178 protein-coding genes, 1 tRNA gene and 2 pseudogenes are annotated in these 184,412 nt (G+C 69.2%); 96 read left to right on the top strand and 85 right to left on the bottom strand.

From position 1 onward, the window contains the following. Positions 1-84: 84 nt before the first annotated feature. The 3 genes and pseudogenes from AB0F17_RS44440 to AB0F17_RS44430 form a co-directional block, all read right to left on the bottom strand. Positions 85-960: pseudogene (locus tag AB0F17_RS44440) on the bottom strand (TadA family conjugal transfer-associated ATPase); the annotation flags it as partial. 296 nt (positions 961-1,256) lie between these two features. Then, positions 1,257-2,297, bottom strand: coding sequence for a septum site-determining protein Ssd (gene ssd, locus AB0F17_RS44435; RefSeq protein WP_358036120.1), 1,041 nt, complete (start codon positions 2,295-2,297; stop codon positions 1,257-1,259). Positions 2,298-3,035: 738 nt separating this feature from the next. After that, complete coding sequence (locus tag AB0F17_RS44430) at positions 3,036-3,767, bottom strand: oxidoreductase (protein ID WP_358036118.1); 732 nt, start codon at positions 3,765-3,767, stop codon at positions 3,036-3,038. A gap of 227 nt (positions 3,768-3,994) precedes the next feature. On the opposite strand from AB0F17_RS44430, the gene acs reads away from it, so the two are divergent. From acs to AB0F17_RS44405, 5 genes are all read left to right on the top strand, one after another. Further along, a complete protein-coding gene (gene acs / locus AB0F17_RS44425; RefSeq protein WP_358036116.1) occupies positions 3,995-5,968 on the top strand; it encodes an acetate--CoA ligase in 1,974 nt (657 codons plus the stop codon). Positions 5,969-6,185: 217 nt separating this feature from the next. Beyond that, complete coding sequence (gene nhaA, locus AB0F17_RS44420) at positions 6,186-7,394, top strand: Na+/H+ antiporter NhaA (protein WP_358036114.1); 1,209 nt, start codon at positions 6,186-6,188, stop codon at positions 7,392-7,394. A gap of 31 nt (positions 7,395-7,425) precedes the next feature. After that, positions 7,426-7,842, top strand: coding sequence for a phage holin family protein (locus tag AB0F17_RS44415; RefSeq protein ID WP_358036112.1), 417 nt, complete (start codon positions 7,426-7,428; stop codon positions 7,840-7,842). Continuing rightward, entirely contained in the window at positions 7,829-8,752 is a 924-nt protein-coding gene (locus AB0F17_RS44410) for an alpha/beta hydrolase (RefSeq protein ID WP_358036110.1), read from the top strand. The genes AB0F17_RS44415 and AB0F17_RS44410 overlap by 14 nt, the downstream gene beginning before the upstream one ends. Further along, on the top strand, positions 8,749-9,192 hold the full coding sequence (locus AB0F17_RS44405) for a DUF309 domain-containing protein (RefSeq protein ID WP_358036108.1): 444 nt from the start codon (positions 8,749-8,751) through the stop codon (positions 9,190-9,192). The genes AB0F17_RS44410 and AB0F17_RS44405 overlap by 4 nt, the downstream gene beginning before the upstream one ends. Here AB0F17_RS44405 and AB0F17_RS44400 read toward each other — a convergent pair. Then, positions 9,189-10,379: a MarP family serine protease gene (locus AB0F17_RS44400; protein ID WP_358036106.1), complete on the bottom strand. Its 1,191-nt coding sequence runs from the start codon at positions 10,377-10,379 to the stop codon at positions 9,189-9,191. The genes AB0F17_RS44405 and AB0F17_RS44400 overlap by 4 nt on opposite strands. Before the next feature lie 80 nt (positions 10,380-10,459). Between AB0F17_RS44400 and AB0F17_RS44395 the strand changes: the two genes are divergently transcribed. After that, on the top strand, positions 10,460-10,996 hold the full coding sequence (locus tag AB0F17_RS44395) for a HEAT repeat domain-containing protein (protein ID WP_358036105.1): 537 nt from the start codon (positions 10,460-10,462) through the stop codon (positions 10,994-10,996). 49 nt (positions 10,997-11,045) lie between these two features. Here AB0F17_RS44395 and AB0F17_RS44390 read toward each other — a convergent pair whose 3' ends face one another. Next, positions 11,046-11,693 (bottom strand): CoA pyrophosphatase, encoded by a 648-nt coding sequence (locus AB0F17_RS44390; protein ID WP_358036103.1) that lies wholly within the window; start codon positions 11,691-11,693, stop codon positions 11,046-11,048. Between the two features lie 53 nt (positions 11,694-11,746). After that, positions 11,747-12,448, bottom strand: a complete 702-nt coding sequence (nth, locus tag AB0F17_RS44385; protein WP_358036101.1) for an endonuclease III — start codon at positions 12,446-12,448, stop codon at positions 11,747-11,749. A gap of 62 nt (positions 12,449-12,510) precedes the next feature. Between nth and AB0F17_RS44380 the strand changes: the two genes are divergently transcribed. Next, positions 12,511-13,191 carry a Crp/Fnr family transcriptional regulator gene (locus AB0F17_RS44380; protein WP_185069893.1) on the top strand — a complete coding sequence of 227 codons (681 nt, stop codon included), beginning with the start codon at positions 12,511-12,513 and terminating at the stop codon, positions 13,189-13,191. Here AB0F17_RS44380 and AB0F17_RS44375 read toward each other — a convergent pair. From AB0F17_RS44375 to AB0F17_RS44360, 4 genes are read right to left on the bottom strand one after another with little or no spacing between them, the layout of a single operon-like run. After that, the gene (locus tag AB0F17_RS44375; protein WP_358036099.1) at positions 13,173-13,961 is read right to left on the bottom strand and encodes an MBL fold metallo-hydrolase; all 789 of its coding nucleotides are present in this window, start codon (positions 13,959-13,961) and stop codon (positions 13,173-13,175) included. The genes AB0F17_RS44380 and AB0F17_RS44375 overlap by 19 nt on opposite strands. After that, entirely contained in the window at positions 13,958-14,761 is an 804-nt protein-coding gene (locus AB0F17_RS44370; RefSeq protein WP_358036097.1) for an NUDIX hydrolase, read from the bottom strand. Before AB0F17_RS44370 ends, AB0F17_RS44375 begins: the two co-directional genes overlap by 4 nt. A gap of 49 nt (positions 14,762-14,810) precedes the next feature. Next, positions 14,811-15,269, bottom strand: a complete 459-nt coding sequence (locus AB0F17_RS44365) for a RidA family protein (RefSeq protein WP_358036095.1) — start codon at positions 15,267-15,269, stop codon at positions 14,811-14,813. Beyond that, positions 15,266-15,421, bottom strand: a complete 156-nt coding sequence (locus AB0F17_RS44360) for a hypothetical protein (RefSeq protein ID WP_165959776.1) — start codon at positions 15,419-15,421, stop codon at positions 15,266-15,268. Before AB0F17_RS44360 ends, AB0F17_RS44365 begins: the two co-directional genes overlap by 4 nt. A 128-nt stretch (positions 15,422-15,549) precedes the next feature. On the opposite strand from AB0F17_RS44360, the gene AB0F17_RS44355 reads away from it, so the two are divergent. Further along, positions 15,550-16,545: an ArsA-related P-loop ATPase gene (locus AB0F17_RS44355; protein ID WP_358036093.1), complete on the top strand. Its 996-nt coding sequence runs from the start codon at positions 15,550-15,552 to the stop codon at positions 16,543-16,545. Further along, entirely contained in the window at positions 16,542-17,669 is a 1,128-nt protein-coding gene (locus AB0F17_RS44350; RefSeq protein WP_358036091.1) for an ArsA family ATPase, read from the top strand. The genes AB0F17_RS44355 and AB0F17_RS44350 overlap by 4 nt, the downstream gene beginning before the upstream one ends. 44 nt (positions 17,670-17,713) lie before the next feature. Here AB0F17_RS44350 and AB0F17_RS44345 read toward each other — a convergent pair whose 3' ends face one another. Beyond that, the gene (locus tag AB0F17_RS44345; RefSeq protein ID WP_358036089.1) at positions 17,714-18,010 is read right to left on the bottom strand and encodes a WhiB family transcriptional regulator; all 297 of its coding nucleotides are present in this window, start codon (positions 18,008-18,010) and stop codon (positions 17,714-17,716) included. 241 nt (positions 18,011-18,251) lie between these two features. Here AB0F17_RS44345 and AB0F17_RS44340 point away from each other — a divergent pair, with 241 nt between their 5' ends. Further along, a complete protein-coding gene (locus AB0F17_RS44340; protein ID WP_358036087.1) occupies positions 18,252-20,507 on the top strand; it encodes a transglycosylase domain-containing protein in 2,256 nt (751 codons plus the stop codon). Between the two features lie 73 nt (positions 20,508-20,580). Here the strand turns inward: AB0F17_RS44340 and AB0F17_RS44335 are convergent, their stop codons facing one another. Then, positions 20,581-21,036, bottom strand: a complete 456-nt coding sequence (locus tag AB0F17_RS44335; RefSeq protein WP_358036085.1) for a GatB/YqeY domain-containing protein — start codon at positions 21,034-21,036, stop codon at positions 20,581-20,583. Between the two features lie 187 nt (positions 21,037-21,223). Between AB0F17_RS44335 and AB0F17_RS44330 the strand changes: the two genes are divergently transcribed. The 3 genes from AB0F17_RS44330 (at position 21,224) to AB0F17_RS44320 (ending at position 22,806) form a co-directional block, all read left to right on the top strand. Beyond that, positions 21,224-22,117 carry a metallophosphoesterase gene (locus AB0F17_RS44330; protein WP_358036084.1) on the top strand — a complete coding sequence of 298 codons (894 nt, stop codon included), beginning with the start codon at positions 21,224-21,226 and terminating at the stop codon, positions 22,115-22,117. Positions 22,118-22,181: 64 nt separating this feature from the next. Next, positions 22,182-22,255 (top strand) — tRNA-Pro (locus tag AB0F17_RS44325). A gap of 164 nt (positions 22,256-22,419) precedes the next feature. Next, on the top strand, positions 22,420-22,806 hold the full coding sequence (locus tag AB0F17_RS44320) for a hypothetical protein (RefSeq protein ID WP_358036082.1): 387 nt from the start codon (positions 22,420-22,422) through the stop codon (positions 22,804-22,806). A gap of 588 nt (positions 22,807-23,394) precedes the next feature. Here the strand turns inward: AB0F17_RS44320 and AB0F17_RS44315 are convergent. Then, complete coding sequence (locus tag AB0F17_RS44315) at positions 23,395-24,348, bottom strand: NADP-dependent oxidoreductase (RefSeq protein ID WP_358036080.1); 954 nt, start codon at positions 24,346-24,348, stop codon at positions 23,395-23,397. 132 nt (positions 24,349-24,480) lie between these two features. Between AB0F17_RS44315 and AB0F17_RS44310 the strand changes: the two genes are divergently transcribed. Together AB0F17_RS44310 and AB0F17_RS44305 are read left to right on the top strand one after the other, a co-directional pair. Then, the gene (locus AB0F17_RS44310) at positions 24,481-25,017 is read left to right on the top strand and encodes a MarR family transcriptional regulator (RefSeq protein ID WP_358036078.1); all 537 of its coding nucleotides are present in this window, start codon (positions 24,481-24,483) and stop codon (positions 25,015-25,017) included. A gap of 250 nt (positions 25,018-25,267) precedes the next feature. Continuing rightward, positions 25,268-25,819: pseudogene (locus AB0F17_RS44305) on the top strand (DUF5829 family protein). A 263-nt stretch (positions 25,820-26,082) separates the two neighbouring features. Here the strand turns inward: AB0F17_RS44305 and AB0F17_RS44300 are convergent. The 4 genes from AB0F17_RS44300 to AB0F17_RS44285 all read right to left on the bottom strand — a co-directional run bounded on the left by AB0F17_RS44300 (position 26,083) and on the right by AB0F17_RS44285 (position 29,181). Next, a complete protein-coding gene (locus tag AB0F17_RS44300) occupies positions 26,083-26,523 on the bottom strand; it encodes a hypothetical protein (RefSeq protein WP_358036076.1) in 441 nt (146 codons plus the stop codon). 335 nt (positions 26,524-26,858) lie between these two features. After that, positions 26,859-27,008: a hypothetical protein gene (locus AB0F17_RS44295; RefSeq protein WP_358036074.1), complete on the bottom strand. Its 150-nt coding sequence runs from the start codon at positions 27,006-27,008 to the stop codon at positions 26,859-26,861. Further along, complete coding sequence (locus AB0F17_RS44290) at positions 27,005-27,598, bottom strand: tetratricopeptide repeat protein (protein WP_358036130.1); 594 nt, start codon at positions 27,596-27,598, stop codon at positions 27,005-27,007. The genes AB0F17_RS44295 and AB0F17_RS44290 overlap by 4 nt, the downstream gene beginning before the upstream one ends. 77 nt (positions 27,599-27,675) lie before the next feature. Further along, positions 27,676-29,181: a helicase HerA-like domain-containing protein gene (locus AB0F17_RS44285; RefSeq protein ID WP_358036128.1), complete on the bottom strand. Its 1,506-nt coding sequence runs from the start codon at positions 29,179-29,181 to the stop codon at positions 27,676-27,678. Between the two features lie 145 nt (positions 29,182-29,326). On the opposite strand from AB0F17_RS44285, the gene AB0F17_RS44280 reads away from it, so the two are divergent. After that, positions 29,327-30,058, top strand: coding sequence for a class I SAM-dependent methyltransferase (locus AB0F17_RS44280; protein WP_358036072.1), 732 nt, complete (start codon positions 29,327-29,329; stop codon positions 30,056-30,058). Positions 30,059-30,627: 569 nt separating this feature from the next. On the opposite strand, the gene AB0F17_RS44275 is transcribed toward AB0F17_RS44280, so the two are convergent. The 4 genes from AB0F17_RS44275 to AB0F17_RS44260 form a co-directional block, all read right to left on the bottom strand. After that, positions 30,628-32,562 carry a glycosyl hydrolase family 18 protein gene (locus AB0F17_RS44275; RefSeq protein WP_358036070.1) on the bottom strand — a complete coding sequence of 645 codons (1,935 nt, stop codon included), beginning with the start codon at positions 32,560-32,562 and terminating at the stop codon, positions 30,628-30,630. Positions 32,563-32,737: 175 nt separating this feature from the next. After that, the gene (locus tag AB0F17_RS44270) at positions 32,738-33,634 is read right to left on the bottom strand and encodes a hypothetical protein (RefSeq protein WP_358036068.1); all 897 of its coding nucleotides are present in this window, start codon (positions 33,632-33,634) and stop codon (positions 32,738-32,740) included. Further along, a complete protein-coding gene (locus AB0F17_RS44265) occupies positions 33,631-34,725 on the bottom strand; it encodes a CU044_5270 family protein (RefSeq protein WP_358036066.1) in 1,095 nt (364 codons plus the stop codon). Before AB0F17_RS44265 ends, AB0F17_RS44270 begins: the two co-directional genes overlap by 4 nt. Beyond that, complete coding sequence (locus tag AB0F17_RS44260; RefSeq protein ID WP_358036064.1) at positions 34,718-35,338, bottom strand: RNA polymerase sigma factor; 621 nt, start codon at positions 35,336-35,338, stop codon at positions 34,718-34,720. Before AB0F17_RS44260 ends, AB0F17_RS44265 begins: the two co-directional genes overlap by 8 nt. 131 nt (positions 35,339-35,469) lie before the next feature. Between AB0F17_RS44260 and AB0F17_RS44255 the strand changes: the two genes are divergently transcribed. Next, positions 35,470-35,910 (top strand): hypothetical protein, encoded by a 441-nt coding sequence (locus tag AB0F17_RS44255; RefSeq protein ID WP_358036062.1) that lies wholly within the window; start codon positions 35,470-35,472, stop codon positions 35,908-35,910. 62 nt (positions 35,911-35,972) lie between these two features. On the opposite strand, the gene AB0F17_RS44250 is transcribed toward AB0F17_RS44255, so the two are convergent. After that, positions 35,973-38,129, bottom strand: a complete 2,157-nt coding sequence (locus tag AB0F17_RS44250) for a glycoside hydrolase N-terminal domain-containing protein (RefSeq protein WP_358036060.1) — start codon at positions 38,127-38,129, stop codon at positions 35,973-35,975. Positions 38,130-38,224: 95 nt separating this feature from the next. Between AB0F17_RS44250 and boxC the strand changes: the two genes are divergently transcribed. Continuing rightward, positions 38,225-39,823 carry a 2,3-epoxybenzoyl-CoA dihydrolase gene (gene boxC, locus AB0F17_RS44245; RefSeq protein ID WP_358036058.1) on the top strand — a complete coding sequence of 533 codons (1,599 nt, stop codon included), beginning with the start codon at positions 38,225-38,227 and terminating at the stop codon, positions 39,821-39,823. Between the two features lies 1 nt (position 39,824). Continuing rightward, positions 39,825-41,225 carry a benzoyl-CoA 2,3-epoxidase subunit BoxB gene (gene boxB, locus AB0F17_RS44240; protein ID WP_358036056.1) on the top strand — a complete coding sequence of 467 codons (1,401 nt, stop codon included), beginning with the start codon at positions 39,825-39,827 and terminating at the stop codon, positions 41,223-41,225. A gap of 3 nt (positions 41,226-41,228) precedes the next feature. On the opposite strand, the gene AB0F17_RS44235 is transcribed toward boxB, so the two are convergent. Beyond that, positions 41,229-42,578: a polysaccharide deacetylase family protein gene (locus AB0F17_RS44235; RefSeq protein ID WP_358036054.1), complete on the bottom strand. Its 1,350-nt coding sequence runs from the start codon at positions 42,576-42,578 to the stop codon at positions 41,229-41,231. A 173-nt stretch (positions 42,579-42,751) separates the two neighbouring features. On the opposite strand from AB0F17_RS44235, the gene AB0F17_RS44230 reads away from it, so the two are divergent. Beyond that, positions 42,752-43,258, top strand: a complete 507-nt coding sequence (locus AB0F17_RS44230) for a DinB family protein (RefSeq protein ID WP_358036052.1) — start codon at positions 42,752-42,754, stop codon at positions 43,256-43,258. Between the two features lie 3 nt (positions 43,259-43,261). On the opposite strand, the gene AB0F17_RS44225 is transcribed toward AB0F17_RS44230, so the two are convergent. Then, positions 43,262-44,827, bottom strand: coding sequence for a glycoside hydrolase family 43 protein (locus AB0F17_RS44225; RefSeq protein ID WP_358036050.1), 1,566 nt, complete (start codon positions 44,825-44,827; stop codon positions 43,262-43,264). A gap of 226 nt (positions 44,828-45,053) precedes the next feature. Here AB0F17_RS44225 and AB0F17_RS44220 point away from each other — a divergent pair, with 226 nt between their 5' ends. The 12 genes from AB0F17_RS44220 (at position 45,054) to AB0F17_RS44165 (ending at position 57,511) form a co-directional block, all read left to right on the top strand. Further along, complete coding sequence (locus tag AB0F17_RS44220; RefSeq protein WP_358036048.1) at positions 45,054-46,118, top strand: LacI family DNA-binding transcriptional regulator; 1,065 nt, start codon at positions 45,054-45,056, stop codon at positions 46,116-46,118. Between the two features lie 67 nt (positions 46,119-46,185). Then, positions 46,186-47,793, top strand: a complete 1,608-nt coding sequence (locus tag AB0F17_RS44215) for a TIGR04028 family ABC transporter substrate-binding protein (protein ID WP_358036046.1) — start codon at positions 46,186-46,188, stop codon at positions 47,791-47,793. Further along, positions 47,790-48,722 carry an ABC transporter permease gene (locus AB0F17_RS44210; RefSeq protein WP_358036044.1) on the top strand — a complete coding sequence of 311 codons (933 nt, stop codon included), beginning with the start codon at positions 47,790-47,792 and terminating at the stop codon, positions 48,720-48,722. Before AB0F17_RS44215 ends, AB0F17_RS44210 begins: the two co-directional genes overlap by 4 nt. Continuing rightward, entirely contained in the window at positions 48,719-49,498 is a 780-nt protein-coding gene (locus tag AB0F17_RS44205) for an ABC transporter permease (protein ID WP_358036042.1), read from the top strand. The genes AB0F17_RS44210 and AB0F17_RS44205 overlap by 4 nt, the downstream gene beginning before the upstream one ends. After that, positions 49,495-51,051, top strand: a complete 1,557-nt coding sequence (locus AB0F17_RS44200) for an ABC transporter ATP-binding protein (protein WP_358036040.1) — start codon at positions 49,495-49,497, stop codon at positions 51,049-51,051. The genes AB0F17_RS44205 and AB0F17_RS44200 overlap by 4 nt, the downstream gene beginning before the upstream one ends. Beyond that, positions 51,048-52,034 (top strand): putative FMN-dependent luciferase-like monooxygenase, encoded by a 987-nt coding sequence (locus AB0F17_RS44195; protein ID WP_358036038.1) that lies wholly within the window; start codon positions 51,048-51,050, stop codon positions 52,032-52,034. Before AB0F17_RS44200 ends, AB0F17_RS44195 begins: the two co-directional genes overlap by 4 nt. Next, positions 52,031-52,627, top strand: a complete 597-nt coding sequence (locus tag AB0F17_RS44190; protein WP_358036036.1) for a CMD domain protein — start codon at positions 52,031-52,033, stop codon at positions 52,625-52,627. The genes AB0F17_RS44195 and AB0F17_RS44190 overlap by 4 nt, the downstream gene beginning before the upstream one ends. Continuing rightward, positions 52,624-53,193: an alkylhydroperoxidase domain protein gene (locus AB0F17_RS44185; RefSeq protein ID WP_358036034.1), complete on the top strand. Its 570-nt coding sequence runs from the start codon at positions 52,624-52,626 to the stop codon at positions 53,191-53,193. The genes AB0F17_RS44190 and AB0F17_RS44185 overlap by 4 nt, the downstream gene beginning before the upstream one ends. Positions 53,194-53,236: 43 nt before the next feature. Then, positions 53,237-53,857, top strand: coding sequence for a VOC family protein (locus tag AB0F17_RS44180; RefSeq protein WP_358036032.1), 621 nt, complete (start codon positions 53,237-53,239; stop codon positions 53,855-53,857). A 48-nt stretch (positions 53,858-53,905) separates the two neighbouring features. After that, positions 53,906-55,543 carry a lysine--tRNA ligase gene (lysS, locus tag AB0F17_RS44175; protein WP_358036030.1) on the top strand — a complete coding sequence of 546 codons (1,638 nt, stop codon included), beginning with the start codon at positions 53,906-53,908 and terminating at the stop codon, positions 55,541-55,543. A 254-nt stretch (positions 55,544-55,797) separates the two neighbouring features. After that, entirely contained in the window at positions 55,798-56,520 is a 723-nt protein-coding gene (locus AB0F17_RS44170; protein ID WP_358036028.1) for a glycosyltransferase family 2 protein, read from the top strand. Positions 56,521-56,539: 19 nt separating this feature from the next. After that, entirely contained in the window at positions 56,540-57,511 is a 972-nt protein-coding gene (locus AB0F17_RS44165; protein ID WP_358036026.1) for a 2-dehydropantoate 2-reductase N-terminal domain-containing protein, read from the top strand. Here AB0F17_RS44165 and AB0F17_RS44160 read toward each other — a convergent pair. Continuing rightward, the gene (locus tag AB0F17_RS44160) at positions 57,477-58,004 is read right to left on the bottom strand and encodes a DUF6886 family protein (protein ID WP_358036024.1); all 528 of its coding nucleotides are present in this window, start codon (positions 58,002-58,004) and stop codon (positions 57,477-57,479) included. The genes AB0F17_RS44165 and AB0F17_RS44160 overlap by 35 nt on opposite strands. Before the next feature lie 106 nt (positions 58,005-58,110). Here AB0F17_RS44160 and AB0F17_RS44155 point away from each other — a divergent pair, with 106 nt between their 5' ends. Both AB0F17_RS44155 and AB0F17_RS44150 read left to right on the top strand, forming a co-directional pair. Next, the gene (locus AB0F17_RS44155; RefSeq protein WP_358036022.1) at positions 58,111-58,500 is read left to right on the top strand and encodes a hypothetical protein; all 390 of its coding nucleotides are present in this window, start codon (positions 58,111-58,113) and stop codon (positions 58,498-58,500) included. A 118-nt stretch (positions 58,501-58,618) separates the two neighbouring features. After that, positions 58,619-60,511, top strand: a complete 1,893-nt coding sequence (locus AB0F17_RS44150) for a nitrate- and nitrite sensing domain-containing protein (RefSeq protein ID WP_358036020.1) — start codon at positions 58,619-58,621, stop codon at positions 60,509-60,511. Between the two features lie 30 nt (positions 60,512-60,541). On the opposite strand, the gene AB0F17_RS44145 is transcribed toward AB0F17_RS44150, so the two are convergent. Both AB0F17_RS44145 and AB0F17_RS44140 read right to left on the bottom strand, forming a co-directional pair. After that, on the bottom strand, positions 60,542-61,282 hold the full coding sequence (locus tag AB0F17_RS44145; RefSeq protein ID WP_358036018.1) for an MBL fold metallo-hydrolase: 741 nt from the start codon (positions 61,280-61,282) through the stop codon (positions 60,542-60,544). Between the two features lie 9 nt (positions 61,283-61,291). After that, on the bottom strand, positions 61,292-61,435 hold the full coding sequence (locus tag AB0F17_RS44140) for a hypothetical protein (protein WP_358036016.1): 144 nt from the start codon (positions 61,433-61,435) through the stop codon (positions 61,292-61,294). A gap of 380 nt (positions 61,436-61,815) precedes the next feature. Between AB0F17_RS44140 and rho the strand changes: the two genes are divergently transcribed. From rho to AB0F17_RS44125, 3 genes are all read left to right on the top strand, one after another. After that, positions 61,816-62,919: a transcription termination factor Rho gene (gene rho / locus AB0F17_RS44135; protein ID WP_358036014.1), complete on the top strand. Its 1,104-nt coding sequence runs from the start codon at positions 61,816-61,818 to the stop codon at positions 62,917-62,919. Between the two features lie 139 nt (positions 62,920-63,058). Beyond that, entirely contained in the window at positions 63,059-64,075 is a 1,017-nt protein-coding gene (locus tag AB0F17_RS44130) for a putative RNA methyltransferase (RefSeq protein ID WP_358036013.1), read from the top strand. A gap of 143 nt (positions 64,076-64,218) precedes the next feature. Continuing rightward, positions 64,219-65,985, top strand: a complete 1,767-nt coding sequence (locus tag AB0F17_RS44125) for a prolyl oligopeptidase family serine peptidase (protein WP_358036011.1) — start codon at positions 64,219-64,221, stop codon at positions 65,983-65,985. A gap of 57 nt (positions 65,986-66,042) precedes the next feature. Here the strand turns inward: AB0F17_RS44125 and AB0F17_RS44120 are convergent, their stop codons facing one another. After that, a complete protein-coding gene (locus AB0F17_RS44120; RefSeq protein WP_358036009.1) occupies positions 66,043-67,587 on the bottom strand; it encodes a GAF domain-containing SpoIIE family protein phosphatase in 1,545 nt (514 codons plus the stop codon). Between the two features lie 122 nt (positions 67,588-67,709). Here AB0F17_RS44120 and AB0F17_RS44115 point away from each other — a divergent pair, with 122 nt between their 5' ends. Together AB0F17_RS44115 and AB0F17_RS44110 are read left to right on the top strand one after the other, a co-directional pair. Continuing rightward, a complete protein-coding gene (locus AB0F17_RS44115) occupies positions 67,710-71,879 on the top strand; it encodes a HAMP domain-containing protein (RefSeq protein ID WP_358036007.1) in 4,170 nt (1,389 codons plus the stop codon). 3 nt (positions 71,880-71,882) lie between these two features. Continuing rightward, positions 71,883-72,512, top strand: a complete 630-nt coding sequence (locus AB0F17_RS44110) for a response regulator (protein WP_358036005.1) — start codon at positions 71,883-71,885, stop codon at positions 72,510-72,512. Between the two features lie 191 nt (positions 72,513-72,703). Here the strand turns inward: AB0F17_RS44110 and AB0F17_RS44105 are convergent, their stop codons facing one another. Beyond that, the gene (locus AB0F17_RS44105) at positions 72,704-73,873 is read right to left on the bottom strand and encodes an NYN domain-containing protein (protein ID WP_358036126.1); all 1,170 of its coding nucleotides are present in this window, start codon (positions 73,871-73,873) and stop codon (positions 72,704-72,706) included. Positions 73,874-74,058: 185 nt separating this feature from the next. Next, positions 74,059-76,923 carry a sigma-70 family RNA polymerase sigma factor gene (locus AB0F17_RS44100; protein WP_358036003.1) on the bottom strand — a complete coding sequence of 955 codons (2,865 nt, stop codon included), beginning with the start codon at positions 76,921-76,923 and terminating at the stop codon, positions 74,059-74,061. A 131-nt stretch (positions 76,924-77,054) separates the two neighbouring features. Here AB0F17_RS44100 and pyrE point away from each other — a divergent pair, with 131 nt between their 5' ends. Beyond that, entirely contained in the window at positions 77,055-77,588 is a 534-nt protein-coding gene (gene pyrE, locus AB0F17_RS44095; RefSeq protein WP_214634845.1) for an orotate phosphoribosyltransferase, read from the top strand. On the opposite strand, the gene AB0F17_RS44090 is transcribed toward pyrE, so the two are convergent. Beyond that, positions 77,563-77,964, bottom strand: a complete 402-nt coding sequence (locus AB0F17_RS44090; RefSeq protein ID WP_358036001.1) for a hypothetical protein — start codon at positions 77,962-77,964, stop codon at positions 77,563-77,565. The genes pyrE and AB0F17_RS44090 overlap by 26 nt on opposite strands. 83 nt (positions 77,965-78,047) lie before the next feature. Beyond that, positions 78,048-78,740: a VTT domain-containing protein gene (locus tag AB0F17_RS44085; protein ID WP_358035999.1), complete on the bottom strand. Its 693-nt coding sequence runs from the start codon at positions 78,738-78,740 to the stop codon at positions 78,048-78,050. 115 nt (positions 78,741-78,855) lie between these two features. On the opposite strand from AB0F17_RS44085, the gene fbaA reads away from it, so the two are divergent. The 3 genes from fbaA to AB0F17_RS44070 all read left to right on the top strand — a co-directional run bounded on the left by fbaA (position 78,856) and on the right by AB0F17_RS44070 (position 81,705). After that, positions 78,856-79,878, top strand: a complete 1,023-nt coding sequence (gene fbaA / locus AB0F17_RS44080; RefSeq protein WP_358035997.1) for a class II fructose-bisphosphate aldolase — start codon at positions 78,856-78,858, stop codon at positions 79,876-79,878. 34 nt (positions 79,879-79,912) lie between these two features. After that, on the top strand, positions 79,913-80,323 hold the full coding sequence (locus tag AB0F17_RS44075) for a DUF3151 domain-containing protein (protein WP_358035995.1): 411 nt from the start codon (positions 79,913-79,915) through the stop codon (positions 80,321-80,323). Positions 80,324-80,421: 98 nt separating this feature from the next. Continuing rightward, on the top strand, positions 80,422-81,705 hold the full coding sequence (locus AB0F17_RS44070) for an adenylosuccinate synthase (RefSeq protein WP_358035993.1): 1,284 nt from the start codon (positions 80,422-80,424) through the stop codon (positions 81,703-81,705). 100 nt (positions 81,706-81,805) lie between these two features. Here the strand turns inward: AB0F17_RS44070 and AB0F17_RS44065 are convergent, their stop codons facing one another. Then, positions 81,806-82,456, bottom strand: coding sequence for a GNAT family N-acetyltransferase (locus tag AB0F17_RS44065; protein ID WP_358035991.1), 651 nt, complete (start codon positions 82,454-82,456; stop codon positions 81,806-81,808). Between the two features lie 86 nt (positions 82,457-82,542). Between AB0F17_RS44065 and AB0F17_RS44060 the strand changes: the two genes are divergently transcribed. Then, positions 82,543-82,959, top strand: a complete 417-nt coding sequence (locus AB0F17_RS44060) for a GNAT family N-acetyltransferase (RefSeq protein WP_358035989.1) — start codon at positions 82,543-82,545, stop codon at positions 82,957-82,959. Positions 82,960-83,031: 72 nt separating this feature from the next. Then, on the top strand, positions 83,032-83,940 hold the full coding sequence (locus AB0F17_RS44055; protein ID WP_358035987.1) for a glycerophosphodiester phosphodiesterase family protein: 909 nt from the start codon (positions 83,032-83,034) through the stop codon (positions 83,938-83,940). Between the two features lie 43 nt (positions 83,941-83,983). Here the strand turns inward: AB0F17_RS44055 and corA are convergent, their stop codons facing one another. Further along, positions 83,984-85,096 (bottom strand): magnesium/cobalt transporter CorA, encoded by a 1,113-nt coding sequence (gene corA / locus AB0F17_RS44050; RefSeq protein WP_358035985.1) that lies wholly within the window; start codon positions 85,094-85,096, stop codon positions 83,984-83,986. Positions 85,097-85,468: 372 nt separating this feature from the next. On the opposite strand from corA, the gene purD reads away from it, so the two are divergent. The 4 genes from purD to AB0F17_RS44030 all read left to right on the top strand — a co-directional run bounded on the left by purD (position 85,469) and on the right by AB0F17_RS44030 (position 90,355). Beyond that, positions 85,469-86,689 (top strand): phosphoribosylamine--glycine ligase, encoded by a 1,221-nt coding sequence (gene purD, locus AB0F17_RS44045; RefSeq protein WP_358035983.1) that lies wholly within the window; start codon positions 85,469-85,471, stop codon positions 86,687-86,689. Beyond that, positions 86,686-87,522 (top strand): phosphoribosylaminoimidazolesuccinocarboxamide synthase, encoded by an 837-nt coding sequence (locus AB0F17_RS44040; protein ID WP_358035981.1) that lies wholly within the window; start codon positions 86,686-86,688, stop codon positions 87,520-87,522. The genes purD and AB0F17_RS44040 overlap by 4 nt, the downstream gene beginning before the upstream one ends. A gap of 76 nt (positions 87,523-87,598) precedes the next feature. Beyond that, positions 87,599-88,864 carry a UDP-N-acetylglucosamine 1-carboxyvinyltransferase gene (gene murA, locus AB0F17_RS44035; RefSeq protein ID WP_358035979.1) on the top strand — a complete coding sequence of 422 codons (1,266 nt, stop codon included), beginning with the start codon at positions 87,599-87,601 and terminating at the stop codon, positions 88,862-88,864. Positions 88,865-89,065: 201 nt separating this feature from the next. Next, entirely contained in the window at positions 89,066-90,355 is a 1,290-nt protein-coding gene (locus AB0F17_RS44030) for a GTP cyclohydrolase IIa (protein WP_214634856.1), read from the top strand. 180 nt (positions 90,356-90,535) lie between these two features. Here the strand turns inward: AB0F17_RS44030 and AB0F17_RS44025 are convergent, their stop codons facing one another. Next, positions 90,536-90,964, bottom strand: a complete 429-nt coding sequence (locus AB0F17_RS44025) for a rhodanese-like domain-containing protein (RefSeq protein ID WP_358035977.1) — start codon at positions 90,962-90,964, stop codon at positions 90,536-90,538. A gap of 167 nt (positions 90,965-91,131) precedes the next feature. Here AB0F17_RS44025 and AB0F17_RS44020 point away from each other — a divergent pair, with 167 nt between their 5' ends. Next, positions 91,132-92,070 carry an EamA family transporter gene (locus AB0F17_RS44020; protein ID WP_358035975.1) on the top strand — a complete coding sequence of 313 codons (939 nt, stop codon included), beginning with the start codon at positions 91,132-91,134 and terminating at the stop codon, positions 92,068-92,070. Here the strand turns inward: AB0F17_RS44020 and AB0F17_RS44015 are convergent. Continuing rightward, positions 92,067-92,897 (bottom strand): nitroreductase/quinone reductase family protein, encoded by an 831-nt coding sequence (locus AB0F17_RS44015; protein WP_358035974.1) that lies wholly within the window; start codon positions 92,895-92,897, stop codon positions 92,067-92,069. The two genes, AB0F17_RS44020 and AB0F17_RS44015, sit on opposite strands and share 4 nt — an antisense overlap. A gap of 339 nt (positions 92,898-93,236) precedes the next feature. Then, positions 93,237-94,298: a histidinol-phosphate transaminase gene (hisC, locus tag AB0F17_RS44010; protein WP_358035973.1), complete on the bottom strand. Its 1,062-nt coding sequence runs from the start codon at positions 94,296-94,298 to the stop codon at positions 93,237-93,239. Between the two features lie 108 nt (positions 94,299-94,406). Between hisC and AB0F17_RS44005 the strand changes: the two genes are divergently transcribed. Beyond that, the gene (locus AB0F17_RS44005) at positions 94,407-95,777 is read left to right on the top strand and encodes an ATP-binding protein (protein WP_358035971.1); all 1,371 of its coding nucleotides are present in this window, start codon (positions 94,407-94,409) and stop codon (positions 95,775-95,777) included. A gap of 11 nt (positions 95,778-95,788) precedes the next feature. Here AB0F17_RS44005 and AB0F17_RS44000 read toward each other — a convergent pair whose 3' ends face one another. The 5 genes from AB0F17_RS44000 to AB0F17_RS43980 all read right to left on the bottom strand — a co-directional run bounded on the left by AB0F17_RS44000 (position 95,789) and on the right by AB0F17_RS43980 (position 102,527). Continuing rightward, the gene (locus AB0F17_RS44000; protein WP_358035969.1) at positions 95,789-96,454 is read right to left on the bottom strand and encodes an NUDIX domain-containing protein; all 666 of its coding nucleotides are present in this window, start codon (positions 96,452-96,454) and stop codon (positions 95,789-95,791) included. 53 nt (positions 96,455-96,507) lie between these two features. Further along, positions 96,508-98,298, bottom strand: a complete 1,791-nt coding sequence (locus AB0F17_RS43995) for a DUF4434 domain-containing protein (protein ID WP_358035967.1) — start codon at positions 98,296-98,298, stop codon at positions 96,508-96,510. Positions 98,299-98,355: 57 nt separating this feature from the next. After that, a complete protein-coding gene (locus AB0F17_RS43990; RefSeq protein WP_358036124.1) occupies positions 98,356-99,444 on the bottom strand; it encodes a glycosyltransferase in 1,089 nt (362 codons plus the stop codon). A 19-nt stretch (positions 99,445-99,463) separates the two neighbouring features. Then, positions 99,464-100,726, bottom strand: a complete 1,263-nt coding sequence (locus AB0F17_RS43985) for a nucleotide sugar dehydrogenase (RefSeq protein ID WP_358035965.1) — start codon at positions 100,724-100,726, stop codon at positions 99,464-99,466. A 115-nt stretch (positions 100,727-100,841) separates the two neighbouring features. After that, complete coding sequence (locus AB0F17_RS43980; RefSeq protein WP_358035963.1) at positions 100,842-102,527, bottom strand: glycosyltransferase; 1,686 nt, start codon at positions 102,525-102,527, stop codon at positions 100,842-100,844. 56 nt (positions 102,528-102,583) lie between these two features. On the opposite strand from AB0F17_RS43980, the gene wecB reads away from it, so the two are divergent. Both wecB and AB0F17_RS43970 read left to right on the top strand, forming a co-directional pair. Further along, entirely contained in the window at positions 102,584-103,714 is a 1,131-nt protein-coding gene (gene wecB / locus AB0F17_RS43975; protein ID WP_358035961.1) for a UDP-N-acetylglucosamine 2-epimerase (non-hydrolyzing), read from the top strand. A 69-nt stretch (positions 103,715-103,783) separates the two neighbouring features. Next, positions 103,784-105,820 (top strand): glycosyltransferase, encoded by a 2,037-nt coding sequence (locus AB0F17_RS43970; RefSeq protein WP_358035959.1) that lies wholly within the window; start codon positions 103,784-103,786, stop codon positions 105,818-105,820. A 146-nt stretch (positions 105,821-105,966) separates the two neighbouring features. On the opposite strand, the gene AB0F17_RS43965 is transcribed toward AB0F17_RS43970, so the two are convergent. From AB0F17_RS43965 to AB0F17_RS43945, 5 genes are all read right to left on the bottom strand, one after another. Then, positions 105,967-107,142 carry an FAD-dependent monooxygenase gene (locus AB0F17_RS43965; protein ID WP_358035957.1) on the bottom strand — a complete coding sequence of 392 codons (1,176 nt, stop codon included), beginning with the start codon at positions 107,140-107,142 and terminating at the stop codon, positions 105,967-105,969. Between the two features lie 99 nt (positions 107,143-107,241). Next, positions 107,242-107,895 carry a hypothetical protein gene (locus tag AB0F17_RS43960; protein ID WP_358035955.1) on the bottom strand — a complete coding sequence of 218 codons (654 nt, stop codon included), beginning with the start codon at positions 107,893-107,895 and terminating at the stop codon, positions 107,242-107,244. A gap of 117 nt (positions 107,896-108,012) precedes the next feature. Beyond that, a complete protein-coding gene (locus AB0F17_RS43955) occupies positions 108,013-109,374 on the bottom strand; it encodes an SPFH domain-containing protein (RefSeq protein WP_358035953.1) in 1,362 nt (453 codons plus the stop codon). A 69-nt stretch (positions 109,375-109,443) separates the two neighbouring features. Further along, positions 109,444-110,910 carry an SPFH domain-containing protein gene (locus AB0F17_RS43950; RefSeq protein ID WP_358035951.1) on the bottom strand — a complete coding sequence of 489 codons (1,467 nt, stop codon included), beginning with the start codon at positions 110,908-110,910 and terminating at the stop codon, positions 109,444-109,446. Positions 110,911-110,920: 10 nt separating this feature from the next. Continuing rightward, the gene (locus AB0F17_RS43945; RefSeq protein WP_214634871.1) at positions 110,921-111,121 is read right to left on the bottom strand and encodes a hypothetical protein; all 201 of its coding nucleotides are present in this window, start codon (positions 111,119-111,121) and stop codon (positions 110,921-110,923) included. A gap of 131 nt (positions 111,122-111,252) precedes the next feature. Here AB0F17_RS43945 and AB0F17_RS43940 point away from each other — a divergent pair, with 131 nt between their 5' ends. Further along, entirely contained in the window at positions 111,253-113,208 is a 1,956-nt protein-coding gene (locus AB0F17_RS43940) for an NAD(P)-binding protein (RefSeq protein WP_358035949.1), read from the top strand. 16 nt (positions 113,209-113,224) lie between these two features. Here the strand turns inward: AB0F17_RS43940 and AB0F17_RS43935 are convergent, their stop codons facing one another. Further along, positions 113,225-114,016, bottom strand: coding sequence for an SDR family NAD(P)-dependent oxidoreductase (locus AB0F17_RS43935; RefSeq protein WP_358035947.1), 792 nt, complete (start codon positions 114,014-114,016; stop codon positions 113,225-113,227). Positions 114,017-114,238: 222 nt separating this feature from the next. Here AB0F17_RS43935 and AB0F17_RS43930 point away from each other — a divergent pair, with 222 nt between their 5' ends. Genes AB0F17_RS43930 through AB0F17_RS43915 form a run of 4 tightly spaced genes read left to right on the top strand, consistent with a single transcriptional unit; the run spans position 114,239 to position 117,597 of the window. Continuing rightward, positions 114,239-116,278, top strand: a complete 2,040-nt coding sequence (locus AB0F17_RS43930; protein WP_358035945.1) for an ATP-binding protein — start codon at positions 114,239-114,241, stop codon at positions 116,276-116,278. After that, a complete protein-coding gene (locus AB0F17_RS43925) occupies positions 116,275-116,682 on the top strand; it encodes a roadblock/LC7 domain-containing protein (RefSeq protein WP_358035943.1) in 408 nt (135 codons plus the stop codon). Before AB0F17_RS43930 ends, AB0F17_RS43925 begins: the two co-directional genes overlap by 4 nt. Continuing rightward, positions 116,679-117,044 (top strand): DUF742 domain-containing protein, encoded by a 366-nt coding sequence (locus tag AB0F17_RS43920; protein WP_358035941.1) that lies wholly within the window; start codon positions 116,679-116,681, stop codon positions 117,042-117,044. The genes AB0F17_RS43925 and AB0F17_RS43920 overlap by 4 nt, the downstream gene beginning before the upstream one ends. Then, on the top strand, positions 117,025-117,597 hold the full coding sequence (locus AB0F17_RS43915) for an ATP/GTP-binding protein (RefSeq protein WP_358035939.1): 573 nt from the start codon (positions 117,025-117,027) through the stop codon (positions 117,595-117,597). Before AB0F17_RS43920 ends, AB0F17_RS43915 begins: the two co-directional genes overlap by 20 nt. Before the next feature lie 7 nt (positions 117,598-117,604). On the opposite strand, the gene AB0F17_RS43910 is transcribed toward AB0F17_RS43915, so the two are convergent. From AB0F17_RS43910 to AB0F17_RS43890, 5 genes are all read right to left on the bottom strand, one after another. Continuing rightward, positions 117,605-117,985 (bottom strand): DUF742 domain-containing protein, encoded by a 381-nt coding sequence (locus AB0F17_RS43910; RefSeq protein WP_358035937.1) that lies wholly within the window; start codon positions 117,983-117,985, stop codon positions 117,605-117,607. A 2-nt stretch (positions 117,986-117,987) separates the two neighbouring features. Continuing rightward, positions 117,988-120,177, bottom strand: a complete 2,190-nt coding sequence (locus tag AB0F17_RS43905; RefSeq protein ID WP_358035935.1) for a nitrate- and nitrite sensing domain-containing protein — start codon at positions 120,175-120,177, stop codon at positions 117,988-117,990. A 57-nt stretch (positions 120,178-120,234) separates the two neighbouring features. After that, complete coding sequence (locus AB0F17_RS43900) at positions 120,235-120,909, bottom strand: DUF998 domain-containing protein (protein ID WP_358035933.1); 675 nt, start codon at positions 120,907-120,909, stop codon at positions 120,235-120,237. A 214-nt stretch (positions 120,910-121,123) separates the two neighbouring features. Beyond that, the gene (locus AB0F17_RS43895) at positions 121,124-121,312 is read right to left on the bottom strand and encodes a hypothetical protein (RefSeq protein ID WP_358035931.1); all 189 of its coding nucleotides are present in this window, start codon (positions 121,310-121,312) and stop codon (positions 121,124-121,126) included. Between the two features lie 68 nt (positions 121,313-121,380). Next, positions 121,381-121,830, bottom strand: coding sequence for a MarR family transcriptional regulator (locus AB0F17_RS43890; protein WP_358035929.1), 450 nt, complete (start codon positions 121,828-121,830; stop codon positions 121,381-121,383). 61 nt (positions 121,831-121,891) lie between these two features. Here AB0F17_RS43890 and AB0F17_RS43885 point away from each other — a divergent pair, with 61 nt between their 5' ends. Together AB0F17_RS43885 and AB0F17_RS43880 are read left to right on the top strand one after the other, a co-directional pair. Continuing rightward, positions 121,892-122,401 (top strand): VOC family protein, encoded by a 510-nt coding sequence (locus AB0F17_RS43885; protein WP_358035927.1) that lies wholly within the window; start codon positions 121,892-121,894, stop codon positions 122,399-122,401. A 70-nt stretch (positions 122,402-122,471) separates the two neighbouring features. Beyond that, complete coding sequence (locus AB0F17_RS43880; protein WP_358035925.1) at positions 122,472-122,714, top strand: hypothetical protein; 243 nt, start codon at positions 122,472-122,474, stop codon at positions 122,712-122,714. A 118-nt stretch (positions 122,715-122,832) separates the two neighbouring features. Here the strand turns inward: AB0F17_RS43880 and AB0F17_RS43875 are convergent, their stop codons facing one another. Then, positions 122,833-123,408 carry an NAD(P)H-dependent oxidoreductase gene (locus tag AB0F17_RS43875; RefSeq protein WP_358035923.1) on the bottom strand — a complete coding sequence of 192 codons (576 nt, stop codon included), beginning with the start codon at positions 123,406-123,408 and terminating at the stop codon, positions 122,833-122,835. 89 nt (positions 123,409-123,497) lie between these two features. Here AB0F17_RS43875 and AB0F17_RS43870 point away from each other — a divergent pair, with 89 nt between their 5' ends. Next, the gene (locus AB0F17_RS43870) at positions 123,498-123,836 is read left to right on the top strand and encodes a helix-turn-helix domain-containing protein (RefSeq protein WP_358035921.1); all 339 of its coding nucleotides are present in this window, start codon (positions 123,498-123,500) and stop codon (positions 123,834-123,836) included. Between the two features lies 1 nt (position 123,837). On the opposite strand, the gene AB0F17_RS43865 is transcribed toward AB0F17_RS43870, so the two are convergent. Continuing rightward, complete coding sequence (locus AB0F17_RS43865; RefSeq protein WP_358035919.1) at positions 123,838-124,941, bottom strand: hypothetical protein; 1,104 nt, start codon at positions 124,939-124,941, stop codon at positions 123,838-123,840. 99 nt (positions 124,942-125,040) lie between these two features. Here AB0F17_RS43865 and AB0F17_RS43860 point away from each other — a divergent pair, with 99 nt between their 5' ends. Then, a complete protein-coding gene (locus AB0F17_RS43860) occupies positions 125,041-126,231 on the top strand; it encodes a CoA transferase (protein ID WP_358035917.1) in 1,191 nt (396 codons plus the stop codon). Continuing rightward, positions 126,228-127,067 carry a hypothetical protein gene (locus AB0F17_RS43855; RefSeq protein WP_358035915.1) on the top strand — a complete coding sequence of 280 codons (840 nt, stop codon included), beginning with the start codon at positions 126,228-126,230 and terminating at the stop codon, positions 127,065-127,067. The genes AB0F17_RS43860 and AB0F17_RS43855 overlap by 4 nt, the downstream gene beginning before the upstream one ends. A 9-nt stretch (positions 127,068-127,076) precedes the next feature. On the opposite strand, the gene AB0F17_RS43850 is transcribed toward AB0F17_RS43855, so the two are convergent. Continuing rightward, positions 127,077-127,868, bottom strand: coding sequence for an SDR family oxidoreductase (locus AB0F17_RS43850; RefSeq protein ID WP_358035913.1), 792 nt, complete (start codon positions 127,866-127,868; stop codon positions 127,077-127,079). A gap of 47 nt (positions 127,869-127,915) precedes the next feature. Between AB0F17_RS43850 and AB0F17_RS43845 the strand changes: the two genes are divergently transcribed. Beyond that, on the top strand, positions 127,916-128,422 hold the full coding sequence (locus tag AB0F17_RS43845; protein ID WP_358035911.1) for an NUDIX hydrolase: 507 nt from the start codon (positions 127,916-127,918) through the stop codon (positions 128,420-128,422). Positions 128,423-128,429: 7 nt separating this feature from the next. On the opposite strand, the gene AB0F17_RS43840 is transcribed toward AB0F17_RS43845, so the two are convergent. The 5 genes from AB0F17_RS43840 to AB0F17_RS43820 all read right to left on the bottom strand — a co-directional run bounded on the left by AB0F17_RS43840 (position 128,430) and on the right by AB0F17_RS43820 (position 133,385). Then, positions 128,430-128,867, bottom strand: coding sequence for a hypothetical protein (locus AB0F17_RS43840; RefSeq protein WP_358035909.1), 438 nt, complete (start codon positions 128,865-128,867; stop codon positions 128,430-128,432). Positions 128,868-128,877: 10 nt separating this feature from the next. Then, positions 128,878-129,960, bottom strand: a complete 1,083-nt coding sequence (locus AB0F17_RS43835; RefSeq protein WP_358035907.1) for a DUF6745 domain-containing protein — start codon at positions 129,958-129,960, stop codon at positions 128,878-128,880. 108 nt (positions 129,961-130,068) lie between these two features. Beyond that, positions 130,069-131,265: a cytochrome P450 gene (locus tag AB0F17_RS43830; protein WP_358035905.1), complete on the bottom strand. Its 1,197-nt coding sequence runs from the start codon at positions 131,263-131,265 to the stop codon at positions 130,069-130,071. A 39-nt stretch (positions 131,266-131,304) separates the two neighbouring features. Next, positions 131,305-132,750, bottom strand: a complete 1,446-nt coding sequence (locus AB0F17_RS43825) for an MFS transporter (RefSeq protein WP_358035903.1) — start codon at positions 132,748-132,750, stop codon at positions 131,305-131,307. Further along, positions 132,747-133,385 carry a PadR family transcriptional regulator gene (locus tag AB0F17_RS43820; protein ID WP_358036122.1) on the bottom strand — a complete coding sequence of 213 codons (639 nt, stop codon included), beginning with the start codon at positions 133,383-133,385 and terminating at the stop codon, positions 132,747-132,749. Before AB0F17_RS43820 ends, AB0F17_RS43825 begins: the two co-directional genes overlap by 4 nt. A 13-nt stretch (positions 133,386-133,398) precedes the next feature. Here AB0F17_RS43820 and AB0F17_RS43815 point away from each other — a divergent pair, with 13 nt between their 5' ends. The 7 genes from AB0F17_RS43815 (at position 133,399) to AB0F17_RS43785 (ending at position 140,904) form a co-directional block, all read left to right on the top strand. Continuing rightward, a complete protein-coding gene (locus tag AB0F17_RS43815; RefSeq protein WP_358035901.1) occupies positions 133,399-133,584 on the top strand; it encodes a hypothetical protein in 186 nt (61 codons plus the stop codon). A gap of 215 nt (positions 133,585-133,799) precedes the next feature. Then, entirely contained in the window at positions 133,800-134,177 is a 378-nt protein-coding gene (locus AB0F17_RS43810; protein WP_358035899.1) for a DUF4180 domain-containing protein, read from the top strand. Positions 134,178-134,369: 192 nt separating this feature from the next. Next, a complete protein-coding gene (locus tag AB0F17_RS43805; RefSeq protein ID WP_358035897.1) occupies positions 134,370-135,098 on the top strand; it encodes a Crp/Fnr family transcriptional regulator in 729 nt (242 codons plus the stop codon). A gap of 115 nt (positions 135,099-135,213) precedes the next feature. Beyond that, entirely contained in the window at positions 135,214-135,933 is a 720-nt protein-coding gene (locus tag AB0F17_RS43800) for a hypothetical protein (RefSeq protein WP_358035895.1), read from the top strand. Positions 135,934-135,945: 12 nt separating this feature from the next. Continuing rightward, positions 135,946-138,108, top strand: coding sequence for a hypothetical protein (locus AB0F17_RS43795; RefSeq protein ID WP_358035893.1), 2,163 nt, complete (start codon positions 135,946-135,948; stop codon positions 138,106-138,108). Between the two features lie 13 nt (positions 138,109-138,121). After that, positions 138,122-139,537: a hypothetical protein gene (locus AB0F17_RS43790; RefSeq protein ID WP_358035891.1), complete on the top strand. Its 1,416-nt coding sequence runs from the start codon at positions 138,122-138,124 to the stop codon at positions 139,535-139,537. Next, positions 139,537-140,904 carry a DUF4407 domain-containing protein gene (locus tag AB0F17_RS43785; protein ID WP_358035889.1) on the top strand — a complete coding sequence of 456 codons (1,368 nt, stop codon included), beginning with the start codon at positions 139,537-139,539 and terminating at the stop codon, positions 140,902-140,904. The genes AB0F17_RS43790 and AB0F17_RS43785 overlap by 1 nt, the downstream gene beginning before the upstream one ends. A gap of 5 nt (positions 140,905-140,909) precedes the next feature. Here the strand turns inward: AB0F17_RS43785 and AB0F17_RS43780 are convergent, their stop codons facing one another. The 7 genes from AB0F17_RS43780 to AB0F17_RS43750 all read right to left on the bottom strand — a co-directional run bounded on the left by AB0F17_RS43780 (position 140,910) and on the right by AB0F17_RS43750 (position 146,572). Beyond that, the gene (locus tag AB0F17_RS43780; protein WP_358035887.1) at positions 140,910-141,311 is read right to left on the bottom strand and encodes a DUF2871 domain-containing protein; all 402 of its coding nucleotides are present in this window, start codon (positions 141,309-141,311) and stop codon (positions 140,910-140,912) included. Positions 141,312-141,323: 12 nt separating this feature from the next. After that, positions 141,324-141,818, bottom strand: a complete 495-nt coding sequence (locus AB0F17_RS43775; RefSeq protein WP_358035885.1) for a cupin domain-containing protein — start codon at positions 141,816-141,818, stop codon at positions 141,324-141,326. An 18-nt stretch (positions 141,819-141,836) separates the two neighbouring features. Further along, positions 141,837-142,208, bottom strand: coding sequence for a DUF4267 domain-containing protein (locus AB0F17_RS43770; protein WP_358035883.1), 372 nt, complete (start codon positions 142,206-142,208; stop codon positions 141,837-141,839). A 255-nt stretch (positions 142,209-142,463) separates the two neighbouring features. After that, the gene (locus AB0F17_RS43765) at positions 142,464-143,381 is read right to left on the bottom strand and encodes an HAD family hydrolase (protein WP_358035881.1); all 918 of its coding nucleotides are present in this window, start codon (positions 143,379-143,381) and stop codon (positions 142,464-142,466) included. Beyond that, positions 143,378-144,415, bottom strand: coding sequence for a formylglycine-generating enzyme family protein (locus AB0F17_RS43760; protein WP_358035879.1), 1,038 nt, complete (start codon positions 144,413-144,415; stop codon positions 143,378-143,380). Before AB0F17_RS43760 ends, AB0F17_RS43765 begins: the two co-directional genes overlap by 4 nt. Continuing rightward, positions 144,412-145,911 carry an arylsulfatase gene (locus tag AB0F17_RS43755; protein WP_358035877.1) on the bottom strand — a complete coding sequence of 500 codons (1,500 nt, stop codon included), beginning with the start codon at positions 145,909-145,911 and terminating at the stop codon, positions 144,412-144,414. Before AB0F17_RS43755 ends, AB0F17_RS43760 begins: the two co-directional genes overlap by 4 nt. 121 nt (positions 145,912-146,032) lie before the next feature. Further along, positions 146,033-146,572 carry a Pycsar system effector family protein gene (locus AB0F17_RS43750; RefSeq protein WP_358035875.1) on the bottom strand — a complete coding sequence of 180 codons (540 nt, stop codon included), beginning with the start codon at positions 146,570-146,572 and terminating at the stop codon, positions 146,033-146,035. A 151-nt stretch (positions 146,573-146,723) separates the two neighbouring features. On the opposite strand from AB0F17_RS43750, the gene AB0F17_RS43745 reads away from it, so the two are divergent. Then, entirely contained in the window at positions 146,724-147,320 is a 597-nt protein-coding gene (locus AB0F17_RS43745; RefSeq protein WP_358035873.1) for a DUF6230 family protein, read from the top strand. 70 nt (positions 147,321-147,390) lie between these two features. Then, positions 147,391-147,783, top strand: coding sequence for a DUF6114 domain-containing protein (locus AB0F17_RS43740; RefSeq protein WP_358035871.1), 393 nt, complete (start codon positions 147,391-147,393; stop codon positions 147,781-147,783). 22 nt (positions 147,784-147,805) lie between these two features. Here the strand turns inward: AB0F17_RS43740 and AB0F17_RS43735 are convergent, their stop codons facing one another. From AB0F17_RS43735 to AB0F17_RS43725, 3 genes are all read right to left on the bottom strand, one after another. Continuing rightward, on the bottom strand, positions 147,806-149,488 hold the full coding sequence (locus tag AB0F17_RS43735; RefSeq protein ID WP_358035869.1) for a SulP family inorganic anion transporter: 1,683 nt from the start codon (positions 149,486-149,488) through the stop codon (positions 147,806-147,808). 100 nt (positions 149,489-149,588) lie between these two features. Beyond that, a complete protein-coding gene (locus tag AB0F17_RS43730; RefSeq protein WP_358035867.1) occupies positions 149,589-150,689 on the bottom strand; it encodes a winged helix DNA-binding domain-containing protein in 1,101 nt (366 codons plus the stop codon). Between the two features lie 4 nt (positions 150,690-150,693). Continuing rightward, complete coding sequence (locus AB0F17_RS43725; protein ID WP_358035865.1) at positions 150,694-151,293, bottom strand: DinB family protein; 600 nt, start codon at positions 151,291-151,293, stop codon at positions 150,694-150,696. Positions 151,294-151,355: 62 nt separating this feature from the next. Here AB0F17_RS43725 and AB0F17_RS43720 point away from each other — a divergent pair, with 62 nt between their 5' ends. Beyond that, on the top strand, positions 151,356-152,351 hold the full coding sequence (locus AB0F17_RS43720) for a WYL domain-containing protein (RefSeq protein WP_358035863.1): 996 nt from the start codon (positions 151,356-151,358) through the stop codon (positions 152,349-152,351). 19 nt (positions 152,352-152,370) lie between these two features. Here AB0F17_RS43720 and AB0F17_RS43715 read toward each other — a convergent pair whose 3' ends face one another. Then, on the bottom strand, positions 152,371-152,913 hold the full coding sequence (locus tag AB0F17_RS43715; RefSeq protein ID WP_358035861.1) for a TIGR03086 family metal-binding protein: 543 nt from the start codon (positions 152,911-152,913) through the stop codon (positions 152,371-152,373). Here AB0F17_RS43715 and AB0F17_RS43710 point away from each other — a divergent pair. Then, entirely contained in the window at positions 152,912-153,739 is an 828-nt protein-coding gene (locus AB0F17_RS43710) for a helix-turn-helix domain-containing protein (RefSeq protein ID WP_358035859.1), read from the top strand. The genes AB0F17_RS43715 and AB0F17_RS43710 overlap by 2 nt on opposite strands. A 21-nt stretch (positions 153,740-153,760) precedes the next feature. Here the strand turns inward: AB0F17_RS43710 and AB0F17_RS43705 are convergent, their stop codons facing one another. Then, positions 153,761-155,203 (bottom strand): MDR family MFS transporter, encoded by a 1,443-nt coding sequence (locus AB0F17_RS43705; RefSeq protein WP_358035857.1) that lies wholly within the window; start codon positions 155,201-155,203, stop codon positions 153,761-153,763. 519 nt (positions 155,204-155,722) lie between these two features. On the opposite strand from AB0F17_RS43705, the gene AB0F17_RS43700 reads away from it, so the two are divergent. The 4 genes from AB0F17_RS43700 (at position 155,723) to AB0F17_RS43685 (ending at position 158,737) form a co-directional block, all read left to right on the top strand. Further along, the gene (locus tag AB0F17_RS43700; protein ID WP_358035855.1) at positions 155,723-156,553 is read left to right on the top strand and encodes a class I SAM-dependent methyltransferase; all 831 of its coding nucleotides are present in this window, start codon (positions 155,723-155,725) and stop codon (positions 156,551-156,553) included. An 85-nt stretch (positions 156,554-156,638) separates the two neighbouring features. Beyond that, positions 156,639-157,541, top strand: coding sequence for an RNA polymerase sigma-70 factor (locus AB0F17_RS43695; RefSeq protein WP_358035853.1), 903 nt, complete (start codon positions 156,639-156,641; stop codon positions 157,539-157,541). 57 nt (positions 157,542-157,598) lie between these two features. After that, positions 157,599-158,342 (top strand): NAD(P)H-binding protein, encoded by a 744-nt coding sequence (locus tag AB0F17_RS43690; RefSeq protein ID WP_358035851.1) that lies wholly within the window; start codon positions 157,599-157,601, stop codon positions 158,340-158,342. Next, complete coding sequence (locus tag AB0F17_RS43685; RefSeq protein ID WP_358035849.1) at positions 158,339-158,737, top strand: hypothetical protein; 399 nt, start codon at positions 158,339-158,341, stop codon at positions 158,735-158,737. The genes AB0F17_RS43690 and AB0F17_RS43685 overlap by 4 nt, the downstream gene beginning before the upstream one ends. A gap of 36 nt (positions 158,738-158,773) precedes the next feature. Here AB0F17_RS43685 and AB0F17_RS43680 read toward each other — a convergent pair whose 3' ends face one another. Together AB0F17_RS43680 and AB0F17_RS43675 are read right to left on the bottom strand one after the other, a co-directional pair. Next, positions 158,774-159,259 carry a hypothetical protein gene (locus tag AB0F17_RS43680; protein WP_358035847.1) on the bottom strand — a complete coding sequence of 162 codons (486 nt, stop codon included), beginning with the start codon at positions 159,257-159,259 and terminating at the stop codon, positions 158,774-158,776. A 187-nt stretch (positions 159,260-159,446) separates the two neighbouring features. Next, positions 159,447-160,088 carry a helix-turn-helix domain-containing protein gene (locus AB0F17_RS43675; protein ID WP_358035845.1) on the bottom strand — a complete coding sequence of 214 codons (642 nt, stop codon included), beginning with the start codon at positions 160,086-160,088 and terminating at the stop codon, positions 159,447-159,449. A 121-nt stretch (positions 160,089-160,209) separates the two neighbouring features. On the opposite strand from AB0F17_RS43675, the gene AB0F17_RS43670 reads away from it, so the two are divergent. From AB0F17_RS43670 to AB0F17_RS43660, 3 genes are all read left to right on the top strand, one after another. Beyond that, positions 160,210-161,055 (top strand): enoyl-CoA hydratase/isomerase family protein, encoded by an 846-nt coding sequence (locus AB0F17_RS43670; RefSeq protein WP_358035843.1) that lies wholly within the window; start codon positions 160,210-160,212, stop codon positions 161,053-161,055. A 258-nt stretch (positions 161,056-161,313) separates the two neighbouring features. Further along, on the top strand, positions 161,314-162,507 hold the full coding sequence (locus AB0F17_RS43665; protein ID WP_358035841.1) for a beta-propeller fold lactonase family protein: 1,194 nt from the start codon (positions 161,314-161,316) through the stop codon (positions 162,505-162,507). 330 nt (positions 162,508-162,837) lie between these two features. Continuing rightward, a complete protein-coding gene (locus AB0F17_RS43660; protein ID WP_358035839.1) occupies positions 162,838-162,987 on the top strand; it encodes a hypothetical protein in 150 nt (49 codons plus the stop codon). Positions 162,988-163,030: 43 nt separating this feature from the next. Here AB0F17_RS43660 and AB0F17_RS43655 read toward each other — a convergent pair whose 3' ends face one another. Next, positions 163,031-163,693, bottom strand: coding sequence for a response regulator transcription factor (locus tag AB0F17_RS43655; protein ID WP_358035837.1), 663 nt, complete (start codon positions 163,691-163,693; stop codon positions 163,031-163,033). Continuing rightward, entirely contained in the window at positions 163,690-164,817 is a 1,128-nt protein-coding gene (locus AB0F17_RS43650; RefSeq protein WP_358035835.1) for a sensor histidine kinase, read from the bottom strand. Before AB0F17_RS43650 ends, AB0F17_RS43655 begins: the two co-directional genes overlap by 4 nt. A gap of 216 nt (positions 164,818-165,033) precedes the next feature. Here AB0F17_RS43650 and AB0F17_RS43645 point away from each other — a divergent pair, with 216 nt between their 5' ends. The 10 genes from AB0F17_RS43645 to AB0F17_RS43600 all read left to right on the top strand — a co-directional run bounded on the left by AB0F17_RS43645 (position 165,034) and on the right by AB0F17_RS43600 (position 174,124). Continuing rightward, the gene (locus AB0F17_RS43645; protein WP_358035833.1) at positions 165,034-165,480 is read left to right on the top strand and encodes a DUF6223 family protein; all 447 of its coding nucleotides are present in this window, start codon (positions 165,034-165,036) and stop codon (positions 165,478-165,480) included. Positions 165,481-165,957: 477 nt separating this feature from the next. After that, a complete protein-coding gene (locus tag AB0F17_RS43640) occupies positions 165,958-166,281 on the top strand; it encodes a metalloregulator ArsR/SmtB family transcription factor (protein WP_358035831.1) in 324 nt (107 codons plus the stop codon). Between the two features lie 11 nt (positions 166,282-166,292). Continuing rightward, the gene (locus AB0F17_RS43635) at positions 166,293-167,522 is read left to right on the top strand and encodes a GNAT family N-acetyltransferase (protein ID WP_358035829.1); all 1,230 of its coding nucleotides are present in this window, start codon (positions 166,293-166,295) and stop codon (positions 167,520-167,522) included. A 448-nt stretch (positions 167,523-167,970) separates the two neighbouring features. Then, positions 167,971-168,399, top strand: a complete 429-nt coding sequence (locus AB0F17_RS43630) for a MarR family transcriptional regulator (RefSeq protein ID WP_358035827.1) — start codon at positions 167,971-167,973, stop codon at positions 168,397-168,399. Further along, positions 168,389-168,904 carry a hypothetical protein gene (locus tag AB0F17_RS43625; RefSeq protein ID WP_358035825.1) on the top strand — a complete coding sequence of 172 codons (516 nt, stop codon included), beginning with the start codon at positions 168,389-168,391 and terminating at the stop codon, positions 168,902-168,904. Before AB0F17_RS43630 ends, AB0F17_RS43625 begins: the two co-directional genes overlap by 11 nt. A gap of 370 nt (positions 168,905-169,274) precedes the next feature. Then, entirely contained in the window at positions 169,275-170,654 is a 1,380-nt protein-coding gene (locus AB0F17_RS43620; protein WP_358035823.1) for an MFS transporter, read from the top strand. Between the two features lie 81 nt (positions 170,655-170,735). After that, entirely contained in the window at positions 170,736-171,170 is a 435-nt protein-coding gene (locus tag AB0F17_RS43615; protein WP_358035821.1) for a GNAT family N-acetyltransferase, read from the top strand. Between the two features lie 47 nt (positions 171,171-171,217). Next, a complete protein-coding gene (locus AB0F17_RS43610; protein WP_358035819.1) occupies positions 171,218-172,402 on the top strand; it encodes a beta-eliminating lyase-related protein in 1,185 nt (394 codons plus the stop codon). A 348-nt stretch (positions 172,403-172,750) separates the two neighbouring features. Continuing rightward, positions 172,751-173,137 carry a helix-turn-helix transcriptional regulator gene (locus AB0F17_RS43605; protein ID WP_358035817.1) on the top strand — a complete coding sequence of 129 codons (387 nt, stop codon included), beginning with the start codon at positions 172,751-172,753 and terminating at the stop codon, positions 173,135-173,137. 24 nt (positions 173,138-173,161) lie between these two features. Continuing rightward, positions 173,162-174,124 (top strand): hypothetical protein, encoded by a 963-nt coding sequence (locus AB0F17_RS43600; protein ID WP_358035815.1) that lies wholly within the window; start codon positions 173,162-173,164, stop codon positions 174,122-174,124. A gap of 396 nt (positions 174,125-174,520) precedes the next feature. On the opposite strand, the gene AB0F17_RS43595 is transcribed toward AB0F17_RS43600, so the two are convergent. The 3 genes from AB0F17_RS43595 to AB0F17_RS43585 form a co-directional block, all read right to left on the bottom strand. Continuing rightward, positions 174,521-174,868: a metalloregulator ArsR/SmtB family transcription factor gene (locus AB0F17_RS43595; protein ID WP_358035813.1), complete on the bottom strand. Its 348-nt coding sequence runs from the start codon at positions 174,866-174,868 to the stop codon at positions 174,521-174,523. A 183-nt stretch (positions 174,869-175,051) separates the two neighbouring features. Next, on the bottom strand, positions 175,052-176,443 hold the full coding sequence (locus tag AB0F17_RS43590; RefSeq protein WP_358035811.1) for an FAD-dependent oxidoreductase: 1,392 nt from the start codon (positions 176,441-176,443) through the stop codon (positions 175,052-175,054). A gap of 149 nt (positions 176,444-176,592) precedes the next feature. Further along, positions 176,593-177,678, bottom strand: a complete 1,086-nt coding sequence (locus AB0F17_RS43585) for an NAD(P)/FAD-dependent oxidoreductase (RefSeq protein ID WP_358035809.1) — start codon at positions 177,676-177,678, stop codon at positions 176,593-176,595. A gap of 79 nt (positions 177,679-177,757) precedes the next feature. Between AB0F17_RS43585 and AB0F17_RS43580 the strand changes: the two genes are divergently transcribed. Beyond that, a complete protein-coding gene (locus AB0F17_RS43580) occupies positions 177,758-178,150 on the top strand; it encodes a metalloregulator ArsR/SmtB family transcription factor (protein WP_358035807.1) in 393 nt (130 codons plus the stop codon). Here AB0F17_RS43580 and AB0F17_RS43575 read toward each other — a convergent pair. Further along, entirely contained in the window at positions 178,147-178,452 is a 306-nt protein-coding gene (locus AB0F17_RS43575; RefSeq protein WP_358035805.1) for a hypothetical protein, read from the bottom strand. The two genes, AB0F17_RS43580 and AB0F17_RS43575, sit on opposite strands and share 4 nt — an antisense overlap. Further along, on the bottom strand, positions 178,449-178,634 hold the full coding sequence (locus tag AB0F17_RS43570) for a hypothetical protein (protein ID WP_358035803.1): 186 nt from the start codon (positions 178,632-178,634) through the stop codon (positions 178,449-178,451). Before AB0F17_RS43570 ends, AB0F17_RS43575 begins: the two co-directional genes overlap by 4 nt. 737 nt (positions 178,635-179,371) lie before the next feature. Here AB0F17_RS43570 and AB0F17_RS43565 point away from each other — a divergent pair. After that, the gene (locus AB0F17_RS43565; protein ID WP_358035801.1) at positions 179,372-180,703 is read left to right on the top strand and encodes a hypothetical protein; all 1,332 of its coding nucleotides are present in this window, start codon (positions 179,372-179,374) and stop codon (positions 180,701-180,703) included. Positions 180,704-181,020: 317 nt separating this feature from the next. Here AB0F17_RS43565 and AB0F17_RS43560 read toward each other — a convergent pair whose 3' ends face one another. From AB0F17_RS43560 to AB0F17_RS43550, 3 genes are read right to left on the bottom strand one after another with little or no spacing between them, the layout of a single operon-like run. Continuing rightward, complete coding sequence (locus tag AB0F17_RS43560) at positions 181,021-181,347, bottom strand: SMR family transporter (RefSeq protein WP_358035799.1); 327 nt, start codon at positions 181,345-181,347, stop codon at positions 181,021-181,023. Further along, positions 181,347-181,715 (bottom strand): SMR family transporter, encoded by a 369-nt coding sequence (locus AB0F17_RS43555; RefSeq protein WP_358035798.1) that lies wholly within the window; start codon positions 181,713-181,715, stop codon positions 181,347-181,349. The genes AB0F17_RS43560 and AB0F17_RS43555 overlap by 1 nt, the downstream gene beginning before the upstream one ends. Next, positions 181,715-182,260 (bottom strand): TetR/AcrR family transcriptional regulator, encoded by a 546-nt coding sequence (locus AB0F17_RS43550; protein WP_358035796.1) that lies wholly within the window; start codon positions 182,258-182,260, stop codon positions 181,715-181,717. Before AB0F17_RS43550 ends, AB0F17_RS43555 begins: the two co-directional genes overlap by 1 nt. Positions 182,261-182,728: 468 nt before the next feature. On the opposite strand from AB0F17_RS43550, the gene AB0F17_RS43545 reads away from it, so the two are divergent. Next, on the top strand, positions 182,729-183,025 hold the full coding sequence (locus AB0F17_RS43545; RefSeq protein WP_358035794.1) for a hypothetical protein: 297 nt from the start codon (positions 182,729-182,731) through the stop codon (positions 183,023-183,025). A 1,052-nt stretch (positions 183,026-184,077) separates the two neighbouring features. Continuing rightward, the coding region (locus AB0F17_RS43540; RefSeq protein ID WP_358035792.1) for a hypothetical protein at positions 184,078-184,412 on the top strand (335 nt) is incomplete at its 3' end.

Here is a 184,412-nt window from a genome sequence, read left to right as displayed (position 1 = left end):
ATTTGGGTCAGCCATGGCGCGGGACGCTAGCAGAGATCAGAGAAATGTGCCTCTGAACTGGGATAACTCTCCTACTAGTTCAGTTAACGTGCCGCAGCCGCCCTCGTGGCCGGTGTTCAGAGCGGCCAGCAAATCCACTACTTCGGCGCCTCTGACCTCTCCGACCACTACTCGGTCGGGGCGCATGCGGAGGGCCTGGCGGACCAGGTCTCGTAGGCCGACGCCGCCGGCGCCTTCGAGGTTTGGCGGACGGGACTCCAGGCGTACGACGTGGGGGTGGAGCGGGCGGAGTTCGGCTGAGTCTTCTACGAGAAGCAGGCGTTCACCTGGGTCGGCCAGCGACAGCAGGGCTGACAGGAGTGTTGTCTTGCCTGTGCCGGTGCCGCCTGTCACCAGGAATGCCAGCCTGGCCGTCACGATGGCCGTCAGTAGTGGTACTGCCGACGCTGGGATCGTGCCTGCCGCCACCAGGTCGGGCAAGGTGAACGTCCGTCTCGGTGGCAGGCGGAGCGACACGCAGGTGCCGCCTGAGGCGATCGGCGGAAGCACGGCGTGGAGGCGTACTCCTCCGGCCAGTCTGGCGTCCACGTACGGCGAGGCGTCGTCCAGGCGCCGCCCGGCGGCGGCTGCCAGGCGCTGGGCCAGCCTGCGGACGGCGCCGTCGTCGGTGAACGTCACCGGGGTCCTGCGCAGGCCGTGGCCGTCGTCGACCCATACCTCGCGAGAGCCGTTGACCAGGACGTCGGTGACGTCGGGCTCTGTCAGGAGGGGCTCCAGCGGGCCTGCTCCTATGAGGTCGGCGCAGAGAGAGCGGGCTACGGCGAGGATCTCCGCATCGCCGTATACGGATTTTTCGGCTCGTAGGGCTACTGCTACCTGGGCGGCGCTTGGTTCGACGCCGGTCCGTGCCAGCCGTACGCGCACGGCCTCGATCAGCTCGGGTGAAACGCCCGGGTTCATGTGCTCATTTCTCTGTGCTCTGTGTCTGTGCTGACATGTGCTCACTTCTGGCCTGGCATGCGCTAATTCCGGTCCGGCCTGGGTGACAGCGCGCCCGCCGTGGATGGTGCTCTCCGTCATGGGGCGGCCCGACCCGCCCGGTCCACCCGACAGGTACGGCAGCCACGGTCTACGACTGCTTCGGCTGATACGGGCGCGGGCGCGGACAGCTCCTTGCCGAGGACAGGTCAGGGCGTGGCGCACAGGGAAAACGTTCGTCCAGCGAGTCCGGCGGCAACAGAACTACGGCTGTCTCGTCACGACGGAAGTAGGTCTCGTAGGAGGGATGTGCACAGGGCGCCGAGGACGGTGCGGGGGCCGAGTTTGGGGAGTTCGCCGCGGTTCAGGGTGGTGGGGAGGCGGGGCTGGTCGGGTAGGTGGCCGGCGGAAGGGATGCCGAGGGAGCTCGCCACCACGTCGTCGTCGAGGACGCCGGGGCGGATGACCGCGCGGATGTCCGCGGTGTGCCGGTTGACCTCCGTGAGGACCTGGGCGGCGGCCAGGACGCCGCGTACGTCGGCCGTTGCTACGAGCAGTGTGCCGCTCGCCCTTGTCAGTGCCTCGATGGCGGCGGGGTCGAGGTGGCGCGGGAGGTCGACGACCACCACGTCGAAGCCGCGGCGCCCGGCTTCCAGCACCGAGCGCATGGCCTGGGCGGGGATCGCCCGTACCTCGCCGCGGTGGAAGGACAGGACCGTCAGGTCGCCGAACGCGGGTAGCGCGGCCTGCAGGGCTGCCGAGCCGACCCGGCCCTCGCGGGCCACCAGATCTCCCCAGCGCGCGCCGGTCGCCTCCTCCTGTCCCAGCAACGCGTCGATGCCGCCGCCCAGCGGGTCGGCGTCGATCAGCAGCGTGCGCAGGCGGTCGCCGGAGGCGCGCAGGGCCAGGCAGGCCGACAGTACGCTCGCGCCCACCCCGCCCCGGCCGCCGATGACGCAGAGCACGACGCCGGAGCGGGGATCGGGCTCCATGGCGTCGGCGAACTCCTCCACCAGGCGCCGCTCGCCACCGGGCAGGTCGATGACGGCCTGGGCGCCCACGGCCACACATCGGCGCCAGCTGTCGGGGTCTTCCGGGTCGCGGGTGACCAGGAGCACGCCGTCGCGGGCGGGTGGTGAGGTGGCGGCCATCGCGTCGGCCAGGTCGCCGCCTATCACCACCAGGGGCGCGAGGTTCCAGAAAGGGCGCGCGTGGGCGGGGGCGTGGGCCACGTCGAGCTGGGCTCCGGCTGCGGCGGCCACGCGGACGAGGTCGTCGAGTAGGTCGCGGTCTTCGGTGATGACCAGTGGGCGGTGCATGAGGGGCCTCCCTGATCTGGCGGTTGGGAGGTACACCATGCGCCGGGAGGGTGGGGTGGCGGGCCGCCGAACGTGGTTCTGTGGATGACGGGGCTGGAGGAGGGATGCCCTGTGGACAACGGGATGGGAGGCGACCTCAGCCGCGCAGAACCCAAGCCGTCCAGAAAAGGGGCGACCCCCGCCGGGGGGGAGAGCGGGGGTCGCCTGATCGGTCCGGCTCCGGGGGGGTAGAGCCGGTCCCGTTTCAGAAGAAAGCTTTCATCACTTGACCAGAGCATGGCAAGAGACTGGCAAAGCAAACCCATGCGCAGTCGCTCTAGTTTCAAGAGATACCCCCGTATGCTGCCCGATCAACTCGAGTTTCGTCGAGGAGCAATCTCGCATTTTCGCCAAGTTTTTTCGCCCCCTCATAACGATCACATAAAGCAGCTCACTCAGAGTGATCGTCACAGGTTGATAACCACAGCAAAACCCCCGGTCGCGCGAAATCTCCGCCCCCGGAGGCCCTCGCCCGGGTAAAGGTCTTGCTCCCAGGGGTTCCCATCAGGGCGAATCCGTCGTACAAAGGTGACACGGACCACTTGTCCGGGTGCGTCAACCAGGCACCCACGCGCGACCAGCCGCGGGAGGCGCGTCGTGACGGGCTTGTCCCGCTCCGACGAATAGAGGTGCACGCTTGGTAACCCGGTGTGACGTATCGGCCGACGGCGTCTCATGACTGAGACGCCGTCAGCTATGTCAGCCCCTTTGCAGCGCCTCGCAGATCGCGGTCGTCTCGCGTACGCCAAGTGTGACCGCGGCGGCACAGTGTCGTACCCAGGCCGCCACCCCGTCGGGTGATCCGCTCAGGTAGGCCCGCAGGCCATCGGCATAGGGCAGCTCCAGATGCCCCACTTCGACGGCCACCAGCGACTTCGGGTCCAGCCCGTACTCGACCAGTGTGAGCCGTTCGGCCGAGCGCGCGACGACGCCGTCGGCCGTACCGAACGGACGCAACACGGCCAGTTCCGCGTGGACGACGGCGGCCAGCACGAGCGCGGGCGCCTTCGTGGGCGCTTCGAGCAGCCCGAACAGGCTCTCCAGACGCGCGGCCAGCTCCTCGTCCGGGGTGCGCGGCCGGCCGAGTGAGTCCGTGAGACCGGCCGCGGCGACCGTGTGCAGGCGGGCGAGCACCTGACGGGGGGCCTTGCGCCAGGTCGAGCCCAAGCGGCCCAGCTCGGCTGACGCCCGCAGGGCGCCCTGGACGACGGGATCCTCTACCGAGCCCTGTCGCAGCTCGTCCAGGGGCACGTCGGCACCCTCGATGGCCGCCGACGCCCGCGCTCCGCGCAGGGACGACTCGGCCGACACCGCCGGGCTCGCGCGGCGCAGGACACGATGGCGATACAGCCCGTCGACGGCCTGCCTGGCCTCCTCCACCGCCTCGGGAACGCCGGGAAGTGCCGCGATGACAGCCAGTGGATCACTCACGGGATTCAACACTAGCGGGGGACCCAATAAACCCACCCATTGGCCCGTTCCATATTCGTTCGGTGCCAAGATGACAACAGTTCAATAGCACGTGTAAGACCACTTGATAACCAGATCGGCCGCGCGTCGCCACATGTACAGACCTGTCTAGACCTCTTGTGTGCGGAGCAGGTGACCTGGTGGAGTGGGACCCGACCTGTCAGATCTGGCCATAGAAGGAGTACGAGGTGGCCCCGGAAACCCCTGGCAACGAGCCCCAGGCGCTGTCGAACCTGCTGCAGGAGAACCGCCGGTTCGCACCACCGGCCAACCTGGCGGCGGCGGCGAATGTGACCTCCGCCGCGTACACCGAGGCGGCGGCCGACCGGCTCGCGTTCTGGGAGAGTGCGGCTGACCGGCTGACCTGGGCCAAGCGGTGGGAGACCACGCTTGAGTGGAACGCGCCGTTCGCCAAGTGGTTCGTCGGCGGCGAGCTGAACGTCGCCTACAACTGCGTCGACCGCCACGTCGAAGAGGGCCGCGGCGACAAGGTCGCCTACCACTGGGAGGGCGAGCCCGAGGGCGACACCCGTACCCTCACCTACAACGACCTGAAGTCCGAGGTCAGCAAGGCCGCCAACGCCCTGCTGGAGCTGGGCGTGCGCAAGGGCGACCGCGTCGCCATTTACATGCCGATGATCCCCGAGCTGCCGATCGCGATGCTGGCCTGCGCCAGGATCGGCGCGGTCCACTCGGTGGTGTTCGGCGGGTTCTCGGCGACCGCGCTGAAGAGCCGCATCGACGACGCCGACGCCAAGCTGGTCATCACGGCCGACGGCGGCTACCGCCGCGGCGCCCCCTCGGCGCTCAAGCCGACCGTGGACGAGGCCGTCGCCGAGTGCCCGCAGGTCGAGCACGTCCTGGTCGTACGTCGCACCGGCCAGGAGGTGGCGACGAACGGCAAGGACGTGTGGTGGCACGACGTGGTCGAGCGGCAGAGCGACCAGCACACCGCCGAGCCGCACGACGCCGAGGACCCGCTGTACATCCTGTACACCAGCGGCACCACCGGCCGGCCGAAGGGCATCCTGCACACCACCGGCGGATACCTGACCCAGACGGCCTGGACGCACCACGCGGTCTTCGACCTCAAGCCGGAGACCGACATCTACTGGTGCACCGCCGACATCGGCTGGGTGACCGGACACTCCTACATCGTGTACGGCCCGCTCGCCAACGGCGCGACCAGCGTCATCTATGAGGGGACTCCCGACACCCCGCACCGGGGCCGGTTCTGGGAGATCGTGCAGAAGTACAAGATCACGATCCTCTACACCGCCCCCACGGCGATCCGGACGTTCATGAAGTGGGGCGACGACATCCCCGCCAAGTACGACATGTCCAGCCTGCGCATCCTCGGCTCGGTCGGCGAGCCCATCAACCCCGAGGCGTACGTCTGGTACCGCGAGCACATCGGCCACGAGCGCTGCCCGGTCGTCGACACCTGGTGGCAGACCGAGACCGGCGCCATCATGATCAGCCCGCTGCCGGGCGTCACCAGCGGCAAGCCGGGCGCCGCGATGCGCCCGCTGCCGGGCATCAGCGCGGACGTGGTCGACGAACAGGGCAACAGCGTGCCCGACGGCGGTGGCGGCTTCCTGGTGATCCGTGAGCCGTGGCCGTCCATGCTCCGGACGATCTGGGGCGACGACCAGCGCTACATCGACACGTACTGGAGCCGGTTCGAGGGCATGTACTTCCCCGGCGACGGCGCCAAGAAGGACTCGGACGGCGACCTGTGGTTGCTCGGGCGCGTCGACGACGTCATGCTCGTCTCGGGCCACAACATCTCCACGACGGAGGTGGAGAGCGCGCTGGTGAGCCACCCGAAGGTCGCCGAGGCCGCCGTCGTGGGCGCGACCGACCCGGTGACCGGGCAGGCCATCGTGTCGTTCGTGATCCTGCGCGGCTCCGCGGAGGAGGGCGCCGACATCGCCTCTGAGCTGCGCAACCACGTGGCCAAGGCGCTCGGGCCCATCGCCAAGCCGCGGCAGATCCTGGTGGTGCCCGAGCTGCCCAAGACCCGCTCGGGGAAGATCATGCGCCGCCTGCTCCGCGACGTCGCGGAGAACCGCAGCGTCGGCGACGTCACCACACTGGCCGACAGCACCGTGATGGACCTCATCTCGGAGAAGCTCCCGTCCGCGAAGAGCGAGGACTGAAAAAGGACTGCTCCTTTACGGCACGGCCAACCTGGAGGCCACCCGCCGCACGTGGCGGGTGGCCTCCAGGGGAACGGCCGCTGAACCCGCACGGGGCCGGCCGCCGTGACGTGCGCGTTCTGGGCCGGTTACCGGGTTAGGGTGATAGCGGTGTGCCGGGAAGTCGGGTCGGCGTCACGGGGAGGCGATCCTCGCGACACCCGCCAGAGGAGACCCCGTGCGCAAATCCACCGAGAAGTGGCCCTTCCCACCCACAGTCCGCTACGCACGCACCGTGGCCGAGGCGCTGCGCGCCGAGACGATCGGCGGCATCGTCATGCTGGCCGCCACCGTCGCCGCGCTGATCTGGGCGAACGTCGCGCACGGCGGCTACGCCGCGCTCCAGCACGTCGCGCTCGGCCCCATGGAGCTCTATGAGTGGGCGCAGCACGGCCTGCTGACGGTCTTCTTCTTCGTGGCCGGGCTGGAGGTCAAGGAGGAGTTCGTCCATGGGGAGCTGGCCAATCTGCGTAAGGCCGCGTTGCCCATCGTCGCCTCCCTGTCCGGCATGGCCGTGCCCGCGCTCGTGTACCTCGCGGTGAGCTGGGGGGCGCCGGACGCGGCACGCGGCTGGGCGATTCCCACCGCCACCGACATCGCCTTCGCGCTCGCCGTGCTGGCCGTGACCGCCAGCGCGATGCCCCCGGCCCTGAGGGCGTTCCTGCTGACCAGCGCGGTCGTCGACGACCTCGGCGCCATCACCATCATCGCCGCCTTCTACACCGACCACCTGAACCTGCTCATGCTGCTGGCCGGCGCCGCCCTGATCGCCGTCTACGGGATCCTGCAGCGCTCGGGCGCCGGGAGGCTGTGGATGTACCTGCCGCTGGCCGCAGGCGCCTGGTACGCCGTGGAGGTCAGCGGTGTGCACGCGACCGTGGCGGGAGTGGCGCTCGGCCTGCTCACCCGCGTCACGACGCGAAAGCACGAGACCCGCTCCCCCGCGGAGGCGGCCGACCACTACCTCCGCCCCATCTCCGCGGGCTTCGCCGTACCGGTCTTCGCGTTCCTGTCGGCGGGGGTGAAACTCGACGGGTCCAGCCTCGGCGGTATCTTCTCCGATCGGGTAGTTCTGGGAGTGGTAGCGGGGCTCGTGATCGGGAAGTTCCTGGGTGTGTTCGGCGGTGCCTGGCTGTCCGTACGGCTGGGCCTGGCGAAACTATCCGAAGAGCTCCAATGGCGGGACATGGCGGCGGTGTCGCTGCTGGCCGGGATCGGGTTCACGGTGTCGCTCCTGATCGGCGACCTGGCTTTCGGCGCCGACCGGGAGCGGGCCGACGCCGTGACGACCGGGATCCTCGCGGCCAGCTTCACCGCGTCCGTCCTGGCGGCGGTACTGCTCCACATACGGGTGCGTAAGCGCCGCATCGCGCTGGATGATGTTTGACAGGGCCACCAGGCCTCGATAGGAGACGTTCATGCCGCAGACTCCCGAGGAAGAATCCCTGGGCTCACTGGTCGCCCAGGCGAGCGATCACATCTCGACCCTGGTCCGCTCGGAGATCGAGCTGGCCAAGGCCGAGCTCAGGTTCGACGCCAAGCGGGTCGGCACGGCCGGCGGCCTGTTCGCCGCCGCCGCCTTCATGGCGCACCTGTGCCTGATTCTCGCCTCGTTCACGATCGCCTTCGTGCTCGCCCAGTGGCTGCCGAACTGGGCGGCCTTCCTGATCGTCACCGTCTTCTACCTGGTGGTAGCCGCGCTGCTGGTGTTCATCGGGACGCGTAGGCTGAAAGGGCTCGCCGGGATGAAGCGTACGACCAGGTCGATCAAGGGCCTCAAGGAGATCGCCAGTCCGGAGAAGGAGATAGAGCCGGTGACCAGTGAGCGCGCCTGACGAGTCAGTCGTCCAGATCGAGGGCCCGTGGAAGCACCGCGCGGTCCACGCCGGCGGCACCCGCTTCCACGTCGTGGAGGCCGGTGAGGGGCCGCTGGTCCTGCTGCTGCACGGGTTCCCGCAGTTCTGGTGGACCTGGCGCAACCAGTTGCGGTCGCTGCCCGCCGCGGGGTACCGCGCGGCCGCGGTGGATCTGCGCGGTTACGGCGGCAGCGACAAGCCGCCGCGCGGTTATGACCTGCCCACCCTGGCCGGTGACGCGAGCGGCCTGATCCGCGCGCTCGGCGAGAGCGGGGCCATCGTGGTCGGCCACGACTGGGGCGGCCTGCTCGCCTGGACGATGGCGGTGCTCGACCCGAAGTGCGTGCGCCGGCTGGTCACCGTGTCCGCGCCGCACCCGCTGCGCATGCGCAGGTCGCTGCTGACCGACCCGTTCGGCCAGTTGCGAGCGACCCTCCCGACGATCGGCTACCAGTTGCCGCTGCTGCCCGAGCGGCGGCTCACCCGTGACGACGGCTCGCTGGTCGGCAAGATGCTCGACGCGTGGTCGGGCTCGGGCTGGCCGGACGCGCAGACCGCGCGCGTCTACCGCGAGGCCTTCCGCATCCCGACCGTCGCCCACTGCGCGCTGGAGTATCACCGCTGGTTCGGCCGCTCCCAGTTCCGTCCCGACGGCCTGCGTTTCGCCAGGACCATGAAGACCGAGATCGAAGCCCCCACCCTGCAGCTGCACGGCGCGCTCGACCACCGGGTGCTGCCGCGCACCGCCCAGGGTTCGGGCGGCTACGTGAGCGCCCCCTACCGGTGGCGGCTGATCGAGGGCGCAGGCCACTTCCCCCATGAGGAGACCCCCGACGTGTTCGATGCCGAGCTGATCGGCTGGCTGTCCGACCCGGAGCCCGACCAATGAGAGACCGCGATCCCGACGGCAAGCCGCGCAACGCCCGGCCACGTGACGCCTACGGCCGGCCGCTGCCCTACGGCTCGACCGGCGTGGATCGGGTGCCCGACGACTACGCGCCCTCCACACCGCAGGCCCTGGCCGACGGGCGCCGCTTCCTGCGCGAGGGCCTGCCGTTCAACGCGCACGAGGTGTTCGAGGGCCGCTGGAAGTGCGCCCCCGACGACGAGCGTGAGCTGTGGCAGGGGCTGGCGCAGATCTGCGTCGGGCTGACGCACCTCCAACGCGGCAACGGGCGCGGGGCGCTGACCCTCTTCGGCCGGGGCGCCGCCCGCGTGCAGTCGTACGGCGGTCCGTACGACTCGGTGGGCCGGGCGGCGTCGGGCCTGAGCCAGGACACCGACCCGGAGCAGGCCATCGAGCTGATCCTGAGCGAGCTGCCCGGCTAGTCGCACTCCTGCGTGCCGGCCGGCGTGGTGTCGTTCCTGCCCTGGTCGGCGTCGGGCCTGACCTCGTTGGCCGTCAGCACGTAGCCGGTGTCCTCCTGGCTGACCGCAGCGGCGAAGACGACGCCGAACACCTGCCCGCTCACGGTCAGGAGCGGCCCGCCGGAGTTGCCGGGCAGCACCTTGCCGCGGATCGCATAGACCTTCCGGGTGACGTTCGAGCTGTGGTAGATGTCGGGGCCCTCGGCGTCCAGCTGGCTGCGGATGCGGGCCGGCTCCGCCGTGAAGCCCTGGCCCTTGGGGAACCCGGCGACGATGGCGTTGTCGCCCTTCTCCGCGGTGCCGTCGAAGGAGAGCTGCGGCAGGTCCAGCCCGGGCACGTACAGGATCGCGATGTCGCGCTGCGGGTTGTAGCGGACGACCGTGGCCGGGTGGCGCTTGTTGTCGTAGGCGAGGACCTGCAGGTCACGTGTCACGCCGGCGACCACGTGCGCGTTGGTCATGATCCGGTCCTTGGCGTAGACGAACCCGGTGCCCTCGATGAGCTTGTTGCAGCTCTCGGCATTGCCCTGCACCTTGACGATGGCCCGCTGCGCCCGGCCGAGCTTGGCGCCCTGCAGGATGCTGCGCGCCGGCGGCGGCACGTCGACGAGCTGGCCCGCGCCGATGGCGTCGAACACCGGCGGGAACTCCGACCGGTCGACGAACTTCTTGAACGGCTGCTGCCAGTTGCGCGCGGTCTGCGGGATCGAGTCGTCGACCGTGGTGAGCAGCATGGAGTTCTTGACCTGGTCGACGAGCGGGGTGAAGGCCGTCGACACGATCAGCGACCCGATCAGCCAGGCGATCACCAGCACCGACAGCGCGCTGGCGAACGTGCCGCCGACCGCGTCGGCGACCTTGGCCGGCTCCCAGGTGACATGGCTGCGCACCACGGCGCCGATCGTCGAGGAGGCGAACTGGCCGATCGTCGCGGCGAGGAAGACGATCACGATCGCGAGCAACGCCTGCGGCGTGTCACCGCCGACGACGGCCTTGGCGATGGGAGGCGCGATGAAGACCCCGAGCACCGCCCCGCCGACGAAACCGACGAAGCTCATGACGCCGATGATGAAGCCCTGCCGGTAACCCGAGATGCCGAAGGCGATCACGAGGCCGATCAATATGAGGTCAAGCAGATCACCGCGCACGATTCAAAGGTAACCAGCGATCCGGTCAAGTGTGCACGTCTTCCCAAGGACGTCGTCACCGGCCGGATACCGTCGGCGGCATGCCGCCGACCGACGAAACAGTGCGCGGCCTCATCGAAGCAGCTCTTGGCGACGACGATCCCGACGGGGCGGTGCGCTGGCACGTGATCTCCGTACTACGGCAGCGCGACGATCTGGAGTCCTTCATCGAGGCGCGGCGGCTCTGCGCGGCGGACGACGTCACCCAGCGCCTGCTCGGAGTGGACATCATGGGCATGCTGAAGATGTTCGCGGACCGGACGCTGCCCGTCCTGCGCTACCTGGCGGCCAGCGAGGACGACGTCATGGTGCTCTACTCCGTGCTCATCGCCTTCGGCCACCTGGCCGACCCCCGGTCGCTGCCGTCCGTGCTGGACCTGGCCGTGCACGACGACCCACGCGTCAGGTACGGCGCCGCGTACGCGCTCCAGCACGTGCTGGGCGACCCGCCGGACCGGGCCGGGCTGAACGCGCTGCGGGCGCTGGCCGCCGACAGCGACGCCGACGTGGCCGGCTGGGCCGCGCTCGGCGTCGCGCTGACCACGGGCGACTCGGATCGCCTGGGCCCGGTCGTCTGAAGCTCTGTCCGGCCCTGTGAGGCCCCGTTCAAGCGCCGTGAGGCCCTGTTCAGCCCCGTGAGGCCAGCTCCAGGACGTCGGGCGGCATCTCCTCCACCTGCCCGGGGTCCCATGGCCGCTCCAGGCCGCCTTCGCGCAGCACCGCGTCGAGCACCATCGCGGTGAACCCCCACACCAGCATGCCGCGCACCCGGAAGGCCGGCCCGGCGAAGCCGCGCGGATGCCGCAGCGTGAACCGGTTGCCCGGATCGACCAGTTCGGAGATCGGCACCCGCTCCACGGACTCGACCTCGGCGGGCGAGGCCGCGTGCACCGCCGACGGCGTATGCCACCAGCCGACGACCGGCGTGACCCGGTTGTCGCTGCGCCAGATGAAGAGCTCGGGCATCGTGCCGAGCACGGTCACGCCGCTCGGGTCGAGGCCGGTCTCCTCCTCCGCCTCGCGCAGCGCCGCCCCGACGGGCCCGCCGTCCTCCGGATCCACGCCGCCGCCCGGGAAGGCCGGCTGGCCCGCGTGCCTGCGCCCGTGCGAGCTGCGCTGAATGAGCAGCACGTCGGGGCCGAGCGGCCCCTCGCCGAACAGCAGCAGAACCGCTGCGGGCCGGCCGCCCTCCGCGGGCGGCAGCAGCCCGGAGGGCACCGAAGTCCGTACGGCCCGCGCCGCGAGCCGGTCGAGCCAGTCAGGCACCTGAGTCACGCAATCTCCAACACGCCGGGGGTTCGGGGACTTCCCCGCTCACGGATAGGAGATCACGAGAAGGGGCCCGATCTCACGAGCTTCTGAGCTTTGGCGGTGTCCGTGGGGCCGGTACCGTACGAGGGGCAGAGGGCGGCCAGCGGGCAGACGCCGCAGGCCGGCGTGCGAGAGTGGCAGATGCGGCGGCCGTGCCAGATCACCCGGTGCGAGAAGATCGTCCACTCGCGCTTGGGGAGCAGCTCCGCCACCACGTGCTCGATCTTGACCGGGTCGGTCTCGTCGGTCCAGCCGAAGCGGCGGACCAGCCGCTGGAAGTGCGTGTCGACGGTGAGCCCCGGCACGCCGAAGGCGTTGCCGAGCACCACGTTGGCCGTCTTGCGGCCCACGCCGGGCAGCTTGACCAGGTCCTTCAGCTTGCCGGGCACCGCCCCTCCGTGGTGTTCGCACACGGCCTGGGCCATGCCGATGATGCTGTTGGTCTTGGCGCGGAAGAACCCCGTCGAACGGATGATCTCTTCCATTTCCGCTCGGTCGGCGCCCGCATAGTCATCCACCGTCGGGTACTTGGCGAAGAGGGTAGGAGTAACCATGTTGACCCTCTTGTCCGTACACTGCGCCGAGAGGATCGTCGCGACCAGCAGTTCGAGCGGGGTACCGAAGTCGAGCTCGCAATGGGCGTCGGGGTAGGTTTCCGCCAGGATGCGATTCATCCGGCGTGCGCGACGCACGAGGGCGAGCCTGGACTCAGTGGGCATTCCCATAGCCTACGTGTGCCGCCTGGAGTGGGGTGCGTCACAATGGCAGCAGAGGAGGCAGAGTGAACACCGAAGATGTGCTGGGCAAGGCCCCCCTGTTCGCCGCGCTTGACCGTGAGAGCGCCGCGGCGCTGCGGACGAGCATCACCGAAGTCCAGTTGTCCAAGGGGCAGACGCTCTTCCACGAGAACGAGACGGGCGACCGGCTCTACGTCGTGCTCGAAGGCAAGATCAAGCTGTCGCGCACCTCGCCCGACGGCCGCGAGAACCTGCTCAGCGTGCTGGGTCCCAGCGAGATGTTCGGCGAGTTGTCGCTGTTCGACCCGCGCCCCCGTACGGCCTCCGCGACCGCGCTGACCGACGTGCGCCTGGCCGGGCTGGGCCACGACGACCTGCGTCCCTGGCTCACCGGCCGTCCCGAGGTGGCGCTCCACCTGCTGCGGGCCCTGGCCCAGCGGCTGCGCCGCACCAACGACGTGCTGGCCGACCTGGTCTTCACCGATGTGCCCGGCCGGGTGGCCAAGCAGTTGCTCGACCTGGCCGAGCGGTTCGGCACCAAGACCGACGACGGGCTGCGCGTCCACCACGACCTCACCCAGGAGGAGCTGGCCCAGCTCGTCGGCGCCTCACGCGAGACGGTCAACAAGGCTCTCGCCGACTTCGCACAGCGCGGTTGGCTGCGCATCGAGGCCAAGGCCGTGGTCATCCTCGACATGGACCGCCTCTACAACCGCTCCAGATAGTCGAGCTGAGCCCGCACCGACATCTCGGCCGCGGGCCAGAGCGACGTGTCGACATCGCTGTAGACGATCTCCACGATCTGGCGGGGCGTCTTGGCGCCCTGGCGCAGCGCCGCCCTGATCTGGTCGAGGCGCTGCCGCCGGTGCGCGAGATAGCCGTCGAGCACGCCGACCGGGTCGGCCAGCACCGGGCCGTGGCCCGGCAGCAGCGCCACCACGCCGAGCTCCTCGGCCATGGCCCTGAGCCGGTCGAGGCTGCGCAGGTAGTCGGCCAGGTCACCGTCATGGGCGATCACCGTGGTGCCGCGGCCGAGCACGGTGTCGCCGGTCAGCATGGCCTTGTCCTGGGGCAGCCAGAAGCAGAGCGAGTCGAACGAGTGCCCCGGCGTGCCGTATACGTGCACCTCGACGTCGCCGGCGCGCACCACGTCGCCGTCGCCGAGCCCCTCGTCGCCGAGCCGGTGCTTGGGGTCGAGCGCCCGCACGGGCGCGCCGACCAGCTCGGCGAAGCGCCTGGCGCCGCCGCTGTGGTCGTGGTGGCCGTGGGTGAGCAGGATCCGGCTCACCCGGCGCCCGGCCAGGTGATCGGCGACCCGGCGCAGGTGCCGCTCGTCGTCGGGGCCGGGGTCTATGACGACGGTGTCCTGGCCGCCGATGATCCAGGTGTTCGTGCCGTCGAGGGTCATCGGTGACGGGTTGGGGGCGAGCAGGTTCTCGGCGTGGGTCGTACGGGATCCGTCGGGTGAACCGGCCGGGATGTGCAGGCCGCTCATGCCGTCACCAACTGGAACTCACCGTCGACCTCCACCACTCTGGGCAGGATCGTGACGATCTCGCGCCGGGCGGCCAGGACGGCCGCCACCGAGTCGCAGGCGGCCAGCTCGTTCAGCGTGCGGTAGGTGGGCGGCATCAGGAAGATCTTTCCCTCGTGCGCCAGCTCGACGGCGTCGGCCGGGCGTTTCCAGGCGACCTGGTCGGCCTCGCCGCCGACGTCGCGGGTGCGCTGCCCCTCGGGGAGCACGGCGGCGAAGAAGCGGGTGTCGAAGCGCCGGGTCTCGATCTCCGGTGTGATCCAGTGCGCCCAGGGCTTGAGCAGATCCGAGCGGAGCACCAGGCCGCGCTTGGCGAGGAAGTCGGCGAAGGCCAGGCTCCGGTCGATCAGCGCGAGCCGGTCGGCCTCCCAGTCGTCTCCCGTGGTGTCGTCGACGACCGAATCGGGCCCCGGCCCCGCGAGCAGCACCCCCGACTCCTCGAACGTCTCTCGTACGGCCGCGCAGACCAGGCCGCGCGCGACCGCCTCGTCCGCGCCGAAGACCTCGCCCCAGTCCGCCGCAGAGGGCCCGGCCCAGGCGACGGCGTGGTCGGTGTCACGGGGATCGACCGAGCCGCCTGGGAAGACGTAGGCGCCCGCCGCGAAGGCCATCGTGGCCTTGCGCCGGAGCAGATATACCTCTGGCCCCTCGCGCAGGATCACCACCGTGGCGGCGTCCCGCGCGGGGACCGGCTGAACACGTCCGGCGAGGATGTCCCTGGCTCGCTCGGCGAGCTCGTCCGGGAGTCGAAGACCAGTCACATGACCTCCTTCTAGAACATCACTCGGGTCATGGTGACATATCCGGACTCTAGGCGACCTCGGCGATCAGCTCCACCTCGACCGGAGCGTCGAGCGGCAGCGCGGCGACGCCCACGGCGCTGCGGGCGTGCTTGCCCGCCTCACCCAGCACCTCCGCGAGCAGCTCGCTCGCGCCGTTGGCGACCTGGGGTTGCTGCGTGAAGGCGGGGTCGCTGGCCACGAACGCCACGACCTTGACGATCCGCACGACCTTGCTCAGGTCGCCGATTTCGGCCTTCAGCGCGGCCAGCGCGTTGAGCGCGCAGATCCTGGCCAGCTCACGGGCGTCGTCGAGGCCGACCTCGGCGCCGACCTTGCCGGTCTGGGCCATCTTGCCGTCGACCATGGGCACCTGGCCCGAGGTGTAGACGAGGTCGCCGGTCCGTACGGCCGGCACATAGGCGGCCAGCGGCGCGACCACCTCGGGCAGCGTCAGCCCCAGCTCGGTGATCTTCTCTTCGGGCGTCACTGCTTCTCCCTCTTGAAGTAGGCGACGAGCTGCTCGGGCGTGGCACCCTGCAGGATCTGGACCAGCTCCCAGCCGTCGGCTCCGAAGTTGTCCAGGATCATCTTGGTGTTGTGGATCAGCACCGGAGCCGTCAGGTACTCCCATTTCTTCATGGAGGCCAGCGTAGGTGCTGGAGCCGGCAACCTGTGATGCACCGCTGAGCGCGCCGCACCCATAGTGTGAGCAATCTCAAAGGGTGGTCGTCGGCATCCGGCAAGTGACCGTTCGGTAGCCTCGAAACGTGGACTCTCGGGACACCGATTGGGACGGCGTGCGGCTGCACGTGGTCACCGGCAAGGGCGGCACAGGCAAGACCACGGTCGCCGCGGCCCTCGCCCTGGCACTGGCCTCGGGCGGGCGCAAGGTGCTGCTCGTCGAGGTGGAGGGCAGGCAGGGCATCGCGCAGATCTTCGACCTGCCACCGCTGCCGTACGAGGAGCGCCGGATCGCCGTGGCACCGTCGGGCGGCGACGTCTACGCGCTGGCCATAGACCCCGAGGAGGCCATGCTCGAATACATGGAGATGTTCTACGGCATGCGCAGGGCGGGGCGGGCGCTGACCAAGATGGGCATCGTCGACTTCGCGACCACCGTCGCGCCCGGCTTCCGCGACGTCCTGGTGACCGGCAAGACCACTGAGGCCGTGCGCCGTCGCGGTAAGAACGGCAGGCGGGTCTACGACGCCGTCGTGCTCGACGCGCCGCCGACCGGCCGCATCTCGCGCTTCCTGAACGTCACCCAGGAGGTCGCCGGGCTGGCCAGAGTCGGCCCGATCAAGAACCACTCCGATCTGGTGAGCAAGGTCGTGAAATCTCCGGAAACAGCGGTGCACTTCATCACCTTGCTGGAGGAGATGCCGGTTCAGGAGACGCTGGACGGCATCGCCGAATTGCGTTCGGCGGGGCTGCCGCCCGGCGGGATCTTCATCAACATGGTGCGTGAATCACTTCTTCCGCAGGCCGCCCTTGACAGTGCTGTCAAGGGCCGATTCGATGTGGCCGAACTCACGCTCGGGCTCAAGGCGGCCGGTCTCTCCGACGGCGCCGCCTCGACGGCGGAGGCGCTGGCGGAAGAGGTCGCCGAGCACGCCCGCCGTACCGACCTGGAACGCGCCGAGCGCGCCTCGCTGGCGCAGGAGACACTGCCGTCCTACGAGTTGCCGCTGCTGGCAGACGGCGTCGACCTGGCCGGCCTGTACGAGCTGGCCGAGGCCATCCGCACCCAGGGAGCAGCGTGAAGAAGCCCGCCGTACTCGACGTCGACGCCATCCTCGACGACCAGGGCACCCGGATCATCGTCTGCTGCGGCGCCGGTGGCGTGGGCAAGACCACCACGGCCGCCGCCCTGGGGCTGCGGGCCGCCGAGCGCGGCAGGCGCGCGGTCGTGCTGACCGTCGACCCCGCGCGGCGGCTGGCGCAGTCGATGGGGCTCACCGAGCTCGACAACACGCCACGGTTGATCAGCTCGCCCGAGGGCGGCGGCGAGTTGTTCGCGATGATGCTCGACATGAAGCGTACGTTCGACGAGATCATCGAGGCGCACGCCGACCCCGAGCGGGCCCGCCAGATCCTGTCGAACCCCTTCTACCAGTCGCTGTCCTCCAGCTTCGCCGGCACCCAGGAGTACATGGCGATGGAGAAGCTGGGCCAGCTGCGCCGCTCGGACGAGTGGGACCTGATCATCGTCGACACGCCGCCCTCACGGTCCGCGCTCGACTTCCTCGACGCCCCCGAGCGGCTCGGCCGCTTCCTCGACGGGCGGTTCATCCGGCTGCTGACCGCGCCGGCCAAGGCGGGAGGGCGCAGCGCGTTCCGGCTGCTCAACGCCGGGTTCGGGCTCATGGCGGGCGCGATGACCAAGCTGCTGGGCGCGCAGGTCATCAAGGACCTGCAGACGTTCGTGTCGGCGCTCGACGCCGTCTTCGGCGGGTTCAGGCAGCGCGCGGAGATGACCTACCGGCTGCTCCAGGCGCCCGGCACGGCCTTCGTGGTGGTGGCCACGCCCGAGCGCGACGCGATGCGCGAGGCGTCCTACTTCGTCGAGCGGCTCGCTGAGGAGCGCATGCCCCTGGCCGGACTGGTGGTCAACCGGGTGCACGAACCCACCGCGGCGGCGCTCTCAGCCGCGCGTAGCGCCGCCGCGGCGGAAGACCTGGAGTCGCGGGGCGAACATGAGCTGACCGCCGCCGTACTGCGGCTGCACACCGGCAGGATGCAGCTCGCCGCCCGCGAGCACCGGGAGCGGGACCATTTCAGTTCGGCCCACCCCACCGTGCCTGTCGTCCAGGTAAGTGCGATGCCGGAGGATGTCCACGATCTAGCGGGTCTACGCCGGATCGGGGAACTCCTCGCGAGCACATGAGAGTACGGCCGGTGCCTGCACCGGCCGTACTCCCGAGGCTTGGGTCAGCCTGCGATCAACTCGTTAGTCCGTTCGTACTCTTCCTTGGCGGACTCGAGCAGCTCTCGCCACGAGTCCACGTCGGGACGCCGCCGTAGCAGAGCCCGTCGTTCCCGTTCCGTCATGCCGCCCCACACGCCAAACTCGATGCGGTTGTCCAGTGCATCGGCGAGGCATTCGGTACGGACCGGGCATCCTCGGCAGATCAGCTTCGCCCTGTTCTGCGCGGCTCCTTGGACGAACAGCGCGTCCGGATCCGCACCACGACAGGCGGCACTGGAGGTCCAATCCGTGATCCACATTTCGACCCCACTCCCCTTAGGTGGTCAGTCGTCATTTGGGGCCGACGGGCGCGGGCGCCGAGCCTCCGTATTCAGTTGCCGCAGAGGAGAACGTACGCAACTAGACGTTCGGGCCGACAGACCCCAGAGGACCAATTTCTAGCTGCAGTCTTGACCGGGAATGACTAGTCACCCCCGTCAGTCAAGGCGAAATGGTGCCGAGTTACCGATAAGGTCACCCATTCGACGTACTCTTGGTCTTGTGCAAGCTCAGGGCAAAGATCGTTCCTCGCCGTTCCTGAACATCACGCGGTTGATCGCCGCCGGTGCGGCCGCGGGCGTGCTCACGGCTGCCATAGCCCTTCCGGCTGTCGGCGGGGCGGGGATGTCCGCCAAATCCGCGATGACGGGGATCAACCTAAAACCCGAGGACCTGGACGAACCCCCGCTGCCTGAGCGCACGGTCCTGCAGGACTCCGACGGCAAGCAGATAGCCCAGTTCTACTACGAGAACCGCCAGTCGGTGAGTCTGGACCAAGTCGCCCCCATCATGCGCACCGCGCTGATCTCGATCGAGGACTTCCGCTTCTATCAGCACGGTCCGATCGACGTGGAGGGAACGGCCCGAGCCCTGGTCAAAAACCTCACCACGGGCGGCGTGACCCAGGGCGGCTCGTCGATCACGCAGCAGTACGTCAAGCAGGTGCTGCTCAACTCGGCCGAGACCAAAGAGGCACAGGCCGCGGCCATCGAGGCCACTGTCGGGCGCAAGCTCAACGAACTGCGCTATGCCATGGCCATCGAGAAGAAGTACACCAAGGATCAGATCCTTGAAAAATATCTGAACATCGCCTACTTCGGCGCCGGCGCACACGGCATTCAGGCCGCCTCCAAGCGCTTCTTCGGCAAGCCGGCCTCCGCGCTCACCCTCGTCGAGGCGGCCACTCTCGCGGGCGCGGTCCAGAACCCCAACCGGACCGACCCGAACGTCAACAAAGCGTCCAGAGAGCTGCTGAAGGCCCGGCGCAACGTCGTCCTCGACCGGATGGCCGAGCTCGGCAAGATCACACCGCAGGAGGCCGCCGAGGCCAAGGCCAAGAAGCTGGTCTTCAAGGACACCAAGGTCTCCGGCGGCTGCGAGGAGAGCACGTACCCGTACTTCTGCCTCTACGTTCAGAACGAGATCCTCAACAACGAGGATTTCGGCAAGACCCCCAAGGAGCGCCTCAAACTGCTCCAGCGCGGCGGTCTCACCATCAGGACCACCATCGACAAGAAGATGCAGAAAGCCGCTGAGAAGGCCATCAAGGAGTACGTCAGCACCAAGGACAAGCCGGTGGCCTCGCAGGCGATGGTCGTGCCGGGCACCGGCGAGATCAAGGCGATGGCGGCCTCGCGCAAGTTCGGCGGCAGCAAGAAGAAGAATGAAATGAGCTACAACGTCGTCGCCGACGCCAAGCACGGCGGTGGCGGCGGCTTCCAGCAGGGCTCGACCGCGAAGGCCTACACGCTCGCCACAGCGCTCGAGGAGGGCCTGAAATACGGCGACGGTTACCCGGCACCCGCCGGCTTCACCGCGTCCGGCTACGGCGCGTTCAAGAACTGCGACGGCAAGCGGGTCGGCGACCCCACGCACGAGGTGCGCAACTCCAGCGAGGGCGGCGGCGGCTTCAAGACGCTGCAGACCGGCACCTGGGGCTCGGTCAACACGTTCTTCATGCGGCTCGAGGAGCGCGTCACGCTCTGCAAGGTCGTCAAGCTGGCCAAGCGGATCGGGCTCAAGCGGGCCGATGGCGCGAAGCTCCGCGAGTTCGAGACGTTCACGCTCGGCATCAACGAGGTCGACCCGGTCACGGTGGCCAGCACCTACGCGGTCTTCGCCTCACGCGGCCAGTACTGCAAGCCGCTGGCGATCACCGAGATCAAGGACCGCTTCGGCAAGGCCACGCAGTACAAACCCAAGTGCTCCAAGGTCATGGAGGAGGAGGTCGCCGACGCCGTCAGCGGCATCCTGTCGGGCGTGTTCACCAAGGGCACGATGCGGGAGGTCGGCGGCATCGGCCGGGACGCCGCGGGCAAGACGGGCACCACCGACGGCTACACGGCCGCCTGGTTCGCCGGTTACACCCCGAACCTCGCCTCCGCCGTCAGCCTCGGCGACCCGCGTGGCGCCTTCACGCACAACCTGATCGGCGTCACGATCGGCGGCCGCTACTACAGCTACGTGTACGGCGCGTCGATCTCGGGCCGCATCTGGAAGCAGGCGATGATGGGGGCGCTCAAGGGCGTCGAACCCACCAAGTTCACGCCGGTGGATCAGGAGCGGTTCGGCGGCTGCGGCGACAACTGCGCGCCCAAGCCCAAGAAGGAGAAGAAGAAGGACGATCAGGGCGGCCCGCCGGACGACTTCTTCGACCAGTTCGACCAGGGTAACCGCGACGACAACGGCCGGGGGCGGGGCCGGGGACGCGGCGGCGAATCGCCTGTCACTCCGGCGAACGTCGCTCCGGTGAACTGACCTGGGTTCGAGCCCTGTTTGAGCCCTGGGTGCCCGCTTTGGGGCGGGCACCCTCTTGGTGCCACAGGTCTTGCTAGGCGGACAGTCGCGCGCGGACGGCGGCGGCGACACGTCCCCCCTCCGCGCGGCCGGCGACCTTCGGGTTGACGACCTTCATGACCTGACCCATCGCCTGCGGGCCGGCGGCGCCGGTCTCGGCGACGGCCTCGTCGACGAGGCGGCCGAGCTCCTCGTCGGAGAGCTGCGCCGGCAGGTATTCCTCCAGCACCGCCTGCTCGTCCAGCTCCGCCTGGGCCTGCTCCGCGCGCCCGGCGTTGCCGAACGCCTCCGCCGCCTCCCGGCGCTTCTTGGCCTCCTTTGTCAGTACCTTGACGATCTCGTCGTCGGAGAGCTCTCTGGCCGCCTTGCCGGCGACCTCCTCGACGTTGACCGCGGCCAGTGCCATCCGAACCGTCCGGAGACGTACCTCGTCCCGGCTCTTCATGGAGGCCGTGAGATCGGCCTTCAGCTTGTCCTTCAATGCGCTCATGCGGTCCATCTTGCCGCGTGTACGGACGGCTACGCGCTCGCGCGCTCCAGCACGCAGCCCTTCACCCGGCCTTTTCCCGGCCCTTTCGCGGCCTTTGTACGGCCTTCTCGTGGCCCAGGTGCGGCCTTCGTGCGGCCTTCTCGCGGACTCGGGACGGCTCGGGCCAGATGTCGGGCATCATGAATGGGTGAGGAAAGCCGCCGCTGTACCACTGTCCATCCTCGGCCTCGGCCTGGCCGGGTTGGGTTACGCCTCCGTCGTCGAACGCAACTGGTTCCGGCTGCGCCGCTTCGACGTGCCCGTGCTCGAGCGCGGGCAGCGACCCGTACGCATCCTCCACCTGTCCGACCTGCACCTGACGCCGGGCCGCAAGAAGCTGATCAACTGGGTCCGCTCGCTCGGCTCCCTGGAGCCCGACCTGGTCGTCAACACGGGCGACTCGATCGCCCACCCGGAGGCCGTGCCCGCGCTCCTGTACGCCCTGGAGCCCCTGCTGGCCCGCCCCGGGATGTTCGTGTACGGCTCGAACGACCTCTACGCCCCCAAGCCCAAGAACCCGGCCCGCTACCTCTGGCGCACCTCCAAGAAGGACCGCCGCCAGCACGTCCCGTCCCTCCCCTGGGAGGAGCTCGGCGCCGGCATGACGGCCGAGGGCTGGCTCGACATGAACAACACCACGGCCCGCGTCAAGATCGGCGACCTCGACGTGGCGGTGGCGGGCATCCACGACTCCCACATCGACCGCGACCGCTACGACCTGGTCGCCGGCCCCGCCCCGGCCGACGCGGACCTCCGCCTCGGCGTCATGCACTCCCCCGAGCCCCGCAACATGACCCGCTTCGCCGCCGACGGCTACCAGCTCCTCCTGGCCGGCCACACGCACGGCGGCCAGCTCTGCATCCCCTTCTACGGCGCCCTGGTCACCAACTGCGGCATCGACCGGGCCCGCGTCAAGGGCCTCAACCGCCACGACGACGCCTGGCTGCACGTCTCGGCCGGCCTCGGCACCTCGCCGTACGCCCCGGTCCGCTTCGCCTGCTTCCCGGAGGCCTCGTTGCTCACCCTGCTTCCGCGCCGGTAAAGGCGGTCACAAGCACCCGCGAAGTCAGCTAGACTTTCTCAAGCACGCTGCAGAGGGCGTGCACCGGGGTGTAGCGCAGCTTGGCAGCGCGCTTCGTTCGGGACGAAGAGGCCGTGGGTTCAAATCCCGCCACCCCGACCCAGATAGTCGCAAGTAGAGGCCGCTTTCGAGAGATCGGAAGCGGCCTTACTCGTGGGTTGCGTGGCTATGCCTTCCGGCTGATGGCCCTGACGCAAGTCATGCTCCGAGGGCAGGTCTCCAGATCAGTTGACGGGCCATTTCAGCCGGTGTTCTCTGAGCACGTGGCCGATCTCGATGGCGTCGCACCATCAACCGCCGCCAACCGGCGCTTCCGGTGGTGGCCTGGCATCATCCTTACTCCCGTTGCCGTTGTGATCACGCTCGGGATGATCGAGAAGCGGGGTGTCGTGATAGGCATCATCGCCGCACTTACCTACGGAACCCTCGCCATCGTCGGCTGGATACCGCCACACCGGCTGATGCGCTGGTCTCGGCAACACCCTGTGCTTGATGAGCTTTTTTTCGCGCCGCTGCTTTTCGGAGGGCTGGCCTACCTCACCCCGCTTTCGCTCGTGATGTGCTTGGTGATCACCGCGATGGGGACCGCTCTTCTGCTGGGCCTCACCGGGTGGATTCGGCGGACACGTTCGCAGAGAGCCACGAACTGAGAGGATGCGATCCACGGCCCCACCCTGGAGAACCGGTCGGATCTGTTTGCGGTAGACCAACTCGGTCACCCCTCGGCAACCTCGCCGCTGCTCTTATCGTGTTCGCGGGGCCGGCGTCGTTGATCTGCTGGAGAAGCACGGCTTCGTCTGATGATGGGCCGGTGACATGACCCGGCCATGCTGAGGCCGCCGCGACTGCCCGTTGATCATGCGTTCGCCGGTTGTGGTGGAGGGCATGGTCACAGGGACGCGAGGGCGCGGACGCGGTCGGCGATGGCGCGACGGGCGGCGGCGGCGGCGGTCCACTCGTGACGTCGTCCGGGAACGGCTGGGCGGTGTCGCCGTAACGGAAAACGCCCTTCAGCGTGGCGCGGCGGGTGGCAACCTCCCCGACCGGTGGGGGCGTGCTGTCGGCGGCGGCGAAGGGGGCGAGGGCTTCGGCGACCTCGGGGTCAAGGGTGAAGGACATGACGGTTCTCCTTTGCGAACGGGCGATGTACTCGAGATGAGCGGGGATGAGCGGTGTGCTCGCGGTGGATGGTGTGTCTGGGGACGGACCGGCGGTTGCCGGGACCGGGGTTGCGGAGGTCAGGGGGTCAGGACGGTCTTGCCGGCCGGCCTTCCGGCGGCGGCTTCGTCGTGGACGGCGGCCAGGTCGGTCAGTGGCCGCCGCTCGGCCACCTCGATCCGCAGAACGCCGGCGTCGACGCGGGCGACCAGTTCGGCGAGCTGGGTGGCGTCGCTGCGCGTGAAGACCCGCACTGTCCGCACCCCGCGCCCGGCATCCTCTGGGCCAGGCGTGGTGGTGCTGACGAAGGCTCCGCGGTCGGCGACCAGGTCCACCAACTGCGCGATCTCCGCCGGGCTGGTGGGCACGAGGTCCGGGCTGGTGGGCGCCAGGTGCAGCACCACGTCGAACCGCTGTCCGGCCAGCGACTGCGAGATGGGGGCGGCGGTGTAGTCGATGATCCGGGTCGCGCCGTAGGAGCGGACGCGGTCGAGGCTGCGCGCGCCGGCGGTCGCGGTCACGGTGGCACCGGCCTGCGCGGCGAGCTGAACGGCGTAGCCGCCCACCGCGCCACCACCACCGTCGATGAGGACGCTCTGCCCGGCCTTCAGGCCGGCGTGCTCGAACAACGCCTGCCAGGCCGCCAGCCCGACCGAGGGCAGCGCTGCGGCGTCGGCGAGCTCGCCCGTGCGGGGGGCGGCGGCCAGCGCCTCGGCGGGCGCGGCGACGTACTCGGCGGCCGCGCCGGGCGCGGCCGGCGGCAGGAACGCCACCACCGCATCCCCGACGCTCCAGCCGCGCACGCCCGCGCCGACCTCGGCGACGACGCCGGCCACGTCATAGCTGGGAACGTGCGGGAGTGCCACCGGGAACACCTGCTGCAGCAGGCCCGCGCGGATCGCGGCATCCAAGAGGTTGAACGCGGTGCCGGCCACCCGCACCACCACCTGCCCCGGACCGGCCACCGGACGGTCCGCCTCCTCGTAGACCAGGACGTCACTGTCGCCGTAGGAGTGGTAACGCACTGCCTTCATGATCTCTCCCTGTCCGATGCTTCGAAGTTGAAGCATGTGGAGACTGTAATCTGCTTCGACTTCGAAGCAATAGCTTTCGGGCAGGTGACGCTCGTCACAACGCTTTGAATTCGCAACATGTAGCGTGAAGGAATGACTGACAGCCGGCCCGACGCCGAGGGCATCCAGCCGCTCGATCCCGCCCAGCTGGGCGCTTACTTCGTGCTCATGGAAGCCGTCAGCCTGCTCCAGCACCAGGTCGAACAGCAGCTACGCGCCGAGGGCGGGATCACCTACGTTCAGTTCCAGTTGCTGGCCCGCCTCGCCAACGTCCACAGCCCACTGACCATGACCGAGCTGGCCGATGGCGTCGTCTACAGCCGCAGCGGCCTGACCTACCAGGCCGGCCTGCTGGAAAAAGCCGGCCTCATCACCCGTGGCCCCAACCCCGACGACGAGCGCGCCACCCTGGTCACCATCACCGGCAACGGCCGGGCTCTCGTCGACCGCGTGCTGCCCGGCCACGTCCAGGTCACCCGCAGACTGCTGTTCGACCCCCTGGCCGACGACGACCTGCACCACCTCGGCGACATCATGACCCGGGTACGGGACCACATGCGCGCCCTGCCACCCCGCTCCGCCGCCCCCCGTAAAGGCCACACCGCTCCCGCGGCCCCGACCGCGTCGTAACCGATCGCGCCGTACATCTCGGCGATGACCGCACGGTCGACGAGAACGGCGCACAAGGCCGAAGGCGCAGACGACACCCGGGCGGACCAGCACGCCGGCTTCGCGTAGCCCGGCGACGGGTTCGGTGGACTGCCCCCGGAAAGACGCCGTGACGGGCTCGCCGCATTGCCGGTATGAGTTCGCCACATCGGATGTCCGAGTCCTGTCAAAACGACAGTCAAGTTGATTATCTCGCTCTAAGATCACTTCCATGGTGATTCACCGGACATTACGGATGATCACCGTCCTCACCGCGACCTGCGCCGTGGCGCTCACCGGAGCGATCACGAGCGGTGCGAGGACAGCGCAGGCCGACCAGGCTCAGGCGTCGTCCCTGAAGCAGTTGCCGTTCTACAACCACGCTTACAGCGTCGTCGACCGGGAGACGGCCGACGCCATCGAGAACTCCGCCTACCTGCGGGAGTTCGCCAACTTCGAGGTCCGCACCACGACCGGTGGCGGAATGACCTGGAAGGGCCGCTACCTCAAGGGCCGCGAGACCTAGATCGAGCTGTTCAGCGAGGGCGACCTGCCCGGCCAGGACGCCCTCTTCGGCTCCGCCGGGCTCGGTGTCTCGACCGAGCGCGCCGGCGACCTGGCCAAGGTGACCGCGAACCTGCCCGTACAAAGCAGAAGTGCAACGCTAATTGCGGACAGAAGGACCCTGTCGCTGATCTTGAGACGCGGAATCGTCAGTTCCGGCTCAGGGCCCGCTTTCCGCGAAGGTCGAAGTTTGCCCGGCCGTACAACACAGGCGGCGTAACTGTCCGGCGCCAGGTGTAGCTCGCCTTCGAGGTAGGCGCGGGTGTGGGTCGAGGCGGTCAACCCGCAAGTGATCCGCGTATCCGACCATCTCCGCCGCCATCCCTCGGAGGAAGAGTGAAGTACGTCGCCGCCGTCCGCCGCTACCGCTTGGACCTTTCAGGCTTCGACTGGCTTGAGAACCACTGACGACCTCGGCCAGACCCAAGAGTCCGTGGGCCGGATGGACGTTTGGCAGGGATCCGCCGTCGTTGTTGGACAATCTCAAAGGGGGCGTCTAAGGCGTTTCAGGAGGTTTAGGAGATTTGAGAGCATTTGCTCTATCCGATTCTCCTGGAGCACACAGTATTTGCGGGTGGAGTTGATGTCTTCCGCGGGAATTCCCCAGGTTGCACCCTGCGTGGCGACGAAGCCATAATTGCCTTTGCCGTCCCAGGCAACGTTATAGCCGCCGAAGAATAAGTCCATCATGCCAGCGAGCTGAAGGGCTTGCTGCTTTATGTGTGCGAGGTCGATTTGCTGGGCCTTCGCTTGTTCGATGACGACCGATTGGTTGGGGGCGGAGTCGGCGAATGCCTGGATGCCCTGGCGGGCCAGGGCATGCTGGTGATGAGGGAGATTCTGCCCACCATAAAGGAAGAATAGCAGGTCTTCCAGGTGGGCGGCGAGTTGGGGTCGGGGAACAGTCAGTGGATCGGGGAACATGAATTCTCCAAGACGTGGCCGTGTAAGGACCCTTTCACAAAACACCTACCCGAGAGAACGCGCCATCTGTCCGAAAAGTAAGAAAACCGTTTCACCTGCTCGGTCCGGAACCATCTGCCGGGCTGTGCGACTGCCCTCTGCGGGCAACGCCCGCTATTCGACAGGAGGGCTTAGTCAGTCAAGATTTAAGTGGTTCACCGGTTTCTGGATTTCCGAAATTCGCCGACCTGCAACAACATGGCCCGGCTGGTCCGGGAACCTGCGATGTCCTTCGTCCGCGTGAGAGCCCTGTCGATCGGCCGGTCGTACCAACACAGGCCCTCGACACAGCCCCCTCACCCGGCGTCCCACCGGCAGGCGGCGTTGGCGGTGAACGCCGAGCCCGGGTCGGGCAAGACCGCCGCCCTGGGTCTGATCACCACGCTGACCCACCCCGGCCACCGCTGGCGTGTCCCGATCGACAGCAGTTCTGCGTGCCGTGTCATGTCACCGGAACCCAGCCGGTAGCCTCACCCGGCGGAGGGAGGTTTTTCGCCGCGAGCAGAGCCTTTTCTGTCTCCTGGGTATCAGGATGATGGTGGCCCAGTGCCTGCCTTCGGTTGTTCAGCACCTGTTCGAGCAGTTGCACCGCTGCCGCTCGCTGCCGTCGCTCGGATAGCAGCACACCAAAATGGTGCAGGTTTTCGAGAGTTATCTCGTGGCTCATACCGAGCACTTCTTCCATGCACGGTTGGACATCTCGATATGCGGCAGCCGCTGCGTCCAACTCGCCACGAGCGTGGAGGAGGCGAGCCATGTTGTGCCGGCTGATCAGAGTGTCTGGATAAGTGCTGCCAAGAACTCGCTCCTGGGCACCCCAGGTATCACGCATAAGTTCTTCGGCTGCGTCGAGCTCGCCGTTCTCGAGTAGGGTGTCTGCAAGGTTGAGGCCCGCGCGCAGGGTGTCGGGGTGCTCTGAACCAAGAAGCCTCGTTCGCTCCTGGAAATTTCTCTTCATTATGGGTAGTGCTTCTGCGAGGCGGCCCTGCAGCGAAAGGACGGTGGCCAGGTTTCCTCTCGTGTGCGCAGTATTAATATGGCTTTCTCCTAGAAGTTTCTCACGTGCTTCAGCATCCTGTGAACGTCTCGTAGTGTCCGGGTAGCCAGTCTGGTTCAGCGTCGACCGCGACGGGCGGTGCCGAAGATGGATCTGATGATCTCCCGGCCGAGGGCGGACGCCGCCGAGCGCGCCAGGGAGCGGAACTCCTTCGACTCCAGTACGGAATGCTGCGGTTCGGGTTCCGGCTCTCTGCGCCTCTCCGGCTCGCGGGGGGCTTCGGGAGTGGGGGCGGCGGGCTGCTGCGCGGCCAGCTTCGTGGCCAGGATCTCGTAGGCCGACTCGCGGTCGATCGCCGTGCCGTACTTCTGCTGAAGGGGCGAAGCGGCGATGGCGCCCTGGATCACGTCCGGGCTGGACGGAGCCATGAGCGTCTGGGGGGCACGCAGACGTGTCCAGGCCACCGGGGTCGGCGCGCCCGTCTCCGACAGGACCGTGACGACGGCCTCGCCGATGCCGAGCTCGGTGAGCAGGCGCTTCAGGTCGTAGGAGGACTCGGGGAAGGTCGACACGGTGGCCTTGAGCGCCTTGGCGTCCTGGGGGGTGAAGGCGCGCAGGGCGTGCTGCACGCGCGCGCCGAGCTGAGCCAGTACGTCGGCCGGCACGTCCTTCGGCGTCTGGGTGACGAAGAACACGCCCAGGCCCTTCGACCGGATCAGCCGCACGGTCTGGGTGATCGACTGCAGGAACGCCTTGGACGCGTCGTTGAACAGCAGATGCGCCTCGTCGAAGAAGAACACGAGCTTCGGCTTGTCGACATCGCCCACCTCGGGAAGCACATTGAAGAGATCGGCGAGGAGCCACATCAGGAAGGTGGAGAAGAGCTGCGGCCGATCCTGTACGGCGGGCAGCTCGAGAACGGAGATCATCCCACGGCCGTCCTGCGTCACCCGGATCAGGTCGCGTACGTCGAACTCCGGCTCACCGAAGAACGCCCCCGCCCCCTGCGCCTCGAAGTTGGTCAACGCGCGGAGGATGACCCCCGCCGTCGACGCCGACAGCCCGCCGATCCCGTTCAGCGCCTGCGGAGTGGTGGTCAGATACCGGATGACCGCGATCAGGTCCTTGAGGTCCAGCAGCGGCATTCCCTGCTTGTCGGCGAAATAGAAGATCAGCCCGAGTGACGACTCCTGCGTCTCGTTGAGCCCGAGGACCTTGGAGAGCAAGGTAGGCCCGAAGGCGGTCATGGTTGCGCGGATCGGGACGCCGGACCCCAGACCGCCCAGGGAGAGGAACTCCACCGGATAGGCCGTAGGCTGCCACGTCTGCCCCACCTCGGCGGCACGCTGGGTGACGCGCTCGGAGGCGGTACCCGGCGAGGCGAGCCCCGACAGGTCGCCCTTGATGTCGGCGAGGAAGATCGGAACGCCCTGGGCGGCGAGCTGCTCCGCCATGAGCTGGAGGGTCTTGGTCTTCCCGGTGCCGGTGGCGCCGGCCACCAGTCCGTGCCGGTTCAGCATGCTCAGGGGGATCCGGATCTGCTCCGTGGGGCCGGGGGTGCCGTCCTCACGCATCAGGGCCCCGAGTTCCAGCGCAGGTCCCTCGAAGTCGTACCCCTTCATCGTCACCACATCTCCCCGCTTGCTTCTGCCTCGCCGCGACAGGCACCCCGCTTTCTTACTACCCACCGTGACACGTCGGTCGCAAAAGATGACCAAAGCGGCAGCTTTCCAGTACCGGCCGATGGCCACGGCATAGCGTTGCCGCATGGCTGACGATGTTTTCGAGCATCCGCGGCTGGCCGCGGTTTACGACGCGCTCGACCCCGATCGCAGTGACTTGGACGTGTACGTCGCCATCGCCGAGGAGCTCGGCGCCCGTGGCGCGCTGGATGTGGGGTGCGGGACGGGTGAGTTCGCGCTGCTTCTGGCTGGTCGCGGGCTCACCGTCACAGGGGTTGACCCGGCCGGCGCTTCGCTCGATGTCGCGCGGGCCAAGCCGGGCAGTGAACGGGTGCGCTGGATCCAGGGTGACGCGACAACCCTGCCCTCGATCCAGGTTGATCTTGCCACCATGACGGGAAATGTCGCCCAAGCCATCGTTGACCAGCGGGATTGGGCGGGGACGTTGCGGGGGGTCCATGACGCGTTGCGGCCCGGTGGGCGACTCGTGTTCGAGACCCGCGATCCGGCGAAACGGGCCTGGCAGGATTGGAATCGCGCGGCGTCGTACCAGGTCGCCGAGATTCCGGGTGTCGGCGCGGTGGAGCAGTGGTTCGAGGTGATCGACGTCAGCGGGCCGCTGGTGACCTTCCGTGGGACGTGGGTGTTCGCTTCGGACGGGCAGGTGCTGACGTCGGATTCGACGCTGCGCTTCCGCGAGCGTGACGAGGTCGAGGCGTCGCTGGTCGCGCATGGGTACGCCGTGGAAGAAGTACGCGATGCGCCCGACCGGCCCGGTCGGGAATTCGTGTTCTTCGCGCTACGGCCGGAGGAGTGAGAGCGGGTTTCAGTCTCCTTCGGATGCGAAGAGGCTCCTGCACAGCCGCGCCCTGAACCCCTCGAACCGGAGGCAGGGCGTTCGATGCTTGGCGCTCTTCAGGCGACGTTTCAGCTCGGACGCCGGACGAGAGACGGGCTTGGCGGCCGGGGCCACGTGCCCGGTGGCCGGCGACGGGAGTGAAGGAGAGGCTGGTACGGCGGTCAGAGCCGTCGTGGCCGACATGGCCGCCACCTGTTGCTGGGCCGGCGGCTGAGGGTCCTGGGCGGTTCGTCCCACCGAGTAGCCGAAGCCGCCACCGAAGCCCACGGCTCCGGTGAGCGCGAGCGCGACCCACCCTGCTCTCCCCCTCCGTCGCGGTGCGGATGGTGTTCTGCGGATGAACGCCGACGGTGGAAGCATGCTCATCGTCACCCCCGAGATCATGAACCTATAGTTAGCAGACGATCACTAAGCGCTCCTGCTTCAAGATTTCCGCTCAGATCCCGGGTCAACCCTCCAACCAGGGGCGAAGGGCCGGCTCCGCGGTGCGGGGCCGGCCCAGGCGAGGACTCATGCGGGGGAGGTGATCACCCCAGGCCGCTCTTCATGGCGGTGATCAACTCACCGTTGGTGGTGTCACCGCTGAGCTCCCAGAAGAACGCTCCTCCCAGCCCCTGACCCTTCGAGTAACTCATCTTGCCGCCGATGGTGCCGGGCGTGTCGTAGCTCCACCACTGGCCGCCGCAGTAGGCGTAGGCCGTGCCGGCGACGGTGCCGGTGGACGGGCAGCGGGTCTTGAGCACCTTGTAATCTTCGATGCCCTGCTCGTACGTGCCGGGCGCCGGTCCCGTCGCCGTGCCGCCGGGGGCGGACTGCGTGACCCCGGCCCAGCCACGGCCGTAGAAACCGATGCCGAGCAGCAGCTTGCTCGACGGGATGCCCTTGCTCTTGAGCTTCTGGATGGCGTTGTCGGAGTAGAAGCCCGCGATCGGGATGCCTGCGTACGAGGTGAGCGGCGAATGCGGGGCGGTCGGGCCCGACGGGGCGAAGGCGCCGAAGTAGTCGTACGTCATGACGTTGTACCAGTCGACGTACTGCGCGGCGCCACCGTAGTCGGCCGCGTCGATCTTGCCGCCGCTGGTGCCGTCGGCGGTGATGGCGGCGGTGACGAGGTTGCCGGAGCCGAAGCGGGAGCGCAGGGCCGACATGACGTTCTTGAACGCGGCGGCGCCACTGGAGTCGCAGGTGAGGCCGCAGGCGTTCGGGTACTCCCAGTCGATGTCGATGCCGTCGAACACGTCCGCCCAGCGCGGGTCCTCGACCAGGTTGTAGCAGGAGTTGGCGAAGGCCGTCGGGTTCTGCGCGGCCTGGGCGAAGCCGCCGGACCAGGTCCAGCCGCCGAAGGAGAAGAGCACCTTCAGGTTCGGGTACTTCTTCTTGAGCTTGCGGAGCTGGTTGAAGCTGCCGCGCAGCGCGCCCGTGTCCCAGGTGTCGGCGACGCCGTCCACGCTCTCACCCGCCTGGTAGAAGCGGTCGTAGTCGGCGTAGCTGTCGCCGATGGCGCACTGCCCGTTCTGTACGTTGCCGAAGGCGTAGTTGATGTGGGTCAGCTTGGCCGCCGAGCCGCTGGTGTCGATGTTCTTGACGTGGTAGCCGCGCTGGTAGACGCCCCACTGGACGAAGTACCCGAGCACCTTGTTGCCGCCGCCGGTACATCCGGTGGTGGCGCCGGTGGCCTGGGCGCTGGCCGCGGACTCGCCGACCGAGTTGTACGCCTTGACGGTGTAGGTGTGCGACGTACAGGCGTTCAGCGACCCGATGGTGGCCGACGTGCCGGTCACCGTGGCCCTGACCGTGGTCCCCTCGTAGACGCGGTAACCGGTGACGGTGCCGGAAGAGGCGCCCCACGACAGGGTGATCGAGCTGCTGGTCGAGGCGGTGACGTTGGGCGTGCCCGGCTGGCCGGGAGCGCCGGTGCCGCCCGAGGTGGAGGCGGTGACCGCGGTGCTTGCGGCCGAGACGTTCCCGGCGGCGTCGCGGGCGCGGACCGTGTACGTGTAGCTGGTGGCGGCGGCCAGGCCCGTGTCGGTGTAGGTGGTGCCGGTGGCCGTGGTCACCTGCGTCGAGCCTCGGTAGACGTCATAGCCGGTGACGCCGACGTTGTCGGTGGCGGCGTCCCAGGCCAGCGAGACGCTGCTGGAGGTGGTGCCCGTCGAGCGCAGGTTGGCGGGCACGGACGGCGCGGTGGTGTCGGTGCCGCCGCCGGTGACCGGTTTCCACAGGGCGGGCACGTTGGGCGGCTCCCAGCCGGGCTGGGAGGTGTGGCTCTGGATGCACTCGTAGTCGACGCCGTTGTACGTGACGCGGGTCCCCGCCGTGTACGCGGTCCACGGGGCCCAGGCGGCGGCTAAGACGACCGAGGTGGCGCCGTACGCCCCGGCGGGGACGGCGACCGTCGCGGTCAGCGGCAGGAGGAGCGCCGCTAGGACCGCGAGGCCCTTGCTCAGGATGGTGTGTCTCATAGTTGTTCCGACCTCCGGCGGGTTGGGGGGTGGATGGGAGGTCCGACAGGAAACTTATAGTAAAGTTTCCTGTCAATTATGAGACGACGCTAGCCTCCGCCTGCGGGGTCGTCAATACGTGATCGCGAAAACGAGAAACTCGCCCCGAGAGTGTCGGGGCGAGTGGGCGTCGCGGCTACTTGCCGTCCGGGACCGCGGGCTTCTCGTCGGTCCAGCCGGCCTTGTAGGTCTCCACCTTCGTCTTGGCCAGGAACGGCTTACCGTCGACAGTGGTGTCGGTGTACTCGGCCAGCAGCGTCATGGTCTTGGTGTCCACGATGAGCTGCCGCTTGAGCACCGTGCCCTTGATGGTGTTCGTCGGCAGGGCCAGTTTCTGCCCGGTGCGGCCCAGCAGGTCCTTGGCCTGTCCGAGGTCGGTGACGCCCTTGGTCGTCTTGAGCGCCTGGAAGGCGGCGCTTCTGACCTTCGGCGGCACCGGGGTCTCGTACAGCATCCGGCTCAGGTCGATGGCCACGTACGAATCCAGTCTGGACAGCCAGTCGTCGATCTTGGAATTCGGGGAGGTGGTCTTGGCCTCCTCGGCCGCCTCGCCGATCCAGGATTTCACGTCCGCCACGACGTACTCCTTGAGGGCGGCCGGATCCGACGGCAGGTTCTGGAGCTGCTGGTAGGTCAGGAACTTCCGGCCCAGATGGAAGCCCTCAGGCCCGCCCTTCTGCGGCCCCACGTGTGCCTCGCCGGGCTCCGTGGACAGGGAGATCTTCATGCCTTCCGTGCGGTAGTTCCACGATTTCGGCGAGCCGTCGGCGCGCCAGGCCGCCTCGTCCTTCTTGGTCTTGGGCCGGGCGCCGAGCGGCCGGGAGCCGAACCAGCCCTTGCCTTCGGGCGTCTTCCAGTTGGTGGAGCCCTGCCGCTCCGTCAGCCAGTAGCCGCTGCCGACCGGCCGTGGATGGGTCATGGTCAGGACCGTCTCGACCCGCCAGTACGCGCCCCCGGGCGGGGTCGCCTGGGCGGGTACGGCGAACACTCCGGTGAAGGCCAAACCGGCTACGGCGGCGATCAGCGATCTCACTTCTGCTCCTTCAGTGGGTTGTCATCTGTCCAGACGCTCGCCTGGATCGCGGTGAACTCCAGGAGACGGCCGTCGTCCGTGGCGCGCGTCTCGATCGAGAGGGGCATTCCGGTGGCTGAATCGATCACCAGCCGGGTACGGGTGGCCCCCGCGTACTCGGTCACGGGAAGCTCTGCGGACTGGTATTCGAGGGCTTGTCCGGTACGCCCGAGCGTGTCCGTCGCAGGGCCGACGGCCGAGACCCCGGGCATCGACGCGAGCAGGCGGTAGGCGGCGGCCCGGGTCTCGCTCGTCACCGGCGCGTACACGAGCAGCCGCACCACGTTGTCGACGAGCGCCTGGTCGGGGACGCCGGAGAAGAGCGCACGCAGCCCCTCGGGAGTCTCCGGCACCTCCTTCATCCTGGTCAGCGGCTTGCCTGCCAGGACGATGCGGAAGTCCCAGTCCTCGCTGGAGAAGGTCCGCGGCTCGCCCCGCGCCGTCCGGACGATGCCTGAGAACCGGTCGTCCGTGATCAGGCCGGGGGTGTTCTTCTCGTAGGTCCAGGACGTCGGCGCGCCGGCTGCCCGCCAGGCGGCCTCGGCCTCGGAGCTCGCGGGCACGGCACCGAGGTAGGTCTCGCGATACCAGGTGCGGGCCTCCGGGTCCGCCGGGATCCAGGACTCCACCGACTTGGTCTGCCGCAGCAGGTAGTGGTGGCCGGGGTCGTAGAACACGCTGCCGTTGACCAGCTTGCTGCCCCACCAGGCGCCCGAGTCGGGCGTCGCGGCCACCGAGGTCGCGGCGGCCAGCAGGATCCGGTTGGCGTTCGCCGGAGCGACCGCGCCCTGCTTCGCAGTCGGCCGGCCCGGCGTAACGGTGGCGGTCGACTGGCCCGGCGTCACCGTCACCGGCGTCACTCCGGTCAGCAAGGCGACGGCCGCCGCACCGGCCAGGCCGAGCCCCAGCGCGCTCCTTCTGGCCGCCCTGCGGCCTCGCCGTACCCGCTCCTGAGCGAACGCGTCGGCCAGCCGTTCGCGCCCGGCCCGCTCGATCTCCGGCGACAGCGGCGGCGCGGGCAGCAGTTCGCGCACCGCCTGGTAATCATCCATCGGAGCCTCCGTTCAAGGGATTGACGCCGCCCAGGGCGGCACGAAGCTTCTTGCGCACCCGCGACAGGCGGGACCCGACGGTGCCGTACGGGATGCCCAGCGTCTTGGCCACCTCCTCGTGGCTCAGCTCGGCCAGGGCGCTCAGCAGCAGCACGTCCCGGTCGCCGTCGGACAGCGCCAGCAGCTCCGCCGTGAGCCGCGCCTGCTCGTTCGCGGCGTCGACGCGGCTGACCACGCGTTCCTCGTGGCCGTGGTCCGCGCCCGCGGGAGTGGCCGCGCTGCGCCGCAGCGCCGCCAGCTTCCTGGTCTCGGTACGGCGGTGCAACGCGATCAGGTTGCTCGCGATGCCGTACAGCCAGGGACGCACCTCCCCGCGTGCGCGGTCGAACGTGGTGCGCTTCCTGAACGCCGTGAGGAACACCTCGGCGGCGAGGTCGTCAGCGGCCTGCTGGTCCAGCCGCCTGCCCAGATACGCGTGGATCTCCCGGAAGTAGCGGTCGTAGAGCTCGCCGAACCGCTCGGGTTTTCGGTACGACGCCTTCAGCAGGTCCGCATCGCTGATCGCCCCCGGAGGATCAACGAGGCGGAGTGGAACCGTCAGGTTGGCAGTCACACCTGTACTCAACCGATGGGGCGATCTGCTTTCACGCCATCAACCGACATACATGGAATTAACACCCGCCCCGGCAATCTTCATGGTGACCGGCCGGTCGTCATCCTCAGACATTCAGAGAAGAGACTCACATGAGACGCGCACTTGGCGCCGCCATCCTCGCCATGGCGGCCTTCGGCACCACCGCCGCCCTGTCCACTCCGGCGTTCGCGGCGGACGACCCGTCCCAGCCGCAGCTCATCACCAGCGACCAGCTCACACCCATCCTCGAATGCGCCGAGCCTGAGGTCGAGCACGTCGGGAGGTTCAAGGTGGTCAAGGGCGAAAAGGTGTACCGGGGCGAAGCGGGAATCCGCATCTCGGAGGAGATCGACGGCCCCGAGGCGTGCGGCTCGACAGGGAAAATGACGTGCCTGGTCAAGCGCAAGGACGGCGACCGCTGGCAGGTCAGGTTCCGTGACGAGAAGGGCGTCGTGCACAAGCGCAAGTTCACGGAGAAGGCCGACGCCCAGCGCTTCACGAAGAAGGACAAGCACATCGCCAAGTGGATCGGCTGCTCCGTCGAGCGCTGATCGCCGGCGGGACTGAGACAGCCCCATGGTGACGAGCGCGGACCCCGCGCTCGTCACCGTCGCTAAAGGGCCACGTGGTGGGGTTCGCCCGCGAGCAGCTCGACCTCCTCCCGGTATGCGGAAGCGCGGTGGATCAAGGTGATCCGCTGGTCCACCGGCGACCGCAGCACCGCCCTGACACCCCCCGAACCCCAGGTCAGCTCCTCGACGACGACCCGCCCCCGGCAGGCGACGCCGCGAATCATCCCCTTCTGCAGCAGATCCGGTACGGCGGGCAGCAGCTCCACCACCCCCGGCCGGGAGTCCACCAGCAGCTCGATGAACAGCCCGTGCAAGGTGTGCGCGGCGTCGGCGTTGTAGATCTCCCGGCCGGGGTTGTGCGCAGTCATGAGCGATCGGAACAGCATGTCCGCGCCCAGGATCTTCATCAGGTTGATCCTGACCAGCTCCGCGTCCTTCAGCCGGGCCGCCACCAGTGCCCGGTGCAGGCTGCCGTGGGCCGACAGGTTCTCGTCGCCGCGTAGTTCCAAGGCGCGGTGCGCGGCGGCGGCCAGCTCCGGCTCGTCGTCGGGGTTGATCTCGTGCAGCGGCCACACCGGGTACAGGTGGCTGACATGCCGGTGGTCCTCGTGCGGGGCCACGTCCCACGCCCACTCCGTGAGCGCGCCCCGATCATCGATCCGGTACGGCGGCACCCGCTCCGCCAGCGGGGATCCGGCGAGGCTCAGGGCGTGCCGGGCCGCCGCGAGGTCCATGGTCGCGTTGACGCTCGCGTACGAAGCTCCCTCGGGACCCACCTCGGGCGAGAACGACGGCACGACCACGAAGCCGGACCCGGTCAGGAAGCCCTCCCAGAACGCGGCCGCCTCCGCCAGCCAGCCGGGCAGCTCCTCGGGCAGGTCACCGGTGACCTGGTGGTGCTCGTGCAGCGGGTACAGCAGCCAGTCGGCCCCGGCCAGCCACATCGTCCAGGGCCAGTCCTCGTCGAGGTGGAACAGGTAGCCGCTCTCCCCGTCGGTACGGCTCGGCGCGAGGATGCCGTCGAGGCCGTAGATCTCGCGGGCGTTGACCCGCCAGTGGTCGATCTGGTCGCGGATCAGGGCGGCGTATCCCGTCATGAGCTCGGGCATCGCGCCGATGTTCACCCCGGCCACCTGCAGGTTGAGGTTCGCGTCGGTGGTGAAGTCGCCCGACCAGGCCGCCCCCCACGCGCCCAGCCACAGACCGGTGAGCCGGGGCGGGAGCACGCCCGAGGAGCTGAGCAGCAGGTAGCGGCCCGAGTGGAACAGCCGCTCGACCAGCGCCGGGCCGGGCTCGGCGATCAGCTCGCCGACCGGCGGGTCTCCGGCCACGCCCAGGTCCAGGGTCACCCGCTCGTAGATGGGCCGATGGACGGCGACATGCCGCGCCAGCAACTCGCCGTACAGGGAACCGGCCGCTCCACGCTCGCCGATCGACCCCGACTCGCCGGACACGCGACCGGCCAGATCGGTGAGCGCGACTTCCAGCCGGTCGGTGCCCCAGCCAGGCTCCTCGTACCGGTCCAGCTTCGTCAGCAGCAGTGTCTCGCCACGCGTGACCACCACGTCCCCCGTCACGGAGACGTCGTCGGCCAGGACGAGCGTCAGCCCCTCGAACCCGGCGGCCCCGAGCCCGGCCGGATAGGCGCCGCGAACGCTCAGGAAGACCCGCCCGCCCTTCTCGAAGGCGGAGGTCTGATAGACGACATCGTCGGGCTTGCCCGGCAGGTCGCCGGTGAGCTGGAGCCGCAGCTCACCGGTCAGCCGCTGAACCACGACGGAGTCGGCGCGGGAGACGAACGCGTGGTGTGCGCGCTCGCCCGACTCGACCACGATCTCCCCGGTCGTGAAGTCGGTGGAGCGCTGGTAGGGGCCGCCGGAACGGCCTTCGACGACCAGCTCGTACCCCGGATGGAACGCCTGCGTCCAGACCAGCTCCCGCCCGTCGGCCGCCACCCGCTGGGCCTCGGCGGCCCGCCCGGACAGGATCAGCTCGCGGATCTCCCCCAGCCGGTCGGCGATCGCGGGCGGGCGCAGGTCGCGGGTGCCGTTGGGCAGGACGAAACGGTGGTGGTCGAACACCACGCGCTGGGCGTGCGGCTCGCCGTAGACCATGATCCCGTACTCGCCGTTACCGGACAGGAACGCGTCCTCCCAGGTCAGACCGGGCTCGGTGTCGTAAATGCGGTGCTCGGGCATCGGGCCTCCGACATGAGGTAAGCGCTTTCCAGAACAGCCTATTAAATGCTACAGATGCTTGACGTAGCGAAATATTCCTGTCGAAAATAGGGGACGTGTCAGCACCCGAGGTCTCCTTCGACACCCACCCCGACCGCTACCGCCACCTCCGCGTCGAATACGACGGCGAGATCGCCCGCATCGTCCTCCAGGTGGCTGAGAACGGCGGCCTGGTCCCCGGGTACGAGCTCAAGCTGAACTCCTACGACCTGGGCGTGGACATCGAGCTGTACGACGTGGTCCAGCGCCTGCGCTTCGAGCACCCCGAGGTCCGCGCCGTGATCGTCACCGGCGGCCTGGAGAAGGTGTTCTGCGCGGGCGCCAACATCAGGATGCTCGCCCAGTCAGCGCACTCCTGGAAGGTGAACTTCTGCAAGTTCACCAACGAGACCCGCAACGGCATCGAGGACGCGACCGCGAACTCCGGCCAGATCTACCTGGCGGCGATCAACGGCACGGCGGCCGGCGGCGGCTTCGAGCTGGCGCTGGCCTGCGACCGGATCATCCTGCTCGACGACGGCTCCACGGCCGTGTCGCTGCCGGAGGTGCCGCTGCTCGCCGTACTGCCCGGCACCGGGGGCCTGACCAGGCTGGTCGACAAGCGCGGCGTACGCAAGGACTTGGCGGACGTGTTCGCCACGCGCAGCGAGGGCGTGCGCGGCCCGCGCGCGGTGGAGTGGGGCCTGGTCGACGAGGCGGTGCCGCGCAGCAGGTTCGAGGAGACGGTGCGGCTGCGCGCCACCGAGGCCGCCGCCCGCTCCACCCGCCCGCGCGACGCCAAGGGAATCGCGCTGACCCCCCTGGAGCGCGAGGTGAGCGAGGACGCGATCCGCTACCCGAACGTCACCGCGGACCTCGACCGGGCGAACGGGCTGGCCACCATCACGGTGTACGGCCCGCGGCAGGAGACCGGGTCCTGGCCGCTGGCGGTCACCCGGGAGCTGGACGACCTGATCCTGCGGCTGCGCACCAACGAACTCGAGCTCGGCACCTGGGTGATCAAGACGCGGGGGGACGCCGAGCAGGTGCTCGCCCATGAGCCGCTGCTCCGCGGCGACGGCTGGCCCGCCGCCGAGATCCGCCACTACCTCAAGCGCACGCTCAAGCGCCTGGACGTGACCAGCCGCAGCCTGATCGCGCTGATCGAGCCGGGCAGTTGCTTCGCCGGGCCGCTGCTGGAGCTGGCGCTGGCCTGCGACCGCCAGTACATGTTCGACGAGGACGGCACGGCGATCACCCTCACCGAGGCGAACTTCGGCGCGTTCCCCATGGGCAACGGGCTGTCCCGGCTGGCCTCCCGCTTCCCCGGCGACCCCGAGCACCTCGCCAAGCTGCGGCAGGAGACCGGCCGCGAGATCGACGCCACCGAGGCGGCCGAGGCGGGCCTGGTCACGTTCGCGCTCGACGACATCGACTGGGCGGACGAGGTGCGCATCGCGCTGGAGGAGCGGGCGTCCCTGAGCCCGGACGCGTTGACCGCGATGGAGGCCAACCTCCGCTTCGCCGGTCCCGAGACGCTGGAGACCAAGATCTTCGCCCGGCTCACCGCCTGGCAGAACTGGGTGTTCAACCGGCCCAACGCCGCGGGCCCCGAGGGCGCGCTGCGCCGTTACGGCACCGGGCAGCGGCCCGTCTTCGACCGGAAGCGAGTGTGAGATGTCCATCGACTACGGCGAGCGCATCCCGAACAACGTCAACCTGGCCGAAGACCGGCGGCTGCAGCGGGCACTGGAGTCGTGGCAGCCCGGGTTCCTGCGGTGGTGGGGCGAGATGGGGCCCGCGCTGCCGACCCAGGACGTCTACCTGCGCACGGCGGTGGCGGTGGGCCGGGAGGGCTGGGCGCACTTCGACCACGTGGCGCTGCCGGACTACCGGTGGGGCATCTTCCTGGCCGAGCGCGACCCCGACCGGCGCATCGCCTTCGGGCAGCACCGGGGACAGCCGGTCTGGCAGCAGGTGCCCGGCGAGTTCCGCGCCGAGCTGCAGCGGCTGATCGTGGTGCAGGGCGACACGGAGCCGGCCAGCGTGGAGCAGCAGCGCCGGCTCGGGCTGACCGCGCCCAGCCTGTACGACCTGCGCAACCTGTTCCAGGTGAACGTCGAGGAAGGCCGGCACCTGTGGGCCATGGTCTACCTGCTGCACGCCTACTTCGGCCGCAGCGGTCGCGACGAGGCCGACGCCCTGCTGCTGCGCAACTCCGGCAGCGAGGACTCCCCGCGCATCCTGGGCGCCTTCAACGAGGAGACCCCGGACTGGCTGTCGTTCTTCATGTTCACCTACTTCACCGACCGCGACGGCAAGTACCAGTTGGGCACGCTGAAGGAGAGCGCGTTCGATCCGCTCAGCCGTACGTGTGAGTTCATGCTGAAGGAGGAGGCCCACCACATGTTCGTCGGCACCACCGGCGTGGACCGGGTGGTGGAGCGCACCGCGACGCTGATGCGCGAGCACGACAGCGACGACATCCAGAAATATGGCGGCATCCCGCTTGATGTCATCCAGAAGTACATCAACTTCCACTACAGCGTCAGCCTGGACCTGTTCGGCGGCGAGACCTCCACGAACGTGGCCAACTACTACACCGCCGGGCTCAAGGGCCGCTGGCAGGAGGAACGCCGCAAGGACGACCATCTGCTCACCGAGGCGGCCACCACCGTCCAGCAGGTCGTTGACGGCCGCCTGTCCGGCGTGCTCCTGCCCGCGCTGACCGCGCTCAACGCCGACCTGCGCGGGGAGTACATCGCCGACTGCGCCACCGGCCTGACCCGGTGGAACCGCATCCTGGACGGCGTCGCCACCCTGTACCTGCCGCATGTGGGGTTCAACCGCCAGGTCGGCGCGTTCGCCGGTCATCACGTCACCCCGGACGGCCGCCTCATCGACCAGGCGACCTGGGAGCTCGACCGGGACCGCTGGCTGCCCACCCCCGCCGACAAGGCGTACGTCCACGGTCTGATGCGGCCGGTCTACGAACCCGGCAAGATCGCCGCCTGGCTGGCCCCGCCGCGCAACGGCATCAACGGGCGGCCGCTCGACTACGAGTACGTCCACCTCTAAATCTCAAGGGTGCGGGCCACGGAAAGCGCGGGCGGGGACCTTGCCGCCGTACAACTGGCTGACCGTCACGAAGTGGAAGCCGCGCTTGGACAGCCGCTTCAACACCTGGGGGATCGCCTGCACGGTGGTCGGCCGGATGTCATGGAAGAGAATGATCGATCCGGGCCGTGCCGGGCGGACCGCGGCACGGAACACATGCGCGCTGTTGCGGTAGAGCCAGTCGAGCGTGTCCACGTCCCACAACACCAGCGGGTGCGGCGACTGCCTGCGCACTATGCGGTTGAACGACCCGTACGGCGGGCGGACCAGCGTGGGCGTCACCCCGGCGGCCTTGAGGATCGCCCGGTCGGTCTTGGCCAGGTCCGCTCGCACCCCGGCCGGGGACAGCCGGGTCAGGTCGCGGTGCGACCAGCTGTGGTTGCCGACCTCGTGCCCGGCCTGCACGGCTCTGCGCACCACGCCGGGGTGCATGACCACGTTCTGCCCGACGACGAAGAAGGTGGCGTGCGCCTTGTAGGCGGCCAGGTACTTCAGCAGCCTGTCCGTGTACGGACTCGGGCCGTCGTCGAAGGTGAGCGCCACGCACTTGACCCGGCGGCAGTCGACCGAGCCGTCCGCCGTGTAGCCGGGCAGCGCCAGCCGCCCATCCGGCTGCATGACCTGGGCCTGCGCCCGCCGGCCGAAGTCCGACAGCAGCGGCTCCACCTCGGCGCGCGGCAACACGGCGTGCACCTGGCCGACGGCCCCCGCCGCCACCTCACCTTCGTCGAAGGTCACGACCAGGTCGCCGCTCCTGGTGAAGGCCAGGTCGTCGAGCCCCCGGACGTCCGTGAGCCGCGCCTGCCCGTCGATGCCCGCCAGCACCTTCCCGGTCAGCGCCTCGAACCTGCTCATGGACGGCGGGTTGACGAGCGACAGCGCGGGCACCACCTGCCCCTTGGCTCCGTCGTACCAGCGGGTCGTCGTCGACTTTCCGTCGCCCGCGCCACCGAGCTCGTAGACGGTGAACCGGACCCCGATCACGTCGCCCGAGGCGGCCAGGAAGCCGAACCCGATGTTCAGCTCGGGCGCCTTCACCTCCGACTCGCCGCACCCGCGCTCGCGCGCCCACTCCAGGAACCCGGCCCGCCGCTCCTCGATGAGGCGGCGCAGCTCGTCCGTCAGCGGCTGCGCACCCGGCACCTGCGGGTACGTGGTCGACCAGACGCACGATTGCTCCTTGCCGCTGTCGCGGACCACCCGCAACCCGTTGATCCACGTCGGCGCGACCGTCTCGACCGGATCATCCGACCGGACGGACGCCTGCCAAACCTTGGTCTCCTGTCCGGTCCCCCCGCATGATGTCGATGTCAACGTGACCACCGCCATCGCAGCCATCAACCGCCTCATCGGCACGACCCCCCGTCGTTTCCACCTCTGACCCGTTCGACTCCTGCTTTCACCTATTTGTTCGTTGTTCGTGGCGCGCGGCAGCCTGGATGGCCTACTTCGACGGTAACCCGGGCGGTCAGCTACGTTTGCCCACCATGAGTGACAATCGCATCCCGCCCCCCTTCATCGGCGACGAACGCGCCATGCTCGACAACTGGCTCGAATGGCATCGTGGGACCCTGGCCGTCAAGTGCGCCGGTCTGTCGGAGGAGCAGTTGCGCCTGCGCTCCGCGTCGCCATCGGGCATGTCGCTGCTCGGCCTGGTCCGCCACATGGCCCACGTGGAGCGGGCGTGGTTCCGGGGAGTGCTGAACGGCGAGGACGGCCCGAAGCTGTGGGGCAAGGACACCAACCAGGACGCCGACTTCGAGGACGTCGACACCGCCTCGGCCGACGAGGCGTTCAAGACCTGGCAGGCCGAGATCGAGCACGCCCGCGAGGTGTCGGCCGGGGTGCCGCTCGACGCCGTGGGCAAGCAGCAGCGCCACGGGCAGGACTGCTCCCACCGGTGGATCCTCGTCCACATGATCGAGGAGTACGCCCGCCACAACGGCCACGCCGACCTGCTGCGCGAGCGCATCGACGGCGTGACCGGCGAATAGCGGTCATTTCACACTGCCCAGCGTCACCCCCGGCTGCCGGTCCTGAGCTGTCGGGCCGGCGGGGCGATAGATCGTCCGGTCGAATTCCGCCCGGCAGCCCTCGCCCGCCAGGTCCTGCACCCACAGGCCGACGAAGGCGCCGGTGAAGCCGAACGCGTGTACCTGACCGTCCACGAACTCGTCGGCGTGCTCGTCGGACAGGATCGTGGCGTCCAGCTCCGCCGGGATGGCCTGCCAGCCGTGGCCCACGTCGTACGAGAAGCGCAGGACGGGCCCGTCGAACTCGGCCCGCAGCCCCACCCCGGAGACGGCCTCGACGGTGGCGCACACGGTCCGCTCGCCCCTGTCGCTGCTGGTGAGCACGAGGCCGTCGGTGGTCAGGGCGAGATAGTGCCAGTTGCGGGAGTTGTAGTAGGCGGTGATCCCGGCGGACTGGTGGACGCTGCCGGGCTCGAAGCGGACGACCGTCTCCAGCGAGGACGTCCGGCTGGTGACCCGCCGGGCGACCAGGCTCGGGGTGCGCAGGCCGTACGGTGACTGGCCGCCCTCGATCGTCAGCCGGTCCCCTTCCACGCGCAGCCAGTCGGGCGAGGCGGGCCGCCGCAGCGTGCTCCAGTCGGCGGCGAACGGCTCGTGCGGGCGGGAGTGCGGGTGCGAGTGCGGGTGCGGCGGCAGGTCGGGGGCGGGCACCTCGACGGCGGGCACGCCGCCCGCCACCCTGGGCCAGCCGTCCGTCCACTCCACACGCTGGATCGCGGTCTCCCTGCCCAGCACGCAGGGCCCGCGCCGGGTGTAGGGCCGGGCCGCCAGGTGCGCGACGTACCACTCGCCGCCCTGCGTCTCGACCAGGCACCCGTGCCCGGCCTTCTGCAACTCCAGCGTGGGGTCGTGGCGGGCCGTCAGCATCGGGCCGGCCGGATCCTCCTCGTACGGCCCGGCGAGCTCGCGCGACCTGAGGACCGTGATGCCGTGCTCGTAGCCGGTGCCGCCCTCGGCCACCATCAGGTAGTACCAGCCATCGATCCGGTACAGGTGCGGCCCCTCGGTCAATCGGCGGTTCGCCAGGATCGTCCGCGGTTCCCCGCCGGCCAGTGGCTGGAGCTCGATGCCGGCGAAGCCGTGGCCCGGGCGGGAGTCGAAGACCATGTTCAGCAGCCAGGAACCGCCGTCGTCGTCGTGGAAGAGCGCGGCGTCGAAGCCGCGCCCCGGCAGCCTGACCGGGTCCGACCAGGGGCCGTCGATCGAGGGCGCGGTGACGAGGAAGTTCGCGATGTCCTTGTAGCCGTGGGCGTAGTTGTCCATCACCCCGTACACCAGGTGGAACAGCCCGTCGTGATAGCTCAGGTCGGGCGCCCAGACACCGCCGGAGTCGGGCACCCCGGACAGGTCGAGCAGCCGCCGCTCGGTGAGCAGGCCGCCGATGGGCCGCCAGTGGACCAGGTCGCGCGAGTGGTGGACGCGCACACCGGGATACCACTCGAAGGTCGAGGTGGCCAGGTAGTAGTCGTCGCCGACGCGCAGGATCGACGGGTCGGGATGGAAGCCGGGCAGGACGGGATTGCGGATCACGGGGCCTCCCATAGAAACCGGTCGCTGTGAACATACGGACGCGTGGTGCATACGTTACATAGAAGGCATATGACCTGCACTGTTGAACTTAAGGGGAAGTGCTTTTACCGTAGACAACGGTTTCTATTCAAGGAGGACCGGACGGTGATCGCCGTAGACTGCGAGCGTTCCGCGAGACGCCACGCTCGGCCACACTGCTCCGCCTGAAGACCATGGAAGGCCAGCCTTGTCGCGAAGAGTGACTCCCGAGGACGGCGAGCGCGCCACCATCCGCGACGTCGCCGCCCGGGCGGGCGTGTCGGCGTCCACCGTCTCCCGGGTGATCGCCGGTGACTACCCGGTCGCCCAGTCCACCCGCGTACGGGTGATGCGCGCGATGCGCGAGCTCGACTACGTGCTCAACGTGCACGCCAGGGCGCTGTCCGGGGCGAGCACGAAGATGGTGGCGTTCGTGCTCGACGACGTCACCGGGCCCTCCTTCGCCTACGTCGCCAAGGGCGTGGAGCAGCAGGCCACCGCCGAGGGGCGGCTGTGCATGGTCTGCACCACGCACGGCGACCCCTCGCGCGAGCTGGCCGTCGTGGAGGCCATGCGCGAGCAGCGGGCCGACGCGGTCATCCTGGTCGGCGGCGGCTCGCTCGACGACACCTACCGCGAGCGCATGACGCACTTCGCGCACGCGCTGGACAAGGCGGGCTCCCGGCTGGTCCTGTGCGGGCGGCCGTCGCTGGGCGACGACGTGCCCACCACCGTCGTCGAGTACGACAACGAGGGCGGCGCCTACGCCATGACCAGCCATCTGCTGTCGCAGGGCCACCGGCGCATCGTCTACCTCGGCGCGGTCAGCTCGGAGGACGCCAGCACCACCAAGGTCGGCAGGGACCGGGGGTTCACCCGCGCGCACCAGGCGTACGGCGTGCCGTACGACCCCGACCTCGTCGTCCCGGCCTCCTTCGACCGCGCGGCGGGCTACGAGGGGACCAAGCGCCTGCTGGCCAGGGGGGCCGACTTCACGGCGGTCTTCGCGGCGACCGACATGGTGGCCGTGGGGGTGTTCGCCGCGCTGCGTGAGGTGGGGCTGCGCATTCCCGACGACGTGTCGGTGGCGGGCTACGACGACATCCCGTTCGCCGCCGATCTGGCGCCCGGTCTCACGACGGTGCACATCCCCACCGAGGAGCTGGGCCGCACCGCCGTACGGCTGGCGCTCAACCGGCACGAGCCGCAGCACGTGGTGCTCGGCACGCACATCGTGGTCCGGGGGTCGGTCAAGCCGCCGCCGATGCGGTAGGGGTCTATTTACCTATAATCTAGGTAGGATATGGTGGGTTTCCCTCGACCACCATGAAGGATGTCCCATGCGTTCCGCCGCCGCCCTCACCTTGCTCGCCGTCTCAGGGCTCCTCACAGCCTGCGGCGGCGGTCCCGCCGTCCAGGCGCAGGCCGGAGGGGCACCCGTCTACGGGGGCACGCTGACCTACCTGGAGCATCAACCGCCGACCTGCCTCTACCTGCCCGGCGCCGGGTTCTATCCGAACGGCGGCGTGCTGAACCAGCTCACCGACAAGCTGACCTGGCAGGATCCCAAGACGCTGAAGATCGAGCCGTGGATCGCCACCAAGTGGGAGGTGAACAAGGACGCCACCGAGTACACCTTCCACCTGCGCGACGGCGTGAAGTTCAGCGACGGCACCCCGCTCGACGCGTCGGCCGTGGCGGCCGACTTCGACGTGTACGGCAAGGGGAACACCGAGCTCAAACTGCCCCCCGCCGAGTTCGTCAACAACTACGACCGCAGCGAGGTCATCGATCCCCTGACGGTGCGCTTCCACTTCAGCAAGCCGTCACCCGGCTTCCTCCAGGGCACCTCGGTCATCGGCGCCGGGCTGGTGTCGAAAAAGACGATCTCGCTGCCGTACGAGCAGCAGTGCCAGCTCAAGAACGTCATCGGGTCCGGCCCGTTCACCGTGGCGAGCCAGGTCGTGGACAAGGAGATCGACCTGGCCGCCCGCAAGGACTACAACTGGGCGCCGGCGTCGTCGAAGCACCAGGGCCGCGCGTACCTCGACCAGATCAAGATCATCGTGACACCCGAGGACAACGTGCGGGTGGGCGCGCTCACCTCCGGCCAGGCGGACTACGTGCGCTACGTCCAGGCTTATGACGAGAAAACCGTCAAAGACGCGAATTTCAAGATTTATGCGGAGCCGACCAGAGGTGTGAACAACGGCCTCTACCTGCGGCCCGGCAACAGCATCCTCAGCGACCTCGACGTCCGCAAGGCGCTCCAGGCCGGGACGAACGCCAAGGAGGTGGTCGACACCCTGTTCACCCCGAGCTACCCGGTCGCCACCTCGGTCCTCAGCCACCTCGCCCAGGGGTACGTCGACCTGTCCAAGGAGCTCACCTACGACCCCGCCAAGGCCAACGCGCTGCTCGACAAGGCCGGCTGGGTACGCGGCGCCGACGGCATCCGCGCCAAGGACGGCAAGCAGCTCCAGCTCGGCGTCTTCGTCTCGGGCCCGCAGCCGCTGTCCAAGCAGACCCTCGAACTCGTCGCCCAGCAGTGGACCAAGATCGGCGTGAAGCTGGAGATCCGTCCCGCCGACGCCGGCACCCAGGCCGTCGACATCAAGGACGCGGAGAAGACCGCCATCGCCCACTCGATGGTCGGCCGCGCCGACGAGGACGTGATCAAGAGCCACTTCCACAGCAAGAACCGCGACGTCATCCTGTCCAAGGACGCCAAGCTCGACCGGCTCCTGGAGGAGGAGTCGGCCCTGGCGGACAAGACCGCGCGTGACGCCAAGGTCGGCGAGATCCAGCGCTACGTGGTGGACCAGGGCTACGCGATCCCGCTGTTCGAGGAGCCGCAGGTCTACGGCGCGGCCCCCTATGTGCAGGGTGTCGCCTTCGAGGCGGTGGCCAGGCCCTCGTTCTACTCGGTCTGGCTGTCGAAGCGGTGACCCGATACGTCCTGCGGCGCGTCGGGCAGGCGGTGCTGGTGCTGTGGGCCGCCTTCACGGCCGGCTACGTGCTCCTCTGGCTGCTGCCCGGCGACTCGATCCTGATCAAGTTCCAGAACCCGGAGCTCGGACTGTCACCGCAGCAGATCTCCGAGATCCGCGCGTACTACGGCGGCGGCGACCCACCGCTCGTCGGCTACCTCCACACGCTGCTCGGCTTCCTGCGCGGCGGCTTCGGCTACTCGATCGACACCGGCACGCCGGTGGTCGAGCGGCTGGCCGAGGCGCTGCCGGAGACGGCCAAGCTGGCCACGGCGGGCTTCGCGCTGGCCGTGCTGATCGCCGTGGTGATCGCCTTCGCCACCGGCTACAGCCGGACGTCCTGGGTGCGCGGGGCGCTGCTGGCGGTGCCGTCGCTGTTCATCTCGGTGCCCGCCTTCTGGCTGGGGATCCTGCTGATCCAGGTGTTCTCGTTCCGGCTCGGGCTGGTGCCGGTGATCGGCGGCAGCCCGGCGCAGCAGCTCGTCCTGCCGGTGCTGACGCTGGCCGTACCGATCTCGGCGCCGATCGCGCAGGTGCTGGCGCGCGGCATCGACCAGGTCTACACGCAGCCGTTCGTGCCCGTCGTGGCCGCCAAGGGCGCCTCGCGCCGGTGGATCCTGTGGCGGCACGTGGCACGCAACGCGGTGCTGCCCGCGCTGACCGTCGCCGGGATGACGTTCGGCGAGCTCATCGCCGGGTCGGTCGTCACCGAGACGGTCTTCGGCCGCAACGGCGTCGGGCGGCTGACCGAGCAGGCGGTCAACGCGCAGGACACGCCGGTGATGCTGGCCGTCGTGGTGCTCGCGAGCACCGTGTTCGTCCTCGTGAACCTGGCCGTGGACCTGCTGTTCCCGGTGCTCGACCCCCGGCTGAAGGCGGCGGCGTGAAGATCCTTGCCTGGTTGACGGTCGCCGTCGTCGTGCTCTGGGCCGTGGTGCCCGGCCTGTTCACCGGTTACGACCCGCTGTCCGGGGTGCCGGCCGAGAAGCTGCGCCCGCCGAGCCCCGAGCACCTGTTCGGCACCGACGCCGTGGGCCGCGACCTGTTCGCCCGCGTGGTGCACGGCTCCGTCCACTCCCTGTCGGGGGCGTTCGTCGCCGTCGCCGTGGGCCTGCTCGCGGGCACGGTGCTCGGTCTGCTGGCCGGGTCGGCCGGTGGGCTGCTCGACGACGCCGTCATGCGGGTGGCCGACGTGCTGCTGTCCGTGCCCGGCCTGCTCCTGGCGCTGACGGTGATCATCCTGCTCGGTCCCGGCACGGTCCACGTGGCGATCGCGGTGGGCATCGGGTCCGTCGCCGCGTTCGCCCGGCTGTCGCGTTCGGAGGTCGTACGGGTGCGGCGGTCCGACTACGTGGAGGCCGCGTTCGGCAGTGGCGGCCGGTTCCCGGCCGTGCTCTGGCGGCACGTCCTGCCCAACTCGCTCGGTCCGGTCATCGCGCTCGCCGCTCTGCAGTTCGGGGTGGCGATCCTGGCCATCTCGACGCTCGGCTTCCTCGGCTACGGCGCCGAGCCGCCGACGCCCGAGTGGGGACTGCTCATCTCGGAGGGCCGCAACTACCTGGCGACCTCCTGGTGGCTGACCACGCTGCCCGGCGTGGTGGTCGTGGCCGTGGTGCTGGCCGCGAGCCGGATCAGCCGGTCGATCGGAAGGGACAGGACATGAGCCTGCTGGAGGTACGCGACCTCGCGGTCTCCTACGACGCCAGGCGGGCGGTCGAGGGGATCTCCCTCACGGTCGAGCCCGGCCAGATGGTCGCGGTCGTCGGCGAGTCCGGCTCCGGCAAGACCACCACCGCCCACGCCGTCATCGGCCTGCTGCCCCCGAACGCCACCCTCGACGGCGGCCAGATCCTGCTCGGCGGCACCGACCTGGCCACCTGGTCCGACCGCCGGATGGAATCGATCAGAGGCGCCCAGATCGGCCTGATCCCGCAGGACCCGTCCAACTCCCTCAACCCGGTCAAGACCGTCGGCGCCCAGATCGGCGAGGTCCTGCGCATCCACAAACGCGGCGACCGCCGGACGATCTCCCGCCGCGTCGTGGACCTGCTCACCCGCGTCGGCCTGCCGGACCCGGAGACGCGCGCCCGCCAATATCCGCACGAGCTGTCCGGCGGGATGCGCCAGCGGGTCCTCATCGCCATCGCGATCGCCCTGGAACCTCGGCTCATCATCGCCGACGAGCCGACGAGCGCCCTGGACGTCACCGTGCAGCGGCGCATCCTGGACCTCATCGACGACCTGCGCGCCGAGTTCGGCACGGCGGTGCTCCTGGTCACCCACGACCTGGGCATCGCCGCGAACCGCTCCGACCGCCTGGTCGTCATGAAGGACGGCCGGATCGAGGAGCAGGGCCCGTCGGCCCAGGTGCTGTCGACTCCGCAGGCCGCCTACACCGGACAGTTGCTGCGCGACGCGCCCGCCCTGTCGGTGCGCGAGTTCCGGGCGGTGGCGGAGACCGTCGCGGAAGAGCCCGCGATCGTGGTCCGCGACCTGGTCAAGGAGTTCCGCGTCGGGCGACGCCCGTTCCGCGCCGTCAACGGGGTGTCCTTCGACGTACGGCCCGGCACCACGCACGCCCTCGTGGGCGAGTCCGGATCGGGCAAGACGACCACGGCCCGCATGGTCGTCCGCTTCGCCGAGCCCACCTCCGGCACCGTGACGATCGCCGGTGCGGGGACGGGGCGCGACTTCCGGCGGCACGTGCAGCTCGTCTACCAGAATCCCTACGGCTCGCTTGACCCCCGGCAGTCCGTCGCCGCGATCGTGGAGGAGCCGCTGCGTAATTTCCGGCTCGGGGACCGCGCCGCCCGCCGTACCAGGGTGCGTGATCTGATGGAACGTGTGGCGCTCCCCGAGAGCCTGCTCGAACGCCGGCCACGAGAGCTGTCCGGCGGCCAGCGGCAGCGCGTGGCCATCGCCCGCGCGCTGGCCGTCGACCCGGCGGTGGTGGTGCTCGACGAGGCGGTCTCCGCGCTCGACGTGACCGTCCAGGCGCAGATCCTGGACCTGCTCGAAGAGCTCCAGCGCGACCTCGGCCTGACCTATCTGTTCATCTCGCACGACCTCGCGGTGGTGCGCCAGATCTCGCACACCGTTTCCGTCATGAACAAGGGACGCATAGTGGAATTCGGAACCACCCAACGGGTCTTCACCGACCCGCGGCACGACTACACCCGCGAACTCCTGGACGCGATCCCGGAGCCGGTGCGATGAGGCTGGGATTCTTCAGCCGGCTGCTCGACGAGGTGCCCGCGGGCGAGCGCTACCGGCTGGCCGCCGAGCAGATCGGGCACGCGGAGTCCTTCGGGTTCGACACGGCGTGGGTGGCGCAGCACCACTTCGACGGCGCCGAGGGCGGGCTGCCCGCGCCGCTGGTCTTCCTGGCCCACGTCGCGGCGCGCACCAGCCGGATCAGGCTCGGCACCGGCATCATCACGCTGCCGCTCGAACACCCGGTGCGGGTGGCCGAGGACACCGCCGTCCTCGACCTGCTGAGCGGCGGCCGGCTCGAAGTGGGCGTCGGCAGCGGCGGCACGCCGTCGTCGTTCGCCGCGTTCGGGAAGGAGAGCGCGCGGCGCGCGGCCATCTACGCCGAGCATCTCGCGGTGCTCGTCGACGCCTGGTCGGGGCGTGATCTCGGCGGCGGCAACCGGCTCTACCCGGCGGCGCCGCGACTGCTCGACGCCGTCTGGGAGGCCACGTTCTCGGTGAGCGGCGGCGCCAGGGCGGGCCGGGCGGGCAACGGGCTGATGCTGTCGCGCACCCAGCCACGCCCCGAGGAGCATCCCGAGGCGACGCTGGCGGAGATCCAGCGGCCCATCGTGGACGCCTACTACGCGAACCTGCCCTCGGACGCCACGCCCCGAATCGTGGCGTCGCGGACCGCGTTCGTGGCCGACAGCCGGGCCGAGGCGCTGCGTTACGCCGAACGCGGGCTGAGCCGCGCCCGGCTCCCCTTCGAGACCTCCCGCGACCACATCACCGCCTTCGACGTGCACGTGGGCACCCCGCAGGACGTCATCGACAGCCTCAAGGCCGATCCCACGCTCGACCGGGTCACCGACCTGGTCCTTCAGGTGCACTCGGTCGACCCGCCGCACCCGCTGATCCTCCGCTCCATCGAGCTGCTGGCCACCGAGGTCGCCCCCGCGCTCGGCTGGGCACCGGCTCCCTCCACCGAAATGAGCACCACATGATCGACGTGATCGACCACCTGGCCGGGATCGAGCCGGACTCGCCGCTCGATCACCTGCGTGAGCAGCGGCCGGACGCCCGCGAGCACGCCCAGCGCGGCTTCGACGCGCTGCTCACCCCTGACGTGCCCGGCGAGGTCACGCTGGTCGAGCGGGACGCGGTGGCGGCCTTCGTGACCGGCCTGCACCAGGATCCGCGGACCGCCCGCTTCTACGCCGACCGGCTCGCCGAGCTGGCGCCCGAGCTGCTCGGCGCGGTCCGGCTGGAGATCGAGGCCGCGAGCACGACCGGCCCCTACGGCGACTACCCCGCCGACGGGCCGCTCGCCGCCGAGAGCGACGAGGGCCTGCGCTACCGGACGCGGGATCCCGAGGCGCTCGGGACCCGGCTGGCCGCCGCGTTCGAGCACGCGCACCTGCTCGTCTTCCGCCCGCGCGAGGCCGGCCCCAAGGACCTGCGGGCACTCGCGGACGCGGGCTGGGGCGACCCGGGCATCGTGACGCTCTCACAGCTCGTCGCCTTCCTCAGCTTCCAGATACGGGTGGTCGCGGGCCTGCGGCTGCTCGGCGCCACCCAGAAGGGAACCTCCTCATGACCGGCTTCACCACGGACCAACTGGGCTGGACACCGTGGCTGACCCCGCTGACCGAACCCGAGCTGACCGACGCGCACCGGGAGGCCCTGGTCGACGCGTCCCGCGCCGCCTCCCCGTACTTCCGGCTGCTCGCCCACGACCCGGAGATCCTGCACGCGCGGACCAAGACCGACAACGACATCTTCTACAACGCCAAGAGCGGCCTGCCGCGCCCGGAGCGCGAGCTGGCCGCGACCGCCACCTCGCGCCGCAACGGGTGCGTCTTCTGCGCCTCCGTGCACGCGCGGTTCGCGGCGCACTACTCCAAGCGGCCCGACGACGTGCGACGGCTGCTCGACGAGGGTGTGGCGGCACCGCAGGACGGGCGGTGGCGGGCGATCATCGACGCCTCGGTGGCGCTGGCGGCCACGCCGGTCGAGTTCGGCGCCGAGCACATCGAGGCGCTGCGCGCCGCCGGGCTGGACGATCTGGCGATCAGCGACACGATTCACGCGGCGGCCTTCTTCAACTGGGCGAACCGGCTCATGCTGTCGCTAGGAGAGCCCACCGACGACCGGAAGGCATAGTAGTGACCGATCCGAGAGCCCACCGCCGGCCGGAGGCAGTCCAGTGACCGATCCCCGCCTCGACCATCTCGTCTACGCCGTACCCGACCTTCTGGGCGGCGTCGCCGACTTCGCCGAGCGCACCGGGGTCGCCCCGGCGGTCGGGGGCCGCCACCCCGGCGGCACCGCCAACTACCTGGTCGGCTTCGGCGAGACCTCCTACCTGGAGATCGTCGGCCCCGATCCGGAGGCGGACCCCGGACCCCGGCGCTCCTTCTTCGACCTGGAGACCATCACCGAACCGCGGCTCATCACCTGGGCCGTGCGCTCCGCGGACCTCGACAAGTCCGTACGGCAGGCCCGCGAGCAGGGCTACGACCCCGGCGACATCGAGCCGCTGTCCCGGCGCACCCCCGACGGCACCCTGCTGGAGTGGCGGCTCACCAGGCGAGACGATCCCGAGCCGGTCCAGCCGGTGCCGTTCCTCATCGACTGGGGCGGCACCGCCCGTCCCGCGGGGCTGCCCCGGCTGGGGCTGTCCGCCTTCAGCGCGGTCCACCCGGAGCCCGCCGCGCTCCGCCGCGACCTGGCCGCGCTGGGCGTCGAGCTGGACGTCGCCGAGGGCCCGGAGATCGCGTTGCGGGCGGTGTTCGACACCCCGCTCGGCCCCGTGACCCTGGCCTAGCCGCGCATTCCGTTGGCCTGATCGCGGGCTAGCCGCAAGAATGGCGCGATGGCTGACACTACGGAGACCGACTGGGTCTCCAGGTTCGCGGATGAGGTGATCTCCGAGGCGGAGCGTCGCGCCCCGGGCAAACCGATCGTCTGCGCCTCGGGATTGAGCCCGTCCGGGCCGATCCATCTGGGCAATCTGCGGGAGGTCATGACTCCTCATCTCGTCGCCGACGAGATCCGCCGGCGCGGCCACGACTGCGTCCACCTGCTGTCGTGGGACGACTACGACCGCTTCCGCAGGGTGCCCGCGGGCATCGACCCGTCGTGGGCCGAGCACATCGGCAAGCCCCTGACCTCGGTGCCCGCCCCTCCGGGCAGCCCGTACGCGAGCTGGGCCGAGCACTTCAAGGCGCCGATGACCGGGGCGCTGGCCGAGCTCGGCGTCGTCTGCACCGGCATCAGCCAGACCGAGCAGTACACCGCCGGCACCTACCGCGAGCAGATCCTGCTCGCCATGCGCGAACGGGAGCGGATCAACGCGGTCCTGGCCCGCTACCGCACCAAGGAGACGGCCGGCAAGCCCGCAGCCGACAAGGAGGTGGCCGACTACTACCCCTACAAGCCCTACTGCGAGCTGTGCGAGCGGGATCTCACCACGGTCACCGCCTATGACGACGACAGCACCGAGCTGGCCTACACCTGCGAGTGCGGGTTCGGCGAGACCGTGCGCCTGGCCGAGCACGACCGCGGCAAGCTGGTGTGGAAGGTCGACTGGCCGATGCGCTGGGCGCACGAGGGCGTGGTGTTCGAGCCCTCGGGCGTCGACCATCACTCCGCCGGCTCGGCCTGGATCGTCGGCGGGCAGATCGTGGGCGAGGTGTTCGGCGGCGAACGGCCGATCGGCCCGATGTACGCCTTCGTCGGCATCACCGGCATGGCCAAGATGAGCAGCTCCAAGGGCGACGTGCCGACCCCGGCCGACGCCCTGGAGATCATGGAGGCGCCGGTGCTGCGCTGGCTGTACGCGCGACGCAAGCCGGCCCAGTCCTTCAAGATCGCCTTCGACCAGGAGATCCAGCGGCTCTACGACGAATGGGACAGCCTCGGCCGCAAGGTCGCCACCGAGACCGCCCAGCCCGCCGAACTGGCCGCCTACGAGCGGGCCGTGCGCACGTCCGAGGGGCCGCTGGCCGCCACGCCGCGGCCGGTCCCCTACCGGACCCTCGCCTCCATCGCCGACATCACCACAGGCGACGACGACCAGACGCTGCGCATCCTGCGCGACCTCGACGGCGAGCTCACCTCGCTCGACGAGGCCCGGCCCCGGCTCGACCGCGCGCAGCGCTGGATCGACACCCAGGTCCCCGCCGACCAGCGCACCCGCGTACGCGAGTCGCCCGACACCGAACTGCTCACCTCCCTCGACGAGTCCGAACGCGACTCACTCCGCCTGCTGGTCGACGGACTCGACGAAAACTGGTCACTCGACGGCCTGACCACACTGGTGTACGGCGTACCGAAGGTCCAGGCCGGGCTGACGGCTGACGCCAAGGCGACACCCGAGCTGAAGGCGGCCCAACGAGCCTTCTTCGCCCTCCTCTACCGCCTCCTGGTAGGCCAGGACACCGGTCCACGCCTCCCCACCCTGCTCCTGGCAGTGGGCGCCGACCGGGTCAGGAAACTTGTGGGCGTGTAAGCACCCTGCGAGTGGGGACGGCCGGGGTCAAGAGTGCGCACGTCGCGGCGCCCAGCCCCGTAAACCTCAGGAGCGTGCCCCTGGACAGAGGCCAGCCCCGCCCAGAAGGGTGGGGCTGGCCCATGCCGGCCGTATGGAGCGCCTCACCGGACGGCTCCCTTTGCTGTGCTGAATGTCCGGACATATACATACATCCGAGAGCATTGCAAGGGGCTGTCAAGCGGCTTGCATGCGGGAAAGCGCACCTTCAGGGCATGAACAAGCCCTTCGCCGTGAGCGTCACTGTCGTCGTTCCTGCGATGAACGAGGCCGGCAATCTCCCCCACGTCTTCGCGACGCTGCCTACCTGGATCGACGAAGTAGTCCTCGTCGACGGCAACTCGATTGACAACACTGTCGCCGTGGCCCGGCAACTCCGCCCCGACCTGCGCGTCGTCGCGCAGACGGGACGCGGGAAGGGTAACGCCCTCATCGAGGGTTTCACGGCGGCACGCGGCGACATCATCGTCATGATCGACGCCGATGGGTCGACCGACGGCGGAGAGATCTTCTCCTTCGTCAGCGCGCTGGTGCAAGGCGCCGACTTCGCCAAGGGCTCCAGGTACGCCCCCGGCGGCGGCTCCGACGACATCAGCCTGCTCCGGTCGCTCGGCAACAAGGTCCTGACGGGTCTGACGAACCTGCTGTACGGCACCCGCTACACCGACCTGTGCTACGGCTACAACGCGTTCTGGGCCCACCATCTCGACGCGCTGGCACTGGACTGCGACGGCTTCGAGATCGAGACGCTGATGAACGTACGAGCCGCCCAGGCCGGACTCCGCATCCAGGAGGTGCCCAGCCACGAGCACTCCCGCATCCACGGTGAGAGCAACCTGCACGCCGTACGCGACGGCTGGCGCGTACTGAAGACGATCTTCCGCGAGCGCACCCGCGGGGCGATGTCCGCGCAGGCCCAGGTGGCGCTCGCCGAGTGAACGGTGACATTCTCGGATCATGCGTTACATAGTCATCGGAGCAGGGGCTGTCGGCGGCACCATCGGAGCACGGTTGCACCAGGGCGGGCACGAAGTCGTGCTGGTCGCGCGCGGCGCCCACTACGAGGCGCTGAAGAACGGCGGCCTGCGCTTCATCACCCCCGACTCCACCGAGACCCTGGACGTGCCCGTGGCCGACGGCCCCGTCCCGACGCGTGACGACGACGTGCTGATCGTGGCCACCAAGTCGCAGGACACGATCAGCGCGCTCGACCCGTGGCCCCGGCAACTGCCGGTGGTGTGCGCCCAGAACGGCGTCGACAACGAGCGGACCGTCCTGCGGAGGTTCGAGCGCGTTTACGGCATGTGCGTGTGGTTGCCCGCGACACACGTCGAGCCCGGAACGGTGGCCGCCCACGGCCACCCGTACTCCGGCATGCTGCATGTCGGACGTTATCCACAGGGTGTGGATAACGTCTCCCAGCAGCTCGTCACCGATCTCAACAAGAGCAGGCTGGCCGGGCTCGACGCGCCCGACGTCATGCGCTGGAAGTACGGCAAGCTGCTCGGCAACCTGGGCAACGCGGTCGACGCGCTCTGCGGGCGCGGCCCCGGCCACGAGCCGCTGAGCGAGCAGGTCAGAGCCGAGGGCACAGCCGCCCTGGAGGCGGCGGGCATCCCCTACACCACGCCGAGCGAGCAGGCGGAGGTCCGCGGCAACAAGGTGGACCCCCGGCCGATCGACGGCTTCGAACGCGGCGGCGGATCCTCCTGGCAGAGCCTGGCCAGATCCACCGGCTCGATCGAGGCCGACTACCTCAACGGCGAGATCGTGCTGGTCGGCCGCGAGCACGGGATCTCGACCCCGGCCAACGAGGTGCTCCAGCGCGAGGCCAACCGCTTCGCCCGCGAGAAACTGCCGCCCCGGTCGATGTCGGTCACCGAACTGACCGCGCTCATCGACGAGCGTTCCGCAGCCGGATCCCACTGAACTTCATCGTGCTGGCCGTCACCTCGTTCCAGAACGGCCAGAGGTTGTCCAGCACGCGCAACTGGATCCCGGCCTCCTCATGCAGGTCCAGGAGATCCGGCACCGGCTCCGCGGGGCCGAGCGGCTGCACCGCCACCTCCGCCACGACCGCGTGGCCGTCGTCGCCGATGACGCGGAAGGGGCCGGCGGGCAACCGGTAGGCGTACAGGCTGACGTCCATGAGCGCCTTGAGCCAGCCGTACTCGATGGCGTGCACCCGATCGCCGCAGCCCGCGCCGATGATCCGGTCGGCGTCGGCCGCGGTGGTGTCGGCCCCTTTCCAGGCCATCGCCCGCGGGCAGGCCCGCGGGAACCAGTAGTCGGGACAGCGGTCGTAACCGACCGCCCATACGTACGGCTCACGCATCGCGGAGGTCGGCGCCACGTGTGGCACGAACAGCTCGATCGTCGGGTCCTCGGAGAAGTGCAGCACCTGGCCGGGCTCGGGTCTCATGAACGCCATGATGGCCGCAAACCCCTATGAGAACGGGGATGGCGCGGCATACTCCGTCCGCGTGTGGGCAGTGGGGACTCGCTCTGACAACAGGGAGTGAGCTGAAATGATCTTGCTGGGTCTGGTCCTGGTCCTGCTCGCCGGTGGCGCCATCGCCCTGGTCGCCTCCGAAGAGACCGCCAGGTACATCCTGTTCGGCTATACGTTCGAATTCGATTCCCTCGGCATGTTCATCGCCGGCGCCGTGACCGCGGCGGTTCTGCTGCTGGGCATCGCGATGATCAGCTCCGGCTCCCGCCGGACGGCCACCCGCCGCCGTCAGGCGCGCGTGGCGCGGGCCGAGACCTCCAGCCGGGTGGCCCGGCTGGAGGAAGAGAAGCGCGAGCTGCAGCGGAAGCTGGAGCGCGAGCACAAGACTCAGCCCGTGCCCCGGCCCGAGCCCGAGTCGGCCGACCGCCTCGTGGCCGGCGGCGCCGAGGACAGCGGGCGGCGGTAGCGCCTCTGAGCGCGGCCGGCACGAGGGTGCCAGGGACCCTCGTGCCGGCCGACGCCAGAAATCCCGATAAAAGGGGGTGTACTCTGCGAGGCGATCTCATCATGCCTCCGGAGGTCGCATGCCCCCCAAGCGTGGCCGTCCCATCGCCATCAAGCTCCTCATCCTGCTGATCGTCCCGCTCACGTCGCTGGTCGGCCTGTGGGCGTTCGCGGCCACCCTGACCGGCGGCGACGGCCTGCGCCTGCTGGAGATCAACGAACTGGTGACGAACCTGGCCGACCCGTCCGAGCAGATCAACGTCGAGCTCCAGAGCGAGCGGCTGGCCTCCGTCGAGTTCCTGGTGACCAAACGCGGCGCCGACCAGCTCGCCATGCAACGCACCCGGACCAACGAGGCCGTCGCGGACTTCCGCAGGCGGGCCGGCGAGCAGAACGTCTCGTCCGGGATGGCCAACCAGCTCAGAGCCCTGTACGACCGGCTCGACCAGCTACCCGAGATCCGGCGCCAGGTCGACGGCTCGAACCCCGCCCCGCTCGACGTGATCGACGGCTACAGTCAGATCGCCGACGCCTCCTTCCGCATGTACGACGCCATGATCCTCATGCCCGACATGACGCTCTACCGGCAGGCGCGAGCGGTCACCATGCTCGGCGAGGCCAAGGACCTGCTGTCCAGAGAGCGGGCGCTCATCATCGTGCTCCTGGGCAGGGGCAAGGTGACCACCCTTGAGCGCCGGGAGTTCACCGGCATGGTCGCCACCAGGCGGCTCCTCTACACCCAGGCGCTGTCCCACCTCGACCCCGGGCTGCGCGGGCCGTACGAGCAGCTGATCTCCTCGCCCGCCTACCGCGAGTTCCTCGAGGCGGAGGACGCCATCACGGGCCAGGCCACCAAGAACGGCCTGCCCGCCGCGGCGGCCACCTGGCCCATCGACGCGAGCAACGTGTGGACGGTCGTCGAGCGCGACCAGCTGCAGGCCGTACGGGGGATCACCCAGCGCGTCACACCCACGGCCGTCAACGTGCTGATCAAGATCGGCGTGGCGGGCGGCCTCGGCCTGATCGCCGTCCTCGCCTCCGTCCTGCTCTCACTCCGCTTCCGCGGCCGCCTGGTCCGCGAGCTCGCCGGGCTCCGCGACGCCGCCACCGACCTGGCGGAGGTACGGCTGGTGGCGCTGGTCAAGCGGCTGCGCACGGACGTCGGCCCGCCGACGCCCGACGAGCTGCCCACGCTGGAGGTGAAGGCGGAGACCAGCGAGGTGCGCGACATCGTGCAGGCGTTCAACAACGTGCAGTCCACGGCCGTGGCGACCGCGCTGAGCCAGGCCAGGCTGCGGCACGGCGTCAGCCAGGTCTTCGTCAACCTGGCCAGGCGCAACCAGACCCTGCTGCACCGTCAGCTCCTGCAGCTCGACAGCATGGAACGCGGCGCCGAGGAGCCCGAGACGCTCGAAGACCTGTTCAAGCTCGACCACCTCACGACCCGCATGCGCCGGCACGCCGAGAGCCTCATCATCCTGTCCGACCAGGCGCCGGGGCGGGGCTGGCGCAACCCCGTGCCGATCCACGACGTCCTGCGCGCGGCGGTGGCCGAGGTCGAGGAGTACCCGCGGGTCGAGGTGTTGCAGCCGCCGCCCGTCTCACTGGTCGGCGCGGCGGTCACCGACGTCGCCCACCTGATGGCCGAGCTGATCGAGAACGCCACCCTCTTCTCGCCGCCCCAGACCCGGGTGGACCTGCGGACGACGATCACCCCGCACGGGGTGAACGTCGAGATCGAGGACCGCGGTCTCGGCCTGACCAGGGAGGAGCTCGACGAGCTCAACACGCGGCTGGCCGAGATGCCGGAGTTCGACCTGGCGCAGAGCGATCGGCTGGGGCTGTTCGTGGTGGCCAGGCTGGCGGCCAGGAACAGGATCAAGGTCGCGCTCGGCGCCTCGCCGTACGGGGGGCTGACCGCGATCGTCAGCCTCCCCGCCGACCTGCTGGCCGACCTGCCCGTCCCCGCCTGACCAACCCCACACGCTCGCGGTGGAGGTGGCTCAGAGCTCCAGGAACGGGTCGCCGAAGTGCGCGGTGGCGAGCACCGCGCGCTCGGCCCGCAGCCCGCCGAGCACCTCGGCACGCGTGGCGGCCGCCTTCACCGGGTCGTCGTCGTAGAGGTAACGGACGCCCGGATCGGCGAGCTGCGCCGGATGCAACACCAGGTCGCCGGTCATCGCCAGCTCGCCCAGCCGGACGATCTGGTGGCCAGGGGTGTGCCCCGCCGCCAGATGGACGTGTACGCCCGGCGCGACCTCGGCATCGCCGTCGACGACCTGCAGTTGCCCCTTGATCGGGGTGAGGATCTGGTCGAGCATCGCGCCCTGGGCCGCGTCGACCTCGGCCTGCTGCAGAACGTACCTGGCGTTCTCGAACAGCGGCCGGCCGTCGGCGACCGCGCCACTGGCGTGGTCACTGTGCAGGTGGGTGAGGATCACGGTGCCGATCTCGGCCGGATCCACTCCGGCGGCGGCCAGCTCACCGGGCAGTGTCCCCGGCACCGGCGCCCAGCTCGACGCCGGTGAGTCCGCCCCACCGATGCCGGTGTCGACGAGCGTGACCCGGCCCGCCGGGTCACGCAGCAGATAACAGTGAAAGTGCAGGATCCACGGCCCGTCCGCGAGCCCTCCCCCCGGGAACATCTCGGTGAGCGGGCGGCGAATCGTCGGTCCCATGGGACCCACGGCGTCGCAGAGAGGCGTCACCTCGACGCCGGAGATCGTACGCGGCTGATGCGGCATTCGCCCAGACTAGGCGGCCACGCGCTGGCGCGGAATGTACTCGTTCTCGAGGTCCGCGGCGTAGACGGCGCGGCAGCAGTGCGCGCACCGGTACATGATCGGGCCCTCGTCGAGCTCGTTGTCACACCGCGGGCAAAGGGTGCTGGTCTTCATGGTGATCCCCCCAAGGAGTTCGTGTCTCTATGAAAGCCTCATCGGATTGCAGCGGCCCTGCATCTCGCTTGACAGGATGCCGGTGCATTGATGGGCGATCTGTGTCGTCGTGCACACCAGCTGCGGTAATTCGCAGCACTCCGTGCCGAGGAGAACATTGTTACGCCGCGCTCCACACGGCGAGGCGGAAGAGGCGAGAACCCCCCGGGAATAGCCCATGCGGGCTAGGTGTTGTATGGGCCGGAACGTGTGATACGTTGCCAGCGGCGTTGAGCTTCTTCTTGCTCCGCCGTTTCCCCCACGCCCCGCCCGATGTTCTCGGGCCAGGCTCATTCTTCACTCGCCGGCTTTTTCGGCGTTGCCCTCGAGGAGGGTTCATCATGTCTGTTCAAACCATTCCCCAACCGCGCGCCGCCGCTCCCACTCGGCAGGTCACCGGCCTGCTCGACATCCGGGAGAAAGGCGCCTTCATCCGCGCGGGGCACCTGCCCGGCCCGGATGACACCCGCTTGCCGCCCGACCGGGTCAAGCAGCTCGGCCTGCGCCCCGGCGACCACGTCGTCGCCACCGTCGCGGGTGGCAAGCTCATCGAGATCGAGTCCGTCAACGGCATCGCCGAGTGGCGGCACCGTCCGCACTTCGCCGACCTGACGCCGATCCATCCCACCGAACGCCTGCGCATCGAGACGGAGTCGCTCAGCACTCGCGTCATCGACCTGTTCGCGCCCATCGGCAAGGGTCAGCGCGGGCTCATCGTGGCCCCGCCCAAGGCCGGCAAGACCATGGTCATGCAGGCGCTCGCGGCGGCCATCGCGCGCAACCACCCGGAGACGCACCTCATGGTCGTGCTCGTCGGGGAGCGCCCCGAAGAGGTCACGGAGATGCGCGCCTCCATCCAGGGCGAGGTCTTCTACTCGACCTTCGACCATCCCGACCGCGACCACACCGCGATCGCCGAGCTGGCCATCGAGCGCGCCAAGCGCCTCGTGGAGAACGGCCAGGACGTCGTGCTGCTGCTCGACTCGCTGACCCGGCTCGGCCGCGCGTACAACAACCTGGCCCCCAGCGGTGGCCGCGTGCTCACCGGTGGCATCGACGCCACGGCTCTCTACCCGCCGAAGCGCTTCTTCGGCTCCGCGCGCAACGTGGAGGGCGGCGGCTCCCTGACGATCCTGGCCACCGTGCTGGTGGACACCGGGTCGCGCATGGACAACAGCCTGTACGAGGAGTTCAAGGGCACCGGGAACATGGAGCTGCACCTGGCCCGTGACCTGGCCGAACGCCGCCTCTTCCCGGCCGTGGACCTGGGCATATCCGGGACCCGCCGCGAGGAGATCCTGCTGCCGGCCGGTGAGCGGCAGGTGGTCTGGAAGCTCCGCCGGATGCTCACCGCACTGGACCGGCAGCAGGGACTGGAACTGCTGGTCGGCAAGCTCCGCGAGACACCGTCCAACGCGGCCTTCCTGCTCCAGGCCAGCGCCTGACCCCGCACCCTGAGCCCTGTGCCGGAACTCCCTCTTGTACGACATGCACGTTCGGGCGTGACTCCACCGCCCACCTCTCCTTTGCCGGCCCGTCCTACCGGTGGCGCGTCAAGTACCCGGCGGCCGTGAGAATGGGCGCATGCTGGCTGACATCGTCGAATACCTGGCCTGCCCGGTCTGTACCCATGAAGTGTGGTTGGCGGGTGACACGCTGCGCTGCGCCGAGGGCCACGCGTTCGACGTGGCCAAGCAGGGCTACGTGAGCCTGCTGGTCGGGTCGCGGACGCCGGGGACGGCTGACAGCGCGGCGATGGTGGCGGCACGGGCCGAGTTCCTGGGGGCCGGACACTACGCTCCGCTCGCCGACGCTCTCGCCGAGAGTGTGCGATTGCGGATACAGAGCGCCAATGGCCGGGAAGGCGACGCTTTCCGTAGGGATAGGTTCTCAGCACTGCCGGACGCGGCGGCCGAGAAGGCGTACCGTAGTGCCGCAGTGGCTCGCGAGGCGGGGGCGGCGCGGCAGGATGCCGGTCAAGCGGAGGAGCCGGTGATCGTTGATGCCGGAGCCGGGACCGGTTACTACCTGGCAACGGTGCTGAGAGCGGTGGACCGTGGCATCGGGATGGCATTCGACGTGTCCAAACACGCTGTGCGGCGGGCGGCTCGGGCCCACCCGAGGGTGGGGGCCTTCGTGGCCGATGTGTGGCGGCCGTTGCCCATCAGGGATGGGGTGGCCGACATAGTGATCGATGTGTTCGCGCCCCGGAACGGCCCCGAGTTCCGCCGCATTCTGCGGCCCGGTGGCGCGGTGGTCGTCGTGACGCCCGCCCAGGCGCATCTGAGCCCGCTCGTTCAGGAGCTGGGGCTGCTCTCCGTCGACGAGGAGAAGGAACACCGGCTGGCCAGGAGCCTTGCGGGGTTCGAGGAGGCCGACCGGCGCACGGTCGAGTTCGACCTGGAGCTGGATCCCGGCGAGGTCGCCGGGGTGGTGGGGATGGGGCCGAGCGCGTGGCACACTGAGGCGACCGAGCTGACTAAGCGGATTTCGAGCTATGTGTCTCGGCATACCGCGAAAAAGCGGGAAAAAGTGGTGGCTAGGGCTGCGTTCCACGTGTCTATCTTCGAGGCGTCACCACGATCAAGGGCTGTTCCTTGACGGGCATCTGGGACTCGTGTTATTGATGGGGCATTTAGTCCGAAATTCCCCCACATTCTCGGAGTATTTCTGCGGGACAGGCGCAATACTGGACGGCAACCCACGCCCAGAGGCGGGGTGAGAGAGGGAGGGGGGCGCGCCGGATGAAGGCCGAGGAACGCTGGCAGGCCAGGTTCCGGGCGTCACGCATGACGTTGCCGTCCTGGGCGCGGCTGGCCCCGAGCCGTTCCATCTATCGCTCCAACGCCACCGGCACCTGGGAGGTCTACGCCTGGGACCGCGCCAGTGGCGCCAACCGCCAGGTGACCGACCGGCCGAAGGGCACCGCCCACGCCGCGATCGATCCCACCGGCCAATGGATCTACTGGTTCGCCGACACCGAGGGCGACGAGTTCGGCCTGTGGTGGCGCCAGCCGTTCAACGGCGGCCCCGACGAGCCGGTCGCCCACGACCTCGGCCCCGGCCAGCCGGGCGGGATCGCCCTGTCCACGGCGGGCGTCGCGGCGATCAGCCTGGCCAGTGAGGGTTCGTTCAGGATCCATCTGGTACGCCCCGGCGAGCCGTCCCGCCTGCTCTACGAGCACGCCGAGGCGGCCTGGGTAGCCGACATGTCCCTCGACGGCGCACTTATCGCGATAAATCATGCGGAGTACGGCGACTTCCGTCACCCGGCGCTCCGCGTCGTCCGCCCCAACGGCGAGGCGGTCGCCGAGCTCTACGACGGCCCCGACAAGGGCGTGATCGGCCTCAGGTTCGCCCCGGTGCCGGGCGACCGCCGCATGCTCGCCCTGCACGAGCGCCGCCAGCGCCAGGAGCCCCTGGTCTGGGACCCGGTGACCGGCGAGCAGCGCGAGATCTGGATGAAGGACTCCGGCGAGCTGACCGCCGACTGGTACGACGACGGCCGCGGCCTGCTGATCACCCGCGACAATCGCGCCCGCAGCTACCTGCACCGCTACGACCTCGCGGGCGGCGGCCTGACCCTGCTCGAGACGCCGCACGGCGTGATCGACGAGGCGGGCCCGCGCCCCGGCGGCAACGTCGAATACTCGTGGTCCAGCGCCTCCCGCCCGCCGGTGATCCGCTCCAGCAACGGCCAGGTCGTGCTCAACCCCAGCGGCCCCTCGGCGCCGCCGAGCGTCCCGGTCGAGGACCTCGACGTGCCCGGCCCCGGCGGCAGGATCCACGCGCTGGTCTCCCGGCCCGAGATCGGCGCCGCGCCCTACCCCACCGTGTTCCTGCTGCACGGCGGCCCGACGATGCACGACCGCGACGCCTTCTCCCCCGAGGTCGCGGCCTGGGTGGACGCCGGCTTCGCGGTGGTGCGGGTGAACTACCGAGGTTCGACCGGCTACGGCTCGGCCTGGCGCGACGCGCTCCACAGCGACGTCGGCCACATCGAGCTGGCCGACGTCGCCGCCGTACGCGAGCACGTCGTCGAGCGCGGCATCGCCGACCCCACCAGGATGCTGCTGGCGGGCACCGCCTGGGGCGGCTACCTCACGCTGCTCGGCCTCGGCACCCAGCCCGAGCTGTGGACGGCCGGCATCGCGGCGGTGCCGATCGCCTGCCACCAGACCTCCTACGAGGACGAGGCCGAGAGCCTGCGCGCCTACCACCGCGCGCTGCTGGGCGGCTCGCCCGACGAGCAGCCCGAGCGCTACGCCGCCAGCTCCCCCATCACCTACGTGGACCGGGTGGAGAGCCCGGTGCTGATCCTGGCCGGCGAGAACGACAACCGGTGCCCGCTGCGGCAGATAGAGAAGTACGTGGCGAAACTGGCCGAGCATGGCCGGGAGCACGAGGTGTACGCCTACGACGCGATCCGCGGCTCCCTGGTCATGTCCGAACGGATCGCGCAAATAGCACTACAGCTTGAATTCGCCCGCAAGCACGTAAACCCACTCTGATAATCGACCATTCGCAAAGTCGCGCCGTCAACCGGCGTGGAATGTCGTGAAACAGAGTCAGCGGGCCCGAAGGACGACGATCGCCAGGTCGTCCGCGCTCGGCTCCGTGGCGAAATCGGCCGCCCCCCTGCGGATCCGCTCCGCCACCGCGCGGGCCGACAGCCCGGCGCACTCGGCGAGCAGCTTGGCCAGACCCCCGTCGTCGTCGAGCAGCCGCCCGCCCGAACGCCGCTCCGTCACCCCGTCGGTGACCGCCAGCAGCACGTCACCGTGGTCGAGATGCAGCGTGTCGGCCTCGAACATCACCTCATGGAAGACGCCGAGCAGCGACTGCGGGGTCGTCACCGTCTCGACCACACCGCTCGGCTTGAGGCGCAGCGCCTCCGGATGACCGGCCGACACGAGGCGTACCTCCAAGCCGGTCGCCACCGGCGTGATGTCGCCGTGCAGCAGGGTGAGGAACCTGGCCCGTTCCCCCTCCTCCAGGATCGCCTGGTTGAGCCGGCCGAGGACGGCCGCCACTCCGTAGCCCTCGCGGGCGAGCAGGCGCAGGGTGTGGCGGGCGAGGCCCGTCACGGCGGCGGCCTCCGGGCCGGTGCCGCACACGTCGCCGATCGCGAACCGCCACGAGTCGTCGCCGGCCTTGAACAGGTCGTAGAAGTCGCCGCCGACCTCGTTGGCCTCGCCGGCGGGCTCGTAGACGACGCCGTAGTCGAGGCCGGGCACCTCGGGCTCGTTCGGCGGGAGCAGGCTGCGCTGGAGCGCCCGGTTGGCCGCGGCCTGCTGCGCGTAGACGCGGGCGTTGTCGGTGGCCAGCGCCGCCCGCCGGCCGATGTCCTCGGCGAACTGGATGACCTCGTCGGTGAAGCGGTCGGGCCGGCCCAGGCACATCATGCCCAGACCCCGGCCGCGCGCGGTCAGGGGGACCGCGAGCACCTGCGAGTCGGCCAGGTGCAGGGTGGAGGTGACCCGGGCGTCGGCGATCATCGCGTCCATGTCGCCCAGTTGCTCGCGCAGCCCGTCGATCCTGGCCTCGTCGGCGTGCCAGAGGTAGACCAGCCGCAGCGGACCGACAGCGGTGTCAGAGGTGTAGACGGCGCACCAGCTCGCCAGCCGCGGCACCACGATCTGGGCGATGATGGCGGGCACCATGTCGGGGTCGAGAGTGCCCGCGAGCAGGTCACTCGCGTCGGCCAGGAACCCCAGCCAATGCGGCCCCCTGGCGCTCTCCTCCAGCCACTCGGATGCCACTTCGTCCGCGGAGCCGGGTAGCGTGAGTCTTGCCCAATGGACACGGGACTCGCCCGCGAAGGTGATCCCCCACTCCTCCACCCCCACGGACGGAGCCTTCGGGTCGCCCGTCGAGCTGCTCCGCTGTCTCAGCTCGACCTGCACGGCGTCGCCGAAATGCTTCCAGATGACTTCGAACGGCTCGTCTATCGCCTGTTCGGCCAGGTCGGCGGCGACCTGCTCGGCCACATGCAGCACACTGCCGACTGCCCACGCGGTCAGGACCTCACGGGTGAACCTCATCGCAGCCGTCACAGCGGTGTCGCCGGGCGCGAACGTGGCGGCCAACACCGCATGGGGAGTACCAGTCATCGCAACGTGCCTACCACACTTCATGCTGGGTTGGGGTAAATCCAAGGGACGGGACTAGGAGCTACTCATCGTGACAGACTTGTACCTACTCGCGGTGGCACCCCGGGAGTGAAGGAGGTCCCATGACAACGGCCAAGGCCGCATTGAGCTCTGAGGAGAGGACTTACACCGAGTCGGATCTCGTCCCGATCCTGGAGACCCTGTTCTCCTGGCGAGACGGCGATTTCCGCCGCCGGGTCCCCCATGCCCCGGCCGGCATCCTCAGTGAGGTGCGGTTGCTGCTCAACGAAGTGGCCGACCGTCGCGAACACCTCGCCAACGAGTTGGTGCGCGTACGCAAGGAAGTTGTCAAGGAGGGCCGGTTCGGCGAGCGACTGACGCCGGGTCCGGGAGTCGGCGCCTGGGCGGAGAGCGTCGAGTCGGTCAACATGTTGATCGACGCCCTGGTGAGCCCGGTGAGCGGCGCCGCCGACGTGATCGACGCGGTGGCCAAGGGCGACCTGTCGCGGCGGATCGATCTCGACCGCTCGGCCCGCGGCGAGGTACGCCGCCTGGGCAAGGCGATCAACGGCATGGTCGACCAGCTCGCGCTGTTCAACTCCGAGGTCACCAGAGTGGCTCGGGAGGCCGGCACCGAGGGCCGGCTGGGCGGCGGCGCCAATCTGCGCGGCATGTCCGGAAGCTGGCGCGACCTCACCGAGGCCGTCAACACGATGTCCTCCCGCGTGGCCGCGCAGGTGCGTGACATCGCGGTCGTGACCACCGCCGTGGCCAAGGGCGACCTGAGCCGCAAGGTGACGGTCGACGCCGTGGGCGAGATGTTCGAGCTGAAGAACACCGTCAACACGATGGTCGACCAGCTCTCCGGCTTCGCCGAGGAGGTCACCCGAGTGGCCCGCGAGGTCGGCACCGAAGGCCAGCTCGGCGGCCAGGCGCAGGTGACGGGCGTCTCCGGGGTCTGGAAGGACCTGACCGACAACGTCAACTTCATGGCCAACAACCTCACCAGCCAGGTACGCAGCATCGCGACCGTGGCGACGGCGGTGGCCCAGGGCAACCTGTCGAAGAAGATCACGGTCGACGCGGAGGGCGAGATCCTCCAGCTCAAGGACACCCTCAACACCATGGTCGACCAGCTCTCGTCCTTCGCCGACGAGGTGACCCGCGTGGCCCGCGAGGTCGGCACCGAGGGCAAGCTGGGCGGACGCGCCGAGGTGAAGGGCGTGTCGGGCGTCTGGAAGGACCTCACCGACAACGTCAACTCCATGGCCTACAACCTCACCTATCAGGTACGCAACATCGCCCAGGTGACGACGGCCGTGGCCAACGGCGACCTCACCCGCAAGATCGACGTGGACGCCCAGGGCGAGATCCTGGAGCTCAAGTCCACCATGAACACGATGGTCGAGCAGCTCTCGTCGTTCGCCTCCGAGGTGACCCGGGTCGCCCGCGAGGTGGGCACCGAAGGCCAGCTCGGCGGCCAGGCACAGGTGCGCGGCGTCTCCGGGGTCTGGAAGGACCTCACGGAGAACGTCAACTCCATGGCCAACAACCTGACCTCCCAGGTGCGCCAGATCGCGGCGGTCTCGTCCGCGGTGGCCCAGGGCAACCTGTCGAAGAAGATCACCGTAGACGCGCAGGGGGAGATCCTCCAGCTCAAGGACACCCTCAACACCATGGTCGACCAGCTCTCGTCCTTCGCCGACGAGGTGACCCGCGTGGCCCGCGAGGTCGGCACGCAGGGCCAGCTCGGCGGCCAGGCACGGGTGCAGGGCGTGTCGGGGGTCTGGAAGGACCTGACCGACAACGTCAACTTCATGGCCAACAACCTGACGTACCAGGTGCGCAACATCGCCGAGGTGACCACCGCGGTCGCCAACGGCGACCTCACCCGCAAGATCGACGTGGACGCCCAGGGCGAGATCCTGGCGCTCAAGACGACCATCAACCGGATGGTCGACCAGTTGTCGTCGTTCGCCTCCGAGGTGACCCGAGTCGCCCGCGAGGTGGGCTCGGAAGGGCGGCTGGGCGGCCAGGCGCGGGTCGAGGGCGTGGAGGGCACCTGGAAGCGGCTCACCGAGAGCGTCAACGAGCTGGCCGGCAACCTCACCACCCAGGTACGCGCGATCGCCACCGTGACCAGCGCCGTGGCCAGGGGCGACCTGACCCGTTCGATCGCCGTCGAGGCGCAGGGCGAGCTGGCGGAGCTCAAGGACAACATCAACTCGATGGTGGCCAACCTCCGCGAGACCACCCAGGCCAACCAGGAGCAGGACTGGCTCAAGTCCAACCTGGCCCGCATCTCCCGGCTCATGCAGGGCCACCGCGACCTGTTCGAGGTGGCCAAGCTGACGATGAGCGAGCTGACGCCGTTGGTGTCGGCCCGTTATGGCGCCTTCTACGGCGTCGATCCCGAGGGCGAGCACGAGCTGCTGCTGATCGGCGGCTACGGCGTACGCCCCGACCGCGGCCCGCGCCAGCGCTTCGCGGTCGGCGAGGGCATCGTCGGCCAGGCCGCGGCCCAGGGCCGGCACATCGTCCTCGACGACGTACCGCCGCGGTTCATCACCATCGACAGCGGCCTCAGCCAGTCGACGCCCGCGCAGATCGTCGTACTCCCGATCCTGTTCGAGAACCGCGTCCTGGGCGTGCTGGAGCTGGCCTCCTTCACCCCGTTCGGTGAGGTGCATCTCGACTTCCTGACCCAGCTCGTCGAGACCATCGGCGTCACGATGAACACCATCATCGCCAACTCGCGCACCGAGGACCTGCTGACGGAGTCGCAGCGACTGACTCGCGAGCTGCAGGAACGCTCTGACGAGCTGCAGCGTCAGCAGGAGGAGCTGCGCAGGTCCAACGCGGAGCTGGAGGACAAGGCGGCGCTGCTGGCCAAGCAGAACCGCGCCATCGAGATCCAGAACTTCCAGATCGAGCAGGCCCGCCGCACGCTGGAGGAGCGCGCCGAGCAGCTGGCCGTGTCCTCGCGCTACAAGTCCGAGTTCCTCGCGAACATGTCCCACGAGCTGCGCACGCCGCTCAACAGCCTGCTCGTGCTGGCCAAGCTGCTGACCGAGAACGCCGAGGGCAACCTGACCTCGCAGCAGGTCGAGTTCGCCAAGACGATCCACGGCGCGGGGTCCGCGCTGCTCCAGTTGATCAACGACATGCTCGACCTGTCCAAGGTCGAGGCGGGCCGGATGGACATCCATCCGATCCAGGTGTCGCTGCCGAAGATGGTCGATCTCCTGGAGGCGGCGTTCGCGCCGCTCGCCCAGGACAAGGGGCTGGCCTTCGCGGTCGAGGTGGACAGCGACGTGCCCCAGGAGCTGCGCGCCGACGAGCAGCGGCTGCAGCAGGTGCTGCGCAACCTGCTGTCCAACGCGGTGAAGTTCACGCCGAAGGGCGAGGTGAAGCTGCGGGTCACGCCCGTGCCCGCCGGGGTCGAGTTCGACGACGACACCCTGCACGGCGCCCGCGACCTGCTGGCCTTCCAGGTGATCGACACCGGCATCGGCATCGCGCCCGACAAGCGCGAGGTCATCTTCGAGGCGTTCCGGCAGGCCGACGGCACCACCAGCCGCAAGTACGGCGGCACCGGGCTGGGCCTGTCGATCTGCCGCAAGATCGCCCTGCTGCTCGGCGGTGAGATCCACGTCGACAGCGAGCTGGGCAAAGGAAGCACGTTCACCCTCTACCTACCGGCCTCCTACACGGGCCCGCTGGCGGAGGTCGAGAGCGGCATCGAGCGCAGGCAACTGCTCTCCGTGCCGGTCGAGGAGCCGACGGCCTCGCTGCACGAGCCGCCGATCCCGCTCGACCTGCCGCTGCCCGAGCTGATCGAGCCGCCCGCCGAGACCAGCCAGTGGCACGGCGACGACCCGCTCAACGGCGCGAAGATCCTCATCGTCGACGACGACATCCGTAACGTGTTCGCCCTGACCAGCGTTCTCGAACGGCACGGCTCCACAGTCGTCTACGCTGAAAACGGCCGCGAAGGAATCGAGCAGCTCGAACGGAACGAGGACGTCGCTCTCGTGCTGATGGACATCATGATGCCGGAGATGGATGGCTGGGCCACCACCTCGGCCATCAGGCGCATGCCCCAGTTCGCCGACCTCCCGATCATCGCGCTGACCGCCAAGGTCATGCGGGGCGATCGCGAGAAGAGCATCGCCTCGGGTGCCTCCGACTACGTCCCCAAGCCCGTCGACGTCGACCGGCTGCTCGAACGCCTGCGCGGCTGGCTCGGCCGAGGGCGATCCACTGGCGAGTCATCAGCCGAAGGGGCGTGATCAGTGCCTGATCGTGCCAAGATCCTCCTGGTCGACGACCGCGAGGAGAATCTGATCGCCCTTGAGGCCATCCTCAGCTCGCTCGACCTGGTGCCCGTACGCGCCAGGTCCGGCGAGGAGGCGCTCAAGGCGCTGCTCAACGCCGAGTTCGCGCTCATCCTGCTCGACGTGCGGATGCCGGGCATGGACGGGTTCGAAACCGCCGCCCACATCAAGCGGCGGGAGCGGACCCGCAACATCCCGATCATCTTCCTCACGGTGGTCGACAGCGCGCCCGACTACGCCTTCCGCGGCTACGCGGCGGGCGCCGTCGACTACCTGACCAAGCCGTTCGACCCGTGGGTGCTGCGGGCCAAGGTGTCGGTCTTCACCGAGCTGTACAACATGAACAAGCGGCTGGCCGAGCAGGCTTCGATGCTCCGCGAACGGCTGAGCGCCGAGCTGCCGCCGGGCGCGGGCGAACAGTCGGCGATCCTGCCCGAGCTGTCTCGGCGGCTGACGGCGGCGGAGGACGAGCTGGCCAGGGTACGGGAGCTGGCGCGCAAGTCGCCGGACCCGGGGGCGGCGGCCCCGCTGTCCGACCTCGCCGACCGGCTCGCCCACCTCCGCGCCGGCTTCGACGCCCTGTCGTGAAGCCGCTCCACGGCCGGTCAACAGGTTGTGGATAAGAGGGCTCTCCGGATGGGGAGCCCGTCGCCGATGCGCCCCACCGAAGCGTTGAGGCCGGGCGCCGTGCCGTCCGTGCGAGGCGCTGAGACCGGTACGGCAGTCGCACCGGCCCGTCCGTCCGCAGACGCGTCAGGCTGGTGCCTGGCCGCGCCTGGCTAGTGCCTGGCGCGCTCCAACGCGTCCCAGAAGCCGCGGCGCAGCGCGTGGCGTACCTCGTCGTGCAGCAGGAAGTCGATCGGCAGCGACGAGCCCTGCAGCAGGCGGGCCTCCAGGTCGGAGGGCATCCGTGGCTTGCGCGCCAGCACGGCCTCCAGCCACAGGGCCGGAGCGTCGCGGGCCACGGACTCGCCGAAGTCGTGCCCTTCCCGGTGGGCGGACTTGACGGCGTCGGACAGCGTGGTGGCCCCGGCCGTGGCGGCCGAGGGCTGCTGGGAGACCGGCGCCGGCTGCGGGCCGGTGTAGGCGCCGAGCTGCGAAGGCTGATAGGTGCCGTTGGACGGCGAGTTGAACTGCCCGGTCGTCGGCGCCTGCGGCTGCTGCGGGATCGGCCCGGTCACCGGCGCGGCCGACGGCGGGTCAGGCTGGTAGTCGGAGTAGATGGGCATCGGCGGCGGCGACTGGCCGCGCCCCGCCGACGGCATCATGCCGTTGGCACCGGACTGACCTTGGCGCCCCGAGCCGGCGGAGTGGCTGCCCCCGCTCGACTGGGCGGGCGGCAGTTCCCGCTGCGCGTGGCCGCTGTGGCCGTTGCTGACCGGCTGGTGGTGGCCGTTGGTCACCTCGACGGCGCCGGCCATCAGGTTGACGTAGGGGCGCAGGTGTACGCCGCCCAGCTCGATGAGGTCGTCGCTCTCCTGGGTGAGCGAGCGGGCGACGGCCCAGCCGCCGTCGGTCGCGATGTGCACGACGGTCACCCTGATGCCGAGGTCCTGCGCGTCGCAGACCACCTGGGCCAGGTCCTCGTCACCGCTGACCACGACGGCGTCGCAGATGGCGCTGTTCCGGGCGAGCGTCATCAGGTCGCGGTGAACCTGGGCGTCCACGCCTTCGCGCCGTCCTGGACGGATGCGCGAGAGGCGGAGCTTGAGACCGGGGATGTCGGCCAGCACGTCGTGCTCTGGCGTGCGGCGGCCCTCGACGGTCGCCTCGTACCAGTAGCACCGCAGCAACGGCAGCCCGGTGCGTTCGCGCGAGAGGCTTGACATGAGCTGCAACAGCCCTGGATAGTCCCAGGCCACGGCTTCACGATGGCGGGTCCCATGCACGGCCATCGCGCCGTCGGCCAGCAGATAGCCAGCGTCCACGAACAGCGCGCAGCGATCCACTGACACGGCCCCTTTCCTGGTGGTCCGACCTAGCAGACTCGTGCACCGTCAGAGCCGGACGCGGCGGCCCTGTCTCAGGGTAATGAAAGCAGGTGATCGCGCGAGGGTTAATCCCGACGATTCGCCCCTGCCCCGACCATACGCCGGTGCATTCGGGCTGACCGTACCAATATGTCGGACTTTGGTCACGACCGGGCACGAACGCACACAGCGGCGATCGCGAACAGCACCACATCCTCCCGCGTAGCGATCGCCAGTGCCGGGTCATTGCCGAGTTCGGCACCGAAAGTATCGACGTCGACACCGAACGTCATTCCCTCGGCGCCGTTGGACGAGCTGTCGAAGACATTACCCGCATCACGATCGCCCCCCACCGGAGTGAGCGACCCCGAGCCCAGCGAGAGCCGATCACCGTCGAGGTCGGCATCGCCTTCCCAGGTCACCACCTCGATCCGCGCGGGCGCCCCCCTGCGGACCCCCCGACCCAACGGGATCCGCGCAGCCGACCTCACAGGGACCGGCTGACGGATCCGCGCGGCCGACCCCGTGGCAACCGGCCCGCCCTGACGGGTCCGGGCGACGGAGTCCGTGGGAACCAGACCTCCCCGAGGGACCCGGGCGGCCGAGCCTGCGGCAACCAGGCCGCCTGTTGGCGACCCCATGGGAGCCGGGCCGACTGTTGATGGCCTCGTGGGAGTCGGGCCGTCCAGCGGGATCCGGGCGGGTGAGCCTGCGGAGACGAGGCCGCCCAGGGGGATCCGCACCTGATCTGCCTCGCCGCCGACGACGGTCGCCGTGTCGAGTACGACGGCGTGGCTGTACGGTCCTGCGGGATCGGTCACGATCATCACCAGGCTCCATCCGGCGTGCTGCGCGGCTCCCTCCCGCATCGGGAGATCGGCCGCCCACCACATGCCGTCCCGCCGAGCGCTCCCGACCAACCCGGTCACGTCGGCGAACGCCTGGTAAGCGGGCCCCGAGGGCAGCGCGCGGACCGTCACCTGCTCGGGCCTGACGGACAGGTATCGCCGACGACCCGGCGGTCGCAGACTGATCGGCCCCGCGCTCTCCCCACCGGCCGACCAGTAGAGACCCGCCCACACGACCCGCCCGCCCGGGGGCCGCCGCAGCGTGGCGCCGCTGGAGGCGGACGTTCCCGGCACCCCGTCCTCGTCGACGGCGTCCATGGGCCACAACTCGTCGTCGCGCCTGTCGTCCTGCCGCTGCCCGGCCTCCGCACAGCCGTCGCGCTCCGCCGGGCAGCTCAGCAGCGAGTTGCCGATCGCCCTGACCGTCACCTTGCCGTCGGCGGCGAACCTGGCGGACGCGCCCTCCTGCCGTACCCCGGCCGCGGAGTGCGCCCCCACCCGCAGGGCGCCGTACGTGATCCGGACGGCGGGCCCGGCCCCCTGGGGCGCTTGGGCGGCCACGTGGACGCGCAGGAAGACCGCGGTGCGGCGGGCCGCCTTGAGCGGCCCCCTGGCGCACGTCGCGCCCTGCCTGGCCGGACGGCACGTCCAGCCGTCCCTGGCCCCAACGGGCGTGACCACGGCGACACCGCGGCCGTGGCCGGCTGACGGCACGACGCCCGCAGCCACGCCGCCCGACCGTTCCCATGCGATGCCCGCAGCCGTACCCCGGCCGTGGGTGCCCGACGGCATGACACCCACAGCCACATCCCGGCCGTGGCCGCGGGACCGCTCCAACGCGGCGCCCCCGGCGTGGTGTCCTGATGGGATCAGTATGACGCCTGTGGGTAGGTCTACGGCGGCCTCGATCTCGCCGGTTGGGGCGTTGCCCCGGTTGCGGAGGCGCATCGCGATGATGCCGGACTGGTCGCGGACCAGTGCGCCGAGTGCGCCGATCGTGGCGTGCAGGCGGGGTCCGTGCGGCCTCGCCCCCGGAGGTGCCGCCGGACGTTCGGGAGCCAGGCGCGGGGGCTCTTCGAGCGGCCGTACAGGCGGCGGTCCGGCTGACGCGACGGGCTTGGCGACCGGCCTTCTCACCGGCTCCTCGGCCGTGAGCAGCGCGAACACGGCGGCGGCCGCCACGGCGGCGGCGGTACCGCTGGCGATCGCTGCCTGTACGTATGTGGGCACCCGCCGGACCCAGCCGAGGACGTGCCTGGGCACCCGCCCGCCCTCGCCGCGGACGTACGCGGACTCCTGCCGGATCCAGCCGAGCACATGCCAGACCCAACCTAGTGGCGACCGCCGGAGCCAGCCCAGCCCGTGCCGGGGGCCGTCCGAACCGCGGCTCGCGGCTCTCGTCTTGGCCAGTGCCGTCGCGTACCCGGCGAAGACCGGTCCGGCGATCAGCGGTCCGATGATGACGCGCAGCCCCCGGTTGACGTCGGTCAGTTCCAGCAGGACGGCGCGGCATTCGGGGCAGCCGCTCACGTGCTCGTCCACCGCCCTGGAAACGCGCCTGGCCAGCCCGCCCTTGACGTAGCGGCTCATCGTGCCGAGCACCGGCCGGCACGCGTGGCGGGTCGGTGCGGTCAGGCGGATCCGCAGGTACGCCTGGCGCAGGCCCGCGAGGGCGCGGCGGGTGAGTTCGGTCACGCCGTTGGCCGGCAGGCCGAGCAGGGGGGCCACGTCGGCGGGTGGCAGGTGTTCGACCTCGGTGTGCCAGAGCACCGCCCGCCACCGCTCGGGCAGCGACAGGAACGCCTTGGCGATCAGCGACTGCTCCAGGCCGATGAGGGCCGGGTCGACGAAGGGCGCATCGGGATCGAAGGTCTCGTCAGCGGGCACCGGGCAGTTCGCCACCCGCGTCCGGTCATGGACGGTGCGCCGCACGACGGTCAGCAGGTAGGTCCGGAATCCGGCCTGGGGGCCGCCGCCGCGGCCGACGAGGTCGAGGATCTTGGTGAACGACTCGGCGACCACGTCCTCGATCTCGGTCTCGCCCCTGACGAGCTGGCGGGCCAGCGAGCGCGCGGCGGCCACGTGGCGCTCGTGGAGTTCGTGATAGGCGGTGGCGTCGCCGGCTCTGACCGCGTGAAGAAGATCTGCGTCGCTCTGCGGGGATGGCGATTCACCACTCATTGTTACCTCACGATTACTCAAGGTTGCCTCCCCGAGCATTCCGCAGCCGCCGTCATGGTTAAACCGAAGGGTCGCCTTTACCTTCCGACCGCACCGGCTCTCACTCCGGCCAGGACCCTAAGCTTGGTGCCATGACAGATCGCGACAACCTGCTGGCCGAGATCAAGAAGAAGGCCGTCGTGCACGGCAAGGTCGTGCTCTCCTCGGGTCAGGAGGCCGACTTCTACCTCGACCTGCGCCGGATCACGCTCGACGGCGTGGCCGCGCCTCTGGTCGGCAGGGTGATGCTCGACCTGACCAAGGATTTGGAGTTCGACGCCGTGGGCGGGCTGACGCTGGGCGCCGACCCTGTGGCGAGCGCGATGATGCACGCGGCCGCGGCGCAGGGGCGGCTGCTCGACGCGTTCGTGGTGCGCAAGGCGCAGAAGGCGCACGGCATGCAGCGCAGGATCGAGGGTCCGGAGGTCAAGGGCCGCCGGGTGCTCGCCGTCGAGGACACCTCCACGACCGGCGCCTCCCCGTTGACGGCCGTCGAAGCGCTGCGCGAGGCGGGCGCCGAGGTGGTCGCGGTGGCCACGATCGTCGAGCGGGGCGCGGCGCCCCGGATGGCCGAGGAGGGGCTCGACTACCGCTCCGCGTTCACGCTCCAGGACCTCGGACTGTGAACGCCTCCCGCGCGCCGGCCTTGCCCCGCGCGCGGGCCTTGCCGTTCTCGGTCACCTGGACCGTGGCCGCGTCGGTGAGCACCACGTCGAGTTCGGGCTCGAAGTAGCTGACCTCCTCGCCCCTGCCCATGTCGCGATATTGCAGCACATCGCCGCCCGGTACGCGCACTGTGACGAGGGGGCAGGTGTCGGCCACGCACTCGATGCGGACAGTCGGCACCTGGGCGCTGGCCTGGGGCTGGGCGGCGACGTTCGCGCGCTCGGGCTGCTGCTGTCGCGTGTCGAGCGAGGTGAGCAGCGCGCGACCGCCGATGACCAGGAGCGTCACCACGGCCACCGCCGCCAGGACGGCGAGCGCGAGGCGGGCGAGGCCCATCGGAGCTGACCTGTGGCGTCCCACAAGGGGGAGCGTACTCGTAGGCGGGGACGATCTCGATCATTGCTGCTCACCGGCAGGAATCAACCCACGCGGTGGTGCTTACCGTTGGGCTCCGGCACCTGCTTGGCGGCCCTGCGGGTCTTGATCACCTCGACGATGATCGGGATCACCGAGATGAACACGATGAGGAAGACGCCGGGCAGGATGTACTTGTCGATCTTGGCGGGGTCGACCTGGCCGCCGAGGAAGTGGCCGATCAGCAGCATGCTCTCGACCCACACCACGCCGCCGACGGCGTTCCACAGGAAGAACGTACGGGCCGGCATCTCCAGGACGCCGGCGACCGGGTTCATGAACGTGCGGACGATCGGCACGAAGCGGGCGATGATCACCGCCTTGGCCGGGCCGAACTTCACGAAGAAGTGCTCGGCCTTCTCCACATACTCTCTCTTGAACAGCCGCGAGTCCGGCTTGTCGAACAACCTCCTGCCCACCTTGGCCCCTATGAGGTGCCCGAGCTGGGCGCCCGCCACCGCGCACAGCGGTGTGGCGATCAGCAGCACGGGGAAGGACAGCGGCTCGATGCCGATCCCCTTCGCCGCGGCGGCGGAGCTGAAGATGCCCGCGGCGACGAGCAGCGAGTCACCGGGCAGGAAGAACCCGACGAGCAGGCCCGTCTCGGCGAAGATGATCGCCAGAACGCCGACGGTCGCGAAGGCGCCGAGTATCGTCAGCCACCACGTCGGGTCCAGGAGGTTGGAAAGCCAGTCCACGAGGCGAGCCTACCCGGCATGAACGCCCTTGGCCGCCGCGCGTTGTCTCTACCACGCGGGGTAGCGGACCGGGATACTGGGCTGCGCGAAACCGTACTTCTCAGGGAGATGAAGCATGCCTATAGCAACCCCAGAGGTCTATGCCGAGATGCTCGACCGCGCGAAGGCGGGCGGATTCGCCTACCCGGCGATCAACGTGACCTCTTCCCAGACGCTCAACGCCGCGCTGCGCGGGTTCGCCGAAGCCGGGAGCGATGGCATCGTCCAGGTGTCGACCGGCGGCGCGGAGTTCCTGTCCGGCGCCACGGTCAAGGACATGGTGATAGGCGCGACGGCGCTGGCCGAGTACGCCAGGGTGGTCGCCGCCAAATATCCGGTGACGGTCGCGCTGCACACCGACCACTGCCCCAAGGACAAGCTCGACGGCTTCATGCGGCCGTTGATCGACATCTCGCTGGAGCGCGTGGCCAAGGGGCTCGACCCGCTCTTCCAGTCGCACATGTGGGACGGCTCGGCCGTACCCCTGGAGGAGAACCTGGAGATCGCCAAGGAGCTCCTCGACAAGTGCCACCGCGCCAACATCATCATGGAGATGGAGATCGGCGTGGTCGGCGGCGAGGAGGACGGCGTCGTCGGCGAGATGAACGAGAAGCTCTACACCACGCCCGAGGACGCGCTGGCCACGGCCGAGGCCGTGGGACTCGGCGAGAAGGGCCGCTTCCTGCTGGCCGCCACGTTCGGCAACGTGCACGGCGTCTACAAGCCGGGCCACGTCAAGCTGCGGCCCAGCGTGCTGAAGGATATCCAGGACGCCGTCGGCGGCAAGTACGGCAAGGACAAACCGTTCGACCTGGTCTTCCACGGCGGTTCCGGATCGGCGATGGAGGAAATCCACGAGGCGATCTCCTACGGCGTGGTCAAGATGAATGTCGACACCGACACCCAATACGCCTTCACCAGGCCGATCGCCGACCACATGTTCCGCAACTACGACGGCGTGCTCAAGGTCGACGGCGACGTCGGCAGCAAGAAGGCGTACGACCCGCGCGCCTACGGCAAGTCGGCCGAGGCCGGGATGGCGGCCCGCATCGTCGAGGCGTGTGAGCACCTCAAATCAGCCGGCACCAAGATCTCCTAGCCACGTCGGCGGCTCGGCGGGTATGACTTGTCCTATGGATAACCTTCTCGCCGGGCCGCCCCCGACTCAACTGCCGGACCTGCCCGAGGCCAGGGAGGCGCTGGAAGCCGGCGCCAAGGCCGCCGACGTGGCAGCCCGTTTCCCCGCCTATCCGGGGGCCTGGGCCACGCTCGCGGAGGAGTACTTCGCGCAGGGCCACGCCGTCACCTCCTACGCTTTCGCGCGCACCGGCTATCACCGCGGGCTCGACCAGCTCCGCCGTAGCGGCTGGAAGGGGCACGGTCCCATCCCTTGGGAGCACGCGCCGAACCGCGGCTTCCTGCGCTGCCTCTACTCGCTCGCCAGAGCAGCTCAGGCGATCGGCGAGAAGGACGAGGCCGAGCGGTGCATGCAGTTCCTCAGGGACAGCAGTGAGGCGGCCTACGACGCACTGAGCAAGAACTAACACTTGGGACGAATAGGCAGACTCGGGTAGTCTCTCTACGCAAGAGCCCCTGTCGCACTTGCGCCAGGGGTTTCGTTTTGTGCTCAGGAGACTGAACCATGCCGGCTGTCGTTCTCGTTGGTGCCCAGTGGGGCGATGAGGGCAAGGGCAAGGCCACCGACCTGCTCGGTGGCGACGTCGATTACGTCGTCCGCTATCAGGGTGGCAACAACGCGGGTCACACCGTTGTCATCGGCGACCAGAAATACGCCCTGCACCTCTTGCCCACCGGAATCCTGTCACCGCACGTGGTGCCAGTGATCGGCAACGGCGTCGTCATCGACCCCGGAGTGCTGCTCAGCGAGATCGACGGGCTGGCCGCGCGCGGCATCTCCGCCGAGCGCCTGCTGATCTCCGCCGACGCGCACCTGATCATGCCCCACCACAAAGCACTCGACAAGGTCACCGAGCGCTACCTGGGCAAGGCCAAGATCGGCACGACCGGCCGGGGCATCGGACCCGCCTACGGCGACAAGATCTACCGGATGGGCGTACGGGTCCAGGACCTGCTCGACCCCGGCATTCTGGCCAAGAAGATCGAGGTCGCGCTGACCGAGAAGAACCAGGTGCTCACCAAGGTCTACAACCGGCGCGGCATCGAGGCCGAGGCCGTCGTGGAGGAGTACCTGGGCTACGCCGAACGCCTCAAGCCGCACATCGCCGACACCTCGCTGGTGCTGAGCCGGGCGCTGGACGAGGGCAAGTTCGTGCTGCTGGAGGGTGGTCAGGGCACACTGCTCGACATCGACCACGGCACCTACCCGTTCGTCACCTCCTCCTCGCCGACCGCCGGGGGCGCCTGCGCCGGGTCCGGCATCCCGCCGATGCGGCTCACGAAGGTGATCGGCATCCTCAAGGCGTACACCACCCGCGTCGGCTCGGGCCCGTTCCCCACGGAGCTCGAGGACGAGATGGGCGAGTGGCTGCGCCAGACCGGCGGCGAGTACGGCGTGACGACCGGCCGCAACCGGCGCTGTGGCTGGTTCGACGCGGTCATCGCCCGCTACGCGACCCGGATCAACGGGGTCACCGACTTCTTCCTCACCAAGCTGGACGTGCTGTCCGGGCTGGAGCGGATCCCGGTGTGCGTGGCCTACGACGTCGACGGCACGCGGTGCGACGAGATCCCGATGACGCAGACGGACTTCCACCACGCCAAGCCGATCTACGAGGAGCTCCCCGGCTGGCAGGAGGACATCACCGGCGCCAAGACCTTCGACGACCTGCCGCCCAACGCGCAGTCGTACGTGCGGGCGCTGGAGGAGATGAGCGGCGCGCCGATCTCCGCGATCGGTGTCGGCCCCGGCCGCGACCAGACGCTGGTGATCCGCTCTCTCGTCTGACCCTCCCGGTTTCACGGGTACGGCCGGCACCGCGTCGCCGGCCGTACCCCGGGCGTCAGGAAGCGGCTGTATCCCCGACCGTCAGAACGCCCCCAGGCCGTCAGGAAGCCGCCAGGACGGCGGCGGTCATCGGTGTGCGGGTCGTCCAGCCGATGGTCCGGTAGAGGGCCTGACCGGCGGGCGTGGCCACCAGGATGCCCGTCCTGGCGCCGCGGGAGGCGGCGATGTCGGCCAGGGCCGTCATGACCACGCGGCCCAGACCGCGACGCCGGTGCTCCGGCGCGGTCTCGACCTGGTCCACGACCGCGGTACGGCCCGTGACGGCGATCTGCCCCCGGGCCGCGATCTCGCCCGCCGCCGTGAGCAGGCGGGCCACGGTCACGTCCGACCGGGTGGTGACGGCCAGCGTGTAGCCGTCCGGAGCCGTGGCCCGGCCCCGCGACAGCGGCCCCGTCATCATGAACTCCGGCTCGTCGATCGACCACGCCGGCGTGAGCCAGGGGACGACCGCCTCAGCGGGGGCGCAGACCTTGAGCCAGGTGCCCGGCGTGCTGATCGTCTCGGCCAGCAGCCGCAGGTCGCCGGGGGTGGGCGCGGGCAGTACGTGGCGGGTGACGTGGCCGGGCCGGCCGACGTCCACTCGCAGGCCCCACGGCTCCCGTACGGGCAGCGGGGCGTTGCGCGAGACCACCCAGCCGTCGACCCAGGCCCGGACGATTTCCGGCCGGACCGTTTCGAGTGCCTCCATCATGAGCGCCAGCTTATTGCCACAGAGTCGCATTTATCGACCTAATAAATGGCGTGCGTGGCGCGGCGACCTGCGCTTACGCTCCGGACATGGACATCCGTCGTGCCACCCGTCCCGAGGCCGTCGAGGCGGCCGGCCACCTCTTCGACGCCGCTCCCCGGCCGGCGGCCACGGCGAGGTTCCTCGCGGATGAGGGGCACCACCTGCTCATCGCGTATGTGGACGAGACCCCGGCCGGGATGATCACCGGGGTCGAGACCACCCACCCCGACAAGGGGACCGAGATGTTCCTCTACGAGCTCGGCGTGGACGAGCGTTTCCGCGGCCAAGGCATCGCCAGGTCGCTGGTCTCGGCCCTGGAACGACTCGCCCGCGAACGCGGCTGCTACGGCATGTGGACGGCCACGGGCGAGGACAACACGGCGGCCCAGGCCACGTACGACAAAGCGGGCGGAGTACCCGAGCCGGACCAGATGGTCTATGTGTGGACGTTTGACCAGGAATAGCCGTAGGCGCCCCAAAAAGGGCGCGGCGTGGCACGTCGTGACCGCGGCACGCGGCACGGTAGTGTCCCCGGTGTGCGCGTTGAGATTCACGGTCATCGGGGAGCGAGGGGCCTCTGGCCCGAGAACACGCTTCCCGGGCTGAGCCGCACGATGGAGCTCGGGGTGCACGCGCTCGAGTTCGACGTCGCGCTCACCGCCGATCGGCGCCTGGTGTTGACCCACGACCTCACGGTCTCGGCCGTGACCAGTGCCGACACGCGGCCGATCGCGAAGGACGACCCCCACTTCCCCTATGTCGGCAAGCCGATCAACTCGCTCGGGCTGGCCCAGCTCCGCATGCTCGACGTGGGCGTGCGGCTGCCCCGGCACGCCGACGATCCGTTCGCGCTGACGCAGCGGGCGATGCCCGAGACCCGGATGCCCACGCTGGGCGCGGTGCTCGGCCTGGTCAACGCCTACGAGGCCGAGGACGTGCGGCTGCACGTCGAGCTCAAGTCCGACCCGACCAGGCCGGAGCTGACGGCCGACCCCGAGCTGTTCACCGAGATGGTGCTCGAGGAGTTCGACCGGCACGGCAGGCTGGACAACGCGGCGATACTCAGCTTCGACTGGCGGATCATCGGCCACGCGGCCAGGCTGGCGCCGGGCACGCGGCGCTTCGCGCTGATCGAGCTCGACACCCTGCACTGGAACGGCCCGCTGGGCGACGACATCCCGGCCGCCGCCCGCGAGGCGGGGGCCACGACGCTGTCGCCCGAGCACGTGATGGTCGACGAGGACCTGATGGCCCAGGTGGCCGCGGCCGAGATGGACGTCGCGGTCTGGACCGTCAACGACAAGGCGCTGGCGACCCGGATGCTGGATCTCGGGGTGTCGGGGATCGTCACCGACTACCCCGATCGGATGCGCGAGCTGTGGCGGGAGCGCGGGCTGAGCCTGCCCGACCCCGTCGGACCGCTCAGGCGGCCCGTGGGGGTCTGAGGACCTGCCGGGCGTCTGGAGCCCGTCGGGGCCGGCTGACCGTCTAGAGCCAGCCGTTGCGGCGGAAGCCGCGGTGCAGCAGGACGCAGGTCGTGATCATCACGGCGAGCACGGCCGGATAACCCCATACCTGGTTGGTCTCCGGCATGAAGTCGAAGTTCATGCCGTAGATCCCGGCGATCATCGTGGGCACGGCCATGATGGCCACCCAGGACGAGATCTTGCGCATGTCCTCGTTGGCCAGCGCGTTCGAGCGGGCCAGCGCCGCCTGCAGGATCGAGCTGCACAGCTCGTTCGACGACTCGACCTGCTCGCACACGCGGGAGAGGTGGTCGCCGACGTCGCGGAAGTATTCGCGCATCTCCGACGGGATCACCCGGCGCTGCGGCAGCGCGGCCAGCGGGGCCTGGAGCGGCGTGACCGCCCGCTTCAGCTCCAGCATCTCCCGCTTGAGCTGGTAGATGCGGTTGATGTCGCGGGAGCTGACGTCGGCGAAGACGGTCGCCTCGACCTCTTCGAGCTCGAGCTGCATGAGGTCGGCGACCTGGAGGTAGCGGTCGACGACGTGGTCGGCGATGGCGTGCAGCACGCCCGCCGGACCGCGGTCCATCAGCTTGGGCTTGTCTTCGAGCCGCTCGCGCACCTCGGTGAGCGGGCAGTGCCGGCCATGTCGTACGGTCACCACGAAGTCGACGCCGAGGAACACCATGATCTCGCCCGTGGCGATGATCTCGCTGGTGGCGGTCAGCTCGTCGTGGTCCAGGTAGGCGATGGACTTGAGCACCATGAACAGGGAGTCGCCGTAGCGCTCGACCTTGGGGCGCTGGTGGGCTTTGACCGCGTCCTCGACGGACAGCGGGTGCAGGCCGAACACGCCGGCCAGCCACTCGACCTCGGGGGCGGCGGGCTCGTGCAGGCCGACCCAGACGAACGCCTTGGCGCCGTCGGAGTGGCTGTTGTGCTCGCGAACCAGGTCGAGCGACTCCTCGATGCCCGCGGCGTCGACCTTCTTGCCCTTGATGTAGGCGCCGAACTCGACGATGGAGTCAATGGGAGGCACGCAGCTCTCACGTACCGGCTTGGTGAGCTGGCGCGAGACGTGCGGCTGCTGTACGGGGTGACGGGTGGTGCGACGGAAAATCGTGGACGAGCGCATGGCAGTCCCTTTCCGCCCGACCTGGCACGCTCCACGCGCGACGAAAAGTCACCTCAATCAAGGAAAAAGCGTGGAGGCACGATCAGGCTGCCGGATTGGAGTGGTCGGGGGCATACAGGGTGTACGTGGGTGAGCACGTACTGCTGGGATCACCAGGTTTCATCCCGGACCACCTCCAATCACAAGAGATGCCACAAAGCCGCCCCAAGTTACCACAGGCGGATGGACCAGACCGACGATACTCTCTGGCCCGCCGTCAGATCAGGTAGAACTCCACAAAGATTCCCGGCTATTCCCACATTTCGAGTGCCCGGGCCGGTCTGTCGCGGGTGCGACGGGAAGCCGTCCGGCCGTCCCTGCCACAATGGGGCGGTGCGCGTTCTAGTCATCGGATCCGGCGGGCGTGAACACGCCCTGTGCCGCTCATTCATGCTCGATCCCCAGGTCACCGAGCTCCACAGCGCCCCCGGCAACGCGGGCATGGAGGAGATCTCGACCACACATCCGGTCACGGCCACCGACCCCGGGCAGGTGACCGAGCTGGCCGTGCGGCTCGCCGCCGATCTGGTCGTGGTGGGCCCCGAGGCGCCGTTGGTGGCGGGCGTGGCCGACGCGGTGCGCGCCGCAGGCATCGCCTGCTTCGGGCCCTCGGGCGAGGCCGCGATGATCGAGGGCTCCAAGGCGTTCGCCAAGGAGGTCATGACGGCGGCCGACGTCCCCACGGCCAAGGCGCGGGCCTGCGTCACGCCCGAGGAGGCGGCCCAGGCCCTCGACGAGTTCGGCGCCCCGTACGTGGTCAAGGACGACGGGCTGGCCGCGGGCAAGGGCGTGGTCGTCACCGGTGACCGAGAGCAGGCGCTCGCGCACGCGGCGGCGTGCGAGCGGGTGGTGATCGAGGAGTTCCTCGACGGACCCGAGGTCTCGCTGTTCGCGCTCTGCGACGGCACGACGGCCGTGCCGCTGCAGCCCGCCCAGGACTTCAAGCGGGCCTACGACGGCGACGAAGGGCCCAACACCGGCGGCATGGGCGCCTACACGCCGCTCACCTGGGCGCCGGACGGGCTCACCGAGCAGGTGATGCGCGAGGTCGTCCAGCCCACGATCGACGAGCTGGCCCGGCGCGGCTGCCCGTTCCAGGGCGTGCTGTACGTGGGCCTGGCCTTGACCGCGAAGGGGCCGAAGGTGATCGAGTTCAACGCGCGCTTCGGCGATCCGGAGACCCAGGTGGTGCTCGACCGCCTGGAGACGCCGCTGGCCGGGTTGCTGACGGCGTGCGCCACCGGGCGGCTGAGTGAGCATCCGGCGCCGGTGTTCCGCGGGGGCTCGGCGGTCGCCGTGGTCGTCGCCGCCGAGAACTACCCGGACACCCCGGTGAAGGGCGACGTCATCGAGGGGCTCGAGCCCACCGCCGGCGCCTACGTCCTCCACGCCGGCACGAGGCTGGCCGACGGCAAGGTGCTCTCCGACGGCGGGCGGGTGCTCAACGTGGTCGGCACCGGCCCCGACCAGGAGACGGCCCGCCGGAACGCCTACGAGCTGGTCTCTCGGGTACGGCTACGCGGCTCGCACCACAGGATGGACATCGCCCGATGAAGCACCTGCACTCCGGCAAGATACGCGACCTCTACCAGACCGACAACGGACTCCTGCTGATGGTCGCCTCCGACCGGATATCGGCCTTCGACCACATGCTGGAGCCTGAGATCCCCGACAAGGGGGCCATCCTCACGCAGATGTCACTGTGGTGGTTCGACCGGCTCTCCGACGTGGTGCCCAACCACATCGCGGGGCCGGGGCCCGACTCCCGCAGCATGCTGTGCAGGCCGCTGTCGATGGTGCCCGTCGAGTGCGTGGCGCGCGGCTACCTGACCGGCTCGGGCCTGATCGACTACCGGCGCGACGGGGCGGTCTCGGGGGTACGGCTGCCACCGGGCCTCGAAGACGGGTCCCGGCTGCCCGAGCCGATCTTCACGCCCTCGACGAAGGCCCCGGTCGGGCAGCACGACGAGGCGATCTCCTTCGAGCGGGTCGTCGGCGACGTGGGCGCGGAGACGGCCGAGGCACTGCGCCAGATCACGCTCGCCGTCTACACCCGCGGCGCCGAGATCGCCCGCGAGCGGGGCATCATCCTGGCCGACACCAAGATCGAACTGGGTCGCGACGCCGATGGCGTGCTCACGCTGGGGGATGAGGTACTCACGCCCGACTCGTCACGATTCTGGCCCGCTGACGCGTGGCAACCCGGACGCACACAACCGTCCTTTGATAAGCAATATGTTAGGGATTGGTTGCTCTCGCCCGAATCGGGATGGGACAAAGACTCCGGAACTCCCCCACCTCACCTTCCGGATAAGGTGGTAGAGCAGACCAGACAGCGTTATCTGGAAGCTTACGAGCGCATCACCGGAGCCCCCTTTAGCGGATGATTCGGCAGGGGCAAGCGTGGTTAGCGGCTACTCTTGGCCGGTCTAGCAAGACCGAGACCTCCGAGGAGCCGCACGAATGGTCCGTTACCGCGTGCGCGGTGGCAACCCACTGCGTGGAACCGCCTTCATCCAGGGCGCGAAGAACGCCGTGCTGCCCATGATCGGTGCGGCTCTGCTGGCCGCCAATGGCCGCACCGTCCTGCGCAATGTGCCGATCATCGAGGATGTGCGGCGGGCGGTGGAGCTGGCGGAGTCCGTCGGTGCCTACGTCGAGCTGCACGAGGCCGAGCGCACGCTGGTGATCGACGCCTCCCGGCTGACCAGCGCGGTGCTGCCCGCCGACATCGCCAGGCGCTTCCGCGGCTCGGTCCTGTTCACTCCCGCCCTGCTGCATCGGCTGGGCGAGGCGATCGTGGAAGGGGTCGGCGGCTGCAATCTCGGCAGCCGCAACCTCGACTTCCACTACCTCGGCTACAAGCGGCTGGGCGCGGTCGTCGACGAGGGCGAGACGGTCATCCACGTCAAGGCGTCCGGCCTGACCGGCGCGACCCTCTACCTCGACACCCCCTCGCACACCGGCACCGAGAACCTCATCATGGCCGCCTCTCTGGCCAAGGGCATCACCGTCATCGAGAACGCGGCGCTGGAGCCCGAGGTGCTCGACGTCATCGACATGCTCACCAAGATGGGCGCGCGCATCAGCGGCGGCGGCACCGGTTTCATCACCGTCGAGGGCGTCGACGAGCTGCACGCCGTCGAGCACACCGTGATGCCCGACCGGCTCGACGCCGGCGTGTTCGCGATGGGCGCGGCGATCACCGGCGGCGACCTCAGCCTCGTCGGCACCGGCCTCGACCTGGGCGTGGTCCGCTACAAGCTGGAGCAGATGGGCGTCGACTTCGCCCGGCCCGGCGCGGTCCTGCACGTGCGGTGCGAGCGGCCGCTGCGGCCGATCAACATCATCACCGACACCTACCCGGGCTTCGCCACCGACCTCCAGTCGCCGATGATGACGGTCGCCGCCCTGGCCGACGGCACCAGCTACATCCACGAGCGCATCTTCGACGGCCGCTTCGCGCTGGCCGGCGAGCTGAACAAGATGGGCGCCGACGTGGAGGTCGAAGGCAGCAGGGCCATCGTCAGGGGCGCGACCCCGCTGAAGGGCACCCGGGTCACGGCGCACGACCTGCGTTCCGGTATCGCGCTGGTGCTCGCCGGACTGGCCGCCGAAGGCGAGACCGTCATCGAGTCCGGTTACCTCATCGACCGCGGGCACGCGCATCTCGCCGAGCGAATGCGGGCACTCGGGGCGGACATTACACAAGAGATTTCCGAACGTTAAAAAACGTTAGGAATACCTCGTTGAGCTGCTGATATACCTTCTCAGCCAGTCAAGCAGAACGGCTTTCCGGAAAAGTCGGGCGTGACATTATGGTCCCCGCGAGCGATCGTTCCAAAAGAGAGCACTGCAACAGACAGCAGGATGGGACGAACATTGGTCGAGAGGGCCGAAGAAACTCCCCGAGTGTCACGCCCGGGTGCCATGACACCGGACCTCACCATTGGTGTGGTCGGACCCCACGATCTGGTCGAGCGGGTCATGCTGATGGGACACGCTGCTGCGCCACTTCCGTGCCGCCTTGTGGCGGCCGCCTACCGCGATGAGCAGGAGGCGCCAGACAAAGTGACGCGGCTCGGTCCCGGCGTGGACGCATGCCTTTTCGCCAGCCCGGTCCCCTACGACCTGGCCAGGCGCTCAGGTGTGCTGACGATGCCCGCGACCTACGTGCAGCTCGGCGGGGCGGCGCTGGTCGCCGCGCTGGCCAAGGCGGCGCTGGATCCGCGCATCGACCCGCAGCGGGTGAGCATCGACGTGGTCGCCAGGGCAGACGTCGAAGAGGCGTACACAGACCTCGGGATAGCCGCAACGGAAGTACACAGCCGCGACGAGCCGGGCGCCACCGGCACGATCGCGGCCTACCACGAACGCCTGGCCCGGCAGGGATCCACCACCGGCGCGCTCACGTGCCTGCCGGCGGTCGCCGAACGCCTTCAGGCGTCCGGCGTCCCGGCCATCAGGATCAGGCCGACCTCAGCGGCCGTGCGCACCGCGCTGCACACCGCGGCGCTGCTCGGTGCACACCACCGCCTGGAGGAGTCACAGCTCACCGTGGTGCTGGTCGAGGTGCCGACGCTACGCGAGCCGGTACGCCGCGCCGCGCCACGTTACTGGCGCGACGAGCTCCGGCTCTCGCTGCACCGGCTGCTCGTCCAGGAGGCGAACCGCATCAACGCCACCGTCTGGCCGATCGACGATCACAGCTATCTGGTCACCGCGACCAGGGGCTCGATCGCCGCCGCGACCGACGGGTTCAGGGTGTTGCCGTTCGCCGCCAGGATCCGCGACGAGCTGGGTCTGGCGGTCGAGGTCGGTGTGGGCATGGGACGCACCACCCACGACGCGGAGTCGCACGCACGGGCCGCGCTGGCGCGTACGCAGGCGGGTAAACAGGCCCAGGGCTTCGCCGTGGACCGCGAGGGCAGAGCCCTCATCCCGGCGCCGCGGATGCCGCCTCAGGGCTCCACCGCGCTCAAACCCAAGGGCGTGGAGGTACTGGCCCGGCTGGCCGCCAAGCTGGAGGGTGGCGACACCGTGGTGGACGCGGAGGGCGCGGGAAAGATGCTCGGGGTGACGCCGCGTACGGCTAGGCGATTGCTGCGCACGTTGGTCGACGAGGGACTCGCGTGGCCGCTGCCGCCCAACCGTACGCCTCAACCGGGCCGGCCGCGCCAGCTTTACCGCCTCATCGTGGAGAAGCTCGGGCCTCGCTGACCGCCCCCTGATACGGGTCCGCCGTCCCCCCTTCCCCTTTCCTGGGGCGGCGGGCCCTCGACCCGTTGTATCCGGCGTTTTTGACGCGGGTGAACTTGGGATTGACCGCGATCGAAGGGGGTATGTATTGCGACGCCCCCGATCGACGGGATTCGGACGGGGGCACCAACATTTCCTCGTTCAGCAGCCACAGGCGATGCCCTCCCCCGGGGCGGTGAGCGGGTCCACGCGGTGGCGGGTGACGCCTGACGCGGTCTCCACCGGAAAGCCTTCCCTGGTCCAATACTCGAAGCCGCCCAGCATTTCCTTGACCCGGTAGCCGAGCCTGGCGAATTCCAGCGCCGCTCGGGTGGCGCCGTTGCAGCCGGGGCCCCAGCAGTACGTCACCACTGTCGCGTCCCTGGGGATCGTCGCGGGCGCGCGGGTGGCGATCTCGGCGGTGGGGAGATGGACGGCGCCCTGGATGTGGCCCTGGTCCCAGCTCTCCCGGCTGCGGGAGTCGATCACGACGACGGCCTGGGCCGTCAGGTCGGCGGCCACGTCGGAGACGTCGGTCTCGAAGGCCAGGCGGGCGGAGAAGTGGGCCACGGCTGCTGCGGTTCCTGACATTTCGCGATATTTCCCCTCTTGGGTGGGCTGATGCGACAGATGTTGCCAGGCGGCCAGAAGGCTAGATAGTGGCGTGAAAGCCCACTATCGTTAACATTCCGCCACCCCCTAGCGAGGTCCGATACCCGCAGGCGTTTTGTCGGGAGCGACCGCTATTGTCAGGAGCTATGGCATCGAACACCCCTGACCACCGCTCGCCGCTCCTCGTCTGGGGCGCACTGGTCATCGTCTACGTGGTGTGGGGATCGACGTACCTCGGCATCAAGATCACCGTCGAGACCGTACCGCCGATGCTCAGCGGATCACTGCGGTTCGTGACGGCGGCGCTGATCCTCGGCGGGATCCTGATCGCCCGCAAGGGCCGGGCTCCGTTCCGGATGACCCGCTCCGAGTTCGGCGGCGCCGCGCTGGTGGGGCTGCTGCTCCTGACCACCGGCAACGGCATGCTGGCCATTGCGGAACAGCACGTGTCCAGCGGGCTGGCCGCGCTGCTCGTCGCCTCCGTGCCGCTCTGGCTGGTGGTGTTCCGGTTCGTGGTCAGGGACCGTCCGAAGGTGCTGACGCTGGCCGGCGTGCTGGTCGGGTTCGGCGGCGTGGCGGCCCTGTCACTGAACGGCGGCGGCGGGCCGGCGAGCACCACCGGCATCGTGGTGGTCCTGGTGGCGTCGCTGTCGTGGTCGATCGGGTCGTTCCTGTCGGCACGGATCCCGATGCCGGCCAACCCGTTCGCGGCCAGCACGGTCGAGATGCTGGTCGGCGGGGCCGGGCTGGCCGTCACGGGGATGTCGGTGGGCGAACGGCTCGACGTCACGGCCGTCTCCGGTCGGTCACTGGCCGCGCTGGCCTACCTGATCCTGATCGGGTCGCTGGTCGGTTTCACCGCCTTCACCTGGCTGCTCGCCAACGCGCCGATCTCGCTGGTGTCGACCTACGCGTACGTGAACCCCGCTGTGGCGGTGCTCCTCGGCGCGCTCGTCGTGAACGAGCACGTGACCTCGCAGATCTTGCTGGGCGGGGTGGTGATCCTGCTGGGCGTCGCCCTCGTGGTATCCACGGAGCGACGGCCCAAAGCAGTACGACCCACGCCGGAAGAGGTCAGAGTTTAGAAGGCGTTGAGGATCGGGACGAGGTATTGCTCCTCGTAGTCGAGGTGCGCCTCCAGCTCGGTCGTGAGCCGTTCCACCTCCGCGAGCACCCGGTCGGCGGCCACGTCCGGCTCGCCGTCCGCGAGTAGCCGCTGGAGCTCGTCGAGGAGCCGGGCGACGGTCTCGTGCTCCGCACGCAGCCGTTCCATGACCTGGCCGAGCTCCGGATACCGCCCTTCGACCCCGGGGAACATCCGCGCGTCCTCGATGGTGTGATGGTGATGGAGGCCCTGGCACAGGGTCAGGCAGTTGACGCGCAACTGCACGCCCAGCCCGCCGGTCCCGGACGCGGCTACCTCCTTGCGGATCAGCCGCAGCTCCCGGCGGAACGCGTCGTGGACCGCGACCAGCATGTCACCCCCTCGGCCGGCGTTCGGACCGCCGCCGAGCGGGGTCAGCGCGACCACGGGGATGACCCGGCTCGTCTTCGCCTGGTAGGCGGCCCAGCCCGGATCCGTCTCGACCGCACGGGCGAAGGCGCTGTCGCGCTCCTCGCCTTTCAGGACGACCGCCTCCGCCTGGTAGGTGAAGACGCCGTCCTCCACCTGCACCCTCGGCTCGGCGAGCAGGTTGTGGTACCAGGCCGGGTGCCTGGGCGCCCCGCCGGCGGAGGCGATGATCAGCATCCGGCCGCCGTCCGGCAGGTAGCCGACAGGGGTGGTGTGGCCGGCGCCGGACCGGGCGCCGGTGGTCGTCAGAAGGAGCAACCGGGCGCCGTCGAACATGGCGACCTGTCCCTGGTTGGCGCGGAACTCGTCGATGATCGGCTGATTGAAGTCTTGGGGCATGCTCTGCTTGCTCTCCAGAAGTGAAAGTCACGGGGTTGGCCATGCGGGGGCGCACGGCACGCCGTACCGGCCTCGGGCGGAGAGCCTCGATGAGCACGCGGAAAGAGGCGGTCAGGCGATCGCCGGACCGTCGGGCAGCACAGGATTTCGCGTGCGGCGGTGATGCGGGGCACCACCGGGCGCGGGGACGACGCGCGGGCGCGCGATCAGATCAGGCGCTGCCTGTGAAGTGAGAAGTCACGACATCATCCCCTACAACCGGTGCCTCCATGCCGCCGACGTCCTCCGGCCGGCGACACGCGACAAGAGGCCCATTACAGGGCCTCACCCCGCGAACTGTCAACTCGCCTTGAAGGCCGCCGCGGCCGCGAGGAACACGTCGTTCGCCTCCGGATCGCCGATCGACACGCGGGCGCCCTCCCCCGCGAACGGCCGCACCGCCACGCCCTCGGCCGCGCACGCCGCCGCGAAGTCGAGCGTGCGGTCGCCGAGGCGCAGCCAGACGAAGTTCGCCTCGGTCAGGGGGACCGTCCAGCCCTGGGCGATGAGCGACTCGCGTACCCGGGTCCGCTCCTTGACCACCGTGTCGACCCGCTCCAGGAGCTCGTCCTCGGCGCGCAGGGAGGCGATCGCCGCTATCTGCGCGAGGTGGTTGACGGCGAACGGGATGATCGTCTTCCGTACGGCCGACGCCACCGCCTCGTGCCCCACCAGGTAACCGACGCGCAGCCCCGCCAGCCCGTACGCCTTGGAGAAGGTCCGCAGGACGCAGACGTTCGGCCGGTCGCGGTAGAGGGTGAGGCCGTCGGGCACGTCCTCGTCGCGCACGTACTCGCGGTAGGCCTCGTCCAGCACCACCAGCACGTCCTCGGGCACCCGGTCGAGGAACGCCACCAGCTCGGCCTCGCGGATCGCGGTGCCGGTGGGATTGTTGGGATTGCAGACGAGGATCATGCGCGTCCGGTCGGTGATCGCCTCGGCCATGGCGTCCAGATCGTGGTCCTCGCCGGCCAGCGGCACCCTGACGGACTCCACCCCGGACAGGTCGGCCAGCAGCGGGTACGCCTCGAACGACCGCCACGCGTAGATCACCTCACCGCCCGGCTCCCCCACCGCCTCGAACAGCTGCTGCGCCACGGTGACGGACCCCGCGCCGAGCGCGATGTGCTCGGCCGGCACCCCGAACCGCTCCGCGATGGCCTCCGTCAACCTGACCGCCCCCGGGTCGGGGTAGCGGTTGACCTGCCGCGCCCCCTCGGCGATCGCCTCGACCACGGACGGCAGCGGGTCGTAGGGCGACTCGTTGGAGGAGAGCTTGTACGAGCGGCCGTCAGCGGAGGTCACGGCCTTGCCAGGCTTGTACGCCGGCATGGTGTCCAGAATCGAGCGGAAACGAGGCATGGCTTCACCCTAGAAGAAGCCGACCTGCAAGGCAGCAGTGGGATCCGACCTGACATGAATATCAGTGACGAGCATGTCACCGACATTTTTGTCGGTTACATTGACATCATGAAGTTTGTGGGAAGGCAGGCCGAACTCCGGACGCTGGAGGAATGGTGGGACGAGCCAAACCCGCGTCCAGCACTGCTGTGGGGGCGTAGGCGAGTCGGCAAGACGGCGCTGCTCCAGTACTTCGCCCAGGGCAAACGGGCGATCTTCCACACCGGTGGAGGCCGTACGGCGCACCGCGAGCTGGCGGAGCTGTCCAGTCGTGTGGCATCCACCATCGCCTCACCGATGCGTGACCTCGTCGCGCGTCCTTACCAGACATGGGACGAGGCGCTGGACCACCTCGGCAGGGAAGCCGCCGACGAGCCGCTCCTGCTCATCCTCGACGAGTTCCCCGAGCTCATCACGGCGGCTCCCGAGCTCGAAGGCACCCTTCGCGCGTTCCTCGACCACTCGCACGGGCACACGCGGCTGCGCGTCATCGTGTGCGGCTCGGCCGTACGCATCATGCGGTCGATCCAGGAGTATCGGGCACCGCTCTATGGGCGTTTCGACCTGACCATGCAGCTGCACCCGTTCCGACCGCACGAGGCCGCCGCGATGCTGCCCGCCCTCTCGCCGGCGGACCGAGCGCTGGTGTATGGCATCGTGGGCGGAATGCCGCTCTACCTGTCTTGGTGGCGCTCTGAGCTGTCAGTCGAACGCAACCTGGCCCGGCTGGCTTGCCACCCCGACGCCAAGATGATCCGGGAAGGGGATCTCGTCCTGGCGACGGAGGCCGGTAAGGGCGTCCATCTGGCCGCCACGCTACAGGCCATCGCAGAGGGTTACACCAAGCACAACGAGATCGGCGACGCTGTCCGCGCCGATCCCAGCAGGACGCTCAGCGATCTGCTGGCTCTCCGGCTGGTCGAACGCATTCAGCCCGTCACCGAGAACGGACGCGGGCGGCGCAAGATCTACCGCATCTCCGACAACTTCCTCGCCTTCTACCTCGGCACATTGTCCCGTGTTCTGCCGGAGATCGATCGCGGGCTGGGCGACACGGTGTTGCCGGTCCTCATCGAGTCCTTGAACGACCACCTCGGGGCAGCCTGGGAGGAGGCGTTCCGCGACCACCTCCGGCTACGTGCTGCTGAGATCGGGCCGGATGTCGTGGCGATCGGCCCATGGTGGCAAGCTGACGGACAGCATCAGATCAATGCGGCCGTGCTGGCGGGCCGGTCGCGCCGGCCGGTCATGGTGGGCGAGGCCAAGTGGGCCAAGAAGGCCGACGGCGCGCGCATCGTTACCGGGCTGGCGGCGAAGGCGGCGCATCTGACGGGTGACGCTTCGGAGCTGCGGTACGCGGTGTGTGCCCGCGAGGAGATCACACACGCGCCGCATGACACGCTATGCGTCACCGCCGCTGACATTTTCGCCCTGCCATAAGATCCCAGCCGCTATTCCTTCAAGGAGCGCAGCATCGGGGGGTGGAGGAGTTCGGCGGGGCCGCGGCGGTGGAGTTTGGCCGGGCGGCCGCCGTCGCGGGTGGTGGTGGCGCCTGTCTCCACCAGGAAGCCCTCCGCCTTGGTGACCTTGCGGTGGAAGTTGCGGGGGTCCAGGGGGCGGCCCCAGACGATCTCGTACACGCGCCGCAGGTCCGCCACCGTGAACTCCGGGGGGCAGAAGGCGGCGCCCAGTGAGGTGTACTCCAGCTTCGCCCGCGCCCGTTCGATGCCGTCCAGCATGATGCGGCGGTGGTCGAAGGCCATCACCGACAGGGTGTCGACGGACTGCCAGCTCATGTGGGCCTTCTCCGAGGCCGGCAGGTCGGGGGCGAGGCCCAGGTAGGCGACGCTGACCACGCGCTGGCGGGGGTCGCGGTCCGGGTAGCCGTAGGTCTGGAGCTGCTCCAGGTGCACCGGAGCGCCGGGGAGGCCGGCGCGTTCGGCCAGGATGCGCTGGGCCGCCGCAGGGAGGTCCTCGTCGAGCTGGATGAAGCCGCCGGGCAGCGACCAGCGTCGCAGGAAGGGGGGATTGTCCCGGCGCCATACGAGCGCGCTCAGGGCCTGGCAGCGCACAGTGAGCACGACCAGGTCGACGCTGACCGGGATGCTCGGGACCATGGCAGGCACGTTACACGCCGGGCGGTCCGAGGCGTCCGAAGCGCCGGGAGCGATCACGCCACGATGCGGACGTGGAGTGGCTCCGTGGTGGCCTTGCCCGAGGGGAGCCGCACGCCGACCTTGACCCACTCGTCCGGCGGCACCTGGGTCCAGTCGAACGGTACCCAGGCCGTCTGCATGCCCTCCGGCAGGTCCTCCAGCGGGTCCTCGTCGAGCCAGCCCACCGCGGAGACCACCAGCTCCTTCAGCTCGTCCCCGTACTGGACGGTGATCGTGCCGTCCTTGAGGTGGTAGCCGCGCACCTCCATGCCGTCCTGGATGTCGCGGGAGCGCCGGATGGCGTCCACCGCGATCGGCCGCTGCCAGTCCTTGGTGATCTCCGTCTCCAGCGAGGGAGAGCCGCAGGTCATGAAATCGCTCCACATGTAGGAGACGATTTTCTGAACGTAGCGGCCGGCCATCGTGACGGCCTGGTCGAGACGTTCCTTGTCGGTCTTGCCGCGGGTGCCCTGCGGGGCGCACGGTTGGTCGCCCGAAGGCTCGAACGCCTCGACGTTCGCCCAGAGCTGCACGTCGTAGCCCGCCTGGAGCATCTGCTCACGGGCCGTGGACATCTCGCGGTAGTAGTCGCGCGTCGAGCCGTGGTAGGCCGTGCCGTACGTGGTCTCGCCGACGACGGAGCGCAGCCGCGCGTCGACCTCGGTGTCACGCTGGTCGGGCCAGAACAGGCCGACCTTGCCGGTGCCGCGGCTGTCCTGCGGCGCGATGATGCCCACCCCGGTCTTGGCCAGTGCCACGAACGCCTCGGCCACCTGCTTGGGCGTCTGCCCGAAGGGGACGCGCTTGCGGGCGTCGAGGTAGGGGCTGATGAGGATGGGCTTGCCCGGCAGCTCCTGCTCCACGATCTGGTGCTGCTCGGCGTACACCTTGAGGGTGGGGTTGTCCACGAGCGTGTCGGCCATCTGTACCTCGAACGGCTGGTACACGCCGCCGAGCGAGGCGCGGTCGGCGAAGCGCGCGCCGTAGTCCTGGAGGATGCGGCGGGTCAGCGTCCTGAGCGTGTCCATGTGCTTGTCGTTGGCCCTGGTCGGCGTCTTGGGGTCGCGCGGCGCGAGCGGCAGCGCCGGGAAGACCCGCACACCGAACTGCTCGCCGAGGTCGAGGAGCTGCGTCAGGCTGTCGGTGTCCGAGCCGGCGACGAGGATCATGTCGTACGGCCTGGGCTTGGTGAAGTCGCAGGTGGAGTCGTCGGAGCCGCCGTCCATCGGGGTGAGGACACGGAAGTACACCCGGTTGCCCACGGTGATCTTGTGTTCCATCTGGGAGCAGCGGAACAGGCCGGGCCCGAACGACTCGTCGGTGCGGTAGGCGTACACGCGGGAGACGCGGTTCTTCGGGTTGGCCTGCCGCAGATCGCGTTCGGCCGCGTCGCGGCAGCTCAGGCCGTCTTCCACGCAGTCCTTGTAGAGCGGGTCGAGCTCGCCGTTCTTGGTCTCCACGCGGCCTTCGTCGTCGGTGGTGCGGAACTGCAGGCCGTAGCCGATCCTGATGACCGTGTCGCCGCCGAGGTTGTGGATGTCCTCCAGTTGATGGCGCCAGGTGCAGCGGTTCGACTTGGGGGTGATCCAGTAGCCGGTGACGGCGTACGGGGCCTTCTCCTTGGTCTCGAACGTTCCACACTTGTCGGTGATCTCGCTCACCTTCGGCGTGGGATCCGTGCGGGTCGGCGTCGCCTTGACCTGCTGGCTGGCCTGCTTGGGAGGTTCGTCCTTGGGCAGCACGACGATCACCGCCGCGACGGCGGCCAGGATCGCAGCGCCGAGGAGCACGAGGAGCCAGCGCACGATGAGGAACCTACCGCCCTAGTGATCTGCCGAAGATAAACCGCTGGTTCTTGACGCCTAGTTCTTGACGCCGGCCCACGATTCGAGCTGGGCCACGAACCTCTTGGCCGAGTTGGGCCAGTGGTGGTTCGCCCGGGCCGCCGCGTAGCCGCGCGCGCCCTGCGCCCGCCGCTCCCGCACGTCGTCCCTCAGGGTCAGCACGGCCTGCGCCACGGCCTTCGGGTCCTCCCACGGTACGACGACGCCGCTGTCGTACCGCTCGACCAGCTCGACCGCGCGCGGGGACGGGGTCGTGATGACGGGGATGCCGTGGGCCATGTACTCGACGATCTTCGTGGGCATCGAGTGGCGGTAGTTCGGCTCGTCGTGCAGCAGGGAGAGCCCGGCCAGCGCACCGTCGAGCCGCTTCAGCGCCTCGTCGTTCGGCATGAAGTCGCGCCACTCCAGCAGGCCCTCCGTGACGGCCTGGTTGAGCACCGGACGGCTCTGCGGGTCGGCGTAGCCGATCAGCTCCACCCCCACCCGGTACGGCTGGAGCAACCGGGCCACTTCGACGGCGTCCATCACGCCCCGCGCCCTGGACAGCCAGCCCAGGTACACCACCCGGTCGTCGCCGGGCGGCGTGACCGAGTCGGGGACCCAGGTCTCGTTCGGCACGATCAGGTGGGCGTGCTTGAACCGGCCCGCGTAGGCCGTCTCGGCCAGCAGCAGGTGCAGGTGCCGCTCGGCCGTGCTCTCCAGCATCCGGGCGAGGAAGCGCATCGGGGGACGCAGCAGCGACGGCAGCCACGGCTTGAGCGAGAGCGTCGCCGGAGTGTCCTCGTGCACGTCCCAGACCACGGGCGGGCGGTTGCGCACACCCCAGATCGCGAACAGCAGCTCGGGGTCGTGCACCAGCACGAGATCGACCTTGCGCCGCATGCGCTTGAACAGCTTGCGGGCGGCCCAGACCGCGGCCACGCGTCTACGCTGCGCGGCCCTGGGCAGATCGACGCCGGTGACCCAAGGACGGGGTACGAGACCGTGGGCGGTGAACGAGGCGGCATACGTGACCTCATGACCAGCATCCACGAGGGCACGGATCTGCCTATGCAGAATCCTCGCGTCCTCGGGGTTATGCACCACCGTCATGACGAGCACGTGCACTGCGCGCAACCCTCCGTCGCTACAGCCGCTCGACGCGTTCACCCTCGGTGAGAACACCGCGGGTGTCGAGCACGAGCCTGGCCTTCGCCTCGACCATGTCGAGGTCGAACGCGGCGTGCTGCTGCAGCAGCAGTGTCACGTCGGCGTCGATCACGGCCTCGGCCAGATCTTCTTCCCGTGGCACCGGAGTGCCGTCTACGGACCATTTGTGAACATAAGGATCAATGAACGAAAGATCGGCGCCCAATTCCAGCAGCGCACGCGCCACCGGCAGGGCCGGGGTCTCCCGCTCATCGGCGATGTCCGGCTTGTAGGTCACGCCGAGCATAACCACCTTGGCACCATTTACGGGCTTTTTATGCCTGTTCAGCAGACGCTGTACCCGTGCCACCACATAGGACGGCATCCGCTCGTTGATCTCCTGGGCCAGCTCGACGAACCTGAACGGGTAGCCGAGCTTGCGCACCGTGTAGGACAGGTACGACGGGTCGACGGGGATGCAGTGCCCGCCGACGCCAGGACCGGGCAGGAACTTCTGGAAGCCGAACGGCTTGGTGGCCGCGGCCTCGATCGACTCCCACAGGTCGATCCCCAGCTCGTCGCAGAAGATCGCCATCTCGTTGACGAGGGCGATGTTGACGTGCCGGTAGGTGTTCTCCAGCAGCTTGGCCATCTCGGCCTCGCGGGTGCCGCTGACCTGCACGACCTGTTCGATGAACTGGCCGTAGAACGCCGTCGCGCGGTCGCGGCAGGTGTTGGTGTAGCCCCCGACCACCTTGGGCGTGTTGCGCAGCCCGAACTTGGGGTTGCCCGGGTCGATGCGCTCGGGCGAGAAGGCCAGGTGGAAGTCTTCCCCCGCCACCAGACCCGAGCCCTCGAGGATCGGGCGGGCCACCTCGTCGGTGGTGCCCGGCCACGTCGTGGACTCGAGCACGACCAGCGTGCCCTTGCTCAGATTGCGCGCGACCGACCCGGTGGCGCCCTCGACGGAGGAGAGGTCCGGACGGTGGTCCTCATCCAGCGGAGTGGGCACGCAGATGACGATCGTGTTGCTCCGGGCCAGCACGGTTTCGTCGAGCGTGGCGCTGAACCCGTTGGCCAGCATGTGCTCGAGGTCGGCGTCGGTCAGGTCATCGATGTAGGACTGCCCGGCGTTGAGCGCCTCGACCTTGCGAGCGTCGACGTCCACGCCGACGACCCGCATGCCGGCGGCAACCGCCTCCTTGGCGAGCGGCATGCCGACGTAGCCCAGACCGATGACAGCCAAGTCGATTTCTGTCACAGCTGTGCCTTCGAGAGCCGGAAACAACACTTCATGGTCGCAAAGGTTATCTCAAGTCCACCTAGCTCACGCCTAATGCGACCGAACCAGTCCGAACCGACAGCCAATCCCAAGGTCATGATTCGGTAATGGATCGGTAGAGGGCCCGGTAAGTTTCGGCAACGCGGCCCCAAGTACGCTTGGCGGCCACCTCGGCCCGGCCCGCCTCACCCATCGCCGCGCGCCTGGCAGGGTCCTCCCTGAGGCCGGCGAGCGCCTTGGCCAGCGCGGCCGGATCGCCCGGCGGCACCAGCAGCCCGGCGCCGTCGGAACCGACCAGCTCGGACAGCGCGGGCAGGTCGCTGAGCACGACCGGCTTGCCGAGCGCCATCGCCTCGACCGGCTTCAACGGCGTGACGAGCCGGGTCACCCGCAGGTCCTCGCGCGGGCAGGAGAAGATGTCGATGGCCGCCTGGGCCTGCAGGGCCTCGTCGGGGCCCACCCGTCCCGGCAGGAGCGCGTTCGTCAGCCCCAGCTCCCCGACCAGCTCCAGCAGGGCCTCACGCTCGGTGCCGTCGCCCACGATGAGCACCCGCACCGGCGAGCCCTCGTCGCGCAGCAGCGCCGCGGCCCGCAGCAGCGTCGCGAACCCCTCGTAGCCCACGATGCTGGACACCGAGCCGACGACGATCTCGTCCCTCGCGATGCCCATCGCCGACCTGAACGTCTCGCCGTCGTAGGCGGCCGTGAGCAGCGAGTCGTCGACCGCGTTGGGCGCCAGGAAGATCCGCTCCCTGGGCACGCCCCGCTCGACGATCTCCGTGGCCATCGTCTCGGCCAGCGTGACGACCGCGTCGGCCTCGCGCATCAGGAACGCCTCGCGCTCGCGCTGGAGCACGTGCCGCTGGCTGCCGATCCGGCCGGGGTCGCGGGAGGCCCAGGTCTCCTCCAGGAAGCCGCGGACCTCGTAGACGAACGGCGTGCCCGTCCGCTCTCGTACGGCGTGCGCGATGGAGCCGTTGCGGTGGTCGGTGGCGGCGTGCAGCACCTGGGGCCGGAGCTCCGCGACGAGCTTGGTGACCCCCTCGGCGCCCCTGATGATCCGCCCCCGGGTCTCGAACGGCATCTCACCGTGCCCGTCGGGCAGCAGCCGGTAGTAGGGGATCCCCTCGAGCTCCTCGAACGGCGGCGCGTCGGCGTGCCCCTGCAGCATCGGCCAGCCCCAGCTGGTCACCACGTGCGGATCCAGGCCCTTGGCCTGCTGCGCCATGACGATGCGGTGCGTACGGACCGTGTAGCCGGCCTGTGTGTACGGCAGGGCGTTGGTGACGCAGTGGAGGACCCGCCCGGCCACCCGGTCCACGACGGCCACCTTGGGGCCCGGCGGGATCGGGTCGGGGCTGATCGCGGCCAGCTCACCCCGGTAGTAGGCGGCCCTGCGCTTGACGAAGGGGTATTTGGTGTGGGCTTCGAGCACGGCCGCGGCCTCGGTGATCCGGCCCTGGTCCCAGTGCTCCTTGGCCTCGTCCCATGGCCCCTTGAGCACCCGCATGCTGAACTTGCGGACCGCGCGCCTGGCCCGGCGGGCGACCGGCCAGGCGAGCTTGCCCACGACGGGGCGGAGCACCGGCGGGAGCGACTCGGCCGCCGCCTGCGCGACGCGCACCGGATCGGCCTTCACCTTCGTCATGACGACGCGGGAGACGATGATCGGATGCTGTACGAAGCCCCTGAGAAGGCCGCCGACACCGGCACGGGCGGACTTGGCGGATACCTTGCCGTCAGGTCTGGGAGAGTCTTCACGACTGGCGTCGGATGCCACGCGGTGACCGTACCATAGGCAGCGTTTTTTCCCTTCCGCTATGAAAGGCGAGGTCAATGAGGGAGAACCCCCTGGTCCTGCACGTTCTGGGCGCCCGTCCCAATTTCGTGAAAGCGGCCCCGGTGGTGCGAGCACTCGGTGAACTCGGCGTGCGGCAGGGCATCATTCACACCGGTCAGCACTACGACGCGCTGATGTCCGACGTGTTCTTCGCCGATCTGGGACTTCCGGAACCGGTGGCCAACCTCGGGGTCGGCTCGGGCAGCCACGCGAAGCAGACCGCGGCGCTGCTCGTCGGCCTGGAGGAGGTCGTCCTCGAGCACGATCCCGACCTGGTGGTGGTCTACGGCGATGTGAACTCGACGCTGGCCGCGATCCTCGTCTGCGCCAAGCTGGGGATCCGCACCGCGCACGTCGAGGCGGGCCTGCGCTCGTTCGACCGGGGCATGCCGGAGGAGGTCAACAGGATCGTCACCGACTCCCTGTCGGACCTGCTCTTCGCCACCTCGCCCGACGCGCTGTCGCATCTGGCGGCCGAGGGCGTGCCCGCCGCCAAGGTGCACCTGGTGGGCAATCCCATGATCGACAGCCTCTTCTCCGCGCTGCCCTCGCTGGACCCGGCGCCCGTGGTGGCGCGGCTGGGCATACCGGCTCGTTATGCCGTGGCGACCCTGCACCGCCCGGCGAACGTGGACACCCCCGAGGCCGCCAAGGAGCTGGTCTCGGCCGTCCTGGACGTCGCCCGCCAGATCCCGATCGTGGTGCCGATCCACCCCCGGGGGCGTACCCGGCTGGCCGAGGCGGGCCTGGTCGACGGCCCCTCGGTCAAGGTCATCGAGCCGCTGGGCTACGTGGACTTCCTCTCGCTCGTCCGGGGGGCCGCGCTGGTGGTCACCGACTCGGGCGGGGTGCAGGAGGAGACGACGATGCTGGGCGTGCCGTGCCTGACGGTCCGGCCCAACACCGAGCGGCCGATCACGATCACCCACGGGACGAACCGCCTCGTCACCCCGGCCCTGCTGCCGGCCGCCGCCGGGAAGGCCCTGTCCGACGGGGCCGCGACGCCGTCGGGCGAGCTGCCGCCGCTGTGGGACGGCGCCGCCGGGCCGCGCATCGCCCGGGTCATCTCGGCCTGGCTCAAGGGGGACAACCTCTCGCCCGCCGCGCAGGGTGTGCGTTCCGAATAAGCCCCTCATTCCGTACGGTCCCCGCCGTACCATGACATACCTCCGCTAAGCGATAAGGCGCGTATCCCCATGGCCGAAACCCCCGAAGAGCCCACGTACCAGCGACTCGGTCCGGTGAACTGGCTGCCCGAGGAGCGCAAGCTCGTCGAGCGCTACGAGGCGGAGGTCAGGGAGCTGCGCCGCCGGCTGGAGATAGCCGAGGCCAAGGCCGCCTACGCCACCTGGAAGCTGGCGGCCACCCAGGCCAAGCGGACGTTCAAGCTGGGTGAGGCGCTGGGGTCGAAGAGTCCGGGCAAGGTGCTGGAGGCGGTCAGGTCCAAGGACCGGGCGCCCGTGGCACCGACCCCGGTCACCGAGGCCGTCGAGACGGCCAACCACCGGCCGCCGCTGGTCGAGGTGCCGACCGTGAAGTGGCCGACCGGGCCGGTGAACCGGCCCGACCTCAAGGTGGCCGTCATCCTGGACGACTTCTCGCGGATGGCGTTCAAGTACGAGTGGGACCAGATCGAGTTCGGGCTCAAGGACTGGCCGGAGATCTTCGCCGAGAAGCGGCCCGACCTGCTGTTCTGCGAGTCGGCCTGGCACGGGAACCAGGGCCGCTGGCGCTACCAGATGACCGGGACGAACGCCCCCAAGGACCCGCTGCGCGACCTCGTGGCGTGGTGCCGCGCCGAAGGGATCCCGACGGTCTTCTGGAACAAGGAGGACCCGCCGAACTTCGAGTTCTTCATCGACACGGCCAAGCTGTTCGACTACGTGTTCACCTGCGACGGTGACATGGTGCCGAAATATCGGGAAACTCTGGGCCACGATCGGGTGGACGTGCTCCAGTTCGCCGCCCAGCCCCGCGTGCACAACCCGATTCAGCAGCGGCAGGGCCGCCTGCACGACGTCGTCTTCGCCGGCATGTACTTCCGCGACAAGCATCCCGAACGCCGCGAGCAGATGGAGACGGTCGTCGACCCGATCCGCGAGCTGGGCCTGCACATCTTCGCCCGCAACGGCGAGGTCGACGAGAAGTACGCCTGGCCGGAGAAGTATAGACCCCACATCGTGGGCGAGCTCCCCTACGACCAGATGCTCGCGGCCTACCGCATGTACAAGGTCTTCCTCAACGTCAACTCGGTGCTCGACTCGCCCACGATGTGCGCGCGCCGCGTGTTCGAGCTGTCGGCCTGCTCGACGCCGGTCGTCTCGGGCTGGTCCCGGGCGATCGAGGAGACGTTCGGCGAGCTGCTGCCGATCGCCCGCGAGCCGGTCGAGTCGTACAACCAGGTGCTGCACCTGATCAACAGCCCGGAGCTGCGGGCCCGCATGGGGCACCTGGCGATGCGTGAGGTGTTCGACAAGCACCTGTTCACGCACCGGGTGGACCAGATACTCCAGTTCCTCGGGCGGCCCGTCTCGACGCGGCCCCGGTCGATCTCCGTGGTGCTGCCGACCAACCGGGCCGCGCAGATCGAGCACGCGATCTCCTCGGTGGCCAAGCAGATCCACCGGCCGCTGCAGCTGGTCATGGTCCTGCACGGCCTGGACATCGACCCGGTGGTGGTGGCCGACAAGGCCCGCATGGCGGGCATCTCCGACGTCGTCGTGCTGCCCGCCTCGGCCGAGCTGTCGCTGGGCGCCTGCATGAACCTGGGCATCTCCGCCGCCGAAGGCGAGCTGATCGCCAAGATGGACGACGACAACCTGTACGGCGAGCACTACCTGTCGGACCTGGTCAGGGCGTTCGACTACACCGACGCCGAACTCGTCGGCAAGGGCGCCCACTACGCCTACTTCGAGGGCCTCAACACCACCATGCTGCGGCTGCCGGGGCTGGAGCACCGGTACTCCTTCCTCGTGCAGGGCGGGACGTTCCTTGGCAAGGCGGACATGTTCCGGTCGTACGGCTTCGCGGACATCACCCGGGGCGAGGACACGCACCTGGTCCGCAGGCTCAAGGAGGACAGCGTCAAGATCTACTCCGCGGACCGGTTCAACTTCGTCTACTGGCGCAGCGCCGACGCCGCCATGCACACCTGGCAAGCCGACCACATCAAGCTCACCCGGAACGCACAGTTTTCCTTTGTGGGGCGGCCGGACTCTCACGTGCTTATTTGATTTTGTTTTACGGCCGGCCCGGTGGGCCCCAAGCACCGTACGGGGCTGGGGCCTGTCCAGGGGCACGCTTCTCCGGTGGAGCGGGCTAGTCGCCGTGACGTGCGTCTTCTTGGCCGGTGGAGTTGTCGCCGCTCTTCCGCCGTACGTCAGACGGGGTAGTTCTTCAGCTTGATGGCGTTCGCCGCCTTCGTGGTCAGGTTGTCGAGCAGGCGGCTGAACACCTTCGTCGTCAGGATTCTGTAGGCGGCGTCGCGGATGGTGATTCCCCTGCGCGTCTTCGGGGCGAAGAAGCCGCCCGCGTTGCCGGCTATGCGCTGGCACGCCTTGGTGTACGGGCGGATGGCCGTCTCGTAGGCGGCGAAAGCCGCTTCGTGCTCGCCGTCGGCCGCGGCCAGTTCGCCGGCCAGGACGTAGGAGGCGATCAACGACATGCCCGCGCCCATGCCGCCCACGGTGGCACCGTAGCCCGCGTCTCCCACCAGGGCCACCCTCCCCTTGGTGTAGTGGTCCATGTGGACCTTGCTGATCGAGTCGAAATAGAAGATGCTCGACCCGTCGAGCGCCTCCAGGTGGGTCGGCATCTCCCAGCCCATTCCCGCGCAGGCCTTCGCCACGAGTCGCTTCTGCTGGGCGATGTCCCTGTGGTCGTAGGCCAACGGCGGAGAGGTGAAGACGAGGGTGACGCCGCCGCCTTCCGGGGTGGCGTTGACCGCGGCGCCCCGGCCGGGCTCGCTGTAGATGACCGTGCGGTTCACGGGGTTCAGAAGATCCGGCACGCTGTAGAGGGCGACGTAATAGCCCGAGGACTTGACGTAGTCGTCCTCGGGGCCGAAGGCGAGGCGCCGGACGTTCGAGTGCATGCCGTCGGCACCGATCACCAGGTCGTAGGTGCTCTTCCTGCCGCTGTCGAGGGTGACCTCCACGCCGTCGGCGGTCTCCGTGAGCGTGGCGATCGAGTCGTTGAAGATGTACTCGGCGCGGTCCTTGGTCAGGTTGTACAGCAGGCGGCTCAGGTCGCCCCGGGCGATCTCCACGGTGCCGCCGGCGAACGAGGCGGGCAGGGACACCTTCGTGGCGCCGGTGCCGTCGATGATCTCCAGGGGGCCGGGGGCGGTCTGCCAGCGGCGGATCTCCTCCAGGATGCCCATCCGCTTCAGCATGGTCATGTGGGCCTCGCCGCGGAAGTCGACCGCCTGGCCGCCCTCGCGCAGGGCCGGGGCGCGCTCCACGACCGTGACCCGGTGGCCGGAGCGGGTCAGCCAGTAGGCGAGCGCGGGGCCCGCCAGGCTGGCGCCGGAGATCAGGATGTTCTTGCTGTTCATCGGGGTGCTCCCTCGTCGTCGTCTTCCGATGACAGGAAGCCTCGGCGAGGGCGCGCACCGCGCACGCACCAGCCACGCACCGGTGCGGTCAGGGCGGTGTCAGCGGGTGATGCGGGCCAGGTTCTGGTCGGCCAGGCCGGCGAGTTCGAACAGGTCGGCGGGCTCCACCTGCTGCCCGACGACGAGCATGCTCATGATGACCTTGCCGCGCCGGATGACCACCGAGCCGACCTGCGCGTCGCTGTGGCCGCCCGACGCGGTGGTCAGGTAGGCGCGCGACTCGTCGCCCCGCCTGGGCATGTCCAGTGCGCGCGTGCGGTAGGTCACCCGGGTGCCGTGCACGACGGCCCCGTAGGCGGCGCACTGCGCGGGCAGCGGCGCGGGGAAGGCGGAGGCGGGCATCGACACCAGCGCCTGGGTGATCGAGCCCCGGTCAGAGGAGAACGCGACCACGGCGGCGGGCGCGCGGCCGACCTCGGGCTTGGCGGCGTCGAGCCGGGCGGCCCCGGCGCACTCGGGCCGGTCGAGCTTGGCCTGGCGTACGGCGTCGAGCCCCTGCTTGGTGGACTTGAGCGCGCCGAACGCCCCGATCTCCGGCCCGTACGCCAGGCTCATGCCCTTGGGGGTGGGCAGCAGGCCGGCCCGGAGCCTGGCCGCGCCGGGCGCGGGCCGGGACGGGGACGGCGAGGCCGGCGGGGGCGCGGACGGCTTCGGGGGCGCCTCCACGACCTCGTCGGCGGCACATCCCGACATGACCATCATGCTCAGACAAAGGATGGAAAAGGCCTTAAGCATGAATTCTCCACCTCACTCAAGCGACTTACCATAAAACGCTAGAGGAAGCGCAGACTGACGAGCTGAGTAACGGCGCTATTCGCGGAATTCAGGGGTTTCGCGAACTACCTCGGAGTTTGCTCCATTGGGCGTGGGTGGTGCGGGTACGACTTGCTCCGCCGCGGGCCGGTTGAGCAGTGTTCTGGCCAGGCCCAGACCGGCGCCGCCGAGCGTGAGCGCCTTGGCCAGCATCTCCTCCACGCCCTGAGCACCGTTGAGCACCACCATGTGCTCGACGTTGCCGAACGCCTTGGCGCCCGCCTCGACCACCTCCGGCCAGCGCTCGGCGAGCTGCTGGGCGACGACCGCCTCCTGGTTGCTGGCCAGCGCGTCGGCGCGGGCCTTGATGGCGTCGGCCTGCGCCAGGCCCTTGGCCCGCGCCGCGTCCGCCTCGGCCATGCCGCGCAGCCTGGTCGCCTCGGCCTCGGCCTCCCCGCGCAGCCGGATGCCCTCCGCCTCGGCCTGAGCCCGCGACACGGCGGCGCGCCGGTCCGCTTCGGCGAGCGTGACCTGCTCGTAGGCCCGCGCGTCGGCCGGTTTGCGTACCTCTCCTTCCAGGCGCTTCTCGGCGAGCTGCGCCTCCAGCTCGGCGGCCGTCGTCTGCTGGACCACGACCTGCTGGCGCGCGGTGGCGTCGGCGAGCGGCCCGGCCTGCTTCGCCTCGGCCGAGGCCCGGTCCATCTCCGCCTGGTAGCCGGCCTGCCGGATGCGGGCCTCGCGGATCGCGGCCGACTTCTTGATCTGGGCCTCCTGCTCGGCGGTGTTGGCTTCCTGGTCGCGCTGCGCCTCGGCGGTCCTGGCCAGCGCCGACACGGCGGCGGCGTGCGGGCGGCCGAGGTTGAGGATGTAGCCGGTGGCGTCCTCGATCTCCTGGACCTGCATCGAGTCGACGATCAGGCCGAGCTTGCTCATCTCGTCGGAGGAGGAGGTGCGGATCTCGTTGGTGAGCGCGTCGCGGTTGATGATCAGGTCCTCGACCGTGAGGTTGCCGATGATCGAGCGGAGGTGTCCGGAGAAGAGCTGGTGCGTCTTGTCGTCCACGGTCTTCTGCTGATCGAGGAAGCGCCGCGCCGCGTTGGCGATGGAGGCGAAGTCGTCGCCCACCTTGTAGATGACCACCCCGCGTACGTGCACGGGGATGCCCTGCTTGGTCACGCACTTGACTTCGAGCGCGGAGACCCGGCTGTCCAGCGAGATGCGGCGCGCGGTCTGGAACCCGGGGACGACCAGCGCGCCCTTACCCGTGACGATCTTGAAGCCGAGGGTCTCCCTGCCGCGCGCGCCTAAGCCGGAGATGATGATCGCCTCGTTGGGCTCGGCGACGCGCCAGACCAGTTTGAAGGCGACGATGGCGACGAGGGCCAGAGCGGCGACGATGCCGATGAAGATCAAGTCCATGGCTACTCCCAGGAAGAAGTCACTGCCGACCAGACTTCCCGGCTCACCTTTTTGTGATGGTACGCCGGTTTATTGCGCTTTTCCAGAAGATTCGGAACCGTTCGGGGCCGCGCCGTTGAGCAGCGCCCGGGCCAGGCCGAGGCCGGTGCCGCCGAGCGTGAGCGCCTTGGCGAGCATCTCCTCCACGCCCTGAGCGCCGTTGAGCACCACCATGTGCTCGACGTTGCCGAACGCCTTGGCGCCCGCCTCGACCACCTCGGGCCAGCGCTCGGCGAGCTGCTGGGCGATGACCGCCTCCTGGTTCTCCTTCAGCGCCTGGGCCCGCGCGCTGATGGACTTCGCCTCCGCCAGGCCCTTGGCCTGCGCGGCCTCCGCCTCGGCGAGCCCGAGCGCCTTCGCCGCCTCGGCATGGGCGAGCCCGCGCGCCTTGGCGGCCTGGGCCTCGGCCTCTCCCGCCACCTTGGTGGCCGCGCCCGCCGCCTCGCCGCGCAGCCGTACGGACTCGGCGTCCGCCGCGGCCGCCTGCTTGACCTGGGAGGCCTGCGCGACGGCCCGCAGCTCGGTCTCCTTGGCCTCCGCCTCGGCCTGGGCGATGCGGGCGTCGCGTTCGGCCTGGGAGAGCGTGACGGTCTCGTACGCCTTGGCGTCGGCGGGCTTGCGCACCTGCGACTGCAGCCGCTGCTCCGACAGTTGCGCCTCCAGCTCGGCGGCCCTCGTCTCCTGGACGACGACCTCCTGCCTGGCGGTCGCCTCGGACAGCGGGCCCGCCTGCCTGGCCTTGGCCGCCGCCTGGTCGATCTCGGCCTGGTAGCCGGCCTGCTGGATCTTGGATGCGCGTACGGCGGCCGCCTTGCGCGCGGCGGCGGCCTGCTCGGCCTCGGTGGCCTCCTGGTCGCGCTGGGCCTCGGCGATGCGGGCCACGGAGGCGACCTTGGCGGCGTGCGGCTTGCCCAGGTTGACGATGTAGCCGGTCTCGTCGTCGATCTCCTGGATCTGCAGCGAGTCGACGATCAGGCCCAGCTTGCTCATCTCGTCGGCGGCCGACGCCCTGGTCTCGCTGGTCAGCCGCTCCCTGTTGAGAATCAGGTCCTCGACGGTCAGGTTGCCGATGATCGAGCGCAGGTGGCCGGTGAACAGCTCGTGGATCGCGCCGGTCATGAAGTCCTGCTGGTCGAGGAAGCGCCGGGCGGCGTTGGCGATCGAGGACAGGTCGTCGCCCACCTTGTAGATCACCACGCCGCGGATGTGCACGGGGATGCCCTGCTGGGTGACGCAGGAGACCTGGAGATTGGCCGCCCTGGTGTCCAGGCGCAGCCTCCTGGCCGTCTGGAAGCCGGGCAGCACGGCCGCGCCCTTGCCGGTAATGATCTTGAAGCCGAGGCTGTCCGGGCCCTCACTGCGGCTGCGCGCGGCGAGACCGGAGATGATCAGGGCCTCGTTGGGCTCGGCGACCCGCCAGACGGCCTTGAAGAGCAGGATCAGCACGATGACGGCGACGAGGATGCCACCGCCGAGAAGATAGGGCTCGGGGGACATCGGGGCCTCCCTAGACGAGTGCTCGGGCCACGTAGACCGTCCGCGGCGGGAAGTAGTCCACCACGATCACGATCGTCCCGACGGGGAACTCCTCATCAGGCACGGTCGGATGAGCGTAGAAAGCCTCGACGCCTCCCCTGACCGGCACCATGACCTCGCCGACGAGACCAGGGCCGATCTTGCCTGTGACCCTGCCCTGCTTGCCGACCACCGGACTCCCCCCGTCGTGATATTTCGGACGCTACTCCAAACAGGCATTCGCGGTAATAGGTCACGCAAAATGTTTCTCGAAGCACTGCGCGGGAGGACGCGGCTTTTACCCGGAGTCGTGATGATCAGCGCATGAGTGACATGAACGCACACTCGGCGCGCGACCTCGGGATGAACCGGCCTATTACCCGCCGCGACTTCTTGGACGGCGTCGCCGTGGTGGCAGGGACGGTGGCCCTGGGCGCGTCGGCGGGCTGCGCGCCGCGGCCGGGCGGATCGGCCGTCATCGGGACCCAGGCGCTGCTCGTGCCCGAGGACGTGGTCTCTCCGGCGAGCCTCACCGGACTGCGGGGCGGCACGCCGGAGGCGCTCAGCGTGCCCCACGCGCTCCGCGACGGCCGCTTCTGGGAGCACGCCGGCTCCCCTGTGCCCACGGACGAGCACTACGACCTGGTGGTGGTCGGCGGGGGCATCAGCGGGGTGAGCGCGGCCTTCGAGTGGCGCCGGCAGAGCCCGGAGGCCCGCATCCTGATCCTGGACAACCATGACGAGATCGGCGGGCAGGCGCGGCGCAACGAGTTCCGCCCCACCGGGCGCGACGGGGTGCTGGTCGGCTGCGGCGGCTCCCGGTCGATCAAGACGCCCTCGGTGTGGACGCCGGAGGGCAAGGAGCTGCTCGACCTGCTCGGCGTCAAGCTGGAGAGGCTGGGCGGGTACCTCGACCGGCACCTGTACGCCGGGCTCGGGATGCACCGCAGCGTGATGTGCGACCGGGAGACGTTCCGGGCCGACCATCTCGTCCGCCTCACCCCGGGTGTGGAGCCCAGGCAATGGGTCAAGCGGCTGCCGGTCGCCGAGCAGGCCAAGAAGGACCTCGTCATGCTGCACGAGAACCCGCCGGACTGGTTCCCCGGACTGTCGCCGGAGCGGAAGGAAGAGCGGCTGGCGGAGCTGACCTACTCGGACTTCCTGCTGAAGGTCTGCCGGGCGCACCCCGACGTCGAACTGTTCCTCCGGACCATGCCGAGCGTCGCATGGGGGTACGGCACGCAGGCGTTCGGCGCGATCGACGCCTGGGGCAGCGACTACCCCGGTTTCGGCGGCCTGGGGCTGGACACCGGCAAGCCGTCGCGGTTCAGCTCGCCCAGCGTGAAGAAGGAGTGGAAGGTCGCCGACCCGTACGTCTACCACTTCCCCGAGGGCAACCAGGCGCTGGTCCGCATGATGGTGGGCCGGATGATCCCCGGCTTCGCCGGCTCCACCACCATGGACGGCATCACCACCACCTCCTTCGACTACGGCCGGCTCGACCAGCCCGCGAACCGGGTCCGCTTCCGGCTGTCGAGCCCCGTCGTCTTCGCCCGCAACGACGGCGCACCCGACGCCGCGACCACCGCGACCGTCGGCTACTTCGACGGCCACCGGGTCCGCACGGTCCGCGCCGGAGCGGTCATCCTGGCCTGCTGGAACATGGTCATCCCCTACCTCGTCACCGAGCTGCCCGACGACCAGAAGCAGGCGCTGCGCGACGCGGTCAAGATGCCGGTGCTGGACGCCGCAGTGCAACTGCGCGGCTGGGAGGCGTGGCGGCGCCTCGGCATCGACCGCACCCGCTGGACGGGCGCCTACTGGTGCCTGTCGGAGCTCGACCACCCGGTCGGCATGCCCGGCTACGACCACCCGAAGGACCCGGGCGAGCCGATCAGCGTGCGCATGCTGGCCGCGACGTGCCAGTCGGAGCTGGGTCCGGGGCCGGGCGCCGCCGTCGGCCGACAGGAACTGCTCAAGACGCCCTACAACCGGCTGGAGTACACCATCCGCGACCAGCTCGCCCGGCTGCTCGGCCCCGGTGGCTTCGACCCGGCCACGGACGTCGAGGCGATCACGGTCAACCGCTGGGGCCACGGGTACGCCCCGGAGTACTGCCGCCCGTGGCACTCCTTCTACCCCGACGGCCCGTTCCCCGCCGACACCGCGCGCCGGCGGTTCGGCAGGATCGCGATCGCCAACTGCGACTCCGTGCCGGCCGCCCGCGCCGACGCGGCCATCACCGCCGCACATCTGGCTGTCAGCGAGCTGCGGACCTGAGGCCGCGGATCGTCGGTCAGCCCGCCGAGGAGCCGCCGTCGAGCGCGTCGAGGCTGGACTGCCAGAGCCGTTCGGCCAGGCCGGGGTCGGACATCGTGTCCGGGACCCGCTCCGGGGCCTGCTTCGCGAAGTAGCGCCCGACCCGCTTCTCGCCGTCGGCGTGCGTCGCCAGGTGCACCAGCGTGCGCGCGCCGTACTCGGGCGGCTTGGCGTATCCGGGCACGGCCAGGAACATCCGCATGATCCACGTCTCCGCCGCGAACCCGCTGCGGATCACGCCCGGATGGAAGCAGGTGGCCGCCACCCCGCGCGCCGCCAGCGCGACGGTGAACAAGGCATTCGCCTGTTTCGTATCGCCGTACTGGAGCCAGCCGTTCCATCGTCGCTGCTCACGGGATAGGTCGGCCGGATCGAGCCGGCCGCTTCTGCCTGCCCGCGAAGAAGTGGTGACTACCCTGTCGACCCGATCTGTAAGAGAATGGGTCAGCAGAAAGGGGGCGAGATGGTTGACCTGAATCATCAGTTCGTGCCCGTCCACCGTAATCTGGCGCCGCGGACTCATCACGCCCGCGTTGTTGGCCAGGACGGCAATGCGCTCATAACGCTCACGCAGCACCGCCGCCAGCCGACGAACGTCGTCAAGCGATGTGTAATCGCAGGTCAATACATCGGCTTCGGATCCGCCCAGCCCGTCGGCCACGGCCTTGAGCCGAGACTCGTCCCGGCCGACGAGCACCACCCGGTGCCCCCGTCGTGACAGCTCGGCCGCCGCCGCGGCGCCGATGCCGGCACTTGCCCCAGTAATCACGCTAATCAACGCGTTCCTTCCCCTGCGCCGGAAGCATAAACGGTGCTAGTCTCCTGTGCGATCTTCCGGAGGTGTGTTTACACAGAGTGTGGAAATGCCCCTCGACTCCGAGGTTGGGACATGGGCTCGCAAAACCGGTCAATTCGGTTCAAGATCTTCTTATTGCTGCTGCTACCCCTCCTGTCTCTGAGTGCGCTCTGGGGCTTTGCCCTCAATCTCACCGTGGGTGACGGTCAGGCCATATCGAGAGCCAACACGCTTTATCGCACAATCGGTATCGCCTCCACCGACCTGGGCTTACAGCTCCAAGCCGAGCGGGCCCAATCGGCCGTGGCGGTCACCACCCGTCAACTCACCCAAGAACTCGGCACGCAGCGCGCACGCACCGACAAGTCCGTCGCCGGCTTCCACCAGTCCGCCGTAGAGGCGGGCGACGCGATCAAGGCCGAGCTGAGCCGCCCCCTCGACGCCGTCAACGGGGAGCTGAACCGGCTCGGCTCCATCCGCGCCGACATCGACGGCGGCATCAGCTCCCGGCTGACGAGCCTCAACGAGTACAACCGGGTCCTCGATACCATCATCCGGCTCTACGACCACCTCGTCGCGCTACCCGACCTGCAGATCTTCCAGCAGGCGTTGTCGCTGCAGGCCATGGGCAGCGCCCGGGAGACCGTCGCCAGGGAGCACGCGCTGATCAGTGGCGCGCTCATCGACCACCGGCTGACCGAGCCAGAGCTCACCGCATTCACCGGATACGTCGCGACCCGCAAGTTCCTCAGCGCCCGCGGCCAGGCTGGGCTGGACACGACGCTCCGCAAGCCGTATGAGCAGGTCTTCGCCAGCGACCTGTTCAGGGACTTCACGGCGATGGAGACGCGCGTCATCACGACCGGCGCCCCGCCCTCCGACGGTGCGGATTGGAACGCGACCGTGGACCGGCTCGCGGCGCAGCTCGACCTGGCCGGCACATCGTCCTTCAAGGTGCTGAGCGGGCGCGCGCTCGACGACGCCGCCGCCACCGTGGTGAAGATCGGCAGCGCGGGTGGTCTCGGGCTGCTCGCCGTGCTCGCCTCGATCGTCATCTCCGTGCGCTTCGGCCGCCGCCTCGCCGGCGAGCTGGCCGCGCTCAGGTCCGCGGCCGTGGAGCTGTCCGACAACCGGCTGCCCGGCCTCGTCGACCGGTTGAGCCGGGGCGAAGAGGTGAACGTCAAGGAGGAGGCCAAACCGCTCGAGGTCAGCGGTGCCGCCGAGATCGTGGACGTGGCCAAGGCGTTCGGCTCCGTGCAGCGCACCGCCGTACGGGCCGCCGTGAGCCAGGCCGCGATGCGGCGCGGCATCGGCCAGGTGTTCCTCAACCTGGCCAGGCGCAAGCAGGGCCTGCTGCACCGCCAGCTCGCGCTGCTCGACGGCATGCAGCGCCGTACGCACGACCCGGACCGCCTGGAGGAGCTCTTCCGCCTCGACCACCTGACGACGCGCATGCGGCGCCACGCGGAGAGCCTGATCATCCTGTCCGGCGCCGCCCCCGGCCGGGCCTGGCGCAAGCCGGTGCCCGTGGTCGACATCGTCCGGGCGGCGATCGCCGAGGTCGAGGACTACACCAGGGTCACCGTCGAGACCATGCCCGGCAGCGCGCTCGACGGCGCCACCGCCGCCGACCTCACCCACCTGGTCGCCGAGCTGGTCGAGAACGCCACCATCTACTCACCGCCGAGCACCACCGTGGTCGTGCGCGGCGACCTGGTGAGCAACGGCTACGCGATCGAGGTGGAGGACCGGGGCCTCGGGTTGTCGGCCGGCGAGTACGCCGCGTTCAACGCGCTGCTGACCAACCCGCCGGAGTTCGACCTGGCCGACAGCGACAGGCTCGGCCTGTTCGTGGTGGCCAGGCTGGCCGAACGGCACGGCATCCAGGTGCTGATGCGCCGTTCGCCGTTCGGCGGCACCACCGCGATCGTGCTGGTGCCGCGCGACCTGGTCCACGACCAGGCCGCACTGACGGAAGGCAGCGACGAGACGCCCGCGCTGCCCAGCCGTACCAAGAAGAAAACGCTCGCGGTGGTGAACGGCACACACGCCGGGCTGCCGAGGCGAGTGAAGCAGGCCAACCTGGCACCCCAGCTCAAGGCGGACGAGCCGCCGGAGCCGGATCCGGAAGAGAAGACAGAACGCTCTCCCGAAGAGGTGCGGGACCTGTTCTCCGCCTACCAGCGGGGAACCCAACGCGCCCGAGAAGAAGCGAATGAAGAGGGGGAGGCATGAGTGTGCCGACGACCAACACCGGTGAGCTGAACTGGCTCCTTGACGACCTGACTACCAGGGTCGCAGCCGTACGCCAGGCGGTCATCCTGTCGACCGACGGCCTGGCGGTCGGCTACTCCAAGGGGCTGATCCGCGAGGACGCGGAGCACCTGTCGGCCGTGGCCGCCGGGTTCCAGAGCCTGGCCCGCGGCACGGGACGGCATTTCGGCGGTGGCGACGTACGCCAGACCATCGTCGAGATGGAGTCGGCGTTCCTCTTCGTCACGGCGGCCGGGCAGGGCACCTGTCTTGCCGTGCTGGCCGACGCCAACGTGGACGTCGGGCACATCGCGTACGAGATGGCGATGCTCGTCAAGCGGGTGGGCCAGCACATATCCACCAACCCCCGGGCGACATCGTCATGAAGGAACCCCCGCGGTGGCTTGACGAGGACGCGGGGCCGGTCGTCCGGCCCTACGCCCTCATACGCGGGCGCACCAGAACCTCCGGAGAGGTGTTCGACCTCATCGCGAGCGTCTCGATCGTCGGCGACCCGGCGAACCACGACCTCGAACCCGAGCAACAACTCATCCTTCGGGCCGCACGTAACCCGATCTCGGTGGCCGACGTGGCCGTCGAACTCGACCTGCCCGTAGGTGTCGTCCGAGTCCTTCTCGGCGACCTGCGTGACCACGGCCTCATCTCGGTGACGTCGCCCTCAGAGACAGGCCCGCGCCCGAATGAGCGCATTCTCAAGGAAGTGATCAATGGACTCCGTGCTCTCTGAGGACCCCGTCGCGCTGAAGATTCTCATCGCCGGGGGGTTCGGCGTGGGCAAGACCACGCTGGTCGGATCGATCAGTGAGATCAGGCCGCTACGCACGGAGGAGGTGCTCTCCGATCGTGGCGTCGGCGTCGACGATCTCGACGGGGTGGAGGCCAAGACCACCACCACCGTCGCGATGGACTTCGGCCGCATCACGATCCGCGAGGGACTGGTCGTGTACCTGTTCGGCACCCCCGGTCAGGAACGGTTCTGGTTCATGTGGGACGAGCTGTCCTACGGCGCGCTCGGGGCCGTCGTGATCGCCGACACCCGCCGGCTGACCGACTGCTTCCCGTCCGTCGACTACTTCGAGCAGCGCGGCACCCCGTTCGTGGTGGCCGTCAACTGCTTCGACGGCGCCGACCGGCACAGCGTGGACGACGTGCGGATCGCGCTCGACCTGGACGAGGAGGTGCCCGTGCTGCTCTGCGACGTACGGCGCCGCACCTCGGCCAAGGAGGTCATGGTCACGCTGGTCGAGCACTCGCTGAGGACGCTGACCTCGGCGAACTAGCAGCGGGCTAGAGCGCCCGCAGACCGTCGATCACTTCCCTGAGCAGGCTCTCCGTAGGCGTCGTGGCCTTGGAGAGCGGCGGCCGGACCGACACCAGGCCGTAGTCGAGCAGATCTCCGAGCAGGACCCTGGCCACCCCCACGGGCAGGTCCAGCTCGGCGGCGATCTCGGCGACCGGCCTGGTCTGCACGGTGACGCAGTCGACCATGCGGCGGTGCCGGGCGCTCAGATCCGCCTTGGCCGGCGGCGGCTGGCCGGTCGCCATCACGGTCGCCAGCAGGTCGAGTTCGGCGGGCGACGAGGACTTGGTGCGCCCCCTGGTCACCGCGTACGGCCGCACGACGGGTCCGGCCTCCTCGTCAACCCATTCGTCGGGCCCACGGGTCACGATTAAGATCCCCCATCCTGATCGCTGTCCTGCCGCCCGCGCTGCCAGCCGGACTGGAGCGAGGAGAGCAGGGCTCTGGCCTCCTCCGGCGAGCGGCCCGCGGGCGAGCGTACTTCCGTCTGCTCAGGGGGTGCCTCCTTGAGCCGCTGCGACAGGTTGGCCTGCCGCACCCGGCGGGGCAGCTGCGCGTCCTGGGAGCGCTCGGAGTTGGGCTTGGACGTGCGCGTCCGGCGCGGAAGCTCGCCGGGGGCCGTCGTGTCCTCGGGCGTCCTGACCACCGAGACGGACACCGACTCCAGCTCGGGCATCCGTACCGGCGTCGGGAGGGCCTGAATCAGCCCCGTGGGCACCAGCACGATCGCGGTGGTTCCGCCGTACGGGGAGGGCTTGAGCGTGACCGTGATGCCGTGTCTGGCGGCCAGCATGCCGACCACCGCGAAGCCGAGCCGCTCGGTGTGCGACGCCTCGAACTCGGGCGGGCTCGCCAACTGCTCGTTGACCGCCTGGCGGTCTTCGGCGGACATGCCCAGGCCGCGGTCCTCGACCTCGACGGCGAAGCCCCTGCCGACCAGCTCGCCGCGGACCGACACCTCGTTGCCCGGTGAGGAGAAGGAGGCGGCGTTCTCGATCAGCTCCGCGAACAGGTGCATGAGGTCGGCCACGGCCGCGCCGGAGACCCCGCACTCCGGCATCGGGTAGACGCGGACCCGGGTGTACTCCTCGACCTGCGCGGCGGCGCCGCTCAGCACGTCCTCGACCGGGATGACGCCGCGCCACCTGCGCCCGGCCGAGCCGCCGGAGAGCAGCACCAGGCCCTCGGCATGGCGGCGCATGCGGGTGGTCAGGTGGTCGATCCTGAACAGCCGCGACAGCGCCTCGGGGTCCTCGGTCTCGCGCTGCATCTCGTCCAGCAGCTTGAGCTGGCGTTGCAGCAGCGACTGGCTGCGCCGGGCCAGGTTGCGCAGCGCCTCGGAGACGCCCTGACGCAGCTTGGCCTGCTCGACGGCCGCGTCCACGGCGGTGTACTGGACGCTGTCGAACGCGTTCGCCAGGTCGTCGATCTCGCTCGTCGCGCCGTCGCACATCTTGATGGGCGGCACTTCGGCCTGGATGTCGACGCTCTGGCCCTGCCGCAGCTTCGTCACGACGTTGGGCAGCCTGATCTCGGCCAGATCGAGCGCGGTACGGCGGAGCGCCGCCAGCTCACGGCTGATCCGCCGGCCCACCCGGACCGAGATGAAGATGGAGAAGGCGACCGCGATGAGGCCGAGGACGCCCGCCACCGCGGCCCGCACGATGATGCTGATGCCCGCCGGCTCCATCCGGGCCAGGAACCGGTCCCCGTTGTCCCAGATGACCTGCGTGTAGTCCTTCAGCACGGGGTCGGCCATGCCGCGCCAGACCGCCGGATCGACCGGCCGGCCCGAGACGTAGCCGTCCAGCGTGCGCTCCATCGCGGCCCAGCGCACGGAGTTGCTGATCTTCTCGAACGGGGCCCGCAGCTCGGTGTCGAGGTTGGCCATCGCCTTGGGGAACAGGTAGGCCCGCGTGCCGTCGATCCTGGCGAGCATGTGCATGTCGGCCGTGGACGGCTTGCCGTTCGCCGCGACGATCAACGCGCGCTCGCGGTCCAGCAGCTCGCGTACCTCACTGGCGGCGATCAGGCCCTGTGCCTGCTGAGCCAGCCGGACGTCGGTGGCGAGGGTCAGCGTCGGGTAGAGGCGGTGGACCGCGTCGGAGATCGACGAGTACTCGGTGACCAGCCCACCGGGGCTCAGCCTGCGGTTGTCGACCTGCTTCCTGATCTCGGGCAGGCGCTCGACGGTCGCGAAGACCTCCTTCAGCCGCCCCTGCATCTCAGGGGTGAGGGCGGCCTGCGTCTTCTCCGACAGCCCCCCGTCGCTGAGCCGCTTCTTGACCTCGTCGACCTTGGCGCGCGTGGTGGCCAGCGCGGCCGGGTCGGTGACGGTGCCGGAGATCACCTCGGCGGAGGCGAGACGCTCCTGCTCGAGGGTGTAGACCAGGAAGTCGGCGTGGCTGATGACCCCGGTCCAGATCGTGTCGACCTTCAACAGGTTCAGGGCCTCACCGGAGGTGGTGCTCGCGGCGAAGCCCCAGAGTCCGACCAGGGATACCAGTGGGAGAACCAGCAGCGTCGAGATCTTGAATCTGATGGATCTGCCAGATGCCATGACGCTCGCTCCCGGATAGAAGATCGCGGGAGACAATAGCACCAATTGCGGCGGTTTTTAAGATCGACTACCCACAAACTCGTGATATGTCCGGAAATTCATAGGCTGCTGGGCGATGGCGCGGCCCCACGCGAGTCGTACCAACCACGCCGCGAGCACCGCCAGCAACGCCACCTCCGCGCCCAGCAGCGCCCGCTCCACCAGCCCGATCATCACCCGCTCGCCGGGCAGGGCCACATAGGTGATCGCCAGCACCCCGAGCCCGCCCGCCAGGGCCAGCCACTCGACGGTCCGCGCGACCGGCTTCCACGCCTCGTCGGCCGCCAGCCGGGGCACCAGCAGGGCGGCCGCGGCGGGCAGGCTGACGAACGCGGCCACCGACACGTAGCGGTGGATCTGCGCGGTCAGGGTCAGGTCGTGGCCGATCGGCGTGGTCGGGATGACCGCCGCGACGATCAGCGCCCCCGACCACACCCACAGCAGCCGCTCCGGTAGCCCCCGCACCGGTGCGTGCGCCGCTTTCAGCGCCTTCAGGAGAATGAGCGAACCGAGGCCCAGCACCACCATCGCCGCTTCCGTGACGCCCCCGCGGTCGGACACGGCGTATTCGCTGACGGTCACGTTGAGGGGGTTCAGGTCCGGGTCGGGCACCAGTTGCCCGACCACGATCCCGACCACCGCGAACACGATCGACCCGCAGGCGATGATGGGATAGAGCCTCTTTGCGGTCATGCCTCTACTCTCCCGGCCACCGCCCCCACCCACATCAGGCCCCACCCCCGACCCGACCCTGATTGCTTGTCGGGGTTTTTTAAGGGATCTTTCTGTTACGGCAGGCACGGGAGGGCCCATCCGCCGACCGGGGTCGGCGGCCTTCCAGGGGCACGGTCCTCCGCCTCACCGGCTGGGCGCCGCTACGTGCGTCTTCTTGGCCGTCTTCTTCGCTCTACAAGCCCGAAGGGTCTCTGCCTACGCTGATCTCTTCGGCGATTCTGCGAAGTTCGGCCAGGTCGAGGCCGGGGGCCTTGGGCAACTGGCGCATCAGGGTCTCCATCACCACGGGCACCGGCTGGCCGGCCAGGCGGCCGGCGATCCCGTGGACAGCCCGGAAAAGTGCCTCATCCGTGTCGTGCATCCGCTCTCCTTGTTCTAGGTCGTGGGAGATCCGGGAGAACGGTACGGCGTCGCGGGGACAGTTTCGCGCTACTGCTCCAGCGTGTTCCGGAGCGCCGTGCAGATCTCGGCGAGATGTCCCTGCTGCTCAGGGGTGAGGACGTCGAACAGGCTCCGCCGTACTTCCGCCACGTGCCCGGGCGCGGCGTCGGCCAGCGCGGCGAACCCCTCGGTGGTGAGCACGGCGTAGTTGCCCCGGCGGTCGGAGTCGCAGCGGTGACGCCGCACCCAGCCGCGCTCCTCCAGCCGGGCGACCGCGTGCGAGAGCCGGCTCTGCGAGCTCTGCGCCCTGGCGGCCAGCTCGCTCATCCGCATCGAGCGCTCAGGCGCCTCCGACAGGGCCACCAAGATCATGTAGTACGCGTGCGGCATGCCCGCCTCACGCTGGAGCTGGCGGTCGAGCGCCTCGTTCACCAACTGGGTCGCGGCCATGAAGGCACGCCAGGTGCGCTGCTCGTCGTCATCCAGCCATCGGGTCATGCGGTCATTTTACTTGAACTCTCATATACTTAGCGGTAGCTTCCGCCGAAAGGGGTTCACCATGCCGGTCCAACGGCTCAATCACGCCGTCCTGTACGTACGCGACGTCGAACGCAGCGTCACCTTCTATCGGGAGGCTCTCGGCTTCGAGGCCGTCATGAGCATGCCCGGCGCCGCCTTCCTGCAGGCCTCCGGCTCGACCAACGACCACGACCTGGGCCTGTTCCAGATCGGCGAGCGGGCGGGCCAGTCCACCGCCGGCCGGTCCACCGTCGGCCTCTACCACCTGGCCTGGGAGGTCGACACGCTCGACGAGCTGGAGCGCATCGCGGCCAAGCTGAGCGAGCTCGGCGCGCTGGCCGGCGCCTCCGACCACTCCACCACCAAGGCGCTGTACGCGCACGACCCCGACGGGCTGGAGTTCGAGGTCTCGTGGCTGGTGCCCGCCTCGCTCCTCACCGACGAGGTGCTCGCCGGCCGCACCAGCATCCGGCCGCTCGACATCGCGGCCGACAAGGAGCGCTACGGCGGGCAGACGCGCGGCGGGGTTGGCGTCTCGATCCCCGCCTGATTGTCTGGCGTCGCATTTCTGGCTGGATGTACCGTGGCCTTATCCCACTCCCGCGCCTTGGAGAAGGGCCATGCCGAGCGATCCTGACCATGTTCTCGACGCCATCGACGGTGTCGTCGACGAATGGGAGACGCTGAGCGCCGACGCTATGCGCTGGGCGCCGCCCGAGAGCAAGACCGACGATCTGCTCCAAGAGGTGACCGAGATCTTCGGCCCGCTGGCGAACGCGCTCACCCAGGCGTTCCGCCCGCTGGGCGACGCCGTGACCCGCGCGCTCGACCGCCTCATCGACGACGACGACGAGGAAGGCTGACGATGACTCCCGTACCGGCCCGGCGGGCTTTAACCCGCTGCTCGGCCCGCTCGCGCCGGACGGGTCAGGCGGGCCGGCCGAGTCAGGCCGGCCAGTCGGGCCAGGCAGGTCAGGCGGGTCAGGCGGCCGAGAGGCGCATGGGGCGCAGGGCGCCGGTGAGCTTGGCGAGCTCGGCCAGCATGGCGTCGGCGGCGCCGGTCATCACGTCGTTGGGCTTGACCGTGCCGTCCTCGACGAACTGCGGGTAGAACGCCAGGTTGACGGCCTCGACCACCGGGATCATCTTCAGCGAGCTGACCACCTGGCGCAGGCTGTTGACCGCGCGGGTGCCGCCGGACAGACCGCCGTAGCTCACGAAGCCCGCCGCCTTGTGCTGCCACTCCTGGTGCAGGTAGTCGAGGGCGTTCTTGAGCACGGCGTTGAAGCTGTGGTTGTACTCGGGCGTCACGAAGACGTAGGCGTCGCCGCGCTCGACGATGGCGCTCCACTCCTTGGTGTGCGCGTGCTCGTACTGCTTGAGCCTGGGGTGGTTCGGCTCGTCCAGGAAGGGCAGGCCCACCTCGGCCAGGTCGACCAGCTCGACGTCGAAGTCGCCCCCGGCCACGGCCCGCTCGTAGAACCACTCCCCGATCACCCTGCCCGCGCGGCCGGGGCGGGTGCTGGCGATGATCACTTGCAGTACGGGCTTGGACATGTCCTGCTCCTCGGTCTCGAAGGTCTAGCGACTCAACATTATTGAGTAACTACATATTTCTTAGCAAGTTGGAGGGTATGATCTAGCGCGTGAGCCTCCATTCGGTATGCACCCGGTTTCACACCGCCCTGGAGCTGATCGGGGCACGGTGGTCGGGCGCCCTGCTGCACATGATCTTCAAGGGCACACACCGCTACGCCGAGCTCAAAGCGGCCATCCCCGGAGTGAACGACACGATGCTCGCCCGGCGCCTGCGGGAGCTGGAGGCGGCCGGGCTCATCGAGCGGCGGGTGCTCGACACGTCGCCGGTCAGGGTCGAATATCACCTGACGGAGATGGGCGAGGAACTGCGCCCCGTCCTGGACGAGCTGGTCGTCTGGGCGCACAAGTGGATCCCGCTCCCGGAGGACGAGGCCGAAGCCTCCTGAGTCAGGCGGCGCCCAGGTGCTCGGCGATGGCCCCGGTGACCGGGATGACCGTGGGCAGCGGCCGGGCGGTGAAATGCGCGGGCTTGTGGGTGCGCAACAGCAGCTCGCCACTGCGCTCCCACTGGAAGCCGCGCTTGTTCAGCAGCCCGGCGAAGACCGCTCCGGCCTTCTCGGGGTCGCGTTCGGCCAGCCGCCGGATCGGCACCGGCGAGACGGCGTCACCCCGGAGATAGGCGCTGACGAGCTCGCGATAGGGCCGCTTGGCGATCAGGCCGGGGTCCAGGAAGACCTCCTCCAGCATGCCGAAGTCGGCGTAGTAGCCGAGCCCGGCGACCTCGTCGAAGATCAGCGCCACCGTCTCGGCCCCGGCCACCTGCTCGGGCAGCTCCTGCCCGGCCGGTGGGGCACCGCCCAGCCGGCCCGACTGGTAGGCCAGGTAAGCGCGCATGCGGTCGGCCAGCTCGGCGCCCCGCAGCACGACCAGGTCGGCCCCGAAGTGGCCGATGAAGCATTGGCGCCGCTCGCGCTGCAGCTCCCTGGCCTGGGTCAGCAGCACCGGGTTGCGGAACACCCACGCGGGATGCTCCAGCGCGATGTGCGCGGCCGTCGACAGGAGCGTGTCGCGCGCGGCGGCCGGGTGCACCGCCGGGGTGCCGCTGATCAGCCAGTCGAGCCCGAGCGGCACCAGCCTGCCCACGACGTACATCCCGGGCCGCAGCTCCTCGAAGGCCGCCTCACCCAGATTGGAGAACGCCCGGTAGGTCAGTTCGTCCACGAGGTTGAACAGCAGCACGGTCGCCCCGTCGACCACCCGCACCTCGTACACGCCCTCGACCACGTCCTTCCATCTCGACAGCAGCTCGACGTCGGTCCTGGCGAGGCCGGGCCGCTCGCGCAGGAACCGGTCGATGACCGTGTCGCCGCCGGTCAGCAGGTGCTGGTGGGCGAAGTAGTCGACGGGCAGGAAGGCCGCGGCCTCGTCGGCGGGCGGGCCGTCGGCGTAGAACCGGTCGAGCACTCCGCTCAGCTCGCGCCCGAACCGGCCGGAGGTGGCAAAGTGGATCAGCTCGACCTTGAGCTCTAGGGCCCGCGCAAGCATGGTCATCATCACTCCTTGTGTCCGAACAGACACTAACCGTCCCTGGCACGGTCGAGACGGCTCTTCCACGACTTGGGGTCACCACCTGCCACTAACCTGCCTTCTGTGAACGATGCGGCGCCCCTGGCGGGTCTGCGGGTCATCGAGCTGTCGAGCTACATCGCCTCGCCGCTCGGCGGGATGACGCTCGCCCAGCTCGGCGCCGACGTGATCCGGGTGGATCAGCGCGGCGGCGGCCCCGACCTGGGCCGATGGCCACTGGCCCCGTCCGGCCGCAGCCTCTACTGGGCCGGACTGAACAAGGGCAAGCGATCCGTCACCGCCGACCTCCGCTCCCCCACGGGCCGCGAAGTCGTCGCCGCGCTGATCACGACCGCCGGCATCGTGCTCACCAACGCCGCGCCGCGCCCCGGCCTGACCTACGACGACCTGCGCGAGCGGCGACCCGACCTCGTGTACGCGCGGCTGCTCGGCCACCGCGACGGCCGCAACGCCGTGGACTACACGGTCAACGCCTCCCTGGGCTTCCCCGCCATAACCGGGCCGGAGGACCACGACGGGCCGGTCAACCACGTGCTGCCGGCGTGGGACGTCGCCTGCGGGCTGTACCTCGCGGTCGGGCTGCTCGCCGCCGAACGGCACCGCCTGCTCACCGGCCATGGGCAGCGGCTGGAGGTGGCGCTGCACGACGTGGCGCTGGCCACCGCGGGCAACCTCGGCTACCTGGCCGAGGCCCAGCTCTGCGCCACCCCTCGCCCGCGACTCGGCAACCACGTCTTCGGCGACTTCGGCCGCGACTTCGCCACCGCCGACGGGCGGCGGGTCATGGTGCTGGTCCTCACCACGAGGCACTGGCGCGACCTGGTGGCCGCGACCGGCCTGGCGGAGGTGATGGCCGCGCTGGAACGCGCCCTGGGCGCCGACTTCCTGCGCGAAGCCGACCGGTACACCTACCGGGAGACGCTGGGCGGCGTGCTGTCGCCGTGGTTCGCCGGCCGGACCGTCGCCTCGCTCGAAGGGGCTCTGGGGTCCGTGCTGTGGGCCGAATACCGGGACTTCGGCGAGCTGGTCCGGGACGGCACGCTGCGCGACAGCCCGCTGATGGGCGAGCTCACCCAGCCCGGCATCGGACCGCATCTCGCGCCCGGACCGCCCGTGGTCTTCGGCGGACAGCAGCTCCCGCCGCGTCCCGCGCCGGAGTTGGGGCAGCATACGGACGAGGTGCTGGGCGAACTGCTGTCGATGTCCACGGCCGAGGTGGCCCGGCTCCGCGCTCAAGGGGTGGTGGGGGAATGACGCTCTCGGATTACCTACGCGACTGGCATCCTGGGGCCGTGACCAGCGAGGACATCCTCTCGCCCGGCCCGGCGGCGGCTCTGGCGGCGGTGCTCGACGCGCCGCCCTCCGGTGAGCCGCTGCCGTTGCCGTGGCAGTGGCTGTACTTCCTGGAGTGGCCCGCGCAGGACCGGCTCGGCATCGACGGGCATCCGGCCGAGGGGCACTTCCTGCCGCCGATCCCGCATCGGCGGCGGATGTTCGCGGGTGGGCGGATGCGGGCGCGGCGGGGATTGGAGATGGGGCGGCCCGCCGTACGGACCGCTGAGCTGACGGCCGTCACGCCGAAGGAGGGGCGGTCGGGGGAGATGCTGTTCGTGACGGTGCGGTACGAGTACCGGCAGGGTGGGGAGCTGCGGCTGGTCGACGAACAGGACCTCGTCTACCGCTCGGACCCCCCATCGCAGGGGTCGGCCTCCGCTCCGGCGGTCGCTGATGAAACTCCCGGTGCTGATGACGGTGCCGGGTGGCGGCTTTCGATGACCGCCACTCCGCCGCTGCTGTTCCGCTTCAGCGCGCTCACCGCCAACGCCCACCGCATCCACTACGACCTGCCCTACTGCACGGACGTCGAGCGCTATCCCGGCCTCGTCGTCCACGGCCCGCTGCTCGCCGTCCTCATGGCCGAGCTGCCCCGCCGGTACGCCCCGGGCCGCCGGATCACCGGCCTGACGTACCGCCTGCGCCGCCCCGTCTTCGCGGGCGAACCGATCGTCATCACCGGCGCGCCGGAGTCGGGACAACTGACCGTCCAGGACGCGGCCGGTCAACTGAGAGCCGAGGCGCACTTCACCTGACCCGCCCGCTCATACCGTCTTGAGCATCCCGCCGTCGACGAAGTACGTGGCGCCCACCGAATAACCGGCCCGGTCCGAACACAGGAAGACGACGAAGTCCGCGACCTCCTCCGGGGTGGCGAACCGCTTGATCGGCGCGTGCTCCCGCGCGACCTCGTCGAGGTGCCCCTGCCAGTCGCCGCCGCTGTCGGCGGTCAGCTGCTTGGCGGTCTTCACCCAGTCGGGAGTGAGGACCAGGCCGGGGTTGACGCAGTTCACCCGGATGTTGTGGTCGATGACCTCCGTCGAGAGCGTCTTGGAGAACATCATCAACGCGGCCTTGGTCACGTTGTAGATCGGCTCGTACCACAGCGGCTGTACGGCGCAGATCGACGCGTTGTGCAGGATGACCCCGCCACCGCGCCGCCGCATGCCGGGCACGAGTCCGCGGGCCAGCCGGACCGCCGCCATGACGTGCAGGTCCCAGTACGCCTGCCACTTCTCGTCCGGGGCCTCGAGTATGGTCTCGTTGGACCCGGCCCCGGCGTTGTTGATCAGGATGTCCGCGCCCCCGAAGCCCTCCTCCGCCGCCTCGATCAGCGCCGTGGTGCCTTCCGCCGTCGCCACGTCACACGCGACGGGCAGCACCCGTACACCGTGAGCTTCGACGATGCCGCGTGCCTCCTCCTCCAGGCGGTCGGCGGCACGGGCCGCGAGCACGAGATGCGCGCCCTCGGCGGCGAGCCCCCGCGCCACGGCCAGGCCGATCCCGGAGCTGCCACCGGTGATGACGGCGACCTTGTCCCTCAACCCGAGTTCCACGAATCCTCCCGCGCTGTCCGCACATGCCCCCTCCATCATCGGGCACCATGGATCTTTCTCCCGGCGCGACACAGGAGGGGTTCGATATGGCGGAGAGCGACACCCCACGAACGCGGCGGGTCGCCGCCTACGGGGTGTGCATACAGAACGGTCAGGTCCTGCTGGCGCGGTGGATTTCCGCCGATGGCGCGGAGTGGCGATGGACCCTCCCCGGCGGGGGATTGGAGCACGGCGAGGACCCTCTTGACGCGATGGTCCGGGAGGTGCGGGAGGAGACCGGCTATGAGGTGGTCGCCGAGCGGCTCCTGGGGATCGATTCGCGGCGGCGTTCCTTGCCTGGGCCGGAGGGCCGCATCGACTTCCACGCGGTGCGGATCGTCTACGCGGCGCGGATCGTCAGCGGTGAGCTGCGGTACGAGGTCGGCGGGACGACGGATCAGGCCGCCTGGTTCGACCTGGACGCGGTGCCGGGCCTGCCCCGGGTCGACCTGATCGACGCCGCCCTGGAACTCCACCGCGACACTCCCCCGACGGGACGCATCGCCCAGACATAGGCCGCTGTCAGTCGGCCACGAGGCGTGCCCGCTGGCCCTCGTGCTCGCGCTGCCGCCGGATGACGTACGTACCCGGCGTACAGCCCGATGCCCCATGTTCGGGATGCAGCAGGTAGGCGACGGCGGAGGTCTCGAAGATGCCGAGCGCCAGCCCGTCGGAGTCCGACACGCTGGTCGTCCACCGGCAGGTACCGGGGTCGGCGACGAGCGTGTGCGGGTTACCGCCGGCCGCGCCGCGCAGCAGTTCGACCCCCTCAGGGGGCACGTCCGTCCACGTGGCGTCGGTCCATGGCCGCACGGACGACGCGACGACGGAGAGCGGAATGACGATGAGGTCGCCCTGGGCTTGGAGCCCGTCGACGACGGGGATGCTCGCCTCCTTCTCGAGGTGGTCGAGCACGGCGAGTCCGGTCTGCTGGGAGAGCGAAGCGAGAGTCACAGTCATGAAGATCACCTCAGGTTCGGCGTACGAGAAGGGAGTACTGCTCGGCGGACAGCCCGTAGGTCCAGCCGGCGGCGTCGACGGGGTCGTTGAGGAAGCCCGGCACGGTCAGCCCGTACCGGCGGCGGCGCCCGTCGCGTTCGACGGAACCGTTGACCGCGAGGAGCACCCGGGTCTCCTTGCGCATGTCATAGAGCCGCAGTTCCGAGCCGGGGTTGCCGGGGTCCGGCGCGGCGGCGACCAGCCGGAGCCCGGCCCGGTCGATGTAGGAGGTCCAGCCGATGCGCTCGATCGCGCACCGCCTGACCTCGATGTTGGCCTCCTGCGCGATCCGCTGGACGTGCGGATCGGTGATCACCCAGGAGGGCACCCGCGTGCCGTGCCAGGCGTGCACGTCCCACCCGTCCGCGTACCGGATGGCGGGGCCGTCCGCACAGTGCAGCCGCACTTCGCCGGCGTCGCCCCACACCTCCGTGCGCACGGCGACAGGCCGCTCGGAGACGACGCACACGCCTTCACGAGGCCACCACCAGCCGCCCGACCGGGCCACCGCCGCCCACAGATCGAGCAGCCGGGTCTGCTCGGGAGTGAAGACCACCCCGGCCGCCCGGCGGAGGGCGTCGTAGTGGGCGACCCAGGAAACGCACTGCACCCCGTACCAGGCGGTCCGTACGTCGCCCGGCGAGTCGTGCGCGGCCCGAACCGGTACGAGGAGCGAGCCATCGGTGGACAGTGAGAGCGAGCTGCGAACTTCCCGGCGGATCAGCCGGTCCATCGGCTGATGTACCCACCTGACCTGGGCGTCGAGTTCGCGGCACAGCTCCCTCATCAGGGCGGAGAGGCGAGACGGCAGCGGCCATTCGGCCATCCGCCGGACGGCCTCCGAAGGCCGTAGACGCACACCAGGCGGGACGGTCGCCAGAGCCGCGACCGGTGACGCGACCCAGTGGAAACGCGGCGGAGCGAGCCCGATCAGGCGATAGAGCTCGGAGATTGCGGCCTCGGTGGCCGGACGGTTGGCGGGCAGCGTCGACAACGCCAAGCCCAGCCATTCTTCGCGGATTTCGGCAGCTTCCCGCTGCACGAGAACGCTCACCAGATGAAGGTGGCGTCGTCCTTTCCTACGATCATGGCGCAAATGGTGACAGATCTGGGTGGAGTCTGTCTACTAAGGACTTCGCCACGAAGCTGAGAGGCGGCCTCCTCACCAGGCGAGGAACAGTGCCTCGGGAGAGCGGTGGATGAGGGTGGGGACCATGGTCACGTCAGTGCGGGCCAGGCGCAGGCCGGGGAGGTCGCGGATCAGGATTTCCAGGGTTATCCGCACCTGCTCCTTGGCGATCTGCGAGCCCGGGCAGCCGTGCGGGCCATGCCCGAAGGACAGGTGGCGAAAGGCCTGCCGGCTGATGTCGAACTCGTCCGGGCGCAGGTCGGCGTCCGCGTCGCGGCCGGCCGAGGCGAAGGAGATGAAGATCACGTCGTTCGCGTGCAGCTCGGTCTCGCCCAGTGTCACGTCGGTGGTGACCGTACGCCGGAAGCCCTGGATCGGCGCCTCGAACCGGGCCGCCTCCTCGACGGCCGCGGGGATGAGCTGCGGCTGCTCGCACAGCAGTGTCCACTGGCGGCGGTCGCGCAGCAGGTTCAGCATGACCGTGCCGAGCAGTGCGGTCGTGGTCAGGTGGCCGGCCAGCAGCAGGTTCTGGACGTTGGACACGATCTCCCTGCGCTGGTCGAGCGTGAGGTCCTCGGATCCGGGCGCCAGGCCGCGAACCATCTCGGTGAACAGGTCGTCACGCGGAGCCCTCCTACGCGCGCGGACGTAGCCGTCGAGCAGGTGCTGCAGGGTCACGATCTCTTTCGCGGCCTCGACCTGCCCGGCCTCCGTCAGCTCGGTGAACACCAGGCTCTCCGCCTGCTGCGCGCCCTGGATCGCGCCGGGGACGTCGGCGGGGTCCAGGCCGATCAGGTGGCCGATCACGTCGGCGGGCAGCAGCTTGGCGTACGCGTCCATCCACTCGACCTGGCCATCCCCGGCGAAGGAGCCGATGAGCGCTTCGGCCCGTTCGGTGACGAACGGGAGCACGGCGGCGACCCTGGCCGGGGACAGTCCTCTGGTGAGGGGCCGGCGCAGGCGCCGGTGCGCGTCACCATCGGCGCCGAGCACCGCCTGCACTCCGCCGAATCCCTTGATCAACTCCGAGAGCGCGGCCTTGCCGGGCAGGTAGTCGGGCCGCAGCGCACCCGCCGAGGAGAACTGCTCGGGCTTGCTCAGCACCTCGCGTACGTCTTCGCGCCTGCTCACCAGCCAGGCGTTCAGCTCGGGTACGAAGGTAAGCCCACGAGTCCGGCGAGCCTCGGCATAAAGGGGGTACGGGTCGCGGTAAAAGGCCTGCGGGTTCACGTGCCTATGGTCGCCGGTGAGATCTCTGCTGGACAAGCGTCATGAGGTGGATCTCTTGGGCAACGTGAACCCGAGCGCGAAGGCGAGGACCGCGAAGCCGGCGCTGACCCCCATGGCGTAGGTGGCGCCGTGGGCGAAGGCGAGGGCGGCGGCATCGGGACCGGGGGTGCTGAAGTCGAGGTTTCCGAACAGGACGCTTCCGGTCACCGCGATGCCGACGGCGCTACCGATCCGCTGAACGGTGCCGATGACTCCGCTCGCGGCTCCCGCTTCGGCCCGATCCACGGTCGCGACGATGAAGTCGGCATTGGGCGCGATGAACAGTCCGCTGCCGATGCCTCCGAGGAGGAGCGGGACAGTCAGGTACCACCCGTGGAGGCTGGTGGGAGCGACGGCCACCAGGACGAGCCAGATGGCGATGATGCCGATGGCGACGAGCCCGAGGCCGACGAGGAGAACGGTACGGCCGAATCGGCTGGCGAGCCGGTCGCTTTGGGCGGCGCCGATGATGCTCCCGATGGCGAAGGGCAGCACGACGAGGCCCGACTGCAGCGCGGTCGCGCCGAGTCCTGCCTGCCAGAGCAGGGCGACGCTGAAGAAGATGCTGGTGAAGGCGGCGAAGTAGACGAAGGCCAGGACGACCCCGCCGGTGAAGGAGGGATGGACGAACAGGTGCGGCGGGACGAGAGGTCTCCCACCGAGGCGGGCGACACGACGCTCCCAGAACGCGAACCCGACGATCAGCGCGACACCGCCGGCTATCGAGAGATACGTCCATTCGGGCCATCCCTGGTCCTGGCCTTGGATGAGCGGCACCAGCAGGGCGACGAGGCCGCCGGCGATGAGCACGAGTCCGATCCAGTCGGACCCCGTGTCCCGGGCTCCCTCGTCTCGTGAGGGCAGCAGCCAGAAGGCGGCGGCGACGGCGAGGACACCGATCGGAAGATTGACCCAGAACACCCATCGCCACCCGTCGTGAGCTCCGAACGCCTGGATGATGAGGCCGCCGGTGAGGGGGCCGAGGGCGGTGGAGAACCCGATCGTCGCCCCCATGATCGCGAACGCCTTGCCGCGCAGCCGCCCCGGGAACATCAGCTGGATGAGGGCTGTGACGGGCGTGAAGAAGATGCCTCCGGCAAGGCCCTGGACGACGCGGACAGCGATGAGCTGCGCGTCGTTCTGCGCCAGTCCGCAGGCCAGACTCGCGACGGTGAACAGGGCCAACCCTGCGACAAAGACCCATTTATGGCCGTACCGATCACCGACCCGGCCGGCGGGGATGAGCGCCAGGCCGTACGCGAGCGCATAGCCGGAGATCACCCACGACAACGTGGATTCCGAGGCGCCGAGGCTGGTGCGGATCGTCGGGATGGCGACGTTGACGATGGTGGTGTCCAGGAGCGCCATGAACACGCCCGCCAAGAGGATCACCAACGCGAACCAGGTGGCGCGGGAAACGGTCTGCGGCGGACTCTGCTGATTCATGATGTCCCTTTCCGGGCCTTCTCATCGGCGATCACCTCAGGAAGGAGAGAGGCCAGCTCCTGATGCCACGCGATCTCCGCCCGCAACCGGTAAGACCCGTGCTTCATCGCCAGCTTTTCGGCAAGTGTCAGATAGGAGGCGATCGCCTGAGCGTGCGCGTCATGGTCGGCGAGCTTCGCCTCGAGAGAGCCGATCCGCACCGCGATCACGACGGGCAGGTCATTCAGGCGATCCGGATCGAGCCGGGCCATGGCCAGGTCGAACGGGTCAGGCTTGACCACGATCTCGCGCAGTGCGTTCAGCCGAAGGGTCGCGAGAGTCTTCGAACCGGCCTGGGTGATCCCCCAGACCTGACGCTGCGGGTATGCCCCCTTCCGCTCGACCCGTAGCTCCTCGATCAATCCCTCGGTCGCGAGGCGCTTGATCGCGCCGTACAGACCGCCCACGGTGATGTCCGTCCACAGATCGATGTGCTCCTCCTCGGCGAGCAGGCGCAACTGATGTCCGTGCATGGGGCCGCGTTCGGCCAATGCCCCGAGAATGAAGATCCGAATGGAAGACACAAGACTACTCTTGCATGAGTAGTAGAACAGCCGCAAATCTCGGCGAATCGCCGACCAGCGGCCGGCCGTCACCAGCGACAAGGTCTTGACCGAGATCCGGGGCGTGCGTGGCGATGGAGCAGAGGTGGCCGCTGCCGAGCAGCGTGCGAGCGTCGCCGAGGTACGCGGTCCGCAGGGCATCACTCTCGCGCGGCAAGGCGATGCTCTCCGGCCTTTGACGTCGCCGATATCCACCGCTATCGTCTTTTTGGAAAATGATGATCAGGCGTGAATTGACAACCGCCTGAAGATGCGATGGTCAGGAGCCGGATGATGGACAGGAAGGCCGCAACCACGATGGTCTGCGCCGCCTGCGATCCGGCCGCTTCGTCCTGTTGTCGCGGCTGACGCGCAACCTTCTTTTCCTTTCCACCCCGGCCACGGCCAGCGCTTCTCGGCGCGACCAAGTGATGTCGGGAATTCACCTTACCGAAAGAGCGGACCACCATGTCTGAAACAATTTCCACTATTCACGGATTTCGCGTTCTCCTGAACGGCTCCGATGGGGAAGTGATCAAGGACGAGCGCGGCGCCGTCGATCTGATAGGCGACGCGCTGGGGCAGCACGCCCAGGTGGTCATCGTTCCCACGGAACGGCTCGACGACGGCTTCTTCCAACTCCGCACCCGTATCGCCGGTGACATCATGCAGAAGTTCACGATGTACCGGCTGCTCCTGGTGATCTTGGGGGACATCAGCCGGCACGTGACGGCGAGCTCGGCCCTGCGCGACCTCGTTCATGAGTCGAACCAGGGGGATCACGTCTGGTTCCTGTCCAGCCTGGAGGAGCTCGGCGAGCGTCTGGCCCAGCGCCCCGGCGCCTGACGCGAAAGTCGGCGATCATCCGGCAGGCCGCGTCGATCGACCATTCCTTTGCCCACAATACGGCCATTTGCCGAAATATACGGATGGGCTGGCATCACTAGGAAGCCAGCTATCTCCGCAGAATTCTGCCAAGCCGCTCCGAATCAGGAATAGTTCTCTTTGTACGTTGCGACTCGTCGTTGGGGAGGGGCGATGGCGAAGGCTTCACCGTACAAAGACAACGGCCGATGGGCCGCCGGCACCCTGCTGGCCCGGCTTGGTGACGACGCGCGGAAGCACCTGCTCGAGCTCGTGCCGCCGCGGTCGTACAAGCCGGGCCGGGTTCTCCTGCACCAGGGCGAGATCGGCAACCATGTCTACATCCTCACCTCAGCCCGGCCGGGCACCCCCGCCTGCGTCAAGGTGAGCGCCCGGCTCGCGAACGGCACGGAGAGCCTGCTGGGCATCCGTGTTTCCGGTGACGCCGTCGGCGAGCTCGCGGTCCTGCGAGGCTCCGCGCGTAGCGCCACAGTGACAACATGCTCACCGACAGACGCTTACGTCATCCCGCGCAAGGAGTTCCTGGACTTCCTGGGCCGCTACCCGGAGGCGTGGCCCGCCATCGGCGGGATGATCGCGGACCGGCTCGACTGGGCGAACCAGCGCCGGCTCGACTTCGTCGGCTACCCCGTGCCCGTGCGTCTGGCGCGCGTGCTGGCCGCCCTCGCCGAGCGGCACGGAGCGAAGGTCGAAGGCGGCTACGACCTCGGCGTACGCCTGTCGCAGGAGGAGCTCGGAAGGCTGATAGGCGCTGGTAAGGACGCTGTCGGCAAGGCCATCGTCAAGCTCAAGGACGCCGGTCTCATCACCGTGCAGTACCGGGGCATCGTGGTGACCACTCTCGCGGATCTCCGCCTTTACGCCGACCTGCCCGAGCCATAACACCAGCACGGAACTCGCCAGACACCGTATTTATACGGAATCCGATCCCACGCACCATGCGAAGCTGCTCCTTTGTTCCGGCCGGTTCACACCGCGAAGAAGGAGGTGGCACGCGTTGGCCGCAGGTGACGACTTCGAACGCCGGTTGATGCTGTCCGTTGACGCAAAGGGATACGGAAGCAAGCGCGGCGGCGTTCACGGGATGATCCAGGAGAGTCTGCTCAGGGTCCTCGCGGAGGCGGGAGAACGAACCGGGCTCAACCGCACCGCGTGGGCCCGGCAACCTCTGGGCGACGGAGAGCTCGCCATCCTTCCGGCCACCGAACCGGAGCCGAGGGTGGTCGAAGACTTCCCCCGGCAGCTCGCCGCCGCCATACGCAGGCACAACAGGAGCCTGCGCGAGGAGCATCAGTTGCGGCTCAGACTCGCGATCCATTTCGGCACCGCGATCCCCGCCGCCAACGGCTTCGCCGGCGCCGGTCCCGTGCACGTCTCCAGGCTCTGCGAGAGCCGGCGGCTCAAGGATCTCCTGGTCGCCTCCGGTGCGGCGCTCGTCGTCGCGCTTTCCGACACGGTGTACGCCGACGTGGTCGTCCAGGGACACACCTCCCTGGACCCCGAGGACTTCAGGCGCGTACGCGTCCACGAGAAGGAACTCGACGTGGACGCGTGGGTCTGGGTACCCGGCGGCGACGTACACGCCCTCACCCTGAGCGAGCCCCCGGACACAGCGGAAGGCGCGCCGGCCGGCGGTCCGACTCCTCAGAAGCTCAACGTCAACGTCTTCAACGAGCACGTCGACGCACGCCGCGCCGTCTTCGGGTTCCAGGAGTAGCGGGAGAGACGCGTGGCCGAAGACGAACAGCCGGCGGAGCCCACCGGTGAGCAGGTGGAACAGGAGACCGGCTCAGACGGCCAGGAGGAGCCCGCCGCCGCGACACCTCGCAAGGATGTGGCGGCGGACAAGCAGAAAGGTGGCCACACCCAGTCGGAGCGCAAGGCCGTCTACAACACCTTCCTCGGCTCGGTGAACATGGGCGGCAGCATGCTCGGCTTCGGCGAGGGCGGCGCGGGCGGTGACGGCGAGAGCGGCACCGGCACGTCGGCCACCGGACGGCTCTCCCCCACACTGGTCGAGGCGGCCTGCGCGTGCTACATCGCACCGGAGGAGCCGTACGAGGCCGCTCGCGAGGCCCTGCTGGATGACCGTGTCGTGGCTCTCGTCGGCGCGGCCGGCATCGGCAAGCGGACCGGCTCCGTCGTGCTCCTGCGCGAGATCCTCGGTGGCGACCATCCCCCGATCATCTCCCTCGCCCCTTCCGCCACCCTCGACGAGCTGCGGAAGCGCGACTACGAGCGCGGATACGGCTATGCCGTGTTCGATCGGACGGGCGATCGGCGGGCCCTGCTCGCGCCGAAGGACGACAAGGCGGACACCGGCTGGGCCGACAGCGACCACGGCTGGCAGTCGGTGTCCGAGAAGGTGCACGAGGCCGGGGCCTATCTGGTGGTCACGACGGGTCCCGCCGCCGGCCGGCCGCCCGAGGCGGTGCGGCATGTGACCTGGGAGCGGCCCGCTCTGGCCGAGGTGCTGCGCAAGCGGCTCGATGCCGGCGTGCACGAGGAGAAGCTCACGGCGATGGTCGCCCTCCTGCCCGAAGAGTGTGCCATGGCCGATCTGGTCAGGGTCGCCCAGCGCGTGTCCGCCGGCAGCGAGCCCGTGGACGCCGTCAACGACGTCCTGGACCAGTCCGGGCGGCGCGAGGTGCGCCTGTGGTTCGATCGCGCGCCGTCTCGCCGCGAGATCCTGGACGTCACCACCCTGGCCTTCGTGACCGGTGTGGGCGATCGGGCGTTCGAGATCTGCCGCGACCTGCTGGAGCGGAGCCTGTCCGAGGTGTGGCCCGCGCCGCGCCCCGCCAAGAAGCCGGCGGAGGAGACGCATCTCCAGCAGGACCGCGCCGAGCGGCTCAGCGAGGACGGGCTCATCAGGTTCGTCCGGGACAACACCACCGGCTGGCCCCATCGCACCCTGGCCTTCCGGGAGGACAGCTATCGGCGCTACGTGCTGGAGGAGCTGAGCGAACGGTTCAGGTCGGCCTTCTGGGACGCCGTCAAGGGCTGGCTGGACCAGCTCGTCGTCTTGCGGGAGTTCTCGGTGGACGTGGCGGCCGGGCTCGCGCTCCTGTCGTACACCACCTTCGACGAGATCAACTATTCCTATCTGGAGCCCTGGTCTCTGGGCGAGAACGGCTGGGAAGGGCAGGTCGCGGCCGCGTATGTGCTGTGGTTCATGTCGCTGGACGAGGCGCTGGGCCCGGTGGCGCTGCGCACGGCCGAGTGGTGGGCGGGACAGGGCAGCACCCCGCAGCGCCTGACCGCGATTCTGGCCTTCCAGGGCGAGCTCGGCATCCGCTATCCCACCGCGGCGGCCAAGCGGCTCTGGCAACTGCTGGTGCAGCAGAACCAGCTCAGCGAGGTCGCGGCCAACGCGTTCGGGGACTTCTTCGCCGCGCTGGTCTCGGCCAGGGAGAAGGTGGGCAATGTCGTGAAACAGCTCCGCTCCCAGCTCGACGACGCGCAGAAGACCGGCAAGGGCAGGCTCAGGTACGAGCTGACGCTGGTGGCGATCGTCTCGGTCCTGTGGACCAGAGCGCCCAGGACCGGCAATCCGGCGTCCATGGAGTACCTGCGTGACAACCCCGACCGCAGGCAGATGATCGCGGAGATGTGGGCGGCGGTGCTGCGCTACCGGCCGTACCGGCATGACGGGCTGATCGCGCTGCTCGATGCGCTGAATTCGCTGGAGCGGCTGAGCGGCGCCAACGCCGAACACGACGCGCGAGCGCTCGGCGACGCGCTCGGCGCCGCGCTTCCCGTGCACGAGCACGAGCCCTTCAAGCGGGACTTCACCAACCTGATCGAGAGCTCACGCAAGAAGCCGCCGCGTGCGGCGGCCCTGACGAAAGTACTTCTCGCCGCGCTCGACCGCGCGTCCAAGACATTCTGATGGAGGGACGGAGATGGCCGAGCCATACCCGATCGTCGACCGCAAGACCCTCGACCGGCCCGACCGCGGCGGGCCACTCGGCCTGAGGCGGCGGGAGCGTGGCAAGGACGAGATACCGAAGGTCAACGGGCAGCAGGTCCGCGTCTTCTCGGTGGACGGCGGCTACCTCGTGGATCACGGCCACCGCAGGCTCGACGACGAGAAGGTGGTTCGCGCCACCCATGTGACCATCGTCGATCTCACGCACAACCGCGCCGTACAGACCGAGCTGACGATCCCGTCGCAGGACGCCAAGGACTTCACCGTGCGCGTCACGTTCCTGTGCACGGTCACCGACGCGGTCACCGTGGTCCGGGACGGGCAGGGCGACGCGGAACGGTCGCTCAACGGCTACATCCGCAGCCACCACCGGCTGTTCCAGCTCGGTCTGCAGCACAAGCTCTCCGAGATCAACCCCGTGCGGCTGAACGTACAGACGCAGATCGAGGCGTACGTGCAGCTCAAGCCGCCGCGGGTGCCGGGGCTGAACATGTCCCTGGCCAGCGTCGAAGTGCTCACCCCCGAAGAGCTGGCCGCCTTCCAGGACAAGGTCAGAACGGAAGAGCGGAACTTCGAGCTGTACCGGCTCAAGGCCATGTACGACGAGGAGGCCGACCGGCAGAGGCGCGACTGGGAGCTCGAACGCAAGAAGTACGAGCTCAAGCTGTCCGAGCAACGCCAGCACTACGAGGCCATGGAACAACTCGCCCAGCAGCGGCTGCAGCAGAGCCACAACGAGTTCCTGATCAACGAGGTGGCCAGGAAGCACCAGGCCATCGGCGACGACCCCGTCAAGGCCGCGATGGCGGCGCGCGAGGAGAAGGAGCTGACCGCGACCCAGATCGCCGACCGGCTACAGGCCGGCAAGAACCACGCGGAGGAGCGGGCGGACCGGCAGCAGGAACGCGAGTTCCTCATCGAGCAGGAGGAACGCACCCGGCGCTATGCGATGCAGGACGCGCTGATGGAACGTGAACGCTTCGAGCGCGACCGCGACTACCAGGCGACGCTGACCAAGCTCGAACGGGAGTACCAGGCCGAGCAGACGGCACTTCAGCGCGAGTACGAAACCACGCAGGGCCGTGAGCTGCGGGAGAGAGAAGACCGGCTGCAGATGCTGCGCGTACGCCTGGACATGCTCAAGGAGATCGCCCATCACGGTCACCTGAACGAGGTCTATGTGGACGCCGAGCAGCTCATCAAGGGCATCGCGCACGAGACCGGCGCCGTGACGTCGCCGCTCGCGAGTACCGCCACGCCTCCCGAGCTGGAGAACAGCCTGGAGACCGCCGGGAACGATCCAAAGGCCGACGCCGGCTCAGGCGGCGGCACCGACGCTCACGTGGAGGTCGAGGTCGCGCGCGAGACCTGGCGCGAGGAGGACTACTGATGGCCGTGCACACGGAGGCCGCGGCCTCAGCCTCTCCGGAGGGGTCGGATTGGGCGGCCACGCGGGCGTTCGCCCGCCACGTACGCCGGTCCGCGTCACGGGAGAAGCGCGTCTGGAGGTGGCTGCGCACCCTCGCCGGCGTGAACGAGGACGTGCTCGACCACTTCCCCGAAGAACGCGCCCGTTACACCCGGCTGGGTGCGATCGTGCTCAACACGGGTCTCCTCGCGGGGCTTTCGATGCTGGCGGCCTTGACGAAGTTCGTCGACGCGCCCTGGGCGCTGCTCCTCCTGGTCGCCGCCTTCTGGTCCTGGGTCATCATGTGCATCGACACCTGGCTGCTGTCGAGCACCCATGGGACGAACGGGGGTGCCGCCTTCTGGGTGCGACTCATGCTGTCGGTCGTCATCGGCCTGGCGATCGCGGAGCCGCTGCTGCTGAAGGTGTTCGAACCCGCCATCCACCGCCAGGTCGCGGCGGACCGGGTCGAGGAGCGCGCGAACAAGGAATCCGACCTGCGCTCCTGCAACCCCGTGCCGTACACGAAGCTGTCCGACCCCGAGTCGGCGCGCTGCGCGGACGACGGCCTGCTCATCAGCGTCCGGACGGCGCCGGCCACGCTGGAACACGCCTTGCAGGAGGCCAAGGGCCAGTCGAAGCTCCTGCAGAGCCAGATCGACGACACGGACGGCAGGATCGCCGCGGCCGAGGACCTGGCCCGGCGCGAGTGCAACGGGCAGACGGGAAGCGGCCTCAGCGGCCGGGCCGGCGTGGGACCCAACTGCCGCCGCGACCGGGCGGTGGCCGACCGGCTGCGGCGTACGAGCGGCAACCGGCAACGCCAGAAGGATGTCACGGCACTGCAGGCCAAGATCGTCGATCTCCAGAGCCAGCTCAAGGCCGGGAACGGCTCCTACGCCGCGCAGATCGACGCCGGGATCAAGGCCAAGCTCCCCTCCGAAGCCGGCCCCATCGGCATCCTCGAAGAGGACAAAGCCCTCGGGAACCTCTCCGCCACCAGCCTGTTCGTGTTCGTCGGCCAGTGGCTGCTCAGGATCCTGCTCATCATCATCGACTGCCTCCCGGTCCTGACCAAGAAGCTCTCCCCCATGACCGCGTACGACGCGGCGGTGGCCCGGCAGCTCGTCACCGACGACGTCCTGCACGCCGCCAAGGACGACCTGAAACGCCAGCGGGACCTGGCGGTCACGAACGTCGAGCGAGCGCGGGTACGCAAGGAAGAGGACGACGGGCTACGCGCGATCGAGGAACAGGACGAGGCCGACCGCCACCGGCGCGAGGAGGAACTGAACCACCGCATCGACGCCCTGGCCGCCGACCTCCGCAACCGCGCCACCACGGCGTAGCCCCATCAGGAGGGGATCCGCTTGCCGAGGTTGATGAAGAAGAGGATCAAGCCCACGGTCAGCACGATGTGCCCCAGTCCGGCGATGCCGGAGATCGCCGCGCTGGTCTCGGCGCCCAGGACCGTCTGGGTGCCGTGGATGAGCATCATGAGCACGGTCAACCCGAGACCCGCGTTGTAGACCCAGAAGGACCAGTTGAAGAGCCTGCTGGCCGACAGGGTGAACAGCTTCTCCAACGCCAGCACGACAAGGGAGAAGAGCATGCCGGGCGCGAGTAAGTGCGTGTGCACCACTCCGAGCTGGCTGTCGCCCGTGAAGTCGTTGAACTTGGTGAGCTCGCGATAGTACAGACCGCTGATCAAGCCGAGGATCATGTAGGTGTGCGCCGCGTAATAGAGCTTTTTCATTGTTGAGACCTCTCAAGACCTGGCGTCGTTCCAGGTCACGCTGTTGAGGAAGTAGGTGTCATAGAGCTCCTGCACATCGAGCAGGATCTCGGGCGGCACCTTGCCGTAGGCGATGCGCTCCAGGTGGCGGAAGTACTCGAACCGTTCGACACCAGGGGTGATCACGATGAGGATGTCGGCGTCCTCCCCCGGCGCCGCGGCGAAGGCGTGGGCGAGACCGGGCGGCACCACCACGAGGTCGCCGCGCTCGGCGGTGACGACCTGCTCGCCGGACAGCAGCTGGGCGGTGCCGTCCAGCACGTAGAACAGCTCGGCGGAGCCGGCGTGGCTGTGCGGTTTGGCGCCGTCCGCGCCGTTCGCCAGCGTGACCCGCTGGGTCGAAAGCGCGCCGCCGGTTGAGCTGCTGTCGGCCAGCAGCCGGATGGTGGTGGGGGCCTGGCCGATCACTTCGGCCTCCGCGGAGCGGACGATGACGGACTTGTCGAAGTCCGGCACGATCAGCGACATCTCAGTGACTCCTTCGATTCAGACGAGGAACAGCAGGGCGGCGCAGATGAGGACGGTCACGGCCGTCGCGAAGTGGATGCCGAACGCCACCGCCTTGGTGCCGCCGTTGCGCAGGACGATGACGGTGTCGAAGAAGGGGATGATGGCGACCACCAGCATGAACCAGGCCTCGGCACGCGCACCCACGAAGACGAGCAGGGCCAGGCCGAGGATGCCGTAGACGGCGTCGCGCAGGCCCTTGATGGTCAGGTAGGCGGTGTCTCCGTCCTTCTTGGCGGGGACGCCGTAACCGGCGGCGGAAGCCTGCGGCACCAGCAGGAACCGCAGGCCGATGAAGAGGATGAGCAGGTTGAGCAGGACGGCGAGTCCATAGGCAACGGGGGTGAGCACGATTTACTCCAATATCTAGCGCCGCTAGGTGCAGGAGTGACGCTAACATAGCCGCGACAGAAGCGCTAGCGACGCTAGAGTTTCGGTCACGTCGATCCGGCTTGGTTACGCCCCCAGCATCGAATGCGCTCTCCATCTGGAACAACGACAGATCCGACAACGCACTATCAACCTCGGCTTAACGATCCGGTCCGGCTCACGCCCTTCAGTCGTCAAAGGCGAAGCTGCGGCCACCGTGTACGACAACGGCGCTGCTCAGCGCTCCGCCGCAGGCAAGGGAAAGACGGTTTCCCAGTCGCCGGCCATGCTGACGACGCTCCACCCGAGGCGGGCGGCGGTCTCGGTGATGGGCTCGGTTTCGGTGAAGGTCTGGGCCTTGCCGGCGTACGCGTACTCGCGTTCGGCGTCGTCATGGTCGACGAGCAGCGCCAGAGCCGGCCGATCGGCGGCAGTGGCCCATTCGAGCATCTCGCGGTCACCACCGGAGTTCCCGGCGGCCAGGATCGGGCGTCGGCCGAGCTGGGTCTGGATGTTGCCGACCTTGGCCGGTCCCTCGTTGGCGGCGCCGAGGATTCCGCCGGTGCGGCGGAGCCTTGGGCGCCCGCTGGGGTCCCGCTCGAAGTCGTAGGCGATGAGCGTCCCGACCACGAGTTCGGCCGGTACACCGTAGAGGGCCGCGCTGACGGCGCGGACGAACTCGGTGCCGCCTCCGGTCACGATGCCGACGGTGAAGTCCAGCCGTCGCAGTTCGCCGATGAGCTCGAGCATGGGCTGGTACACGGTCGCGCTCATCGACCGGCCTGTGGCGTGGGTTGCCGTCGCCATGAAGGCCCGGACCTCGGCGACGAACTCCTCAGGGGTGAAGCCCTCGAACAGTCCGGCGAGCGCGAGCGCGATGCGCTGCAGGCCGAAGTCGCCGACCCGGCTCGGATCACCGCTGAGGACCGCGGCGAACTCGGGTTGTTCGCCGACCGACGGATCGTCCGCCGCTCGCCGCCGCAAGGCGTCCAAGAAGAACTCGGCCTGGACATATGTCGGCCGCTCACACCACAACGTGCCGTCGTTGTCGAAGTAGGCCACCCGATCGGCCTGCGGCACGGAGCGGGCGGCATCGAGGAACTCGAGGACCGCGTCCCGCGTCGCGCCCGGCCGCCACGACGGCAGCGTGGTCACGACGCGTCACCACCCGTCGTACGCCCGGCAGCCGGAGAGTCCCAGACGCAACGGAAGCCGATGTGACTCATACCGGTGTCGATCATCTGCGGCCGGCGGGCGGCGGGCCGGTAGCGCAGACAGTAGGTGTCGGCGCACAGGTACGACCCACCCTTGATCACCTTGCGCGGGATGCGGAACTGCGGCTGAGCCGGGTCATAACTCGATTCGACATCACCGCCGCAGGGGTCGCGGGGGGTGCAGCACGGTGACACGGCCGCGTCGGGGTGCCGTTCGGCCCACCAGTCGGAGGTCCATTCCCAGACGTTGCCCGCCATGTCGAACAACCCATAACGGTTCGCCGGGAAGGACCCGACCGGTGCGGTCCCCGACCAACCGGACTCCCCCGTCGAGCGCCATGGGAAATCGACTCCCTCCCAGGTGTTGGCCATGATGCGACCACCCGGGCGGGGCTCGTCGCCCCACGTGAACGCGGCACCCTCGAGGCCGCCGCGTGCGGCGTACTCCCACTGCGCCTCGGTGGGCAGCGCGGCGCCGACCCACGTCGCGTAGGCGGCGACGTCCTCGTACGCGACGTGGACCACCGGATGGTCGAGGCGGTCGTCGATGCTCGAGCCTCTCCCCTCCGGAAAGCGCCAGCACGCGCCCGGCGTCCACCTCCACCACAGACTGAGATGCCGGAGGTCGACCGGACCATGCGTCGGGACGAACACCATCGACCCGGGCACCAGGTTCTCCGGGGGCGCGCCAGGGAAATCGGCCGGGTCCAGCGGCCGCTCGGCCACGGTGACGTAGCCGGTCGCCGCCACGAACGCGGCGAAACGGCGGTTGGTGACGGCGATCGGATCGATGGCGAAGCCGTCGATCCGCACTCTGTGGGTCGGCGCCTCCTCGCGATAGTGGTCGTCGGAGCCCATCGTGAAGACCCCGCCGCCCAGGTGGATCGAGCCGTCGGCTCCGTGGGGCGGCCCCGCGGGCCCGAACGTGCGGGTCGGCCGCGTCTCGCGATCGCCGACCCGCCCGCTGCCGCTCATGCGCTGGTCATCCCGGCGCGCAGCTTGTCCATCACCTGGTCGATGCCGAAGCTCGCCGGCGCCTGGCGCGGCGGGAAGTCGGTGAACGTGGTGAGCAGGCGGGCGATGTACGCCTGTGCCGGGACCAGCAGCCACGCATGCTCCAGCAGCCAGTCGTAGTAGGTGTTGGAGGTGATGTCGGCGCGCTCGTAAGGGTCGGTGCGCAGGTTGAATATCTTCGGGACCCGCAGGTCGGTGTACGGCTCGGCCCACACGCGCAGCGTTCCGGGGGCGCGCTGCTCCAGGAACACCAGTTTCCAGTTGTGGAAGCGCAGCGAGGTGAGGTCTCCGTCGTCGGAGACGTAGAAGAAGTGCTCGCGCGGGCTCTTGTCCACCTCGCCGGTGAGGTAGGGGAGCTGGTTGTGGCCGTCCAGATGCACCCGGAAGAACGTGCCGCCGAGCTCCGCTCCCGCCTTGAGCTTGTCGGCGATGTCCGGCACGCCGGCTGCGGCCAGCAGGGTGATGAACCAGTCATTGTGGCTGACGATGCCATTGAGCACGGTGTCCGCCGGGATCTTGCCCGGCCACCGCACAACGCCGGGGACGCGGTAGGCGCCCTCCCAGTTCGAGTTCTTCTCGTTGCGGAACGGCGTCATGGCGCCGTCGGGCCAGGTGTTCATGTGCGGGCCGTTGTCGGTGGAGTACATGACGATCGTGTTCTCGGCGATGCCGAGCTCGTCGAGTACGTCGAGCAGGGACCCGACGATGTCGTCGTGGTCGAGCATCGTGTCGTGGTACTCCGACTGCCATCGCCCCGCGCGGCCTCGGCTCTCCGGCTTGCAGTGCGTACGGAAGTGCATGTGGGTGGAGTTGAACCACACGAAGAAGGGGGTGTCAGCCTCGGTCTGGCGGCGGATGAAGTCGATCGCCGCGTCACGGAACTCCTCGTCGCAGGTCTCCATCCGCTTCTTGGTGAGCGGCCCGGTGTCCTCGATGCGCTGGGTGCCGTCTTCGTCGGCCCACGAGCGGATCACCCCTCGTGGCCCGAACCGCTCCCTGAACCCGGGGAACTCCTCCTCCGTCGGGTAGTCGGGCTGCTCGGGCTCCTCCTCGGCGTTGAGGTGATAAAGGTTGCCGAAGAACTCGTCGAACCCGTGCGCCGTCGGCAGGAACTCGTCACGGTCGCCGAGGTGGTTCTTGCCGAACTGGCCGGTCGCGTACCCCTGCGCCTTGAGCGCGGTGGCGATCGTCGGGTCCTCGGCGCGCAGCCCGATCTCGGCGCCGGGCATGCCCACCTTGGTCAGGCCCGTCCGGTAGGGATTCTGACCGGTGATGAACGCGGCCCTGCCCGCCGTACAGCTCTGCTCGCCGTAGCAGTCGGTGAACCGCACTCCCTCTTCGGCGATCCGGTCGATGTTGGGGGTGCGGTATCCCATCAGCCCATCGCTGTAGCAGCTGAGATTCGAGATCCCGATGTCATCTCCCCAGATGACCAGGATGTTCGGTCGCTCCGACATGCATTCCCCCAGCCACGACACACGAGCTCCGTTTCACCAGCATCGCCCGCCGGCCGGAATGTCCGGGTCATTGAGCTGCCAAGATTCGAGTTCGAGCGGGCAAGGACGCGAAACTCCGACGCTAGAACAGATGCGGCACGACCACGGTGATCGTGATGGTCGCCATCGCCGCGACGATCAGATCGACCGCCCATCGCAGGTAACGGTGCTTGGCGAGTGCCAGCCGGGAGAACAGCAGCGCATCCCCCGCCAGGGACAGCTCGCGGTCGGCCAGCTGTTCGCGTACCTGGTCGAGCACGGCCTGCGCGCTGGCCGCTCTGGCATAGGCGATGGCTCGCGGTCCGCCGTGCTTGGGCAGTTCGGGACGGATGGTGAGCAGGACCAGCACGACCGCTATGGAGAGCAGCAGGATCGCCAGTATCACGCCGAACCGTGCGATCCCGGGGAAGTGAGCCGGGCCGGTGACCAGGAGGGTGCCCAGCACGCCGAATGCGGCACCCGCCCAGGACAGCAGCAACCCCGACTTGCCTTCGCCGGCACGGACCAGTTCGGCGTGCGCCGCGTCGACGGTGGCGTCCAATGCGTTCTTGAGGGCGGGATCCGGATGCTTCGCATTGCCTTTGCCGGGTTCGGGGCTCGGCCCCGGGTGCTCGTGACTCATGGTGGGCGATCCCTTCAGGTGACGGCGCGTGCGGGCGGTGAACTCCGGGCCGCTTGAGCACGTCTTTTCACAGTACGCGTTTATGTGATCACTCTTGGTGGCAAGATCGACTTATCGACCTGTCCGGGCAGAGGCAATGCGGAGCGTGACCATGGCGGTGCAGGGACGTGTGCGATGGAAGCGCTTCGCGTTGATCTTCGTACCGGTGGCGGCGATGACGTCGCTGCTGGTCGGGGCCACGGCCCAGGGGGTCATCGGTGCCACGTTCGTCGTGTCCAGCAGCACGTTCAAGCTCGCCACCGAGGAACTGCGCGGCCAGGGCTTCGCCCTGGCGGGCGGCGTGGTGCGGACCAAGGCAGGCCGGGTGATCCCCGTCGTGGTGACCGGTATCCGGCGGGCCGTGGCGACCGGCCTGTGCCAGAGCGTGCTCATCAAGTCGCCGCTGGGAGCGGTGACCGTCAGGATCACCGGCGGCCTGGACGGGAACCAGGTGAACATCGAGAACTTGGTCGTCGACGTGGCGGCGGCGCAATCCGCCGCCTCGCTCACCGACATCGAGCTGGGGCGGGACGCCAGCACCCTGGACGAAGTCCCCGGGGTCAGGGGACCGGCCGGCACGTTCGGCGGGCAGGGCAGCGGGATCACTCTGCGCAATACCAAGCTGAGCGCGTGGGCCGTCACCGCCGCGACGTTCAGGCTCCCCGACCTCAGGCTGATCGTGCTGCCCGGCGTGCACGAGTGCTTCTGACGCGCGTCGGCCCCGCCTCTCCGGCGCGGGTGGCGACCGCTCCGTGCCGATGCGGGAAGGCGAGAGATCTATGACATCGTGGCGGCGTTCGCGCCCGTTCTGGGGCGGCCTGTTGATCGTGCTGGCCGGGGTCGAGCTGCTCAGCATTCCGCTCGCGATCAACGCGCTGCCGGTGGTCATCCTGTTCGGCCCGGTGGGGGCCACTTACCTGATCGCGCTGGTAATGATGATCTTGGGCGTGCTGCTCTGGCTGCAGCCCGGCCAGAGGGTGTTCCTCGGCATCGTGACCGTACTGCTGTCGATGGCGTCCTTCGTCTACTCCAATCTGGGCGGCTTCCTGATCGGCATGAGCCTGGGCCTGGTCGGCGGCACGCTGGCCCTCGCCTGGGCTCCCGCGCCTGTGAAACAGCCGCGCACGGCCGATGCGGCTCCTGTCGCGCAGTCGCGCAGGGCCGTGCGGTGAGATCCGTACCGTCGCGCCCGTTTCATGGCTCTCGCATGGCGGTGAAGGCCTCCCGTACACCGGGGAAGACCGGCAGCCGCCGGGTGGCGCCGTCATGGTAGGGATTGGCCCGCAGGACCGCCAGGACGGGCCCGCGGACGCGGGCCAGCGCGATCCGGCAACCGAGTTCCCGCAGGTCGGCCGCGAGCTGGGCCATGGTGTCCGCAGCGGTGGCGTCCACGTAGAACACCGCCTCCGCATCCAGGATCACGCATCGTGGACGCGGCTCCTGTGCGGTCACCAGGCCCAGGACCCGCTGCTGGATCCGCCGGGCGTTGGCGAAGAACAGCGGTGCGTCGACACGGTAGATGAGGATGTCAGGGTGGGGTGACGCACCGTCGGCGATCTCCTGGGGCGGATGGTCGTCATCAACGATGGCGAGCAGGGTGTCGTGCGGACGGGCAGCGCGACCGATCAACTGGCTCGCCGCGAGAATCACCGCGATCAGCAGTCCGCGTAGCACGCCGAGAGCCAGCACACCGGCCACGGCAACGAGCGCGATCACACTCTCCGCACGCCAACCGCGCCACAGCCGCAGCAGGCCGGTGACGTCGATGAGCTTGGGGGCGCCCACCATCACGATGGCGGCCAGCACCGCCATCGGCAGCAGCGCGACCAACGGCCCGCCGGTGAACAGCACGAACACGACGATGCCCGCGGCGATGAGCTGAAAAAGCTGGGAATGCGCGCCGGCACCGCGGACGGACATGGTGCGACTGGTGCTGGCCATCGGCGCGAACCCGCTCAGCAGGCCCGCGGCCAGGCTCGCCGCGCCCAGGGCGGTGGTCTCCCGGTCAAGAGAGATACGCTCGCCGCTGCCGGCTCCCCCCTGGCGAACGGCGCTGACGGTCTCGACCGAGGCGATCAACGCCATGCCCGCCGCAGGCAGCAGCATCGCCCACAGGTCGGCCACGCTCACCCGAGGCCAGGCGAGCTCGGGCAGACCGCCGACCGCCGGGCCGACCACCGCCACACCCCGGCCGCCCAGCCCCGCCGCCGTCGAGATCGCGATGGCCAGCAGGCAGACCACCAGCCCGGCGGGCACGCGGGGCAGGCAACGCCTGAGGACGACGAGCGCGGCCAGCGCGCCCAAGCCCATCATCGCGGTCAGCGGCCTGGCCTGCTCCAGATGGGTGAGGACATGCCAGAGCTTGAGCAGCGGATCGGAACCGGACGTCGCGATGCCCAGCAGTGGCCCCACCTGCCCGGCGAGGATCCCGATACCCACACCGGCCAGGTAGCCGAGCATCACCGGCATGGACAGGAAATCGGCGACGCCCTGCAACGGCAGCGCGGCCACCAGCAGGCAGCAGACGCCCGTCAGGATCGCCAGGGCCGCCGCCAGCGCCACCGCCCGCTCACCGTCGCCGCCCGCCTGGTCCCGTACCACGGCGAAGGTCAGCAGCGCCAACGCCGATGAGGGCCCCACCGCCACGAACCGCGTAGCGGTGAGCAGGGCGAAAACCGTCGCAGAGCCCAGGGCGGTATACAGCCCGGTGACCGGCGGCAGCCCGGCCAGGGCGCCGTACGCCAGTGCCTGCGGCAGCAAGGTCACCGCGGTGACGAAGGCGGCCACGACATCCGCGCGCACCCAGCGTGCCGAATAGTGGCGCAACTGCCCGATGAGCGGCACCACGTTCACAGCCCGAATCCGACGCGTATCCATCCGATCATCATGCGATCGGTTCTGTCCGCGGCTCCCTGGACACGCCTGGCCGGCGCCGTAAACCCTCGCCCACGTCAGGCCACCGGTTCGCGGGGGTCGCTCAGCCGGTGGACGCGGCGATCTGTACGCCGTGACCGCCGTTGTCGGAGAGGAACGACGCCAGCGCCTGCCCCTGCTCGGCCACGGCGGTGCGGTCGGCTCGCGAGAAGAGGCGCAGCGGGGTGACCATCACGGTGCCAGCCTCGACGGTCCAGGTCGCGGAGACCCGGCCGTCGACCAGGACGACGCGGGCGCCGGCGACCGACAGGCCGCGGTGGGCGTCGTCGATGATCCGGCCGCGGTCGTGGTACCCGAGGAGCGCGTTGTCGAACGCCGGCAGGAACCGCACCGGAGCGGGTGTGTCGGGGTCGGGGCGCGGCGCGTCGGGGAGGTCCAGCAGTTCCCGGCCTCGCTCGTCGCGGAAGGTGACCAGCTCCTCGCGTATCGCGGCCACCGCGGCCGGCAGTCCGGCGAGACCGCACCAGGCGCGCAGGTCGGCTGAGGTGGCGGGGCCGAACGCGGCCAGATAGCGGCGTACCAGCTCTTCACCGACCGGATCGGAGCCGTCCGGGGCCGGCGGGTCGATCTCGCGCCCCAGCCAGGAGGAGAGCAGGACGTTGCGTACTCCCGCCCTCGTACGCCATAGCCCGCGCGGCGGTAGCTGCACCATCGGGACGAGGGCGGCGATCAGCATCTCACCCAGTGCCCGCGGTCCCGGCGCCGGCCAGCGTCCAGCCAGCGCCCGCGCGAGCTCGGCCATAGAGCGGGGCTCGTCGTCGGCCATCACCGCCCGGCCCGCCGCCGCGAGCTCGTCGAGATCCACCCCGTCGAGCTCGCGGCGGTAGGTCCCGAGCACCCGTTGGCGCAGCATGGTGTCGTGGCGGGCCCGCCAGGCCAGGACGTCGTCGGCGGCGAGCAGGTGGACGGTGCGGCGCATGAGGTGGGTCCGCACCACATTGCGCCGGATCAGCAGGTCCGAGAGCACCGCCGGGTCGAACGCGCGCAGCCGCGACCAGAGCCCGGCGAACGGTTCCTGTGGTTCCTGCGCTTGCAGGCCGCACAGGTGCGCGACGGCGTCGAGGACCGGCAGGTCGGCGTGATCGAGCAGCAACTGCCGGGCGAGTGTCGCTCGGTTGAGCGCCCGGGTGTCGAGAACGGTCATCGGTTCAGGTTGATTTCTGCCCGTCGAGCGTCTCGCGCAGGATGTCGGCGTGCCCGGCGTGCTGGGAGGTCTCGGCGATGACGTGCATCAGCACCCGGCGTACGCTGCGCACCGCTCCCGGCTCGTGCCAGGGCGCCTCCGGCAACGGGTGTGTCGCCGACAGGTCGGGGACGGCGGCGACGATCTCCTCACTGCGCGCGGCGACCTGCTCGTAACGCGCGAGGATCCCGGCCGGCGTATCGCCGGGCAGCATCTGGAAGTCGTTCTGGTGGTCGATCGCCCACTGCGGGAACTCGCGTGCGGTACCGGCCGCGAAATCGGCCCAGGTGACACCGTCGGGCAGGTCGTAGCGCAGCGCCGACGGGCCCTCGACCACGAACCGCAGCCACTGTTCCTCCATGGACGCGACGTGCTTGATCAGCCCGCCCAGGCACAGCGCGCTGACCGTCGGGCGCTCGCCGAGTTGCTCGTCGCTGAGCCCGCGGACGGTGTCGGTCAGGGCGGATCGCGCGTCCGCGAGCTGGGCGAGCAGTTCGCCTCGCTCGGCGTCGAGCGTTGAGGGGGACGTGGGGGTAGCGGTCGCGTTGTTGTCGTTGACTGGCATACGACAACAGTCGCAGGCGAAGCGGACAGGTAGTGGCCTCTTCTCCGGGCAATATAGGCAACATGCCGAAGACTTCAGCGCGACTGCTGTCGTTGCTCTCGCTGCTCCAGACGCGCCGGGACTGGCCGGGGGCGCTGCTGGCCGAGCGGCTGGACATCAGCCCGCGCACCGTACGCCGTGACGTCGACCGCCTGCGCGAGCTCGGCTATCCCATAGTGGCCTTCAAGGGGCCCGCCGGTGGGTACCGGCTCGAAGCCGGCACGGAGCTGCCCCCGTTGCTGTTCGACGACGAGCAGGCCATCGCTCTGGCCATCGCGCTCCAGATCGCCACCACCACTGGCGCCGGCATCGCGGAAGCCGCGGCACGCGCCCTGAACACCGTCCGGCAGGTCATGCCCGCCCGGCTGCGCCACCGGATCGACACCCTCCAGGTCACCGCCGTCGAGCGGCCCACGATCCGGCCGGGCCCACAGGTCGACAGCAGCGTACTCATGGCACTCAGCGCCGCCGTCCACGCCCGCGAGGTGCTGCGCTTCGACCACACCGCCGTATCCCGGCCAGGAGCGGTCGACCACGGCGCGCGGACTCCGCCGCGCCGGGTGCAGCCCCATCACCTCGTCACCTGGGACGGGCGCTGGTATCTCGTCGCCTGGGACCTCGACCGCGAGGACTGGCGCACCTTCCGCGCCGATCGGATCACCCCGCGCACCCCTACGGGACCCCGCTTCACCCCGCGCGAGCTGCCCGGAGGTGACGTGGCCGCCTTCGTGGCCGGCAAGTTCTGGGACTCCGACAGCTCTGGCAACTGGCCCTGCCGCGGCGAGGTGATCCTCGACCTACCCGCCGCCGCCGTGTCCCGCTACACCCGCTACGGATTCGCCGAGGAACTCGGCCCGAACCGCTGCCGGCTCGTCCTGGGCTCGTGGTCCTGGCCTGGCCTGGCCGCCACCATCGGCAAGTTCGACGCCGACATCGAGGTCGTCGGCCCGGCCGAGCTCAAGAACGCCTTCGCGCGCCTGGCCCGCCGCTACGCCAACGCCGCAGCCGACGCACCGTGACCTTGGAGACCGCGGCGGATCACGGGGTCCAGGCCGGATCCCGGCCGATGACGCCGAGCAGGCGGTCGAACTTCGGGGCGTCGTCCGGCACCGCCACCGGCGGCCCGAAGGCGCCGCGCTGCCTGCCCATCTCCACCATCTGGCCGGTGAAGTCCAGCGCCCGCGAGACGGCCTCGGTCTCCGGCTCGTACTGCTGACCGGTGGCCCTGGCCAGGTCCCAGCCGTGCACGACCATGTCGACGAGGTACATGTGAGCCAGCGTGGTCATCGGCAGGCCCATATCGGGGCTGGTCCCGTCCCATGCCTCGCGCCGAGACCAGGCAGCGAGCGTCCCCTCCGCCCGCTTGGCGAAGTCGCCCACGTAAGGTCCCTGCTCGATCCACGGTCCCTTGCGGCCCAGCGACTCGAACAGCTCCGCCACCCACTCCAGGTGGTTGATCAGGTCTTTGACGTCGTACTTCGCACATGGCGTAGGCGACCCGAACTGGTCTTGACGCACCGTACGCACCAATCCGGAGGTGCGTTCGGTGGCGCGCGTCATCAGCGGCATCATGTCGTCCATGGCAGCAATGGTTCCTCGCCTGCCTCAGGCACGGCTTGTAGAAACGCGACAGCGCGGCTGGGTCGACCCGTACGCGGGGCTCAACGCCTTCAATTTCACGCGTCAGGCGCCATCACCCGAAATTTCGGCGTACGTAGAGCATTTCTGGGTCGTCACCTGGATCGACCTCGCCGAGCCGTACGAACAGCGCATCGTCTCCCACCCCACCGTGAACATGACCATCGCCCAGGACTTCCACCGGATCGCGGGTGTGATCAAGGGTGGGTTCTCCTACACGATGCGGGGCAGCGGCCGCGTGCTCGGCACGCGTTTCCGCCCCGGTGGCTTCCGGCCGCTCCTCGGCCGCCCGGTTTCCGAACTGACCGACCGCTTCGTGGAGATCGGCGAGATGTACGGCACAGCAGGCGCGACCCTGGTCGAGCAGGTCCTGGCCGAACCCGACCCCCGGGCCGCCATCGGGCTCACCGAGAAGTTCCTGCTGAGTCTGGGGCCGGAGCAGGATCCGCTGGCCGAGGAGGTCGCGGCGCTGGTGGCGATGGTGGAGAACGACGTGTCCATGACCAGGGTCGACGAGCTGGCCACCAGGTCGGGGCTGTCGGTGCGCTCGCTGCAGCGCCTGTTCCGGGACTATGTCGGCATCGGCCCCAAGTGGGTGATCCGCCGCTTCCGACTGCACGAGGCCGCGGAGCGGGTCTCCCAGGGCGTCGACCTCGCCACGCTGGCCACCGAACTCGGCTACACCGACCAGGCCCACCTGACCCGCGACTTCACCGCCGCGGTCGGCATGCCACCCGCGGCCTACGCCCGGCTCAGCAGCCAGGCCTAGCTTGATGCTGTGCGCGGCCGCCTAGTGCTCGCCGGCGTTGTCCGCCCGGGCCGGTAGGAGCAGGGCGGTGATGACCACGCCCACCGACAGGATGGCGCCGATGACGAAGGCCAGCCGCATACCGTCGAGGTTGGCGAGCACCTCTGTGACGCCTTCGGCCTTCAGGGTCTCGGCCCGCGCACTCATCACGGTGATCACAAGCGCGGTACCGATAGCCGCGGCGACCTGCTGCAGTGTGCTCAGGATCGAGCTCCCGTGCGAGTAGAGGTGCGGGGGGACCGCTCCGAGCCCGAGAGTGAAGACCGGCGTGAAGGTCGCGGCCAGGCTCACCATGAGCAGCGCGTGCAGGCCGAGGAGCTGCCAGTACGGCATGGTCATCGTGATCTGGGTGAAGCCGACGAGCGAGAGCATGATCCCGATGGCGCCAGGGATGACCAGAACCCGACCACCGTGGTTGTCGAACAGGCGGCCGACGGTCGGACCGAGCAGGCCCATCGCCAGCCCGCCCGGCATCACGAGGAGGCCGGTCTGCAGGGGGCTGAGCGCGCGGACGTTCTGCAGGTACAGCGGCAGCAGGATCATCGAGCCGAGCATGGACATGAAGGCCACCGCCATCAGGATCAGCGCGACCGTGTAGGTGCGGCGGCGCAGGGTCCACAGATCCAACAGCGGCGTGCCGCGCTTCTGCAACGACAGCTGGCGAAAGACGAAGACGGCGATGGTGACCAGGCCGGCCGCCACGATGGCGGCGGCAACGCGGATGTCTCCATCCTTGAACCGGCTGAGCCCGTAGACCAGGCCGCCGAACCCGGCAGCGGCGGTGACCACGCTGAACCAGTCGATGGTGCTGAACTCGGGCTCGCCGACGTTCTTGAGCTGCCTCAGGCCGCCCCACGTGATCAGCCCGGCGATGGGCAGCACCACGGCGAACAGCAGGCGCCAGGACCCGAAGTTGAGGATCACTCCGGAGATCGCCGGGCCCATGGCGGGCGCGACGGAGATGGCCAGGGTGACGTTGCCCATCACCCGGCCCCGTTCTGCCTCGGGCACGACCCGCATCAGCGTGGTCATCAGCAGCGGCATCATCACAGCGGTCCCGGACGCCTGGATGATGCGGGCGCCCAGCAGCACCTCGAACGTCGGCGCGACGGCGGCCAACGCCGTGCCGAGCAGGAACAAGCCCATCGCGGTGGTGTACGCGCTGCGGGTGGACACCCGTTGCAGGAACCATCCGGTGATCGGGATGACGGCGGCCATGGTCAACATGAAGGCGGTCGAGAGCCACTGCGCCGTCTGCTCGGTTATGTGCAGCGCGTCCATCAGCCGCGGGATCGCATTGATCATGATCGTCTCGTTGAGGATGACCACGAAGGTGGCGAGCACCAGCAGCCGGATCACGGCCGGGGTGCGACCTGAAACTGCGGTCGCGGACTTGGCGGGTGAGTCGAGCTGTGGGCTGGACACGGCACCTCGATCGGGGGTCGTCGAACATGATGTGGTCACGGCTGGCGTCCCCAGCCTTGGGTCTCACAAGAAGTCGTGGTCATGCAAAGACTGACCGACACCACCGACAAAACTCATCGCCCATCCCACAGCATTCCGGCAAGTGACGCGAAATGCCACCCGGTTTTCACCGGCGAACGACGATCTCCAGATCGCGCGGAGCAGCCCCGAATCAATCCCTGGCCTGGGCGAACACGCCCCGATGAAGGCCAGAGGCGCCTCGTGACCTTCTGGGGCGATCAGCAGGCATCACGTCGCCCCCTTGGCGCCTGCGCGGCTACTCCCCATGGCGTACCCCGGCCGATTTCTCCTACCGGTGTCGTAGCGGGCGAAGCCTCTCTTGGGGGGACGCCCGGCGACCCACGACCGGCGACCATTGCGGGTGTGGGAACCGTCGTCAGGAACGTACAACGGGCTGCGCCGGCCATGAGGCCATCTCCGGAATAAGATTAGCCTTACCTAACTCACCTGGGAGTGAGTATGACCGATGACAAGATCGACGGTGCGACCCTGGACGGTGTGGCGGCCACCTGTCTCTGGACGCTGCGCAACCGCGCCGAGGAGTCGATGCACCCCGGCTCGGCGTTCCACGACCCGCTGGCGGAGCGCCTTTGCCGCCGGATCGAGTACGACTACGACCGGTTCGGCAAGCCCAGCCAGACCCATCCGCTGCGCGCCCTCACCCTGGACCTCGCCATCCGCGCCTATCTGGACCGGCATCCCGCCGCCACGGTGGTCGCCCTCGGCGAGGGTCTGCAGACCACCTACTGGCGCCTGGGGCGGCCCGACATCGACTGGCTGTCCGTGGATCTGCCACCCGTCATCGACCTGCGCACCCGCCTGCTCCCGCCGGAGCCGCGCATGACCGCGATCCCGGCCTCGGCGCTGGACCGCACGTGGATGGACATCCCCGATCCGGCGCGTGGCGTGTTCATCTCCGGCGAGGGTCTGTTCATGTACCTCGAACGCGACCAGGTGATGTCCCTGATCGCCGAGTGTGCCGCGCGGTTCCCCGGCGGGCGGCTGTTCTTCGACTCGATACCCACCTGGTTCCGGAACCGGACGCTCAAGGGCTACCGCATGTCGGCCCGCTACACCGCGCCGCCCATGCCGTTCGGCCTGTCGGTGTCCGAGGCCGCCCGCCTGCCCGCGCAGATCCCCGGCGTGGCCACCGCCGAAGAGCTGCAGCCGCCGCCCGGCCGCAAGGCATGGGGGTCGAGAACCCTCCGGAAGATCGCGGCCCTGCCCGGCCCGCGCGATCTACGCCCGTCGATCACCCTGTTGACCTTCGCCGCCCGTCAAGGACAGTAGGCCGCGATCTTCCGGAGCGTCCTCGACCGCAGCCGTACTGAGGTCGGATATCGGCCCGGCATGGTGGCCTGGAAGGCTGGTGGGCGTGACAGTTGATGCGGTCGAGGAGTTCGAACGGCACCGCTCGAAGCTGTTCGGGTTGGCGTATCGGATGCTGGGTTCGGCCGAGGAGGCCGAGGACGTGATCCAGGACACCTTCCTTCGCTGGCACCACGCGTCGGCCGTCGAGTCGCCGTGGGCGTGGCTGGCCAAGGTGGCGACCAACCTGTGTGTGAACCGGTTGACGTCGGCACGTGCTCTTCGGGAAAGCTATGTCGGTACGTGGCTGCCTGAGCCGGTGCTGACCGCGGACAGCGCTCTGGGCCCGCTGGACAGTGCTGAGCAGCGGGACTCCGTCTCCCTGGCCTTCCTGGTGTTGCTGGAACGACTCAACCCCATGGAGCGTGCGGTGTTCGTGCTACGTGAGGCCTTCGACTACAGCCATCGGCAGGTGGCCGAGGTCATCGACTCCTCCGAGGCGAACTCCCGGCAGCTCTACCGGCGTGCTCGCCTACGGCTCGCCGACGACCCGGGGAGCACCGAGCGCCGGACGGACCGCGTCTACCGCCGCGACCTGTTGGAGGGTTTCCTGGCGGCCGCGCAGGAGGGAGATCTGCCGAGGCTGGAAAAGTTGCTGGCCGAGGACGTGACCGTGTGGGTGGACGGTGGCGGCAGGATCAGCGCTGCCAGGCGCCCTGTCTCCGGCGCCGACAAGGTGGCGCGCTATCTGGTGGGTGCGCTGAACACCACCGGTCAGCGGGTGCGGCTGTTGGTCGCGGAGCTGAACGGCACGCCTGGCCTGCTGGCCCTGGCCGGCGAGGAACTGATCGGCGCGCTGGTGCCGGAGATGGCGGACGGCCTGATCAGCGAGATTCGCATCATCGCCAATCCCGACAAGCTGCGGTTGTCACGTTCGGCGGGTCTGTCCGGTTCTTTATGGGTGACCTGACAGCCGCGCGAGGCCGAAACACACTCGGCCGCGCGCTCTCCGCGGGGGTTGCCACCCATGACGAACCCGATCCTGGTGACGGGCGGTACCGGCCGGCTCGGCCGTGCGCTCGTTCCACGACTTCTGTCCGCCGGCCATGCCGTACGCGTGCTGAGCCGCAAGCCGTCGTCTGACGAGACGACGTGCCGCGGCGACCTGATCACCGGCGAGGGACTGGAGGAGGCGGTCGCCGGCACCGGCACGATCATCCACTGCGCGACCGCCAACGGCCGCGCGGACGAAGACGGTACCCGCAACCTCGTCCGGGCGGCGATGCGAACCGGTCGTCCACACCTGATCTATGTGTCCATCGTCGGCGTCGATCGAGTGGATATTTCCTACTATCGGGCGAAGCTAGGGTGTGAGCGGTTCTTAGCAGAGTCCGGGCTGCCGTTGACCATCCAGCGCACGACCCAGTTCCACGAACTCATCGTCTGGATGTGCACGGTCCAGCGGTGGATGCCGGCGATCGTGATGCCTGCCGGGGTCAGCTTCCAGCCCGTCGACACCGGCGAGGTGGCCGCCCGCCTGACCGACCTGGCCGGTGCGGCACCGGCGGGCCGGGCACCGGACATGGGCGGGCCCGAGGTGCGCGCCGCGGCCGATCTGGCCCGCGCCTATGCCCGCGCGCGCGCCAGCCGCCGGCCGGTGGTGTCGGTGCCGCTGCCCGGCGCCGGTATCCGCGGCTTTCGAGAAGGGGGCCACCTGGCTCCCGGTCACGCCGTCGGACAGATCACCTTCGAACAGTTCCTCGCCGCATGAGCGCGCGTACATGGCTCCGCGGAGGCCTGGCCTTCCTCGGCGCGGCACAGTTCGGCGTGGGTTGCTGGGCGCTGTTGCTGCCCGCCTCGTTCTTCGCCATCCCGTGGGTGGGGATGCGCATGCCGTACAACGTGCATCTGGTGATGGATTACGGCGCGATGAGCCTGGCCACGTCGGTGGCGCTGGGCGTGAGCGCTTTCATCGTACGACGGAGCATGGTTCGCACGGCGCTCGCCGTGTACCTGACGTTCGCGGTGCCACACCTGGCGATCCACCTGCGACTGCTGCACCATCTGACGCCCGGCGAACGCGTGCCGTTGGTGGTCGGGCTTTCGGCGGCGGTCGCGATCCCGCTGGTGCTGTGGGCGCTCACCACCAGGCTCGAAGAGACATGAATCCTGTGCGGTGAGGGGCGTCGGACCAGACCCCCATCACCCGCCCGGCCGCACCACGCGGGTTGCGGTCCTGGTGTAGGTGTTGTCCCGGCCGTAGGTGTAGACGCCGAACGTGCCCTCACCGACGTCGCCGTTGCTGTCGAACTCGATGCGCCCACTGAGCCCGTCGTAGTCGATCTCCACTCCGGCCTCCAGCAGCTTGGCGCATTCGCGGAAGGTCGTGCACCGCTGCCCGCCACCGCTCACCTCGGCCAGCCGGCCGGCGACCGACTGGCCGAGGTCGCCTTGCGCCGCGCGGGCGGCCAGCGCCGCGACCACCACCGCGTCGTACGCCTCCGCCGCGTACGAGAAGTCCGTCAAGGCCGGGTCCATCGCCCGCATCCGCGCTTGGAAGTCCGCGCTCACCTGCGCGCCCGCCAGAGTCCCGCGCACGCCGGTAAGGCTGTCACGAGGAAGGTCCTTGGAGTAGTCGGAGAGGTCGGCCTGGCCCAGCATCACCGCCTGCAGCCAGGGCGCCGACACCAAGCGGGGCTGCCACCTCACCCTGCTGCCCCAGCCACTGCAGCAGATCCAAACCCGCAACCGGCACCAACATCACCCGCCTCGCCGACCACTACACCCCTGGCACCATCCCCGACCGCCCGCCACGTCTGATCAGCCCGTTCCAACACCTCTGCCGACGCCTGGCGGCCGAGACCCCAGAATGACCTCAAAGATCACCAACAGCATCGATTCGTCTAGACAGAGCCACCTGGGTTGGGTCGATGGGGCGGGCCTCCAGACCTTCGATGAGGAGTGACAGGAACCGGTCCCCGGTATCGGCTGTCCAGGATGCCTGGCGTGTCGCCCAGGCCATGGCGTTGACCGCGGCGAGCAGTTGGTCGGCGTCAAGGTCGGCACGTATGTGACCAGAGCGCTGGGCGCAGGCCAGCAGGTCGCCGGCTGCGGCGCGGAGGCCGGTGCAGGAGGCGTGCAGGGCTGAGCTCGGATCGTGCAGAGCGGCCATGACCGAAGTGGGAAGGCCGTCGTAGCGGGCCGATGCCACGGCCAGCTCTCGTATCCAGGTGACAAGGGCCTGGCCGGGGTCGGGGGAGGCGATGAGGTGGGCCGCCCGGGCGCGAAGGGTATCGAACCCCTGCCGCAGCAGCGTCTCGAGCAGCGCCTCCCGGGTGGGGAAGTGCCGGTACAGGGTCGCGATGCCGACCCCCGCCCGGCGTGCCACCTCCCGAAGGGATGCGTCGGTCCCCTGCTCCGCGAAGGTCGCCCGGGCCGCGGCCAGGAGGTGCTCGTGGGTGCGCCGGCCATCAGCACGGACCGGAAGGCCAGCCGGCCAGGCGTCCGCATCGTTCATCTCAGGCTCCTTCAGTCACGGCTTGCCAACCGGAGCACCGCTACGCATAATCGGAGCACCGCTTCGGTTACGCCGAAGCTTACCTATGCACACGCCCATGAGCCAGCGAGGAGCTGCGCAGATGCCCCAGGAACTCGATGAGTGGCATGCCCGGGCCGGAGGCTACGTGGCACGACCGAAGTTCGAGGTCTATGCCGAGAAATATTCGCGCTACTTCGTCATGCGCCGCCGTGACGGGATCATCGAACTGCGGATGCACACCGACGGCGGTCCAGCCCGCTTCGACTTCGCCGTGCACAACGCCTGGGCCCAGGCATGGCAGGAGATCGGCAACGACCCCGACAACGAAGTGCTGATCCTCACCGGCACCGGCAACCAGTGGCTGGGCACCCCTGAGAGCACCGCCGCCGATCCCGCGGAGGCGGCGAACGGGTTGATGAACAACCCGCGCCCCAGGGACTTCGCTTACGAGCACGCCTACTACGACGCCACCAAGCTGCTGGAGAACTTCGTCTTCGGCATCGACATTCCCACCATCGCGGCGATCAACGGCCCCAGCCCGGCGCACACCGAGTTCGCGCTGCTGTGCGACATCACCCTGGCCGCCGACACCGCGACCATTATCGACCCGCACCTGTTGGCCGGCATCGCGCCCGGCGACGGGCAGCAGCTCACCCTCCAGGAACTCCTCGGCACCAAGCGCGCCGCTTATCACCTTTACACCGGTCAGCCGATCGGCGCCCAGCAGGCCCTCGAACTCGGACTGGTCAACGAGGTGCAGCCCGCCGACCGTCTCCTCCCGCGCGCCTGGGAACTGGCCGAGGTCATCATGAAAGCCCCCCGCACCGCCCGCCGCTTCACCCACGCCATCGCCCAGCGCCCCTGGAAACGGCGCCTCACCCAGGACCTCGGATTCGGCATCGCCCACGAGATGTACGGCATGCACGCCGACCAACTCCTCGGCTAGTGACTGGTGTCCGCGCGACAACACGGTGGAACTCAGGTCGGGTCGCCCGAGGGTGAAATCCCCTCGGGCGACCCGACCTGAGGGACGCAGCGCTAGGCGGTTCGGTTGGTCTCGGGGCGAATGCCTGCAGGAGGTGCGGACGCGGCGCGCGAGAGGGCGCGCAGCTTCCGAACCGCAGGCGCGAAGGCATCCGTGACAGATGGAACGCGATGGCACGCCTATCGGGTGTAGGACCATCGCTCGAACCACGGGGAAATCATGAAGTACAAGAAGTCATCCTTATCCATCTGGTCATCCATGCGGGTGGGTGGCGCTGTCCTGGCCGCTGCCGCGCTGCTCGCCGTCCCATCTCCTGGCCTGGCCACCGCTGCGGGACCGGTCCTGCCGCCGTCCGGCGGCGTGGTCTACGTCACGAACGCACGCTCCGGCAACGTCTCCTCCCTGGCGATCGGCCCGCGGGCCGTCCTGACGCCCATTGGCAAGCCGGTGTCCACGGGCGGCGATTTCCCTCGTGGTATCGCCCTCACCCCGAACGGCGCCACCGCGTACGTGGTCAACAGCGACTCCGACGAGCTCTCGGTGTTCCGCGTGGGGGCGCGGGGAGCGCTCCAGCCGGACCCGCAGATCTTCAAGACCGGCGACGAGCCGTGGGGGGCGACCGTCTCTCCGAACGGGCGCACCTTGTACGTGACCAACACCGGTGACGCGACGATCTCGGCGTTCGATATCGGCCTCAACGGGACGCCCGGCAATCGCCGAGATTTCCGCACCACCTCGAACTTTCCCAAGCAGACGGTGCTCTCCCCCGATGGGCGCTTCCTCTACCTCTCGTACGCCGATGGGGACGCGACCACCGACAGCCCGCCGCAGGTCGTCACCAGGTTCGCCGTGCGCTTCGACGGCTCGCTCGGACCCGCGCAGGACGTGGCGAAGGTGGGGCCCGCCGATTATGCGATCGCGATCAGCCCGGACGGCGCCTTCGTGTACGTGGCCTCGTCGGTCACGCTGAACGTGTGGGGGTTCCGGCGGGGCACGGACGGCTCGCTGACCCCTGTGCCCGGATCGCCGTTCCCCGCACCCACCGGCCCGGTCGGCCTCAAGGTCACGCCCGACGGGCAGCACCTGTACGTCGCCAGCAACGACCCCGACATCGACTCACCTCCCGGCGGCCTGCTCGGCTTCACGATCCTCGCGGACGGCTCGCTCAGGCCGACCGCCGACTCCCCCGCCCCCACCCCCGACCACGCCCTCGTCGACGCGGTCGCGATCACCCCGGACGGCCGGAACGTCTTCGCCGCAATCCGGGACACGAGCCAGGTGGTCGCGTTCGAGATCGGAACCGGCGGCGCGTTGAAGGAGGCTCCGGGATCGCCGTTCCCCACGGGCGGGGAGCGCCCGCTGAGCCAGTCCATCGCCGTACGTCCGGTCCCCGGCCCCTTCACCCCGCGGTAAGGAGCAGTCTGGACTTACCGAACCGCTGAGGTCGGGTGGCCCGAAGGTGTGACTCCTCGGGTGCCCTTAGGAGAATCGGGCCGAGATTCCGACTCGATTAGGAGCGTGACGATTACCGCGCCGACCGCCTGGCTCGATGTCACGACTGTCGATGCTGGCCGGGGGGATTTGGTGATCAGGGCCCGGCTGGGGCGGTGGTGGCCGGAGCGTGGGCGGGCTGGAACAGTTCGATGAGGTTGCCCGCGGGGTCGGTGAGCAAAATCTGGCGTCCGCCGGAGCCGGCGACCACGTCGCTGGAGAAGGACGACAGTCCGGCGAGGCGGAGCCCAGATGGGTGGTGTAGAAGTCGACGGCGGCGGCCACGTCGTCGACGAGGTAGCGGACGCCGGCGAGCTGTTCAGATGCGATCATGACGAGACCTCCTGTGGCGTGAGGACAGGCGGTGCCGCCATCGGGCTGGCCCGCACCGTGCTCGCCTGACCCAGCGCGCGCCGTCGGCGATCCTTCTACCCGTAAGGACCCATCAGCGATCGCACGGCGCTACCAGGCCGGATTCGTAGGCGAGGACGACGAGCTGGGCGCGGTCGCGAGCGCGGAGCTTGGCCATGGCTCGGTTGATGTGGGTTTTTGCGGTCAGCGGGCTGATCACCATCTGGTCGGCGATCTGGTCGTTGGACAGGCCTCGCGCGACCAGGACGACGGCTTCGCGTTCACGTGTGGTGAGTTCTTTCAGTCCCGGCCCGGTGCCGGTGCGGAGCGGCTGGGTGACGTACCTGTTGATGAGCTTGCGGGTGATCGACGGGGCGAGCAGCGCGTCGCCACGTGCCGCGACGCGTACGGCATGGAGGAAGTCTTCGGGCACGATGTCCTTGACGAGGAATCCGGCCGCGCCGGCGCGCAGCGCGTTGAAGACGTACTCGTCGAAGCCGTAGTTGGTCAGGATGACGACGTGCACCCCGGCCAGGGACGGGTCCGCGGCGATGCGCCGGGTCGCCTCGATGCCGTCGAGGACCGGCATCTGGACGTCGATGAGCGCGACGTCGGGCAGATGTTTCCTGATCAGCGCCAGGCCCTCCATCCCGTCGCCGGCCTCGGCCACCACCTCGATGTCGTCCTCAAGGTCGAGCAGCGCGCGGAATCCGCTGCGCAGGAGCGGCTGATCATCGACCAGCAGGACCCGGATCACGACGTACGGTCCACGGGGAGCTCGGCCTGGACGGTGAATCCGCCCTCGCCGCGCGGCTGCGCGCGTAGGCGTCCGCCGAGGGCGGTGACCCGTTCGCGCATCCCGAGCAGCCCGACCCCGGGCACCGAGGCGGCGTCCGGTGTGGCCTTGCCGTCGTCATCGATGCGGATCACGAGGGTGTCCGGGCGGCAGTCGATCCGGACCGACGCGGTCGTGGCGGCGGCATGCCGGGTGATATTGGTGAGCGATTCCTGAACGATCCGGTAGACGGTCCGGCTCACCGCGGCCGGCACGTCGTGTTGTTGCCCTTCGATCGTCAGGGTCGCGTCCAGACCGGTCGTCCGAGCGCTTTCCACCAGCTCCGCGACATGGTCGAGCCCACGTGGCGGGCTCGTGTCGTCATCGCGCAGCGCCTCCAAGGTCGCCCGCAGTTCCCGAGTCGCCTCCCGTCCCGCCTCCTGGATCGCCAGCAATGCCTCCGGCACCTGTTCACCGCGCCTGCGGGCCACGTGGACCGCGACCTCGGCCTGCACCTTGATGATCGAGATCTGGTGGGTGAGCGAATCGTGCAGCTCCCGCGCGATGCGCAGCCGCTCCTCATCCGCGCGCCGCCGCGCGGTCTCCTCCCGGGTGCGTTCCGCTTCCTCCGCCCGCCGCTCGGCCTGCCGCAGCGCCTCACCCGCGGCGCCGGCCGCGACCAGCCAGGCCAGCTCCAGCGCGCCTCGGGCCTGCGCGAACGCCTCCCCCGTGTCGTGCATGCCCGAAGCCAGGGCCGCCAGAGGAAGAGCGGCCAGCATGGCCACGCTCGCCGCCACGGTGACGGCGCGATGTCCCGCCCGTACGGCGGCGTACACCGCGAACAGGTACGCGACCGCGGGCACGTCGAAACCGGCCGCCTGGTACCCCACCGCGCACATCCCGGTGACGACCAGGACCACGACCGGAGCCCGGCGGCGCGCGGCCAGCGCCAGGCCGCCGAGCACCAGCAGCGCGTAGCCGAGCAGGGCTGAGTTCGTGCCGGAATGCTGCTGGGACAGCCCGGTGACCAGCAACGTCGCAGCCACACAACCGGCGACCGCCCAGTCGATGACACCGGCCCGAACACCGGCCCATCCTGACTCCATGCGCGCACCCTAGCCCGATGCCGGCGCGAGTGACTCCTGCGCAGGGACGATCGGCCGGCTACCGCACCCGCAGTACCTATGCCGCTCCTGCCGCGTCCGCGGCAGCACGCTGCCGCACCGACGGCATTACACATTGCCCTCGTACGCGGGACGACCCGCGATGAGTCTGGCGGACATGCTCAGAAGACATCCAGTCGTAGGAGGAAGGAGCACCACATGTCCGTGCGTCACCTGCTTGCCGCCGCCGTAACCGTCCCGCTCGCCATCTGCGGGCTTGCCACACCGGCGGCCGCACACGTCTTCGCCCAGCCGGACCCTGTCAGTGCCTACAGCATGACCACCGGGCGTCTGTGGTCCGTGGTGGCCGCGCTGCTCGGGCTGGCCGGCGTGGTCATCGGTGGGCTGGGTCTCGCCCGCGCGGCCGGGCGCATCGGCACCGGCTCCGGGCGAAGGGGGGCCGTCGTGGCCCTCGTTGCGGGGCTGGCCGGCATGGTCGTCGGCGGGCTGGTCGTGGCCGCCGCCGACGGTGGTCCCGGCACCGGTTACGGCATAGTCGGAGGCTTCATAGCCCTGGTGGTGGGGCTGATCGCCATGGTTCTGGGTGGGCTGGCTCTGGCCCGCTCCCGCCGCGCCATCGCATCTCCGCGCCCCCGGACCGGCTGACCCACAGCAGACGAGCATGCGTTCGGGCCTGGCCGCCTCACCACGTTCCAGCGGGCTACTTACGCTTGCACGCGCCCGGACGACCACCAGACGGGCGGCTTCACCGGTGCCCGTCGAGAGGGGCGTGATGATCGGTGCCCGCCGGGCCGTCCGGGTCGGCGGGCGCGGTGGCGGCCTTCGGCCGTGGCAGGGTGCGGATCAGCGCCTGCGCAAACCCCCGTACCGTCAGGCGCTACGCCGAAGCCCTGCGGGAGAGTTCGACTACCTCGACGTCACCCCTGTCACCAGGCCAAACTCATACACCACTCCCGTGAACGCAACCGGTACCGGGTGAGCCCTGACGCACGTTCATCGGCAGGTCCGCGGCATTCTGTTACGGCCTCCTAGCCGAGTCAGCGCGAACGTCCAGGAGATGCGGACGGAAGGATTCCCCTCCGTCACTCCATCGACTATCGTCGATTATCGATGGATGCACGAATGGGGCCTTTGGCACGAGCCGAAGCTGAGGAGTACGCGAGTTGGTTCAAGGCGCTGGCCGACGCCACTCGGATCCAGATCGTGTCGTTGCTGGCTCGGCGCCGGACACCGATGAGCGTGGGCGAGATCGTGACTGCCTCCGGCGTGGGTCAGTCCACCGTGTCGCACCACCTGAAGATCTTGGCGGAGGTGCGCTTCGTACTGGTCGAGAAGCAGGGCACCTCCAGCCTGTACCGGATCAACGAAGCCTGTGTGAGTTGCTTCCCGACCGCCGCCGACGTGGTCATGGGCAACCCCGTTCCGGCCGCGCCTACCTGTGAGTAAAGGAGACCGCCATGGCGCACGACGAGATCGTGGACCGCTACTCCCAGTTGGCCAGGGCCGCGGCCGCTGGCCAGGCTATCGCGGACTGCGGTCCGGACGCCTTCGAGCAGGGCTGCTTCGGCGCCGCCGGATACGACGACACCAGCGCGCTGCCCGAGGCAGCGGTACGGGCCAGCCTGGGGTGCGGAAACCCAGTCGCCGTGGCCGAGTTGCGCACTGGTGAATCCGTCCTGGACCTGGGCTCGGGCGGCGGCATCGACGTGCTGCTATCGGCCCGCCGGGTTGGCCCGCACGGGAAGGCGTACGGCCTGGACGCCAGCCCCGACATGCTCACGCTGGCCCGCCGCAACACCGAGCAGGCAGGAGTGCACAACGTGGAGTTCCTGCTCGCCGCCATCGAGACGATCCCGCTGCCGAATCACACGGTCGACGCCGTCATCTCCAACTGCGTGATCAACCTGTCCAGCGACAAGGCCGCCGTACTCGCCGAGGCTTTCCGTGTACTCAAGGCCGGCGGCCGGTTCGGCGTCAGCGACATCGTCGCCGACCACGTCCTGAACCCGGAACTGAGGGCCGCGGCCGAACAGCGAATCGGCTGTGTCGCCGGCTTCCTCACCGTCGACGGCTATCGCGACCTGCTGCTGACCACCGGCTTTGTTGACGCCTCGATCACACTGACCGCCGACCACGGTGACGGCGTCCATTCGGCGATCATCCAGGCGACCAAGCCCGCGATCTCACCTGGCCTGGAGATCCGCCCTATGCGCGACACCGACGCCCAGCAGGTCCTGGCCATCTACCAGGCCGGGCTCGACACCGGCCAGGCCAGCTTCGAGACCACCGCCCCGAGCTGGGAGGGCTTCACCGCGGCCAAGCTGCCGCACCTGCGCTACGTGGCCACCGACACCGAGACCGGCCAAGTCGTCGGCTGGGTGGCCGCCTCGGCGATCTCGGCCCGGCCGGTGTACGCCGGGGTTGTGGAGCACAGCGTCTACGTCCATCCCGGCTGCCAGGCACACGGCATCGGCCGTGCGCTGCTCACCGCGTTCATCGCCGCCACCGAGGACACGGGCGTCTGGACCATCCAGTCTGGCGTCTTCCCCGAGAACCACGCCAGCCTCTCACTCCACCAGGCGCTCGGCTTCCGCGTGGTCGGCACCCGCGAGCGGATCGGCCGCCACCACGGTGTCTGGCGCGACGTCATCTTCATCGAACGCCGCAGCACTACCGCTGGAAACTAAAGGCGATCCCAGATGTTGCTGGGCTAACGGGTAAAACCCGCGGGGAGTCCCCAGATCATGGCCAGGACGCGGATCAGGCTCGCGGTCGCAGCTGCCGCGATGGCCAGTTGAGGGCGGCGGGTCCCAGTCCCATCATTATGAGAACGGCCACGATCATCACCAGGCCCGCGCCGTAGAGCAGTCTGCCCTGCGTAGGGTCGGCCAGGACCAGGCCTGGGCAGCGAGGAGGGCGCTCGCCCAGGCAGCCGCCATAAATGAGCCGGTGGCGAGCAGGGCGATGACCGAGGGATGGATTAGGTCATGCCTCGCCCGACCTACTGCGACACAGGGCACCGAGGATGACGCCGGGCAGGGTGCCGAGCACCAGCAGGGTGGGCCGCACGAGGACCTTCCCACCTTGCCGGCCATCTGGTTGCTCCATACAACCATATAGTTGTATGGTCGAACCATGGCGGATGATCGCGAACTCCAGGAAGCCGTGGCACGCTTCGTGCGGGCTTTCGGCCTTCACCAGCCGGACCAGACGCCCTGCGGGCAGCCCGTCCCGGTGTCGGAGGCTCACGCGCTGGGCGAGTTGGCCAGGGATGGCGCGTTGCGGCAGAGCGAGCTGGCGCAGCGGCTCCGGCTGGAGAAGAGCACCACCAGCCGGCTGGTCACCCAGCTCATCAATCGCGGCTGGGCCGAGCGCACCCCGGCGCCTGACGATGGACGCGGCGTGCTGGTCCAGCTCACCCCGCAAGGGGTGAAGGCCGCGGCCCGGCTGGCCGAGGCCAGAGCAAAGCGGTTCTCCGCCGTTTTGGCGCGTGTCCCCGAGGGCGAACGCGCCGACGTGCTGCGCGCCCTGACCATCCTCACGGAGGCCATAGATGAAACGTAAGAATCGACGCACCCAGGCGCTCGTCGCGGCGCTCGCGCTCATCGTCGTCGCCGCGACGGCGTACGTGCTCATCAGCCGCAACGAGCAGCAGGCGATGGCCGCCCGGCAGGCCGAGATCGCCGCCAGAAGCCAGCAGGTGATGCCGTTCGACCTGGAACGCACCACTCATCGCTTCGCCAAATCCGCCACCGGCGGCGTGCAGACGGTAACCTCCGACAACCCCGCCGACGCCGAGCAGGTCAAACTGATCCGCCAGCACCTGACCGCCGAGGCTGCGGGCTTCAGCAAGGGCGACTACGGCGACCCCGCCTCCATCCACGGCGGCGAGATGCCGGGCCTGCGCGATCTCGAACAAGGCCACAGCCGCATCGACATCCGCTACGCCGAACTGCCCGCTGGCGCCCGGATCACCTACACCACCTCCGACGCGCCCCTGGTCTCAGCGTTGCACGCGTGGTTCGACGCCCAGGTCACCGACCACGGCCAGCACGCGGAACACGGCTGACCTCACCTCCCGAACGCTCTCTTTCCAGCGGATCCGCTTATCTCCAGCATACCTAGCCGGGGTATGGTTTCTTCCACTCATCCAAGTACCTAACCCCGGTACCGTTTTGGCCTGGCTCGTGGATCCCCCCGGCCCGCCAGGCCATCCCCCAACCGTCGATAGGGGCGGCGTAACTCCTCCCCAGCCTGACGATCGAAAGGACATCTCGTGACAACCGCGGATATCAGCTCCGGCCAGCGTGCCGGTTTAAAGGAGTGGCTCGGCCTGGGCGTGCTGGTCCTGCCCGCGATGTTGCTGTTCATGATGCTGACCGTGTTGTTCCTGGCCATCCCCCAACTGGCCGCCGAGCTGCGGCCGAGCAGCACAGACCTTGTGGATCATCGATATCTACGGCTTCCTGATGGCCGGCCTACTGGTGACCATGGGCACGCTCGGCGACCGGATCGGCCACCGGCGGCTGCTGATCGGCGGCGCGGTCGTCTTCGCCGTCGTCTCGGTGCTCGCGGCCGGCACCTCCGACCCCACCTGGTTGATCGTCTGGCGGGCCGTCCTGGGCGTCGCCGCGGCCACCCAGATGCCCGCCACGCTGGGGCTGATCTTCGCCACGTTCACCGATGGGCGCCAGCGCGGCGTCGCGGTCGGGGTGTGGTCGGGCACCATCTCGGTGGGCACCGGGCTGGGGCCGGTGGTCTGCGGGGCGCTGCTGGAGGCGTTCTCCTGGCGGGCGGCCTTCCTGATCGCGGTGCCCGTCATGGCGATCGTGGCGATCGGCGCGCCGCTGCTGCTGCCCGCCAACCGCAATCCCGCCGCCGGCCGGGTGGACCTCGTCAGCGTGCTGCTGTCGCTGGCCACCCTGCTGCCGGTCGTCTACGGCGTCAAGGAACTCGGCAAGGACGGCCGCCTTGCCGTGGCGGTGGTCGCCATCGTGATCGGATTCGCGTTCGGCGCCTGGTTCGTCGTACGCCAGACGCGCCTGCCCGAGCCGCTGCTGGACGTGCGGCTGTTCGCACACCGTGTGGTCAGTGGCGCCCTGGGCGTGTTCCTGCTCGCCGCGACCGCGCTCGGCGGCGTGTACCTGCTCATCACCCAGTACCTGCAACTGGTGGAGGGCCTGTCGCCGCTGCAGGCGGGGCTGTGGGTGCTGCCGGCCGCGGCGCTGCTCGTGCTCGTCTCGACAGCCTCGCCCATCCTGGCCCGGCGCATCCGCCCGGGACGTCTCATCGCGGCCGGGCTCGCCGTCCAGGTGATCGGCTACCTGATGCTCACCCAGGTCGGCGCCACCGGCGGGCTTCCACTCCTGGTCGCGGGATTCATCGTCCTCTACCCGGCCGTCGCCCCCTCGATGGCGCTGACCACCAACCTGGTCGTCGGCTCGGTACCGCCGCAGAAGGCGGGCGCGGCCTCCGGACTGGCCACCACCTGCAGCGACCTGGGCATCTCCCTCGGCATCGCGATCATCGGCAGCATCGCCGCCGCCGTCTACCGCGGCCAGGTCATCGGTGAGCTGCCCGGCGGCCTGCCGCCGCAGACCACCGCCGCCAGCCTCGACAGCCTCGACGGCGCGGTCACCGCGGCGCAGACCCTACCCGGCGAACTCGGCGCGGCAGTGCTCGGCCCCGCCCGGCAGGCGTTCGCCAGCGGACTCAATACGGCGGCCGTCATCGCCGCGGTCATCGCCGCCGGTGCGGCGGTGCTGGCGCTGCGGCGGCTGGGCCACATCCCGCCCACCGGCAGCACCCCCGGCCAATAGCCGCCGGGCGCATCCGGCTCGCCCGCCCGGCAGGCGGCAACCGGTCTGAAAGACCCCTTGGACCCACCTGGAAGGACCACCGTGACAGCGATCCGTCGCGCCACGCCCGATGACGCCCGCACCGTGCACGACCTCATCCGTGCGCTGGCCGAGCACCAAGACCAGCCCTCGGCCATCACGGTGAGCGTCGACGACCTGAAGCGGATGCTCGCTCGCCCGGAGATCACCTACCTGATCGCCGAGCGGGACGGCCTGGCCATCGGCTACGTGTCCTGGCTGCAGCGGATCCGTTTCTGGTCCGGCGAGAACTACCTCGCGCTGGACGACCTGTACGTGACCGGCGCGGAACGCGGCCGCGGCGTAGGAGAACAGCTGATGCGGGCCATCGCCGAAGCCGCCGACGGCAGGCTGATCCGCTGGGAGGTGGCCGAGGCCAACGTGACCGCGCAACGCTTCTACGAACGCATCGGCGCCACCCTCATCTCCAAGAAGATCGGCCGCTGGCAGCCGAGATAGCACGCATGCCGCCACGCCCAGCGATTACCTCACATTGGAGCGAAAGCATGACTGACCCTACCCCGCCTGTACGGCGGTCCCTGTTCCTGCACGCGCCCATCCGGCGCGGGCCGCGCGCTGTGCTGCAGCGCATGCTCGCCTTCGTGGACGACGACACCCCGCCGGACGGCCCCGATGGACCGGTCGCGGTGCTCGAACAGCGCCTGGCCGCTCTCCTCGGCAAGGAAGCCGCGCTGTTCTTCCCGAGTGGGACGATGGCACAGCAGGTCGCGCTACGCATCCATGCCGACCGGCGCGGACGGCGCACCTTCGCCGCTCACCCCCAGTCGCATCTGGACGTGTGGGAGGAACAGGGCTACAACGCCGTCCACGGTCTGCGGCTGCGCCGTACCGGGGATCTGTTCGAACTGATGACGGCACAGGACCTGGCGGCGATCGGCGAGCCGCTCGCGGCGGCCGTGTGGGAGTTACCGCAGCGCGACCTCGGGGGCCTGCTGCCCGAATGGGATGACCTGTGCGAGCAGGTCGCGCTCGTACGGGCTTCCGGCGCCGCCGCGCACCTGGACGGCGCCCGGCTGTGGGAGGCGCAGACCTATTACCGGCGGCCCTTCGACGAGATCGCCGCCTTGTTCGATTCGGTGTACGTCTCGCTCTACAAGAGCCTGCAAGGCGTGCGCGGCGCCGTGCTCGCCGCCGACGCCGACACAATACGCGCCGCTCAGGTGTGGCGGCAGCGACTCGGCGGCGGCATCCGTGACGCGTGGCCGCTGGCCCTGGCCGCCCTGGTCGGCCTCGACACCCTGGCGCCGCACATGTCCGCCTACCGAGACCACGCGATCGCCATCGCCGCCGCGATCAACGCCGACGGCACCGCCCGCGCCTACCCCGACCCTCCGCAGACGCCGATCTTCCATATCCACCTGCCCGCCCCCAGGCGGGCCATCGAGCAGGCCGGGGCGGCCATCCTCGCCGAGCACGGCATCCAGCTCTGGGGACGGGTACGATCCGGACCCGACCCCTCCCGCTGCAGCTTCGAGATCACCGTCGGCGAGAACGCGATGGAGTTCACTCCTCAGGAAGTGGTCACCCTCATCCGCGACGTGCTGGCCCGCGCGGAGGCCCGCCCCTGCACGCCCGCCGAAGCGCCGCTCGCCCACGCCGTTGACGACGCATTCGATCCAGCCGGAACGGAGCAGACCAGCACAAGCAGCAACGCACCCACGGCCAAGTGAACTTGGGGCGCCGCCGAGAGGACTGGAGGAGGACGGACCTCGATGGACTTGCAGTCGTCGGGGACCGTCCCGAACTCAGGCGGCGACGCGCTTCATAGGTGCTCGCCTATGAACAGAGTGCTGGCGTGCAGGGCGACGAAGTCGGCGTGCACTGCCGCGAAGGCCTCGGAATAGGTCCGCCGCTTGTCGTACTCGGCCAGGGCCCGGTAGATGCTGGCCAGGCTGGGGTTGCCTTTGCACCCGTCGAGGTCAATATGTCAATAGGGTCGTTTTGTCACCAAGGACGGAAGAGCCTGAGCCATGGCTGCACGCCGCGGCGGTACCGACCGGAGCGGGACGGGACAGGGGATGGTGCCGTTTGTCCTGCTCGCCTTGGCCGATGCTCCGAGGCACGGCTATGTGCTGGCCGGCTACCTGGCCGACCTCGGTTTCCGGCGGGCCGCGCAGGATGCGTCGGTGGTGTACCGGGTGTTGCGCCAGTTGGCGGAGGAGGACCTGGTGACGGCGGAATGGATGCTGGGTGATGACGCACCGCCGCGCCGCACCTACCGCTTGACCCCGGCGGGTGAGGCCTACCTGCACGAACGCGCGACGGATCTGCAGCGACAGGCCGAGCGGATCGAGGTGTTCCTCGATCGCTATCGCCACCTTTTTCCCGCAGGGCAGACCACGCCAACGCCGTCTGGTCACCCAGCGCGACCAGGCACGACACCCAACGACGCAAACGGCCAGTGACCGAGACCAGACAAGGAGACGGACATGCACGCTCAAGGTGAGACGCACCGACAGGACCGCGCACCGGAGCTATCACGCCGGGACGCGGTGACGGCCGGCGGCCTGCTCGCACTGGCAACGGCAGGCGTGACGGGGTGGACGACGAGCGCGTCGGCGACCAGCACGACGCCGGGCCAGGCGGCAGCGACCAGAACCACCATCCGCCTCGCCAGCGTCACCACCGTCCAGGACGGAGGCCTCCTGCCGCGCCTGCTCGCCCCGTTCGAAGCGCGAACCGGCCGGCGCGTGCAGGTCTACATCGGAGAAGACGTGTACGCCAAGGCCCGCGCCGGCGAGGCCGACCTGGTCTTCTCCCACTTCGGGCACACCGACGCCCAAGCGTTCATCACCGAGGGCCTTGGGCAATGGCCACGGACGGTGTTGTTCAACGCCACCGCGTTGATCATGCACACGAGCGACCCGGCCGGCGTGGCGGAGCTCACCGATCCCGTCGCGGCGTTCAGCCGCATCGCCGCCGCGCGTGCGCCCTTCATCGCCACCGCCACGCCGGGGCTGACCTACATCGCCGACATCCTGTGGAACGCCGCCAGCCGACCGGACAAGACCGGCTGGTACCACGACACGGGACTCCAACCGCAAGCGGCCATGCGGGCGGCCGCCCAGCAGCGGGGCTACAGCCTCTGGGGGCTCACCCCGTTCCTCGTCTGGCAGCAGGACAACCCGCTCCCCTTACGCCCTGTGCTGTACGGCGATGAGATGTTCCACCGCATCATGGTGTCGGTCGTGGTCAACCCGGCCAAGTTCCCCCGCGCGAACGTGGCCGGCGCGCTGGCCCTGCAGGACCACCTGCTCCGCCCCGCCACCCAAGCGCTCATCCAAAACCACCGCTACCCCGGCCTCGACCAGCCCCTGTTCTGGCCGGCAGGCCGCGACAACGCCTCCGAACTTCTGCCCGCACCGGCCGGTACCCACGCCGACCCCGGATAGAAGCGTGGGTGCCCCGCACAGGCACCCACACCGCGGCGAGCCGATGACCGGCCCAGACGGTTCACTCGATCGATTGCCCCGAGTCGAGACGCCTGCCACCACCTCATCGGGCCCATGGAACGGAGCGCTCCGCCCCTCCATGCGCCGACGCGCCGCGCGGCGGCAGCGCCTGGAGAGGCGCCTGACCAGGGAAGATTTCATAAGGCTCCAGTTGCGGCTCGTGCGGCTCGATCGGCAGGTCAGCGTGCACGTTGCGCCCGCTGGTGGTGATCGGCCGTAGCGGAATCGACCGGCCCGCCGTGACCGACTCACCCGCCCAAGGCCGATGACGCTGCCAGAATCCGGCACCCGGCGAGCGCCTGGGCCTGGGCCTGCGACCAACGCAGCGGTCCGGCCCTACACGGTGACCGGCTCGGCCAGCGGGGTGAACAGCTCACCCAGCCGGGCCACCTGCTCGGGGACGATCCAGTAGTAGACCCAGGTGCCGCGCCGCTCGCCGTCGATCAGCCCTGCGGTGCGCAGCACCTTCAGGTGGTGGGAGATGGTCGGGGCGGTCAACTCGAAGGCATCCGTCAGATCGCACACGCACGCCTCGCCGCCCGCATGCGAGCCGATCATCGACAGCAGGCGCAGCCGTACCGGGTCGGCGACGGCCTTGAGCAGCGTCGCGAGCTCAACGGCGTCGCTCTCCGACAGCGGCTCGCGAGCGATCGGCGCGCAGCACTGGCTCGTGACGGCGGTCATGACGGCAACCCCTTACTTCGAAATCTATCGAAATTATAGGCGATGGTAGGCGACCAAGGCCAACGCGGCGATCACACAAGCGGTGGCGACCGCGCCCATCACCCAGACGTAACCAACCGCTTGGAGGCGCAGCGCCTCTTTCTGGGCCGCGGTGGGATATCCGTCCGACATGTCGATCGTCTCTCAGCTGCAGCAGCCGCCGTCTGAGGCGACGGTGACCAGAGGCAGCGGGCTAGAGAGCAGACCGCCGCTGATCCCGGTGGCCAGGCCGACCCTCTGCTCCTGGGCCTCGGCCAGGTTGGAGGAGCACACTCCGGTCTCGGGCAGGTCGAGCTGGACGTCGCGGGCGGCCTCCCAGTCGCCGGCCACCGCGGCGACGACGGAGCGGACCTGCTCGTAGCCAGTGGCCATCAGGAAGGTCGGGGCGCGGCCATAGCTCTTGACGCCGACCGCGTAGTAACCCGGCTCGGGATGGGCCAGCTCGTCCACGCCATGCGCCGGAACGGTGCCGCAGGAATGCTGGTTCGGGTCGATCAGCGGGGCCAACGCTCTGGTGGAGCCGAGGATCGGGTCCAGATCCAGGCGCAGCTCGGAGGCGATGGAGTGGTCGGGACGGTAGCCGGTGGCCGAGACGATCCGGTCCACGGTGACCGACTGCTCGGCGCCGGATGGGTCGCGGCTGATCACCTCGACTCCGTCGCCGGTGGCGTGCACGCGGTGGGTGAAGAAGCCGGTCAGGAGCTGGATGCGGCCGGAGGCGACGAGGGCGTGCAGGCGGGTGCCGAGCGCGCCGCGGGCCGGCAGCGCATCTGCGTCGCCGCCGCCGTAGGCGCGGCCGGCGTTGCCCGCCCGGATCGCCCAGGTGATCGGGGTGTCGGTGAGTTGGGCGAGGGCGAGCAGGGTGGTGGCGGCCGAGTGGCCGGCGCCGACCACCATGACGCGGCTGCCCTCGTAGCGGTCGCGGTCGGTGCCCAGCACGTCGGGCAGGGCGTGGTCGATCAGGTCGGCGACGCTCTCCTCGCTGTGGGCCGGCAGGCCGCTGGCGCCCAGCACGTTGGGGCTGGTGTAGGTGCCGGAGGAGTCAATGACCGTTCGGGCCTGCAGTTCCTGGCCGCCTTCGAGGCGGATGAGGAACGGCGCCTGCTCGCGGCCGTTGGTGCGTACGCGGTCGTAGCCGAGGCGGCTGATCGCCGTCACCTTGGCATTCGTACGGAGTCGCTCGCCCATGAGCTTGGCCAGCGGCGCCAGGTAGTCGTCGATCAGCTCGGCACCGGTGGGCAGCCATTCGGGGTCTGGCGCGGTCCAGCCGTCGGCCTCCAGCAGGCGGCGGGCCGCTGCGTCGATGTTGTACTTCCACGGACTGAACACCCGCACGTGGCCCCACTTGGCCACCGACGCGCCCGCCTGCTCACCGGCCTCCAGCACGAGGTAGTCGAGGTTCCGTTCGGCCAGGTGGGCCGCGGCGGCCAGCCCGACCGGGCCCGCGCCGATCACCACGATGGGCAGCTCGTCAGGCCGTGCGGCCTGCGCGCTGGGCTCCAGTTCGACAGCGGCGGGACCGCAGCATCCGCTCATGGCGCATCTCCTCATCGGTTCTCGCGGACCTGGGCCCGCACTGTTTTGAAGTTTGTCTAAGTACGCTCGCCGGTAGAATGCCCCACGACTTAGAGGTATGTCAAATTAGAGGCTTGTCTAATCAGAGGGCCTGAAGAAGGCGTCGCCACTCACGCACGAACGTGCTCCCGGTTGCCGCGCAGATGACGGGCGAGAGCGGCCACGACGCGCTGAGCGTCGGCACCGACCCCGCGCAGCGTGTTGGAGGAAGGGGTGCGCTGCCACTCCAGGCCCAGATAGCCCAGCCGGGCATGGGTGAGTGACAGGCCCCGGCGCTGGCGTGGGTGGCCGTCAGCCGTCAGTGCGCCCAGCCCGGCCAGGTACGGCAGGTCCGGGTGATAGCCGGTGGCCAGCAGCACCGCATCGACGGGTTCACGCCGACCGTCGTGCCACTCCACGCGATCGCCGTCCAGGCGCGTGAACATCTCCCGGCGCCGGTAGCGGCCCTCGCGCAGCGCCTGCCGGTAACGGCCGTCATCGAGCACGGGCGAAGCGGGCGGAGCCTCCGCACGGGCCAGCGGCAGCCGGTCGAACCCGGTCACGCGGAACCAGAAATGCAGGTCCCGTCCCAGCGGACGTTGCTCAACGAAGCGGATCGGCGCCCGACTGGTCAGCGTCACCCGCCGATCGACGGCCAGTTCGTGGGCGACTTGGACCGCCGAGTTGCCCGCCCCGACCACGATGACATGCTCACCGGGCAGCGAGGCCCGCGAGCGGTAGTCGGCGACGTGCAGCGCCTGGCCGGTGAAGGTGTCCAGCCCGGGCAGAGCGGGCCGGTGCGGGCGGCCGAAGGAGCCGCTGGCCGCGATCAGGGCAGGGGCGGCCAGTTCCTCGCCCCCGTCCAGGCGCACGGTGAACCCGTCCCCGCTGGTCTCGACGGTGTCTACGCGGGCGCCGGTACGCAGTTCGGCACCGCGCTCGGCCAGGGCCGCGGCATAGCGCTCCAGATAGACGACCACCTCATCGCGGCGCGGGTAACGCTCGGAGTCGCCGCCGAAGGGCATGCCGGGCAGGCTGCTGTAGCGGACAGGAGAGAACAGGGCGAGGCTGTCGTAGTAGCGCGGCCAAGATCCGGCGGCCCGGTCGGAAGCTTCCAGCAGCACAGGCCGCAGCCCGTGCTCAAGGGCGGCGTGCGCGGCGGCCAGACCGGACTGACCGGCCCCGACGATCAGGACGGAGTCGTTATGGGGAGACATGCCCGCGAACGTACCGTCATTTTATAATATGTCAATATCTTGATGTGAGAGTAAGGTGCGGCAGGTAGGAGGAGTAGGCATGACCGAAACCAGGACACCCCCCGCCCAGCCGGACGCTCCAGCGATTCCCGCGACGTCATGCGCGCCAAGCGAGGCCGCAGGCGCCAGCGTGACTGCTGCGTGCGCGCCGCAGATGTCGCAGGCCACCCACGACTTCCTCAAGGCGCTGGCCAACCCCGGACGCCAACAGATCATGCTGCTGTTCGCCCGCGGCGCCGAGCTGTCGGTCAACCAGGTCGCCGAACACGCCGACATCAGTCAGTCCGCTGCCTCCCAGCAACTCGCCCTGCTCCGTCGCGGCGGCATCGTCACCTCCCGCCGTGATGGCAAAGAGGTGCTCTACCGAGGCGACCGTGAGAGCACAGCGCGCATACTCGGCGACCTGCAGAACTACCTACGTTTCTGCTGTTAGCCGGCGGCCAGTTCACCCGCTGGCCGCCCTTGAGGGTTCTGCGCCTGGCGACGCTGCTTCACCTCGGAGATGCGCTTGACGATGCCCTCGACGGCAGCCGAGTCATAGCCGACCTCGACCGGGCCACCCTGGTGACCTGACACTTCGACGGCCTTCACCGGGCGCCAGTCTTCCGGGTTCATCCGAGCGAGCAGTTCCAGGGCGACGTGCCCGTTGGGCGGGGTCCATGAGCGTTCTTGGGTGCCGTCCGGTCGGACGACTTCGCGGACCAGGGCGCCCCGGTGGCAGGTAGTTGCCGTCACGAGGGGCCGCCGCCGAAGTCGATGCCTCCTGCCGCGGGCACCGAGTAGCCCTCGTAGCCGTCTCCCAGGACCCGAATCGTCGTCCCGTCATAGACCAGGGCGGGGTGAATCCACGTCTCCGGGGCCAGCCCCATGTAGTCGTCGTAGACGACATCGCCCGCCCGTACTTGCCAGGTGTCCATCCCAAGACGGAAAGACAGATCCCGTCCCTGGAGGATCTTGGAGACGAAGGCGCATGCTGTGCCGTTCGGCCCAGGCCTCCAGTGTCATCGCCGATGAGGTCCGCAGCGCGGGCGCGTCGGGAACGACGACATCGAGGCCGGCATCGTCGTGATCGATGTGCAGCGCCCTGCCGATCCTGCCCGGAACCCACTGTGGATCACGAACGGTCCCGTCATGGTCGTTGCCACACGTCGTGAACCGTGCCACCCGAGCCTTCTTCCATCCCGTAGGCGGCCACCAGGTCCATGTTCGCCACCTGCGCCGAAGCCGGAACTGCCGCCAAAACTCCAGCCAGCATGATCAGCGCTGCAAAAGCACGGAATAAACCATGCGCGCCTTCCCCATTTCGCGCACGCGGAAAGAATCATCGTCAATATGGCAATATCCGAACGGCACTTTATCCGCTCGCGATGACGTCCCGCTGTCGTCCCGCTGTCGTGGCATTCCGTCGGTCCCGATAATGCAACGACCGGTCCGCTGATCTGCTGTCGAACTCGACGGCGGGCAGACCACCATCCGCGGCCTTTCACCTGTTCAGGAGGCCGTTGCCGACTGGTGAAGCACAATCGCGTTAGACGGCGTCGCGTACGAAACTGCCCTTGCACCTCAATATCAACAAAATTCTCTCTTGCCGATAACGTCTAAAAGCTTCAATATCACCGGCAAGGGGGCCAATCACACCACGGGGAGAAACAACGTGCGACGTATCATCGCGGCTTTGGCCGGCATCCTTGTCGGCCTGACGCTCATCGCCGGTCCACAACCCGCGACAGCCCGATCTCTGGGCGCGATCACGATCAACTGGTCCGGCAGCGACGATGGCGACCTCGGCAAGATCCGCGTGTCCGCCACTTCCGACCGGCCGATCGCCACACTCAAGGCTCATGTCATCTCCGCCACCGGCGGGGAACTGGCCACCATCGACGACTTCGCCCTCACCTCAGGCACCTCCACCAGCGGCATCTGGACCACCCGCACCCGCGTCCAGCTCACCGAACTCGGCACCTACCGCATCGACGTCGAAGCCACCGACACCGAAGGCACCCACGTCACCGCCGAACGTACCGGCCAGCTCATCTACATGGTGAAGACCGTCTTCGACCCACTCACGCCCAGCCGCCCCACCGTCGACTACACCCACCGCTACGTCACCGTCAAAGGCCGCGTCTTTGGCATCTGGCCCGGCAGTGGGGAGCGCAAACCGCTGGGGCAAGGCTTCCCCATCTCCTTCGGCATCTCCTACCTCAACAAGACAGGCGGCTACGCCGGCTTCGACCACGCCGAACTCACTACCGACGCCAAGGGCCGGTTCCGGCACTCGCTCACCCTCAAAATGGGCGCTGAGTTCAGCGCGACCTACCCCTACAGCAACGACCACCTCTGGTACATGAGGGGCACCTCCGACAAGCTGATCGTCAAGGCCAAGGAGTCAGCCACTGAGGTAAAGGCCAACGTCGCCCCGGCGAGGGTCAACGCTGGAGACCCGATCACCGTATCCGGCCTGGCCAGATGGCGCTCCCCCGCAGGATGGCAGCCCATCCCCGACACCAAGCTCGCCGTCCGGGTCGAGAACACCTATGACGCGCCCACGTCCGTCACCACCGACGCGCAAGGTCACTACAGCCTGACGTTCGTGCCTTACACCACAGGCACCGTCACCGTCGCCTACTCCACCGAAGACCCCTTCCAGGCACACGCCAGCACCACCATCGCGTTCACCGTCGCCCACCCCGCCTCCTTCTCCGACTTCAGAGCGGTACGGGATGCGGCTGAGGTCGTGGTGACGGGCCATCTCGCCTTCACCGGCAGTTCCACCCCGGCCGGCCCACAAGCGATCATCGAATTCTCCACCGACGGAACCACCTGGGCCACTCGGTCCACCCGCCCCGCCTACTGGGACGGAACCGGCTACGCCTTCGGCGACGCCATCACCGAGCCCGCGGCCGGCCATTGGCGAGCCCGCTTCGAAGGCGGCGAACACTTCCAGGACGCGCTGAGCCAGAGCGTCCAAGTAGGCGCCGCACAGTAGCGGATGAACGACGCGAGCCCGTGACCTCACCGCGGGCACGGGCTCGCGAGCCGCAGACGGCCCAAGCGAGGCATAACTCAATTTCCGTTGCCTATTGAACCGGCGGGTGGAGTCGGCGCGGTCCGCCAGCCGCAGGTCGGCGCCGTCGAACAGGGCGTTGGCGACCAGCCAGCTGATCAGTCCGAGCACGATCTCGGCGCGGGCAGGCCGTCGCCGCGGGTCCAGGGTCCCGGTGGACGCGGTCGGCGGGGAGCGGCGGACGGGGTCGAACTACCGCATCGAATATCTGGGTGTCGTCGGGCTGGGGCAGAGCCCTGTCAGTGCTGAGCGCCGAGTTCGACGGCCATCACTCCGCCGATGATCAGGGCGATGCCCAGCATCATGACCTTGGTGAGCGGTTCGCCGAACAGGATGCGGGAGCAGACGGCGGTCAGGGCGACGCCGGCGGCGGCCCAGATGCCGTAGGCGACGCCGAGGGCGATCCCGCCTTTGAGGGTGATGGTGAGCATGGTGAATGCGGTGAGGTAGCCGGCGCCGACACCGATGAACCACTTCCTGGAGCCGCCGGGCTGCGAGGCCATGCGCAGCGCCAGGGTGCCGGCCGTCTCGGACAGGATGGCGCCGACCAGAGCGAGCCAGACCATTAGGCGTGCCCTTCTTGTGTGTGAGCGCTCTGCTTGGCGTGGGCGGCCTGGGATCCGATTTCGACGCAGAGCACGCCGCCGATGATCAGGCCGATGCCGAGAGCCATGACGCCGGTCAACGGGTCGCCGAAGATGACGGTGGCGAGAATGGCGGTCAGGGCGACGCCGGAGGCGGCCCAGATGCCGTAGACGACGCCGATGCCGATGCCGATGCCGAGCCGTAGCACGTGGCTCAGGACGGCGAAGGAGCTGAGGTAGCCGGCCGCGACGAGCGCGTACCAGCCGGGGTGGTCCACGGCTGCGCGCAGCGACAGGGTGGCGGTGACTTCCAGGAGGATCGCCGCGGTGAGCAGCAGCCACTTGTTCATCAGTCGGTCTCGTCTTCCAGGAGATTGTCGATGACGGTTGCCAGCAGCACCCGGTCTGGCTCGGCCGGAGCGAACACGCCGGTGGCGGCGGCGATCCAGTAGCCGTCGGCCGCCAGCCGAACCACGGTGAGCCGGGCACGGGTGGCCGGCGAAAGGCCGTCGGGCAGGGTCAGCCAGGGTTGCAACCGCCGCACCCAGGCGTCGGTGAGCGCGTCGCGGTACATCGCATCGAAGTAGATCGCGAACTCGGCCTGGTCGTGGCGTTCGGTCAGTGAGACCTGCGCGTAGGCACGGATCCGCTCGGTGGCCGACGCGGCCGCCAGCGACTTGTCCAGGCGGTCTAGCAGCAAATGTTCCCAGCGGGCGGCGACATGGTCGACCACCGCCAGCATCAGCGCCTCCTTGGTCGGGAAGTGATACATCAACCCCGGCTTGGTCAGCCCGACCTGCTTGGCGGCCCCATCCAGGGTGATCGAGCCACCCCCCTGCGCCCGGAGCAGTTCCAGCGCGCCGTCGATGATGCGTTGCTTTCCGTCTCTTGCCACGCCAATACTTTACCTTCCGGTTGGTAAAGTAAGCAAGCGATGCGGCGCCGCACGCCTCGCGAGGCCGGCCCAGGAGAGGGCCGCCTTCGGCATCGCGGGAGCAGGTCGAGCGCTGGGCAGGCTCGACCCGGACTCTTCTTGTCCTGGTCCTGATCCCGGCTGGGTCAGCTGTTGATCGACACGCCGTAGTCGACCACTATCACTTTGCAGGACCAGGTCGGTCAGCGCCTGGCGGTGCGCATCCGACACCCCATCCAAGGGGCGGTGCCTGAGCATGTCCCGCGCGGCGTACCCATCTCCGGACTCGATCACCTCGGTTTTCGGCACCTGCATATTCGGGCTGTCCAACAAAAAGACCGAACCCAACGAACGTCACGACAAGATCTCCGCAGATTTCGAGGACTACCAGGACCGTTCGGCGGAGTTTCTCAACCTACTGACGGTCCTCAGCGATACCCCCAAGTCGACATGTTCACGCTGCTACATGTCTCCTGGGGACTGCGCGATGAGCTAAGCAACGCCAGCCCAGCCCAGACAACGCAGGTTCGGGAACTTCTGGACCTGTTCCAGCGTGCAGTCTCGGCCAGGAAGCGCAATGGCGAGAACGGAGAAACAACCGGCCTTTTGGCACCCCTCGCAGCTATGGTCAACGTGACGGCCGAGGAAGTCGAGGAGTATACGTCGGACATCCGGAACTCGTCCGGCCTGGGCTCCCGGCGAATTCGCTCTCAGCGGCCGGCGTTGCTTCTTTCAAAGAAGCTCTAGAGCTAACCGAATTAAGCTTGTCCTTGAGGTCAGACCAAGCCGTGCCCGAGATCGTGCAAGCGGCAAGAAGGCAAGTGCCCGCTTTCTGCGTGCCCGACTGCACCAAGTACGCGGCTTCGTGCCCGCAGCGCACCGGCGGCACCCATCGACGCCGGCGATTGTGCCGCCCAAGTGGCGACAGCCCAACCGCGGCCTAGGGATAAGCCCAGAGAAGTCAGTGGCTTCCATCGCTGCACTAGGAGGAGGCTCTGACCTTCGCTTTTCTGGCGGACCAATCACCCTGGTCAGGTAGCAGAGAGCGGTGGACGGTGGCCGAAGTGAGTCCGTGTGTGGGGACGTTGCTGTCAGCGCTGCTGTCACCTTAACCAAGCTCCGACGAAGAAGGGGTTTGCAACCGGCAGTCAACGGCGGCTACCGAAGTCAGCGATCGTCACGGCTCTGCCATAGGACTCGACAAAGGCACCCACGTTAGGAGAGCGGTTGCGATCAGGGCCGCTTAGGTCTGTTGATCTGCGGCTATGGCTGATACCGTGCTTGAACCGTTCTTGATCGTATCGCAAATGCTTCGCGGACAGGAAATTAGGTGACCTCGGTCTCGCCTACTGAGCGGGCACCGACTCTGTCGCGGGACGCTCATCTGTCGCTTAAGACGTCCCATAGCCGTCCTTGACGAAGTTGCGTCAAGCAGAGTGGCGGTAGCTGACAATTGCGAGGCGTTGACATCGATTGCACATCCCGGCAGGCTTTACGAAACTGCCTGAGGGCAGGTGGTGAACCCGGTTTTTCCGAGGTTGTTCCGAATAGCGTCGATCGATGTGTCCCCTCAGCGATGGTGGGGAATGCGTAGAGCCTCGTAGCAGTAACTGAACGTCGACGGTCCCTTTCGCCTGCCGGGCGTTCTCGCCTGTCCGGGGGTGGAGTTCTGCCGTTCGTGCGTCACCGTCTCGACTCGTTTCTGAAGGCAGGGGGTGTCGCGGTCGTGGCTGCTGTGGTGCATCCAGAGCCAGATCTTGAGTCGGCCTGGTCGTCTTTTTCGATGGATCGGAGATCTGATGCGCGTCGCCCTCCTCACCACGACTCAGCATGGTCACCTGAACCCGTATGTTCCGGTGGTCAATGCGCTCCAAACTGCCGGCAGTGAGGTTGCGCTGCTGCTGTTGTCCGCGGACGGTGGCGCGCTCGACGAGCAGCGTCGCCAGGCCTTGGGCAAGGCGCAGGTCCACGCGATCGGGCAGGTCGAGATGGGGCCTTGGAGCGGCGACCCGGCGAAGATCGGCCCGATGCTCCAGTCGTGTCGACGATCACGGAATTCCCCTGCTGTGAGGGGTTTCCGATCAGGTAATTCCCCTGGCGCTTCACGGTTCTCCCCTGGAGGAGGACGTGGGCG

Source organism: Nonomuraea sp. NPDC026600, from assembly GCF_040638335.1.
Taxonomy (GTDB): domain Bacteria; phylum Actinomycetota; class Actinomycetes; order Streptosporangiales; family Streptosporangiaceae; genus Nonomuraea.
Note: the sequence above shows the minus strand (reverse complement) of the source record. Positions and strands in the feature narration are given on the sequence as shown.

Bases quoted from the DNA above. Each gene is read 5' to 3' on its own strand.
- AB0F17_RS44030 (WP_214634856.1), top strand. From the start codon at position 89,066: ATGACACCGGACCTCACCATTGGTGTGGTCGGACCCCACGATCTGGTC.
- AB0F17_RS43955 (WP_358035953.1), bottom strand. From the start codon at position 109,374: ATGGACTTGATCTTCATCGGCATCGTCGCCGCTCTGGCCCTCGTCGCC.
- AB0F17_RS43625 (WP_358035825.1), top strand. From the start codon at position 168,389: ATGAAACGTAAGAATCGACGCACCCAGGCGCTCGTCGCGGCGCTCGCG.
- AB0F17_RS44295 (WP_358036074.1), bottom strand. From the start codon at position 27,008: ATGACACGGCACGCAGAACTGCTGTCGATCGGGACACGCCAGCGGTGG.
- ssd (WP_358036120.1), bottom strand. From the start codon at position 2,297: ATGCACCGCCCACTGGTCATCACCGAAGACCGCGACCTACTCGACGAC.
- AB0F17_RS44100 (WP_358036003.1), bottom strand. From the start codon at position 76,923: ATGAGTGGTGAATCGCCATCCCCGCAGAGCGACGCAGATCTTCTTCAC.
- AB0F17_RS43885 (WP_358035927.1), top strand. From the start codon at position 121,892: ATGCCGGTCCAACGGCTCAATCACGCCGTCCTGTACGTACGCGACGTC.
- AB0F17_RS43700 (WP_358035855.1), top strand. From the start codon at position 155,723: ATGACCGATGACAAGATCGACGGTGCGACCCTGGACGGTGTGGCGGCC.
- AB0F17_RS44315 (WP_358036080.1), bottom strand. From the start codon at position 24,348: ATGAAGGCAGTGCGTTACCACTCCTACGGCGACAGTGACGTCCTGGTC.
- boxB (WP_358036056.1), top strand. From the start codon at position 39,825: ATGTCCATCGACTACGGCGAGCGCATCCCGAACAACGTCAACCTGGCC.
- AB0F17_RS44165 (WP_358036026.1), top strand. From the start codon at position 56,540: ATGCGTTACATAGTCATCGGAGCAGGGGCTGTCGGCGGCACCATCGGA.
- AB0F17_RS44395 (WP_358036105.1), top strand. From the start codon at position 10,460: ATGCCGCCGACCGACGAAACAGTGCGCGGCCTCATCGAAGCAGCTCTT.
- AB0F17_RS44140 (WP_358036016.1), bottom strand. From the start codon at position 61,435: ATGAAGACCAGCACCCTTTGCCCGCGGTGTGACAACGAGCTCGACGAG.
- AB0F17_RS43590 (WP_358035811.1), bottom strand. From the start codon at position 176,443: ATGAGCGGATGCTGCGGTCCCGCCGCTGTCGAACTGGAGCCCAGCGCG.
- pyrE (WP_214634845.1), top strand. From the start codon at position 77,055: ATGACAGATCGCGACAACCTGCTGGCCGAGATCAAGAAGAAGGCCGTC.
- AB0F17_RS43875 (WP_358035923.1), bottom strand. From the start codon at position 123,408: ATGTCCAAGCCCGTACTGCAAGTGATCATCGCCAGCACCCGCCCCGGC.
- AB0F17_RS44280 (WP_358036072.1), top strand. From the start codon at position 29,327: ATGGCTGACGATGTTTTCGAGCATCCGCGGCTGGCCGCGGTTTACGAC.
- AB0F17_RS43715 (WP_358035861.1), bottom strand. From the start codon at position 152,913: ATGGACGACATGATGCCGCTGATGACGCGCGCCACCGAACGCACCTCC.
- murA (WP_358035979.1), top strand. From the start codon at position 87,599: ATGGTCCGTTACCGCGTGCGCGGTGGCAACCCACTGCGTGGAACCGCC.
- AB0F17_RS43585 (WP_358035809.1), bottom strand. From the start codon at position 177,678: ATGTCTCCCCATAACGACTCCGTCCTGATCGTCGGGGCCGGTCAGTCC.
- AB0F17_RS43785 (WP_358035889.1), top strand. From the start codon at position 139,537: ATGGCCGTGCACACGGAGGCCGCGGCCTCAGCCTCTCCGGAGGGGTCG.
- AB0F17_RS43640 (WP_358035831.1), top strand. From the start codon at position 165,958: ATGGGGCCTTTGGCACGAGCCGAAGCTGAGGAGTACGCGAGTTGGTTC.
- AB0F17_RS44375 (WP_358036099.1), bottom strand. From the start codon at position 13,961: ATGAGCGGCCTGCACATCCCGGCCGGTTCACCCGACGGATCCCGTACG.
- AB0F17_RS44145 (WP_358036018.1), bottom strand. From the start codon at position 61,282: ATGCCGCATCAGCCGCGTACGATCTCCGGCGTCGAGGTGACGCCTCTC.
- AB0F17_RS44255 (WP_358036062.1), top strand. From the start codon at position 35,470: ATGAGACGCGCACTTGGCGCCGCCATCCTCGCCATGGCGGCCTTCGGC.
- AB0F17_RS43950 (WP_358035951.1), bottom strand. From the start codon at position 110,910: ATGTCCCCCGAGCCCTATCTTCTCGGCGGTGGCATCCTCGTCGCCGTC.
- AB0F17_RS43650 (WP_358035835.1), bottom strand. From the start codon at position 164,817: ATGGAGTCAGGATGGGCCGGTGTTCGGGCCGGTGTCATCGACTGGGCG.
- AB0F17_RS43660 (WP_358035839.1), top strand. From the start codon at position 162,838: ATGGGTGGTGTAGAAGTCGACGGCGGCGGCCACGTCGTCGACGAGGTA.
- AB0F17_RS44040 (WP_358035981.1), top strand. From the start codon at position 86,686: ATGAAGCACCTGCACTCCGGCAAGATACGCGACCTCTACCAGACCGAC.
- nth (WP_358036101.1), bottom strand. From the start codon at position 12,448: ATGCCCACTGAGTCCAGGCTCGCCCTCGTGCGTCGCGCACGCCGGATG.
- AB0F17_RS43805 (WP_358035897.1), top strand. From the start codon at position 134,370: ATGGCGAAGGCTTCACCGTACAAAGACAACGGCCGATGGGCCGCCGGC.
- AB0F17_RS43900 (WP_358035933.1), bottom strand. From the start codon at position 120,909: ATGACCGCAAAGAGGCTCTATCCCATCATCGCCTGCGGGTCGATCGTG.
- AB0F17_RS43725 (WP_358035865.1), bottom strand. From the start codon at position 151,293: ATGCCAGTCAACGACAACAACGCGACCGCTACCCCCACGTCCCCCTCA.
- AB0F17_RS43595 (WP_358035813.1), bottom strand. From the start codon at position 174,868: ATGACCGCCGTCACGAGCCAGTGCTGCGCGCCGATCGCTCGCGAGCCG.
- AB0F17_RS43645 (WP_358035833.1), top strand. From the start codon at position 165,034: ATGTCCGTGCGTCACCTGCTTGCCGCCGCCGTAACCGTCCCGCTCGCC.
- AB0F17_RS44150 (WP_358036020.1), top strand. From the start codon at position 58,619: ATGCCCCCCAAGCGTGGCCGTCCCATCGCCATCAAGCTCCTCATCCTG.
- AB0F17_RS43610 (WP_358035819.1), top strand. From the start codon at position 171,218: ATGACTGACCCTACCCCGCCTGTACGGCGGTCCCTGTTCCTGCACGCG.
- AB0F17_RS43665 (WP_358035841.1), top strand. From the start codon at position 161,314: ATGAAGTACAAGAAGTCATCCTTATCCATCTGGTCATCCATGCGGGTG.
- AB0F17_RS44005 (WP_358035971.1), top strand. From the start codon at position 94,407: ATGAAGTTTGTGGGAAGGCAGGCCGAACTCCGGACGCTGGAGGAATGG.
- AB0F17_RS43855 (WP_358035915.1), top strand. From the start codon at position 126,228: ATGACGCTCTCGGATTACCTACGCGACTGGCATCCTGGGGCCGTGACC.
- AB0F17_RS44155 (WP_358036022.1), top strand. From the start codon at position 58,111: ATGATCTTGCTGGGTCTGGTCCTGGTCCTGCTCGCCGGTGGCGCCATC.
- rho (WP_358036014.1), top strand. From the start codon at position 61,816: ATGTCTGTTCAAACCATTCCCCAACCGCGCGCCGCCGCTCCCACTCGG.
- AB0F17_RS43555 (WP_358035798.1), bottom strand. From the start codon at position 181,715: ATGAACAAGTGGCTGCTGCTCACCGCGGCGATCCTCCTGGAAGTCACC.
- AB0F17_RS43840 (WP_358035909.1), bottom strand. From the start codon at position 128,867: ATGACTGTGACTCTCGCTTCGCTCTCCCAGCAGACCGGACTCGCCGTG.
- AB0F17_RS44300 (WP_358036076.1), bottom strand. From the start codon at position 26,523: ATGTTCCCCGATCCACTGACTGTTCCCCGACCCCAACTCGCCGCCCAC.
- AB0F17_RS44185 (WP_358036034.1), top strand. From the start codon at position 52,624: ATGACCGGCTTCACCACGGACCAACTGGGCTGGACACCGTGGCTGACC.
- AB0F17_RS43570 (WP_358035803.1), bottom strand. From the start codon at position 178,634: ATGGACACCTGGCAAGTACGGGCGGGCGATGTCGTCTACGACGACTAC.
- AB0F17_RS43735 (WP_358035869.1), bottom strand. From the start codon at position 149,488: ATGGATACGCGTCGGATTCGGGCTGTGAACGTGGTGCCGCTCATCGGG.
- AB0F17_RS44125 (WP_358036011.1), top strand. From the start codon at position 64,219: ATGAAGGCCGAGGAACGCTGGCAGGCCAGGTTCCGGGCGTCACGCATG.
- AB0F17_RS43630 (WP_358035827.1), top strand. From the start codon at position 167,971: ATGGCGGATGATCGCGAACTCCAGGAAGCCGTGGCACGCTTCGTGCGG.
- AB0F17_RS43740 (WP_358035871.1), top strand. From the start codon at position 147,391: ATGACATCGTGGCGGCGTTCGCGCCCGTTCTGGGGCGGCCTGTTGATC.
- AB0F17_RS44015 (WP_358035974.1), bottom strand. From the start codon at position 92,897: ATGCCCCAAGACTTCAATCAGCCGATCATCGACGAGTTCCGCGCCAAC.
- AB0F17_RS44000 (WP_358035969.1), bottom strand. From the start codon at position 96,454: ATGGTCCCGAGCATCCCGGTCAGCGTCGACCTGGTCGTGCTCACTGTG.
- AB0F17_RS43730 (WP_358035867.1), bottom strand. From the start codon at position 150,689: ATGACCGTTCTCGACACCCGGGCGCTCAACCGAGCGACACTCGCCCGG.
- AB0F17_RS43845 (WP_358035911.1), top strand. From the start codon at position 127,916: ATGGATCTTTCTCCCGGCGCGACACAGGAGGGGTTCGATATGGCGGAG.
- AB0F17_RS44170 (WP_358036028.1), top strand. From the start codon at position 55,798: ATGAACAAGCCCTTCGCCGTGAGCGTCACTGTCGTCGTTCCTGCGATG.
- AB0F17_RS44345 (WP_358036089.1), bottom strand. From the start codon at position 18,010: ATGTGGATCACGGATTGGACCTCCAGTGCCGCCTGTCGTGGTGCGGAT.
- AB0F17_RS43560 (WP_358035799.1), bottom strand. From the start codon at position 181,347: ATGGTCTGGCTCGCTCTGGTCGGCGCCATCCTGTCCGAGACGGCCGGC.
- AB0F17_RS43890 (WP_358035929.1), bottom strand. From the start codon at position 121,830: ATGACCCGATGGCTGGATGACGACGAGCAGCGCACCTGGCGTGCCTTC.
- AB0F17_RS43965 (WP_358035957.1), bottom strand. From the start codon at position 107,142: ATGAACAGCAAGAACATCCTGATCTCCGGCGCCAGCCTGGCGGGCCCC.
- AB0F17_RS43895 (WP_358035931.1), bottom strand. From the start codon at position 121,312: ATGCACGACACGGATGAGGCACTTTTCCGGGCTGTCCACGGGATCGCC.
- AB0F17_RS44020 (WP_358035975.1), top strand. From the start codon at position 91,132: ATGGCATCGAACACCCCTGACCACCGCTCGCCGCTCCTCGTCTGGGGC.
- AB0F17_RS44405 (WP_358036108.1), top strand. From the start codon at position 8,749: ATGAGAGACCGCGATCCCGACGGCAAGCCGCGCAACGCCCGGCCACGT.
- AB0F17_RS44310 (WP_358036078.1), top strand. From the start codon at position 24,481: ATGACTGACAGCCGGCCCGACGCCGAGGGCATCCAGCCGCTCGATCCC.
- AB0F17_RS43865 (WP_358035919.1), bottom strand. From the start codon at position 124,941: ATGACCATGCTTGCGCGGGCCCTAGAGCTCAAGGTCGAGCTGATCCAC.
- AB0F17_RS44335 (WP_358036085.1), bottom strand. From the start codon at position 21,036: ATGAGCGCATTGAAGGACAAGCTGAAGGCCGATCTCACGGCCTCCATG.
- AB0F17_RS44285 (WP_358036128.1), bottom strand. From the start codon at position 29,181: ATGAAGGGGTACGACTTCGAGGGACCTGCGCTGGAACTCGGGGCCCTG.
- AB0F17_RS43690 (WP_358035851.1), top strand. From the start codon at position 157,599: ATGACGAACCCGATCCTGGTGACGGGCGGTACCGGCCGGCTCGGCCGT.
- hisC (WP_358035973.1), bottom strand. From the start codon at position 94,298: ATGCCTCGTTTCCGCTCGATTCTGGACACCATGCCGGCGTACAAGCCT.
- AB0F17_RS43745 (WP_358035873.1), top strand. From the start codon at position 146,724: ATGGCGGTGCAGGGACGTGTGCGATGGAAGCGCTTCGCGTTGATCTTC.
- AB0F17_RS43750 (WP_358035875.1), bottom strand. From the start codon at position 146,572: ATGAGTCACGAGCACCCGGGGCCGAGCCCCGAACCCGGCAAAGGCAAT.
- AB0F17_RS43775 (WP_358035885.1), bottom strand. From the start codon at position 141,818: ATGTCGCTGATCGTGCCGGACTTCGACAAGTCCGTCATCGTCCGCTCC.
- AB0F17_RS43580 (WP_358035807.1), top strand. From the start codon at position 177,758: ATGACCGAAACCAGGACACCCCCCGCCCAGCCGGACGCTCCAGCGATT.
- AB0F17_RS43760 (WP_358035879.1), bottom strand. From the start codon at position 144,415: ATGAGCGGCAGCGGGCGGGTCGGCGATCGCGAGACGCGGCCGACCCGC.
- AB0F17_RS44065 (WP_358035991.1), bottom strand. From the start codon at position 82,456: ATGATGGAGGCACTCGAAACGGTCCGGCCGGAAATCGTCCGGGCCTGG.
- AB0F17_RS43755 (WP_358035877.1), bottom strand. From the start codon at position 145,911: ATGTCGGAGCGACCGAACATCCTGGTCATCTGGGGAGATGACATCGGG.
- AB0F17_RS44190 (WP_358036036.1), top strand. From the start codon at position 52,031: ATGATCGACGTGATCGACCACCTGGCCGGGATCGAGCCGGACTCGCCG.
- AB0F17_RS43825 (WP_358035903.1), bottom strand. From the start codon at position 132,750: ATGAATCAGCAGAGTCCGCCGCAGACCGTTTCCCGCGCCACCTGGTTC.
- AB0F17_RS44415 (WP_358036112.1), top strand. From the start codon at position 7,426: ATGCCGCAGACTCCCGAGGAAGAATCCCTGGGCTCACTGGTCGCCCAG.
- AB0F17_RS44250 (WP_358036060.1), bottom strand. From the start codon at position 38,129: ATGCCCGAGCACCGCATTTACGACACCGAGCCCGGTCTGACCTGGGAG.
- wecB (WP_358035961.1), top strand. From the start codon at position 102,584: ATGAGGGAGAACCCCCTGGTCCTGCACGTTCTGGGCGCCCGTCCCAAT.
- AB0F17_RS43675 (WP_358035845.1), bottom strand. From the start codon at position 160,088: ATGAACGATGCGGACGCCTGGCCGGCTGGCCTTCCGGTCCGTGCTGAT.
- AB0F17_RS44195 (WP_358036038.1), top strand. From the start codon at position 51,048: ATGAGGCTGGGATTCTTCAGCCGGCTGCTCGACGAGGTGCCCGCGGGC.
- AB0F17_RS44265 (WP_358036066.1), bottom strand. From the start codon at position 34,725: ATGGATGATTACCAGGCGGTGCGCGAACTGCTGCCCGCGCCGCCGCTG.
- AB0F17_RS43960 (WP_358035955.1), bottom strand. From the start codon at position 107,895: ATGTCGGGATGTGCCGCCGACGAGGTCGTGGAGGCGCCCCCGAAGCCG.
- AB0F17_RS43925 (WP_358035943.1), top strand. From the start codon at position 116,275: ATGAGTGTGCCGACGACCAACACCGGTGAGCTGAACTGGCTCCTTGAC.
- AB0F17_RS44075 (WP_358035995.1), top strand. From the start codon at position 79,913: ATGGATAACCTTCTCGCCGGGCCGCCCCCGACTCAACTGCCGGACCTG.
- AB0F17_RS44070 (WP_358035993.1), top strand. From the start codon at position 80,422: ATGCCGGCTGTCGTTCTCGTTGGTGCCCAGTGGGGCGATGAGGGCAAG.
- AB0F17_RS43720 (WP_358035863.1), top strand. From the start codon at position 151,356: ATGCCGAAGACTTCAGCGCGACTGCTGTCGTTGCTCTCGCTGCTCCAG.
- AB0F17_RS44230 (WP_358036052.1), top strand. From the start codon at position 42,752: ATGAGTGACAATCGCATCCCGCCCCCCTTCATCGGCGACGAACGCGCC.
- AB0F17_RS44130 (WP_358036013.1), top strand. From the start codon at position 63,059: ATGCTGGCTGACATCGTCGAATACCTGGCCTGCCCGGTCTGTACCCAT.
- AB0F17_RS44060 (WP_358035989.1), top strand. From the start codon at position 82,543: ATGGACATCCGTCGTGCCACCCGTCCCGAGGCCGTCGAGGCGGCCGGC.
- AB0F17_RS43810 (WP_358035899.1), top strand. From the start codon at position 133,800: ATGTCTGAAACAATTTCCACTATTCACGGATTTCGCGTTCTCCTGAAC.
- AB0F17_RS43670 (WP_358035843.1), top strand. From the start codon at position 160,210: ATGCCCCAGGAACTCGATGAGTGGCATGCCCGGGCCGGAGGCTACGTG.
- AB0F17_RS44200 (WP_358036040.1), top strand. From the start codon at position 49,495: ATGAGCCTGCTGGAGGTACGCGACCTCGCGGTCTCCTACGACGCCAGG.
- AB0F17_RS44275 (WP_358036070.1), bottom strand. From the start codon at position 32,562: ATGAGACACACCATCCTGAGCAAGGGCCTCGCGGTCCTAGCGGCGCTC.
- AB0F17_RS43635 (WP_358035829.1), top strand. From the start codon at position 166,293: ATGGCGCACGACGAGATCGTGGACCGCTACTCCCAGTTGGCCAGGGCC.
- AB0F17_RS44025 (WP_358035977.1), bottom strand. From the start codon at position 90,964: ATGTCAGGAACCGCAGCAGCCGTGGCCCACTTCTCCGCCCGCCTGGCC.
- lysS (WP_358036030.1), top strand. From the start codon at position 53,906: ATGGCTGACACTACGGAGACCGACTGGGTCTCCAGGTTCGCGGATGAG.
- AB0F17_RS43880 (WP_358035925.1), top strand. From the start codon at position 122,472: ATGCCGAGCGATCCTGACCATGTTCTCGACGCCATCGACGGTGTCGTC.
- AB0F17_RS43710 (WP_358035859.1), top strand. From the start codon at position 152,912: ATGGCAGCAATGGTTCCTCGCCTGCCTCAGGCACGGCTTGTAGAAACG.
- AB0F17_RS43605 (WP_358035817.1), top strand. From the start codon at position 172,751: ATGGTGCCGTTTGTCCTGCTCGCCTTGGCCGATGCTCCGAGGCACGGC.
- AB0F17_RS44360 (WP_165959776.1), bottom strand. From the start codon at position 15,421: ATGAAGAAATGGGAGTACCTGACGGCTCCGGTGCTGATCCACAACACC.
- corA (WP_358035985.1), bottom strand. From the start codon at position 85,096: ATGCGCTCGTCCACGATTTTCCGTCGCACCACCCGTCACCCCGTACAG.
- fbaA (WP_358035997.1), top strand. From the start codon at position 78,856: ATGCCTATAGCAACCCCAGAGGTCTATGCCGAGATGCTCGACCGCGCG.
- AB0F17_RS44115 (WP_358036007.1), top strand. From the start codon at position 67,710: ATGACAACGGCCAAGGCCGCATTGAGCTCTGAGGAGAGGACTTACACC.
- AB0F17_RS43790 (WP_358035891.1), top strand. From the start codon at position 138,122: ATGGCCGAGCCATACCCGATCGTCGACCGCAAGACCCTCGACCGGCCC.
- AB0F17_RS44120 (WP_358036009.1), bottom strand. From the start codon at position 67,587: ATGACTGGTACTCCCCATGCGGTGTTGGCCGCCACGTTCGCGCCCGGC.
- AB0F17_RS43915 (WP_358035939.1), top strand. From the start codon at position 117,025: ATGGACTCCGTGCTCTCTGAGGACCCCGTCGCGCTGAAGATTCTCATC.
- AB0F17_RS43905 (WP_358035935.1), bottom strand. From the start codon at position 120,177: ATGGCATCTGGCAGATCCATCAGATTCAAGATCTCGACGCTGCTGGTT.
- AB0F17_RS43600 (WP_358035815.1), top strand. From the start codon at position 173,162: ATGCACGCTCAAGGTGAGACGCACCGACAGGACCGCGCACCGGAGCTA.
- AB0F17_RS43920 (WP_358035941.1), top strand. From the start codon at position 116,679: ATGAAGGAACCCCCGCGGTGGCTTGACGAGGACGCGGGGCCGGTCGTC.
- AB0F17_RS43545 (WP_358035794.1), top strand. From the start codon at position 182,729: ATGTTCACGCTGCTACATGTCTCCTGGGGACTGCGCGATGAGCTAAGC.
- AB0F17_RS43940 (WP_358035949.1), top strand. From the start codon at position 111,253: ATGAGTGACATGAACGCACACTCGGCGCGCGACCTCGGGATGAACCGG.
- AB0F17_RS43970 (WP_358035959.1), top strand. From the start codon at position 103,784: ATGGCCGAAACCCCCGAAGAGCCCACGTACCAGCGACTCGGTCCGGTG.
- AB0F17_RS43685 (WP_358035849.1), top strand. From the start codon at position 158,339: ATGAGCGCGCGTACATGGCTCCGCGGAGGCCTGGCCTTCCTCGGCGCG.
- AB0F17_RS43780 (WP_358035887.1), bottom strand. From the start codon at position 141,311: ATGAAAAAGCTCTATTACGCGGCGCACACCTACATGATCCTCGGCTTG.
- AB0F17_RS44215 (WP_358036046.1), top strand. From the start codon at position 46,186: ATGCGTTCCGCCGCCGCCCTCACCTTGCTCGCCGTCTCAGGGCTCCTC.
- AB0F17_RS44160 (WP_358036024.1), bottom strand. From the start codon at position 58,004: ATGAGACCCGAGCCCGGCCAGGTGCTGCACTTCTCCGAGGACCCGACG.
- AB0F17_RS44090 (WP_358036001.1), bottom strand. From the start codon at position 77,964: ATGGGCCTCGCCCGCCTCGCGCTCGCCGTCCTGGCGGCGGTGGCCGTG.